Source organism: Ancylobacter sp. SL191 (genome assembly GCF_026625645.1).
Classification (GTDB): Bacteria; Pseudomonadota; Alphaproteobacteria; order Rhizobiales; family Xanthobacteraceae; genus Ancylobacter.
Genome location: NZ_CP113056.1, coordinates 1 through 227,052 on the forward strand (window position 1 = coordinate 1; position 227,052 = coordinate 227,052).

General features: G+C 67.5%; 205 protein-coding genes, 3 tRNA genes, 3 pseudogenes and 2 riboswitches (1 of these 213 only partly in view). Of the genes and pseudogenes, 89 read left to right on the top strand and 122 right to left on the bottom strand.

Going from position 1 to position 227,052, the window contains the following annotated elements:
• Positions 1-44: 44 nt before the first annotated feature.
• From OU996_RS00005 to OU996_RS00025, 5 genes are read left to right on the top strand one after another with little or no spacing between them, the layout of a single operon-like run.
• The gene (locus OU996_RS00005) at positions 45-1,226 is read left to right on the top strand and encodes a phage portal protein (RefSeq protein ID WP_267585783.1); all 1,182 of its coding nucleotides are present in this window, start codon (positions 45-47) and stop codon (positions 1,224-1,226) included.
• A complete protein-coding gene (locus OU996_RS00010; protein ID WP_267583635.1) occupies positions 1,223-3,055 on the top strand; it encodes a prohead protease/major capsid protein fusion protein in 1,833 nt (610 codons plus the stop codon). The genes OU996_RS00005 and OU996_RS00010 overlap by 4 nt, the downstream gene beginning before the upstream one ends.
• Positions 3,055-3,267, top strand: a complete 213-nt coding sequence (locus OU996_RS00015; protein ID WP_267583636.1) for a phage head-tail joining protein — start codon at positions 3,055-3,057, stop codon at positions 3,265-3,267. The genes OU996_RS00010 and OU996_RS00015 overlap by 1 nt, the downstream gene beginning before the upstream one ends.
• A gap of 2 nt (positions 3,268-3,269) precedes the next feature.
• Positions 3,270-3,506 carry a hypothetical protein gene (locus OU996_RS00020; RefSeq protein WP_267583637.1) on the top strand — a complete coding sequence of 79 codons (237 nt, stop codon included), beginning with the start codon at positions 3,270-3,272 and terminating at the stop codon, positions 3,504-3,506.
• Position 3,507: 1 nt separating this feature from the next.
• A complete protein-coding gene (locus OU996_RS00025; protein ID WP_267583638.1) occupies positions 3,508-4,590 on the top strand; it encodes a tyrosine-type recombinase/integrase in 1,083 nt (360 codons plus the stop codon).
• A gap of 61 nt (positions 4,591-4,651) precedes the next feature.
• Here the strand turns inward: OU996_RS00025 and OU996_RS00030 are convergent.
• The 12 genes from OU996_RS00030 to OU996_RS00085 form a co-directional block, all read right to left on the bottom strand.
• Positions 4,652-4,727 (bottom strand) — tRNA-Phe (locus OU996_RS00030).
• 269 nt (positions 4,728-4,996) lie between these two features.
• Positions 4,997-5,212, bottom strand: coding sequence for a DNA gyrase inhibitor YacG (gene yacG, locus OU996_RS00035; RefSeq protein ID WP_267583639.1), 216 nt, complete (start codon positions 5,210-5,212; stop codon positions 4,997-4,999).
• A gap of 15 nt (positions 5,213-5,227) precedes the next feature.
• Positions 5,228-5,851: a Maf-like protein gene (locus tag OU996_RS00040; protein ID WP_267583640.1), complete on the bottom strand. Its 624-nt coding sequence runs from the start codon at positions 5,849-5,851 to the stop codon at positions 5,228-5,230.
• Positions 5,852-6,001: 150 nt separating this feature from the next.
• On the bottom strand, positions 6,002-6,463 hold the full coding sequence (locus tag OU996_RS00045; RefSeq protein WP_267585785.1) for a low molecular weight phosphatase family protein: 462 nt from the start codon (positions 6,461-6,463) through the stop codon (positions 6,002-6,004).
• A 35-nt stretch (positions 6,464-6,498) separates the two neighbouring features.
• Positions 6,499-7,026 carry a UPF0262 family protein gene (locus OU996_RS00050; protein ID WP_267583641.1) on the bottom strand — a complete coding sequence of 176 codons (528 nt, stop codon included), beginning with the start codon at positions 7,024-7,026 and terminating at the stop codon, positions 6,499-6,501.
• A 10-nt stretch (positions 7,027-7,036) separates the two neighbouring features.
• A complete protein-coding gene (gene hisD / locus OU996_RS00055) occupies positions 7,037-8,329 on the bottom strand; it encodes a histidinol dehydrogenase (protein WP_267583642.1) in 1,293 nt (430 codons plus the stop codon).
• Positions 8,330-8,558: 229 nt separating this feature from the next.
• Positions 8,559-9,038 (bottom strand): DUF2948 family protein, encoded by a 480-nt coding sequence (locus OU996_RS00060; protein ID WP_267583643.1) that lies wholly within the window; start codon positions 9,036-9,038, stop codon positions 8,559-8,561.
• 176 nt (positions 9,039-9,214) lie between these two features.
• Positions 9,215-9,535, bottom strand: a complete 321-nt coding sequence (locus tag OU996_RS21355) for a recombinase family protein (protein WP_324290713.1) — start codon at positions 9,533-9,535, stop codon at positions 9,215-9,217.
• Positions 9,536-9,578: 43 nt separating this feature from the next.
• Positions 9,579-11,387: a ShlB/FhaC/HecB family hemolysin secretion/activation protein gene (locus OU996_RS00070; RefSeq protein WP_267583645.1), complete on the bottom strand. Its 1,809-nt coding sequence runs from the start codon at positions 11,385-11,387 to the stop codon at positions 9,579-9,581.
• Between the two features lie 5 nt (positions 11,388-11,392).
• Positions 11,393-15,838 carry a beta strand repeat-containing protein gene (locus OU996_RS00075; RefSeq protein WP_267583646.1) on the bottom strand — a complete coding sequence of 1,482 codons (4,446 nt, stop codon included), beginning with the start codon at positions 15,836-15,838 and terminating at the stop codon, positions 11,393-11,395.
• Between the two features lie 140 nt (positions 15,839-15,978).
• Positions 15,979-16,401, bottom strand: a complete 423-nt coding sequence (locus OU996_RS00080) for a cupin domain-containing protein (protein WP_267583647.1) — start codon at positions 16,399-16,401, stop codon at positions 15,979-15,981.
• A gap of 277 nt (positions 16,402-16,678) precedes the next feature.
• Entirely contained in the window at positions 16,679-17,587 is a 909-nt protein-coding gene (locus tag OU996_RS00085) for a hypothetical protein (RefSeq protein ID WP_267583648.1), read from the bottom strand.
• Positions 17,588-17,869: 282 nt separating this feature from the next.
• Positions 17,870-18,083: riboswitch (cobalamin riboswitch) on the top strand.
• 110 nt (positions 18,084-18,193) lie between these two features.
• Here OU996_RS00085 and OU996_RS00090 point away from each other — a divergent pair.
• Together OU996_RS00090 and OU996_RS00095 are read left to right on the top strand one after the other, a co-directional pair.
• Positions 18,194-21,061 carry a ribonucleoside-diphosphate reductase subunit alpha gene (locus OU996_RS00090; RefSeq protein WP_267583649.1) on the top strand — a complete coding sequence of 956 codons (2,868 nt, stop codon included), beginning with the start codon at positions 18,194-18,196 and terminating at the stop codon, positions 21,059-21,061.
• Between the two features lie 23 nt (positions 21,062-21,084).
• Positions 21,085-22,200, top strand: coding sequence for a ribonucleotide-diphosphate reductase subunit beta (locus OU996_RS00095; protein ID WP_267583650.1), 1,116 nt, complete (start codon positions 21,085-21,087; stop codon positions 22,198-22,200).
• 115 nt (positions 22,201-22,315) lie between these two features.
• On the opposite strand, the gene OU996_RS00100 is transcribed toward OU996_RS00095, so the two are convergent.
• Positions 22,316-23,266: a LysR family transcriptional regulator gene (locus tag OU996_RS00100; RefSeq protein ID WP_267583651.1), complete on the bottom strand. Its 951-nt coding sequence runs from the start codon at positions 23,264-23,266 to the stop codon at positions 22,316-22,318.
• Positions 23,267-23,400: 134 nt separating this feature from the next.
• Here OU996_RS00100 and OU996_RS00105 point away from each other — a divergent pair, with 134 nt between their 5' ends.
• The 5 genes from OU996_RS00105 to OU996_RS00125 are packed head-to-tail and all read left to right on the top strand — an operon-like array spanning position 23,401 to position 28,123.
• Positions 23,401-24,375, top strand: a complete 975-nt coding sequence (locus tag OU996_RS00105; RefSeq protein WP_267583653.1) for an ABC transporter permease — start codon at positions 23,401-23,403, stop codon at positions 24,373-24,375.
• Positions 24,376-24,388: 13 nt separating this feature from the next.
• Positions 24,389-25,183, top strand: coding sequence for an ABC transporter permease (locus tag OU996_RS00110; protein WP_267583654.1), 795 nt, complete (start codon positions 24,389-24,391; stop codon positions 25,181-25,183).
• A 36-nt stretch (positions 25,184-25,219) separates the two neighbouring features.
• Entirely contained in the window at positions 25,220-26,290 is a 1,071-nt protein-coding gene (locus tag OU996_RS00115; protein ID WP_267583655.1) for an extracellular solute-binding protein, read from the top strand.
• Between the two features lie 28 nt (positions 26,291-26,318).
• Positions 26,319-27,416 (top strand): ABC transporter ATP-binding protein, encoded by a 1,098-nt coding sequence (locus OU996_RS00120; RefSeq protein ID WP_267583656.1) that lies wholly within the window; start codon positions 26,319-26,321, stop codon positions 27,414-27,416.
• Positions 27,417-27,457: 41 nt separating this feature from the next.
• Positions 27,458-28,123, top strand: coding sequence for a hypothetical protein (locus tag OU996_RS00125; RefSeq protein WP_267583657.1), 666 nt, complete (start codon positions 27,458-27,460; stop codon positions 28,121-28,123).
• Positions 28,124-28,264: 141 nt separating this feature from the next.
• Here OU996_RS00125 and OU996_RS00130 read toward each other — a convergent pair whose 3' ends face one another.
• Positions 28,265-29,479, bottom strand: a complete 1,215-nt coding sequence (locus OU996_RS00130; RefSeq protein WP_267583658.1) for a M20 aminoacylase family protein — start codon at positions 29,477-29,479, stop codon at positions 28,265-28,267.
• 105 nt (positions 29,480-29,584) lie between these two features.
• Positions 29,585-30,778, bottom strand: a complete 1,194-nt coding sequence (locus OU996_RS00135; RefSeq protein WP_267583659.1) for a GNAT family N-acetyltransferase — start codon at positions 30,776-30,778, stop codon at positions 29,585-29,587.
• A 123-nt stretch (positions 30,779-30,901) separates the two neighbouring features.
• Here OU996_RS00135 and OU996_RS00140 point away from each other — a divergent pair, with 123 nt between their 5' ends.
• The 8 genes from OU996_RS00140 (at position 30,902) to OU996_RS00175 (ending at position 38,883) form a co-directional block, all read left to right on the top strand.
• Positions 30,902-32,212 carry an NAD(P)/FAD-dependent oxidoreductase gene (locus OU996_RS00140; RefSeq protein ID WP_267583660.1) on the top strand — a complete coding sequence of 437 codons (1,311 nt, stop codon included), beginning with the start codon at positions 30,902-30,904 and terminating at the stop codon, positions 32,210-32,212.
• A gap of 22 nt (positions 32,213-32,234) precedes the next feature.
• Positions 32,235-33,752: an aldehyde dehydrogenase gene (locus tag OU996_RS00145; RefSeq protein WP_267583661.1), complete on the top strand. Its 1,518-nt coding sequence runs from the start codon at positions 32,235-32,237 to the stop codon at positions 33,750-33,752.
• The gene (locus OU996_RS00150; RefSeq protein WP_267583663.1) at positions 33,749-34,222 is read left to right on the top strand and encodes a GNAT family N-acetyltransferase; all 474 of its coding nucleotides are present in this window, start codon (positions 33,749-33,751) and stop codon (positions 34,220-34,222) included. Before OU996_RS00145 ends, OU996_RS00150 begins: the two co-directional genes overlap by 4 nt.
• Positions 34,223-34,249: 27 nt before the next feature.
• Positions 34,250-35,737: an argininosuccinate lyase gene (gene argH / locus OU996_RS00155; RefSeq protein WP_267583664.1), complete on the top strand. Its 1,488-nt coding sequence runs from the start codon at positions 34,250-34,252 to the stop codon at positions 35,735-35,737.
• Positions 35,738-35,803: 66 nt separating this feature from the next.
• On the top strand, positions 35,804-36,670 hold the full coding sequence (locus tag OU996_RS00160; RefSeq protein WP_267583665.1) for a transporter substrate-binding domain-containing protein: 867 nt from the start codon (positions 35,804-35,806) through the stop codon (positions 36,668-36,670).
• A 97-nt stretch (positions 36,671-36,767) separates the two neighbouring features.
• Positions 36,768-37,436, top strand: coding sequence for an amino acid ABC transporter permease (locus OU996_RS00165; RefSeq protein ID WP_267583666.1), 669 nt, complete (start codon positions 36,768-36,770; stop codon positions 37,434-37,436).
• Complete coding sequence (locus OU996_RS00170) at positions 37,433-38,116, top strand: amino acid ABC transporter permease (RefSeq protein WP_267583667.1); 684 nt, start codon at positions 37,433-37,435, stop codon at positions 38,114-38,116. Before OU996_RS00165 ends, OU996_RS00170 begins: the two co-directional genes overlap by 4 nt.
• Positions 38,117-38,133: 17 nt before the next feature.
• A complete protein-coding gene (locus tag OU996_RS00175; RefSeq protein WP_324290715.1) occupies positions 38,134-38,883 on the top strand; it encodes an amino acid ABC transporter ATP-binding protein in 750 nt (249 codons plus the stop codon).
• A 535-nt stretch (positions 38,884-39,418) separates the two neighbouring features.
• On the opposite strand, the gene murA is transcribed toward OU996_RS00175, so the two are convergent.
• The gene (murA, locus tag OU996_RS00180) at positions 39,419-40,708 is read right to left on the bottom strand and encodes a UDP-N-acetylglucosamine 1-carboxyvinyltransferase (RefSeq protein WP_267583668.1); all 1,290 of its coding nucleotides are present in this window, start codon (positions 40,706-40,708) and stop codon (positions 39,419-39,421) included.
• A gap of 169 nt (positions 40,709-40,877) precedes the next feature.
• Complete coding sequence (locus OU996_RS00185) at positions 40,878-41,072, bottom strand: hypothetical protein (RefSeq protein ID WP_267583670.1); 195 nt, start codon at positions 41,070-41,072, stop codon at positions 40,878-40,880.
• Positions 41,073-41,570: 498 nt separating this feature from the next.
• Here OU996_RS00185 and OU996_RS00190 point away from each other — a divergent pair.
• From OU996_RS00190 to OU996_RS00210, 6 genes are all read left to right on the top strand, one after another.
• Positions 41,571-41,645 (top strand) — tRNA-Thr (locus OU996_RS00190).
• 83 nt (positions 41,646-41,728) lie between these two features.
• A complete protein-coding gene (locus OU996_RS21360; protein WP_420712663.1) occupies positions 41,729-41,947 on the top strand; it encodes a DUF6538 domain-containing protein in 219 nt (72 codons plus the stop codon).
• A 402-nt stretch (positions 41,948-42,349) separates the two neighbouring features.
• Entirely contained in the window at positions 42,350-42,853 is a 504-nt protein-coding gene (locus OU996_RS00195) for an RNA polymerase sigma factor (RefSeq protein WP_267583672.1), read from the top strand.
• A 120-nt stretch (positions 42,854-42,973) separates the two neighbouring features.
• Positions 42,974-43,903 carry a FecR family protein gene (locus OU996_RS00200; RefSeq protein ID WP_267583673.1) on the top strand — a complete coding sequence of 310 codons (930 nt, stop codon included), beginning with the start codon at positions 42,974-42,976 and terminating at the stop codon, positions 43,901-43,903.
• Between the two features lie 372 nt (positions 43,904-44,275).
• Positions 44,276-47,497: a TonB-dependent receptor domain-containing protein gene (locus OU996_RS00205; protein WP_267583674.1), complete on the top strand. Its 3,222-nt coding sequence runs from the start codon at positions 44,276-44,278 to the stop codon at positions 47,495-47,497.
• 288 nt (positions 47,498-47,785) lie between these two features.
• Entirely contained in the window at positions 47,786-48,034 is a 249-nt protein-coding gene (locus OU996_RS00210; RefSeq protein WP_267583675.1) for a hypothetical protein, read from the top strand.
• Between the two features lie 37 nt (positions 48,035-48,071).
• Here the strand turns inward: OU996_RS00210 and OU996_RS00215 are convergent, their stop codons facing one another.
• Positions 48,072-48,383 (bottom strand): hypothetical protein, encoded by a 312-nt coding sequence (locus tag OU996_RS00215; protein ID WP_267583676.1) that lies wholly within the window; start codon positions 48,381-48,383, stop codon positions 48,072-48,074.
• A gap of 443 nt (positions 48,384-48,826) precedes the next feature.
• On the opposite strand from OU996_RS00215, the gene OU996_RS00220 reads away from it, so the two are divergent.
• Complete coding sequence (locus OU996_RS00220; RefSeq protein ID WP_267583677.1) at positions 48,827-50,302, top strand: methyl-accepting chemotaxis protein; 1,476 nt, start codon at positions 48,827-48,829, stop codon at positions 50,300-50,302.
• Positions 50,303-50,329: 27 nt separating this feature from the next.
• Here the strand turns inward: OU996_RS00220 and OU996_RS00225 are convergent, their stop codons facing one another.
• The 5 genes from OU996_RS00225 to OU996_RS00245 form a co-directional block, all read right to left on the bottom strand.
• Complete coding sequence (locus tag OU996_RS00225) at positions 50,330-50,551, bottom strand: hypothetical protein (RefSeq protein WP_267583678.1); 222 nt, start codon at positions 50,549-50,551, stop codon at positions 50,330-50,332.
• A gap of 120 nt (positions 50,552-50,671) precedes the next feature.
• Positions 50,672-51,502 (bottom strand): ABC transporter permease, encoded by an 831-nt coding sequence (locus OU996_RS00230; protein ID WP_267583679.1) that lies wholly within the window; start codon positions 51,500-51,502, stop codon positions 50,672-50,674.
• Positions 51,503-51,661: 159 nt separating this feature from the next.
• Entirely contained in the window at positions 51,662-52,513 is an 852-nt protein-coding gene (locus tag OU996_RS00235) for an ABC transporter permease (RefSeq protein ID WP_267583680.1), read from the bottom strand.
• Between the two features lie 127 nt (positions 52,514-52,640).
• Positions 52,641-53,945, bottom strand: a complete 1,305-nt coding sequence (locus OU996_RS00240) for an ABC transporter substrate-binding protein (RefSeq protein WP_267583681.1) — start codon at positions 53,943-53,945, stop codon at positions 52,641-52,643.
• Positions 53,946-54,018: 73 nt separating this feature from the next.
• Positions 54,019-55,113, bottom strand: coding sequence for an ABC transporter ATP-binding protein (locus OU996_RS00245; protein ID WP_267583682.1), 1,095 nt, complete (start codon positions 55,111-55,113; stop codon positions 54,019-54,021).
• A gap of 335 nt (positions 55,114-55,448) precedes the next feature.
• On the opposite strand from OU996_RS00245, the gene OU996_RS00250 reads away from it, so the two are divergent.
• On the top strand, positions 55,449-56,420 hold the full coding sequence (locus OU996_RS00250) for a Bug family tripartite tricarboxylate transporter substrate binding protein (RefSeq protein ID WP_267583684.1): 972 nt from the start codon (positions 55,449-55,451) through the stop codon (positions 56,418-56,420).
• Between the two features lie 174 nt (positions 56,421-56,594).
• On the opposite strand, the gene OU996_RS00255 is transcribed toward OU996_RS00250, so the two are convergent.
• Both OU996_RS00255 and OU996_RS00260 read right to left on the bottom strand, forming a co-directional pair.
• Positions 56,595-57,824, bottom strand: a complete 1,230-nt coding sequence (locus OU996_RS00255) for a URC4/urg3 family protein (protein WP_267583685.1) — start codon at positions 57,822-57,824, stop codon at positions 56,595-56,597.
• A 279-nt stretch (positions 57,825-58,103) separates the two neighbouring features.
• On the bottom strand, positions 58,104-59,372 hold the full coding sequence (locus tag OU996_RS00260) for a GTP cyclohydrolase II (RefSeq protein WP_267583686.1): 1,269 nt from the start codon (positions 59,370-59,372) through the stop codon (positions 58,104-58,106).
• 232 nt (positions 59,373-59,604) lie between these two features.
• Here OU996_RS00260 and upp point away from each other — a divergent pair, with 232 nt between their 5' ends.
• The 5 genes from upp to hemA all read left to right on the top strand — a co-directional run bounded on the left by upp (position 59,605) and on the right by hemA (position 64,649).
• On the top strand, positions 59,605-60,282 hold the full coding sequence (gene upp, locus OU996_RS00265; protein WP_420712664.1) for a uracil phosphoribosyltransferase: 678 nt from the start codon (positions 59,605-59,607) through the stop codon (positions 60,280-60,282).
• A gap of 175 nt (positions 60,283-60,457) precedes the next feature.
• Positions 60,458-61,060, top strand: coding sequence for a HupE/UreJ family protein (locus OU996_RS00270; RefSeq protein ID WP_267583688.1), 603 nt, complete (start codon positions 60,458-60,460; stop codon positions 61,058-61,060).
• Between the two features lie 68 nt (positions 61,061-61,128).
• Positions 61,129-61,261, top strand: a riboswitch (guanidine-I (ykkC/yxkD leader).
• Between the two features lie 127 nt (positions 61,262-61,388).
• Entirely contained in the window at positions 61,389-62,609 is a 1,221-nt protein-coding gene (locus tag OU996_RS00275; protein ID WP_267583689.1) for an agmatinase family protein, read from the top strand.
• Between the two features lie 151 nt (positions 62,610-62,760).
• Positions 62,761-63,273, top strand: coding sequence for a hypothetical protein (locus tag OU996_RS00280; protein ID WP_267583691.1), 513 nt, complete (start codon positions 62,761-62,763; stop codon positions 63,271-63,273).
• A gap of 134 nt (positions 63,274-63,407) precedes the next feature.
• On the top strand, positions 63,408-64,649 hold the full coding sequence (hemA, locus tag OU996_RS00285) for a 5-aminolevulinate synthase (RefSeq protein ID WP_267583693.1): 1,242 nt from the start codon (positions 63,408-63,410) through the stop codon (positions 64,647-64,649).
• Positions 64,650-64,727: 78 nt separating this feature from the next.
• On the opposite strand, the gene OU996_RS00290 is transcribed toward hemA, so the two are convergent.
• Positions 64,728-65,855 (bottom strand): AbrB family transcriptional regulator, encoded by a 1,128-nt coding sequence (locus OU996_RS00290; protein ID WP_267583694.1) that lies wholly within the window; start codon positions 65,853-65,855, stop codon positions 64,728-64,730.
• 108 nt (positions 65,856-65,963) lie between these two features.
• On the opposite strand from OU996_RS00290, the gene hemN reads away from it, so the two are divergent.
• Entirely contained in the window at positions 65,964-67,280 is a 1,317-nt protein-coding gene (gene hemN / locus OU996_RS00295; RefSeq protein ID WP_267583695.1) for an oxygen-independent coproporphyrinogen III oxidase, read from the top strand.
• Positions 67,281-67,386: 106 nt separating this feature from the next.
• On the opposite strand, the gene OU996_RS00300 is transcribed toward hemN, so the two are convergent.
• The 7 genes from OU996_RS00300 to OU996_RS00330 all read right to left on the bottom strand — a co-directional run bounded on the left by OU996_RS00300 (position 67,387) and on the right by OU996_RS00330 (position 72,481).
• Complete coding sequence (locus tag OU996_RS00300) at positions 67,387-68,028, bottom strand: Crp/Fnr family transcriptional regulator (protein WP_267583696.1); 642 nt, start codon at positions 68,026-68,028, stop codon at positions 67,387-67,389.
• A 172-nt stretch (positions 68,029-68,200) separates the two neighbouring features.
• The gene (locus tag OU996_RS00305; RefSeq protein ID WP_267583697.1) at positions 68,201-68,605 is read right to left on the bottom strand and encodes a response regulator; all 405 of its coding nucleotides are present in this window, start codon (positions 68,603-68,605) and stop codon (positions 68,201-68,203) included.
• Between the two features lie 37 nt (positions 68,606-68,642).
• Positions 68,643-69,260, bottom strand: a complete 618-nt coding sequence (locus OU996_RS00310; RefSeq protein WP_267583699.1) for a response regulator transcription factor — start codon at positions 69,258-69,260, stop codon at positions 68,643-68,645.
• An 11-nt stretch (positions 69,261-69,271) separates the two neighbouring features.
• Positions 69,272-70,429 carry a two-component system sensor histidine kinase NtrB gene (locus tag OU996_RS00315; RefSeq protein ID WP_267583700.1) on the bottom strand — a complete coding sequence of 386 codons (1,158 nt, stop codon included), beginning with the start codon at positions 70,427-70,429 and terminating at the stop codon, positions 69,272-69,274.
• An 84-nt stretch (positions 70,430-70,513) separates the two neighbouring features.
• On the bottom strand, positions 70,514-71,716 hold the full coding sequence (locus OU996_RS00320) for a pyridoxal phosphate-dependent aminotransferase (RefSeq protein WP_267583701.1): 1,203 nt from the start codon (positions 71,714-71,716) through the stop codon (positions 70,514-70,516).
• A gap of 167 nt (positions 71,717-71,883) precedes the next feature.
• Positions 71,884-72,027: a hypothetical protein gene (locus tag OU996_RS00325; RefSeq protein WP_267583702.1), complete on the bottom strand. Its 144-nt coding sequence runs from the start codon at positions 72,025-72,027 to the stop codon at positions 71,884-71,886.
• Between the two features lie 244 nt (positions 72,028-72,271).
• Entirely contained in the window at positions 72,272-72,481 is a 210-nt protein-coding gene (locus OU996_RS00330; RefSeq protein WP_267583703.1) for a hypothetical protein, read from the bottom strand.
• Positions 72,482-72,677: 196 nt separating this feature from the next.
• On the opposite strand from OU996_RS00330, the gene OU996_RS00335 reads away from it, so the two are divergent.
• Positions 72,678-73,067, top strand: a complete 390-nt coding sequence (locus OU996_RS00335) for a hypothetical protein (protein ID WP_267583704.1) — start codon at positions 72,678-72,680, stop codon at positions 73,065-73,067.
• A 74-nt stretch (positions 73,068-73,141) separates the two neighbouring features.
• Here OU996_RS00335 and OU996_RS00340 read toward each other — a convergent pair.
• The 12 genes and pseudogenes from OU996_RS00340 to OU996_RS00395 all read right to left on the bottom strand — a co-directional run bounded on the left by OU996_RS00340 (position 73,142) and on the right by OU996_RS00395 (position 85,556).
• Positions 73,142-74,064 (bottom strand): annotated as a pseudogene (locus OU996_RS00340) (dihydrodipicolinate synthase family protein).
• A 56-nt stretch (positions 74,065-74,120) separates the two neighbouring features.
• Positions 74,121-75,095, bottom strand: a complete 975-nt coding sequence (gene denD, locus OU996_RS00345; RefSeq protein ID WP_267583705.1) for a D-erythronate dehydrogenase — start codon at positions 75,093-75,095, stop codon at positions 74,121-74,123.
• A 14-nt stretch (positions 75,096-75,109) separates the two neighbouring features.
• On the bottom strand, positions 75,110-76,549 hold the full coding sequence (locus OU996_RS00350; RefSeq protein WP_267583706.1) for an aldehyde dehydrogenase family protein: 1,440 nt from the start codon (positions 76,547-76,549) through the stop codon (positions 75,110-75,112).
• Between the two features lie 26 nt (positions 76,550-76,575).
• Positions 76,576-77,853: a TRAP transporter large permease gene (locus tag OU996_RS00355; RefSeq protein ID WP_267583707.1), complete on the bottom strand. Its 1,278-nt coding sequence runs from the start codon at positions 77,851-77,853 to the stop codon at positions 76,576-76,578.
• Positions 77,850-78,392 carry a TRAP transporter small permease gene (locus OU996_RS00360; RefSeq protein WP_267583708.1) on the bottom strand — a complete coding sequence of 181 codons (543 nt, stop codon included), beginning with the start codon at positions 78,390-78,392 and terminating at the stop codon, positions 77,850-77,852. The genes OU996_RS00355 and OU996_RS00360 overlap by 4 nt, the downstream gene beginning before the upstream one ends.
• Entirely contained in the window at positions 78,385-79,056 is a 672-nt protein-coding gene (locus tag OU996_RS00365) for a cyclase family protein (RefSeq protein ID WP_267583709.1), read from the bottom strand. Before OU996_RS00365 ends, OU996_RS00360 begins: the two co-directional genes overlap by 8 nt.
• A gap of 15 nt (positions 79,057-79,071) precedes the next feature.
• Positions 79,072-80,073, bottom strand: coding sequence for a DctP family TRAP transporter solute-binding subunit (locus OU996_RS00370; protein WP_267583710.1), 1,002 nt, complete (start codon positions 80,071-80,073; stop codon positions 79,072-79,074).
• Positions 80,074-80,144: 71 nt separating this feature from the next.
• Positions 80,145-81,317, bottom strand: a complete 1,173-nt coding sequence (locus OU996_RS00375; protein WP_267583711.1) for an L-rhamnonate dehydratase — start codon at positions 81,315-81,317, stop codon at positions 80,145-80,147.
• A 36-nt stretch (positions 81,318-81,353) separates the two neighbouring features.
• A complete protein-coding gene (locus OU996_RS00380; RefSeq protein WP_267583712.1) occupies positions 81,354-82,373 on the bottom strand; it encodes a 4-hydroxythreonine-4-phosphate dehydrogenase PdxA in 1,020 nt (339 codons plus the stop codon).
• An 11-nt stretch (positions 82,374-82,384) separates the two neighbouring features.
• Positions 82,385-83,890 (bottom strand): tripartite tricarboxylate transporter permease, encoded by a 1,506-nt coding sequence (locus tag OU996_RS00385; RefSeq protein ID WP_267583713.1) that lies wholly within the window; start codon positions 83,888-83,890, stop codon positions 82,385-82,387.
• A gap of 12 nt (positions 83,891-83,902) precedes the next feature.
• Positions 83,903-84,358, bottom strand: coding sequence for a tripartite tricarboxylate transporter TctB family protein (locus tag OU996_RS00390; RefSeq protein ID WP_267583714.1), 456 nt, complete (start codon positions 84,356-84,358; stop codon positions 83,903-83,905).
• 172 nt (positions 84,359-84,530) lie between these two features.
• Entirely contained in the window at positions 84,531-85,556 is a 1,026-nt protein-coding gene (locus tag OU996_RS00395) for a Bug family tripartite tricarboxylate transporter substrate binding protein (protein WP_267583715.1), read from the bottom strand.
• 234 nt (positions 85,557-85,790) lie between these two features.
• On the opposite strand from OU996_RS00395, the gene OU996_RS00400 reads away from it, so the two are divergent.
• Entirely contained in the window at positions 85,791-86,528 is a 738-nt protein-coding gene (locus tag OU996_RS00400; protein WP_267583716.1) for a FadR/GntR family transcriptional regulator, read from the top strand.
• Positions 86,529-86,563: 35 nt separating this feature from the next.
• On the opposite strand, the gene OU996_RS00405 is transcribed toward OU996_RS00400, so the two are convergent.
• Entirely contained in the window at positions 86,564-87,982 is a 1,419-nt protein-coding gene (locus OU996_RS00405; protein ID WP_267583717.1) for an NAD(P)H-dependent oxidoreductase, read from the bottom strand.
• A 259-nt stretch (positions 87,983-88,241) separates the two neighbouring features.
• On the opposite strand from OU996_RS00405, the gene OU996_RS00410 reads away from it, so the two are divergent.
• Entirely contained in the window at positions 88,242-88,943 is a 702-nt protein-coding gene (locus OU996_RS00410) for a GntR family transcriptional regulator (RefSeq protein WP_267583718.1), read from the top strand.
• A gap of 15 nt (positions 88,944-88,958) precedes the next feature.
• Here OU996_RS00410 and OU996_RS00415 read toward each other — a convergent pair whose 3' ends face one another.
• From OU996_RS00415 to ptsP, 3 genes are all read right to left on the bottom strand, one after another.
• Positions 88,959-90,713, bottom strand: a complete 1,755-nt coding sequence (locus OU996_RS00415) for a fructose-specific PTS transporter subunit EIIC (RefSeq protein WP_267583719.1) — start codon at positions 90,711-90,713, stop codon at positions 88,959-88,961.
• A 73-nt stretch (positions 90,714-90,786) separates the two neighbouring features.
• Positions 90,787-91,773, bottom strand: coding sequence for a 1-phosphofructokinase (pfkB, locus tag OU996_RS00420; protein WP_267583720.1), 987 nt, complete (start codon positions 91,771-91,773; stop codon positions 90,787-90,789).
• Positions 91,770-94,307: a phosphoenolpyruvate--protein phosphotransferase gene (gene ptsP, locus OU996_RS00425; RefSeq protein WP_267583721.1), complete on the bottom strand. Its 2,538-nt coding sequence runs from the start codon at positions 94,305-94,307 to the stop codon at positions 91,770-91,772. Before ptsP ends, pfkB begins: the two co-directional genes overlap by 4 nt.
• A 174-nt stretch (positions 94,308-94,481) precedes the next feature.
• Between ptsP and OU996_RS00430 the strand changes: the two genes are divergently transcribed.
• Complete coding sequence (locus OU996_RS00430) at positions 94,482-95,468, top strand: LacI family DNA-binding transcriptional regulator (RefSeq protein WP_267583722.1); 987 nt, start codon at positions 94,482-94,484, stop codon at positions 95,466-95,468.
• Between the two features lie 21 nt (positions 95,469-95,489).
• On the opposite strand, the gene OU996_RS00435 is transcribed toward OU996_RS00430, so the two are convergent.
• The 3 genes from OU996_RS00435 to OU996_RS00445 are packed head-to-tail and all read right to left on the bottom strand — an operon-like array spanning position 95,490 to position 98,364.
• Positions 95,490-96,551, bottom strand: coding sequence for an aldo/keto reductase (locus OU996_RS00435; protein ID WP_267583723.1), 1,062 nt, complete (start codon positions 96,549-96,551; stop codon positions 95,490-95,492).
• 35 nt (positions 96,552-96,586) lie between these two features.
• Complete coding sequence (locus tag OU996_RS00440) at positions 96,587-97,255, bottom strand: aspartate/glutamate racemase family protein (RefSeq protein ID WP_267583724.1); 669 nt, start codon at positions 97,253-97,255, stop codon at positions 96,587-96,589.
• The gene (locus OU996_RS00445; protein WP_267583725.1) at positions 97,252-98,364 is read right to left on the bottom strand and encodes a LacI family DNA-binding transcriptional regulator; all 1,113 of its coding nucleotides are present in this window, start codon (positions 98,362-98,364) and stop codon (positions 97,252-97,254) included. The genes OU996_RS00440 and OU996_RS00445 overlap by 4 nt, the downstream gene beginning before the upstream one ends.
• Positions 98,365-98,857: 493 nt before the next feature.
• Between OU996_RS00445 and OU996_RS00450 the strand changes: the two genes are divergently transcribed.
• The 6 genes from OU996_RS00450 (at position 98,858) to OU996_RS00475 (ending at position 105,332) form a co-directional block, all read left to right on the top strand.
• The gene (locus OU996_RS00450) at positions 98,858-99,853 is read left to right on the top strand and encodes an ABC transporter permease (protein WP_267583726.1); all 996 of its coding nucleotides are present in this window, start codon (positions 98,858-98,860) and stop codon (positions 99,851-99,853) included.
• A 59-nt stretch (positions 99,854-99,912) separates the two neighbouring features.
• Positions 99,913-100,926 carry a substrate-binding domain-containing protein gene (locus OU996_RS00455; protein ID WP_267583727.1) on the top strand — a complete coding sequence of 338 codons (1,014 nt, stop codon included), beginning with the start codon at positions 99,913-99,915 and terminating at the stop codon, positions 100,924-100,926.
• Between the two features lie 110 nt (positions 100,927-101,036).
• Positions 101,037-102,617 carry a sugar ABC transporter ATP-binding protein gene (locus OU996_RS00460; RefSeq protein WP_267583728.1) on the top strand — a complete coding sequence of 527 codons (1,581 nt, stop codon included), beginning with the start codon at positions 101,037-101,039 and terminating at the stop codon, positions 102,615-102,617.
• Positions 102,614-103,642 carry an ABC transporter permease gene (locus OU996_RS00465; protein WP_267583729.1) on the top strand — a complete coding sequence of 343 codons (1,029 nt, stop codon included), beginning with the start codon at positions 102,614-102,616 and terminating at the stop codon, positions 103,640-103,642. The genes OU996_RS00460 and OU996_RS00465 overlap by 4 nt, the downstream gene beginning before the upstream one ends.
• A 39-nt stretch (positions 103,643-103,681) precedes the next feature.
• Positions 103,682-104,683 carry a dihydroxyacetone kinase subunit DhaK gene (locus OU996_RS00470; protein ID WP_267583730.1) on the top strand — a complete coding sequence of 334 codons (1,002 nt, stop codon included), beginning with the start codon at positions 103,682-103,684 and terminating at the stop codon, positions 104,681-104,683.
• A gap of 4 nt (positions 104,684-104,687) precedes the next feature.
• On the top strand, positions 104,688-105,332 hold the full coding sequence (locus tag OU996_RS00475; protein WP_267583731.1) for a dihydroxyacetone kinase family protein: 645 nt from the start codon (positions 104,688-104,690) through the stop codon (positions 105,330-105,332).
• Between the two features lie 97 nt (positions 105,333-105,429).
• On the opposite strand, the gene OU996_RS00480 is transcribed toward OU996_RS00475, so the two are convergent.
• From OU996_RS00480 to OU996_RS00525, 10 genes are all read right to left on the bottom strand, one after another.
• Positions 105,430-106,191, bottom strand: a complete 762-nt coding sequence (locus OU996_RS00480) for an SDR family NAD(P)-dependent oxidoreductase (RefSeq protein WP_267583732.1) — start codon at positions 106,189-106,191, stop codon at positions 105,430-105,432.
• An 11-nt stretch (positions 106,192-106,202) separates the two neighbouring features.
• Positions 106,203-106,967 (bottom strand): SDR family NAD(P)-dependent oxidoreductase, encoded by a 765-nt coding sequence (locus tag OU996_RS00485; protein ID WP_267583733.1) that lies wholly within the window; start codon positions 106,965-106,967, stop codon positions 106,203-106,205.
• Positions 106,964-108,475, bottom strand: a complete 1,512-nt coding sequence (locus OU996_RS00490; protein ID WP_267583734.1) for an FGGY-family carbohydrate kinase — start codon at positions 108,473-108,475, stop codon at positions 106,964-106,966. The genes OU996_RS00485 and OU996_RS00490 overlap by 4 nt, the downstream gene beginning before the upstream one ends.
• Positions 108,476-108,536: 61 nt before the next feature.
• Positions 108,537-108,863, bottom strand: coding sequence for a carboxymuconolactone decarboxylase family protein (locus tag OU996_RS00495; RefSeq protein WP_267583735.1), 327 nt, complete (start codon positions 108,861-108,863; stop codon positions 108,537-108,539).
• Entirely contained in the window at positions 108,860-110,419 is a 1,560-nt protein-coding gene (locus OU996_RS00500) for an alpha/beta fold hydrolase (protein ID WP_267583736.1), read from the bottom strand. The genes OU996_RS00495 and OU996_RS00500 overlap by 4 nt, the downstream gene beginning before the upstream one ends.
• Complete coding sequence (locus tag OU996_RS00505) at positions 110,416-111,390, bottom strand: alpha-ketoacid dehydrogenase subunit beta (RefSeq protein WP_267583737.1); 975 nt, start codon at positions 111,388-111,390, stop codon at positions 110,416-110,418. The genes OU996_RS00500 and OU996_RS00505 overlap by 4 nt, the downstream gene beginning before the upstream one ends.
• Positions 111,390-112,442, bottom strand: a complete 1,053-nt coding sequence (locus OU996_RS00510) for a thiamine pyrophosphate-dependent dehydrogenase E1 component subunit alpha (protein WP_267583738.1) — start codon at positions 112,440-112,442, stop codon at positions 111,390-111,392. The genes OU996_RS00505 and OU996_RS00510 overlap by 1 nt, the downstream gene beginning before the upstream one ends.
• A 33-nt stretch (positions 112,443-112,475) precedes the next feature.
• On the bottom strand, positions 112,476-113,471 hold the full coding sequence (locus OU996_RS00515; protein ID WP_267583739.1) for an ABC transporter permease: 996 nt from the start codon (positions 113,469-113,471) through the stop codon (positions 112,476-112,478).
• A complete protein-coding gene (locus tag OU996_RS00520) occupies positions 113,468-114,982 on the bottom strand; it encodes a sugar ABC transporter ATP-binding protein (protein ID WP_267583740.1) in 1,515 nt (504 codons plus the stop codon). Before OU996_RS00520 ends, OU996_RS00515 begins: the two co-directional genes overlap by 4 nt.
• A 63-nt stretch (positions 114,983-115,045) precedes the next feature.
• Positions 115,046-116,002: a sugar ABC transporter substrate-binding protein gene (locus tag OU996_RS00525; RefSeq protein WP_267583741.1), complete on the bottom strand. Its 957-nt coding sequence runs from the start codon at positions 116,000-116,002 to the stop codon at positions 115,046-115,048.
• A gap of 128 nt (positions 116,003-116,130) precedes the next feature.
• Here OU996_RS00525 and OU996_RS00530 point away from each other — a divergent pair, with 128 nt between their 5' ends.
• Entirely contained in the window at positions 116,131-117,129 is a 999-nt protein-coding gene (locus tag OU996_RS00530; protein ID WP_267583742.1) for a sugar-binding transcriptional regulator, read from the top strand.
• A 507-nt stretch (positions 117,130-117,636) separates the two neighbouring features.
• Here OU996_RS00530 and OU996_RS00535 read toward each other — a convergent pair.
• The 10 genes from OU996_RS00535 to OU996_RS00580 all read right to left on the bottom strand — a co-directional run bounded on the left by OU996_RS00535 (position 117,637) and on the right by OU996_RS00580 (position 131,141).
• The gene (locus tag OU996_RS00535; protein ID WP_267583743.1) at positions 117,637-121,791 is read right to left on the bottom strand and encodes an autotransporter outer membrane beta-barrel domain-containing protein; all 4,155 of its coding nucleotides are present in this window, start codon (positions 121,789-121,791) and stop codon (positions 117,637-117,639) included.
• A gap of 275 nt (positions 121,792-122,066) precedes the next feature.
• The gene (locus tag OU996_RS00540; protein ID WP_267583744.1) at positions 122,067-123,395 is read right to left on the bottom strand and encodes an amidase family protein; all 1,329 of its coding nucleotides are present in this window, start codon (positions 123,393-123,395) and stop codon (positions 122,067-122,069) included.
• 72 nt (positions 123,396-123,467) lie between these two features.
• A complete protein-coding gene (locus OU996_RS00545) occupies positions 123,468-124,169 on the bottom strand; it encodes an RraA family protein (RefSeq protein ID WP_267583745.1) in 702 nt (233 codons plus the stop codon).
• Between the two features lie 17 nt (positions 124,170-124,186).
• Complete coding sequence (locus OU996_RS00550) at positions 124,187-124,972, bottom strand: SDR family oxidoreductase (protein WP_267583746.1); 786 nt, start codon at positions 124,970-124,972, stop codon at positions 124,187-124,189.
• 12 nt (positions 124,973-124,984) lie between these two features.
• Positions 124,985-125,815, bottom strand: a complete 831-nt coding sequence (locus tag OU996_RS00555) for an aspartate dehydrogenase (RefSeq protein WP_267585538.1) — start codon at positions 125,813-125,815, stop codon at positions 124,985-124,987.
• A 26-nt stretch (positions 125,816-125,841) separates the two neighbouring features.
• Entirely contained in the window at positions 125,842-126,750 is a 909-nt protein-coding gene (locus tag OU996_RS00560; RefSeq protein WP_267583747.1) for a polysaccharide deacetylase family protein, read from the bottom strand.
• Between the two features lie 17 nt (positions 126,751-126,767).
• On the bottom strand, positions 126,768-127,721 hold the full coding sequence (locus OU996_RS00565) for a TMAO reductase system protein TorT (RefSeq protein WP_267583748.1): 954 nt from the start codon (positions 127,719-127,721) through the stop codon (positions 126,768-126,770).
• Positions 127,718-128,695: an ABC transporter permease gene (locus tag OU996_RS00570; protein WP_267583749.1), complete on the bottom strand. Its 978-nt coding sequence runs from the start codon at positions 128,693-128,695 to the stop codon at positions 127,718-127,720. Before OU996_RS00570 ends, OU996_RS00565 begins: the two co-directional genes overlap by 4 nt.
• The gene (locus OU996_RS00575; RefSeq protein WP_267583750.1) at positions 128,692-129,639 is read right to left on the bottom strand and encodes an ABC transporter permease; all 948 of its coding nucleotides are present in this window, start codon (positions 129,637-129,639) and stop codon (positions 128,692-128,694) included. Before OU996_RS00575 ends, OU996_RS00570 begins: the two co-directional genes overlap by 4 nt.
• The gene (locus OU996_RS00580; RefSeq protein ID WP_267583751.1) at positions 129,636-131,141 is read right to left on the bottom strand and encodes a sugar ABC transporter ATP-binding protein; all 1,506 of its coding nucleotides are present in this window, start codon (positions 131,139-131,141) and stop codon (positions 129,636-129,638) included. The genes OU996_RS00575 and OU996_RS00580 overlap by 4 nt, the downstream gene beginning before the upstream one ends.
• Positions 131,142-131,302: 161 nt before the next feature.
• On the opposite strand from OU996_RS00580, the gene OU996_RS00585 reads away from it, so the two are divergent.
• Positions 131,303-132,286, top strand: a complete 984-nt coding sequence (locus OU996_RS00585; RefSeq protein WP_267583752.1) for a LysR substrate-binding domain-containing protein — start codon at positions 131,303-131,305, stop codon at positions 132,284-132,286.
• Positions 132,287-132,375: 89 nt separating this feature from the next.
• Here OU996_RS00585 and OU996_RS00590 read toward each other — a convergent pair whose 3' ends face one another.
• From OU996_RS00590 to OU996_RS00600, 3 genes are all read right to left on the bottom strand, one after another.
• Positions 132,376-132,966, bottom strand: a complete 591-nt coding sequence (locus OU996_RS00590; RefSeq protein WP_267583753.1) for a c-type cytochrome — start codon at positions 132,964-132,966, stop codon at positions 132,376-132,378.
• A gap of 250 nt (positions 132,967-133,216) precedes the next feature.
• Positions 133,217-133,291, bottom strand: a tRNA-Glu gene (locus OU996_RS00595).
• 103 nt (positions 133,292-133,394) lie between these two features.
• Positions 133,395-133,685 carry a hypothetical protein gene (locus OU996_RS00600; RefSeq protein WP_267583754.1) on the bottom strand — a complete coding sequence of 97 codons (291 nt, stop codon included), beginning with the start codon at positions 133,683-133,685 and terminating at the stop codon, positions 133,395-133,397.
• A 65-nt stretch (positions 133,686-133,750) separates the two neighbouring features.
• Between OU996_RS00600 and OU996_RS00605 the strand changes: the two genes are divergently transcribed.
• Together OU996_RS00605 and rpoH are read left to right on the top strand one after the other, a co-directional pair.
• Positions 133,751-134,770, top strand: a complete 1,020-nt coding sequence (locus OU996_RS00605; protein WP_420712735.1) for an RluA family pseudouridine synthase — start codon at positions 133,751-133,753, stop codon at positions 134,768-134,770.
• A gap of 167 nt (positions 134,771-134,937) precedes the next feature.
• The gene (gene rpoH / locus OU996_RS00610) at positions 134,938-135,849 is read left to right on the top strand and encodes an RNA polymerase sigma factor RpoH (RefSeq protein ID WP_267583756.1); all 912 of its coding nucleotides are present in this window, start codon (positions 134,938-134,940) and stop codon (positions 135,847-135,849) included.
• A 71-nt stretch (positions 135,850-135,920) separates the two neighbouring features.
• Here the strand turns inward: rpoH and OU996_RS00615 are convergent, their stop codons facing one another.
• From OU996_RS00615 to OU996_RS00665, 11 genes are all read right to left on the bottom strand, one after another.
• On the bottom strand, positions 135,921-136,388 hold the full coding sequence (locus tag OU996_RS00615; RefSeq protein ID WP_267583757.1) for a CBS domain-containing protein: 468 nt from the start codon (positions 136,386-136,388) through the stop codon (positions 135,921-135,923).
• Between the two features lie 265 nt (positions 136,389-136,653).
• Positions 136,654-138,057 (bottom strand): NAD(P)(+) transhydrogenase (Re/Si-specific) subunit beta, encoded by a 1,404-nt coding sequence (locus tag OU996_RS00620; protein ID WP_267583758.1) that lies wholly within the window; start codon positions 138,055-138,057, stop codon positions 136,654-136,656.
• 10 nt (positions 138,058-138,067) lie between these two features.
• Complete coding sequence (locus OU996_RS00625) at positions 138,068-138,535, bottom strand: proton-translocating transhydrogenase family protein (RefSeq protein WP_267583759.1); 468 nt, start codon at positions 138,533-138,535, stop codon at positions 138,068-138,070.
• A gap of 228 nt (positions 138,536-138,763) precedes the next feature.
• Complete coding sequence (locus OU996_RS00630) at positions 138,764-139,921, bottom strand: Re/Si-specific NAD(P)(+) transhydrogenase subunit alpha (RefSeq protein WP_267583760.1); 1,158 nt, start codon at positions 139,919-139,921, stop codon at positions 138,764-138,766.
• A 7-nt stretch (positions 139,922-139,928) separates the two neighbouring features.
• Positions 139,929-140,222, bottom strand: a complete 294-nt coding sequence (locus tag OU996_RS00635) for an aa3-type cytochrome c oxidase subunit IV (RefSeq protein WP_267583761.1) — start codon at positions 140,220-140,222, stop codon at positions 139,929-139,931.
• Positions 140,223-140,357: 135 nt separating this feature from the next.
• Positions 140,358-141,728, bottom strand: coding sequence for an ABC1 kinase family protein (locus OU996_RS00640; RefSeq protein WP_267585539.1), 1,371 nt, complete (start codon positions 141,726-141,728; stop codon positions 140,358-140,360).
• Positions 141,729-141,798: 70 nt separating this feature from the next.
• Positions 141,799-142,296, bottom strand: coding sequence for a DUF6790 family protein (locus OU996_RS00645; protein WP_267583762.1), 498 nt, complete (start codon positions 142,294-142,296; stop codon positions 141,799-141,801).
• Between the two features lie 28 nt (positions 142,297-142,324).
• A complete protein-coding gene (locus OU996_RS00650) occupies positions 142,325-143,281 on the bottom strand; it encodes a heme-dependent oxidative N-demethylase family protein (RefSeq protein ID WP_267583763.1) in 957 nt (318 codons plus the stop codon).
• Positions 143,282-143,569: 288 nt separating this feature from the next.
• Positions 143,570-143,992 carry a large conductance mechanosensitive channel protein MscL gene (mscL, locus tag OU996_RS00655; protein ID WP_267585540.1) on the bottom strand — a complete coding sequence of 141 codons (423 nt, stop codon included), beginning with the start codon at positions 143,990-143,992 and terminating at the stop codon, positions 143,570-143,572.
• A gap of 103 nt (positions 143,993-144,095) precedes the next feature.
• The gene (locus OU996_RS00660) at positions 144,096-144,470 is read right to left on the bottom strand and encodes a hypothetical protein (RefSeq protein ID WP_267583764.1); all 375 of its coding nucleotides are present in this window, start codon (positions 144,468-144,470) and stop codon (positions 144,096-144,098) included.
• A 214-nt stretch (positions 144,471-144,684) separates the two neighbouring features.
• Positions 144,685-144,867, bottom strand: coding sequence for a hypothetical protein (locus OU996_RS00665; protein WP_267583765.1), 183 nt, complete (start codon positions 144,865-144,867; stop codon positions 144,685-144,687).
• 230 nt (positions 144,868-145,097) lie between these two features.
• Between OU996_RS00665 and OU996_RS00670 the strand changes: the two genes are divergently transcribed.
• On the top strand, positions 145,098-148,673 hold the full coding sequence (locus tag OU996_RS00670; protein WP_267583766.1) for a PAS domain-containing hybrid sensor histidine kinase/response regulator: 3,576 nt from the start codon (positions 145,098-145,100) through the stop codon (positions 148,671-148,673).
• A gap of 15 nt (positions 148,674-148,688) precedes the next feature.
• Here the strand turns inward: OU996_RS00670 and OU996_RS00675 are convergent, their stop codons facing one another.
• The 4 genes from OU996_RS00675 to asnB all read right to left on the bottom strand — a co-directional run bounded on the left by OU996_RS00675 (position 148,689) and on the right by asnB (position 153,185).
• Positions 148,689-149,036 (bottom strand): DUF3088 domain-containing protein, encoded by a 348-nt coding sequence (locus OU996_RS00675; protein WP_267583767.1) that lies wholly within the window; start codon positions 149,034-149,036, stop codon positions 148,689-148,691.
• A 14-nt stretch (positions 149,037-149,050) separates the two neighbouring features.
• Positions 149,051-150,229, bottom strand: coding sequence for a GAF domain-containing sensor histidine kinase (locus tag OU996_RS00680; RefSeq protein ID WP_267583768.1), 1,179 nt, complete (start codon positions 150,227-150,229; stop codon positions 149,051-149,053).
• Between the two features lie 50 nt (positions 150,230-150,279).
• Positions 150,280-150,942 (bottom strand): response regulator transcription factor, encoded by a 663-nt coding sequence (locus tag OU996_RS00685; protein ID WP_267583769.1) that lies wholly within the window; start codon positions 150,940-150,942, stop codon positions 150,280-150,282.
• Positions 150,943-151,319: 377 nt separating this feature from the next.
• Positions 151,320-153,185 (bottom strand): asparagine synthase (glutamine-hydrolyzing), encoded by a 1,866-nt coding sequence (gene asnB / locus OU996_RS00690; RefSeq protein WP_267583770.1) that lies wholly within the window; start codon positions 153,183-153,185, stop codon positions 151,320-151,322.
• Positions 153,186-153,333: 148 nt separating this feature from the next.
• Between asnB and OU996_RS00695 the strand changes: the two genes are divergently transcribed.
• From OU996_RS00695 to OU996_RS00715, 5 genes are all read left to right on the top strand, one after another.
• Positions 153,334-154,353 (top strand): lysylphosphatidylglycerol synthase transmembrane domain-containing protein, encoded by a 1,020-nt coding sequence (locus tag OU996_RS00695; protein ID WP_267583771.1) that lies wholly within the window; start codon positions 153,334-153,336, stop codon positions 154,351-154,353.
• 121 nt (positions 154,354-154,474) lie between these two features.
• Positions 154,475-155,476, top strand: coding sequence for a glycosyltransferase family 2 protein (locus tag OU996_RS00700; protein ID WP_267583772.1), 1,002 nt, complete (start codon positions 154,475-154,477; stop codon positions 155,474-155,476).
• 27 nt (positions 155,477-155,503) lie between these two features.
• Positions 155,504-156,271 (top strand): class I SAM-dependent methyltransferase, encoded by a 768-nt coding sequence (locus OU996_RS00705; RefSeq protein ID WP_267583773.1) that lies wholly within the window; start codon positions 155,504-155,506, stop codon positions 156,269-156,271.
• Positions 156,268-157,161: a class I SAM-dependent methyltransferase gene (locus OU996_RS00710; RefSeq protein WP_267583774.1), complete on the top strand. Its 894-nt coding sequence runs from the start codon at positions 156,268-156,270 to the stop codon at positions 157,159-157,161. The genes OU996_RS00705 and OU996_RS00710 overlap by 4 nt, the downstream gene beginning before the upstream one ends.
• A gap of 10 nt (positions 157,162-157,171) precedes the next feature.
• The gene (locus tag OU996_RS00715) at positions 157,172-157,855 is read left to right on the top strand and encodes a class I SAM-dependent methyltransferase (protein WP_267583775.1); all 684 of its coding nucleotides are present in this window, start codon (positions 157,172-157,174) and stop codon (positions 157,853-157,855) included.
• Positions 157,856-157,862: 7 nt separating this feature from the next.
• On the opposite strand, the gene OU996_RS00720 is transcribed toward OU996_RS00715, so the two are convergent.
• From OU996_RS00720 to OU996_RS00735, 4 genes are read right to left on the bottom strand one after another with little or no spacing between them, the layout of a single operon-like run.
• A complete protein-coding gene (locus OU996_RS00720; RefSeq protein ID WP_267583776.1) occupies positions 157,863-158,588 on the bottom strand; it encodes a class I SAM-dependent methyltransferase in 726 nt (241 codons plus the stop codon).
• The gene (locus tag OU996_RS00725) at positions 158,585-159,433 is read right to left on the bottom strand and encodes a class I SAM-dependent methyltransferase (protein WP_267583777.1); all 849 of its coding nucleotides are present in this window, start codon (positions 159,431-159,433) and stop codon (positions 158,585-158,587) included. The genes OU996_RS00720 and OU996_RS00725 overlap by 4 nt, the downstream gene beginning before the upstream one ends.
• Before the next feature lie 50 nt (positions 159,434-159,483).
• Positions 159,484-160,689 (bottom strand): glycosyltransferase family 4 protein, encoded by a 1,206-nt coding sequence (locus tag OU996_RS00730; RefSeq protein WP_267583778.1) that lies wholly within the window; start codon positions 160,687-160,689, stop codon positions 159,484-159,486.
• 5 nt (positions 160,690-160,694) lie between these two features.
• Complete coding sequence (locus tag OU996_RS00735) at positions 160,695-161,510, bottom strand: class I SAM-dependent methyltransferase (protein WP_267583779.1); 816 nt, start codon at positions 161,508-161,510, stop codon at positions 160,695-160,697.
• 165 nt (positions 161,511-161,675) lie between these two features.
• Between OU996_RS00735 and OU996_RS00740 the strand changes: the two genes are divergently transcribed.
• Entirely contained in the window at positions 161,676-163,373 is a 1,698-nt protein-coding gene (locus OU996_RS00740; protein ID WP_267583780.1) for a hypothetical protein, read from the top strand.
• Between the two features lie 24 nt (positions 163,374-163,397).
• On the opposite strand, the gene OU996_RS00745 is transcribed toward OU996_RS00740, so the two are convergent.
• Positions 163,398-163,862, bottom strand: a complete 465-nt coding sequence (locus OU996_RS00745) for a secondary thiamine-phosphate synthase enzyme YjbQ (RefSeq protein WP_267583781.1) — start codon at positions 163,860-163,862, stop codon at positions 163,398-163,400.
• A 119-nt stretch (positions 163,863-163,981) separates the two neighbouring features.
• On the opposite strand from OU996_RS00745, the gene OU996_RS00750 reads away from it, so the two are divergent.
• Positions 163,982-164,977 carry an alpha/beta hydrolase gene (locus OU996_RS00750; RefSeq protein WP_267583782.1) on the top strand — a complete coding sequence of 332 codons (996 nt, stop codon included), beginning with the start codon at positions 163,982-163,984 and terminating at the stop codon, positions 164,975-164,977.
• Between the two features lie 15 nt (positions 164,978-164,992).
• On the opposite strand, the gene OU996_RS00755 is transcribed toward OU996_RS00750, so the two are convergent.
• From OU996_RS00755 to OU996_RS00765, 3 genes are all read right to left on the bottom strand, one after another.
• Entirely contained in the window at positions 164,993-165,502 is a 510-nt protein-coding gene (locus OU996_RS00755; protein ID WP_267583783.1) for a hypothetical protein, read from the bottom strand.
• 43 nt (positions 165,503-165,545) lie between these two features.
• Positions 165,546-166,172 (bottom strand): 2-hydroxychromene-2-carboxylate isomerase, encoded by a 627-nt coding sequence (locus tag OU996_RS00760; protein WP_267583784.1) that lies wholly within the window; start codon positions 166,170-166,172, stop codon positions 165,546-165,548.
• A gap of 159 nt (positions 166,173-166,331) precedes the next feature.
• The gene (locus OU996_RS00765; RefSeq protein WP_267583785.1) at positions 166,332-166,760 is read right to left on the bottom strand and encodes a MerR family transcriptional regulator; all 429 of its coding nucleotides are present in this window, start codon (positions 166,758-166,760) and stop codon (positions 166,332-166,334) included.
• A gap of 555 nt (positions 166,761-167,315) precedes the next feature.
• Between OU996_RS00765 and OU996_RS00770 the strand changes: the two genes are divergently transcribed.
• Positions 167,316-170,660 carry a tetratricopeptide repeat protein gene (locus tag OU996_RS00770; protein WP_267583786.1) on the top strand — a complete coding sequence of 1,115 codons (3,345 nt, stop codon included), beginning with the start codon at positions 167,316-167,318 and terminating at the stop codon, positions 170,658-170,660.
• Between the two features lie 18 nt (positions 170,661-170,678).
• Here OU996_RS00770 and pdeM read toward each other — a convergent pair whose 3' ends face one another.
• The 4 genes from pdeM to OU996_RS00785 form a co-directional block, all read right to left on the bottom strand.
• Positions 170,679-171,401 (bottom strand): ligase-associated DNA damage response endonuclease PdeM, encoded by a 723-nt coding sequence (gene pdeM, locus OU996_RS00775; protein ID WP_420712736.1) that lies wholly within the window; start codon positions 171,399-171,401, stop codon positions 170,679-170,681.
• The gene (locus OU996_RS00780; protein ID WP_267583787.1) at positions 171,370-173,901 is read right to left on the bottom strand and encodes a ligase-associated DNA damage response DEXH box helicase; all 2,532 of its coding nucleotides are present in this window, start codon (positions 173,899-173,901) and stop codon (positions 171,370-171,372) included. The genes pdeM and OU996_RS00780 overlap by 32 nt, the downstream gene beginning before the upstream one ends.
• 227 nt (positions 173,902-174,128) lie before the next feature.
• On the bottom strand, positions 174,129-175,076 hold the full coding sequence (locus OU996_RS21420; protein ID WP_420712665.1) for a DUF6615 family protein: 948 nt from the start codon (positions 175,074-175,076) through the stop codon (positions 174,129-174,131).
• Between the two features lie 40 nt (positions 175,077-175,116).
• Complete coding sequence (locus OU996_RS00785; protein WP_267583788.1) at positions 175,117-176,070, bottom strand: class I SAM-dependent DNA methyltransferase; 954 nt, start codon at positions 176,068-176,070, stop codon at positions 175,117-175,119.
• A 59-nt stretch (positions 176,071-176,129) separates the two neighbouring features.
• Here OU996_RS00785 and OU996_RS00790 point away from each other — a divergent pair, with 59 nt between their 5' ends.
• The 4 genes from OU996_RS00790 (at position 176,130) to OU996_RS00805 (ending at position 179,884) form a co-directional block, all read left to right on the top strand.
• Entirely contained in the window at positions 176,130-177,179 is a 1,050-nt protein-coding gene (locus tag OU996_RS00790) for a ligase-associated DNA damage response exonuclease (protein ID WP_267585542.1), read from the top strand.
• Entirely contained in the window at positions 177,176-179,005 is a 1,830-nt protein-coding gene (locus tag OU996_RS00795; RefSeq protein ID WP_267583789.1) for a cisplatin damage response ATP-dependent DNA ligase, read from the top strand. The genes OU996_RS00790 and OU996_RS00795 overlap by 4 nt, the downstream gene beginning before the upstream one ends.
• A gap of 3 nt (positions 179,006-179,008) precedes the next feature.
• Entirely contained in the window at positions 179,009-179,278 is a 270-nt protein-coding gene (locus tag OU996_RS00800; RefSeq protein ID WP_267583790.1) for a DUF6460 domain-containing protein, read from the top strand.
• A gap of 81 nt (positions 179,279-179,359) precedes the next feature.
• Positions 179,360-179,884, top strand: a complete 525-nt coding sequence (locus OU996_RS00805) for a c-type cytochrome, methanol metabolism-related (RefSeq protein ID WP_267583791.1) — start codon at positions 179,360-179,362, stop codon at positions 179,882-179,884.
• Positions 179,885-179,905: 21 nt separating this feature from the next.
• On the opposite strand, the gene OU996_RS00810 is transcribed toward OU996_RS00805, so the two are convergent.
• Both OU996_RS00810 and OU996_RS00815 read right to left on the bottom strand, forming a co-directional pair.
• Complete coding sequence (locus tag OU996_RS00810) at positions 179,906-180,982, bottom strand: quinone-dependent dihydroorotate dehydrogenase (RefSeq protein WP_267583792.1); 1,077 nt, start codon at positions 180,980-180,982, stop codon at positions 179,906-179,908.
• A 3-nt stretch (positions 180,983-180,985) separates the two neighbouring features.
• Entirely contained in the window at positions 180,986-181,345 is a 360-nt protein-coding gene (locus OU996_RS00815) for a DUF952 domain-containing protein (RefSeq protein ID WP_267583793.1), read from the bottom strand.
• 163 nt (positions 181,346-181,508) lie between these two features.
• Between OU996_RS00815 and OU996_RS00820 the strand changes: the two genes are divergently transcribed.
• Entirely contained in the window at positions 181,509-182,135 is a 627-nt protein-coding gene (locus OU996_RS00820; protein ID WP_267583794.1) for a helix-turn-helix transcriptional regulator, read from the top strand.
• A gap of 76 nt (positions 182,136-182,211) precedes the next feature.
• Here the strand turns inward: OU996_RS00820 and OU996_RS00825 are convergent, their stop codons facing one another.
• Positions 182,212-182,475, bottom strand: coding sequence for a hypothetical protein (locus tag OU996_RS00825; RefSeq protein ID WP_267583795.1), 264 nt, complete (start codon positions 182,473-182,475; stop codon positions 182,212-182,214).
• A gap of 214 nt (positions 182,476-182,689) precedes the next feature.
• Between OU996_RS00825 and OU996_RS00830 the strand changes: the two genes are divergently transcribed.
• Positions 182,690-183,325, top strand: a complete 636-nt coding sequence (locus OU996_RS00830; RefSeq protein ID WP_267583796.1) for a peroxiredoxin — start codon at positions 182,690-182,692, stop codon at positions 183,323-183,325.
• A gap of 58 nt (positions 183,326-183,383) precedes the next feature.
• Here OU996_RS00830 and OU996_RS00835 read toward each other — a convergent pair whose 3' ends face one another.
• Positions 183,384-183,800 (bottom strand): winged helix-turn-helix transcriptional regulator, encoded by a 417-nt coding sequence (locus tag OU996_RS00835; RefSeq protein WP_267583797.1) that lies wholly within the window; start codon positions 183,798-183,800, stop codon positions 183,384-183,386.
• A gap of 112 nt (positions 183,801-183,912) precedes the next feature.
• On the opposite strand from OU996_RS00835, the gene OU996_RS00840 reads away from it, so the two are divergent.
• Positions 183,913-184,806 carry an SDR family oxidoreductase gene (locus tag OU996_RS00840; protein ID WP_267583798.1) on the top strand — a complete coding sequence of 298 codons (894 nt, stop codon included), beginning with the start codon at positions 183,913-183,915 and terminating at the stop codon, positions 184,804-184,806.
• Positions 184,807-185,048: 242 nt separating this feature from the next.
• On the opposite strand, the gene OU996_RS00845 is transcribed toward OU996_RS00840, so the two are convergent.
• From OU996_RS00845 to def, 3 genes are read right to left on the bottom strand one after another with little or no spacing between them, the layout of a single operon-like run.
• On the bottom strand, positions 185,049-185,504 hold the full coding sequence (locus OU996_RS00845) for a GNAT family N-acetyltransferase (RefSeq protein ID WP_267583799.1): 456 nt from the start codon (positions 185,502-185,504) through the stop codon (positions 185,049-185,051).
• Positions 185,501-186,430 carry a methionyl-tRNA formyltransferase gene (gene fmt, locus OU996_RS00850; protein ID WP_267583800.1) on the bottom strand — a complete coding sequence of 310 codons (930 nt, stop codon included), beginning with the start codon at positions 186,428-186,430 and terminating at the stop codon, positions 185,501-185,503. Before fmt ends, OU996_RS00845 begins: the two co-directional genes overlap by 4 nt.
• 38 nt (positions 186,431-186,468) lie before the next feature.
• Positions 186,469-187,011 (bottom strand): peptide deformylase, encoded by a 543-nt coding sequence (def, locus tag OU996_RS00855; protein ID WP_267583801.1) that lies wholly within the window; start codon positions 187,009-187,011, stop codon positions 186,469-186,471.
• Between the two features lie 110 nt (positions 187,012-187,121).
• On the opposite strand from def, the gene OU996_RS00860 reads away from it, so the two are divergent.
• From OU996_RS00860 to OU996_RS00870, 3 genes are all read left to right on the top strand, one after another.
• On the top strand, positions 187,122-188,318 hold the full coding sequence (locus OU996_RS00860) for a DNA recombination protein RmuC (protein ID WP_267583802.1): 1,197 nt from the start codon (positions 187,122-187,124) through the stop codon (positions 188,316-188,318).
• A 448-nt stretch (positions 188,319-188,766) separates the two neighbouring features.
• Positions 188,767-189,666: a LysR family transcriptional regulator gene (locus tag OU996_RS00865; RefSeq protein WP_267583803.1), complete on the top strand. Its 900-nt coding sequence runs from the start codon at positions 188,767-188,769 to the stop codon at positions 189,664-189,666.
• A 116-nt stretch (positions 189,667-189,782) separates the two neighbouring features.
• Positions 189,783-189,962, top strand: coding sequence for a DUF1328 domain-containing protein (locus tag OU996_RS00870; protein ID WP_267583804.1), 180 nt, complete (start codon positions 189,783-189,785; stop codon positions 189,960-189,962).
• Positions 189,963-190,152: 190 nt separating this feature from the next.
• Here the strand turns inward: OU996_RS00870 and OU996_RS00875 are convergent, their stop codons facing one another.
• On the bottom strand, positions 190,153-190,707 hold the full coding sequence (locus tag OU996_RS00875) for a sigma-70 family RNA polymerase sigma factor (RefSeq protein WP_267583805.1): 555 nt from the start codon (positions 190,705-190,707) through the stop codon (positions 190,153-190,155).
• A complete protein-coding gene (locus tag OU996_RS00880; protein WP_420712666.1) occupies positions 190,704-190,946 on the bottom strand; it encodes a NepR family anti-sigma factor in 243 nt (80 codons plus the stop codon). Before OU996_RS00880 ends, OU996_RS00875 begins: the two co-directional genes overlap by 4 nt.
• A 201-nt stretch (positions 190,947-191,147) precedes the next feature.
• On the opposite strand from OU996_RS00880, the gene OU996_RS00885 reads away from it, so the two are divergent.
• The 8 genes from OU996_RS00885 (at position 191,148) to OU996_RS00920 (ending at position 202,035) form a co-directional block, all read left to right on the top strand.
• Positions 191,148-191,951, top strand: coding sequence for a response regulator (locus OU996_RS00885; RefSeq protein ID WP_267583806.1), 804 nt, complete (start codon positions 191,148-191,150; stop codon positions 191,949-191,951).
• Positions 191,952-191,963: 12 nt separating this feature from the next.
• Positions 191,964-193,283, top strand: a complete 1,320-nt coding sequence (locus OU996_RS00890; RefSeq protein WP_267583807.1) for a sensor histidine kinase — start codon at positions 191,964-191,966, stop codon at positions 193,281-193,283.
• 279 nt (positions 193,284-193,562) lie between these two features.
• Positions 193,563-194,042 (top strand): hypothetical protein, encoded by a 480-nt coding sequence (locus OU996_RS00895; RefSeq protein ID WP_267583808.1) that lies wholly within the window; start codon positions 193,563-193,565, stop codon positions 194,040-194,042.
• A 107-nt stretch (positions 194,043-194,149) separates the two neighbouring features.
• Positions 194,150-194,752: a PRC-barrel domain-containing protein gene (locus OU996_RS00900; RefSeq protein ID WP_267583809.1), complete on the top strand. Its 603-nt coding sequence runs from the start codon at positions 194,150-194,152 to the stop codon at positions 194,750-194,752.
• A 239-nt stretch (positions 194,753-194,991) separates the two neighbouring features.
• On the top strand, positions 194,992-197,787 hold the full coding sequence (locus OU996_RS00905; RefSeq protein ID WP_267583810.1) for a [protein-PII] uridylyltransferase: 2,796 nt from the start codon (positions 194,992-194,994) through the stop codon (positions 197,785-197,787).
• Between the two features lie 66 nt (positions 197,788-197,853).
• On the top strand, positions 197,854-198,759 hold the full coding sequence (locus tag OU996_RS00910) for an AEC family transporter (RefSeq protein WP_267583811.1): 906 nt from the start codon (positions 197,854-197,856) through the stop codon (positions 198,757-198,759).
• Between the two features lie 29 nt (positions 198,760-198,788).
• Positions 198,789-199,748, top strand: coding sequence for an amidohydrolase family protein (locus OU996_RS00915; protein ID WP_267583812.1), 960 nt, complete (start codon positions 198,789-198,791; stop codon positions 199,746-199,748).
• 106 nt (positions 199,749-199,854) lie between these two features.
• Positions 199,855-202,035: a transglycosylase domain-containing protein gene (locus OU996_RS00920; protein ID WP_267583813.1), complete on the top strand. Its 2,181-nt coding sequence runs from the start codon at positions 199,855-199,857 to the stop codon at positions 202,033-202,035.
• A gap of 18 nt (positions 202,036-202,053) precedes the next feature.
• Here the strand turns inward: OU996_RS00920 and OU996_RS00925 are convergent, their stop codons facing one another.
• Both OU996_RS00925 and OU996_RS00930 read right to left on the bottom strand, forming a co-directional pair.
• The gene (locus tag OU996_RS00925; RefSeq protein WP_267583814.1) at positions 202,054-202,842 is read right to left on the bottom strand and encodes a M48 family metallopeptidase; all 789 of its coding nucleotides are present in this window, start codon (positions 202,840-202,842) and stop codon (positions 202,054-202,056) included.
• 130 nt (positions 202,843-202,972) lie between these two features.
• Positions 202,973-203,476 carry a GcrA family cell cycle regulator gene (locus OU996_RS00930; RefSeq protein WP_267583815.1) on the bottom strand — a complete coding sequence of 168 codons (504 nt, stop codon included), beginning with the start codon at positions 203,474-203,476 and terminating at the stop codon, positions 202,973-202,975.
• Positions 203,477-204,156: 680 nt separating this feature from the next.
• On the opposite strand from OU996_RS00930, the pseudogene OU996_RS00935 reads away from it, so the two are divergent.
• The 3 genes and pseudogenes from OU996_RS00935 to OU996_RS00945 form a co-directional block, all read left to right on the top strand.
• Positions 204,157-205,347: pseudogene (locus OU996_RS00935) on the top strand (aspartate aminotransferase family protein); the annotation flags it as partial.
• Positions 205,348-205,360: 13 nt separating this feature from the next.
• Positions 205,361-206,308 carry an ornithine carbamoyltransferase gene (argF, locus tag OU996_RS00940; protein WP_267583816.1) on the top strand — a complete coding sequence of 316 codons (948 nt, stop codon included), beginning with the start codon at positions 205,361-205,363 and terminating at the stop codon, positions 206,306-206,308.
• Positions 206,309-206,457: 149 nt separating this feature from the next.
• On the top strand, positions 206,458-207,483 hold the full coding sequence (locus OU996_RS00945; protein ID WP_267583817.1) for an Hsp33 family molecular chaperone: 1,026 nt from the start codon (positions 206,458-206,460) through the stop codon (positions 207,481-207,483).
• 293 nt (positions 207,484-207,776) lie between these two features.
• Here OU996_RS00945 and OU996_RS00950 read toward each other — a convergent pair whose 3' ends face one another.
• From OU996_RS00950 to OU996_RS00960, 3 genes and pseudogenes are all read right to left on the bottom strand, one after another.
• The gene (locus tag OU996_RS00950; RefSeq protein ID WP_267583818.1) at positions 207,777-207,908 is read right to left on the bottom strand and encodes a hypothetical protein; all 132 of its coding nucleotides are present in this window, start codon (positions 207,906-207,908) and stop codon (positions 207,777-207,779) included.
• Between the two features lie 68 nt (positions 207,909-207,976).
• Positions 207,977-208,486, bottom strand: a pseudogene (locus OU996_RS00955) (recombinase family protein); the annotation flags it as partial.
• A 63-nt stretch (positions 208,487-208,549) separates the two neighbouring features.
• Complete coding sequence (locus OU996_RS00960) at positions 208,550-209,200, bottom strand: TetR/AcrR family transcriptional regulator (RefSeq protein WP_267583819.1); 651 nt, start codon at positions 209,198-209,200, stop codon at positions 208,550-208,552.
• 242 nt (positions 209,201-209,442) lie between these two features.
• On the opposite strand from OU996_RS00960, the gene OU996_RS00965 reads away from it, so the two are divergent.
• The 3 genes from OU996_RS00965 (at position 209,443) to OU996_RS00975 (ending at position 213,889) form a co-directional block, all read left to right on the top strand.
• Positions 209,443-211,599 (top strand): TonB-dependent siderophore receptor, encoded by a 2,157-nt coding sequence (locus OU996_RS00965; RefSeq protein WP_267583820.1) that lies wholly within the window; start codon positions 209,443-209,445, stop codon positions 211,597-211,599.
• A gap of 113 nt (positions 211,600-211,712) precedes the next feature.
• Positions 211,713-212,756, top strand: a complete 1,044-nt coding sequence (locus tag OU996_RS00970; protein ID WP_267583821.1) for an ABC transporter substrate-binding protein — start codon at positions 211,713-211,715, stop codon at positions 212,754-212,756.
• Positions 212,753-213,889 (top strand): siderophore-interacting protein, encoded by a 1,137-nt coding sequence (locus OU996_RS00975; RefSeq protein WP_267583822.1) that lies wholly within the window; start codon positions 212,753-212,755, stop codon positions 213,887-213,889. The genes OU996_RS00970 and OU996_RS00975 overlap by 4 nt, the downstream gene beginning before the upstream one ends.
• Here OU996_RS00975 and OU996_RS00980 read toward each other — a convergent pair.
• From OU996_RS00980 to OU996_RS01000, 5 genes are all read right to left on the bottom strand, one after another.
• On the bottom strand, positions 213,877-214,233 hold the full coding sequence (locus OU996_RS00980) for a DUF3363 domain-containing protein (RefSeq protein WP_267583823.1): 357 nt from the start codon (positions 214,231-214,233) through the stop codon (positions 213,877-213,879). The two genes, OU996_RS00975 and OU996_RS00980, sit on opposite strands and share 13 nt — an antisense overlap.
• 334 nt (positions 214,234-214,567) lie before the next feature.
• The gene (locus OU996_RS00985) at positions 214,568-216,070 is read right to left on the bottom strand and encodes a tripartite tricarboxylate transporter permease (protein ID WP_267583824.1); all 1,503 of its coding nucleotides are present in this window, start codon (positions 216,068-216,070) and stop codon (positions 214,568-214,570) included.
• Between the two features lie 3 nt (positions 216,071-216,073).
• Positions 216,074-216,736: a tripartite tricarboxylate transporter TctB family protein gene (locus OU996_RS00990; RefSeq protein WP_267583825.1), complete on the bottom strand. Its 663-nt coding sequence runs from the start codon at positions 216,734-216,736 to the stop codon at positions 216,074-216,076.
• A 159-nt stretch (positions 216,737-216,895) separates the two neighbouring features.
• Positions 216,896-217,888: a Bug family tripartite tricarboxylate transporter substrate binding protein gene (locus OU996_RS00995; protein ID WP_267583826.1), complete on the bottom strand. Its 993-nt coding sequence runs from the start codon at positions 217,886-217,888 to the stop codon at positions 216,896-216,898.
• A 63-nt stretch (positions 217,889-217,951) separates the two neighbouring features.
• Positions 217,952-219,067, bottom strand: a complete 1,116-nt coding sequence (locus tag OU996_RS01000) for a 4-oxalomesaconate tautomerase (protein ID WP_267583827.1) — start codon at positions 219,065-219,067, stop codon at positions 217,952-217,954.
• Positions 219,068-219,160: 93 nt separating this feature from the next.
• Here OU996_RS01000 and OU996_RS01005 point away from each other — a divergent pair, with 93 nt between their 5' ends.
• The 3 genes from OU996_RS01005 to OU996_RS01015 all read left to right on the top strand — a co-directional run bounded on the left by OU996_RS01005 (position 219,161) and on the right by OU996_RS01015 (position 222,664).
• Positions 219,161-220,063 (top strand): LysR family transcriptional regulator, encoded by a 903-nt coding sequence (locus OU996_RS01005; protein ID WP_267583828.1) that lies wholly within the window; start codon positions 219,161-219,163, stop codon positions 220,061-220,063.
• A gap of 566 nt (positions 220,064-220,629) precedes the next feature.
• Positions 220,630-221,952: an NAD(P)/FAD-dependent oxidoreductase gene (locus tag OU996_RS01010; protein WP_267583829.1), complete on the top strand. Its 1,323-nt coding sequence runs from the start codon at positions 220,630-220,632 to the stop codon at positions 221,950-221,952.
• A gap of 10 nt (positions 221,953-221,962) precedes the next feature.
• A complete protein-coding gene (locus OU996_RS01015; RefSeq protein WP_267583830.1) occupies positions 221,963-222,664 on the top strand; it encodes an SDR family NAD(P)-dependent oxidoreductase in 702 nt (233 codons plus the stop codon).
• 7 nt (positions 222,665-222,671) lie between these two features.
• Here OU996_RS01015 and OU996_RS01020 read toward each other — a convergent pair whose 3' ends face one another.
• The gene (locus tag OU996_RS01020; protein WP_267583831.1) at positions 222,672-223,436 is read right to left on the bottom strand and encodes an IclR family transcriptional regulator; all 765 of its coding nucleotides are present in this window, start codon (positions 223,434-223,436) and stop codon (positions 222,672-222,674) included.
• Between the two features lie 191 nt (positions 223,437-223,627).
• On the opposite strand from OU996_RS01020, the gene OU996_RS01025 reads away from it, so the two are divergent.
• From OU996_RS01025 to OU996_RS01045, 5 genes are all read left to right on the top strand, one after another.
• Positions 223,628-224,452: a transporter substrate-binding domain-containing protein gene (locus OU996_RS01025; protein ID WP_267583832.1), complete on the top strand. Its 825-nt coding sequence runs from the start codon at positions 223,628-223,630 to the stop codon at positions 224,450-224,452.
• A gap of 25 nt (positions 224,453-224,477) precedes the next feature.
• Positions 224,478-225,194, top strand: coding sequence for an amino acid ABC transporter permease (locus OU996_RS01030; protein WP_267583833.1), 717 nt, complete (start codon positions 224,478-224,480; stop codon positions 225,192-225,194).
• A 1-nt stretch (position 225,195) separates the two neighbouring features.
• On the top strand, positions 225,196-226,008 hold the full coding sequence (locus OU996_RS01035) for an amino acid ABC transporter permease (protein WP_267583834.1): 813 nt from the start codon (positions 225,196-225,198) through the stop codon (positions 226,006-226,008).
• Positions 226,005-226,751: an amino acid ABC transporter ATP-binding protein gene (locus tag OU996_RS01040; RefSeq protein WP_324290717.1), complete on the top strand. Its 747-nt coding sequence runs from the start codon at positions 226,005-226,007 to the stop codon at positions 226,749-226,751. Before OU996_RS01035 ends, OU996_RS01040 begins: the two co-directional genes overlap by 4 nt.
• A gap of 136 nt (positions 226,752-226,887) precedes the next feature.
• Positions 226,888-227,052: the start of an NAD(P)/FAD-dependent oxidoreductase gene (locus OU996_RS01045; RefSeq protein ID WP_267583835.1), read on the top strand. 1,143 nt of this gene lie beyond the right edge of the window; only the first 165 of its 1,308 coding nucleotides appear in the window; its start codon is at positions 226,888-226,890; its stop codon lies beyond the right edge, outside the window.

Genomic DNA, 227,052 nt, shown 5'->3' on the forward strand with positions numbered 1-227,052 from the left:
TGGTCGCGAACAACCCGCATGCGGCGGCGGCCAAGGCGGCATGGGTGGCGGCGCTGGTCGGCACTGGCATCGTGCCCGCTGTCACGGGCGACGTCTCGACGCGCTGGACGGCGTGGACGGACGAGGCGGACGCCGACGGCCTGATGGACTTCTATGGTCTCACCGCGCTGATGGTCGGCGGCATGGTGGTAGATGGCGAGGCGCTGGCGCTGCTGATTGCCACCCCAGCCGGCCTGCGTATTCGCGTGCTCGATCCAGACCAGCTCGACGCTTCGCTCACCCGCCCGCTCCCCGAGGGCGGGCGCATCGTCAACGGCGTGGAGTTCGATATGTTCGGCTCCCGCGTCGCCTACTGGATCGTGAAGGAGCGCCCCGAGATCGGCCTCGGCTTGAACCTTCAGCCCGTGCGCGTGCCGGCCGAGGATGTGGTGCATCTGTTCCGCCCGGACTTCCCCGGCCAGGTGCGCGGAGTCTCTTGGTTCGCTCCGGCGATCCTTCGCCTTGCCGAGCACGACGAGTGGCACGGCGCCCAGCTCACCCGCCAGAAGGTCGGTGCCCTGCTCGCCGGCCTCATCACCACCAATGACGGCGCTGTGCCGTTCGGTGGCGAGGCCCAGGGCGATACGCTGATCGGTTCGCTGGAGCCCGGCGCCATGGTGGTGCTGCCGCCGGGCAAGGACGTGACCTTCTCCAATCCGCCGGCCATCGCGCAGGAGGCCAACGACTTCGCCCGCATTACCCTGCACGAGATCGCCGCCGCCCTTGGCCTGCCCTATGAGGTGCTCACGGGCGACCTCTCCAGCGTCAACTATTCCTCGATCCGCGCCGGCCTCGTCGAGTGGCGCCGCCGGGTGGAGATGATCCAGCACAACGTCATCGTCTTCCAGGCGCTGCGCCCCATCTGGCGCCGCTGGGCGATGATCGAGAGCCTGCAGGGCCGCCTTGCCGCCCGCCCGCAGGACCTTCTCCCCGTGCGCTGGATCACGCCGAAGCAGCAATGGGTGGACCCGGCCAAGGACGTGCAGGCGGAGATCGACGCCATCAACGCCGGGCTGATGAGCCGCCGCGAGGCCGTGGCGGCGCGTGGCATGGATGTCGGCGCGCTTGATGACGAGATCGCCGCTGACAAGGCCCGCGAGACGCGCCTCGGCCTTGCCTTCAGCACGCCCGCTAAGGCGACGCCCGCCGCCCCGACACAGGCGCCCATTGAGGAGACCGTGGCATGAGCGCCCCTGCTGAGATCCTCACCCGCCGCGCGCCGCTTCCGGCCTCCAGCTGGGACGCGGACAGCCAGACTTTCGAGGCCGTGCTCTCCACCGGCGCCGCTGTTGAGCGCTGGGATGTGAACGGCCCCTATGACGAGATTCTCCTCCTGTCGCAGCCGGTGTGGCCCGCCCGTGTGCCCCTGCTCGACAGCCACGGAAGGGAGAGCGTGGACCGCCAGCTCGGGAGCGTCGACACGCTGCGCGTCGTCGGCGGGGACCTCCTGGGGCGCGCCACGCTCTCCCGCCACAATCCCCGCTCCCAGCGCATCGCTGCCGAGCTGACGGACGGTGCCACCTTCGGCATCTCCATCGGCTACGCCGTCGAGCGCTGGTCGGAGCGCACCAATGCGAAGACCGGCCGCCGTGAGAAGGTGGCCGAGCGCTTCACCCTGATCGAGGCGAGCCTCGTCGTTGTCCCCGCCGACCCGCATGCAGGCATCAGGAGCCACGACATGACGGTCAGCACCGAGCCGGCGAACACGCCCGCTCCCTCCGCCCCGGCGCCCGCGCCGTCCCTCAACCCGCCGGCCGCCACTGAGCGCGCGGCCATCAATCTGGAGATCCGTTCCATCGCAAGCGTCGCCGGTCTCGATCAGGGCTGGATCGACAGCCAGATCGACGCCAATGCCACCACGGACGCGGCCCGTGCCGCCGCCTTCGCCGCCATGCAGGCCCGCAGCGCGCCGCTGCAGACGATCCGGCCGACGGTGGCGACGGTCACCCACGACCACACCGACCCTGCCACGATCCGCTCCGCCATGGGCGAAGCGCTCGCCCATCGCCTGGCCCCCGGCCGCGTGAAGCTGGAAGGGCGCGCCCGCGCCTATGCCGGCTTCCGCATGCTGGACATGATCGGCGACCTCGCCCAGGCGCGCGGCGAGCGCCTCAACCTGCGCGACCAGAATGCGCTGATGGAGCGTGCCCTCGGCGCTCACTCCACCAGCGACTTCCCCCTTCTGCTGGCGGACGCGGCCAACAAGGCCCTTCTCGCCAACTACGCCGCAGCCGAACCGACCTATCGCCTGATCGCTGCCCGGTGCGGATTCACCGACTTCCGCGATCACGCCTTCCTGCGCATCGGTGACTTCCCGACGTTTCAGGAGACCAGCGAGGCTGGCGAACTGCGTTACGGCACGATCTCCGAGAACCGCGAGAAGGTGCGGGCGAAGGAGCTGAATGCCGGCATCGCCATCGGTCGCCGCGCTCTCATCAATGACGACCTCTCGGCGCTGGCGGACTTCTCCGCCCTCATCGCCATCCGTGCCGCCAGCGACGAGAACGCCCGCGTCTACGGCCTTCTCGCCACCAATGCCGCCCTCTCCGACGGCAAGGCGCTGTTCCATGCCGACCACGGCAACGTAGCCGGCACTGGGGCAGCTATCTCTGTCACTTCGGTCGCGCACGCCGTCGCCGCGCTGCGCAAGCAGAAGAGCCTCGATGGCGTGCCGCTCAACCTCGCGCCTCGATTCCTTTTGGTGGGGCCGGATACCGAGCTTGCCGCCCGCCAGGTGCTCGCCGCCATCACCGCCGCCAAGGCGGGCGATGTGAACCCGTGGGCGGGCACGATGGAGCTGGTGGTCGACGCCAATATCGTCGGCAATGTCTGGTACGTCGCGGCTGACCCCGCTGCCGCGCCCAGCCTCGTCTATGGCTACGTCTCCGGCGCCGAGGGGCCGCAGATCCGCACCGAGATCGACTTCGACACCCGCGCCGTCAAGGTCGCGGCCGGGCTCGACTTCGGCTGCGGCGTCATCGACTTCCGCGGCCTCTACAAGAACGAGGGCGCGTGATGGCGGGCGTTGATGTCCTTCAGGAGCGCCTGGAGAAGCTGAGAGCTGCGCGCGCGACGGGTATCCGTCGCCTGCGCTACTCGGACGGTAAGGAGCATGAATACCGCACGGATGCTGAACTTGCCGCCGCCATCGCCGACCTAGAACGCCAGATCGCCGGGGCAAATGCCTCGGCGAAGGTCGTCTATTTCTCAACCAGCAAAGGGCTCTGACGATGGCCAAGGCTATGCTCAATCTTCAGGTGCAGCCTTACCGAATGCTCAAGAAGGCCGACGCGGCTGCGTATTGCGGACTGCCGGCGGCGCGCTTCGAATTGCAGTGCCCTGTATCGGCCGTTGCCTATCCCAGCGGCTCGCGCCTCTGGGATGTGCGCGACCTCGATTCTTGGCTCGACAGCCTCAAGACGGGCGCCGCTGACAGCGATGACGCCATCTTGGACAGGCTCGGTTGACATGACGGTGGTGCGCGTGAAGGGCTTCCAAATATTCAAGGACCGGCACGGGAAGATGCGGTGCTATCACCGCGCTTCCCGCACGTCGGTTGATCTTGTGAAGACCCCGATCGGCACAGCGGGGTTCCTGGCGGAATGCGCCCGCATCACCGCCCTTCAGGAGCGCACCAGCACGACCCGGCCCGGCACGCTGGGCGCCCTCATCGAGGAGTACCGGGGCAGCAAGGATTTTCTTGAGCGGCTGACCGGCACCACGCGTGCCGGCTATCAGCGAGTGTTCGATTATCTGCAGCCCATCGAGGATACGCCCCTTACCCGCTTCACTCCGCCGTTCGTGGTGAAGCTGCGCGATAAGGCCGAGGCCAAGCACAAGCGCTGGTTCGCGAACTACCTCAAGACCGTACTGTCCCTGCTCTTCGCGTGGGGCAAGGAGCGCGGCCATATGAAGGATAATCCGGCGGAAGGCCTGCGCAGCATCCGGCGCCCCAAGGGGCTGCCAAAGCAGAACCGCCGCTGGACCGACGAGGAGCGACACGCGGTGATTGATGCTGCCCCCGCGCACATGCTGCCGGCGCTTGCCCTGATGATGTTTACCGGGCTAGGGCCGAAGGATGCGCTTACGCTTCCCCGCACGGCCTATGCCGGCGGCCGGATCAACACCAGCCGATCGAAGACCGAGGAAGGCATTGTCTGGCCTGTCATCGAACCGCTGCGCGACATCCTGGCGGCGGCGCCAGCGCACTCGGCGATCACGCTCTGCGCCAACTCGCTCGGTCGGCCCTGGACTGTCTCCGGCTTCAACTCGTCCTGGATGAAGCTGCAGCACAAGCTTGAGAAGAACGGCAGCATCGGCGAAGGGCTGACCCTCTACGGGCTTCGGCACACGGTCGCTGCCATTCTCCGGGAGAGCGGGGCGGACACGCGCACGATTGCCGATGCCCTCGGCCAGAAGACGGAGGCGATGGCGCAGCACTACTCGCGAGGGGCGGACCTGTCCGAAAAGATGGAACGAGTCGCCACGAGCTTTGGCCATGAGGTGAACAGCCGGAGAACAAAGGCTGTCAAACCGGGGCAGAAAAAATGACAAACTGGCTGAAAACCAATCCCCCGCCGACCAAAAAGTCTAGCATTATCAAGGGGATAGATGGTGCCCAGGGACGGAGTCGAACCGCCGACACTGCGATTTTCAGTCGCATGCTCTACCAACTGAGCTACCTGGGCGTAGCCGGCAACGGCCGTGGCCGTGCGGAGCGGCCGGGTTATAGAGTCTCGTTCTCCGGCTGTCCATATGTGCGGGCCAGGAAAATGCCGGCTTTTCCCCAACCCTTGCGCGAAGGTAAAATAAAACCTCCGACAACAGCCCCCGGCACGCGTTGGCCGAGCCGCGATCGCCGCAGGCGGTGCGCGGCGCCCTGAAATCGTTTGAAACGACAAGACGTTGAGCCAGGAGGCCCGTCGAGCCCTGTCTGGCCCCGGTGCGGCCCCTGCCCTCACCTCTCCCGCGGCGTCGCGGGGGCGAGGGACGGCTCCTCGCCGTCCTCGTCGTCATTCTCGGTGACGGGGATGGCGTAGCTGCCGGTGAGCCAGCGGTGCAGGTCGAGATCGGCGCAGCGGCTGGAGCAGAACGGCCGGTACTTTTCTACCATTGCCTTGCCACAGATCGGGCACGGCTTGCCGGCGAGCGGGTTGGGCGTGTCATCGGCCATGGCGGATCTCGTCCCTCACGCCGGATGCCCCCAGCGCTGCAATACCGGGTAGCGTTCGCCCGCCAGCAGGGCGACGGTCTCGGCCAGCGGCAGGCCGACCACATTGGTGTAGGAGCCGACCAGCTTGATCACGAATGTGCCCGCAAGTCCTTGAATCGCATAGCCTCCCGCCTTGCCCTGCCATTCGCGCGAGGCGATGTAGGCGTCGAGTTCCTCGCGGGACAAACGCTTGAAACGCACGCGGGTCTCGACCAGGCGGGCGCGCACGCCGCCCTTCGGCGTCATCAGCGCGATGCCGGTATAGACCCGGTGGGCGCGGCCGGAGAGCAGGCGCAGGCAGTCCGCCGCCTCGTCGCCGGTCTCCGGCTTGGGCAGGATACGCCGGCCCACCGCCACCACCGTATCGGCGGCGAGCAGATAGGTGCCATCATACTCCCCGGTGAGCTTGCGCCGGGCGTCCGCGGCTAAAAGCTTTTGTTGCGCAAGGCGTTGCGCGAGACGCCGGGGCAGCTCCCCGCGCTCGGGGGTTTCGTCGATATCGGCCGGGAGAAGGGCTTCGGGTTCGATTCCGGCTTGGGCCAGCAGCGCCAGGCGACGCGGCGAGCCGGAGGCCAGCACCAGGCGGGGACGGGCATTCACGCAACGAAACTCCTGATTCCGCCGGATGATCGGGCGGTCGTGTCGGGCCGCACGCTAGTGCAATCCGGGTCAAAATTGAACGGCTTATTGGTGCAGTGAGATGAACAGTCAGTGCAGTCAGGTGACCAGTCAGGCCAATGGGGCCAAAGTTCAGGAGCGGAAACGTCGCTTGATCCGCATCTCCAGCTCGTCGCGCACGGTGCGGTAGGCGTCCATGCGCTGCTCGCGATTGCCGGTCTCCAGCGAGGGGTCGGGCGTCGGCCAGTATTCGACGTCGATGGCGTTGGTGCGGGTGAGTTCCAGCGCGCGGTGATGGGCGTCGGGCGAGAGGGTGATGACGAGGTCGAAGGCGAGGCCCTCATTCTCCTCCAGCTCCTCCAGCGTCTGCGGCCGGTGGCGGCTGAGGTCGAGGCCGATCTCGTCAATGGCGGCCTGCACGAAGGGGTCGACCTCGCCCTTGATGACGCCGGCCGAGCCGACATAGAGCGAGCGCCCGAACAGATGGCGGGCGAGCACCGCCGCCATGGGCGAGCGCACCACATTCTGCCCGCACATGAACAGCACCGATTGCGGACGCTCGCGGCGCGTGGGCAGCGCCAGAGGGTCGGCCATGAGGTCGGCAAGCGGCGCGCGGGGGGCGTCCACCCTCACCCCCTCCAGTGCAGGGCGCAGACCAGCGTGAACAGACGCCGGGCGGTGCCGAAATCGAGCGCGATCTTGTCCTTCAGCCGCTCGCGCAGCACCTCCGAGCCTTCATTGTGCAAACCGCGCCGGCCCATGTCGATCGCCTCGATCTGCGAGGGGCTGGAGGTGCGGATGGCGGAGTAATAGCTTTCGCAGACCAGGAAATAGTCGCGCACCACCTTGCGCAGCGGCGAGAGCGAGAGATGGTGCTGCACCACGGGCGCGCCATCCGTGCGGGTGATGTCGAGCACCAGCCGCCCCTCGACCAGCGAGATGGCGAGGCCATAGGGGCCGGGCGCCTCATCGCCCAGCGGGGCGAAGCTATTTTCTTCCAGCAGGTCGTAGATCGCGACGGCGCGCTCATGCTCGACGTCGCGATTGGCCCGCCCGATCGACGCGGGATCGAGCGTCACCGCCGCGAGGCGGCGGGTGGCGGCGTGAGGATCGTCAACCTTGGGGTCGTCGCCGACCGGATCGTCGCCGTCCGCCATGGCCCCTCCGTCAGAGGTTCAGCCGGATCGCGACGGAGCGGGCATGGGCGCCGAGCCCCTCCGCCTCACCGAGCGCGATGGCGGCCGGGCCGAGCGCGCGCAGCTGCTCCGGCCCGCATTTGAGGATCGAGGTACGCTTCATGAAGTCGAGCACGTTGAGGCCCGAGGAGAAGCGGGCCGAACGCGCGGTGGGCAGCACATGGTTGGAGCCACCGACATAGTCGCCAATGGCCTCCGGCGTGTGGGCGCCGATGAAGATCGCCCCGGCATGGCGGATGCGCTCGACCAGTGCCTCGGCATCCGCCGCCATGATTTCCAGATGCTCGGGGGCGATGCGGTCGGAAAGCGCGGGCGCTTCATCGAGGCTCCGCAGCAGGATCACCGCGCCGTAATCGGCCCAGCTCGCACTGGCAATGTCGCGGCGCGGCAGGGTGGCGAGCTGGCGCTCCACGGCGGCGATGACGGCCTCGGCGAGCGCGGCATCATCCGTCATCAGGATCGACTGCGCGGCGGTGTCGTGCTCGGCCTGCGCGAGCAGATCGGCGGCGATCCAGTCGGGGTTCTGATGGCCATCGGCGATCACCAGCACCTCGGAAGGGCCGGCCACCATGTCAATGCCCACCGTACCGAAGACATGGCGCTTGGCGGCGGCGACATAGGCATTGCCCGGCCCGACGATCTTGGCGACCGGGGCGATGGTTTCCGTGCCATAGGCGAGCGCGGCCACCGCCTGCGCCCCGCCGACGCGGTACACCTCATCGACACCGGCGAGCCGCGCGGCGGCCAGCACCAGCGGGTTGAGCTGCCCGTCGGGCGACGGCACCACCATGGCGAGACGGCCGACACCGGCGACCTTGGCCGGCACGGCGTTCATCAGCACGGAGGAGGGATAGGCCGCCGTGCCGCCGGGCACATAGAGGCCGACCGCGTCCACCGCCGTCCAGCGGTGGCCGAGCTCGACGCCGGCGGCATCGACATAGCGCCCGCTGGTGGGCAGCTGGCGCGCGTGGTGGGAGCGGATGCGTTCATGGGCGAAGGCCAGCGCCTCGCGCGTCGCCGGATCGGCCGCCGCCACCGCCGCGTCGATCTCGGCTTCGGTGACGCGGATGCCGAGGGTGGCGAGGTCCACCCGGTCGAACTGACGGGAAAAATCGATCAGCGCCGCGTCGCCGCGCGCGCGCACCTCGTTGATGATGCGCGCCACCGCGTCGGCGACATCCTGCGATACCTCCCGCTTGGTGCCGAGAAAGGCCTGGAAGCGCTCGGCGAAATCCGGGGCGGCGGTGGAGAGGCGAAGCGGCATGACGGCACCTGCGGGACGCGATCGACGGAAGCGCGACCCGGCGCGGCACCTGCCATGAGGCGGGCACGCGTGCGGGCCAGCCCGTCCTATCGCAACCGCGCCAGCATAAGACAAGGGGCCTGCGAGGGACGATTGCGCGCAGACGCCCGGGCGGGTTCGCGCGACGCCGCGTGAAGGCCACCGGCCGGGCGTCCCGACCCGCCGGGTGCCAGCCTTACTCCACGCCCCCTCACTCCACGTCGTGGCAGGGGGTGCCGGCGGCGTCCCAGGCGGGGCCGAGATCCTCAAGACCGGCTTCCATGCATTCGACATCGAGCTGCACCTCGCCGCCGCCGGAGAACAGGAAGCTCACCGTGCCGGAGGGCGCCGCGCTCTCCTCGAACTTCATGGCGAGCAGGTTGAGCACGGCCTGCTTGTTCTTCAGGTCGATGCCGCGCAGCCGCGCCGCCAGCACGCGCTCGACCCGCAGCCCGGAGCGGCGCCGCACGCAGGGCGCCGCCCGCGCCGCCGCGCCGATGGGCGCCTCGGGATCGGCCATCGCTTCGGCCTGGATGGCCTTCTCCCAGTCGAAACGGTTCGCCAGCATGACGAAGCGGCGCTCCTTCGGCAGATAGGTCATCTCGCCGATGCTCACCACCGCGTCCTGCATATGCACCGAGAGAACGGCAAGGTCTTCCGCGTCCAGCGCGATCAGTTTCAGTCCGGCCATGATCTTCGTCTCCGCCACGTCGGTCGGCGCGCGCCCGCAAGCCGCGTCCCCGCCATCACAAGCGGCGTCCCGCGCCGCAACCTGTGAGCCGCAGATGGCGTTGGAAGCGGCGGCTGGCAAGGGGTGGGAGGAGGCTGGCGCCGTCTGGAAGCGGGGAGTCCGCTACCGTCGCGCCGTCAGGACCGGGCCTCGTCCGGCCATCCACGACTTGGGGCACGAGGGCGGGAAGGAAGTCGTCCCGCGATCCCCTCACTGTTCAGGTCGGCGGCGATGCGCTGCGGGCCCTTGCCGGCGGTATCTTCACGGAAGATGCGCCGGACGATCTCGGCCTCGGCGGCGATGATCTCGCGCTCGCCACGGACCGGCTCGCCTCGGGCGTCGAGCGGCTTCACCACGCGATAGCCATAGGCCCGGCCGTCCTGCCTATCGGCCATGAGCTTCTGGACGCCAGGGTGGATCAGTAAGGCGCCGGACATGGCGCGATCGGAGGACTTCAAGCGCGAGGCTCTCCTATTCAGGGCGCACCCACGGCCCAGGTCTTCAATAGCTCACATACACCCGGGCCTGGAGGTTGAAGTCGCCGGCCTGGGTATAGGTCGCGTCGGTGAGGGCGAAGCCGCCGACCAGGGTGGCCGTGAGGTTGCGGTTGAGGGTGTAGTCCACGCCGAGGCCGATGCCGGCCAGTTCATAGTCGTTCCGCGGCACCGCCCCCAACACGCCCTGAAAGCCATAGGATCGGCCCCTGGACAGGTCCAGGAACGCATAGGGCGAGGCTTGGTCGGATATGCCGGGCACCCCAAGCGCCGACAGGAGCGCGAAGGTGGGGGTGCGCAGCTCGTTGCGCCACACGAGGCCAGTGTCCACGGTGGCGTCATCCAGCGTGTAGCCGCGCGTGGCATAGAGACCGCCGAGGCTCAGCTGCTCGGTGTCCGGCAAGGGCTGGCCCGCAGCCGTGCCCGAGAGGTCGCTCACCCAGCTAAAGCCGGACGGCAGGCGCGTCACCCGGTTAAGCTCGCCCGTGCCATACGCATAGATCACGTCGGTGACGCGCCCGCCGCTATATGTGCTCCAGCGCGCGGCATCGTTGCCGCCGATCACCCCGCCCGGATTGCCGATGAGCTTGAGATCAAGGCTGGTGGTGCCGTAGGGATCCGAGCGCGAGACCGACCAGCCGGCGATCAGCTCGAACAGGCCCGCACTCGCGCCGCCGATGTCGGCGCCTGTGAAATAGGTGGTGCGCGAGACCGTCTTGCCCGTGGCGCCAAGGATCAGGTCACCGCCATAGAGCCCTGGCACCAGATTGGAGACAGCGGTGCGGTAATAGACCGGGATTTCCAGTGTCGTATTGTCGAACGCGAAGGTGGTGCCCACCGCATTCTGCCGGGTGGACACATAGTTCGGCACGATTTCCAGGCTTTGGCGGGCACCGGTGGCAATCACCAGCCGCCCGGCTTGGCTGTAGTAGTTCGGCTGTTCCGAGCCGGTGCCGACCGTGGAAGGATCGCTCCAGAAATTCGGGCTGCCGGTGATCTGATAGGAAACGAAGCTCTGCGGAAGGCCCAGAATGGCCGCGCCGAAGCCCGCGAAATAGCGGTCGAAGCCGGTGGTGTGGGTGCCGGTGTTGGAATAGCCGGCGAACACCTGCCACGGCTTCTGCGGCGTCACTTCCAGCGTCAGCGTGCTGAGGCCGAGGTCGTCGCCGGGCGCGAACACGCCATTGACGCTGTGGTAGGGGAAGCGGTTGAGCCAGGCGAGGTCTTCCTCCAGGGGCTCGGCGGCGATGCGCTGGCCCGGGGCGGTACGCACGCGGCCCGCGAGATCGGTCTCCGTACCGGGCACGGCGCCCGACACCTTCACCGCGCCGGTGCGGAACTCCACCACCTGCAAAGTGAGCACGCCGCCCGTGACCTCCTGCGGCGGCAGCGTCACCGAGACGAAGGGATAGCCGGCGGTCCGATAGACCTTGGCGATGGCGGCCTGGATGTCGGAGATGCGCTTGCGCGACAGGGGCTGGTCGAGGAAGGGCGCGAGGGCAGCACGAAGCGCCGCGCGGTCGATGTCGCCCACGGCACCGATGCGGACGCCCCGCTCTGGGCGCTTCGCCACATTCTCCTTTGGCCCGATCAGGCTGATGCCGGACACGACGACGCCAAGCGGCGTCTCGTCGAGGCTGCCGGCCAGATCCTGCGGGCCGATGACGAGGCGTCCCTGCCCGGAAATCACGGGCGGCAGATTGCGCTCCACCGGCGCGATCACCTGCGCGAAGGCCGGGACGGCGCCGAAGATGGAGACGCCCAGCGCAAGGGCACCGACGCGTGCGAGTGTCATGTCGCGTGAGGAGGCGGCCATGGCTCTCACCAGCCCCCAAAGCTCAGCCACGGGCCTGACGGCAGGTTGCTGGAAACCGGCAGAAGCGGGCATGGGCTGCTGCCGCCGCCGCAGGCAACGATCATTGGTGGCGGTTGAATCTGGATCGGCTGGTCGAGCGCGTCCAGGATCGTGCCGGTCGCGCGCGAAGCGGCCACCTGATCGGGGGCCTCCGTCTCGATGAAGGCGGGCATCTGCGATGGCCCGACCACCGTCAACGTGCCGGCGACATAGGCGAGGTCATAATTCGGCGACGCCGCCAGACTGCCTTGCACGATGGCATAGGTGCCCCTGAGCGACAGAGGTCCGGCAGTTGTTGTCAGTTCTCCGGTCAGCGTATCGCCATTTGTCAGCCCCAGCCCTCCGAGCACATAGGTGAACACCGGATTGGCCGTTCCCATCGGGCGGCTCTGATTGTCCGCTGTCACGACGAGGTGCCGAGGCAACACGTCCAGGGCCGCACCGACATAGGTCACGTCATAATTCGACGACGCGGCCAGCGTGCCCTGGGTGATGGCGTAACCGCCGACGTTCGACAGGGAGGAGGCCGCCGTGGTCAGGGCGCCGGACAAGGTGTCGCCATTGACGAGGCCCGCCCCACCGACGGCATAGGTGAAAGACGGCAGGCTGTCGCCATAGACCATGGCCTTGGCGTCGGCGGTGACGGTGAGCGCACGGGGCATGACGGTGAGGTTCGCGCCGACATAGGTCACGTCATAATTCGACGACGCGGCCAGCGTGCCCTGGGTGATGGCGTAGGCGCCGACATTCGACAGGGAGGACGCCGCCGTGGTCAGGGCGCCGGACAAGGTGTCGCCATTGACGAGCCCCGCCCCGCCAACCGCATAGGTGAGTGAGGGCGCGCTGTCGCCATAGACCATGGCCTTGGCGTCGGCGGTGACGGTGAGCGCACGGGGCATGACGGTGAGGTTCGCGCCGACATAGGTCACGTCATAATTGGACGACGCGGCCAGCGTGCCCTGGGTGATGGCGTAACCGCCGACATTCGACAGGGAGGAGGCCGCCGTGGTCAGGGCGCCGGACAAGGTGTCACCATTGACCAAGCCACCGCCACCCACCGTGTATGTCAGCGCCGGAAGGCTATCTCCGTAGGCCATAGAAGCGGCATCGGCGGAGAGGGTGAGGGATCGCTGCGTGACGGAAAACTGGCCGTCCACATAAGCAAGGGTGTAGTTGCCGGACGCCGCGCCCGAGAGCGTGCCGCCCGCGGCGCTGGTGACATAGCTGCTGCCGACATTCGAGGTAGAGGCGGCGTTTGTCGTCACGCTGACAGCGGAGAGCAAGGCATCGCTCTGCCCGTTCTTCCAGCCGGTAGCCGCATAGCTCAGGGTGGGCACGCTGTCGCCATAGGCCATGGTGCCATCGGCCGCGGTGACCGTCAGCGCGGCGGGTGTGACCGTCACCGTTCCCGAATAGACGAAGCGGGTCGAGCGACCGCCCCAGGACGTGCCGCTGCCCCCGGAAAGGATGGCGGCATAGGTTCCGACATCGCTCGAAGAGGTCACGCCCGAGGCATAGACCGGATTGCTCGTGACGGCATTGCCGTAGCCGCTGCCCGTTCCATAATACGCATAGGTCAAGGTCGGGCTGGAATCGCCATAGACCATGGTCCCGGTGGCATCGGCCCCGACAACGGCGGAGACCGCATAGAGTTCGGCGTAATGCAGCTGTCCATCGCTGGACTGGCTCGCCACGGCATTGGGACGCGCCCAGACGGTCGTGAAATCCCAGCCGGCGGCGCTCGCCAGGGCGTAGAAGCCGCCGGAGGTCGTTGAACCGTCACGCATCTGCGCCGTGGTGAGGCCGGTCACGCCACTGGCGGAACCGGTGCCGACGGCACTGGCCTGTCCCGTCGTCTGCGTGTTGTAGAACGACGCTGTGACGGAGTCGGCCATTTGGTTGTCGCCGATCAGCCCGCCAATACCGGTGCTTGTGCTGGCGGTGACGGAACCGGTGGCATAGACCCTGAGGAGAACGCCCTGGTTGCTGCCCACGAGCCCGCCGACATAGGAGGTGCCGCTGACGGCGCCTGTGGCGTAGGAATCGGAGATCGTCCAGTTACCGGATCCGTGTGCATTTGTGCCGACCAGCCCGCCGACAAGGGCGTCACCGCTGACTATTCCCGTGGCATAGGCCCCGGTGATTGTTCCGGTATTCACGGCAACAAGCCCGCCGACCTGGAGGCCGCCGGTCACCGTGGTAGACGTGTAAACATTGGTGATGATGCCATGATTGATGCCGGCAAGGCTGCCCACGGCGGCATCGCCGGTCACGCTGCCGCCGACCAGGCCCAGATTGAAGACCTTTGCGCCGGCACCGATGTCGCTGAACAAGCCGACGCCCGTCTGACCGCCGCGGTTGATGAACAGCCCGGAAATGACGTGGTTCTGTCCGTCGAGGGCACCGAAGAATAAGTTGGATGTGCTCCCGATCGGCGCGAAACCCGCGCCGCCGTTCCAGCTCGTGGTGGCGCTGGCATCAATGTCCCGGCCCAGCGCGTAGATAGCGTAGAGATTGGTATTCATGTCCTGGAGATCCTGGACCGTATTCACCAGCATGTAGGCGGTGAGCGATCCGGAGCCGATGTTCGAGGAGTAATCGGTTGGAGCGGCATAACTGCTCGGGTTGTAGAAGAGCGAGACGCTGCTACCCGCGCTGAGGGTCGCGCCCGCGCCGAACGTGACCGTACCGGTCCCCGTGCCCGTATTATCGGCGTGCAGCACGATGGACGAGCCTGCGCCGCCGGTGATGTCGGCATTCACCGCGATGGAGCCATAGGCCGACAGGGTCAGCGTTGAACCGCTGCTCCAGGTCACGGCATTGGCCACCGTGATATTGCCGGCCTGCGAGCCGTCGGACCCCGTCGTGACCACCACATTGGCGGTGGCGAGGGCATTGGTCAGTGTCGTGACATTGAGAATGCTGTTGTTGGCGGCGGCATTGAAGCCGGACATCCCGCTGCTCGAAGCGCTTGAGATGGTCAGATTATAGGGGTCGAGCAGCAGCGTGCCGAAGGCGCCGCGTTCGCTGCGCAGATCCGCCGCCCCCTCATAGGCGAGTAGCGCCTTGCCCGAGACTTCCGCATCGCCGCCCGAAGCCGCGCCGGCGCCGGTCGCGGAGATGGTGCCGGCAAAGCGCGTCTGTCCGTCCGACCACACCACGATCCGCCCACCGGCCCCCGCCGTGCCGTCGGCGCGGATGGCGGCGCCCGACTCGACGGTCGTGGTCCGTGCGGTCGCTACGTCTTCCGCCAGATATCTGGTCGTGGCGTCATAGCCGCCCTGATAGTCGCCGCCGACGAGCGCCAGCCCGCCGGCAGTGCCGCTCGCATCCAGTTCTGCCCCGGAAGCCAGCGCGATGTCCCGGCCGGTCACAACGATGGTGCCGCCCGTATCCCCCTCGCCCCTGGCATCAAGCTTTCCCGACACCTTCACCGTGCCGCCGGAAACGCGGATCTCGCCGCCCTTGGCCTTGCCGTTGCTGGCCGGCGCGCGCGCGGAAACCTTCTGGCTGACGGTGACACTTCCACCGTCGCCGGCAGTCAGGAAGATACGTCCGCCCTTGCTGGCGACACCGGTGGCCTTGGTGATGCTGGCCGTGTTGCCGGCCAGCGCATAGACATTGCCGCCATTCGCCTTCAGCTCTGCCTCGGCGGCCCTGATGACACCGGTGGTCTTGGCCTGCGTATCGCCGCCGCCCACCTTCACCACGAACTTGCCGTCTGAGAGGGCTGCGTCGCGCACCAGCACCTCATAGCCGGCGGCAAGGCCCACTGTGCCGTTGGGCGCGGTGATGGTGCCGGCATTCTCGACCTTGCGGGCGATCAGCGCCACGTCGCCGCCCAACGATCCGATGGTGCCGTAATTGATAACGTTCGCGGGGCTGGAGCCGCGGAAGGTTATGGCCCCGCCGGCATTGAACTCGGCGTCGGAGACGTCATGGGTGGAGGCGATGAAGCTGCCGCCCGTCGTCACCTGCCCGGTTGGGCCGACGGTGATGCCGTTGGGATTGACCAGATAGAGGCTGCCGGAGGCAGAAAGGCTGCCGTCGATCTGCGAGCGCGAGAAGCCTGTGACGCGGTTCAATGTGGCGCCCGTGCCGTTCTCCACGCGCACGGTGTTCCCTGCCCCGACGGAAAAGGCGCCCCAGGTGATGATGGCATTGCGTGATGACTGGGTGATCAGCACGCTGGTGCCCGACGGCGGGGAAATCGTCGCGCGGCCCGAGACCACCGTTCCGCCGGTGGGAAGTTCACCGGCGGCCGCCGCCCGGGTCGATAAGGCGGTCGTTGCCAGAAGCACGGCTACCAGCCGGGCCGAACGGCGCAGCGCGACCTCCCCCGGCCCGAGCGCCCCGGTGCGGCGCGCGGCTGTGCGGCCGGGCGGGAGCAGTGTTGCGCGCCTGCAGGTCATTCGATGACGCCTTGCCTTCAATCGTCCGGCGGAAACAAGCCGCGGCGTGGGGCGCGCCTCATCCCCAGCAGCCCTTCAGGGCACCGGTGAAACAGGAACTGATGGATCAATCGGGCGCCGGACGGCGGTGCCGCGGGCGCTCAACCTTCCCGGTTGGGCGTGCCGAGCACGTGGGTATTGGGCGGCAGCATGACCTGATCGAACGTCTGGGTGAACATGGCCGCAGCAAAGAACGCGACGGCGTGAAGCGTCTCGTTGCCCGTATTGACGATGTCATGCCGCACATTAGCGGGCAGAGCGAAGACACTTCCCGGCCCGATGGCCTGGGTGCCATCCTCCATCAGCAGCTCGCCTTTTCCAGACAGGATATACTGGGTTTCCTCCGTGGCATCGGTGTGCCAGCCCAGGCGTCCGCCGGAAGGGATTTCGTAAACGATGGTCGAGGATTGGGTAGCGCCATGCCCACCGCAGGTGGCGAAGGCGCCCAGCCAGTTGACCGCCGGATCAGTCGCCCCCTGCACGTGATTGCGCGCAATGTTCTCTGAGACAACAATGGGTACCATGGCATCCCCCGATGGTAATGTTGCGATCGCGTGCGCGCCGACGCTGCCCGGCGCTCGGTCAGCGACGCAGGCGCGCGCTGAAAGTCACCTGATCGACCTCTTCCCCAGAAGCCGCGCTCAAGCTGGAGAGACATTAGAAGCGCCGTTCCGGAAGTGTTACGGAACTTTTCGCCTGCATATTCTCGGAAGTGGGGAAGCAATTTCCGCCGGTTCTGAGATACCAGCCCTTCAGGAGGCTGATCCAGGCGGCACGGCCGACGCTTTATTTCGCGCCTAACTAGAGGCCCGCTATGGCCGCATCTATAGATTGCGCACTGGCGGCATCCGTTGAAACCAGTTTTTCCATGGCCATCCGGTAGACGAGATCATTGCCGGCCATGGTATCGGCCAGGAACCGCTCGAAGCCGGCGCGGCAGGCCGGGGTGACGGCGACACTGTTTCCCAACAGCCGGACAAAGCCCAGGCTCTCCGCCTCCCGCAGCAACTTGCGGACATGGGTGCGCGACACCCCGAAGCTGTCGCCGATCCTAACGAACGACACCTTCGGCACCCCATGATCGTCCTGATCGCTGCACAGATGCATGAGCTTGGTCAGGATCATATGGCCGGCCTGACGCGGCAGAAAGAACGTAATCACCGGATTCGCCAGGATGAACTGCTGCGCATGCGCCAGAAACGCGACGCTCACTTCCCGAGCCGCGCGATGAAAGGCCGGATCCCGTCGCATCGGCTCGGGATATCCAGGGTGGGGGAACATTGCATGCAATGGATGAAAATAAACAATCAGCGAGCGCTGGTCGTGGGCCAGCATCTTTTCAGTGGGCGCAATCAAAGTGCTGCGTCTGTCGCGTTGAGCTGGAAAGGTCGTGATATATTCTCGATCGATAAGTCGGCGCACAATATCATGGGTGCGACGGCCGCTTGCCATACCAAGGGCCTCCATCCGACTTTTCAGCAGCTGCATGGTCGGCCAGGTGGAGCGCACATCGGGGCGGTAGCCCGCGTCCATGATGATGACATTGAAGAAGATGGACGCGGTCCCGCCATCGATCAGCAACCGGTTATCCGCCGGCTGGTTCTCGTGCAGGTCGAGCATTTCGCGGATATAAATGTCTCGCGACATCCTGAAATGCGGATGGGCGAGAATCTCGTCTGCCGACAACACGAGCCGGATGGCGCTCACCATAGTTCCCCTCGCGCGCGCTCCTCAATGAGGTGGGCGAGATACTATCGATCCTAAAAGGCCAATGCACGCGCAGCAGGCCAGCTCGTTCAAACGCGCCGCCCCATCATCGAACAGCGTGAGATCCCAGCGGCGGCAGATATGCCCAATCCATGTGGCGGGGCACTCCACGATGCCGGTCGCTGGCCGATGAGTTCAGGGCTTGGATCTTTCAGTTTCGACAAATCCCTCCTCAATCGAGATACGACACTGAAACCATATGTTGACCAACTTTGGGCGCCGATGCCTATATGTTGACGCTTCGGTCCCCTGAGTCGTTTGGTTCAGGGGCTAAGAGGGAAGCCGGTGAGCCTTATGAGGCGATGCCGGCGCTGCCCCCGCAACTGTAAGCGGCGAGCCTGTCGTCCATTCAGCGTCACTGGAACGAGAGTTCCGGGAAGGCCGGACGAAAGGCGGTGACCCGCGAGCCAGGAGACCTGCCGTAGCAACATAGTCGTCCCTGGGCGGGGTGTCCCGGTGGTGCGTTCGCGCGTCCGCCGGTGATTTATGCCGTCGGCCGCGCCGATGCGTCGCTCGGCCTTTGCCCCCAATCCTGATTGGGGTTCGCCGATGTCTCTCGTTTCCGATGCCGTGCCGGTGACCGACCGGCCTCATCCGTTCTCCGCGCCTGCGGCGGACCATGCCAGCACGCCAGGCTTCCAGCTCATCCGCCGCAATGGCGCGGTGACGCCCTTCGATGCGTCGAAGATCGCCGTCGCGCTGACCAAGGCGTTTCTTGCGGTCGAGGGTTCCAGCGCCGCGGCCTCGCGTCGCGTGCACGACATCGTCGCGGACCTCACCTCGCAGATCGTCGCCGGTCTCACCCGCCGCGCCGATACAGGCCGCACCTTCCATATCGAGGATGTGCAGGATCAGGTCGAACTCGCGCTGATGCGCGGGGAACACCACAAGGTCGCCCGCGCCTATGTGCTGTACCGCGAGGAGCGGGCGCGCGAGCGGGCGGCGGTCAAGGTCGCGGCGCCGCTTGTGCCGTCCCTGTCCATGACCAGGGCGGACGGCGCCCGCGTGCCGCTCGACGCCGCGCGGCTGGAAGCTGTCATCGGCGAGGCGGCGCAGGGGTTGGACGATGTCTCCGCCGCCGCCATCCTCGTCGAGACCCGCCGCAATCTTTATGACGGCATCAGCCAGGACGAGATCGCGCTGGCGCCGATCCTCGCCGCCCGCACTCTGATCGAGCGCGAACCGAACTATGCCAGGGTGTCCGCTCGGCTGCTGCTCGACAAGCTGCGCCGCGAGGCGCTGAGCTTCCTCGCCGGACGGCCCGATCAGGCGACGCAGGCGGAGATGGCCGAGCGCTATGGCGACTATTTCCGCGCCTATCTCGCCCGCGGCATCGAGGAAGAGCGGATCGACCCGGAACTGGCCCGGTTCGATATCGAGCGGCTTGTCGTAGCCCTACTGCCGGAGCGCGACCTGCAATTCGACTATCTCGGCCTGCAGACGCTCTATGACCGCTATTTCCTGCATGCGCGCGGCACCCGCTTCGAGCTGCCGCAGGCCTTCTTCATGCGCGTCGCCATGGGGCTCGCCTTGCGCGAGGTCGACCGCGAGGCACGGGCCATCGAGTTCTACCGGCTTCTGTCCTCCTTCGACTTCATGGCCTCGACGCCGACCCTGTTCAATGCCGGCACACCGCGCGCGCAGCTTGCCTCCTGCTTCCTCACCACGGTGGCGGATGATCTCGACGGCATCTTCAAGGCGATCAAGGACAACGCGCTGCTGGCCAAATATTCCGGCGGGCTCGGCAATGACTGGACGCAGGTGCGGGGATTGGGCGCGCACATCAAGGGCACCAATGGCGAGAGCCAGGGCGTCGTGCCGTTCCTGAAAGTGGCCAACGACACCGCCATCGCGGTCAACCAGGGCGGCAAGCGCAAGGGCGCGGTCTGCGCCTATCTCGAAACCTGGCATGTCGACATCGAGGAATTCCTCGACCTGCGAAAGAACACCGGCGACGACCGCCGCCGCACCCATGACATGAACACTGCCAATTGGGTGCCGGACCTGTTTCTGGAGCGGGTGGAGGCGGACGGGGTGTGGACCCTGTTCTCGCCCGACGAGACGCCGGACCTTCACGACCTCACCGGCCCCGCCTTCAAGGTCGCCTATGAGGCCTATGAGGCGAGGGCCGCGCGTGGCGAGATGCAGGTGTTCCGGCAGGTGCGGGCGCTCGACCTGTGGCGTCGCATGCTGACGATGCTGTTCGAGACCGGGCACCCCTGGATCACCTTCAAGGATCCGTGCAACATCCGCTCGCCGCAGGGCCATGTCGGCGTGGTGCATTCGTCCAATCTGTGCACCGAGATCACGCTGAACACGTCGCATGACGAGGTGGCGGTCTGCAATCTCGGCTCGGTCAACCTGGTTGCGCACATCACGCCGGACGGGCTCGACCATGCGCATCTGTCGCGCACCATTGCGACGGCGATGCGCATGCTCGACAACGTCATCGACATCAACTTCTACACGATCCCGGAGACCCGGCGCTCCAACCTGAGGCACCGCCCCGTCGGCCTCGGCATCATGGGCTTTCAGGATGCGCTGCACGCGTTGCGTATCGCTTACGGCTCCGACGCCGCCGTGCGCTTCGCCGACGAAAGCATGGAGGCGGTGAGCTTCCACGCCATCTCCGCCTCGGTGGATCTGGCCGCTGAGCGCGGACGCTACCCCTCGTTCGAGGGCTCGCTCTGGTCACAGGGCGTGCTTCCGATCGACAGTATCGAACTACTCGCCGAGGCGCGCGGCGCGCTCGACCTCGACCGCTCGACGACACTCGATTGGGAGGGGCTTCGCGCGCGGGTGACGACGACCGGCATGCGCCATTCCAACACCATGGCGATCGCCCCGACCGCGACCATCTCCAATATTTGCGGCGTGTCGCAGTCGATCGAGCCGGCCTACCAGAACCTCTTCGTCAAATCGAACATGTCCGGCGACTTCACCGTGGTGAACGAGTTCCTCGTGCGCGACCTGAAAAGCCGCGGCCTGTGGGATGAGGTGATGGTGTCCGACCTCAAATATTACGATGGCAGCATCAATGCCATCGACCGCATCCCGGACGATCTCAAGACGCTTTACGCCACCGCTTTTGAGATCGATGCTGTTTGGCTGATCGAAGCGGCGGCACGCCGGCAGAAATGGATCGACCAGTCGCAATCGCTAAACCTCTATGTCGCCAATCCTTCGGGCCGCAAGCTCGACGAGACCTATCGACTCGCCTGGAAGCGCGGGCTTAAGACCACCTATTACCTGCGTTCGCGCTCGGCCACCCATGTCGAGAAATCGACGCTCAAGGGGACGGACGGCAAGCTCAATGCGGTCTCGGCTGTCGTTTCCGTTGCGCCGATCCGGGTGCCGGAAACCGTCTTCGGCAACGCGTGCTCCATCAACGATCCCGACTGCGAAGCCTGCCAGTGAGCAGCGAAGAAGGACACATACCCATGCTCGACTGGTCCGACACCAAGCCTGCCACGCTTCACCCCGCCTTCGTGCCGCCCGCCGCCGATGCGAAGGGGCTCGGCGCGATCGAACGCGGCGCCGCCCGCGTCACGGTGGATGAAAAGCGCATGATCAATGCACGGGCCGACGTGAACCAGCTTCTCCCGCTCAAGTACAAATGGGCGTGGGAGAAGTACCTCGCCGGCTGCAACAATCACTGGATGCCGACCGAGGTCTCCATGCAGGCCGACATCGCGCTGTGGAAGTCGCGCGACGGCCTCACCGAGGATGAGCGGCGCATGCTGAAGCGCAATCTCGGCTTCTTCGCCGCCTCGGAATCGCTGGTGGCGAACAATATCGTGCTCGCCATCTACCGCCACCTCACCAACCCGGAATGCCGGCAATACCTGCTGCGACAGGCGTTCGAGGAGGCGGTCCACACCCATACCTTCCAGTACATCGTGGAGAGCCTCGGTCTCGATGAGGGTGAGCTGTTCAACATGTATCGGGAGGTGCCCTCGATCACCGACAAGGCCGCCTGGGCGCTCAAGCATACGCAGAGCCTCGACGACCCCGCGTTTCAGACCGGCACGCCCGAGGCCGACCAGCAGTTCCTGCGCGATCTCGTGGCGTTCTACGTCGTGTTCGAGGGCATGTGGTTCTACACCGGCTTCGCGCAGATCCTCTCGCTCGGCCGCCGCAACAAGATGGTCGGCATCGCCGAGCAGTACCAGTACATCCTGCGCGACGAGAGCATCCACCTCAATTTCGGCATCGACGTGATCAACCAGATCAGACACGAAAACCCGCATCTCTGGACGCCCGCCTTCCAGGACGAGGTGCGCGGCATGCTGAGGGACGCCGCCGAGCTGGAGGCCGCCTATGGGCGGGACACCATGCCGCGAGGTTTCCTGGGGCTGAATGCGGGCCTGTGCGAGCAGTACATGCACGTCATCGCCAACCGCCGCTGCGCCCAGCTCGGGCTCGCGCCGGTCTTCGCCGAGACGGACAACCCGTTCCCGTGGATGAGCGAGGCGATGGATCTCAAGAAAGAGAAGAACTTCTTCGAGACTCGCGTCATCGAATACCAGAACGGCGGCGCCCTCGGCTGGGATTGACGAAGGGGTGATGCCGGCGCGGGCGGATGCGCCTCATGTTCTGGTTCTCTCAATGGGCCAGAACTAACGTCAAGCTGGATTAGCCAGGGGGGAGCAACGTCATCCGGGTCGGCGCTTACTCGATATGGGCGTGTTGACCTGCGGCCCGGGCGTGCCCGAGCGAGGACATGATTTCGTCCGTCAGCATATCGATGACGATCCGCCCGATCCGGGACAGCGGCCTTTTCGCATCGATGGCAACGGAGACGGTTTGCGGCTCGGCTCCCTTGTCGCGGACGGGCAAGAAGACGAGAGAGCCAGCAGTTATTTCGGGAGCCGCATCGAGTTCCGAGGTGAAGGCGACATAGCTGCCGCCGCGAGCGAGTTGCTTGACCAGTTGCAATGAATTGGTGACCAGCGCCTTGTGCGGGTCGGCAAACAGCCAGCCATAGCGCGCATCGAGATAGCGGCGGATCATTAGTGCCTTGCTCTGCAGCGCGATGGGGTGCGCCACCACTTCCTGCAGGCTGACCGAGGCCGCCTTCGCCAGCGCATGGTCCGGCGCCACGACGCAGCCGAACGGTAGTTCCGCGCTCCAATGAACGTGGATGTCCCGGCGCGGCATGAGATTGAAGATCGCCGCAACGTCCGCGCTGCCCGCCAGCAAAGCCGACAGCGCGTCGTCCGGACTTGCGACCTCGACCTCCAGCGAAATGCGCGGCTGCTCGCGGGCAAGGCGTTCGATGAAATGCGGCAGGAACCCATTGGCGTGGCTGTCCATGGCCACGAGCCGGACGTGACCCTGGTCGACGCCCTGCAACTGCTTGATTTCGGAAGCGACGCGGCGCTCGTCGGCCCGCCAGCGCCGGGACAAAGTCACCAGCGCGTCACCTGCCGCCGTCAGCCGCATGCCCCTCGGCAGCCGCTCGAACAGCTCGACATCGAGATCCTGCTCCAGCAGCAGGATCTGCCGGTCGATGGCCGAGGCGGCGACGTTCAACTCCTTGGCGGCCTTCTGAATCGAGCCGGATCGTGCCACCTGGTCGAGATAGCGAAGCGAAGCCGGGACCAGTGAAGCGCGCGCCATCGGACCATCCTAATTATTCGAATGGACTGTTGCTCAATCTGCGCTGGACGGCAACGCGTTTGTAACTGACCTTCTCAAGGGAAGACGAGGTGGACGCGACCAGACCAAGGTCGACCCAGCAACGGGAACAGCCGATGAGCCGCGCCGAGAGCCTCGACGTGCCGTCCCATATCTCACCGGACACCGGCATGCAGGGTGAAAGCACGGAAGGCGTCGTCTCGCGTCTTGTCGACAGGGCATGGAGCCGGCTTGCCGGTCCTCACGCCGGTTACCTGCTGGTGGCGCCGACCGTGCTGTTCCTGGCCATCTGGTTCCTTTGGCCTGTGCTGACCATGGTTCATCTCAGCCTGACCGCGCATAGCGTGGACGGAGCGATGGTGGAGGGCTTCACACTGGAGAACTATGCCCGGCTGTTCTCCTCCGACCTCTATTTCCGCATCCTGATGCGCACCATCCGCATCGCATTGATGACGAGCCTGTTCGCGGCGCTGTTCGCCTATCCCCTGGCCATCGCCATCGCCCGCGGCGGTCCCACTCTCGCGCGGCTCGTGACAATCACCATTCTCGCGCCGCTGCTGGTGAATGTCGTGGTGCGCTCCTATGGCTGGCAGACCATCCTCAACAAGACTGGCGCGCTCGCCTGGATGCTGAAGCTGCTCGGCGTCAGCAATCCACCGGTGCTGCTCTATAGCGAATGGGCGGTGCTGATCGCCTGCGTCCATGTCTACCTGCCGTTCGTCGTGATGCCCCTCGCTGCCGCCATCGGCCGTATCGATCGCACCGTCGAGGAGGCGGCGCGCGTCGCGGGTGCGACACGGTTCGCCGTCTTCCTGAGGATCATCCTGCCCTTGAGCCTCCCCGGGCTGGCGGTGGGCGTCTCGCTGGTGTTCTCGCTGAGCGCGGCGGCTTATGTCACCCCGCAGATTCTGGGTGGCAATTTCTCGCCGCTGCTCGGCACGCTGATCGAACAGCAGATCCTTACCCTGAACGACTGGCCGTTCGGCGCGGCGATCTCGACCTTGCTGATCGCCATGGTGCTCGCCTCCAACCTCGTCTTCCTCAAGCTCGTCAGCCGGCGTTTCGCGCGCTGGACGACGGGCACACGGTGAAGGGGCGCGCGCGATGAACGAGACCGTCAGCCCGCTTCTCAAGGTCGTCGTCGGCATCATCCTGCTGATCGTGGTGGCGCCGCTGGTCGTGCCGCTGCTGATGTCGATATCCGACACGCCGTTCATCGTGTTTCCCCCGCAGGGCTTCACGCTGAAATGGTATGGCGCCGTGCTCGCCAACCCGGAGGCGCGCGCCAGCTTCCTGTTCTCGCTGGAACTCGCCGCCATCGTCACCGGGGTGGCGCTGCTGCTCGGGGTGCCCTGCGCGGTCGGGCTCACGCGCTTCAAGCTTCCCGGTCAGGACGCGATCCTCGGCCTCATCCTGTCACCGCTGATCGTGCCGCTGATCGTCACCGGTGTCGCGCTGCTCCAGCTCTTCGCCATGCTCGGCTCGCGCGCCACGCTGATGCAGCTCGTCATCGGTCATACGGTGGTGTGCCTGCCCTATGTGATCCGCTCGGTGTCGGCGAGCCTGCTGCTGGTCAACCGAAACCTCGAGGACGCGGCCTCTGTCCTTGGCGCGCCGCCCCACATCGTCGCGACAAGGGTGATCTGGCCGCAGGTGCGTCCCGGGATACTCGCGGGCGGGCTCTTCAGCTTCATCGTTTCGTTCGACGACTATCCCGTTTCGATGTGGCTTGCCGACGGCAATCATTTTCCGGTGCCGCTCTACCTCTACACCGTCATCGAGCGGTCGTTCGATCCGTCGATCGCGGCCATCGCCTCGCTGATGATCTTCTTCGCGCTGCTTCTCGTGCTCGTCATCGAAAAAGTCTTCGGGCTCAGCCTGGCACGGCTCGCCAGCTGAGGGCTGCCCGCACGCAAAACCAGAACAGGGGAACACATGACCAACGTTACGCGACGCACCTTCGGCAAATTCGCGCTCGGCGCGACCGCTCTCGCCGCCCCCATGGGCTTCGTCCGCAATGGCTGGGCGCAGGGCAAGGAAATCCAGATCGGCATCTGGGGCGGTTCGCAGGGCGAGTTCGTCAAAAAGAACATCATCCCGGCTTTCGAGAAGGATTTCGGCGCCAAGGTCACGGCGGAAGAGGGCTTCACCCTCGCCAATGTCGGCAAGATGCGGGCAACCAAGGCCAACCCGAAATTTTCCGTCATGTTCATCGATGACGTCGCGATCCCGATCTGCAGGAGCGAGGGTCTGATCGAGCAACTGCCGACCGCCGACATGCCGGCGCTCGCCAAGCTCTATCCGCGCTTCGGGTTCGATGGCTGGGGCACGGCGCTCGCCATCTCGGTGGCCAGCATGTTCCACAATACCTCGATTACGCCGCCCGGCAGCTATGCCGACCTCTGGAAGCCGGAATATGCCGGCAAGCTGAAGCTGGTCAGCCCGAAGAACACGCCGTCGGTCTTCTTCCTGATCGTGGCGGCCGCCGTGAAGTCGGGCAAGCCGTTTGCCGAGGCGCAGTACCTGGTCGATGACAGCTTCGACAAGGTCGCGGCGCTGAAGCCGAACATCATGAACCTGTTCGACAATGGCCCGCAGGCCGCCGCGGAAGTGGCGCAGGGCCAGGCCGAGATCGGGCTGCTGGAACTCTCGAAGTACATCTACCCCTACACCGCCAAGGGCGCCCCGGTGACGATGAGCTTTCCCAGCGAGGGCAGCTTCGCCGGCAATAATTGCCAGGTGCTGGTGAAGGGCGGGCCGAACAGGGATCTCGCGGTCGCCTTCATGAACCGCATGCTGGAGCCCGCCGTGCAGAAGGCGTTCTCCGAATATGCGCTCACCGCGCCGCCGGTCTCCGGCATCGAGTTCTCCAAGGAGACGCTGAAATACATCGCCTACCCCGTCGAGGAGATGGACAAGCGCGGCCTGTTCACGCCGGACTGGGAGTACATCAACGCCCGGCGCTCGAGCTGGACCGAGAAGCTGAACGGCATCTTCGCCGTCTGACATCGGGCGACCAGCAGGAGGGAATGAGATGGCGACATCCAGCAGCGCCGACGTCTGCCTTACCGGGATCAGCCGCTTCTATGGCGACGTCCAGGTGGTCCGCGACGTCAATCTGAAGGCGTCGGGGGGCGAAATTCTCGCGCTGCTCGGCCCATCAGGCTGCGGCAAGACGACGACGCTGCGTATGGTCGCGGGGCTCGTCCAGCCCTCGGCCGGCGAGATCACCATTGATGGCGCGTCGGTCACCGGCCTGCCGGTGCATCGGCGGAATCTCGGCATGCTGTTCCAGAACTATGCGCTGTTTCCGCATCTCACCGTTCTGGAGAACGTCGCCTTCGGCCTCGCCATGCGTGGCGTCTCCAGGGCGGAGACCGCCGAGCGCGCGCGGCAAGCACTCGCCCTCGTCCGCCTGAGCGGCTTCGAGGACCGGATGCCGGCCGCGCTTTCCGGCGGCCAGCAGCAGCGCGTGGCGATGGCCCGCGCCATTGTCTACCGCCCGCGCGTGCTGCTGCTCGACGAGCCGTTCGGCGCGCTCGACAAGAAGCTGCGTGAAGAGATGCAGATCGAGCTCCGCCAGCTCTGCAACGAGCTCGGCCTCACCACCATCCTCGTCACCCACGACCAGGAGGAGGCGCTCATCCTCGCCGACCAGATCGCGGTGATGCGCGGCGGGCGCATCGAGCAGGTGGCTCCGGCCCGGACCATCTATGAGCGGCCGGTCTCGCATTTCGTTGCCGACTTCATCGGCACGTCCAACTTCCTGCCGGCCGATATCGTCGAAAAGGCAGGTGGACGCACGCTGCTGAAGACCCCGCACGGGCAGATGTTCGAAAGCACGGTCCCCAACGACTTCACCGCGCAGGATCGCGTGGCGGTCGCCATACGTCCCGAAAGTGTAAGGCTGGCTCCCGGCGAGGCCCCGGCAGCGTCGAACACGCTCTCCGGCACCATCCGGCGCAGCCTGTTCAAGGGCCAGATCATCTCGGTGTGGATGGATATCGGCGCGGGGCAAGAACTTGTCGTCTCGGTGCCAATCGAGGAGGCGGAGATGAAAAGCCCCGAGACCGGCGAGATCTGGACCGCGCGCTGGTCGCAGGCGCGCACGCTTGTGGTACGAGAACAGTGACTGCCCTCCACGCGGACACGCCCCACGCAATAGGCGTCATCGTGCCATCGTCGAACCGCGTCGTCGAACGCGTGGCCCGCTCCATTCTCAACGACGGACCGCACATCGACGCGTGCTTTGCCCGCGTTCCCTATGCGGGTCATCCGCCCGATGGCTACGACATGGCCGCATTCCGGCGGGCGGCGCTGCTGCTCGCGGAGGCGCACCCTGACGTCATCGTTTGGAATGCCACACGCGGCGCCCTGATCGGCTTCGAGCCGGACCGCCAGCTCTGCGCGGCCATCGAAGGCGAAATGGGTATTCCCTGCGCGACGACAGCTCTCGCCACCGTCGATCTGCTGAGAAGTCGCAACCTGCGGCGGATCGGGCTGGTCGCGCAGGGCAGCGATCGGGATGGCGCGCGCCTCAAGCAGACCTTTGCGCAGGAGGGTATCGACATACTGGCGGGGCACAATTTCGGCATTACCGATAACTTCCAAGCCGCTCGTGTCATCCCGGAGGAAATCGAGGCCCAGGTCATGCGCCTCACCGCAGCCGCGGATCTCGATGCCGTGTTGATCTGGAGCACCAATCTCGCGGGCCACGAACTTTCCGCAGGCTTAGGTGAACGTCTGGGCATTCCAGTGCTGGACTCGGCAGCGTTGGGGATACTGACCGCGCTGCCTTATGTGTTCGCCAAAGACGCAGCATCTTTGGAGCGGCCATAACGAATGCCTCTGGTCGTTGGCGGTCCACCATTCCCGCCGATTGCCGCATGGGTGGCCACCCGCATCTCGAATACGATGCGGGCCTGTCTCTATGGACCGAGCGGCCTCTGTCGAGTTTGCGCGCGGATGATCTCATATACATTACGTTACGGAAGAAGACGGCTCCTGAAGACCACGTCTGAGAAAGGCGGTCGCCAGTTTGATCCAGTACAGGGCGCCGAGCGGAATGAGCTCATCGTTGAAGTCGAAGTATGGGCTGTGCAGCGGCGTAGACTGGCCGTTGCCGATCCAGGCATAGGCCCCGGGACGCTCCCGCAGCATGAAGGCGAAGTCCTCTGACGCCATGCTCGGCGCGAACGCGCGAAGGGCGGGCGCATTGGCAAGGTTGTCGCCGATCTGCGCGGCGAAATGCGCGGATTCCGTGTGGTTGAACGTCGTGGGGTATCCGGGCGTAAACGCGACGTCGATCGCAATATCGTGGCTCATTGCGATGCCGGCCGTGATCTCCCGCATACGCCGGGGCACGAGTTCGCGCGCCGCCTCCGAGAAGGTGCGTACCGTCCCGTGGAGTTCCACGGTATCGGGCAGGGCATTGAGCGAGTTTCCGCCATGTATCTGGGTCAGGGAGACCACGAGCGGCTCATGCGGATTGTTGGTCCGGCTGACGATCGTTTGCAACGAGGCAATCAATGTACCCGCTGCCACAATCGCATCCGTTCCCAGATGGGGCAGCGCGGCATGGACGCCCCGTGCGTGAAGGGAAATCTGGAAGAGATCCATTGAGGCCATCATCGGTCCAGGCTGCACCGCCACTTGGCCGAGCGGCAGGGACGGCCAGTTGTGAAGGCCGAACACGGCATCGACAGGGGCCAGGCGGAACAGCCCCTCCTCGACCATGCGCCGGCCGCCCCCTTCGGCCTCCTCGGCCGGCTGAAAGATGAAGCGGATGCTGCCGGCAAAATCACGCGAGCCGGAGAGATACTCGGCCGCCGCGAGCAGCATAGCCATATGCCCGTCATGCCCGCAGGCGTGCATCATACCCGGTCGCTGGGACGTATGGGGCAATGTGGCATCGGCTTCGGTAATGGGCAGCGCGTCCATGTCGGCACGCAGGCCGATGCAGCGTCCCGGCCGGCGCCCTTCCAGCGTTGCCACCAGGCCGGTGCCTCCTATCCCCTCCAGGAGGTCGAGCCCCATGGCGGCAAGATGCTCGCGAAGGAAGGTCGCGGTCTCGTGCTCCTGAAACGCTATCTCCGGATGAGCGTGCAGATGATGGCGCCAAGACCGATGATGCGCCGCCCGTTCCTTCAGGAAACGTCTGGCATCTTGGGTTGTATGTTCGGCTGAGTTGGTCATGAAGATCCTATGGGGCCGACCGCCGGCAGGAGCGTCAGTCCATCAAGGGGCGGGGCTTGCAGTGCGCGAGCATCCGGGTCGTCGGCCGCGCGGCATAGAGGCTGGCTATTTCACGAAATGCTCGAGAATGGCGCTGTAGGGCGTGAAGCCCACGCGCAGCCAGAAGACCCGCCCGCCGGGGTTGTTCTCGATCGCCTCCAAGATGACGCGATCTCCCGGCTTGAAACGCGCCGCGGTCAAGGCGTCGAAGGCGGCTTGCCCCAGTCCGTGGCGGCGGTAGTGTCGCGCTATGTAGAATTGCCGAAGGAACACACGTTCGGCGTTGACCGCGGAAGGTTCCGGCTCGCGCCGGTGGGTGGCGTAGCCGACTACTTCGCTGTCCAGCAGAAACAGGTCGACGCTCCAACCCTCCTCGTCCACGAAGCGTCGGAAACGATCCTCCATATCCTGTATGGTCATAGGATTGCGGTGACCTTCGTCGTCGGCAAGCTCTCGATTCATCCGCGCAAGCAGCGGGAAATCGCTGTGCATATGCGGCCGCAACACCACCTTGCCGGCAAAGCTCGACACCTGCGGTTCGCTCTTAGTCTCAAGGGGTACCCGCTTGGGTAGGCTGTCGCCATGAGGACCGAGATACTGCAGAACAATGTCTCGCTCATCGAAGATATGCGATTTGAGAATCGCAAGCAGCCGCTCCGGACTCCGCAGGCGGAGCGCGTTGAAGATGGCGGCATGACCGCGTGCGGCGGCATGAAGTTGCTCAGGGTCCGGGTGCATCATCAGGTGCACGAGGCGCAACTCGGTCGCTAGCCGTGTAAACATGTCCGTGATGCGCTCATTGTGGCCGGATGCGCATAAGGCGGCGTGAAACGCGACATCGGCCTCGATCATTCGCCCGGGTGCGTTGGACATGGCCGCCGTTTCCGTCTCATGCAGCGCGGCTTCAACGGCGGCGAAATCGGCGGGTTCGATGAGGCGGATGGCTTCCTCGGCGGCCGTGCACTCCAGCACGGCCCTCAACGTGTAGATATCCGCCACTTCCCGCTGGCTGAGCTTGCGCACGAACGAACCGCGGAACGGGTGTCCCGTGAGCAGTCCCGTCTCCTGAAGACGCCGCGACGCTTCGCGAACCGGTCCCCGGCTGACACCCAGCCGCTCGGCGATCTCCACCTCCTTCAACTTATCGCCTGGCCGCAATTCACCGTTGAGAATGATCTGGGAGATTTCCTCCGTCACGGTCTCGACCAACGTGCGCCGCTTCACCGGCGATGGCGCGTCAGCATGGCTCATCTTTTCCATCACATCTCCCCTGACGCCCGATCATAGGGACCGACGAGGATTGTTCAATACATTTTATTGTTGACAATATTACGCACGAGGTGTTGGCTCACCCCATTCCCGAGGCGTTTCGTGGCAGCAGGCATGTCCGGCGACATTTTCGCAGATGATTTCAAGGTCGCACCCTATTGGTGGGAGGATGCGGCGCCGTTCCACGTGACGGCGAGCCTGCCCGACGAGGCGGAGCTCTTGATCGTCGGCGCAGGCTTTTGTGGTCTCGGGGCCGCGCGCCGGGCGCTTGAGTTGGGGATCCGGCCAGTAGTCCTTGACTCCCAGGCCATTGCCGGAGGGGCCAGTTCGCGCAGCGGCGCGATGGTTTCGAGCGGGCAGAAATTTCTGATCACCGGTGCATCGGCGGGGCTGGATTCCGATGTGCTGAGCGACCTGACGAGCGCTCACGCCGAGGCGTTCGGGCATGTCCGCGCGCTTGCGTCGTCCCTCGACATGGAGGGCGTATTCCAGGCCTCGGGGCGCCTGTTCCTGGCGGCAGTGCCGCAGCATATGCGGCGCTTTGGGGAGCTAGCCCGCCGGCTGTCTGAGACGGGGGGCCTGACGACCCGTGTTCTCGGACGGCAAGATCTCAGTGCTGAGATAGCCTCGTCCCACTATCATGGTGGCCTTCTCGTCGAAGAATTTGGTGGGCTGCACCCCGCTCGTTTCGCCATGGCTCTCGCGCGGGACGTGGCGCGGCGCGGCGCCATTCTGCGGTCCCAGACCGCCGTGAAATCCGTTCGGCGCGAAGGGAATGGGTATCGCGTGCGCACCAGCGCCGGCGACATGCGGGCCCGCGAAGTGCTGTTCGCCACCAATGCCTATACGGACGGCTCGCTCCCAAGCGTGCGCCGCCGCCTAGCGTCCGTGGGCTCCTACATGCTCGCCACGGCGCCGCTAGCGCCCGGCATGGTGGACGCACTGATGCCGGGGCGCCGCATGTTCTCCGATAGCAAGCGCAACCTCTGGTATTTCAGGCCCACGCCGGATGGAACCCGAATTTTGTTCGGCGCGCGGCCGGGACTGTCTCCCGGGGATCCCGAGACGGCTGCGCGCCTTCTGCATCGCTACCTGACGCGCGTATGGCCGGAGCTGGCTGAGGTGCGGATCAGCCATGCCTGGACCGGCGCGGTGGCGATGACGCGCAGCCATCTCCAGCATATCGGCCAGCACGAGGGGGGCTGGTTCGCCGTCGGCTGCAATGGCAGCGGCGCGGCGATCATGCCCTGGCTCGGCCGACTGGCTGTTGAACGGATGCTGGGCGAGCGCACGACGCCGACCGTCTTCGAGCGCTTGCCGTTCACTCGGCTGCCCAATGCGGGCGGCTGGCCCTGGTACGTGCCACTGGCGGCGGGCGCCTTCGGCTTCATGGATTGGCTCGATCGCACACAGGCCGGTCTGTGATCGAGGATTGGACGGAGACATCATGACTGCACATCCTTCTCCCCGACGGCACGCATACTGGACGGACGCCGCGCGCGAAGTCCGGTTGGAGACCCGGGCCTTCATCAATGGCGACTATGCGAACGCTGCCGATGGCCAGGTTTTTGACTGTGTTAACCCCGCAACGGGCGAGATTCTCGGTCATGTCGCCGCTTGCGGCCAGGCTGATGTCGACCGTGCGGTGGCGGCGGCCCGCAACAGTTTCGAAGCGGGCCGATGGTCACGCTGTGATCCAGCCATCCGCCGGGGCGCCCTGCTCCGGCTTGCCGATCTCGTCGAGGAGCATCGCGACGAGCTCGCCGTCCTGGAAACGCTGGACACGGGCAAGCTGATCCGCGACTCGGCCACTCTCGACATTCCCGGCTCCGCCGCAGTGTTCCGTTTCTTCGGTGAAGCGTGCGACAAGCTGCTCGACGAGGCGGTTCCGGTCGGGTCCGGCGCTCTCGCGACCATCACGCGCGAGCCGGTCGGCGTGGTCGGCGCGGTGGTGCCGTGGAATTTTCCCCTCAAGATGGCCTCCTGGAAATGCGCCCCGGCATTGGCTGCGGGAAACAGCGTCATCCTGAAGCCCGCGGAACAGTCGCCGCTGAGCGCCCTGTTTCTCGCAGGCCTCGCTGCCGAAGCGGGCATTCCTCCGGGCGTCTTCAATGTTCTGCCGGGTTTCGGTCCCGAGGTGGGTGCACCGATCGGCCTGCACCCCGGCATTGACTGTGTAGGTTTCACCGGCTCCACGGAGATCGGAAAGCGGTTTCTTAGCTATTCTAGTCAATCCAACATGAAACGGATCTGGCTCGAATGCGGGGGCAAAAGCGCCTTCATCGTATTTCCCGATGCCCGTGACCTCAACGCTGCAGCGCAAGCGGCCGCGGCCGGCATTTTCTTCAATCAGGGCGAGGTCTGCTCGGCGACGTCACGGCTGTTCGTCCATGAGGACATCCGCGCCGATTTCACCACCCTGCTGCTGGAGGCAGCGAAGGCCTACAGCCCGGGCAATCCGCTCGATTTGGCTTCCGGCATGGGGGCCATGGTGAGCGAGGAGCAGACGGGGCGTGTCCTCTCCTACATCGACAAGGGCAGAAACGAGGCTGAACTCCTGTGCGGTGGCACCCGCGTGCTCACCGATACGGGCGGCTGCTTTATCGCGCCGACCATTTTTACAAACGTGGATTCGCGCTCGGTGATCGCGACCGAAGAAATCTTTGGTCCTGTGCTGTCGGTCCTGTCCTTCCGTGAAGAGGCGGAGGTGGTGCAGATGGCTAACGCCTCCCAATATGGCCTCGGGGCCTCCGTGTGGACGCAGAACCTCGACCGCGCGGTGCGGATGTCGCGGGCCCTGCACGTCGGCAGCGTGAGCGTGAATGCGGTCGACAACGTCGATCTGCGCACGCCGTTCGGCGGTGTGAAGCAGTCCGGCAATGGGCGCGATCTCTCGCTACACGCCTTCGAGAAATATCTCGATCTCAAGACTACCTGGATCTCGATACAGGAAGCTGCCGCATGACGCTTTCTGCATCTTCCCCGACCCTGCGACCCGCCGAGCCCGCCGATCTGCCGCTCATCGCCCGTATGAATCGCGCCCTCATCCTGGATGAGGGCCATCGCAACCCAATGACGCTCGACCAACTCGAGGAGCGTGCACGAGGATTTCTCGCCAGCGCCGACTGGCGGATCGACCTGATCGAACAAGCCGGCTGCATTGCCGGGTTCGCCACCTGGCGGTGGGAGGAGGACATTGCCGAACCCTCCGGGCAACGCATCTATCTCCGCCAGTTCTTCATAGCGCAAGAGGCGAGAGGCGCGGGTGTTGGACGCCGGGCGTTCGAGCTTTTGATGGCCGAGCGCTTCCCGGCAGGCGCGCGCATCCTGCTCGAAGTCTTGCACAGCAATCCAAAAGGGCAGGCGTTCTGGGCCCGTATGGGGTTCGGACCTTACGCGGTCCATCTCGAGCGCCGCTCCGGCCAATCCGTCTGAACAATTTCCAGCAAGGGAAAACCCCTGATGAGTGCTCAATTGCCCGACGCGACCCGTATCGGTCGCGCGAGCGGTGCCAAGGCGCCGGAATTCCAGGAACTCTACGATTTCGATGCGGCCGCGCTGAGCTTGACCAGCGCTGTCTTTCCCTATGATAGCAAGATACATCGCGCGCATGTGGTGATGCTTGCGGAGCAGGAAATCCTGACCCGCGAAGAGGCTGACCGCATCCTGAACGGACTGGCAGCCGCAGACGAGCGCGCCCGCACCGACGCCTCGTTGCGCACCTATCTGCCTTACGAGGCAGCCCTGAAGCGCGAGATCGGCTCGGTCGCGGGCAAGATGCATATTGGCCGCAGCCGCAACGACCTCGCCAATGCCGGCAACCGAATGTTCCTGCGCGACCAGCTGCTGCGGACGATTGAGGCGGTCATCGGCCTGCGCACCGCCGTTGTCAGCAAGGCGGCGGACCATCTCGATACCGTCATGGTCGTCTACACTCAGCGCAAGCAGGCGCAGCCGATCACCCTCGGCCATTATCTGATGGCGATCAGCGAAAGCCTCGGTAAGAGCCTCGATCGGTTTCGCGAACTCTATCCCCGCATCAACCAGTGCCCACTCGGCGCCGCCGCCACGGCCGGGACCGGCTGGCCGCTCGATCGCGACCGCACGGCCGCGTTGCTCGGTTTCGACGGACTGGTCGTCAACAGCATCGAAGGTGTGGCGGGCTGGGATCATGTGGCGGAATTCGCCTTCGACAATGCTGTCTTTCTCAGTGGGCTGAGCCGTCTGGCGTCTGAAATTCAGCTATGGAGCAGCGATGAATATCAGATGGCGGATCTCGATTCTTCCTTTGCCGGCACAAGCAGCATCATGCCGCAGAAGAAAAATCCCGACTCGCTCGAACGAAGCCGAAAGGCGGCTTTCGCGGCAATGGGGCCGTTGGTCGGCATTCTCACGTCGCTGAACGGCATCGAATATCAGTACAGCGCCGCACGGGTCGAACTGGAACCGCGCTCGCTCGACGCGATGATTGCCGCGACCCATGCCATGACCGGCGTCGTACGCACGCTGCACCCCAACAGGGAGCAGATGCTGCGCTATGCCGCCGAGAATTACGCCACCATGACGGACCTGTCCGACATGTTGGTACGCCAAGTCGGCATCGACTACCGCGAGGCGCATGAAATTGTCGCCCGCGTGGTGATGGCAGCCATCGATCGCGGCATCAAGGCCAATCAGATCGGTCTCGATCTGGTGCAGGAAGCGGCGATGGCGCAGATCGGTCAGGCCATCGAGGTTAGCGCCAGCGACATCGCCGACGCGCTAGATCCGGTCCAGAACGTGGCCCGCCGCAAGGGCAAGGGCATGCCCGCCCCCGACTCCGTCCGTTCGGCGATCGACGACGCCCATATGTCGCTGCGGATCGATCTGGCCTGGCTTGACGATGCCCGCACCCGGCTCACATCCGCCGACGCCACGCTGGACGCCGCAGTCGCCGCGATGATCGCCTGAAGAGCGCTCCAACGAGGCAGTGCCCCGACAATACCGAACGACCGCCAACAACAAAGAGGGATAGCTATGACGAAGACGCGTTTGCTTTACCTGCTGACTTATGCCGTGTTGACGACCGTGGGATTGACGGAAGGCGCCTGGTCCGAAGATATCGTTGTTCCCGTTTCGCTGAAGCAGACGGGAGAACTGCGGGTCGGCGTAAAGTGCGACAGCCCACCTGCCGGCTTTCTCGACGAGACCGGTCAGCCGGCCGGTATCGACATCGACATGGCCCGTCATATCGCCGACTATGCGTTCGGGGATCCTAATAAGGCTGTATTTACCTGCGTAACCGCGGCGACGCGCGTGCAGATGCTCGCCTCGGGAAAGGTGGACGTGCTGTTCGCGACCATGGGCGTGACGGAGGAGCGCAAGCAGACGGTGGACTTCGCCACCTCCACCAATTGGGGCGCCTCGGGCATACTCGTGCGCACCGGTGAAGAGGTGAAGTCGCTCGACGAACTGAAAGGCAAGACGCTGCTGACCAACAAGGGCGCCTGGCAAGTAACGTTCCTTGAGAAGAACTATCCGGATATCAAGCTTATCAAGTATGACAGCATCAACGATGCGATCCAATCGCTGCGACAGGGGCGTGGCGACGGCGTCACCCAGGACGACCATGTACTTGTCGCGGCGGCAAGCAAAGACCCGCGGCTGACTGTTGCTGACTTCCTGTTCCAGGTTGGCTGGTCGGCGCCCGCCGTCCGTCGCGGTGATACGGCGATGCGCGAGTTCATCAGCGCCATGGTGAGCAAAGGCAAGCAGGACGGCACCTATCGCGCCGCTGTTGAACACTATTCGGGCGAAGCCGAAAGAGAAGAACGCATCCACAGCTACACAACGCTTCCGCCTGACGGCTCTTCCGATCAGAACAGCGTGCTGCCGTACCCGTGATCATTCCTTCAGTTCTGCGGACGGCGTGCGCGCCGTCCGTTCTGCTGCAGAACCGTCCCAGGGGCTGCTGGCCGCTCAATCCGACAGGTGTGACACGATGAGCGCTTCACTGGACTGGACGTATTTCTGGTCGATCATTCCCTTATTCGTAAAGGGATTTGAAATGACCATTTTTCTTTCTCTAGTCTGCAATGGACTTTCCGTCGTATTTTCCTATCTACTTATATCTTGCCTCTATTGTCGAATTTCAATAATAAAAGATTTAATAAAATTCTACGTTTCTTTGATCCGAAATACGCCATTGCTCGTGCAGATATTCTTTTTCTATTTTGGCATGCCGGAGATTGGCATCCGCGCCAATTCTGTCACCTCAGGCGTCATCGTGTTGACGCTATGGGCTACAGCGTATCAGGTTGCCAATCTGCGCGGCGCCATTGACGGACTGTCACCTCATCTAACCGAAACGATGCGCGCGCTCGGCCTGCGGCCAGTCAACGCGTTCATCTTCATTGTAGTGCCGGTCGCGACGCGCACCGTTGTGCCGGCCATGATGAACACGATGGTGTCGACAATCAAGAACTCCGCTCTGCTCAGTGCGATCGGCGTTCCCGAGCTTACTTTCATCGCCATGGACAATATCGCTGAAAATTATCGAGCCATCGAAAATTTCGTCGCGCTTCTCATTGGCTATCTGGCAATCGTACTTGGGTTTTCCGCTGCGATGGCGGGTCTCGAGCGACATCTGGAGCGGGGGTATCGCCGGTGAACCTATCGCTCATCACGCTGAATGGCTCGTTTTTCCTGCATGCCGGCTTCACCGCGCTGATCATTTTCGTCGCCAGTGTTTTCTTCGCCTCGACTATAGCTCTCTTCTGTGGGCCACTTGCGGCGCTCCGGACCGCAATGATCCGGGTGCCTGTGCGTCTAATCATCGAGTTCTTTCGCGACGTGCCGCAGGTGGTCAGCCTGTTCTTCATCTTCTTCGGTGCCCCGGTCTTCGGCTTGCAACTGGGGCCATTGGCAGCGACGATCCTCGCCCTGTCACTCTGGGGCGGCGCCAACGGCGCGGAGATCGTGCGGGGCGGCATCAACGCGGTCTCCCATCACCAATTCGAGAGCGCGCGCTCACTCGGCCTCGCTCCTCATGTGATCTTCACGTCGATCATTCTACCTCAAGCAATCCTGCCGGTGATCCCCGCCTATGCCGGCCTGTGCAACATTCTCATGCACTCGACCTCGCTCGCTGCTTTGGTCGGTGTCGTTGAATTGCTAAAAAGCGCGCAAATCGTGATCGACCGCGCATCTTACTATCAGGGTGGGGCACCAGGTCTGACAATTTACGGTTTCATTCTTCTTGTTTATTACGTCGCCGGCCTGCTCATGTCAGCCGGCATTTCAGCACTTGAGCGACGATACGGTTCGGCGCAGTCAGCTCAACGTCTATGAACCAGGAAGGCATGTACATGACGCAAGAGCAGTCAGCACCCATTCTCCGCACGATCGATCTCGTAAAATACTACGGAAGCATAAAGGTATTAAACGAAATAAATTTCTCGATCACCAAGGGTGAACGCGTTGTAATCATGGGATCATCGGGCTCGGGAAAGAGTACATTCATCCGGTGCCTGAATGGGCTTGAGCACATTCAGCAGGGCTGCATATCTTTCAACAACCAAGATATCGGACGCTTAACGGAGGTGGAATGGCGATCAGTGCGGCGTCGCATAGGTATGGTCTTTCAGAACTATGCGCTGTTCCCCCATATGACTGCTCTACGAAACCTGAGCTTTGCCCCTGTACGCGAAGGCCTGATGACGCGCGATCAGGCGGAGGCCCGGGCTCTAGCCTTGCTGGACCGAGTGGGGTTGAAGGACAAGGCTATGTCTTATCCGGCTCAGCTGTCTGGTGGGCAGCAACAGCGTGTCGCCATCGTCCGAGCAATGATGATGTCGCCGGAAGTGATGCTGTTCGATGAACCCACCTCGGCACTTGATCCCGAGACTGTGGGAGAGGTGCTGGCGATCATACAGGACCTGACCTCGGAAGGCTTGACCTCGATTATTGTCACGCATGAAACCGGGTTCGCTCGACGCTGCGCTCACAGGATCGTCTATATGGATCTCGGTTACGTTATCGAAGAAAGCGCACCGGACGTCTTTTTTACGCAACCAAAATCTGAACGCGCGCGTCGGTTTATCGCAACACATAAATAGCAAAATGGATGATGAGCGATTTAAAATTATGGGATGGACATCAAACGACTACGTCAGATCATCCGCATCCACTCGTCCTTGACAATCGCCCGTGCCATCACCTTCGCCTTGAAAGCCGGCGTGTAGTTGCACCGCGGCCGTCTCGTCATGACCTCTTCTGTCGCAGCTATCATGCCATCTTCAGGCAGAAAAGCCACTTATCCGACCTATTCTGATTTCTGAGCCAGATATATTCTCATCGATATCGAAACTTCACAGTTAGTCACTTTAATATTACTGCCGTCCAGGTCTATGCGCCCAGTTAATTCTATTGGAGCTGCCCGCAGTGCTGGACACTGATGCCGCAGGCATCGTTGTTGAGGTTGAGGCAGGCGTGACGGGTGTCGGGGATCAGAGCACTACCCGCCATCCAGCCTCGCCAGAACGGCCTTAATTTTCGCTTCGAAGCATGTGTCGGAATCGGTCGAGACATGCCCGGGGATGACGGTGCTCTGTGTGGAGGACGGCCGCTGAGAGCCGGACGCCCCCCGCCCCCTCAGCCGGCGATGCGCTCGATCTGGGCGCCGCAGGTGGAGAGCTTTTCCTCCAGCCGCTCAAAGCCGCGGTCGAGGTGGTAGACGCGGTGGATCATGCTCTCGCCCTCGGCCGCCAGCGCGCCGATGACCAGCGACACCGAGGCGCGCAGATCCGTCGCCATGACCGGGGCGCCGGTGAGCTTCTCCACGCCCTCAATGGTCGCGGTCTCGCCGTCGAGATGGATGCGCGCGCCGAGGCGGGCCAGTTCCTGCACATGCATGAAGCGGTTCTCAAAGATCGTCTCGGTGATCTTCGAGGTGCCGCGCGCCCGCGTCGTCAGCGCCATGAGCTGCGCCTGAAGGTCGGTCGGGAAACCCGGATAGGGGGCGGTCGAGACCTCGACCGGCGAGATGCCCGCGCCGTTGCGCTTCACCCGCAGCCCCTCATTCGACACCGTCACCTCGGCGCCGGCCTGACGCAGCGTGTCGAGCGCCGATTCCAGAAGGTCGGCGCGGGCGCCGGCAAGAAGCACATCGCCACCGGTCATCGCCACCGCCATGGCATAGGTGCCGGTCTCGATGCGGTCCGGCAGCACGGAATGGCGCGCGCCCTTGAGGCGCGGCACGCCGACAATGCGGATTGTCGAGGTGCCCTGCCCCTCGATGCGCCCGCCCATGGCGTTGATGCAGTCTGCGACATCGACGATTTCCGGCTCGCGCGCGGCGTTCTCGATGATGGTCTCGCCATCCGCAAGGCTCGCCGCCATGAGCGCGGTGTGGGTGGCGCCGACCGAAACCTTCGGGAAATCGATGCGCGCGCCCTTCAGCCCCTTGGGGGCGCGGGCCAGCACATAACCGGCCTCGATCTCGATCTCGGCGCCCAGCGCGCGCAGCGCGTCGAGGTGGAAATCGACCGGGCGGGTGCCGATGGCGCAGCCGCCGGGCAGGGAGACCTTGGCCTGTCCCATGCGCGCCAGCAGCGGGCCGATGACCCAGAAGCTCGCGCGCATTTTTGAGACCAGCTCATAGGGCGCGGTGGTGTCGACGATGACGCGGGCGTCGATCTCCATGGTCTGGCCGGCATAGGCATCGTCGCCGCGCCGCTTGCCGTTCACCGTGATGTCGATGCCGTGATTGCCGAGGATGCGCTGGAGCAGCGCGACATCGGCGAGGCGCGGCACATTCTCCAGCACCAGCTTCTCGTCGGTGAGCAGGCCGGCGATCATCAGCGGCAAAGCGGCGTTCTTGGCGCCGGAGATCGGGATGGTGCCGTTGAGCGGGTTGCCGCCGACGATGCGGATGCGGTCCATGAAGGTCAGTTCTCCTTAGCGCCCGGAAGGACGGCGCGCCCGCCCTGCGGGCCGCGTTGGCGACGGTCCGGGCGACATGGCCGGCCGATGAGGCCGATTCGTGGCGCCGACGCCGGCTACATTTCCCAAAGGGTCTAGCGCGAGTGGCGAGGCCGCACAACGGACGGTATCAGCCACCGCTCTCCTCGGAGGAGCCGGCGGTAACGGAAGAGGACGCGCGGGCCTCGTCGCCCGCATGGTCCTGCGCCCCGGCCGGAGCCGGAGGGGCGGCGCGGCCCTTCGACTGCGCCTTGCGGCGCTTCAGATTTTCCCGCAGCGCCGCCGCAAGGCGCGCCGCGCGCGCGGCATCATCCGGCTGGCTCATGGATTGCGCCTCATCAGGTGCCCCTTCATGGATCGAACCTCCCGGCCTTCGCCTCGACCCCACGGCGTGGGGCCGCTCAACCTGCCACACCGGCTTGCCTCAGGGGCCGCCGCGCGGGGTGACAGCCGGCGGGCCTGCCGAGGACATAGCGGGCCATAATATCGCGGGCGACGCCCAGTCCCGCCGTCCCCGCGCCGCCAGCCATAGCGCCGACCGCAGCCAGGAGAAAGGGCCCGATCCGCACGCCTTCTCGCGCGCGAGGCATGCCAGCCGTCCGTGCGGGCCATGCGCCGGGAGGATGGCCGGCCGCACCCCGGTCAGAGCCGGGACCCATGGGCCGGCCCAGAGGCACGCCGCGCGCGGTTCGCGATGCCTTCAGCTCGCGACGACGACGCGCCTTGCGTCAAGCTTGGGGAATCCCCGCCGCGACGCTTGCGCCGGCCGGCACACTGTGGCAAACGTCCCCCCGCTTCGGCGGCACACCCGCCACGCACCGATGCTGCGGTAGCTCAGTGGTAGAGCACTCCCTTGGTAAGGGAGAGGTCGAGAGTTCAATCCTCTCTCGCAGCACCAGCCTAACCCCTTGAAATCGCTAAAAGGCTTGACCCGCAAGGGTTCATGTCCATTCTGATGTTACAAAACGTGTAACAAATCAGGTGGCGCGGATCGCTGCGAAGGTCCGGCATCTTCTCAACCGCAAGGGACGATTCTTCGCCCGACTGGTTGTCCCGAAAGACCTCCGCCCCTTCATGGATGGCAAGTCGGAGCTGCGCTCATCGCTAGGGCCAGACCGCCGCACGGCCCTCAAGAAGCTCGCCGGCGCCACTCGTCCACGCGCACCACGCAGTTTTATGATCGGCGGTCGGATGAGGTGATGCTCGACGAGGTCGAGCGTGTGCGGATCTAGGCGGGACACGGCACAGAAGCCGCCTGCGCTCGCCCGGCATGCATGACTGGCAGTATGCACCTGTGCCCGTCTGTGCCGTTAGTCCTGCGGCTCCGCGATGAGTCCTGTTGCAGGAATGTGACGCCGGCTCCGCTATCGTTTCCTGACAAGTTCAGGCTTGAATCTTCATCGAGCCAATCGGCTGCAAAGGCGCGTCCAATTGAATCAAGGGCTAAGCCGTCGCAAGTCCATCCCGAGCGCCGTATCTTTCCCCACAACCTAGAAATGATCCAAATCATTGTGATTGCAGGATATTTTTGCTGAACCTAAGAATGCGCCGCCATTGGAGCGCGTGAGGGCGCTCCACATCTCTCAGGTTGCGCGACATTTCATGAACGCCCGTACCTTCAACATGGCAAAGCTGTACGAGGCTGAGCACGGCCGGCTTCGCACTTTCGTGCGCCGTCTTGTCGGCAATCCGGCCACTGCTGACGATCTCGTCCAGCAGGCATTTGCCAATCTGCTGGGGAAGAGCACGGAGACGGTGCCTGAAAGCTCCGCCTATATGACACAGGCGGTGCGCAACCTGGCCCTCAACCATCTGCGCGACGCGCGGTGGCGTGCCAAGATCGAGATCTCGGGCGTCGAAATCGAGCATATAGCCGATGCCCGGCCGTCACCGGAGATGGCCGCGCTTTACCGCAGCGAGTTGCGCCGGTTGCTCGAAGCCATCGCCCAGTTACCGGCCCGCCGCCGGCAGGCCTTCGTTCTCAACCGGATTTCCGGCCTGTCCTACGATGAGATCGCGGCGCATATGGGGATCTCCCGCAACACCGTGATCTCACAGGTTGTTGCCGCGATGGCGGAACTCGATCGCCGCATTCCGGTAAGATAAACGCTCCCATCCATCATTCATTTGCGCCTCTCACGTGTCTAAGAGAAGAGAGGGGTATTCCGTCGGAGCGCTGCCGGTCTTGGCCGTTCCGGGAGCATCCGAGGCACGCACCGAGTGAACATGCAGGATTACGCGACCGATCCGGCCTATCTGGAAGCGCTGGAATGGTTCGTCCTGATGAAGGATGAAGAGATCGGCGACGCCCAACGCACAGCCTTTGAGGAGTGGCTGGCGGCCGATCCATCGCATGTCGCCGCCTATGATCGCGCGCGCGCCCTGTGGGATCGCTTCGAGATCGTGAAGCCGGAATATGACCGCCTGCATCGGGCGGGGCGTATCGGTCGCCGCAGCGCGTTGCTGGGCGGACTGGCCATGCTCGTCGCCGCCCCGGCATTCTACATGCTCACGCGGCCGGGTGCGTTCGCCGACTACTCAACCGGAGCGGCCGAACGGATCACTGTCAGGCTACCTGATGGCAGCACGGTCGAGCTCGGCAGCTATTCCGCCTTGTCCCTCGATTTCACGCCGGAGCAGCGCCGGCTCGTCCTGCATCGCGGGCAGGCCTTTTTCCGCGTGGCGGCAGAACCCTCCCGGCCTTTCGTCGTTCAGGCCGATGGGGGCACGATCCAGGCGCTCGGCACGGAGTTCGACGTCAAGGTTGCGACGGATCAGATCGTCGTCACCGTCATCGAACATTCCGTGAAGATTCAAGCGGCTCACTGCCCACCCGTCGTGCTCGAGGCCGGCTGGCAACTCAGCTACGGAAGCGATGGCATGCGGTCGCCGGTCCGCGCCGATCTTGCCGCGGTAGAGGCTTGGCGGCAGGACCGCATCATCGTCGAGGACGTGCCGCTTCGTCAGGTTCTGACCGAGCTCGAGCGCTACCGACAAGGCCGCATCGTGCTGATGGACAGTGCGCTCGGGGACATCCCGGTAACGGCGGTTTTCAATACCCGGCACACTGACAAGGCCCTTCAGGTCATTGCCGAAACCCTGCCGGTGCAGGTGCTGAATGCCTATGGTTATCTGGCCTTCGTTTATCCGAAGTGAGGATCAGCGTTTTTTTGGAAAAGGCCGTCGACCCGATCATTAGATCGGCTTGCCCACGTGTCTAGCACTGTGAGGGCCCGTGACACCGCCCTCATGTGAGCACAGCACCCCTTCCATCACGGGTGCCAGACACGGGATGGGCTTATGCAGGCCGGACAATCATTAGAGCTGATCCCGGATACAATCGGATCCCGTCAGCCAACCATCAGGTCGGGACAAAAATCCCCGCTCCTGCTGCTTCTGATGATGACGACGGCCCTCGCGGCTCCTTCCGCGCACATGTCGGCTGCCCATGCGCAGTCGTCCCCGCCCCCAGCCTCCATCGAAGCGACAGCCTACGATATTCCCGCCCAGCCCCTGTCGAGGGCACTGGTGGCGTTCTCGAAAGCGACCGGCTCCGAGCTTTTCTTCGATGCGACCCTCGTTCGTGAAAAGACCTCGCCGGGCGCTCGTGGTCGCCTGACGCGGGAGGAGGCCCTCGCGCGCATTCTCACGGGCGCGGGGCTGACCTATCGCATCAGTGGCAATGCTGTGATCATTTCGGAGTCGAGCACGACGGTCGATGGCTCCCTCGCTGAAGACGGCTCGCTGGTGCTCGACACGATCGAAGTCGGCGGCAGCAATGCAGCCAATCTCCCCTTCGAGACGCCGGGCTCGACCAACTTCATTTCCGGTCAGGAACTGGAACGTTTCCCCGGCCTGACGGCCGGCTCGATCTTCCAGGGCACGCCGGGTGTCATCTCGGGCTCCAGCAATAACGGCGCCTCCATCGACCCGAATATTCGCGGTCTCCAGGGCATGAACCGGATCGCCACCACCATTGACGGCTCGCAGCAGTCCACCTCGACCTATCGCGGCTACGCCGGTGTCGACAACCGCACCTATGTCGACCCGGACCTCATCTCAGGCATCACCGTCACCAAGGGCCCGGACGGTTCCGTGGGCGGGGCCATCGGCGGCACCATCGCCATGGAGACACTGGGTATCGCCGACATATTGAAGCCGGGCGACACCTATGGCGTACGTGCGCGCATCGGGCTGAACACCAATGGTACGGGACCCGTGATCGGGCAGACGGATGCCGATCTCGCCACGGGCGGCGCCGAGAACAGGACGGGCAGCCTCGCCGCGGCTGTCACAACGACGAATGTCGATGTCATCGCGGCCTATGTACGGCGCACCAACGGCAATTACTCGGCTGGCACCGAAGGCGACCTCACCATCGCGAACCAGGACGGCCAGCAGGAGCGCCTCTCTAATTATGGCTACGGCCAGCAGGTGTTCAACACCTCGGAAGACGTGACTTCGGGCCTTCTGAAGACGGTCCTGCGCCCGGCGGACGGGCACGAGCTGGAACTGGCCTATCTCTATTACGGCAACGCGTTCGGCGAGGTGTCTCCCTCGGCCATCGCCAGCGGCAACAACGTCACCTGGCAATTACCGCTCAGCTCGGTGAACGTGAATCAGGCCACGGCACGCTATCACTTCAAGCCCTATGACAACGACCTGATCGACTTCCGGTTGAATAGCTATGTGTCCAGCGTGGACGAGACGAACATCTACGCGCTGTCTGGCACCATCGGCGAGATCGAGCAGCAATCCCGCAATTTCGGCGTCAATCTGGAGAATGTCTCGCGCTTCGCCGTCGCCGATACGCCGGTCGCGCTGCGCTATGGCGGCTCCTACACGATGCAGTCGGCGCGTCCGCTCCAATCCTACGACGCGTGGATGGCCGGCTGGGCGATGCCCGCCAATAGCGATCAGCAGATCGGCACCCTGTTCGGGAAGGTGAAGTGGGAGCCCCTGTCATGGCTCGCACTCGAGACGGGCGTCGAATATCTCACCTACAACACGCAATTCACCGGCAAGGAGCCCTGGACCAATACCGGGCCGGACTTCACGGGCTATTCCGGCCAGGGGGTGAGCCCGAGCGCCAGCGTCACCGTCACCCCGCTGCCGGGTTGGCAGCTCTATGTGCAGTATCAGAGCGGCATCCGCCCCCCGAGCGTGCGCGAGGTGAGCTATACGCGCGGCGAGCAGAACTTCAATCCGGACCTTGTCGCGGAAACGGCGAGCAATTGGGAAGTCGGCACCAATCTTCTCAGGAACGACATTTTCCGGCCGGGAGACCTGGCGCGACTAAAGCTGGCCTATTTCGACAACACAACAGATGACTATATCGGCCGCCAGTTCAGCGCCAACCGGATGACGTTCTTCAACTACGACTATGTACGCTTCCAGGGCGTCGAAATTTCCGGCGGCTACGATGCCGGTTTCGCCTTTGTCGATGTCGGGTTCAATTACTATACCGGCTTCGAGTCCTGCCTGAAGGACGGCGCCTGCACGGACTACACGCTGCAGGCGGATTACCTCACCAACCAGATTCCGCCCAAGTTCACCGCCTCCATCACCGCAGGCGCGCGCTTTCTGGACGACCGCGTCACTGTGGGCGGGCGGCTGACCTATGTGGGAGACCGCTTGGCGCCGGTCGTGAAAGACCCGACCTATCAGTGGGTCACGACGCTGTGGGCGCCCTATACGGTGGTCGACCTGTTCGGCCAGTGGAAGATCAACGACATCCTCACCTTCGATGTGAGCGTGCAGAACCTGTTCGACACCTATTATGTCGACGCGCTGAACAATACCGACATGCCGGCGCCGGGCCGGGTGATCCGCGGCAGCCTCACCGCCAAGCTGGGTGGCGCCGATACCACGCCGTGGCGCCCCTTCGGTCGCCCGGCCAGCGCGCGGAACATGCCATGGACCGGCTTCTACGCCGGCGCACAGTTCGGTTATGGCATTGGCAGCATCACCGGCACCACCACGGCGGCGGACGGGACGGCGACACCCGTCACCCTGTCGGAATCGGCGGATCAGGATCTCGCCAACATGCTGGCGGGCGGCCAGATCGGCTTCAACTACCAGTTCTCCAACGGGCTCGTGCTCGGCGTCGAGGGCGACTTCTCCTGGACCGGCATACAGACCGCTCAGGACGCGCTCGCCATCGAATCGAGCTATCTCAGCAGTCGCCAGATGCTGCAGGCGCATACCGTATATGACGTGGACTGGCTCGCGACCATCCGCGCCCGCGCGGGCTATGCCTGGGACCGGACGTTCCTCTACGCCACCGCCGGCGTCGCCTTCATGAAGGAGACGGAGACGCGCACGCAGTACAGGTCCGATTCCGTTTATAGCTACCTGCCGGATGGCTCCTACACCGAACGCTTCTTCTCCGAGACGGCGAGCAATGTGCGTACCGGCTACGCGGCTGGCGCCGGCATGGAATATGCCATCGCCGACAACTGGTCGCTGAAGCTTGAATATATGTTCACGGGCTTCGGCGCAGAAAGCTTCAATTTCAAAAATGCTCGCTCCGGCGTCACCAAGTCCTACACAACAAGCAAAGTCGTCGGGACCTACAAGGAGGTTCGGCACGCGGGCTATTGTGCCTCGCGCGGCGGTATCTTCTGCCAGATCATCGACAAGCCGATCTACGAAAAGCTTGGCGGCACATCGGAGGTCGCCAATGGCCGCGACGCCTCAAACTCCGCCAATCTGCAGATGATCAAGATCGGCCTGAACTACCGCTTCTGAGGCCGGCGGTACTCCCATGGCACCCGCCGCTTCTGGCCACGCGGACAGGCCCGAGGCGGCGGGTGCCGGCCACGTCCCGCCATCGAGCAGCGTCGCGGGCAGGCGCTTGAACAACCGGCACGCTGTCCTCCCCGGCGACGCTCATCGGGAGCGGTCGCAGCTGGGTTGCGGCAATGCTGCGCACCGGTCCCTTCCGTTGCCGACGGCGGAAATTTCTCGACGCGACATTGATGGTTCTTGCTTTGTTCACTTGGCTGGCGTCAGAGTGCCGCAACGCAGGAGTTGGCCATGCCCAAGAAGACCTTCTATGTCGTCCAGCCCTTCGTGGCCGGCAAGCGCGGCGCGATAAAGGCGGGTCTGCCGATGGAGGTCCGCAATGCCGCCGATGCGGCCCGCATCGCCGAGCGCATGAGTCTCGTGAAGCTGGGCGCCATTGCGTTCTCGACCGATGTCGAGCCCGAGAGTGGCGATGCCGATCCGCCGGTGCTGATCGCATCCTTTGGTCAGGTGCCGGACGGGGTGCTGGAGCCCGCCTAGGCTCCGAACCGGGCGCGCCTCGCTTAGCCGCGCACCCTCACCGCTCGCGGAGCAGGCGTTCGCGACAGTGGTAGCCGATGAAGCACTGGTTCTGGTCGGCGGTCTGCAGCCAGGCGGGGGCGGTGGTCTGGTCGGCGGCGCAGTAGCTCTGGTTGCTGACATAGCGGTCATAGATGTTCGGGCCGGTGCCGATGACCACGGCGCCCTGCTGACGCACCAGCGCGCTCGTGGCGGCGCAGGTGAGGCGCAGCGAATCCGGGCGGGACTGGGCGGCGGCGGGGACCAGCGGGATAAGGCTCACACCAAGAGCCAGACAGGCCGCGGTGGACAGGAGGGGAATCGCGCGCATCGTGCACCTCATCAGCAATAAGATTGCCCGGCCTTGCTGGAAGACCCGCAGCGGGAGAACTGTGCCCCTGCGGGGCGACGGAGAACAATCACAAGTGGCGTAGCGGAAGGGCGACGTAGCACGCCGCACGAGGACGGCTGAAGACCGGGCCGCCCTCGCTTGGCAGCGAGAGGGCGACGGTCGCCTCGTCCACACCGCCCTGCCCGAACCGGCGCATCGGCACGTCCATGTCGGTACATGAACGTCGGCAGATGGATATCGGCATCGCAGCATCCGGGCCTCGCACTACGTCGACACCGCCAACGCGCCGAGGGCCTGTCACTCCGGCCAGAGGAGGGAATTGCGCGGGGGGAAAATCGCGCTCCCCACGCAATCCCGACGCAAGCCTGCCTTCCTACACCGTCTCCATCTGCCGCGCGGAGACGGCGGGTGGAGATTCCTGCATGCGCCTGTTTTCCCGTCGCGACGCCCAGCACACGCTTGATGCGCTCGACCGCTCGCTCGCCGTTATCGAATTCACGCCAGAGGGCCGCGTCCTCCACGCCAATGCCAATTTTCTCTCGGTGATGGGCTACACGCTCGACGAGATCGTGAATCAGCCGCATGCGCGGTTCGTCCGCCCCGACGAGGCCGACGGCGCCGAGTACCGGCGCTTCTGGGACGAGTTGCGGGCTGGCCAGCACAAATCCGCCGAGTTCCAGCGCGTGGCCAAGGATGGCCGGCCGATCTTCATCCAGGCGACCTACAACCCGATCGTCGTCGGCGGCAAGGTGGTCAAGGTGGTCAAGTTCGCCGCTGATGTGACGCAGCAGAAGCTCATTCAGGCGGAATATGGTAGCCTGCTCAAGGCGGTCGGTAAGTCACAGGCGATCATCGAGTTCACGCCGGATGGCCATGTGCTGACGGCCAACGCCAATTTTCTCAACGCTCTCGGCTATACGCTCGACGAGATATGTGGGCGCCAGCACGCCATGTTTGTCGCTCCCGAGGAGCGGGACAGCCCGGCCTACCGCCAGTTCTGGGCGCAGCTGGGCCGTGGCGAGTTCCAGGCGGGCGAGTTCCGCCGTATTGGCAAGGGCGGGCGCGAGGTCTGGATCCAGGCATCCTACAACCCGGTCTACGATCCGGCCGGCCGGCTCACCAAAGTCGTGAAGTTCGCCTCCGACACCACCGCGCAGGTGCTCGAGCGGCGTCGGCGCGAGAGCGCGCAGACCACGATCAGCACCGATATCGAGAGCATTTCGCGCGAGATCAGCGACACCACCCGGCAGGCCGCGAGCGCGGTCGAGGCGACCACTCAAACCTCCACCAGCGTCAATGCGGTGGCCTCGGGGGCGGAGGAGCTTTCCGCGTCAGTGGAGGAAATCAGCCGTCAGGTGAACATCGCACTCGACATTTCCCGCGACGCGGTGACCGAGGGCGAACGCACCAATGCGGTGGTGGCCGGCCTTGCCGACGCCGCCCAGCGCATCGGCAACATCGTCGACCTGATCAACCGGATCGCCGCCCAAACCAATCTTCTGGCGCTCAACGCCACCATCGAGGCGGCGCGCGCGGGCGAAGCGGGGCGCGGCTTCAGCGTGGTCGCCACCGAGGTGAAAGATCTCGCCAGCCAGACCGCGCAGGCGACCGGCGAGATCACCACGCAGATCGCGGCGGTGCAGCGCTGCACGCACGAGACCGTGACCGCGCTCGCGGCGATCGCCCGGCGTATCGGCGACATCAACGAAATCTCGACCGGCATTGCCGGCGCCGTGGAGGAGCAGTCAGCGGTGGCGCGCGACATGTCGCACAGCATGCAGATCGCCGCCGAGGGCGTCGCCACCATCACCCGCAATATGAGCGCCATCGCCAGCTCGACACAGCATGTCGAGAGCGCGACGCAGGAGCTGCGCAAGGCCGCGCGCAACATCGCCTGAGCACGGCAGAGGCCGGGCGAGCACGGCTCAGCGGATGAATTCGACCGTGTCGAGCGAGATGAGCTGGCTGCCCTGGTAATTGCCGTCATGCAGCCGGCAGAGCATGAAGCGGTCGGCGACCTCGATGGGGCCGTAGGCGGTGATCAGCTCGCCGCTGCGCAACTTGATGGTCAGCGCGTGCTTGCGGTCGTCCTTGGCCACTTCCTTCAAGAGGTCGCAGATGGTCCGGTCGCTGGTGCAGATGTTCATGGTGGTCCTCCCAGGGGTCCAGCCGTCTGGATCGGCGCGCGCCGTCCGCAGCTTATTTTGGACACCAACAGGACAGGGAACCATCCGGTTCCCTACCGACGCATGGCGGGCACGCCTGGCTCAGCCGGCGAGACGGCGCGCCCGGCGCTTGCGCAGCACGGCGATGACGGCAAGCGCGATCAGGATCACCGCCATGGAGAACACCGTCGTCACCGTGCCGAGCGCGTAGAGCACGGGCGTCGTGACATTGGTGGTCATGCCGTAGATTTCCAGCGGCAGCGTGTTGAAGGTGCCGGCCGTCATCAGCGAGCGGGCGAACTCGTCATAGGACAAAGTGAAGCCGAACAGGCCGACACCGACGAGGCTCGGCAGGATGATCGGCAGCACGACATGGGCGAAGGTCTGCCACGGGGTGGCGCCGAGGTCGCGCGCGGCCTCCTCATAGGCCGGGTTGAAGCGGTTGAAGACCGCGAACATGATGAGCAGGCCGAAGGGTAGCGTCCAGGTGAGGTGCGCGCCGAAGCCGGACGAGTACCAGGCGGTCTCCAGCCCAAACACGTTGAAGGCGAGGCCGATGCCGAGCGAGATCAGGATCGAGGGCACGATCAGACTGGCGATGGTGAGGTAGAACAGTGGGCCGGAGCCGAGGAAGCGCCGGCGGAAGGCGAGGCCCGCGAGCAGCGAGACCACCACCGTGGTCAGCATGGTCATCACGCCCAGCATCAGCGAGCGCGCGAAGGCCCCGCCGAAATCGCCCACCGCCTGCTGCTCGAACAGCAGATTCTCGAACCAGCGCAGCGACACCCCGTTCATCGGGAAGGTGAGCCCGCCATTCGGCCCCTGGAAGGACAGGATGAAGATCGTCGTCATCGGGCCGTAGAGGAACAGCACGAACAGCACGAAGAAGGCGGTGAGCACATAGAAGCCGGGGCCGCGACGCTCGGAGTTCATGGCTGCGTCTCCCTGCCGGCTTTATCCGTCCGCCCATCGTCATCCCGGAATGGCCGACAGGCCGTATCCGGGATCGCGCGGCCGATGACGGGAGCGATACCGGCTCTCCGGCTTCGCCTCCGGCCGGGATGACGGCGGTGAATGCACATACCGGCCATCTCACAGCTCCTTGCGGATGTTGACGATGCGCAGGATGGCGCCGACCATCAGCAGCACCAGCACCAGCAGGATCACCGCATTCGCCGCCGCCGCCGGGTATTGCAGCAGCGCGATCTGGTTCGCCATCATCAGCCCGACCGAAGCCGATTGACCGCCGGACATGAAACGGACGGTGATGAAGTCGCCCATCACCAGCGTCACCACGAAGATCGAGCCGATGGCGATGCCGGGCTTGGCCAGCGGAATGATGACATTGGTGAGGATCTGCAGGCCGTTGGCGCCCGCGTCCCGCGCCGCCTCGATCAGCGCGCGGTCGATGCGCATCAGCGTGTTGAAGATCGGCGTCACCATGAACAGCGTGTAGAGATGCACCATGGCGAGCACCACCGCGAAGTCAGAGAACAGCAGGAACTCCAGCGGCTGGTTGATGATGCCGAGATGCATCAGCGTCTGGTTCAAGAGCCCGTTGCGCCCGAGGAACGGAATCCACGAGATCATGCGGATGATGTTCGAGGTGAGGAACGGGATGGTGCAGACCAGGAACAGCACCATCTGCATCGTCGCCGAGCGGATGTGGAAGGCGAGGTAGTAGGCGACCCAGAAGCCGATCACCAGCGTCACCGCCCAGACGATGACGGTGTATTTCAGCGTGTTGAGATAGGTGCTCCACGTCACCGGCGAGGTGAGCGATTCCTCGTAATTGGTGAAGACGAAGGCCGGGAAGATCTGGATCGAGTCGTAGTCCCAGAAGCTCACCATCACGATGGTGGCGATGGGCAGCACGAGGAACGCCGCAAGGATCGCCGTGAGCGGCGTCGCCTGGAGATAGGGGGCGATCCGGGAGAGGGTCATGCGGGGCCTCGACTTCCAGAATGTTCGTCATGGCCGGGCTTGGCCCGGCCATCCACGCCTGCTTCCGGCGGAAAGGCGTGGATCCCCGGGCCAAGCCCGGGGATGACGTCGCGACGGCGTTCGCGCCTCACGCCGCGATGAACTCGTTCCAGCGGCGGACCATGTAGCGGTCCTCGTCCATCACCGAGTTCCAGCAGGCGACCGCGCCCATGCGCTGCTCGAAGGAGCCGCCGTCGCGCACCGCGCCGGCCGTGTACATCACCTTGCCTTCCGGCGAGAGGATGTCGGTCTTGGCCGGCTGGCCGAGCATCCAGAACGCCCATTCGTCCGGCGTCATGTTCTTCTCGGCGGTGGAGAGCACGGCGGAGTAATAGCCCTGCCGGTTGAGATAGGCGCCGACCCAGCCGGAGAGATACCAGTTGATGTACTCATAGGCGGCGTCGAGCTGTGCGCCCTTGAGGTGCTTGGCGATGCCGAGGCCACCACCCCAGGCGCGGTAGCCTTCTTCCAGCGGCTGGTAGACGCAGGGAATGCCCTTCGAGCGCACCGCCGCCACCGCCGGCGACCACATGGACTGGATGACCACCTCGCCCGAGGCCATGAGGTTCACGCTCTCGTCGAAGGTCTTCCAGAAGGCGCGGAACTGACCGGCCTTCTTGGTCTTGATGAGGAAATCGATCGTGGTGTCGATCTCCGCCTTGGTCATGTTGCCCTTGTCGCCGTACTTGATGATGCCGGCGCTCTCGCAGATCATCGCCGCGTCCATGATGCCGATGGACGGGATGTTCAGGATCGAGGTCTTGCCCTTAAAGGCGGGGTCGAGAATGTCCTTCCAGTTCTTGATCGGCCGACCGACGAGATCGGGGCGGATGCCCAGCGTGTCGGCGTTGTAGATGGTGGGGATGAGGGTCATCCACTCGGTCGGCGCCTTGGCGAAGGTCTTGGACTCCGGCCCCTCGACGAAGCCGACGGTGCTGGGCGCCGTGCCCTGCGCGATGGTCGAGGTCGGGGTGAGCTTGCCTGTGGTGAAGATCGGCACGATCTGGTCGTAATACTTGATCTTCTTCACATCCATCGGCTGCAGCGTGCCGGCGGCGAAGACCTTCTTGCAGATCCAGTATTCGATGTCGGCGATGTCGAAGCTGTTGGCCTGCGTCACCACGCGCTGCGACACGGCGTCGGAATCGAGCGCGGTCATCTGCAGGGTGATGCCGAGGTCGGCCTTGCACTTCTCGGCGATGGCGTTGAGGTTCGACACGCCGGTGCCGAACTGGCGCAGCGTGATCGGGTTCTGCGCCCAGATGGTGGGGAAGCCGGTGACGGCGCCGCTGCCGAGGGCGACACCGCCCGCGGTGGCCGCCGCGCCCTTGAGAAGCTGACGGCGGCTGAGGCCCTTGCCCGCGCCGGTACGATCCGTGGTCTTCTTGCTCATTCAAGTCTCCCGAGCGTTGTTCGGCGGGTGCGCCGTCAATGGTCCGATGTCAGGCGAAGGCGGAAATCAGGCGTCAGGCGGAGGGCGAGGGCTTGAGCAGGTGGACGTCCTGCGCGGTCCAGGCGAGCGGCACCGCGTCCCCGATCGACAGGGGAGCGGCGAAAAAGGCGGTCTCGGGCACCTGCACGGCGAACTCGTCGACGCCGGGGGCGGCGAGCGCCACCTGCACCTTCTGCCCTTGATATTCGATGTTCTGCACGAGGCCGGTGAGGCCGCAGCCGGGCGCGGCGCCCTCGCCGAGGCGGATGCGGTCGGTGCGCACGGCGATCTCCACCGGCGCGCCCGCCTCCAGCCCGTCCGTGTCCGGCACGGTGAAGGACGCCCCGCCGGGCACCTCGAAGGTCGCGGAGCCATCGGCCACGCGGCTCACCCGGCCGGCGAGCACATTATGGTCGCCCATGAAGCGGGCGACGAAAGCGGTGGCCGGCCGGTTGAACACTTCGCGCGGCGTCGCGGCCTGCTCGATGCGCCCGCCATTCATCACCACCACGAGGTCGGAGAGCGCCATCGCCTCCTCCTGGCTGTGGGTGACATGGATGAAGGAGATGCCGAGCTGAAGCTGGAGCTTCTTCAGCTCCTGCCGCACCTTGATCTTGAGGAACGGGTCGAGCGCGGAGAGCGGCTCGTCGAGCAGCAGCGCCTGCGGGTCGGTGATGAGCGCGCGGGCGAGCGCGACGCGCTGCTGCTGGCCACCCGAGAGCTGCGCCGGGCGCCGCTCGGCCAGATGGTCCATCTGCACCAGCTTGAGCATCTCCATCGCCTTGGCGCGGCGGACGGCCTTGGCGATGCCCTTCATCTTCAGCGAGAAGGCGACATTGTCGACGATATCGAGATGCGGGAAGAGCGCGTAGCTCTGGAACATCATCGCCGTGCCGCGCTTGGCCGGCGGCAGGTCGGTGACGACGACTTCACCGAGCCGCACATCGCCCTCGCTGATGCTCTCATGGCCGGCGACCATGCGCAGCGTCGTGGTCTTGCCGCAGCCGGAGGGCCCGAGCAGGCAGCAATAGGTGCCGGCGGGGATTTTCAGCGACACACGGTCGACCGCCAGCGCGCTGCCATAGCGCTTGGTGACGCTGATGAGTTCGATATCGGCGCCCTTGGTCATGCCCTCGACACGCCCTCCGCGATCATGAGGCCACCCGTCTCGCAAGCCGTGTGCCAACGCACGCCCGGCGAGCGCGAGCACGGGAAGTCGCGCCGCACGCGCGCCTCAGGGGAAAAGGCCCCGCCCGCGTCGCCCAGCAATTGGGCAGAGCATTCTGCCAGTGCCTAAACGGGATACAAGTCAGCATTGAATCGTATCCAATCTGCTCTAGCCTTTTGTCGGACAGCGCCGGCATTGAGCGGGCGCGGCAAATGGCGCACCCTTACGGCAACGCCACAGCAAGATGCGCGCCCGGCTCACCGCCGACAATCCTCGTCACGAAGGGAGACATGCCCATGATCCGCACCCTCGCCGCCGCCGCGGCCACCGCTTTGGCCAGCCTTCTCGCGCTCGCCCCCGCGACCGCGCAGACCTTCCCCACCCGGCCCGTCACGCTCGTCGTGCCCTTCGCCGCCGGCGGCTCCACCGACCTCGTCGGCCGTCTCATCGCCGAGCGCATGAGCGCCGAGCTCGGCCAGCCGGTGGTCGTCGAGAACAAGGGCGGCGCGGGCGGTAATCTCGGCGCCGCTCAGGTCGCCAAGGCCGCGCCCGACGGCTACACCATCCTCATGGGCACGGTCGCCACCCATGCGCTGAACCCGGCCATCTACAAGAAGATGCCCTATGACCCGGTAACGAGCTTCGCGCCGATCTCGCTGCTCGCCGTGGTGCCGAACGTGCTGGTGGTGAATCCGGAGTTCCCGGCCAAGACAACGGAAGAACTCATCGTCCTGCTCAAGAAGGAGCCGGGCAAGTACAGCTACGCCTCCTCGGGCAATGGCACGCCGCTGCATCTGTCGGGCGAGCTGTTCAAGAGCATGGCCGGCGTCGACATGCAGCACATCCCCTATCAGGGCGCCGGCCCGGCGCTCGTCGACGTGCTCTCCGGCCAGGTGCCGATCATGTTCGACAACCTCCCCTCCTCCTCCTCGCACATCAAGAGCGGCAAGCTGCGCGCGCTGGGCGTGACGACGACGGAGAAGGCCTCGTCCTTCCCGGATGTGCCGACCATCGCCGAGGCGGTGCCGGGCTATGAGACCTATACGTGGAACGCCCTCTTCGCCCCGGCCGGCACGCCGCCGGAAGTGATCGCCACGCTGAACGCCGCCGCCAACAAGGCGCTGGCCGATCCCAAGGTGCAGGCGCGCCTCGCCGATTTCAGCGCCAAGCCGGTCGGCTCCACGCCGGAGCAGCTCGGCGAGCATGTGAAGAAGGAAATCGCCAAATGGGCGCCGATCGTGAAGCAGTCGGGCGCGCAGATCGACTGAGGGCGCTTGAATACTGAGGCACGGTTGAAAAGCGGCCGTCATCCCGGCCAAGCGTAGCGCAGAGCCGGGATCGCCAACCGCCTGGCACGCGATCCCGGATCGGCCGTTGGCCGTCCGGGATGACGCTGGAGAGCCCCCGAGATGGCGGCGGCCGAACCGACGCGCCCCTCCCCCTCAGAACACCGTCCCGTCCGCATCGATCGCGATGGGGGGCGGGCCGGCCGGGGGGCGGCGCTGCGCGGCGATGCGGCGCCCGGCCGTCCAGGTTCCGCCCTGCAGCATCTTGGCGAGCGGGAAATCGGCCGCCTCCAGCCCCAGCCGCTCGCGCACTGGGTCCGCCAGCCGGTCGAGCAGCGCGACGGTCAGCGCGCGCCACTCCACGATCATCTCGGAGGTGACCACGTGTTTCTGTGCGGGGTCGATGGGCTCGCGCGGCACGATGGCGCCGAGATCGACCAGCAGCCCGCCGTTGCGGTATTCCGGCAGGCCGGTCAGCGCATCGAGATCGGTGATGGCGAGGCCCGCCGCCTCGAACGGCTCCAGCAGCGAATAGGTCAGCCATTGCGAGAGCTTGTGGAACGGCACCAGCCCGGCCGAGCGGTCGGGCACGGTGATCGCGGGGTGCCGGCCGACATCGCCGAGCGCCAGCCCGTCCACCTCCAGCCCAGCCGGCCAGATCACCGAAAAGGCGTCGAGCAGCGCTTCGAGGATGGCGGCGGCGGGTAGCCGGCCGACCCTGGCGGTGGGCGCCAGCGCGTCATAGAGCCCGCCGGGCCGCAGCGCGCCGGCGCGGAACAGGTCCGGACGCGCCGCCAGCGCCCGGCCGAGCCGGTTGAGCAGCAGCGCGCGCCCTTCCAGTCCCACCAGCGGGTTGTCGGCGGTGACCTGGAAATAAACGCCGAGCGTGCCGGCATCGAGCGCGATGAGGGCGGGCGCGTCGACCCGCAGCTTCTGCGCGGGATCGGAGGAAAAGCCGCCCGCCTCGAACATGCGCAGGCTCGCCACCGCCAGCCCTTCAGAACGGGTTATGGTGAGCCCGGTCTCCGCCTCGCGGTAGCGCCAGGCGTCCCCAGCGCCGGCGTCGAGCAGCACGCTGACCATGGCGAGGTCGATCATGATGCGGGCGCGCTCGGCCGGCTCGATGGTGCCCAGCCCCGCCTCCAGCGCCGCCCAACGGTCGACGCCGCCCGCCGCGAAATGCCGCCAGCGGCTGTGATAGGGGATGTCGAGCGTCGGGTAATCGGCGCGCGTCACCTCGGCCACATAATCCGCGACCACCTCCAGCGCCCCCTCGTCGACGGTGAAATGCGGCGAGTGCCCGGCCAGCACATGGTCGAGCACGCTATGGCAGCGCGCCCGCACGGCGGCCGGGGAGCGCAGGGCGAGAAGTTCGGGCGGGGTCATGCTGTCAGTCTCTTCTGGCAATCCCTCATGGCCGGCTTGACCCGACCATCCAGGGGACGAAACGGCCGGGCGCTCCCGGCCATGGATCCCCGGGTCCAGCCCGGGGATGAGGGAAAGACGAGGTTTTCGCCCACTCGGGAGCCGCGGGAAAGAAAACCCTCATCCCGGACAGGCTAGCGCCCCGATCCGGGATCGCAGGAAAGCTCGGGAGCGATCCCGGCTCATGGTTGCGCCATGGCCGGGATGACAACCCTCCCGGATGACGCGCTGCGAGCCCGCTCACTCCTCCAGCGCCCGGCCCTGGGTGGCGTCGTACTGGCTCTCGAAGCCGACGCCGTAATAACCGGCGGAGACCTTGGCCTCCATCTCGACGCGGGCGTCGGGCGGGATCAGCTCGGCGGGGATCGGCACGCGCTCGATCACCTCGATGCCCGCGCGCTGAAGCGCGTTGAACTTCATGTCGCTCATCGAGGCGAAGCGCTCGATGCGGTTGATGCCGAGCCAGTGGAACACATCCGGCATCAGTTCCTGGAAGCGCATGTCCTGCACGCCGGCGACGCATTCGGTGCGCTTGAAATAGGTATCCGGCAGGTCGCCGCCCTCCTGCCGCTTGCGGGCGTTGTAGACGAGGAACTTCGTCACCTCGCCGAGCGCGCGGCCTTCCTTGCGGTTATAGACCACGAGGCCGACGCCGCCCTTCTGCGCCATCTCCACGCACATCTCGATGCCATGGGCGAGATAGGGCCGGCAGGTGCAGATGTCCGAGGAGAACACATCCGAGCCGTTGCACTCGTCATGCACGCGGCAGGCGAGCGGGGTCACGCCGTCGCCGATGCGCGAGGGCTCGCCGAACATGTAGAGCGTCATGCCGCCGATGGGCGGCAGGAACACCTTGAGGTCGCCACGCGTCACCAGCTCCGGGAACATGCCGCCGGTGTGCTCGAACAGCGCGCGGCGCAGCGCGCCCTCCGCGACGCCGAACCGCTCGGCGATGCCCGGCAGATACCAGACCGGCTCGATCGCCGCCTTGGTGACGCGCACATCGCCCTTCGGCCCGATGATGTCGCCATCGACCTGCAGACGCCCCGCCCGCAGCGCGTCGCGGATTTCCGGCATGTCGATATGGGCGCGGGTGATGGCGATGCTCGGGCGCACATCCATGCCCGCAGTCAGTTCGGCGCCGAAGACGTCGCCGGTGAGGTGGCCCCATGGATCGAGCGAGACGATCTTGCCGGCATCGCCCCATTGCGGGTGCGGGCCGATCGTGTCGGACGGGGAGGTATTGGTGAGGTCGGCGCGGAAATCGGCCGGCAGCGCGCCGGCGGCGATGGCCAGCGCGCGGTACACCGAATAGCCGCCGGCATGGGCGCCGATGGCGTTGCGGTGCTTGGGATCGGTGAGGGTGGCGACGACGGGACCGCGCTCGGCTGGCGTCGGTGCGCCCCAGTTCAGGACGGGGCCGCCAGCGGCAACACCGGTGGGCGCGCCATGCGAGGTGAGAACGATGTGGTTGCGGGGACGACCGCCTGCATTGGCATTGACGGACATGGGCAGCTCGCTTCTCGTCCGGCCGGGCGCCGGCTCTCGGGAAGCACTGAATGTGAGCGCCATTCGCGCCGCTCCGCAAGGGGGTGACGGGGGTCGGCGCAAAAAATTTCAGACGAACTGGTCCGATTCTTGTATCGACCGTCGCGCTTTCCGCTACGCTGTGGGAAGCTGGCGGCTGGCCTGTCGGCGTCCGCCGAACCCGCCACGCCCCTTGCACACGAGTTCGCCGCCCATGAACGCGCCCACACCGGTTACGCCCTCCTCCCCCACCCGCGAGCTGCCGCCAAGCACCGTGGTGGTCGATCACCCGCTCATCCAGCACAAGCTCACCCTGATGCGCCGCTCGCGCACGCCGGCGAACGAGTTCCGCCTGCTGCTGCGCGAGATCAGCATGCTGCTCGCCTATGAGGTGACGCGCGACATGCCGCTGGAGTTGGTGGAGATCGAGACCCCGCTGGAAAAGATGATGGCGCCGGTGGTGGCGGGCAAGAAGCTCTGCCTCGTCTCGGTGCTGCGCGCCGGCGGCGGCATTCTCGAGGGGATGCTGGAAATCCTGCCGGCGGCACGCGTCGGCCATGTCGGGCTTTACCGCGACCCGGTCTCGCTGGCGGCGGTCGAGTATTATCTCAAGCTGCCGCGCGACATTTCCGAGCGCACCGCCATCGTGCTCGACCCGATGCTGGCGACCGGCAATTCGGCGGCGGCAGCGGTGTCCGAGGTGAAGGCGGCGGGCTGCCAGTCGATCAAGTTCGTCTGCCTGATCGCCGCGCCCGAGGGCCTGAAGACGCTGCACGAGGCGCACCCCGACGTCACCGTCTACACCGCCGCCGTGGACAGCCATCTCAACGACCACGGCTATATCGTGCCGGGCATCGGCGATGCCGGCGACCGGATCTTCGGCACCAAATAAGCCGCCGCCGCCGGCTGGAACGGCACGAAGCTTGTATGGGACACAGCGGCAGCACAGGTCGCGGCGGGTTGAACGCGCGCCGCGACCGCGTAACCTGCCGCGTGTTCATTCGGCCTTTGCAGACGTACGCACCGGGATGACCCGAAGGCGGCCTGCCCTTGCAACAGGGAACGTCATGTCCAACCTCGCCCCGAAATTCTCCCGTCTCGCTCTCACCGGCGCGCTCGCCCTCGCCCCCTCGCTCGCCTTCGCCCACACCGGCCATGGCCAGGCCGACGGGCTGGTGCACGGCTTCATGCACCCGGTCGGCGGGCTCGACCATGTGCTCGCCATGATGGCGGTCGGCATCTTCGCCGCGCAGCTCGGCGGGCGCGCGATCTGGGCGGTACCGGCCACCTTCGTCGCGCTGATGGCGCTGGGCGGCGCGCTCGGTATGGCGGGCATTGATGTGCCCTTCGTCGAGCTCGGCATCACCCTCTCCATCGTCGTGCTCGGCGGCGCGGTGGCGCTCGGCTGGAAGAACTGGCCGCTCGGCGCCGCCATGGCGGTGGTCGGCGTGTTCGCCATCTTCCACGGCCACGCCCATGGCGCGGAAATGCCGGCGGATGCCTCGGGCCTCGCCTATGCCGCCGGCTTCATGCTGGCCACCGCCCTCTTGCACATGGCCGGCATCGGCCTCGGCACGCTCATCGGCTCGGCCCGCGCGCCGCGCCTCACCCAGGCGCTCGGCGCGGGCGTCGCGGTGATCGGCGTCGGCCTGCTGACTGGCGTGATCTGAGCGCCGAAACTTTCAGCGGTCGCTGACCAGAATCCGGGCTTCCGGTCCGCCGGGAGCCCCTCTATCCTGAAAAATGTCCCTAGGGTTCCGGCGCCGCAAGATCATGCATCTTTGGCGTGGCTGGTCCGAGAGGGACAGCCCGGCGGGGGATACGTCCCACCACATGCGCCGGGTCCACGGCGGGACAAAAGCCCGGGAGGCTCGCGCGACGGGATCGCGGCGGAGGCCTTTCGCTGTTCAGGCCTCTTCCGAGACTTCCTCGCAGAATGGACCGCGCCGCCATAGGGTGCGGTCGTGCCGAAGGACTGATCGCAAGGAGAGACGCCTGATGCGTTCCCATTCCAGCCGCGCCCACCCCACCCGCGCCCACCGCATCGCCGGCCTTGCCGGCACGCCGGACCGCGACCGCCGCCACCACCCCAATTTCGAGATCCGGGGGACGCAGGGCTGGAAGGCTCTCGAATCCGAGGAGAAGCTCTCCGAGGATGGCTGGCGCCGCGAGCAGCAATGGGCCCTCGACATGGGCCTGCCCGGCGCGGAATCGATCAACGACAAGTCGATCCCGACCTTCGCGCGTGGCGAGCTGCCGCATTTCGCCGGCATCAACACCTTCATGAAGGCCCCTTACGTCGAGAATGTCCGCGATGTCGGCAAATACGATGCCGCCGTCATGGGCATTCCCTTCGATTCCGGCACCACCTACCGACCGGGCACGCGCTTCGGGCCGCAGGGTATCCGCCGCATCTCCGCGCTCTACACGCCCTACAACTATGAACTTGGCGTCGACCTGCGTGAGCAGATGACGCTGTGCGATGTCGGCGACGTGTTCACCATTCCGGCGAACCTCGAAAAGAGCTTCGACCAGATCTCCAAGGGCGTCAGCCACGTCTTCTCGTCCGGCGCGCTGCCGATCATGCTCGGCGGCGACCACTCGATCGGCTTTCCCTGCGTGCGCGGCATCGCCGAATGCACCTCCAAGCGCATCGGCATCATCCATTTCGACCGCCACATCGACATCCAGGAAAAGGATCTCGATGAGCGCATGCACACCACGCCCTGGTACTGGGCGACGAACCTGCCCAATGTCTCGCCGAAGAACCTCGTCCAGCTCGGCATTGGCGGCTGGCAGGTTCCGCGCTACGGCGTGCAGGAGGCCCGCAAGCGCGGCACGAACGTGCTGACCATCGACGATATCGAGAAGATCGGGCTGGAAAAGGCCGCCGAGATCGCCCTCGAACTCGCCTGGAAGGACGCCGACGCGGTCTACATCTCCTTCGACGTGGACAGCATCGACTGCGGCTTCGTGCCGGGCACCGGCTGGCCGGAGCCCGGCGGCTTCCTGCCGCGCGAGGCGCTGAAGATCCTCGGCCTTGTCGCCGCCGAGGGGCTGTGCGGCCTCGAAGTGGTGGAGGTCTCCCCGCCCTACGACACCTCGGACATCACCGCCCTGTTCGGCACCCGCGTGGTGGTGGAAGCGCTCGGCTCCATGCTCGCCCATGGCAAGCTCGGCAGCCACAAGCACATCATCGACAAGCCGGTGAGTTTCTGAGTTCCCGCATTACCTCTCCCCGTTGGGGAGAGGTCGGCCGCGCAGCGGCCGGGTGAGGGGTTGCGACGTTGATCGCGGTGAAGCCCCCTCACCCCACCCCTCTCCCCGCCGGGGAGAGGGAGTCAGGGACAAGGTCCAGGGAGACACCGCCATGCACCGCGGGCACGACCATCATCACGACCATGGCGCGGGAGGTCACTCCCATGGGCACGCCCATGCCGAAGCGCACGCCCACGCCCACAGCGCCGGGCATAATCACGGCCATGGCCCGCGCCGCACGGCGCAGTGGCAGACGCCGCATCTGCCCGAGCCGCCCGAGGCGGACGACCATGCCCATGTCGAGCCCGATCTCGATCTGGTGGAGAAGGCCTTCGTCGAGAGCTTCGCCAGCGCGAGCGACCCGACGAGCTTCCTGCGCCTTGCCCGCGTACCGTTCGACGCGGTGACCGCGGAGGGCGTGCGGGTGAGCCTCCTGCGCGTCGAGACCAGCGAGACCACCGATGTCGGCGCGGTCATGCCGCATCTGGGCGGGGGAACCTTCCGTTATGACCCGCTGCCGGCGGCCATGACCTCCCGCCGAAAGACCTTGCGTTTCGTCTATTTCGACGGCCGCACGTCCCTGCCGCTGACGCTGGCGCAGGTGCGCGCGCTCGCGGAGACGTGAGGCGGCGGCCTTTCGCTCAAGCGCGCCCGATCGCCGCGTCCGTGGTTTCGCGGGTTGATCGGAACGCCTCCAAAGTTCATGGTGCCCTCGACAGGTTGCCCGCGATCAGAGCGCGGGCGCCGGAGTGGATGCCCATGGTTTACGCACCTTCCGACTACGCACGCTTCTTCCAGGACGCCGTCGAGACGCTCAAGACCGAGCGGCGCTACCGCACCTTCGCCGAGATCGAGCGCGACACCGCCCGCTTCCCCCATGCCGTGTGGCACACGCCGGAAGGCGCCCGCGACATCATCATCTGGTGCTCGAACGACTATCTCGGCATGGGCTGCCATGAGAGCGTGGTCGAGGCCATGTGCGCCACCGCCCGGCAGGCCGGCGCGGGCGCCGGCGGCACGCGCAATATTTCCGGCAACAGCCACGCCATCGTCGAGCTGGAAGCCGAACTTGCCGACCTGCACGGCAAGGACGGCGCGCTGGTCTTCACCTCCGGCTATGTGTCGAACCAGACCGGCATTTCCACCCTCGCCAAGCTAATCCCCGACTGCCTCATCCTGTCGGATGCGCTGAACCACAATTCGATGATCGAGGGCGTGCGCCAGGCGGGCCGCGACAAGCAGGTGTTCCGCCACAACGACCTCGCCCATCTCGAAGAGCTGCTGCGCGAGGCGGGTGATCGGCCCAAGCTCATCGTGTTCGAGAGCGTCTATTCGATGGATGGCGACGTCGCCCCCATCGGCGCGATCTGCGACCTCGCCGAGCGCTATGGCGCGATGACCTATCTCGACGAGGTCCATGCCGTCGGAATGTATGGCCCGCGCGGCGCCGGCCTCGCCGAGCGCGACGGGGTGATGCACCGGGTGGACGTGATCGAGGGCACGCTGGGCAAGGCGTTCGGCGTGGTCGGCGGCTATATCGCGGCTAGCCGCGCTGTGGTCGATGCCGTGCGCTCCTACGCGCCGGGCTTCATCTTCACCACCGCCCTGCCCCCGGCCGTTGCCGCCGCGGCGGCGGCCTCGGTGCGCCACCTCAAGAATTCCGGCACTGAACGCGCCCGCCAGCAGGCGCAGGTCGCCAAGGTCAAGCGCGCGCTCGACCGCGCCGGCCTGCCGCAAGTGGTGACCGAAACCCATATCGTGCCGGTGATGGTGGGCGACGCCACCGCTTGCAAGGCCGCCAGCGACATGCTGCTGGAAGACCACGGCATCTACATCCAGCCGATCAACTACCCCACCGTGCCACGCGGCACGGAGCGGCTGCGCATCACCCCCGGCCCGTTCCATGACGATGCGCTGGTCGCGCATCTGGCGAGCGCGCTGGTGGATGTGTGGACCCGCCTCGGCCTGCCCTTCATCGCGCAGGCGCAAGCGGCCGAATAGGCCGCTTTTTCCCCTCTAGCACAAAGACCCGGCCGAATAGGCCGTCACGGGACAGGCGCGGCCGACGATCGGCCGCCCTCAGTCCTTCGGCTCGCTCTCGTCGAGCGGCGGCGCCTCATCCTCGGAGGCGACCGGCGCCACCGGCGGGCCGAAGAACAGCCGGGCGATCACCGGGATCAACAGCGCCAGCCCGACGAAGCGCGCGAGATGGTGCGCGGCGACAAAGGCCGGATCGAGCCCGAGCACGAAGGCCATAATGGTCATCGCCTCCAGCGCACCGGGCACATAGGCCACCAGCACCTTCGCCAGCGGCTCGCCAGACAGCCAGGCGCCGAGTGCCGAGAAGGCGACCGAAATGGCGATGGCGACGACGAGCGCGCCCAGCGCGTCGATGAAGAAGCGACGCAGCGTCTGCGCCTTGGTGCCGGCGAAGCGGCTGCCCGAATTGGCGCCGAGAATGACGAAGCTGACGATCAGCAGGAGATCCGGCAGCCGGCCTTCGATCAGCCCGGCGCCGTGGACGACGCCGCTGGCGATCATGGCCCCGACCATGGTGCCGCCGGGAAAGCGCGCCTTCTCCGCGAGGAAGGCGCCGAGCACGCCGACGCCGATGGAGAGGAAGAAGCTGGTCCAGTCCGGCACTACCGGGTTGATCGGCAGCGTGCCGGCCGGCTGATGGCCGAGCCCGCCCAGCGCCGCCGGCAGCAGCGCCACCAGCACGAAGAGCCGCAGCGACTGGCTGAACACCACGCGGCGCGTATCCGCCCCCGAGCTTTCGGCCATGATCAGCACGGTGGAAAGCGCGCCGGGGGCGGCGCCGAAGAAGGCGCTGCGCCGGTCCCAGCCGGCGACCTTCTCCAGATAAAGCGTCACCGCCAGCATCATCACCGGAACGGAAACCAGCAACACCACCATCGTCACCGGCCAGGTGGAGAGACCGTGGAGCGTATCGGGGGTGATGGCCGAGCCCATCGAGGTGCCGAGCAGCACATAGGTGACGACGCGGACATGGCTTTCCACGCCCACCGGTGCCCCGAACAGTGCCGCCACCGCCGTCGCCACCAGCGCGCCGGACAGCCAGCCGGCGGGCATGCCGACACCGGCGAACAGCGCCCCGCCGGCAAAGGCGAGGAGCAAGGTGAGGCCCCACCACAGCACATCGCGGGAGGACGGACGGGAACGCTTGAACGGGAGGGAAAACGGCATCGGAAACGGAACGGACGGCGCGCGGGAGGACTACGCGCGAATGCGTAGCGGGCGGGGGATTTGCGCCGGATCAATGCGCCGAACCGGCGGCGGGGTCAAATCTTGATCATGCATAGTTCAGCTCTCTTCCATGCCGAGCGCGCGGTTCCGCGCTACACCTCCTACCCCACGGCGCCGCATTTTTCCGGTGCCATAGGGGCGAGCGAGCACGCGCAATGGCTCGCCGCGCTGCCGGACGATGCGACCCTCTCTCTCTATCTCCACATCCCGTTCTGCCACTCGCTCTGCTACTATTGCGGCTGCACCACCAAGGCGACCCGCCGGCCGGCGCCGGTCGCCGCCTATGCCGCGCGACTGGAGCGCGAGATCGGCCTCGTCGCCGCCGCGGCCGGCGGGCGGGCTGTCACTCACATCGCCTGGGGCGGGGGCACGCCGAGCCTGATCGGGCCGGAGGCGCTGAAGCGTCTGTTCGGCCGGATCAACGATGAATTTGATCTCACTGGCCTGATTGAACACGCCATCGAACTCGATCCGCGCGAGACCGACGCGGCCCTCGCCGACGCGCTGGGCGCCATCGGGGTCGACCGGGTGAGCTTCGGCGTGCAGGATTTCAGCGTGCATGTGCAGTCCGCCATCGGCCGCGTGCAGCCTTTCGGCACAGTCGAGCGGGCGGTGAAACTCGTGCGCGAAGCGGGTGTTAGCGCGGTCAATCTCGATCTGATGTACGGCCTGCCGCACCAGACCGAGCGCGATGTGCGCCGCACCGCCCAGCTCGCAACGCTGCTCGCGCCCGAGCGCCTTGCGCTGTTCGGCTACGCCCATGTGCCGTGGGTGCGGCCGAATCAAAAGCTCATCGACCAGACCGCCCTCCCCGGCGCCGCCACCCGCCTCGACCAGGCCGAAGCGGCGCGCGCCGTTTTGGTCGCGGCGGGCTATGTGCCTGTGGGGCTTGACCATTTTGCGCGCCCGCACGACCCGATGGCGGTCGCGGCGGCGGCGGGCCGGTTGCATCGGAACTTCCAAGGCTACACGGTCGACGCGGCCGACGCGCTGATCGGCCTCGGCGCCTCGGCGATCAGCCGGCTGCCGCAGGGATTCACCCAGAACGCCCCGGACTCCGCCTCCTATATCCGCGCCATCGACGCCGGACGGTTCTCCACCGTGCGCGGCATCGCCTTCACGCCGGATGATGTGAAGCGCGGCGCGCTGATCGAGCGGCTGATGTGCGACCTCGCGGTCGATCTCGACGCCTATACGCTGGCCGAGGCCGCCCCGCGCCTTGCCCCACTGGTGGCGGACGGACTGCTGGAGATCGAGGGAAAGCGCATCGCCATGACCTCGTTCGGCCGGCCTTTTGTCCGTCTCGCTGCCGCCGCCCTCGACGCGCGGCTGCAGGCCGGCGCCCGGCACTCGGTCGCCGTCTGAACGCCCCCGACACGTCCGCTCATCCATCCAGCAAAAAGGCCCCGCCGATGGGGCGGGGCCTTTTGAGTTTGAAGGACGGCTTGAGGAGGAAGGCGCGCCGCCGGTCTCAGGCGGCGCCGGCGAGGCGGCGCATGCTGCCGCGATCATTGATCTGCACCTCGTCCGCTCGCAGCAGGGCCACCAGACCCCGGCGCTTCAGCTCGGAGAAGGCGCGGCTGACGGTTTCCAGCGTCAGCCCGAGGAAGTCAGCGATTTCCTGTCGTGTCATGGAGAGGTGCAGCGTGCTACCGACGACGCCCTCCGGCATCAGCCGCAGCAGGAAGAAGGCGACGCGCTCCAGCGCCGACATGCGCCCAAGCACCAGCGCGTGGGAGTGCATGGCGCAGAGCTGCGCCTCGAAGCGCCGCAGCAGGCGGGCGGCGAGCGTGGGGTCACGCTCCAGCGCGCCCCGGTCATGGGTGGTGATGACGGCGGCGGTCAGCGTCTCCGCCGAGCAGGCATAGACATCGCACGCCGCGAGGCCGAACACGTCGCCAGGGCCGAGCAGTTCAACCACCTGACGGCGACCGTCCGGCAGCAGCTTGGTGAGCATCACCGCGCCTTCCACCACTTCCATGATGCGGCGGGCGGTGTCGCCCTCATGCAGCACGGTGACATGCGGGGCGACGCGCAGGTGCCCGGTATGCGTCTCCGGCGCGGCGGCGTGGCGCGAATAGCTACCGGTGCGTTCTTCGATGATCTGGCGCATCTGGCCCTCCGCGGCTGATCTGGATCAACCTTAGAGAGCGTCGGAGCGTCACACAGTTCGGTGGGCTGCGTAAGGACATTCCCTAAAGGGCGGCCCGCAGCGGGCAAAACGCGGCGCACAAGGGCAAGCGATCCGGCAGCCGGACGCGACCTCTGGTTGACAGCTTCAAGGCTCAATGGGCGGGAATGGCGAGGGCTAGACTTTCGACATTGAGCGGCTTGCGGACCACGCCCACGGGCTTCAGGCCGCGCAGCTGGTGGTCGATGGCGCTTTGCGACTGGCCGCTGATGACCACCACGCTCGGCGGCTCCGCCAGCTTCTGCAACCAGCGCACGGCCTGTCCGCCGGAGATGCCGGGCAGGCTGAGATCGACAATCACCGTGTCGCTTCCCGCCGGGGGCGAGGCCCGGAACAGGCTTTCCGCATCGGGGTATGAGACCACCTCGTAGCCGAGGTTGGCGAGGATCAGACCGAGCGAATCGCTCACGCCCGCATCATCCTCAACAACATGAACTCGCACAGGGCGTTCTCCCGCAATTTGCCCCCAAAGGTGCGGAAGTCCACCCCGTTTAGCCATTCGTAGGGATGCGTAGATGGCCGTATATTACCTGATGCTAGGCGCGCATGTCCTTCAGCACGATGCGCACGAGATCGGCGGCGTTCTTGGCGCCCAGCTTCTCCATGATGCGCGCGCGGTGCACCTCGATGGTGCGCGGCGAGATGCCGAGCACGCGGCCGGCCTCCTTGTTCGACGCGCCGGAGGCGATCTGCACGAGCACCTCGCGCTCGCGCGGGGTCAGCAGGTCATGGCCGGGGAAATGCGCGGAGAGCAGGTCCGCGGGCTCGGTGGAGGTGCGGCGCTGATGCGCGTCAATGGCGTCGCGCACGCGCTCGACCACGGTATCCGCATCGAACGGCTTCTCGATGAAGTCGAGCGCCCCATGGCGGATCGCGTCCACCGCCATCGGAATATCGCCCTGACCGGAAATGATGAAGATCGGCGCCGGGTAACGATCCGCCTCCAGCTCCTTCAGAATGTCGAGGCCGGAACGGCCGGGCATGTGGACGTCGAGCACGACGCAGGAGGGAACATGGGTGCGGGCGACGGAGAGGAAGGCCGCACCATCGGAGAAGCCGCGCACATGATAGCCCTCAAGGCTGAGCACGAGCGACAGCGCATCGCGGACGGCCGAATCATCGTCCACGATGAAGACTTCACCCATCTGTGCCATCTCGTTCCCCTTTATCCGACCTCGGCTGGCGCCGCGGGCCGGGCTACCGGCAGCACCAGGGCGAAGCATGCCCCCTTGCCGTTGCCACCGGGGTCGACCATCAGGTCTCCACCGTGGTTCTGGGCGATCGTCCGTGAAATCGCAAGCCCGAGCCCCATGCCGCGACGTTTTGAACTGGCAAAGGCCTCGAAGAGCTTGGGAAGTGCCTCGGGCGCGATGCCGGAGCCGTTGTCCTGCACCTCGATCCGCACCGCTCCGTCCAGCACCCGCGTGCTGACGCGCAGCGCCGGCTCGCGCGTCAGGGCGGCGGCCTCGATGCCGTTGCGGACGAGATTGACCACGATCTGCTGGATCTGCACCGGATCCACCGACACCTCCGGCAGGTTGCCGGAGGTCTCGCGGATGATGCGCACGCGATGGGTCTGGCCGAGCAAGGTGAGGTCGATCGCCTCGTCGACCAGCGGATCGAGGTTGCGCAGATGCCGCTCGGGATCGCGCTTCTCGACGAATTGCCGCATGCGCTGGATGATGTGGCCGGCGCGCTCGGCCTCGCCCGCCGCCTTGTCGAGGATGTCGCCGACCATCCTGTTGATGTCGACACCCTTGGAATGGGCCCGGCGGATGGCCTGCAGATAGAGCATCAGCGCCGTCAGCGGCTGGTTGAGCTCATGGGCGATGGCCGCGCCCATCTCGTCAATGGCGGAGACGCGGGCGAGATGCACCAGCTCGCTCTGCAAATCGGCGAGACGCTGCTCGCTTTCCTTGCGCGGGCGCAGATCGCGCAGGATGCCGATGAACTGCCGCCCGTCCGGGGTCGCCGCCTCGCCGACGGAGAGCTCCAGCGGGAACACCGTACCGTCGGCATGTCGGCCGCGCACCTCGCGGCCGATGCCAATGATCTTCTTCACACCGGTGCTGATGTAGCTGGCGACATACTGGTCGTGATCGGCCGCATATTCGGTCGGCATCACCAACTTCACGTTCTGCCCGACCGCATCGGCGGCCGCGATGCCGAACATCTGCTCGCATGCCTTGTTGAAGACGAGGATGCGCGCGCGATCATCAATCACGATAATACCGTCGGCCGCCGTATCGAGCACGGACGCCAGACGCGCATCGGAAACCGTCGGCAGATCGCGCTGGGCGGGCGACGAACTGAAATCACGCATGGGGTCAGTCTGCTATCGCCGCCAGCCGGGGGCAACCTGTTCTTTCAACTTCTTACAACGCACGGTCGCGTTTTCGGCGCGATGTTACGTCTTCAGCCACGTCACCAGCCGGTCGGTCGCCTCGGTGATCTGCGCCTCGCCGCGCGCGAAGCACATGCGCAGATAGGCCTCGCCGCCCGGACCGAAGGCGGTGCCCGGCGCGAGACCGATGCCGGCCTCGTCCACCAGACGCAGAGCGAGGCGCCGTGTGTCGTCCTCGCCATCCACAGCGAAGAACATGTAGAAGGCGCCGGGCGGGCTGGCGAAGCGCACCCGGTTGGAGGTCGAAAGGCCCTGCGCGACGATATCGCGACCGCGCCGCGCCCGCTCGATCTGATGGGTCAGGAAGCTCTCGCCACGTTCCAGCGCGGTCACGCCGGCGCGCTGCATGAAGGCGGCGACGCCGGACGTAGAGTACTGGATGAGGTTCTCCAGCACCTGCCCGAGCGAGGGATGCGCCTCGATCCAGCCGAGGCGCCAGCCGGTCATCGCCCAGTTCTTCGAGAAGGTCTGCACGAAGAGGATGCGGTCTTCGGGGTCCATCACCTCATGGAAGGACGGGGCAAGCCCGCCTTCCTCGAAATAGAAGCGGCCATAGATCTCGTCGGCGATGATCCACAGCCCGTGACGGCGGGCGATGTCGAGCACGCCGCGCAGCGTCTCGGTCGGGGCGACGAAGCCGGTCGGGTTGGCCGGGGAATTGATGAAGATGACGCGCGTACGCGGAGTGATCGCGTCCTCGAGCTGGTCGAGGTCGAGCCAGAAACCGCGCGCGGGATCGAAGGACAGCGGCACCGCGATCGGACGGGCGCCGATCACTTCGGCGGCGGCGGCGGCATTCGGCCAGGAGGGCGACGGAATGAGGATTTCCTCGCCGGCCGAGAGGGTTAGCGCCAGCGCGATCTGGATCGCCTGCATGCCCGAACCGGTCACATGATAGCGCTCGAGATCCTCCGGCACGCCATAGACCCGCGTCATATAGGCGGCGATGGCGGCGCGCAGTTCGGGGATCCCGCGCTGCCAGGTGTAGAAGGTCTCGCCCGCCGCCAGCGCGCGCGTCGCGGCTTCGCTGATGAAGGAGGGGGTCGGCAAATCGCCCTCACCCGCCCAGAGCGGGATGAGGCCCTCGCGGCGACGCCCATAGTTCATCACCTCGACAATGCCGCTCTCCGGCAAGGCGAGGGCCTGCGGGCGGATATGGTCGAGCAGGGAGGGAGCGGGGCGGAAGGGCGAGGCGGAGGCCGGCATGGGAGGCTCATGGAACGCGAAGCGGGGAAGGCAGGATAGCGTATCCGCCTGGCCGCGCCCATGGAGAGGCCCGCCTGGAGCCATGAAAAGGCGTGATGCGCGCATTCCTGCGCGCGATCAGTGAGAGCGTGGGGCGGGGGCGCGACAGGCGCCCGCCACCCGTCGCGTCAGCCGAGCTGTTCGATGATGATGGCCCGGAGCTGCTCACGCGTGAGCAGGCAGGGCTCGGGCTTCCAGTCTTCCGGCGAGCGGGGCTGGGAAGCGGCAAAGGTGGGGCGACGCAGGGCGCCGCGCGGAGTGGTGGTGGTCACGTGAATCCTAATGCCGGCGCGGGGCCCAACGGGCGCGTGCTCGGCGTTTCTCTCGGAATTGTCAGAAAAAGCAGCGGCATCACCGAAAGGAGCCGCGCGTGTCGATCAGTCGACCGGCATGATGTAGTGCGTCATTGTGGGCAGAACAAGGCCTCAGTCGGCGGGGCCGCAAGCTTCAGGCAAGTCTTGCGCATGCCGAGGCGCCTGTCGGGAGGTAAAGGCGTTCCCGCGCCTTGCCCGGGCGTCAGCCGATCAAGCGGCGGTATTCTTCGGCGCGCCGCTCCATATCCTCCGGCGGCGGGAGGCCGGCGTCGCTGATGCCCGCTTCGATTTCGCGAGCAACAACAGGCCAGTAACGCTCCACCGCCGCCGATAGGTCGGGGGGGCGCCGCTCCACCGCCAGAAGGTCGACGGTGCAGAGTGCCCGAGCCCTTAGCTCCGTGTTCTGTGTCATCTCGAAAGGTTAACATGGACGGCGCGCGCCGAGTGTCGGCTAGTGGACACTTTCCGCGCCTGTCGCGCGATCGTGTGCCGGGGCGGGCGTAACCATAATCGGCAAAACCGTATCATGACACCTCCGTCGCGGATCGACACGGTCCGCGCCCGCGCCTAGCATGGTGGATAGCAAACCGCCGCTGGAGGATAATCGCGTGAAACGTCAATCACTTGCCGCCATCGCCCTGCTCGGCCTCGCGGTGGCCGGGTGTGCGTCGACGCAGAAGGCGGAGGTCCAGAACAAGGACAATCTGCTCGCCGCCGCCGGCTTCCAGCTGCGCCCGGCCGACACCCCGGCCCGCATCGCCTCGCTGAAGAAGCTGCCGCCGAACAAGTTTTCCGTGCTGAACAAGAACGGCCAGCCGGTCTTCGTCTATCCCGATCCGACGATCTGCGGCTGCCTGTATTATGGAACCATGGACAATTACTCGGCCTATCAGCAGCTTGCTCTTCAGCAGCGGCTGGCCAGCGAGCAGGAAATGGCGGCGATGCTGAACCAGCAGGCCGCCTTTGACTATGCTCCCTGGGGCCCGCCCTTCTATTGAGAGCGTGGCTGGTCAGTGCAGTGAGGTGGACGATCAGGCCAATGAGGCCAGTCTGTGCGGTCTGATCTCGCTCATCACTTCCCCCAGCGCAGCACGAGCGGGTCGAGGCGGCCGGCGATCTCCAAGAGCCCCGCGCGGGTCGCCGGGTGGACGGGGGGAGCGGCGCGCGCAGCGTGTCGTGGCGGATCACCCCGCCCGCCTGCATGAGGATCTTGGCGGCGGCCAGCCCCGCCTGCCGGTTCTCGTAATTGATCAGCGGCAGCCAGCGCATATAGGCGTCGACCGCCGCCTCGCGATTGCCGGCGACATAGGGGTCGATGATCTGGCGGATGCCGTCGGGGTAGCCGCCGCCGGTCATCGCCCCGGTCGCCCCGGCGTCGAGATCGGCCATCAGCGTGATCGCCTCCTCGCCATCCCACGGGCCTTCGATCGCCGCCCCGCCCGCCTCGATCAGCGCCCGCAGCTTGCCCGCCGCCTGCGGCACCTCGATCTTGAAATAAGCGAGGTTCGCGATCTCGGCGGCCATCTTCGCGAGGAACGGCACCGACAGCGGCGTGCCGGCGACGGGGGCGTCCTGCACCATGATCGGAATGTCGATCGCGTCCGACACGCCCTTGTAGAAGTCGTAGACCTGCGCCTCCGGCACCCGGAAGGTCGCGCCGTGATAGGGCGGCATGACCATGACCATGGCCGCGCCCATCTCCTGCGCCCGGCGGGACCGCTCGGCGCAGACGAAGGTGGAGAAATGCGTCGTGGTGACGATCACCGGCACGCGCCCGGCGACATGCTCCAGCACGGTGCGCATCACCTGGTCGCGCTCGGCATCGGTGAGCACGAACTGCTCGGAGAAATTGGCGAGGATGCACAGCCCATGCGAGCCGGCGTCGATCATGAAATCGACGGCGCGCTTCTGGCCCTCCAGATCAAGCCGCCCCGCGGCATCGAACACCGTGGGAGCGACCGGGAAGACACCGGAATAGCGGGGAGACGCGGGCATGGTGGGCACCTTGCGAGCAGAACGGGATCAAAGGGTGAGGACGAGGAAGGCGGGCCTCAGGCGGCCGGGCGGAAATCCTCGGTGAGATAGGCGTCGAGAATGCCGGCGAAGCCGTCATCCCCGGTGAAGCCGAGCGCCAGCGCCCGCGCCGCCGTGAAGGCCTGCGGCCAGCCGCCGACCACGCGCGCCACCACCGGGTCGGGCTGGCGGCGGATCAGTCGCACCGCCGCCTCGCCAGCATGGGCGCGCAGCGCCTCGATCTGCTCGCCAATGGTGACGGAGACGCCGGGCATGTTGAGGCTGCGGCGGGCGCCGAGCGGGGCGGTGTCGAGCATGGCTGCGTGCAAGAGATAGCCCACCGCGGCGCGCGGCGAGGCGATCCAGACACGCAGGCTCTCCTCCACCGGCAGCACGGCCTCCACGCCGTTCAGCGGCTCGCGGATGATGCCGGAGATGAAGCCGGACAGCGCCGCATTGGGCCTGCCGGGGCGCACGCAGATGGTCGGCAGGCGCAGCGCCACGCCGTCGAGAAAGCCCTTGCGGGAGTAATCCGCCAGCAGGAGCTCACCGATGACCTTTTGCACGCCATAGGAGGAGGCCGGCGCGGTGAGGAAATCATCGTCCACCACCGCCGGGAAGGGCGTGCCGAACACGGCGAGCGAGGAGGTGTAGATCACGCGCGGCGTGTAACCCTCGACCGCGCGGATCGCCTCGAACAGCGCGCGCGTGCCGTCGAGATTGATGCGGTAGCCCTCCTCGAAGCGCGCCTCCGCCTCGCCCGAGACGATGGAGGCGAGGTGGAAGATCACCGCCGGCCGCGCGGCGATCAGCCGTTCCGCCACGCCCGGCGCCGCATAATCGCCGGTGAGCACTTGCGTGGCGAAAGGCAGGCCGGCGGGCGGCACCGCTTCCACCACATCATGCAGCACCGCGCCGGTGATCGCCTCGCCACCCAGCACGGGATTGCCGGCAAGGCGGCCGAGCAGCTTGCGGCCGATCATGCCGGCCGCGCCGAGAATGAGGATCTTCATGAGGCAGGCTCCGGTCAGGCGAGCGTGTAGGCGGTCTTCACCACGGTGTAGAATTCGCGGGCATAGCTGCCCTGCTCGCGCGGCCCATAGGACGAGCCCTTGCGGCCGCCGAACGGGACGTGGAAATCGACGCCGGCGGTGGGCAGGTTCACCATCACCATGCCGGCCTCGACGTTGCGCTTGAAATGGGTGGCGTGCTTGAGGCTCGTCGTGCAGATGCCGGCCGAGAGGCCGAACTCGCTGCCATTGGCCACCGCCAGCGCCTCGTCGTAATTCCCGACGCGGATGACAGAGGCGACCGGGCCGAACACTTCCTCGCGGTTGATGCGCATGGCGGGCGTCGTCTCGGTGAACAGCGCCGGCTGGAGGTAGAAGCCGGGCTTGGCGCGCTCGAGCCGGGCGCCGCCAAAGGCAAGGCGGCCGCCTTCCTTCGCGGCGAGGGCGATGTAGTCGAGATCCTGCGCGAGCTGGCTCTCATCGACCACCGGGCCGATCTGCGTGGTGGGGTCGAGCGCGTCGTCCACCTTCAGCGCGGCAAGGCGCTCGGTGAGCGCGGCGATGAAGCGGTCATGAATGGCGTCGGTGACGATGAACCGGCTCGACGCCGTGCAGCGCTGGCCGGTGGAGAAGAAGGCGCCATTGACCGCACAATCGACGGCCACGGAGAGCTCGGCATCGTCGAGCACCACCAGCGGGTTCTTGCCGCCCATTTCAAGCTGGACGCGGGCAAAGCGCGCCGCCCCCGCCGCCGCCACGCGTCGGCCGGTGCCGACCGAGCCGGTAAAGGAGATGCCGGCGATGTCCGGGTGGTCGAGCATGGCCTGCCCGACCTTGGAGCCCGAGCCCATGACGAGGTTGAACACGCCCGCCGGCACGCCGGCGCGGGAAATGATGTCGGAAAGCGCCCAGGCCGAGCCCGGCACCAGCTCGGCCGGCTTAAAGACGACGCAGTTTCCATAGGCCAGCGCCGGGGCGATCTTCCAGGCGGGAATAGCGATGGGGAAGTTCCATGGCGTGATGAGGCCGATAATGCCGAGCGGCTCGCGCGTCACCTCCACCCCGACGCCGGGCCGGACGGAGGCCAGCGTCTCGCCGGCAAGGCGCAGGCACTCGCCGGCGAAGAAGGAGAAGATCTGCCCGGCGCGCGTGACCTCACCGACGCCCTCGGCCAGCGTCTTGCCTTCCTCGCGCGACAGCAGCCGGCCGAGCTCGTCCTTGCGGGCGAAAATCTCGTCGGCGATCTTCTTGAGGATCTCGTGCCGGGCATAGGGCACGCTGCGCGACCAGGCGGGGAAGGCCGCCTTGGCCGCCTCGACCGCCGCGTTGAGTCCGGCGGCATCGGTGCGGGCGTAATGGCCGATCACGTCGCCAGTGTCGGACGGGTTGATATTGGCGAGGGCTTCAAAGCCCTCGACCCATTCGCCGCCGATGAAATTGCGGAACACAGCGCTCATGGTCAGTCCTTCGCCGCGCGGCGCGGTCAGTAGAGGAAGCGCGCGGGCACCAGCACCAGCGCGGGGAACAGAGTGAGCAGCGCCAGCACGATGAGCTGGGCGATGAGGAACGGCCACACGCCCTTGATGGCGAGCGCCAGATCGACCTTGCCCACTGCCGAGACGACGTTCAGCACCGTGCCGACCGGCGGGGTGATGAGGCCGATGGCGTTGTTCATCACGAACAATACCCCGAAATAGACCGGGTCAATCCCCGACGATTTGACGAGCGGCATCAGCACCGGGGTGAGGATGAGGATGGTGGGGATGAAATCCAGCGCCGTGCCGATGATCACCACCAGCAGCATGATGACGATCATCAGCTCGATCGGGTTGTCGCGGAACGGCTCCAGCAGCGCCGTCACCTCGGCCGGGATGTTGGCGATGGCGATGAGATAGGCCGAGACCGAGGCCGCCGCGACGAGGAACATCACCGCCGCCGTGGTGCGCACCGCCATCAGCATGGCGTGGATGAGCTTGGCCGGGGTCAGTTCGCGATAGACGAAGCTGCCGACCACCACCGCATAGACCGCCGCCACCACCGCCGCCTCGGTCGGGGTGAAGATGCCGCCCTTGAGGCCGCCAATGATGATGATCGGCAGGCCGAGCGCCAGCAGCGCGTCGAGGAAGGCGCGGCCCGCCTCGCCCCAACTCTGGCGCGGCAGGATGGCGACCTTGTCGCGCTGCGAGACGATCCACCAGGCAACGGCCAGCGCGAGGCCGAGCAGCAGGCCGGGCACGATGCCGGTGAGGAACAGCCGAGTGATCGACACGCCGCCGATCACGCCGAACACGATGTAGCCGATGGAGGGCGAGAGCACCGGGGCGATGATGCCGCCGGAGGCGATGAGGCCGGAAGAGCGCCCGACATCATAACCCGCCTGCCGCATCACCGGCAGCAGCATGGAGGCGAGCGCCGCCGTGTCGGCAATGGCCGAGCCGGACATGGAGGCGAGCAGGATCGCGGTGATGATGGCGACATAGCCGAGCCCGCCGCGCAGATGGCCGACCAGCGCCAGGCCGAGATTGACCAGCCGGCGCGACAGGCCGCCGGCATTCATCGCCTCGCCCGCCAGCAGGAAGAAGGGGATGGCGAGCAAAGGGAAGCTGTCCGCGCCATTGACCATCTGCAGCGCGATGAGCTGCCAGTCGAAGGCGCCGAGATGCCACATCAGCGCGCCGGCGGTGATGATCAGCGCAAAGGCGATGGGCATGCCGAGGAAGATCGCGCCCAGAAGGACGAGGGAGAAGATCGCGACGGTCACGACACGCCCTCCGCCACATTGGGATCCATCGCCGGGCCGCCGGGCCCACCGAGGATGACCTCGATGAGATCACCGAGAATGAGCAGGGTGAGACCCACGCCGGAAACCATCGCCGCGGCGTAGACATAGGCGGTGGACAGCTCGGAGACCGGCAGCAGATTGCCGAGGTTGAGCAGCGTCTGGTCATAGGCGCCGACCGCCAGCAGCACGGCGCAGGCGAGCGAGAGCAGGTCCGCGACGATGCGGCAGAGCCAGCGCCCGCCGCGCGGCAGGGCGACGACGAACATGTCGACGCCGAGATGACCCTTCTGCCGCATCACCGTGATGGCGCCGAGGAAGGTGACCCAGACGAAGAGCAGGCGCGACATCTCGTCGGCGATGGTGATGCCGCTGTCGAAGACATAGCGCAGGACGACATTGCCGAAGACCAGCACGACCATGACGCCGAGCAGGCCGACCAGCAGCAGCTCGATGCCGCGAAAGCCGAGATCGACGGCGCGCCGCAGCGGGCCGGTCTGAGGGGAGCGGGGCTCAGACATCGAGGCCCTCAATGGCGTAGATGCGCGCGGGGGCGCCATCGGCATTGGGAATGAGCAGCGGCGCGGCGCTGAGCAGCACGCGCGGGGCGCGCAGCTGCGCGGTGTTGATGACGTATTCGATCAGCGTGACACCGGCGCGCAGCAGCACGTCATGGGTGACATGCTCGGCGGAGGGCACGCTCTCGCCCTTCAGCAACAGGCGGATCGGGTAGTCCTGCGGGAAGTCGAAGGCGACCGCGCTCGGGCGGCGGGCGAGCAGCCACTCCGCCGCCTCGCGCGTCAGCCAAGGGGCCTGCGTCCAGAACTCCGGGGTCTTGTAATCGCGCCGGGCGCTCCAGCGGGTGGCGAGCAGCAGGATCTCGCCCTCCGCCCCGCCGGGATCGGCGCTTGCCAGCGCCTCCGGTCCGATGGGCGCATCGTCGGCACAGGCCGAGAGGTCGAGCACCCGACAGGCCCCGACCACCCGCTCCAGCGGGGTGGCCTCGATGGTCGGGGCATGGGCGACGAAATGCGCCTGCGCATCGACATGGGAGAAGCCATGGCAGGTGGTGGCGAGGCGGGTGACCCGGAACTGGTCGCCCGCCGCGATGTCGCCCTTCACCAGGACTTCCGGCGCCCAGCGGAAATGGCTTTCCACGGGCATGCTGAGATCGACGATGCGCATAGGACCGGCCTTCCGTCAGCTCGCCGCGGCGGCGATCTGCTCGGGCAGGGTCGGCCCGAACTTGGCGATGAAGTCCGCCTTCACCTTGTCGGCGACGATGGCGCGGAAGGCGGGGATGTCGACGGTCTCGACCACCTTCATGCCGTGCTCCTTGAGCGCGGCAAGGCTGGTGCCCTCGGCATCGACATTCATCTGCCGCTGGATGGTCGCCGCCTCGGCGGCCGCCGCGAGAATAGCGCCGCGCTGCGCCTCGGTGAGGCCGTCGAACTTCGCCTTGTTCATCACCAGCGGGGCGGTGGTGAAGGCGTGCTTGGTCAGCGAAAGGTTCTTCTGCACCTCATAGAACTTGGCGTTGAGGATGAGCGTGACCGGGTTTTCCTGCCCGTCGATGGAGCCCATCTCCAGCGCGGTGAACAGCTCGGTGAAGGCCATCGGGGTCGGCACCGCGCCGAGCAGCTTGAACGCCTCGATATGGGCGGGGTTCGGCGTGGTGCGGATCTTCAGGCCCTTCATGTCGGCGGGCACGGTGACGGCGCGGCGGTTATTGGTGACGTTGCGCCAGCCCACCTCCCAGGTGGCGAGCGCCTTGAGGCCCGACGGCTCCAGCTGCGCGCGCAGCTCGTTACCGATCGGCCCGTCCAGCACGCGCGCGACATGGGCGCGGTCGTGGAACAGATAGGGCAGATCGAGCACGTTGAGCTGCGGGGCGAGGCCGGTGAAGAAGGGGTTGCCAGTGAGGCACAGATCGAGCGTGCCGCCGCGCGTGCCGGCGATCATGGTCTGGTCGTTGCCGAGCGCGCCATTGGCGTAGACCTCGACGATCACGCTGCCGCCGGTCTTCTCCTTGACCAGTTCGGCGAAGCGCAGGCCGGCGCGGTGCCAGGAATCGACCTCCGGGTGCGGGTGGCCGAAGCGCAGCTTGATGGGCGCCTGCGCCAGCGCACGGGAGCCGGCACCGGCGGCGGCAAGCGCGGCGGCACCGGTGGCGAGGAAGGTACGGCGATCGAGACGGAGCATTGGCGTTTCCCCTTTATGGATGGGGGCGCGCCGTCGAGGGCGCGCCCGAGATCGTGCCGCGTTGGCGCGCGTCACTCGATGATGTTGAAGTCCTTGAGGTGCTCGTCGGACAGCTCGATGCCGAGGCCCGGCAGGTTGTCGTCGAGCTGGAGGAAGCCGTTCTCGGGCATCGGGTCGCCCTTGAAGATGTAATAGAACAGCTCGTTGCCGACCTCGACGTCATGCACCGGGAAGTACTCGGCCATGGGCGAGGCGAGCGTCGACATGGTCAGGTGATAATTGTGCATCTGGCCGGCATGGGGGATGACCGGGATCGAATAGGCCTCGGCCAGCGCGTTGATCTTGCGGGCGGCGGTGATGCCGCCGACGCGGTTGGTGTCGTACTGGATCACGTCCACCGCGCGCTGGTCGACGAGCTGCTGGAAGCCCGCCAGGGTGAACTCGTGCTCGCCGCCGGAGATCGGCAGCACGCCGAGCTTGCGCAGCTCCTTGTAGCCCTCGATGTCATCGGCGATCACCGGCTCTTCCAGCCAGCGGATGTTGAAGGGCTCAAGCAGGCGCAGCATCCGCTTGGCGTATTCAAAGGTCCAGCCCATGTAGCATTCGCACATGAGGTCGCGGTCGGGGCCGATCACCTCGCGCACGGTGCGCACCAGGTCGATGTTCTTCTTCATGCCGGCCGGGCCGTCCTGCGGGCCCCAGCCGAAGCGCATCTTCACCGAGTCGAAGCCCTGATCGACATAGGACTGCGCCTCGCGGGCGAGGTCATCGAGCGGCTGGCCGTAGAGCTTGGAGGCGTAGCAGCGGATCTTCTCCTTGGTGCGCCCGCCGAGCAGCTTGAAGACCGGCTTGCCGACCTCCTTGCCCATCAGATCCCAGATGGCGATGTCGATGGCGCTCATCGCGGTCATGCCGACGCCCTTGCGACCCCAGGCATGCGAGCGGCGGTACATCTTCTGCCAGATGTACTCGTTGTCGAACGGATCCTCGCCGATGAGCAGCGGGGCGTAATACTCGTCGATCGCCGCCTTGGTGACGCGCGGGGAGAGCGCGGCATTGCCGATGCCAATCGTGCCATCCTCGGTCTCGATCTCGCAGACCAGCCAGCCATGGAAGCGGAAGCTGCCCATATTGTCGCCGCGCTCGAAAAGCTGGTCGGCGGCGTTGGTGCAGAAGTTGCGGGCCGGAGGGACGACCTTGCCCTTCCATTCAAAGACGCGGGTGCGGACGTTCTTGATCTTCATGGGACACACGGGGAGCGTTGGCGGAGCGGGAAGGGTTCAGGCCGCGCGCGGGGTGGCGCGGCGGGTCTGCGCCATGGCGCAGAGGATGTCGAAGGCGGCCTGGGTGGCACCGACATTGGCTTTGCCCTCGCCATAAATGTCGAAGGCGGTGCCATGGGCGGGCGTCGCGATAGGAATGGGCAGGCCGCCATGCACGGTGACGCCGCGCGAGAAGCCCATGAGCTTCATCGCGATCTGGCCCTGGTCGTGATACATGGTGACGATGGCGTCGACCTCCTTGGCGCGCAGGAAGATCGTGTCGGCCGGGTACATGCCGATGACCGGGAAACCCTGCGCCCGCGCCGCCTCGACGGCGGGGCCGATGACGTCGATTTCCTCGCGGCCGAAACTGCCATTGTCGCCATTATGCGGGTTGAGCCCGCACACCGCGATGCGCGGCTCGGCCACGCCCGCCTTTAGCAGCGTCGTGCTGGCGAGACGGATGGCGCCGAGGATCTTCTCCTCGGTGATGAGGTCGGACACCTCCTTCAGCGCCACATGGCTGGTGACGCGGCTGGTCCACAGCCCGTCCAGCGTGTTCAGCTCGCCAAACGGGCCGTTGGGCTGGAGCAGTTCGGCGAACCAGTGGGTCTCGTCGGCATGGGCGAGGCCGGCGAGGTGCATGGAATGCTTGTTGAGCGGGGCGAAGCACACCGCGTCGGTGACGCCGTCGACGGTGAGGTCGATGGCCTGCTGCAGCGTGTCGAGCGCATAGCGCCCGCCATTGGCGGTGGCGACGGCGCGCTCGAACGGGGCGCTGGCGGCGCCGGAATAATCCCACAGCACCGGCGTGCCGGGGACGGTATCGGGCGCGTGGTCATGGGCGCGCGGATCGGTAGTCAGCGTGTAATCGAAACGCTCCCCGGCGATGCGCATCCCTTCCTCCAGCTCCGCCCGGTCGGCGATGATGAGGAAGTCGGCGCGCTCGCGGTTGGCGGGATCGCTGATGAGGCGGGCGACCAGCTCGGGACCGATGCCGGCGGGGTCGCCGAGAACGACGGCAATGCGGGGCTTCATCAGGATCTCCTTCAGGCGGGGGAGCGGCGGGCGGCCAGCCAGGCGACACAGCGCGCGGCGAGCGGCCAGAGAACGAGGGCGAAGGCGAGCGTGGTCAGCGTGCCGGCGATGGAGGTGCTCCAGAACACGCCGAGCGAGCCGTCCGAGAGGATCATCGACTGGCGGAACGCATCCTCCGCCTTGTCGCCGAGCACCATGGCGAGCACGAGCGGGGCGATGGGGTAGTCGAGCTTCTTGAAGACGTAGCCGATGACGCCGAACACCATGGCCAGCACCACGTCGAACATGCTGTTCGAGACCGTGTAGGCGCCGGTGAGGCAGACCACGATGATGAGCGGCCCGATGATGGCGAACGGGATGCGCAGGATCGAGGAGAACAGCGGCACGGTCGCCAGCACCAGCACCACCGCCACGATATTGGCGAGGTACATGGAAGCGATGAGGCCCCAGACGAAATCATGCTGCTCGACGAAGAGCATCGGGCCGGGCTGCAGGCCCCAGATCATCAGCCCGCCCATCATCACCGCCGCCGTGGCCGAGCCGGGCACGCCGAGCGCCAGCATGGGCAGCAGCGCCGAGACGCCGGCCGAGTGATCGGCCGCCTCGGGCGAGACGATGCCCTCCGGCTCGCCGGTGCCGAAATGATCGCGCCGGCGCGAGAAGCGGCGGGCGACGCCATAGGACATGAAGGAGGCCGCCGTCGGCCCGCCCGGCGTGATGCCCATCCAGCAGCCGATGATGGTCGAGCGGATCAGCGCCAGCCAGTGGCGCGGCATCGAGGCCATGGTGCGGAAGACGGTGGCGAGATCGACCTTGGTGCGGATGCCCTCGAATTTCAGGCCCTGCTCGACGGTGAGGAGGATCTCGCCAATGCCGAACAGACCGATCACCGCCACGAGGAAGGTCACGCCCTTGATGAGCTGGTCGCTGCCGAAGGTGAGGCGCATCTCGCCGGACACTGTGTCCATGCCCACCGCCGCCAGCGACAGGCCGATCAGCAGCGAGGCGGCGGTCTTCAGCGGGTTGCCGCCGCCCATGCCGATGAAGCTGCAGAAGGCGAGAAGATAGACGGCAAAGTATTCCGGCGAGGAGAAGCGCAGCGCGATACCGGCGATGGAGTTGGCGAGCAGCGTGACCAGGATCACGCCGACCAGCGCGCCGAAGCCGGCGGCGCTGAAGGCGGTGGCGAGCGCCTCGGTCGGCTTGCCGGCGCGGGCCATCGGGTAGCCGTCGAAGGTGGTGGCGACGGAGGACGGCTCGCCGGGGATGTTGAACAGGATGGACGTCGTCGAGCCGCCGAACAGCGCGCCCCAATACATCGAGGACAGCAGGATGATGGCGCTGACCGGGTCCATCGAGAAGGTCAGCGGCAGCAGCAGCGACACGCCGTTCGGCGCGCCGAGGCCGGGGAGCACGCCGACCAGGATGCCGAGCAGCACGCCACCCACCATGATGGCGATGTGATAGGTGGTGAAGGCGGTCTGGAAACCGACGAGGAGCGAGGCGAAATCGGACATGGGCCAGCGTCCTCAGTAGATGCCGAGGGCGTTTTCGAGCGGTCCCTTGGCCAGCGGCACGCGGAACCAGAGCTCGAAGACGGCGAAGAACACGGCGATGACGGTGGCGGAGGTGGCGAGCGAGCGCAGCCACGGATAGCCGCCATGGCGCCGCATCATGAAGACCAGATAGGCGAAGGACGGCACGTAGCAGCCGAGCCACGGCATTACCGCGACCAGCACCGCCGTCGGCACGAACACCGCGAGGCTGGAGGCCAGCTCCTCGCGGGAAACGAAGCTCTCCTCGCGGTCCGACTTCAGCGCCTGCAGGAAGATGCCGAGGCTGATGGCGATCAAGAGGAGGCCGATGCGGAAGGGGAAATAGCCGGCGCCCGGCCCGGTCTCGCCCCAGCCCGTGTCATGACTGAGGCTCTCCGTGGCGACGATGCCGCCAAAGATGGCGACCGCCACCGCGGTGCCGAATTCCATCGATCGCCGTCGTGCCAGCATCGCTCAGGGTCCGGGTCATGACAGGGGGCGCGGCGTGCCGCGCGGGATAAAGGAGGTGCCGGACGAACCGGCACCCAAGGGCTCGACACGAGGGGGCTGTGCCGAGAAAGCGCTGCCGCGGAAGACACGGAGGACTAGCCGGTCGGCGGGCTCAGTTGACGAGCCAGCCATCCTCGGCGAACTGGACGCGGTTCTTCGCCTCGTCCTGCTTGATGGTGTCGGCGAGCGCGGCGCCGGTGACGAAGCTCTCCGTCTGGGAGGTGCGCGCCAGCCACTCCTTCCACTCGGGCGCCTGGCGTACCTTGTCGAGCACGCCGGCATAATAGGCGACCTGCTCGTCGGTGGTGTCCTTGGGCAGCCACACGGTGCGCGGCATCTGGTAGCTTTCCAGCGGAATGCCGGCCTCGACGCAGGTCGGGATGTCGGCCCAGGACATGTTGTCGGCCACGACCTCCTTATAGGTGAGCCGCTGCGGGGCGAAGACGCAGAGCGGGCGCACCTTGCCGGCCTTCCACTGGCCAACATTCTCCTGCGGGTTGTTGGTGTTGGCCTGCACATGCGCGCCGGCGAGCTGCACCGCCGCCTCGCCGCCGGACTTGAAGGGCACATAGGTGAACTTCACGCCCGCCGCCTTCTCGAGGCGCCGCACCAGGATCTGGTCGGTGTCCTTGGACTGGCTGCCGGCGACCTTGATGCCGCCGTCCTGCGTGCGGGCGGCGGCGATGAACTCGGCCGCGGTCTTGTAGGGCGTCTCGGTGTTGGTCCACAGAATGAACTCGTCCACCGCCATGGAGGCGACGGGTCGCAGGTCGCTGCTCTGGTAGCCGACCTTGGTCACCAGCGGCAGCAGCCACTCATTATTGGTGCCGAAGACTACCTTGGTGGCGTCGCCGGCGGCGCCCTTGCCATAGACGAAGGCTTCCGAGCCGGCGCCGCCGCCCTTGTTGGAGACGACCACCGGCACGCTCATCAGCTCGTGCTTCTGGATGATCGACTGGACGAGGCGGGCGAACTGGTCAGTGCCGCCACCGGGGCCGGAGGCGACGATGAACTCCACCGGGCGGTTCGGCTGCCAGTCGGCGGCGGCAGGAACTGAGCCGGCTATGAGGCTGGTGGCGACAAGGCTGGCGGCAGCGAGGCACGCGGCCATGGGGGCCGTCGCGATGGTGAGGCGCATCGCAGATCTCCTTGGGTGGTTTCCATCCGAAACGGTCTTGGGCGCCGTTGTGAGCGCCAATCTGGCTAGGGTCGTTCAACTTGTCAACTGGACCGGTCACCAGTCCAGTAGACCAATCGCAAAAAATGTTTAGAATAATGACAGAAGCCCGCGCCGGGCTACTATTCGCGAGCGTCGCCCGCCAAGGCGCGCCACGAAACAAGCCGAGACACGACCGGGGGGACGTACACGCGCATGTTGCAGGATTTGCCGGCTCTCAAGCAGCAACTGTCCAAACGCACCATGCGCGAGCAGATCGCCGAGCGCATCGCGCATATGATCCAGTCCGGCCTGCTGCGGGTGGGCGACGAACTGCCCAGCGAGCGCGAGCTGGCGCAGATGCTCGATGTCAGCCGCGAGACGGTGCGCGGCGCGGTGCAGATGCTCGCCGCCATCGGCATGGTGGAGATTTCGCAGGGCGCGCGCACCCGCATCATTGGCACGGAAGGCTTCGGCCACTCGCAATTCGCCGACGCGACCGAGCTGTCGCGCTATGGCGCGGAGGATGTCTACCGCGCCCGCCAGCTGGTCGAGGGCTTCGTGGTGCGCGAGGCGGCGACGCGCATCGACGCCGACACGCTGCAGCGCCTCGCCGGCCTCGTCGAGGCGCAGGACGCGATGAGCGAGGATCCCGTCCGCTTCCAGATCTCCGACGCCGAGTTCCACCAGCTCATCTACCGCGCCGGCGGCAATGAGCTGCTCGCGCATTTTCTGGTCGATGCCTATGGCTACGCGCTGGCCTATCGCCGCGTGGCGCTGCTGGTGCCGGGCGCGGTGCGCGTCTCGATCGACGATCACCGCCTCATTCTCGCGGCGCTGGCCGCGCATGACGCGGATGCGGCGGCGGCGGCGATGAACCGGCACATCACCCGTGTGCACGAGACCACCCTGCAGGCGATGACCCTGCGCCCGGAACCCCCCGCCGCGCTCTGAGGCGACGGCCCGCCGGGCCGCGCTCGCGCGCGCCATCACACCGCCTCCGCGACGCGCGCCGGTGCCGGGGCGCCGAAGAACAATGCATCCTGCCGGCGGCGCAGCGCCAATAGTTCGGAACCCTCGGGCAGCTCGAGGGCGCCAAAGGTGATGGCCTGCCCACGCGCCACCGGCCGGGCCAGCCGGCAATTCGCCGCGAGGTAGAAGGGCGCGGGCGTATCCTCCGCCAGAGCCGCGCCGGGCACCAGCTCCGCCTGCGTGCCCTCGATCGTGTGATGATGGCCGCCCATCTCCAGCACGCTGCCGGCGGCAAGATCGCGCGTCGCCCGCGCCACGAGATCGAGATGCGGGCGCGGCGCGAGGCCGCCGCCGGAAGCCCCGCGCAGCGCCGCCTCCAGCACGCTGGTCGCCGCCTCGACCCCCAGCAAATGGCGGGGGATGTAGATCATCGCCGTGCGGCCGCTGCGGCTCACCGGATGACCCTTCTCCGCCAGCATCGCCCAGCTGTCCGCATCGGTGCAGCGCACCAGCACAAACACCCCGCCAGCGAAGCTCGCCTCGTCTGGCGCGCGCAGGCAATGAAACACATCGAGCCGCCGCTCGCCGGCGAGCAGGCCGCCCTCCTCCGCGAGCCCCAGCACGGTCGGCACTTCCGGGATGCGGGCGATGGGGGCGTGCAGGTCCGGGCGGTCGGGCGTGAAGCCGGTGGCGTTGGCGACGACGAGCAGCTCGCACAGATCCGGCACCGCCCGCTGCGGCAAGGCGGCAGCCGCAGCGGCACGGGCCGCGACGATGTCCGCCACCGGGCGCTCGCCCAGCGCCCAGGCGTCGCTGAAGCCCGGCGCGGACAGCGTGCGGCCATTGCTGGTGACGAGGCCGCTGGCCGCGTCGAAAGTGAAGTCATATTCGCTCGACTTGCCGGCCGCGATGATCTCCAGCCCCAGCGTCTGCGCCCAGGTGATGAGGCCGATCAGCAGGCTCGGCTGGTCGCCATCCACCGGCGTCGCCACGCGCCCGCGCTCGGCCGCCAGATGCGCCAGCACCGGGCCGATGACGCTGTCCACCTCCTTGGAGACCAAGGCGAGATGGCGCCCGGCCTCGATGGCAAGGCGGGAATGGCGGGCGCCCGCCTCCGGGTGGCCGGTCGCCTCGACGACGACCTCGATGGGCAGATCGAGCACCAAAGCGAGATCATCCGCCGCGATGAAGTCGCCGGCCTCATAGGCGGCTTTGGCCTCGGCGGCACTGCGGCAGATATGGATGCGGCGCGGCGCGATGCCCACCGCCTTGAGCGAGGCGGCGGCAATGTCCGCCTCGCGGTCCACCGCGACGCGCGCCCGCATCATCGGCACGCGCAGGCCCTGCGCCAGGAAGCTGCGGCCAAAGCCGCCCGTGCCGACGATGCAGGTCTCGACCGGCGGGCGCTCAGTGGCGAAATAGCGGTGGAAGTTCATGGCCGTCCCTATGTCACCCGCGCGCGCCGGACTGAGGCGTGAGGCGAATCCCGCGCGGTGTTGGCGTTGCATGCAGCAGGCGACGTCCGGCCTGATGGAAACCGGTCCCCTGCCCTCTCCCAGCGATTTTTGTCGGCAATCAGCCCGCCAAAGGCAGGGCAAGAGCCTTATTCATCGCTTCTTTCCGTCATATTGAATGCAATTATATCGATGCGTCAAGTCGGTGGACGTTAAAAGGCAGATATGGGAGACCTATTGCATGCAACTTGACGATGACGCTCCGGACACCGCCGACGACGTCGCCGCCTCCGCCTTGCCGCGCGGCCGGGCGGCGATGCGGGTGGTCGAGCGCATCCGCGACATGATCATCGCCGGCGAGCTGGCAGCCGGGGCGCGCATCTCCGAGCGCATGCTGACCGAGCGGCTCGGCGTCACCCGCACGCCGCTGCGCGAGGCGTTCAAGATCCTGGAGGCGGAAGGGCTGGTGCGCATCGTGCCCAATCGGGGCGCGGAAGTGGTGGCACTGTCGCTGGCCGAGGTCGAGGCGGCGATCGAGGTGCTGATCGGGCTGGAAAGCGTGGCGGCGGAACTCGCCTGCGCGCGGGCGACGCCGGAAGAGATCGAGGCCATCGCCGGGCTGCACGCCCGCATGCTTGCGTGCCAGACAGCGGGCGACCTGATGGGTTATTTCCACCTCAATCAGGACATCCACCAGCGCATCGTCGATGGCGCGCACAATGCGGCGCTGTCGCGGGTGTACCGCACCGAGAGCGCCCGCATCCGCCGCTACCGCTTCGCCGGCAACCGCTCACCCGAGCGCTGGGCACGGGCGGTGGCGGAACATGCGCAGATCCTCGACGCGCTGCAGCAGCGCGAGGGCGCGCTGCTGCGGGAAATCCTGCGCACCCATCATCTCAAGGGCTGGCAGGTCACCCGCCGGACACTGGAATCCGGCGGGTAATAAGAGGCACCGCGCTCAGGCGGCGATCGGCTTCTTCAGCACGCGCAGCAGGGCGGTGGTGACCAGCGTGCCGGCGACGAGCGCGACGACATAGCCGGCGAGGTGGCTCACCGCATTGGGGATCGGCAGCACGAAGATGCCGCCATGCGGCACGCGCAGCTCAGCGCCCACCGCCATGGAGATGGCGCCCGCCACCGCCGAGCCGATGACCAGCGAGGGGATCACGCGCAGCGGGTCGCGGGCGGCGAAGGGAATGGCGCCCTCCGTCACGAAGGCGAGGCCAAGCACGGAAGCCGCGCTGCGCGCCTCGCGCTCCTCCGGCGTGAAGCGGTTGGGGAAGAGCTGCGCGGCCAGAGCGAGGCCGAGCGGGGGCGTCATGCCGGCGACCATGGCGGCGGCCATCGGCGTGTAGACCTGGCTGGCGATGAGGCCGGTGGCGAAGGTGTAGGCCGCCTTGTTGATCGGCCCGCCCATGTCGAAAGCCATCATGCCGCCGATGATGATGCCGAGGATGATGGCGCTGGTGCCCTGCATGCTGCGCAGCCATTCGGTGACGGCGGCGAGCAGCTGGGCGGCGGGACCACCGACGACGTAGATCATCAGCAGGCCGGTGAGCAGCGTGCCGAGGATCGGCAGGATCAGCACCGGCTTCAGCCCCGCGAGGTTGCGCGGCAGCTTGATGGAGCGGTTGAGGAACTCGGTGCCATAGCCGGCGATGAAGCCGGCGACGATGCCGCCGAGGAAGCCGGCGCCGAGATTGGCCGCCACCATGCCGCCGATCATGCCCGGCGCGAGGCCCGGCCGGTCGGCGATGGAGAAGGCGATATAGCCGGCAAGCACCGGCACCATCAGCGTGAACGCACCCTTGGCGCCGATCTGGAACAGGTCATAGGCCAGCGTGCCCTTATGCGCGTCGTCATAGGCGTAGATGCCGCCGAGCGCGAAGGCGACCGCGATCAGCAGGCCGCCCGCCACCACGAAGGGCAGCATGAAGGACACGCCGGTCATCAGATGCTTGTAGGGGCCGGTCTTCACCGCGCGCTCGGCCTTGGCGGCGGCGGCGGCATCGGCGAGTCTCGCGCCGGGAGCGGCCTGCAGGCGCGCTTCCTCGAAGGCGCGGCGCACGAGGTTCTGCCCGTCGGTGATGGCCGGCTTGGTCGGCGTCTGGAAGACGCGCTTGCCGCCGAAGCGGGAGAGTTCCACCACCTTGTCGGCGGCGATGATGACGAGATCGGCGGCGGCGATTTCCTCGTCCGTCAGCGCGTCCTGCGCGCCGACGGAGCCCTGCGTCTCCACGCGGATGGAGTGGCCGAGCGCCTTGGCGGCGTTCTGCAGGCCCTCGGCCGCCATGAAGGTGTGGGCGATGCCGGTCGGGCAGGAGGTGATGGCGACGATCTTCTTCGGGCCGCTCGCCGCCGGCGATGCGGCGGGGGCGGCCGCCGGGGCGGGTGCAGCGCTCGCGACGGGGGCGCTCGCGGCGGCCGCCGCCAGACGGGCGAGGACGCCGCCGGCATCGGCCAGCACGTTCGCCACGCTGTCGGTGAGGCGCGGCAGGGCGCCGAAGCGGCTCTCGTCGAGATCGCCATTACCGACCAGCAGCACCGCGCTCGCGGCAGTGATCTCGCTGGCCGAGAGCCGGGCGGGCGTGCCGCGCAGCTCGACCACCAGCGCCTGGCCGAGGCTGCGCGCGGCCTTGCGCAGCGCCTCGGCGGCGAGGGTGGCGTGAACGGTCGTCTCCTGCGCGCCGATCACGGCGATCAAGGCTGTCATGATGTCCTCCCCTGCGGGCTTTTGCCCGTGTTCCGTCGGGTCTGTGCCCGGTGCGGCGATGATGGATGTGGGTTCAGGCGATGGCGGCGTGCGCGGCCGCCCAGATGGCGGCCGGCTGGATGGCGACGGCGGCGGCGATGGTCTCGATCACCGTGGCGGCCGGCAGGTTGGCGCCGGGCAGGCCGAGCTTGCCCACCGCGAAGGCGGTGCCGAGCCGGGCGAGGCCCTCAAGGCTGCGCCCCTCATGCAGCCCGGCGACGAGACCGGCGACCATGGCGTCCCCGGCCCCGACCGAGCTGCCGCCGGTGACTTCAGGCGCCATGGCGTGCAGGGCCTCGTCGGCGCTGACGAACAGAGCGCCATCGGCGCCGAGCGAGACCACGACATAAGTGATGCCGGCGGCGCAGAGCCTCTTCGCCACGGCGAGCAGGTCGGCGCGATCATCGAGCGGGCGACCCGCCCAGACTTCCAGCTCGCGCCGGTTCGGCTTGACGAGGGTGGGCGGCGTGCCGGCCAGCGCATGGGTGAGCGGCAGGCCGCTGGTGTCGAGCACCACGCGGGCGCCCTCCCCGCGCAGGCGCGCGACAAGGCGGGCATAGATGTCCGGCGGCGCCCCTTCCGGCAGGCTGCCGGAGAGCACGACCAGCCCGTCCGGCCGGGCGAGGCGGGTGAGATCGGCCTCGACCTCGGCCAGCGCGCTGGTCTCGGCCGGGAAGCCCGGCAGGTTCACATCCGTGGTCTCGCCGCTGCTGCGATCGAGCAGCTTGATGTTGGTGCGGGTCTCGCCCGGCACACGGCGGAAGCGGTCGGCGATGGATTTGGCGGCGAACAGCGCCTCGAAGGGCGCGGCATTGGCGGCGCCGAGCAGGCCGGCGGCGGCGACCTTCAGCCCCCAATCGGCGAGGCAGGCGGCGACGTTCACCCCCTTGCCGCCGGCGTCATAGCGCACGGCGCTCGCGCGATGGACATGGCCGGGGGCGAGATGCTCCACCGTCACCGTCTGGTCGATAGCGGGGTTCAGCGTGAGGGTAACGATGTCGGGCGCGGCGGCGGGGCTCATGCGTGCCCCCCGTCCAGCGCGCGCACCTCCTCGCCGCTCTCGCAGGCCAGCGCCTTTTCCGCCAGCGCGGCAAGGTCGCTCATGGAGGCGGCGCGCAGCCGCGCCTTGACGCCGGGCACCTCGCGCGGGGTCATGGAAAGCTCGCTACAGCCGAGCCCCGCCAGCAGCGCCGCCCCGAAGGGCTCGCCGGCGATGCCGCCGCACACGCCGACCCAGCGGCCATGCACGCGGGCGCCATCCACCGTCGCCTTGATGAGGCGCAGCACCGCCGGATGGAGGCTGTCGACCTCCTGCGCCAGCTGCGGGTTCTGCCGGTCGATGGCGAGGGTGTACTGGGTGAGATCGTTGGTGCCGATGGAGAAGAAGTCGGCATGCGCCGCCAGCGATTCCGCCTGGATGGCGGCGGCCGGCACCTCGATCATGATGCCGAGCGGCACGGTCGGGGCGTCCAGTTCCTCGCGGATGCGCTCGCTGATCTGGCGCAAAGCGAGAAGTTCGCCGAGCGAGGTAATCATCGGGAACATGATGAGGATCTCGGCGCCGTCCTTCGCCGCGCGGTAGAGGGCGCGCAGCTGCGGCTCCAGCAAATCCGGCCGGCGCAGCAGCAGGCGCGCGCCGCGCACGCCGAGGAACGGGTTTTCCTCATGCGGCAGGTTGAGATGGGCCACCTGCTTGTCGCCGCCAATATCGAGCGTGCGAACGATGAGCTGGCGCCCGCCCAGCCCCTGCGACATGGCGCGGTAGATCTCGTACTGCTCGTCCTCGCTCGGCGTGGCGCTGCGCTCGAGGAACAGGAACTCGGTGCGCATCAGCCCGACGCCTTCCGCGCCCTGCGCGAGCGCGAAGGCCGCCTGATCCGGCAGGTTGATATTGGCGCCGATGCTGATCTCGGTGCCATCGGTGGTGCGGGCCGGCAGCGCGCGGGCTTCTTCCTCGCGGGCGCGCTCGGCGGCGCGGGCGGCGTCAAAAGCCCGGGCCGAGGCGAGCGCTTCCGCGTCCGGCTGGAGATAGAGCCGGCCGGCGCTGCCATCGAGAATGGCCGGCGTGCCGGAGGGCAGATCGAGCAGCGCCGCCCCGCCGCCGACCAGCGCGGGCACGCCGAGCGTGCGGGCGAGGATGGCGGTGTGCGAGGTCGGCCCACCCTGCGCGGTGGCGATGCCGACGACGCGCGCCGGATCGAGTCCCGCCGTGTCGGAGGGCGACAGATCCGCGGCAACGAGGATGCAGGGCTCGTCCGGCAGGTCGCGCAGCGAGCCCGCCTTCAGCGCCGGATCGATATGGCCGAGCACGCGCTGGCCGACATCGCGCAGATCGGACGCGCGGGCGGCGAGCACGGGATTGCCGACGCCGGCGAGTTCTTCCGCCACCTGCTCGATGACGGCGTGCCAGGCGAAGGCGACGCCATGGCCATCGACCATGAGCTGGCAGGTCCGGGTGATGAGGTCGGAATCGCCCAGCAATTCGGCCTGCGCCTTGAAGATGCCGGCATCCGTCGCGCCGAGGCGGCGGGCGGTGTCATCGGCCAGCGCCTGAAGCTGCTGGCGGGTGTGGGTCAGCGCCTCCTGGAGAAGCGCCGCGCCCTCGGTCAGGGCGACCGGGCGGTCGGGGATCTCGGTCGCGCTGGCGGCGATGACATGAAGGGGAGCGATGGCGAGGCCGGGTGCGGCGGGGGCGCCGCTAAGGGCGGAAAGCCCCGCCGGCGGCGTCCAGCCGGCGCGCGCGGCCTGCTTGGCGCGGCTGGCGGCCAGCGCCGCATCGGCCTTTTCCTGCGCGCTGAGGCTGATGATGGTGGCGCGCAGCGCGGCGAGCGCCGCCTCGGCGTCCGTGCCCTCGGCGGAAATGGTCACGCTCTCGCCGGCGCGCAGGCCGAGCTGGAGCAGCGCGATGAGGTTCTTCGGGTCGGCGGCCACCCCGCCATTGCGCACCCGCAGCTGCGCGCCGAAACGGCGGGCGGTCTCCACCCAGGCGCTCGCGGGGCGGGCATGCAGGCCCGTGGGGTAATCCACCGTCCAGTCGAAGGAGGTGGCGAGATCGGTGGCGGCCTGCGCCGGAGCAGCCTGCGCGGGCTCGTCAGAGCCGAGCGCATGGGCGATCAGCGTGGCATCGTCCGTGGTGGCGAGGCGGGCGAGCAGCTCGCTGTCCTGCAACAGCCGGGTCAGGCGGCGCAGCACGGTGATGTGCGTATCGGACTGGGCGGCAATGGCGACGACGAGATGGGCGGTCTGCCCGTCATTCCACGTCACGCCCGCGGGCGCCTGAAGGATGGCGAGGCCGTTCTTGTGGACGAGATGGCGATCCTCGCCGAGCCCGTGCGGGATGGCGACGCCATGGCCGAGGAAGGTGTTCGCGACCGCCTCGCGCCGCGCCATGCTCTGGGCATAGCCGGCCTCGACATAGCCGGCGGCGACCAGCATTTGCGCGGCCTCGGCAATGGCGGCGTCCTTGTCGGCCGGACGGGCACCGAGGCGAATCATGGTGATCGGCAGCAGCTCACTGCCGGCGGGCGACATCATTCGGGCGGCGGCGATGGACATTTGTCATCCTCCCAGAATTTTCTTTGCGTGAAGTGGTATCGTTTCCACAACGCTTGTCAAAAGGATTCTGGGCAATTTTCGCTGTCATAAGTCGGATTCACAGGAGTCTGATCGCTTGATCGCCGGCTCAATCAGCCTAGGATAATGGGCCTTCAGTGAAATCGTTCTCAAGTGATGACCGCCAATATCAAGGACGTGGCCCGGCTGGCGGGCGTCTCGGTGTCCACCGTCTCGCGTGCTCTGGGTAAGGGGCCGGTGAGCGCGGAAGTGCGCCGGCAGGTCGAGGCGGCGGTGAAGGCTACCGGCTATCGCCCCAACCTCTCCGCCCGGCGCCTGCGCTCGCAGCGCAGCCAGACCATCGGCCTGATCGTCGCCGACATCCGCAACCCGTTCTTCACGGCGGTCAGCCGCGCGGTGGAGGACGCCGCCTATGGCGCGGGGATGCGGGTCATCCTGTGCAATACCGGCGAGGATCCCGAGCGCGAGGCGCTCTATCTGCGGCTGATGCAGGAAGAGCGGGTGACCGGGCTGATCTTCGCCCCCACCCGCGCGACCATTGGCGGGCTGCGGGCGCAGAATTTCGACTACCCGGTGGTGCTGATCGACCGCGCCGCCGCCTCCGGCGAGTTCGACACGGTGGTGCTGGACAATCGCGGCGCCAGCGCCCGGCTGGTGGATCACCTCGCCGAGCGCGGCTACCGGCGCATTGGCGGGCTGTTCGGTTCGACCAGCACGACGGGCCTCGAACGTGAGGCGGGCTATGTCGCGGCGATGAGCGCGCGCGGGCTCGTCCCGCAGGCGCGGATGATCACCCCGCTGGCGCAATCAGCCGAGGACGCCGCCGTCGCCTGGCTCGGCGAGACCGAGCGGCCGGACGCCATCATCGTCAGCAACGGGCTGTTCCTGCTCGGCCTGTGCCGCGCCGCGCGCCGGCTCGGCCTCTCCATCCCGCGCGACCTCGCCATTGCCGGCTTCGACAATGAGGCGTGGACCGAACTCGTCGAGCCCGGCCTCACGGTGATCGAGCAGCCGGTCGAGACCTTCGGGCGCGAGGCGATGGCGCTGCTGTTCCAGCGCCTGAAGGCGCCCACCGCGCCGACGCGCACCATCCTGCTCGCCGGCACGCTGATCGAGCGCGGCTCGACCCACGCCCGCCCCTGAGCGGAGCGTTGAGTGTTTCGGTCAGACCTGACCGAGATCCTCATAGCTGGCGTGCAGCGCCCAGTCGGCCGGGCTGAAGCGGTCGCGGGCGAAATTGTGCTGGTGCCAATAGGGGTAGAGATAGGCCGGCCGGCTGACCTGGTTCATCCGCTCCAGTTCCTCGGCCGTCAGCTCCAGATCGACGGCGGCGATGTTGTCGCGGAAATGGCTCTCCTGCGTGCCGCCGACCACCAGCGAGGCGATGCCGGGCCGCGACAGCGTCCAGGCGATGGAGACCTGCGCGGCGGTGACGCCGCGCGCCGCCGCGATGTCGTTCAGCACATCGACGATGGACCACAGCCGCTCGGCATCGCGGATCGGCGGCTCGGTCCAGCCGGCGGCCTGCCGGGAATCGGTGGGGAACTTGTCGCGGGCGAAGGCGCCGGAGAGAAGGCCGGCCGCCAGCGGGCTCCACACCATCACGCCGACGCCCTGATCGACGGCGATCGGCAGCAGCTCATATTCCGCCTCACGCGCCTCCAGCGTGTAGTGGATCTGCTGGGTGACGAAGCGCGGCAGCCTCGATGCCTCGGCGATGCCGAGCGCCTTCATCACATGCCAGCCGGAATAGTTGGAGCAGCCGATATAGCGGATCTTGCCCGCGCGCATCAGCGCGTCGAGGGCCGAGAGCATCTCCTCCAGCGGGGTGATGCCGTCCCATTCGTGCAGGAAATAGATGTCGATATGGTCGGTGCGCAGGCGCTTCAGGCTGCGCTCGCATTCGCGGATGAGGTGATAGCGCGAGACGCCCTCGTCATTGGGGCCATCGCCGATGCGCATCCGCGCCTTGGAGGAGATCAGCACCCGGTCGCGCCGCCCTTCCAGCACCTCGCCGACGATCTCCTCCGAGCGGCCGAGCGAGTACATATTGGCGGTGTCGATGACGTTGATGCCGCCATCAAGGCAGGTATCGACCAGCCGGCGCGCTTCCGGCACGCCATGATTGGCCACCTTGGCGAAGGCGCCGACCCCGCCAAAGGAGAAGGTGCCCATGGAGAGCGCGGAAACCTTGAGGCCGGAGCGGCCGAGCGTGCGGTATTTCATCTGGCGTCTCCCGGTGTTTTTGTCAGTGCGGCCGTTCAGACCGGAGGCGAGGTCAGCGCGGCGGCGACGGCGGCGATGCCGGGCGCCGGGCTGGTGAGCACGGGCACGGCACCCTCATGTCCCACCAGCGCATTGGCCATCGAGGCCTGCGCCAGCACGACGAGATCGACCTGCGGGGTGAGCGCGGCGAAACCGGCCTGCACCATCGAGTCATGCCCGGCACGGTCGCCGGCGGCGAGGCGGGCAAAGGCGCCCTCGCACAGACGCTCGGTCACCTCGACGGAACGGCCGGCGTCGCGGGCCGTGTCGCGGATGAGCCGGCCGGTCGGGCCGAGCGTCGTCGGCAGCGTGGCAAGCACGCCGATGCGCCGCGCCCGCTGCACGGCGATCTCGGCCATGCCGCGGTCGATGCGGAACACCGGCACGTTGAGACGGGTCGCCAGCGCGTCCACCGCCTCGCCAAGCGTCGAGCAGGTGACGAGGATGGCGTCGGCCTCCCGGCTGGCCGTGGTCAGATGCTGCGCCAGCCGCGCCTTGGTCGCCTCCGTCAGGCGGCCCTCGCGAATGGTTTCCGCCAGCAGGCTTTCATCGACGATGTCGGTGAAGCCCCAGCCCGGCAGCGTCGCCTCGAGGCGCGGGCGCAGCGCCTGCGCCAGGGCCGGGACGGTGTGGAGCACGGCGAGACGGTGGCTGGGATTGCTCATCGGGAACCTGAGGCGGTTTCAGCGATGCCGCGCCGGCGCACCGCCGTCGGCATCGGGCGCGGATCGGCCGGGCCCCGGTCGCTCAGCCGCGCCACCAGCCGGGCGCCCACCATGATCTTCACCGGCGGGGGCGGCTCGGCGGCGTGGATGAGATCGTCCAGCACGGTAACGGCGAGATTGCCGATCTTGCGCTTCGACACGTCGATGCTGGTGAGCGCCGGGTCCATGGTCGCGCCGACCGGCAGATTGTCGAAGCCGACCACGCCGACATCCTCGGGAATGCGGATGCCGAACTCGCGCAGCGCCTTGATGAAGCCATAGGCGATCACGTCATTCGTGCAGAAATAGGCGTCCGCCAGCGCGATGCCGCGCGTCAGCGCCGCCACCGCATCGGCATAGGCGCCGTCGAGGGTGGATTCGACAGCGAGGATGTGGGCGGGGTCCACGGGGACGCCGAGGCGCGCCATGTTGCGGTGGAACGCCTCCTGCCGCAGCCGGAAATTGGTCGTGTCGACCGGGCTGGCGACGAAGCCGAGGCGCTGGAACCCCTGCTGGCGCAGCCGCGCCAGCACCTGATGGACCGCGTCCTCATTGTTCATGTTGACGAAATTCGCCTCGATCACATCGAAGAACGTGTCGATGAACACGATGGGCCGGCCGACGCCCTGCAGCACGCGAATATCGGTCTCCGACATTTCCGTGCCGAGCGCGATCACCCCGCTGGCCGGGGCGGAGGCGAGGCTTTCGGCAATGGCGCTCGCGCTCTGGCCCTCATGGGTGACGACTTCCAGCGTGTAGCCCCGACGCGTCGCCTCGGCCGACATGCCGTCGATATAATCGGAGATGAAGACGTTGTGGTCGCGGTTCACCGTGTGGCCGTGGCGGGCGATCTTCAGGAAGCGGATCGTCCCGGCGCCGTCCGTGCGCGGCTTCACCGGCCCCGACCGCACGAGGCGCGGCACATAGTTCAGCCGGGCGGCGGCCTCCAGCACGCGGGTGCGCGTATCCGCCGAGATCTCGCCCTTGCCGTTGAGGACGAGCGACACCGTGGCCGGCGAAACCCCCGCGGCCGTGGCGATGTCCCGGATGGTGAAGGACTTGCGGGTCATGATCGGGCGTCTGTCCTCCGGGCCCTACGCGGCTGAACGCGCATTTTGTTTAGTAAACATTGAAGCCCTTTTACGAGGGGTAAGCCAAAAACTCAGGTGGCGCAACAGCCTTCCACGCCCGAGCCGAGTCACCGCCGACACCACCGCCCTCCGATACCCCCGAGGGCGAGGCGCCCGCCAGGCGACCACAACCCACTTTGCCACCCTGCAACCGCCGCGCCAGCCGGAATCGGTGAGAAAGGCTGACCTATCAAGCGTTTTTAGACCCGAAAGGACGCTCGAAGGATGGGCACGCCTCTCAATCGGGCAACAGGCAGGCCTCAGACAGCGCGACCGGCGGAGCCCTGACGCGCTCGCCGCGAACGTGAACGACCGCCCCCAGAAGGCGGCTTGCGCGGCTCGAAAGCCTTTGCTACGGATTTAGTGAAGCGGGACATATTTTACTAAATCGATCCTGCACCGAACCAGTGAGACAACTCCCCGGGAGGAGGCCATGAGGACAACCAGCGGCCAGTTGGTCATGCTCGTCGTCATCAATGCGGCGCTGCTTGCCCTCGGCGCGGCCATTTCCGGCGGCACCTTCCTCTCCCCGTTCAACCTGCAATCCATGGCCGGGCAACTGCCCGAGATCGGCCTGCTCGCCATCGGCGTGATGCTGGCCATGTGCGCGGGCAATGGCGGCATCGACCTGTCGGGCATCGCCCTCGCCAATCTCTCCGGCGTCGCCTCCGCCGTGCTGGTCGGCTCCGTCCTGTCGAGCACCGACAGCGAGACCGCCTTCTCGCTCGCCTTCATCGCCGGGGCGCTGGCGATCGGCCTCATCGGCGGGACCATCAACGGCCTGCTGATCAGCCGGATGAACATCACCCCGATCCTGTGCACGCTCGGCACGCAGATGCTGTTCACCGGCGTCGCCGTGGTGGTGTCGGATGGCCGGGCGGTGGCGGTCGGCAGCCCGGAGCTGCTGTCCGAGATCGGCAACGGGCTCGTCTTCGGTGTGCCCTACAGCTTCCTGATCTTCGTCGGCGTCGCCGGGCTGATCGCCGCGGCGCTCAAATTCACGCCGTTCGGCCTGTGGCTGATGCTGATGGGCACTAATCCGAAGGCGGCGGCCTATGCCGGCTTTCCCAAGACCGGCGTGCTGATAGCGACCTATGCCACCAGCGGCCTGCTCTCGGGCCTCGCCGGCATCATCATCGCGGCGCGCAACGTCAACGTGAAATGGGACTACGGCACGTCCTATCTGCTGATCGCCATCCTCATCGCGGTCATGGCCGGCGTGCGCCCCGAGGGCGGCTATGGCCGGGTGATCTGCGTGGTCATGGCGACCATCGCGCTCCAGCTCATGTCCAGCATGCTGAATTTCGGCGGGCTGTCGAACTTCGTCCGCGACTTCGCCTGGGGCGCGCTGCTTCTGACCTTCCTGGCGGTCGGCCGCTACAACGTGGTCGGCCTGCTGACCCCCAACAAGAGCAAGAAGCTCGTGTGATGCGAACCCCTCACGCATCGAAACGGATCATGAGGGTGACAACAATAATGGAGGAATCTATGGGAGCTCTCTCGAAGAAGGTGCTGCTCGGCTCCGCCGTGGCGCTCGCCCTCGTGGCCGGCTCGGCCGGCGCGCTGATGGCGCAGAACAAGCCGGTCATCGCCACCGTGGTGAAGATCAGCGGCATTCCGTGGTTCGACCGCATGGAAACCGGCGTCAAGCAGTTCCAGAAGGACAACCCGGACGTCGTCGCCACCCAGTATGGCCCGGCCACCGCCGACGCGGCCCAGCAGCTTCAGATCGTCAACGATCTCGTCGCCAAGGGCGTGAACGGCCTCGCCGTGGTGCCGATGGACCCGTCCGTGCTCGAAGGCACGCTGAAGCGCGCCATGGACCGCGGGATCATCGTCGTCACCCATGAGGCCGACAACCAGAAGAACACCCACGCCGATGTCGAGGCCTTCGACAATGCCGATTACGGCCGCGCGCTGAATGAGCGCCTCGCCACCTGCATGGGCGGCAAGGGCAAGTGGACCACCTTCGTCGGCTCGGTCGGCAGCCGCACCCACATGCAGTGGGTCGGCGCGGGCGAGGCCAATGCCAAGTCCAAGCACCCGGACATGGTTCTGGTGGACGCCAATAACGAGTCCTTCGACGACGCCAACGCCACCTATGAGAAGGCCAAGGAAATCCTGCGCAAGCACCCGGACATCAAGGGCTTCCAGACCTCGGCCGGCAATGACGTGCTCGGCGTCGGCCGCGCCATCGACGAGGCCGGCCTCTCCGGTAAGGTGTGCCTGGTCGGCACCGGCCTGCCCAACCCTTCGGCCGACCTGCTGGAGTCCGGCGCCATCACCGCCATCGGCTTCTGGGATCCGCAGAAGGCCGGCATGGCGATGAACTCGGTCGCCAAGAGCCTGATCGCCGGCAAGAAGATCGAGGACGGCGCCAATCTCGGCGTGCCTGGCTATGAGAAGGTGAAGGTCACCAAGGGTCCGGGCGTCGGCGTGCTGATCATCGGCAACGGCATGGTCCTGGCCGACAAGGCGAACTACAAGGAATACCTCTTCTGATCGCCTAGACCGACCGGCCGGGGAGCGTGATCGCGCGCTCCCCGCGCCATCTCCCGTGCCCTCCGCCCGCGCCGCTGGCGCGCGCCGCACCCGGTGTCAGGGAAATCCCCGTGTCCCACGCTTCCACCGCCCCCGTCCGGTCTGCCGATCCCGCGCGACCCTTTCTGGAGCTGCGCGGCATCCACAAGCGTTTCGGCGGCGTCCACGCGCTGCGCGGCGTCGGCTTCACCATCCGTCCGGGCGAGGCCTATCACCTGCTCGGCGAGAATGGCTGCGGCAAGAGCACCGTCATCAAGATCATGTCCGGGGCGCACGCCCCCGATGAGGGCGAGATCATCCTCGACGGGCGCAGCTACCGCGCGCTGAACCCGATCCAGTCGCTCGCCGCCGGCATCGAGACCGTCTATCAAGACCTGTCGCTGCTGCCCAACCTCACCGTCGCCGAGAATGTCGCGCTGAACGAGCAGCTCGTGGCCAGCGGCGGGCGCCTCGCGCGGCTGTTCGACCGCACGCGCCTGCGCCAGACCGCCGAGGCGGCGCTGGCCCGCGTCGGCCTGCCGACCGCGCGGACCTATCTCTCCACCATCGTCTCCGACCTGCCGCTTGCCCAGCGCCAGCTCGTCGCCATCGCCCGCGCCATCGCCACCCAGGCGAAGATGGTCATCATGGACGAGCCGACGACCTCGCTGACGCGCCGCGAGGTGGACAATCTCATCCTCGTGGTCGAGCGCCTGCGCGCGGAGGGCGTGGCGGTGCTGTTCGTCACCCACAAGCTCGACGAGTGCTACCGCATCGGCGGCCACGCCATCGTGTTCCGCGACGGGCAATGCGTCGCGCAGGGCCCGCTCGCCGATTACAGCAAGCACGACCTCGCCGAGCTGATGACCGGCCGGCAGATCGACGCCGCGCGCTACCGCACCGGTGCGCCCGGCACCGAGGAGCTCTTCGCCGCCGAGGGGCTGGCGCTGCCGCCCAATCTCGGCCGGGTGAGCTTCACCGTCCGCAAGGGCGAGATCCTCGGCATCACCGGCCTCGCCGATTCCGGCCGCAACGAGCTCGCCACCGCCATGGCCGGCGTCACCCCGGCGAGCGAGGGGCGCATCCGCATCGACGGCAGGGCCGAGACCATCGGCCACCCCGCCCACGCCATCCGCCTCGGCATCGGCTATGTGCCGGAGGACCGCCTCGCGGAAGGGCTGTTCCTCGACAAGTCGATCTTCGAGAACGAGATCGCCCTCGTCGTGCGCGACCTCGCCAACGGGCTCGGCATCGTCGATACGGCGAAGGGCCGGGCGCTGGCCGACCAGATCGCGCAGGACATGCGCCTCAACACCCGCAATATCGACCTGCCGGTCAGCTCCCTCTCGGGCGGCAACCAGCAGCGCGTGCTGATCGGCCGCTGGCTGTCGATCAAGCCGAAGCTGCTGGTGCTGCACGGGCCCACGGTGGGCGTCGATGTCGGCTCGAAGGACACGATCTACCGGGTGATCCAGCAGCTCGCGGAGGCCGGCATGGGCCTCGTAATCATCAGCGACGACCTGCCCGAGCTGCTGCAGAACTGCGACCGCATCCTCGTCATGAACGCCGGCAGCATCGTCGCCGATTTCGACGCGACCGCGACCGACGAGGACCAGATTTATCAGGCCATGCTGGCGTCGAAGCCCGGCCTTGCGACAGAGGCCGCCCGATGAGCGCGATCCACCTTCAAGAGGGCGGCGCCACGGCCCCGCGCATCAACCCGCTGATCGAGCTGGTGCGCCGCCGGCCGGAGATCATCACCTTCATTCTTCTGGTGGCGATCTGCGTCACCGTCTCCCTGCTCAATCCTGCCTTCCTCCAGCCCTCCTCGCTGGTCGACATCGGCCGCGCCAGCGTGGTGATGGGGCTGTTCGCGCTCGGCGTGTTCATCATCCTGGCGGCCGGAGGCATCGACGTGTCCTTCACCGCCATCGCCGCCTTCACCATGTATTCGATGACGCTCCTGGTGAAGAACCACCTGCCGGACCTGCCGATCGCGGTCATCCTGCCGCTCTCGGTACTCGGCGGGGCGCTGCTGGGCGTGGTGAACGGGCTGCTGGTGCATCACCTCAAAGTGCCCTCGCTGATCGTCACCATCGGCACGCAATATCTGTTTCGCGGCATCCTGCTCGCCTTCATCGGCACGGTCTGGATCATGTCGCTGCCGCCGCAGATGGGCGCCTTTGGCCGGATGCCGCTGTTCCAGTTCGAGTCGGGCGATGGGCGCACCATCACCATGCCGTTCTACTTCCTCGTCCTGCCGGCGGCGGCGCTGCTGACCTGGTGGATGCTGAACCGCACGCTGATGGGCCGCGCCATCTTCGCGCTGGGCGGCAATGCGAGCGTGGCCGAGCGGCTCGGCTACAGCCTGAAAACCATCCATATTTTCATGTTCGCCTATGCGGGCGGCCTCGCGGGGCTCGCCGGCATCATCCACACCTGCGCCAACCGGCAGTCCAACCCGTTCGACCTCGTCGGCAGCGAGATCAACGTGATCGCCGCCGTGGTGCTGGGCGGCGCCCGCATCACCGGCGGCACCGGCTCGGTGATCGGCACGCTGCTGGGCGTGCTGCTGGTGGTCGTCGTCAACAGCGTGCTGGTGATGGTGGGCATTCCCTCCACCTGGCAGCGCGTGGTGGTCGGCGCCTTCATCCTGCTCGCCGCCGCTTTCTTCATGTTCTGCCAGAAGAAATCCTGAACGTCCCCGCGCCCCCATTCGAGCTCTGAAGAGGATCCCATGAAGAAGTTTCTCAACGATCCGGCGCACTTCGTCGACGAGATGCTCGACGGCATCTACCGGGCTCACCCGCAGGTCACCTATGTGAACGACGACAGGCGCTGCCTCGTCGTCGCCACGCCCAAGGCCGGCAAGGTCGGCATCGCCACCGGCGGCGGCTCGGGCCATTTGCCGCTGTTCCTCGGCTATGTCGGCGAGAACATGCTGGATGGCTGCGCCGTCGGCGGCGTGTTCCAGTCCCCCAGCGCCGACCAGATGCACGAGGTCACCAAGTACATCGATCAGGGCGCCGGCGTTCTCTACATCTATGGCAACTACACCGGCGACATCATCAATTTCGACATGGCCGCCGAGCTGGCGGACCTCGACGGCATCCGCGTGATGCAGGTCGTCGGCAATGACGACATCGCCTCCTCCGTGGTGGGCGAGGAGCACAAGCGGCGCGGCGTCGCCGGCATTTTCTTTGTCTACAAGGCGGCGGGCGCGGCGGCGGCCAATGGCCTGTCGCTCGACGAGGTCCACCGCATCGCCGACAAGGCCCGCGCCAATGTGCGCACCATCGGCGTCGCGCTGTCGAGCTGCGTCGTGCCGGAAGTCGGCCACGCCACCTTCTCGGTCGGCGAGGACGAGATGGAAATCGGCATGGGCATCCATGGCGAACCGGGCATCAGCCGCTCCAAGCTCGCCGCCGCCGACGAGGTAGTCGACCAGATGATGGCCCGCGTCTTCGCGGAAGTGGAAGCCGGCGCGGGGGACGAGTTCGCCGTGCTGGTGAACGGCCTCGGCGGCACGCCCAAGGAAGAGCTCTACATCCTGTTCCGCCGCGTCGCGCAGCTCTTCGAGGAAAAGGGCTCCAAGGTGAAATATGTCTGGATCGGCGAGTTCGCCACGGCCATGGAAATGGCCGGCGCCTCGATCTCCGTGCTCAAGCTCGACGCCGAGCTCGACCCGCTGATCGCCGCCCCGGTGAACACCCCGTTCTTCGCGCATTACAAGGGCTGAGGCGATGGCTCACGAGACCCTGCGCGCCGAGGAACTGATCGGCCTGTTCCAGAGCTGGCGCGACCTGTTCGCGGCCGAGCGCGATTTCCTCATCGCGCTCGACGGCAAGGTGGGCGACAGCGATCTCGGTATCACCATGGCCAAGTCCTTCGCCGCCGCCGCCGAGACGGTGAGTGCGGAGGGCGCCGGCGCGGGACTTTCCAAGCTGCTGCGCGCGGCCGGGGCGATCATGGCGAAGACCGCGCCCTCCACCATGGGCACGCTCACCGCCACCGGCTTCCTGCGCGGCTCCAAGGTGCTGGAAGGCAAGGACGCTATCGGCACCGCCGAGGCCGCCGCCTTCTGGCGCGCCTATGCCACCGGCATCGCCGAACGCGGCAAGGCCAAGCTCGGCGACAAGACCATTCTCGACGTGCTCGATCCCGTGGCCGGGGTGCTGGAAGCACAGGCCGCGAGCGGCGCCGCGCTCGGCCCGGCGCTGAAGGCGGCGGCGGACGAGGCCGCGGCGGCACTGGAGCGCACCACGTCCATGGTCGCCCAGCACGGCAAGGCCGCCGCCTTCCAGCAGAAGACGGTAGGCCTGCAGGATGCCGGCGCGACCGTGGGCATGATGCTGGTCCGGCAGATGAGCTCCTTCGTCGGCACCTGACCGGTTCGCGGCGGCGGCGAGCGGGCTTGAGCTGAAGGGATTCGGTGTCGAAAAGCCGGAGGCGTCGCGCGAGACGCGGCGCGTCAGTCGCGGCGCCTCAGTCGAAGACGATGCCGCCATCGACATTGAGCGTCTGGCCGGTGACGAAGCCGGCATCGTCGGAGGCGAAGAAGGCGACCGGGCCGACCACATCCTCCGGCGCGCCGATGCGGCGCATGGCGGTGTTGGCGGTCCAGCGCGCCTTGATCGCCGGATCCTCCAGATTGGTGCGGCCCATATCGGTGAGGATGATGCCCGGACAGACGCAATTGGCGGTGATGCCCTCCGCGCCGACCTCCTGCGCCAGCACGCGGGTGAAGCCCATGATCGCGGCCTTGGAGGCGGAATAATGCGCCTGTTCCGGCGCGCCCTGCTTACCGCCGATCGAGGCGATATTGACGATGCGGCCATAACGGCGGGCGCGCATATGCGGCAGCAGCGCCTGGATGACGAGGAAGCTGCCCTTGGCGTTCACATCCATCACCGCGTCCCAGACGCCTTCGTCCAGCGTCTCGACCGGGCTGGTGATGAGGATGCCGGCATTGTTCACCACCGCCTCGACATGACCGGCCCAGGCGATGGCCGCGCCCACCATGGCCGTCACCTCGGCCTTGGAGCTGACATCGGCGTAGAGCGCGAGGGCGCGCCGCCCACCCGCCTCGATCTCGCGCACCAGTGACGCCAGCGCCTCGCTCTGGCGGGAAATGTCGTTCACCACGAGATCATAGCCGCGTTCGGCGAGGCCGAGCGCGATGGCCCGGCCAATGCCGCGGCTGGCGCCGGTGACGAGGGCGACGCGAGCGGTGTCGGTGGAAGCCATGGGAAGTCTCCTCAAAGGGCTGTGTAGCCGCCATCCACCGCGAGGACGGCGCCGGTGATGAAGCTTGCGGCGTCGCTCGCCAGGAACAGCACGGCATCGGCGATCTCGTGCGGTTCGCCGAGACGGCCCATCGGCGTGCGGTCGAGCCACACATGGAACCAGTCGGGATTGCTGCGGCCGGCGAGAGTGAGCTCGGTCGCGGTGTAGCCGGGCGCCACCGCATTGACCCGCACGCCCCGGCGCGCCCACTCCACGGCGAGCGACTTGGTGAGCATGTTCACGCCCGCCTTGGCGGCGTTGTAGGCGATTTGCGGCTGCGGATGGACGACGATCTCCCCGCACATGGAGGAGACATTGACGATGGCCCCGCGCCCCTCCGCCACCATCGCGCCACCGATGAGCTGGGCGCAGTTGAAGACGCCGTTGAGATCGACGTCGATCACCGCCGACCAGTCCTCCACGCTCATCTCCGCCGCCGGGGCGTTGCGGACGATGCCGGCATTGTTGACGAGGATATGCGGTACGCCATGGCTCGCGCGCAGAGCCGCCAGCGCGGCGGCAATACCGGGCCGATCCGTCACGTCGAGCGCGAGAGCGTCAGCCCGGCCGCCCTCGGCGCGCAACTGGGCGGCGAGCGCCTCGGCCGCCGCGACATCGCGGTCGGCGACGATGACATGAGCACCCGCGCTTGCGAAACGGGTGCAGATCGCCGCGCCGATCCCCCGCGCCCCGCCGGTGACCAGCGCCAGCCGGTCGTCCAGTCGGAACGCGTTCATCGGGCTGCCCCGGTCGACGTCGCGGGAAGGTTCTTCAGCGCCGGGTAGAGCGCCCGGTAGCGCTGATAGATCTCGTCATAGCGGGCGGCCTCGCGGGCGCGGGGCTCGATGCGCCGGCCCGGCCGCACCATGGCGGCGATGCCCTCGTCGATGGAGGCGAAGTGCCCGGCGCCATGGGCGGCGAGCACGGCAGCGCCAACCGAGGGCGCCGCGCTGGAGGCGGGCACGCAGACCGGCAGGCCCGACGTGTCGGCATGGATCTGCAACCACAGCTCGGAGGCCGTCGCCCCGCCGCCGACCGTCAGCTCGGTCGAGCGGAAGCCGGCCTCCGCCATCTGGTCGAGAATGGCGCGCGTGCCGAAGGAGATGCCCTCGATGATCGCGCGGAAGATGTGCTCCGGCCCATGCGCCAGCGTCAGCCCGATGACGGCGCCACGCGAGAGCGGGTCGACATAGGGCGTGCGGTTGCCCTGAAAGTGGTCCTGCACGATCAGCCCGTCGCAGCCCGGCTCCAGACGCGCGGCGGCGGTGTTGAGCGCGTCGAGGTCCATCGTCCCGCCCATCAGCCGCTTCATCCATTGCAGGATCGAGCCGGTCGAGGTCTGCCCGCCCTCGATGATGTGGCGGGCCGGATAGACCGCGTCGGGATAGGAACCCCATAGACCGGGGTGATGCACCTCGCGGTCCGACACGCCGAACTGCAGATGCGAGGAGCCGGTGATGAGGGCGAGCTGGCCGGGCTTGGCGACGCCGAGGCCGATCATGCCGATCAGCGCATCCGCTCCGCCCTGCACGAGCTTCACCCCGGTATGCAGGCCGATATGCTCGGCCGCGCGCGCGGTAAGCGTGCCGATCACGGTCCCCGGCGCGGCGACCTCGGGCGGCCATTTGTCGAGCAGCGCCTCCAGCCCCAGCGCCGTCACCAGCGAGGCCGCGAAGCCCCCGCGCGTCGTCGCGTAGTGCCAGCGGATCGAGGCGTTGTTGAGCGAGGCGACCCGCCGCCCAGTCAGGCGGATGGTCATGAAGTCCTGATACTCGCCAATGGTGACGGCACGCTCGAAGATGTGCGGCTCGTGGCGCTTCAGCCAGAGCGCCTTGGGGATCATCCACTCCGCCGAGACCGGCCCGCGCCCCGCCCCATTCGCCGCCAGCGCGGGATCACCGGTGGCGAGCACGGCCTGCGCCTCCTCGCCGGCGCGCACATCCATCCATAAGAGCGCCGGGCGCAGCGCGTTGCCCTCGGCATCGAGCGCGACCACGGTGCAGGAGGTGGTGGTGAGGCAGATCGCCTCCACCGCCTGCGGATCGACGCCGGCTTTCGCCAGCGCCGCCTTGGTGGCGATGCCGAGCGCGGTCCACCAGTCCTCCGGGTTCTGCTCGGCGCGGGCGCCGGGTGCGAACTCCGTGCCATAGGGATGGCTCGCCTGACCGAGACAGGCGCCGGACGGGTCATAGACGCCGGCGCGCAGGCTCTCGGTTCCGCCGTCGACGGCGACCACATAGGCCATGTCGTTTCCTCCAGAAGATCGCGGGAGTTGATCTCCCGTCGCAACCCGTTATCGCGAGCGGTCAGTTGGCCTCGTCGAAGGCCTTCAGCGCCTTGGCGCCGTAGACCATGGCCGGACCTCCGCCCATTTCCACGGCGACGGCCAGCAGTTCGAGCAGATCCTCGCGCGCGGCACCGAGCCGGCGGGCGGCATCGACGTGGTAGACGACGCAGTCCTCGCAGCCGCACACCACGCCGAAGGCGGCGGCGAACAGCTCCTTCTGCGCCGGAGTGAAGCGCCCCGCCGCGCCCGCCGCCTTGGAGAGCTGGCGAAAGCCGGCGGCGACCTCGGGCACCGCCTTGGCGAAATGGGCGAGGCGGGCGTGAACCTCCTTCAGCTCGCTGCTCATGCGGCGTCTCCTTCAAACAGCGCGAGAATTTCGCCCGGCTGGTCCCAATGCGGCATATGGCCGGCGCCGGCGACGAGATGGATCGCGACGCGCGAGGGCGCCACGGTGACCTGCGTCCATGGGATGATGCGGTCCTCCAGCCCAACCACGAGCCGCACGCTCATGCGCCGGGACAGGCGGGCGAGCGGCTCGACGATGTCGACCTTCTGGCCACCCGCGCCGAACGCGTCCTCGGCGAGCGCCGTGAGCCGGCCGGCACCCAGTGTCGCGGCAAGGCCGGCGACGGCGGCATCGGACAGCCCGGCCGGACGGGCGGTGAGGCGGCGCAGCAAATGACGCAGCGCGCCGGGCGAGGGGCGCGCGGCCATGCCGGCGATGAAGTCGCTGTCAATGGCGAGCCCGAGGCCAGCGGGGCAGAGCAGCGTGAGGCGCTGCAGCCCCGGCAGCGCTTCCGCCAGCGCCACCGCCGCGACGGCGCCCAGCGAATGGGCGACGATCTCGGTCGGGGCGAAGCGTTGCGCGGCGAGAAAACCAGGGAGCGGCGCGGAAAGATCGGCCGCGCCTGTCGCCTCGGCATCGGTCCCGCCATGGCCCGGCAGGTCCGGCACCAGCACGTCATAACCGGCGCGGCCGAGCTGGTTGCCGAAGGCGGCGAAGGTGGTGCGGTCGCCGGCGAAGCCGTGCAGCAGCAGCGCCCGCCGCGCCGCGCCGGGCGTCCCATGGCGATCAAAGGCGATGGCACCCGCAGCGGCGACCGCTCCGCCCGCCAGCGCCGCTTCGACATCGCGTGCCTCGATGCGCCCACGCCGGCCGCTGCCGCGCAGGCTGGCAAGGTCGATCCCCGCCCGCGCGGCGAGCCGCCGGGCGATGGGGGTAGCGCGCCGGGGGGCGGCGGGGTCGGCGGGAGCGTGGGTCACCGCCGCGACACACGCCGCCACGGGGGCGGTCGTCGCTGGGGCAGTCGTCCCTAGAGTCGCATCAGGCGCCGGGGCGGCCAGGCTCGTCTCCTCAGGGAGGAAGCCTTCCATAGCGGCATCCGCCACCGCGATCTCCACCCGTGCCAGCGGCGCGCCGACCGGCACCATGGAGCCCAACTCCACCAACGTTTCCACCAGCGTGCCGTCCATCAGCGCCGGGAACTCGGCGACCGTCTTGTCGGTCTCGATCTCGAACAACCCGTCGCCGCGCTTGAAGGCCGCGCCCGGCTGAACCATCCAGCCAACGATGCGCCCTTCATCCATGGTCTCGCCGAGGCGCGGCATGGCGAGGGTGCGCGTGACGCGCCCGCTGGCGGCCAGCGCCGGACTCGCGCCGTCCTCGCCCTTCAGCCGAGCGATGGGAGCGCCAACGACGATCATGTCGCCGGGCGCGACCAGCTTCTCGGCCAGCACGCCATCGGTGAGCGCGGGCAATTCGGCCACGGTCTTGTCGGTCTCGATTTCGAGGATCGGGTCGCCGCGCTTGAAGGCATCGCCCTCGGCGATCAGCCAGCCGACAATGCGCCCCTCCTCCATCGTCTCGCCGAGACGGGGCATGGTGAGAATGGCGGCGCTCATGACAGCAGCCGCCGCACGGCGTCCCCGATGAGCGCGGGAGACGGCACGCTGCCGGCTTCCAGCTCCTGCGACACGGAAATCGGAATGTCCTCGCCGGCGATGCGGATCACCGGCTCATGCAGGAAGTCGAAGCATTCCTCGGTGATGCGCGCCGACAGCTCGGCGGCGACGCCGGCGGTCAGCGGGCCTTCCGAGACCACGGCCACCCGGCCGATTTTTTCGACATGCTCAATCACCGTGTCCATGTCGAGCGGGTTGAGGGTGCGCAGGTCGATCACCGTCGCCTCGATGCCCTCCTTCGCCAGCGCCTCGGCGGCCTCAAGCGCGTAATGCACCTGCCGCGAATAGGTGACGATGACCACGTCCTTCCCTTCCCGCCGCACCGCAGCCTTGCCCCAGGGCAGCTTCGCCGTGGTGAGGTCAGCCTCTTCCTTGCGGGTGTAGAGCGCCTTGTGCTCGATGAAGACGACCGGGTCCGGCATGGTCAGCGCGTGGCGCAGCAGGTGGTAGGCGTCCTCGGCGGTGGCGGGCATGACGAGGCGCAGGCCGGGCATGTGCATCACCCAGGCTTCCAGGCTCTGCGAGTGCTGCGCGCCGGCGGAGCGGCCGGTGCCGCCCTGCGTGCGCAGCACCATCGGCACGCCGATCTGGCCGCCGAACATGTAGCGGATCTTGGCCGCTTGGTTGGTGAGCTGGTCCATGGTCATGCCGAGGAAGTCGACATACATCAGCTCGGCGACGGGCCGCAGGCCGGTCATCGCCGCGCCGACGGCGGCGCCGATGATGGCCGGCTCGGAGATCGGCGTGTCGATCAGCCGGTCGCCGCCGAACGTGTCGATCAGGCCCTTGGTCACGCCATAGGCGCCGCCATAGCGGCCGACTTCCTCGCCGATGACGATGACGCGCTCATCCGCTTCCATCGCGTCGATGAGCGCCTGACGCAGCGCGTCGCGGTAGGTGATCTGGACCATCAGCGGATTTCCTTGGACAGAACGCGGTCGAGCCGGGTGCGGACAGGCTCGGGCTCTGGCTCGCCGACGGCGAACACGTCGCGGAACATGGAGGCGAGCGGCGGCGCCGGGGAGGCCGCGGCGAAGTCGATCGTCGCGTCCATCTCGGCGGCGATCTCGGTGTCGAGCGCGTCGAGCGCGCTTTCCGGGGCGAGGCTCCGCTCCAGCAGAGCGGCGCGGGCGTGCTTGACCGGATCGCGCTGGCGGCCGGCGAGTTCCTCCTCCTCGGCGCGGTAGGGGCTCTTGTCCATGCGGGCATGGCCGAAGAAGCGGTAGCAGGAGACGGCGAGGAAGCCCGGCTTGCCGGCGCGGGCGGCGTCGACCAGATCCTTGGCGGTCGCGGCCACCGCCTCGACGTCATTGCCATCGACCATGGCGCCCTGCAGGCCGAAGGCGCGGGCGCGCTCGTCGAACGCCTCGTTGCGCGTCGCCTGATCGACGCGCGTGCCCATGCCGTACTGGTTGTTGATGCAGACGAACAGCACCGGCAGCTCCCAGAGCGCCGCCATGTTCATGCTCTCATAGAGAATGCCCTGCCCCATCGCCCCGTCGCCGAAGAAGGCGATGGAGACGCTGCCGGTCTTCAGCCGCTTGGCCGACAGGCCGGCCCCAACCACGGCGGGAATACCGCCGCCGACAATGGCGTTGGCGCCGAGATGGCCGAGCGCCATATCGGCAATGTGCATCGAGCCGCCCTTGCCGGCGCAGTAGCCGGTTTCCTTGCCGGCGATCTCCGCCATCATCCGCGACGGGTCGGCGCCGCGGGCGAGGAAGATGCCGTGGCCGCGGTGATGGGTGGTGAAGGTGTCCTCCGGCCGCATGGCGCTGGCCACGCCCGCCGCTGCCGATTCCTCGCCGATCGACAGATGCAGCATGGAGCCGGCGGAGAGGCCGCGCACGAAGAGTTCGCCCACGCGCTCCTCGAAGGTGCGGATGCGCCGCATGGTCCGGTACAGGCCGAGAAGATCGGTATTGGTCCCGGCGGGCGGGGAGGCAGATCGGGTGTCGGTCATGACGGGGACTGGTCCTTGATGACGCACGTTCGCTCAGAGGAGCTTCAGCTTTGTGGTGCGGGAGACGATCGCGACGGCGACGATGATGATGACGCCCTTCACGATGCTCTGGATGTAGGTATCGAGGCCGATGAGGTTCAGCCCATTATTGATGACGCCGATGAACAGCGCGCCGAAGAAGGTGCCGGCGATGGTCGCCGTCCCCGGCCGGAACATCGTCATGCCGATGAACACGGTGGCGAGGCCGTCGAGCAGATAATCCTGCCCGGCATTGGGCTGGCCGGAGCCGAGGCGGGCCGAGAGCAGGATGCCGGCGGTCGCGGCGAACAGGCTGCAGATCACCAGCGCGAGCTGGCAGTAGCGCCGCCCGCGAATGCCGGAGAGTTCCGCCGCCTTCAGGTTGCCGCCCACCGCGTAGATGTAACGCCCGACAATGGTGCGCTCCATGACGAACCAGGCGAGGATGACCGCGCCGAACATGATGAAGGCGAGCACCGGGATGCCGAAGATCCGCCCCTGCCCGAGCACCAGATAGCTGTCCGGCAGGCCGCCATAGATCGCCCGGCCGCCGGAGAGCAGGAAGTTCACGCCGAACAGGATCGAGCCCATGGCGAGGGTGGCGATGAGCGAGGGCACGCCAACGATCGTCACCAGCAGGGCGTTGACGAGACCCACGGCGAGACCCGCGCCCAGCCCGGCGGTGAGCGCCACCGGCAGCGGCCAGCCGGCCACCAGCAGGGTCGGCGCGATGAGGCCGGCAAGGCCCGCCATGAAGCCGACCGAAAGGTCCATCTCCCGCGCGGCGAAGCCGAAGGTGAGGCCGATGGCGACGATGGTCAGCATCGAGATCTGCTGGAGGATGTTCAGCAAGTTCGAGGTGGTCAGGAAGCGGTCGACGCCCAGCGAGAAGCCGATGAACAGCAGCGCGAGCACGACCAGGGTCGAGTAGCGCAGGAAGAGCTGCTTGCGCTGGCGGGCGGTTTCGCCGGTGCGCGGCGTCGCGGCGGTTGCGCGGGCGTCGGTGTTCATGCCCGCGCTCCCGACATCGCCGCGATGAAGCTCTGTTCCGAGAAGTTGGGCCATGCGAGGTCTCCGAGGGCTTGCCCGTTAACGAAGGATATGACGCGGGTGGAGAGGTCCGCGATCTCGATGAGGTCGGAGGAAGCGACGAGGATCGCCGTGCCCTCGGCGGCGAGGCCGCGCAGCAAAGCGTGGATCTCGCGCTTGGCGCCGATGTCGACGCCCTCGGTCGGTTCGACGAAGATCATCAGCCGGTAGCGGCCCTTGGCGCCGTAGAGCCATTTGCCGATGGAAATCTTCTGCTTGTTGCCGCCGGAGAGCTCGCCCACCGCCTGCTCGGTCGAGGAAGCCTTGACGGAGAGGCGTGCCATCACGGCGCGCGCCTCGGCGCTCTCGCGGCGCGGGCTGAGGATGCCGAGCGCCCCGAAGGCGCCGGCCTCGGGATGCACCATGGCGAGGTTCTCGCGCGCGCTCCACTCGCCGATCAGCGAGTGGATCATGCGGTGGTCGGGGATGAAGGCGACACCGCGCCGGCGCATCGCATGCGCGGTGACCTGCAGCATGACCTCGCCGCCGAGGCGCAGCGTGCCGCCCGCGAGGTCCGGCGCGTCATAGAGCGAGCGGGCGAAGGCGAAATGGCCGGAGCCGGTGAGGCCGATGAGACCGACGATCTCGCCGGCCCGAATGTGGAAGGCGCCGACCTCGGCTTCCGGGATCCGCCAGTTCGAGACCTCGACGACCGGCGCGCCAAGGGCCCCGCCCCGCCGGTCCCGCTCGGCGCCATCGGTGGGGCCGTGCCCGCGCTGGAGCATCAGCGCCGTCAGTTCGCCCTCGCTCGTCCCGGCGGCCGGGAAGGTGCGGATCAGGCGCCCGTCGCGCAGCACGGTGATGCGGTCCGACAGCGTGATGATCTCGGAGAGGAAATGGCTGATCAGCACCACGCCGACGCCCTGCGCCGGCAGGCGGCGGATGATCGCCCAGAGCCGCTCCTTCTCGCGCGCCGGCAGCGTCGCGGTCGGCTCGTCGAGTATGAGGATGCGGATCTGGCCGCGCAGGGCACGGACGATCTCGATGATCTTCTGGTCGGCATAGGGCAGCGTCTCGACCGGCTGGTCGAGGTCGATGGTGAGATCGGGGAACCAGCGCGCCAGCAGAGCACGAGCCTGATCGCGCAGCGCGCCGCGCCGGACGATGCCGCCCGGATAGCGCGGCTCGCTGCCGAGCAGGATGTTCTCAGCGCCGGTGAGACTCGGCACGAGGCTGCCCTCCTGCGAGACATGGGCGATGCCGCGCGCCAGCGCCTCGCCCGGCGAGGTAAGGCGGACCTCCGCGCCGTCGAGCGTCATCCGGCCCTCGCTGGGCAGGCGGCTGCCACCGAGGATGGAGACCAGCGTGGTCTTGCCCGCGCCGTTCTCGCCGATCAGGCCATGGACCTCATCCGTGCGAAAGGCCACGCTGACGCGATCGAGCGCGCGCGTGCCGGGATAGTCCATGATGATGTCGGTGAGTTCGATGGCCATGGCCGCTGCCTCCGCTGGCGAAAAAGAACGGCCGGCGCCTGGGGCACGCCGGCCGCCAGACGCTCACTTGGGGAGGAAGTCCTTGCAGTTGGCCTTGGTGACGAGGGGAGCGTCGAGATAGACGACCTTGGAGGGAATGACGTCGGCGGCCGGCTTCTTCTCGACCACGATGTCCTCGATCCACTCGCCGGTCTGCGCGCCCATCTTCTCGAAGGGCTGGCTGATGGTGGCGATCATCTGGCTGCCGGGCTTGCAGACCTCGGCGATCGCCTGCGGGTGGCCGTCAATACCGATGACCTTGGCGTGGGTGTTGCCACCGGCCTTCAGCGCGTTCAGTGCCGCCTGCGCCGGCTCGTCCCACGGCGCCCACACGCCGTCGATCTGGTCGCCGAAGCGGGTCACATAGTCCTGCATCGAGCGGGTCGTGTCCTCGAAGAAGGCCGTGTAGTCGATGTTGTGCTCGGCCAGCACCTTCACGTCCGGGTATTCCTTCAGCACGGTGGCCATCGTCTCGCCGCGCTTGCGGGTGCCGTGGTGCTCGGCCATGCGCAGGAAGATGATCTTCGGGTTCTTGCCGAGCTCGTTGAGGAAGAAGGGTGAGACGGTGGCGCTCATCGCCCAGTTGTTGGTGGTGACATCGACCAGCGTGCCGTCCACCGAGCCGCTGTCGACGGTGAAGATCGGGATCTTCTGCGCGACGGCTTCCTTGATCGCGGCCGAGGAGGCCCGTAGATCGGCCATGGAGATGATGATGGCGCCGACGCCGCGCGAGGCGGCATCCTGGATGTTGGCGGCGGTCTTCTCGCCCGAGCCGCCGCTGTCGAGATAGGCGACCTTCCAGTCGGACTTGCCGGTTTCCTTCAGCCAGGCCTGGAAGCCGGCCTTCACGCGCTGCTCGGACTGGGCGGCGGCGTTGGAATGCACCCAGGCGATGTCCAGCGCGAAGGCCGGCACCGCCGCCATCACGGTCGCGGCGGCGACCGCACCGAGGACGCAGTTCTTCATTGCTCGGAATGGCATTTTACAGTCTCTCCCTAACTGCGCCGGCCTGGCGCAGGATGTGTCGACCGCCTCTGTCGGGCGTTGCGGAGAGGCTAGTTCAGGCTCGATACAAACGTCAAGATGAATTACATTTGTCACGAGGCATGATGGACGAGACCGACGATACGCTGATGGTGAAGGCCGCCTGGCTCTACCATGTGGGGGGCCTGAACCAGGCCGAGACCGCCGAACGGCTCGGCCTGACGCGGGCGCGGGTCAACCGCCTGCTGGCCGATGCGCTGGAGGAAGGGGTGGTGTCGATCACCGTCGACCGACAGCTTGCCGGCATGGTGCCGGTAGAGGAGGCCCTGCGCCGGCGCTTCGGGCTCGACTTCTGCCAGGCGACCCCGGCGCTTGATCTCGGCCTCGGCCGCCAGTCGGCCCCGGACGCCGGCGACCGGGCGGGACTTTCGCCGGCGCAGAAGGTGGCGTTTCGCGCGGTCGGCCTACTCGGCGCCAATCACCTGCGGGCGCATCTCGCCCGCGACGAGCCGGCGACCGTCGGGCTCGGCTGGGGCCGCACGCTCGAGCAGATGACGCTGCACATGGCCGGTGTCAGCGCGCCGAATGCGCGGTTCATCTCGCTGATGGGCTCGCTGACCGCCAATTCCGCCTTCAACCCGTTCGAGCTGGTCCATACCCTCGCGAAGCGGACCGGCGGCGAGGGCTATTTCCTGCCCGTGCCGTTCATCGCCGACACGGTGGAGGACAAGCAGGTGCTGCTCTCCCAGCGCCAAGTGGCGAAGGCGCTCGCCATCGCCGGCACAGCGACGCTGTGCATGATCAGCGTCGGCGAGCTGGAGGAAGGCGCGCTGCTGCGCCGGCAGGGCATGCTCACCGTGGCCGACCTCGAGAGCTTGCATAAGGCCGGCGCGGTGGGCGACACCAACGGCATCTTCTTCGATGCGCTGGGCCGCCCGGTCGATCACCCGCTGAATGAGCGTACCCTCGCCGTGCCGTTCGACGTGCTGCGCGGCCTCAATGTCGTGCTGATGGTGGCCAGCCCGGAGAAGACCCGCGCCGCCGCCGCGCTGCTCGCCAGCGGCATCGTCAACGGCCTCATCATCGACGGCGACGCCGCCCTTCGCCTTGTCGAGCAGGGCTGAGCCCGACGGGAGCGCAGGCCGCGCCGGTGGCTCGGTCGCTCAACCATGGTTCGACGTGGCGCTCGGCCCTCCACCGAGAGCGCGGCGCTGAGGTCCGCATCGGCCTTGTTGACGCCCTGGCCGATGGGGGTGTCGCCGACCACGACCACAGTACCGACTTGGCGCGCGGCGCCGACGACAACCAACGCCTCGACCTTCAGCCTGGCGCATGCCCTGATCGAGGGGCTGATCCAGTGCCTCAGCCCTGAGGCCCGGCGGGGCGCTACATCCGCAGGGAACGGAGGTGCGCCAGAATCACCATCTCCAACGCCCTTGGGAACGAACTGCTAGGAATCAGGTTCGATTCGGTCGGTGACCAGAGCGTCGGGCCACGCGATCTGATGGTGACGACCTCATCCACCGCATAGACACATGTGACTTAGCCACACTGCGTCATTGGCGCCGTCAATGAAATTGTCCGAAACAATCTCTCACATCCGCCCCCCGTAGCTCTGTGCCACGCCCCCCTCAGAACCGCACGCTCAACCGCGCGTTGACGCCGTTCTCGCTGACGCCGTCGCCATACTGGCCGGTATAGGCGATGCCGAGCGTCGCGGTCGGGCTGATCAGCATGTCCAGACCCGCCTCGATCACCGCCGCGTCTTCCGCGATCGGCGCGCCGGTGACGGTGAAGGCGTCGGAACCGGCAAAAGCCTGCGTCACCGTCGGGTCGATGTCGCCGAAAGCATGGCGCCAGCCCAGCGCGCCGCGCAGCGTCGCCGCCGTCGAGCCGAAGGCGATCTCCTTGGCGAGGCGCAGACCCAGCGTGGTGAAGGTCGTGTCCATGGTCTGCGAGTCGCCCGTCAAGGCCGCCGCGCCGCCCTCTTCCGTGTAGCCGTCCTGATGCAGGCTGACATAAGAGAGGTTGGCGAAGGGCTCGAAGGCGATGCCGGCGGCGTCGATGCGGTAGCCGAGTTCGCCGAAGGCCTGCACCGTGCCGGCGTCGTAATCCGCAGACAGGCTGTCGGAATAGCCGGTGAAGGCGACCGAGCGGTTGGTCGAGATGTCCTGCCACGTATAGGCAAGGCCGGTGCGCAGCGCGAGCGGACCCCAGGCGTTGCCGCCATAGACGCCGATGTGCCAGTTGTCGCTCGAGCCGGACGAGTTGCGGCCCGAGATCGAGAAGTCGGTGTAGCTGTAGCCACCGGCGACGCCGAGCCGCCAGCCGTCACCGACCAGCGTGTCGGCGCCGATCAGGAAGCCGCCGGTGGAATCGGAGACGCCGGCAGCGTTGGAATTGCCGTTCATGTCGCCCCAATTGCCGAAGGCGGTCGACCACAAGGCGAAGCGCTCCACCGGCGCCAGAGCGGGCGCCGCCTTGACCGGCATGGCGAGATCGGCGGCCACCTTCACGGGCGAGGGCGCCGCATAGGCCAGCGCGCCCGAGGACGTCTCGACCACATTGACCACCGTGCCGGCGGAGGCCCCGACGCCGCCCTGCGCCGCCCGCAGGCGGTCATTCAGCGCGCCGCGAATGAGCGAGGACTGTTCCATAAACAGGCTCTGGGTCGAGGCATGCACCTCGCCGGAGAGCTGGTCGAACGCGTTCGGCGCTTGCGCCGCCGTGAGCTGGAGCACCGCGTCATAGACCGCGTTGCCGAGGCCGAGCGATTCCGTGGCGTTGGCGGTCGCCGTCTCGTTCGGCGTCTGCGCCAGGGAGGCGAAACGCACATCGTTGCGCGCCAGCGTCAGATAGACATTGCTGGCGTCATAGCTGAGCGAGGGCGTGAGATACGCATAGTTGGTCGTGACCGTATCGAAGGAGCCGGTCACCCCGCCCTGCGCGGTGAGAATGGTGTAGGTGGCGAGCGGGTTGGCATAGCCGGCCTGCGCCAGCACCGCGACAGTGCCGCCCGACAGTGTGGCGATGCCGGTCGCGCTGATCAGGTCATGCGTGCCATCCGCCCAGATTTCCACCGCATAAGTCGAGCCAGCGGCGAAGCTGACATCGCCAGCGACGGTGATCGTACCCGGCGAGTAACCGGGAGCGACGGTACCGCCGCTCAGCACGGTCAGCCCGCCAATGGTGCCGGTGCCGCCGATGGTGCCGCCGCTCTCGATGGTGAAGGTCGAGCCCGTGCTGGAGTTCGCCGCCAGAACGAGGTCGGCCCCCTCGACCGCGATCGGTCCGTTATAGCCGCCGGCGCCGGTGAAATTGACCGTGCCGCCGAGAATGGTGACCGAGCCCGAACCGGTGATGGTGCCGGGGAAGTCATAGGTATCGGACCGGTAGAACACCAGCGCGGCATTGTTGACGATGCTGCCGATTACCGAACCCGTCGTGCCGCCATTACCGATCTGCAGCGTGCCCTCGGAGATGGTGGTACCGCCGGTATAGCTGTTGTCGCCGGTCAGGATCAGCGTGCCCGAACCCGTCTTCACCAGCGCGCCCGAGCCGGAAATTTCGCCGGCATAGGTGCCGGTCGAGGCTTGGGCGAATTCCACCGTGCCATTGTTGACGATGTTGCCGGTGCCGAGGCTGGCGGTGCTGCCGATCAGCGTGCCGGCCGCGACCGTAACGCCGCCGCTGAAGCTGTTGGCGCCGGTAAGGGTGAGCGTGTTGCCCGCGAGATAAAGCGCGCCATTGCCGCTGATGGTCGAGGAGAAGGTGTAGCTGGCATTGGAGAAGTTGAAGACGAGGCGTCCCGTCCCGTCGCCGAACACCACGGAGGGCGCGTCGATGGTGCCGGCCAGCGCCGCCGTCGCGCCCTGCGCCGCGCCGATGTTCAGCGTGCCCGTGCTGTTGGCGCCATAGGCGATCACGACCTCGCGGGTGGTCACCGAGCCGCTGTCGGTCAGCGTCAGCTCGCCGTCGCCATCGGTGCCGACGAACAGGCGCCCGGTCGTCGTCGTCCAGTTGGAACCGGCGCCGGTGATCAGCACCGTGCCGGAACCGCTCTCCTCATTGCCGAGATAGCTGCGGTTGCTGACAACCACGCCGCCATCGGAAATGGTCAGATCGCCAGTGCCGAAACGCCCGACATTGAGATCGCTCGTGTTCTCCCAGCGCGAACCCGTACCGGTCACCGTCATAGTGCCGGAAGAGCCATCGAGGTCGCCGAGCAGGCCCTGCACATCGGTGATCTTGCCGCCGTCGGAAATGGTGACCGTTCCCACCGACCCGTCGCTGTGCCCCACGAGGAAGTCGCCGGAATTGGTCCAGACCGAGCCCGCACCATCGATCGTGGCGGAGCTGACGGAGCCGAGCTCGGTGCCGACATAGCCGTCGACGCCGGAGAGCGAGGCCCCGGCGAGCACCGAGAGCGTGGCATCGCCGAAATTGCCGACATAGATGTTGGCGGTGCTGGTCCAGCTGCTGCCGGCCCCGGTGAGGGTAACGGTGGCCGTGCTGGTCGCCTCATTGGCAAAGTTCGCGCCGACGCTGGTCACGTCGCCCCCGTTCGAGACGGTGATCTCGCCCGTGCCGGCGCGGCCGATGAAGATGCGCCCGGTCGATTCGAGCAGCGAGCCGCTATCCGTCACGGAGATGGTGCCGCTCGCGCCATCCACATCGCCGGCGCTGACGCCGCTGGTGCTTACCTTGCCGCCATCCTCAATGGTCAGCGTGCCGTCGCCACCGAGATCGGAAGTGGCGCCGTCGAAGCCACCAACGCGCAGGTCGCCCGCCTCCCAGAGCGAGCCTGTCCCGGTGACCGTCGCCGAGCTGGTGCTGCCGGTGAGACGGGCGATGATGGACAGGGCGCTCGTGACCTTGCCGGCATCCTCAATGGTCAGCGTGGTATCGCCGAAATTGCCGATGAACAGGTCGCCGGTCACGGTCCAGGCACTGCCCGAGCCGCTCACCTCGACAAAACTGCCATCCGCGCTGACAAGGTTGCCGACGCCGGCGCTGCCGGTATCCACCGTGCCGCCGCCGGAGATGGTCAGCGAGCCGACGCCGCCGCCGCCGACCGTCATCAGGCCGGTATTGGTCCAGGAGGAATCGGCGCTGGTGACGGAGGCCGAGCCCTTCGAGCCGACGCCATCGGCCAGCGTGGCCGCGCCGCTGGTGACCGTGCCGGAAGTGACGACGAGTTCGCTGATGACGCTCGACGCGGCATAGCCGACGAACAGGGTGTTGGTAACGTCCAGCGCGCCGCTGTCTTCCAGCGTCACGGTGCCCTTGCCGCCGCCAGCGCCGATATACAGCGTATCCTGAATGGTGGCCTGCGCGCCGTCGCCGGTGATGGTGAGGGTGCCGTCGCCCTCATTGCCGATATAGGCCGCGCCGCTATTGGTCCAGCTAGCGTCCGCCCCGGTGATAAGGAGCGATCCGAGCGATCCCGCCGCATTGCCGATCGTGGTGGTCGTGGTGGCGAGCGAGGCGGTTGCGCCGGTCCCGTCGATGGTCAAGGTGCCGGTGGTGGAGGTGACGCCGATGAACAGCGTGCCAGCCGTCGCGCCGGCCGAAGAGATGACCGGGCTGTTGGGGGATGCCTCGTCGATCCGGGCCTGATCGGAGGGGCCGGGCGCATGGCCGTCCCACACCCAGTTCGAATCGGTGAACCAGTTGGAACTGGTTCCGCCCTGCCAGTAGACCGAATCGGCAAAGGCGGTGCTGACGGTCGCGTTCGAGCACAACAACAGACTGGCGGCAAACGCCGCATGCGCAACTCTGGACAACAAACCACTCCCCCACACGCTACCCGCCTCGACGAGGATTCGTGGCAGGTCGCGCTCTCATTGTTGCCTTTACATACCGTATGGTGATCGGCCGATAAAGATGCCGGGGGGCCCATCCGGCAGGGCTCCTTTTGGTCGGTTCTACGGCCAGGAGGAAACACCTTGGAGCATCATTGAGAGGCCCCCCGCCTGGGCGGGGCTCCCGAATCCCCGAATCGAGGTTCATAAACCTCGGCATAATCGCCCCAGCCGGTGAGGCGATGCAGGGTGGGCTTTCAGCTGCGTAGACGCTGCTCCAGCCAGACTGCCTGCGCGAGTACCCGGTCGTCCTCGCCCGAAGCCGCGCACAGATGGGTCGAGAGCGGCCTTCCGTCGGCCGTGCTCCCCGTAGGCAGCGCCACACCCGGCATATCCAGGAAGCTGGCGATCATCGTCAGCGCCAGGGTCGCGACATTGACCTCGGCGAAGCGCGCGGGATCAGCCTCCAGCGGCGCCAGCAGCGGGGCTGTGTGTTTGACGGTCGGAAGGATCAGCGTCGCGCCAGCGAGCTCCGCGCGCAGGCGTTGCATTTCCCGTGCGCGGATCGCGACGAGTTCCGCCGCCGCCTCGGCCGAGATGCGGGCGGCTCCGTCGAGCCGGCTCAGCACGCGGGCATCGACAAGGGAGCGCTTCGGGCCGGTCAGCGTGTCGATATGCAGGTGGCGCGCCTCATAGGCGCCGAGCCAGCCGAGCGTCGTAATGGCCTCGCGGGCACGGTGCCAGGCGTCGACGCGCTGGCGACGGATCGGCGCGTATGGCGACACGCGTGCCAGAACGTCCTCGAAATGCGCGCGAACCGGCGCTGTGACCGCGGGGTCGTCAATTATGGAATCGTCGACAACGAACTGCGGCGGCGTGAGCGGCAGGAGTTGCGCCGAAACGCCACGCATCGCCGCGTCCATCGTCGCGCAATCGGCGACACAGCCGGCGAGTGGCCCGAGGCTGTCGAGGCTGCCCGCCAGAGGAAACACGCCGGCCATGTCGTAGCGCGCCTGCGAGGCCTTGTAGCCGACGCAGCCGGTGAAGGCGGCGGGCACCCTAACCGATCCGGCCGTGTCGGTGCCGATCGCAGCGGGCACGATCCCGCGCTGCACGGCGACCGCCGAGCCGCTGGAGGAGCCGCCCGGCATGCGGGGCGCGCCCGGCAGATCCGCGGTCGGCGTTCCGAAATGCGGGTTGGCGCCAAGGCCGGAAAAAGCGAATTCGCTGAGATTGGTCTTGCCGATCGGGATGAAGCCGAGGCGCCGCGTCGCCGCGACCACCGGCGCATCGCACCCTGCCGGCACCGCCTCGTCGCGGGTGCGCGAACCGGCGCTGGTGCGCGTGCCGGCGATATCGAACAGGTCTTTCCAGGCGATCGGGATGCCGTCATGGCTACTGAGCGGCTGCCCCCGCGTCCAGCGCCGGCGGGCGGCATGGGCGTCGGCAAGCGCCGCGTCCTCCATCAGCGTGATGAACACGGCGTCGGATGCCCGCGCCCGCTCCAGCGCGCGCTCGACGAGCTGGACCGGATCGGTCCGGCCGGCGGCGAGATCGGCGGCGAGGTCGTCGAGGTTCTCGGGCATGATCGGCTCCGCGTCGAGGAAAGCTCCCGGCCGGCGCGGCAACGGCGCCGGCCGGGCACGCAAGCGCGTGTGTCAGACGTGACCGTACTTCGCCAGCGCGTCGGCAAGCGAGAGGCCGCTCGCCAGTTCGGCGCGGATGGCGACTTCGGTGCGGGTGAGGCGCTCGGCCTCGATGAGCACGGTCTCGACCACACGGGCGGGGATGACGATCACCCCGTCCTCGTCGCCGAGCAGGAAATCGCCCGGCGACACCTCCACGGTGCGGCTGGTGGCGCCGCGCATGACCACCGGAATCTGCCAGGCATTGACCTTCCAGCGGCCGATCGACTGGGTCGGCGTGCGGTAGCGCGCGAAGACCGGAAAGCCGTGCTCGCCGATCCAGCGTATGTCGCGAATGCCGCCGTCGATCACCGCGCCGACGCTGCCGCGCTCCTTCATGCCCAGCGCGATCAGCTCGCCGAAATAGCACACACCCTCGCCATCGCCGCTCCACACGGTGATCTCGTCCGGGCCGACGCCGTGGCAGGCCTTCATCTTCTCGGCGTCGCCGCCGAGCGGATAGGGGGTCTTCTGGCCGCGGATCGTGTAGGCCCAGCCGGCGATGCGGTTGTTGTGCGCGGGATAGGGCGCGAAGTCGGCGGCGAGGCTCTGATCCATGAAGCCGAGCGTGTCGAGCACGTCGGCGACGTTCGAGGTGTCGACGGCGAGGTAGCGGCGGCGGATATCGGCCTTCTGCGCCGCGGTGAGGGCCGGCGTGTTGTCTATCGGGGTCATCGGGGGGCTCCCTGAGGTCAGATGTTCGGCAGATAGCCGCCGTCGACGCGGATCACCGAACCGGTGATGTAGGCGGCGCGGGCGCTGGCGAGAAAGGCGACGGCATCGGCATATTCCTCCGGCGTGCCGTAGCGCCCGACGGGAATGGAGCCCGTGCTCTCGGCGACGACATCGTCGACCGGCCGGCCCTCGCGCTTGGCCTTCTGCTCATCAAGGAACCGGATGCGGGCGGTGGCGATGCGGCCGGGCAGGATGATGTTGGCGGTGATGCCGAACGGCGCCACCTCGCGCGCCAGCGTCTTCGACCAGCCGACGAGCGTGGAGCGCAGCGCGTTGGAGACGCCGAGATTGGGGATGGGCGCCACAACGCCCGACGAGGTGGAGGTGACGATACGGCCCCATTGGCGCGCCCGCATGTTCGGCAGCACGCGATCGGTGAGATGGATCACCGACAGCACCATGGCGCGGAACTGCGCATCCCAGCTCTCCGGCGCGACGCCATGGGCGGGGCTCGGCGGCGGGCCCCCGGTGTTGTTGACGAGAATGTCGACCGGCCCGAGCGCCGCCTCGATCGCCGCGACGTGGGCGTCGCAGGCGTCGATGTCGGCGATGTTCCACAACAGCGGCAGCGTTGCCGCCCCCCGCGCTTCGACTTCGGCTTGCGTGGCCTTCAGCGCCTCGGCGTCGATGTCGGCGAGGGCGACCCTCGCCCCTTCCGCCGCCAATGTCCGGGCGATGGCACGACCGAGCCCGCCGCCGGCGCCGAGAACCAGCGCCGTGCGTCCGTTCAGTTCCAGATCCATGGGAATGACTTTCTACGACCCGACCCGCAGCGGCGCGTTCAGCTTGCGCAGGTAGGAAATGACCGAGAGGGCGGTGATGCGCCCGGTCTTGGGATTGTCGGTCGGCACGTTGGCGATCGACATGGTGAAGCTCGCCGAATCCGCGTCGACCTCGATCGTATGGGTGTTGCGGGTGAGCGCGGGATCGGCCCAGATCTCCAGCCTTGTGCGATCCGGCCCGATGCCGGCCAGCGCCAGCGCCACGGCGACGTTCAGATTGGCGGGAAAGCCGATCGCCGCCTCGCGTGGCGTGCCGTCGAAGACGCGCAGGGGCTCGGTGATGTCGTCGATGGCGATGTCGTGCTCGACCAGATAGGGTGCGCCGACCAGCCCCTTCACCGGCTTGCGGGTGATCATGCGCACCGAGCGGATGTCGCCTTCAGCCGCCGCCGTCACCGCATCGAGCCCCAGCAGGGCGCCGGTCGGCACTACGATCTGGCCGCCATGGGCGCGGGCGAGTTCCACGAGTTCCTGATGCGCGAGGATCGCGCCGGAAGAAAGCACGATGACCGTCTTGCCGGCCCGGAGAAAGGGCTCGGCGATGGCCGGCAGCAGCGCCGCCGGCGCGCATTCGACAACGATGTCGGCGAGCGCCTCCAGTTCCTCGACCGGCACGACGGGCACCGGGCGCCGCAGATGCGCCAGCCGCTCGGCCGCGCGCATACGGTCATGGGCGGAGACCGCGACAAGCGTGCAGCCGGGCAGGCCCTCGTCGAGGGCCTCAGCGACGCGCAGGCCGACCGCGCCGAGGCCGGCGATGGCGACGCGACGCGCGCCCCTACTGTGATCGGTGGTGGCCGACATGCGTGCCGGCTCGGTGTCGGGAGAACTCATGACTGCGTGCCTTGCGTGGAAATATCCGCGGGTGCGGGAAACAGCGTCGCGTAATGCTGCGCGCAGGCGCCCGCCGTGGTGAACCAGATGCGGTCGCGATGGCGGGCCAGCGCCTCCATCACCCGGCGGAACTGCCGGAGGCGGAAGGGCTGGCCGACGATGAAGCTGTGAATGGTGATGCCGTAGACGAGCGACTGGCGCTCGGATTGCGCCAGCATCTCCTCGAGATTGTCGATGGCCATGTCGGCGAAGGCGGTGGCGGTGCCGTCATGCAGCACCACCATCGGCACGTCGTTGACCTCATGCGGATAGGGCATGGCGAGCAGCGGGCCGCCAGCGGTCTTCATCCACACCGGCTGGTCGTCGATCGGCCAGTCCAGCGTGTAGCCGTAGCCGGCCTGCGCCAGCAGATCCTCGGTGCGCGCACTGGGATGCGCGCCGGGGCTCATCCAGCCGGCGGGGGGCGCGCCCTCCGCTTCACGGATTCTGGCCGTCACCTCGGCGATGATCGCGCGCTCGCTCGCCTCATCCATGCCGTTCTGGTGCTCGGAATTGGTGCGGCCATGGGCGACGATCTCGTCGCCGCGCCGGCGATGGGCGGCGACGAGTTCCGGGCAATGGTCGTAGCAGGCGCTGTTGAGCAGCACCGTCAACGACAGGCCGTATTCCTCGAACAGTTCGATGAGCCGCCAGCCGCCGACGCGGTTGCCATATTCGCGCCAGCCCCAATTGTAGGAATTGGGGTGGCTGAGCCCCGGCGAATAGGCCAGCCCGAGCCCGGAGCCATAGGAGAAATGCTCCACGCACAGCGCGACATAGACGGCGAGGCGCTTGCCGTCCGGCCAGGAAAAGTCCGGACGGGCCGTGATGGGCGAATAGGCGAAGCGGTCATGGGACGGCAGCATGGCAAGGCTCCGGGCGATCAGGGCCGATAATCGGCGGGGGCGACGACGAGGCTGAGGTCGATGCTGCCGACATTCTCGGGCGTGACAAGCACGGCGGGAGTGACCACCTTCGCGTCCACCTTGCCCTTGGTCGCGGCGGCGACCGCCTGATCCAGCGCCGCCCTGCCCTGCGCGACGATCTGCTGGATCGAGGTGCAGGCGAGATCGCCATCCTTCAGCATCTGCTGGGCGGTGGGCGAGAGGTTGGAGGCCGACACCTTCACCGAACCCTTGCCGGCGCTCTTGAGCGCGGAGACCACGCCGGCCGCCATGTCGTCGGTGGCGCTGTAGACCCCGGAGAGGTCCGGGAAGCGCTGGATCCAGTCATCGGCGGTGGTCAGCGCGGCGTTGCGGTTGTCGGCGAGGCGCGACTCCGCGACGATCTTCACGTTCGGCGCGACCTTGGCCAGGGTGTGCTTGAAGCCCTGCGCCCGCAGGTCCGACCAGGCCTGGCCGCTCGGGCCGGCCATCATCGCCACCTCGCCCTTGCCGCCGATCGCCTTGGCCAGGCACTCGGCCTGAAGCTTGCCCATGTCGTAATGGTCGGCGCTGACCATGGCGGCGAGCTTGTCCGTGTTGGGCGGCGAGGAGATGCCGACCACGGGAATGCCGGCCGCCACCGCCCGCTCGACGATCGCCTTCACCGCATCGCCATTGGTGGCGCCAACGATGATCGCGTCGACCTTGCGCTGGATCAGATCCTGGATCTGCGAGATCTGCTGGCTCGAATTGGCATCGCCGCCGGCGCTCAGCGTGACGAGCTTCACCTTGTCGGCCTTGGCGGCGGTATCGACACCGTACAGCACGGAAATCCAGAAGGACGAGCCGAGATTGGGGACCGAGACCCCGATGACCGGTTCGGCGGCGAGAGCCGGCGCGAGGGTGGTGGACAGCAGCAGGGCGGCAAGGGAGGCGGCACGGAACAGCTTCATTGGAATGTCCCTTTTTGTTGGAAGGTTCTGAAAAGGCGGGAAAGAAGGAAGCGCAGGCCCCTGTCCATCAGCCCTGAGGCGATGATCACGGCGCCGACGGCGATCTGGGCGAAGAAGGGCGAGACGCCGGACAGGTTCAGACCGGTGAGCACCACCTGGACGAAGGTCGCACCGGCCAGCACCGCCCACACATTGGCGCGTCCGCCCGCCAGCGCGGTGCCGCCGATTACCGCCGCGGCGATGGATTGCAGTTCCATGCCGGCGCCCTCGGTCGGCAGCCCGGCGCCGGCGCGGGCCGCCATCAGCGCCCCGGCGAGCCCGGCGAAGGCGCCGCAGAGCTGGTAGGCGCGCAGCTCGATGCGCCAGGGCGACCCTCCCACCAACGCCACCGCCTCCGGGTTCGAGCCGAGCATCAGGAGGCGCCGGCCAAGGACGACGTGGCGAAGCACCAGATGGGCGAGGAGGATGCAGGCGAGAGAAACCCAGCCGAGCGGGGGCAGGCCGAGCACCGTGTCGAAGGCCAGCCCGGCCGTGTCCCCCGCCGCGAGGGGCACCGCCTGTCCGTCACCGGTGACGAGGAGCGCGAGGCCCTTCACCGCCAGCACTGTGCCGAGCGTGGCGACAATCGGCTGAAACCGGGCGCGCCCGATCAGCCAGCCATTCACGGTGCCACAGGCAAGACCGACCGGCACGGCGAGAAGCAGCGCCGGCAACCCGAAGGCGTTCGCCGCCATCACGCCCAGCGTCCCCGACAGCGCGGCGACCGCGCCGACCGAGATGTCGAAGCCGCGCACGGTGATGGCGAACATCTGCCCGACCGCCAGCAGGGCCAGGATCCATATCTGGCCGGCAATGCTCAGCCCGTTGTCGAGCGTCAGGAAGCCGGGCGTGGCGAGGCCGAACAGGACCGATGCCGCCAAAATGGAGGCCGGCGCGACGAGGAAACGGGCGCCGCTGTCGCTGAGGGGTCTCATCGGGCTGTCCTCCCGGCGAGGCGCTTCAGCGCGGCCCAGTCCTTCTGCAGGCCGACCGACGCCAGCACCGCGAGGCCGAGCAGCACCAGTTGCCAGGCGACAGGCAGGTTGATCAGAACCACGGCGTTGTTGAGCATGGCGACGGTGAGCACGCCGAACACGACCTGCAGCACATGCCCCCGCCCGCCCGACAGCGGCAGGCCGCCAATGGCACAGGCGGCGATGGTCTCAAACGGCAGATTTGGTGCAAGGGCCGGCTGGCCGGAAGCGACGCGGCTCGTCAGGATGATCGCCCCGACGGCGCAGAAGGCGCCGGCAACCACGTAGCCGAGAAGGGTGATGCGGGCGACATCGATCCCCGCGAGCCGGGCGGCCAGCGGATTGGCGCCGACATGGTACCAGAGCCGCCCGATCCGGCCGTGGGCCAGCAGCAGATGCAGCGCGAGGCAGGCGAGCATTGCGGCGAGGATCGAGACGGGAATGCCGAGGACGCGGCCACGCGCCGGCCAGGAGAAGATGGCGGAAGGCGGGGCATCAAGCGGCAGGCCGCCGACCAACCAGGCGGCCGTGCCGGACGCCATCATCAACGTGCCCAGCGTCACGATGACCGGCGGCAGCCCCATGCGCCCGACCAGCCAGCCATTGACCGCGCCAATGCCGATGACGCACGCGCCGCCTGCCGCCAGTCCACCGATCGGACCCGTGGTGGGCAGCACCGTGACGGTCACCACGCTGGCCAGCGCCACGGAAGCGCCGAACGAGAACTCGATGCCCCCGAGAATGATGACGATCGCCTGTCCGCAGGCGACGATGCAGAGAATGGCGGCGACGCGCAGCACGTTCTCGATATTGCCGAGAGTGGCGAAGCGCGGCACGAACAGGCAGCACAGCAGGAACAGGCCGAGGCAGACGAGCACTACCGCGGGCGGGCGTTTGATCCTCATGCCGCGATGCTCCCCGATAGCGCCGACAGCAACGCCGCGCGCGGGGCGTCCTGCGGCAGCTCGGCGGCAAGCCGGCTGTCGCGCACCACGAGGTAACGATGGGCCAGCACCATGAGCTCGTCGAGATCGCTGGTCGCGACCAGGACCGCGAGACCCGCCGCGGCAGCTTCGCGGATGGCATCGTGGATGACGCTGCGTGCCGCGACATCCACCCCGCGTGTCGGCTCCAGAAGGACCATCGCCTTCAAGCCCGGCAAAGCGAGGCAGCGCGCGATGAGCAGCTTCTGCTGGTTGCCGCCGCTGAAAGTGGCCGCGTCCGCCTCGGGCCGCGCGGGGTGCAGCTTCAGCCGGCGCAGCAGCGGGTCGATCCGCTCCGCCTCCTCGGACGCCCGCAGCCAGCCAAGCCGCGCCAGATGGCCAAGCGCCGAGACCGACACGTTGCGCCGCGCCGAGAGCCGGGCGAACAGCCCCTCAGCATGACGATCGGCTGGCACATAGGCGATACCGAGTGCCGCCGCGCGCCGGCGGTCTCCGGGAGTGAAGCTGTGCCCCGCCACCGACAGTTCCCCTGCGCCGACCTGCGCGCCGGCCAGCCACGCGGCGAGGGTGAGCGCGCCGGAGCCGATGAGGCCGGCGAGCCCGACGATCTCCCCGGCATGAACGGTGACGTCGGTGCCGCCGCTTGCGTCGCGACGGCCGGCAAAGCCACGCCCGACCAACACCGGCTCGGCACGCGCGCACAGGCGCTCCGGCCCGGCCTCGACACCCGCGCCAAGCATGGCGTGGGTCAGTTCCTCGCGGTTGTGGCGGCCGATGGGCGCGGCGTCGATCACCGTGCGGCCATCACGCAGCACGGTGACATCGTCGGCGAGCGCCTCAATCTCGTCGAAGCGGTGGGAGATGAACAGCGCCGCCGTGCCATTCGCGCAGAGCCGGCGCACGACGGCGAACAGCCGGTCGGCCTCGCCGGCATTGAGCGCGGCGGTCGGCTCGTCGAGCACCAGCACGCGGCAGTCGAGGCTCAGCGCGCGAGCCACCTCGACCAATTGGCGCTCGCCCAGCGACAATGTGCCGAGCGGCGCGGCAAGATCGACATTGAGACCGACCTCGGCCAGCCAACCACGGGCGCGGGTGGGATCGACGAGACGCCACCCCGCCCATAGCCCGCTGCCACCGGCAAGAGCGAAGGCTGAGAGATTCTCATGCACGCTCAGTTCCGGGAACAGGCTGAGATGCTGGTGGATCGGCACGATGCCGGCGCGGATAGCCTGCGCCACCGAGCCGAAGGCGGCGGGTGCGCCGTCCAGATCGAGACGGCCGGCATCAGGCGTCACCGCGCCGACAAGGATCTTGACCAGTGTCGACTTCCCCGCGCCGTTCTCGCCGAGCAGCGCATGCACGCGCCCGCGCCGCAGGCTGAGCCGCGCATCGCGCAGCGCGCAGGTCGCGCCATAGGTCTTGGCGATGCCGGTGGCGAGGAGCGCTTCATCGGATGCGGGCATGGGAATCCTCGCCCGGACACGGTCGGTCCGGGGTGCGTGCGACGATGGTGGCTGGCCGGTGGAAATCAGGTGCCGCTACGATGCCGGGCGGGTGGGCCTGTCACAAACGATTTGTTCGGCACTCATGCATGATCTACGTTCATGCATGATGGAGGTGCTGGATGAGAAAGAGGCGACTGCCGCCTTTGAATGCGTTGAAGGGGTTCGAGGCCGCGGCCCGCCATCTCTCCTTCACGCGTGCGGCCGACGAGCTTCATCTCACCCAGGGCGCGGTCAGCCGGCAGGTGAAGGAACTCGAGGTCGAACTCGGCCAGGACTTGTTCGTGCGCCATACGCGGCGCATCGAGCTCACCGCCGAGGGCGAGCAGTTCTACCGCGTGGTGGAAGGGGTTTTCGACGAATTGGAGCGCGCCGCCTTGCGCCTGACGCGCCGGCGCAGCGATCCCGCCATCACCATCAGCGCGCTACCCACCATCGCCACCGTCTGGCTGATGCCCCGGCTGCACCTGCTGGTCGCCCGCCATCCGGAGATCGAGGCGCGTATCGTCTCCTCGATCGAGGCGGCGGACCTGCTCGCCCATGATGCCGACATCGCCATCCGGGTCGGCCGCCTGCCGGGCCGGCGCTATGAGCGCGGCCAGCCGCGCATCGAGCTGCCTATGGTCACCCGCTGGGACGGGGTACATGCCGATGAACTGTTCCCGGATCGTCTCGTGCCGGTCTGCGTGCCGGCGCTGTTGACCGGCGAGGTGCGCGAGGCCGCCGATCTCCTCGCCTACCCGCTGATCCACACCACGACGCGGCGCTATGCCTGGCCCGACTGGTTGCGGGCCAATGGCGTGCGCTACGAGGCGGAGAGCGATCCGCACCTGCAATTCGGCCACTTCTTCATGGCGCTCGATGCGGCGCGGCAGGGCCGCGGCATCGCCCTGGTGCCCGATATCCTGCTGGCGCAGGAAGAGGGCGCGCGGGGCCTATGCATTCCCTATTCCAGCGAGATAGCGAGCGCGGGCGAATACTATCTTCTCATTCACGAATCGCGGTTGGAAGATCCGCGCGTACAGATCTTCCGATCCTGGATGCTCGATGAAGCGGTCGCGCTGCGCACGCACAACATCACGTCCATAGGAGAGCGGCACCCCTAACCCATCTGCCTTGCTGACCGTTTTGTTCTGGAGGCGCCGGAGTTTGCCGACTCGCCTGGCGAACGGCGAAGAGGCCGGATCGATGGGTTTCAGCAGCAGGTCGGGGTTGCGACAGCACGAAGGCCGCCACGTCCCAGGCGTCCTCGGGGTTCAATGTCGAGGCGACCCAGGATGTCCCGTTCGGCATGTTGTCGTGAACGAAGTTGGCGAGCATGATCATCCGGCGGTCCCGCTCCATCGTTGAAGCTGCCCGGGCCCCACGGAGGCGGCACCGCATAGCCCATCGCAGGCAGCGTCTCGTTGCGCCGGACGCCGAGCCCATCGCGGCGATGGCACCCCGCGCAGACACGGGCATAGACGACGGCGCCTCGCGACAGCTCGGCCGCACGATCCAGCTCCGACATCGCGCCCGGACCGGCCCCGGCGATCCTCGCCTCAGCCGGAAGGTTGGTCGAGAGCAGGTTCAGATAGGCGAGGATCGCCGGCATCGGGCGATCATCCGCCGGTATCGGCCGCCCGTTCATGCTGCGCTTCAGGCATTGATTGACCCGGTCGAACAGCGAGCTGACTTTGCCGCTGCGCGTGCTGTAGGTCGGATAATCGGCGGATGCGGCGACCAGGGCCAGACCAAGGCCTGCCGCGTTGAAAACGCCCGCGCCACAGTGAGAATCAGCGATCAATCTCAGGCCACGGAAACCGCAACGCATCAATGGTCTTGCGCCGGCGGCTACACCTTGCCCCCTGGCACGCAGTGTCGGCCCCGCAGCCTACCGACCGGCGCTCTAGCGACGAATTCGAACCGGCACTGCTCATCGATAACGTCGACGTCGACCAGCACCTCGTGCGGATCCATGGATCAAGGTCAGAGCTGGAGAGGGTCGTACTCGCCACCAGTCCACCCATTCGGGTGTTCGCGGCTTTGTACGGAAGTGGCGCGCCCACGGGGAATCGAACCCCGGTTTTCGCCGTGAGAGGGCGACGTCCTGACCGCTAGACGATGGGCGCATCTAGGCAGGGCGGTCTCTTAGAGCCATTCGGCCGCCGGATCAAGGCGCCTCGTACCCGGCTGGCGTATTTTGTCGGCGGGCTGGGGATAACAGGCCCCGCGTCACGGCTCGCTGGCGAAGCCGATGGCGCCGCGCGGGGCGCGGGTGGCGAGGTCAAAGAAGCGGGTTTCCACCCGGCCTTCGCGGGTCAGGGTCACCGCGATCAGATCGCCGGAAATGACAGCGGACCGCACCTCGGCGCCCTTGGGCAACTGGATCATGCCGGTGAATTCGGACGGCGTGCTTTTCCAACCGACCACGACCCTGTATCCGATAGCTCCGAAGAGGGCGAGAAAGCCGAAGCCCATGAGCAGGCCGGAAACGGCCGCGAAGCCGCGCAGCTTGCGCAGCACGCGCTCCTGCGCCGGATCGAGCTTGTCGTCGTCTGAAACAGGAGAAGTCATTGGCACCGGACGAGTTGTTGGACGACGGGGACGAGGTCGCCGCCGAGGTGGCGATACGCGTCGATATCACCGCCGGCCCCGAGGATGAAGGCCTGCGGCTCGATCGCGTGCTCGCCCGGCACCTACCCGACCTCAGCCGCACGCGGCTCCAGGCCCTCATCGCCGACGGCCGGGTCAGCCGCGAGGGCCGCCCGCTCAGCGGTGGTTCGGCCAAGGTGACCACCGGCGCGCGCTTTACCATCGAGGTGCCGCCGGCCGAGCCGGCCGATCCGGTGGCGCAGGCTATTCCGCTCGTCATCGTCTATGAGGACGAGGATCTCATCGTCATCGACAAACCGGCGGGGATGGTCGTCCACCCGGCGCCGGGCAACCCGGACGGCACGCTGGTCAACGCCCTGCTGCATCATTGCGGCGCCAGCCTTTCCGGCATTGGCGGTGTGCGTCGGCCGGGCATCGTCCACCGGCTCGACAAGGACACGTCGGGCCTGCTCGTGGTCGCCAAGAACGACCGGGCGCATCAGGCACTCGCCGCCCAGTTCGCCGACCATGGGCGCACCGGGCCGCTGGAGCGGGCCTATCTCGCCTTTGTCTGGGGCACGCCGGAACTGCCGAGCGGCACGGTGGATGCGCCGCTCGGCCGCCATCCGGTGGCGCGCGAGCGCATCGCGGTGCGGACCAGCGGGCGTTTTGCCATCACCCATTGGACGCGGCTCGAGAGCTTCGACGACCGCGATGGCCGCCCGCTCGCCGCTCTGGTGGAGTGCCGATTGGAAACCGGGCGCACCCATCAGATCCGCGTGCACATGGCCCATATCGGCCATGCGCTGCTGGGCGACGCGGTCTATGGCGGGGGCCAGCGCACCAAGGCGAACCGGCTCGGCCCGGCGGCACGCGAACGGCTGGAAACCCTTGGGCGCCAAGCGCTTCACGCCGCGCGGCTCGGCTTCGAGCACCCGCGCACGGGTGCCTTTCTCAGCTTCGAGAGCCCGCTTCCGGCGGAACTCGCGGCCCTCCACGCGGCGTTGATCTCCTAGGGCTGATCGCCCGTACAAGCAGTGACGCCCACTCAACGCTTCGTGACCGGTCGTCGCGTTGCGCTTTCGCAAAACCGCTCCGGTCCTGCTATGATAGCGTTGCGGTTGGCGTCAGCGGCCGCAGGCGGTCGCCCAATGACGGGGACCGAGAAGAAGGAGGGTGCATTATGGCCCGTTCCACGATGAGCCTGCCGTCGACCGAGGGCGGCCTGTCGCATTATCTCGCGGAGATCCGGCGTTTTCCGATGCTGGAGCCGCAGGAGGAGTACATGCTCGCCAAGCGTTGGCGCGAGCATGAGGATCCCGATGCCGCGCACAAGCTGGTCACCAGCCATCTGCGTCTCGTGGCGAAGATCGCCATGGGCTATCGCGGCTACGGCCTGCCGATTTCCGAAGTCATCTCCGAGGGCAATGTCGGCCTCATGCAGGCGGTGAAGCGGTTCGAGCCCGAAAAGGGCTTCCGCCTCGCGACCTACGCCATGTGGTGGATCAAGGCCTCGATCCAGGAGTACATCCTGCGGTCGTGGAGCCTCGTGAAGATGGGCACGACGGCGGCGCAGAAGAAGCTTTTCTTCAATCTTCGCAAGGCGAAGAGCCAGATTTCCGCTCTGGAGGAAGGCGATCTGCGCCCCGACCAGGTGCAGCAGATCGCCACCAAGCTCGGCGTCACCGAGCAGGACGTGATCGACATGAACCGCCGCCTGTCCGGCGACGCGTCGCTGAATGCGCCGTTGCGGGGCGATCTGGACGGTGGGGGTGAATGGCAGGACTGGCTGCAGGATGATCGTGAGGATCAGGAGACCTCGCTGGTCGAGCATGAGGAGATGGACAACCGGCGCAGCGCGCTGTCGGGGGCCCTCTCGGTGCTCAATGACCGCGAGCGCCGCATCTTCGAGGCGCGGCGGCTGTCGGACGATCCGATGACGTTGGAAGACCTCGCCGCCGAGTTCGGCGTGTCGCGCGAGCGCGTGCGGCAGATCGAGGTGCGGGCCTTCGAGAAGGTGCAGAAGGCGGTGATCGACCGCGTGCACCAGATGGAAGCCGCGCCGATGCGGCAGGACCATTCCCCCGCTTTCTGAGCGGCGGCCAGCCCGAGAATAACCAACCGCCCGGTCCAAGCCGGGCGGTTTTTTATCGCGCGATGAACGACTTACGCCGGCAGCGCGTCGCCCGCGGCAAGGGGCGCGAGATGCGCGGCGGAGGCATCGGCCAGCACCGCGGCGAGGCGGACGTCGTGGGAGAGGATGTCGCGGATGCTGAGCACGCCGACCAGCTGGTGCTCCTGCAGCACCGGCAGATGGCGGACATGGTGGGTGTCCATCAGCGCGCGGACATGGTCGACGCTGTCCTCCATGGTGCAGGAGATCATGTTGCGCGACATGAGGTCGGCGACGGGCGCCTTCAGCGCCGCCAGGCCCTTCTCGGCGACGGCGCGGACCACGTCGCGCTCGGAGAAGATGCCGACGACGGTGACCCCTTCCGAGCCGCAGGCGTCCTTCACCACGACCGCGCCGATACGCTCGCGGTTGAGCAAAGTCGCTGCCATTTCAATGGTTTCCGTCATGCGGATAGTCGGCACGCGGGCGCTTTTCAGCTTCATCAGATCGGCGACGAGCATGGCGTTTCCTCACGGTTCGGGATCACGGCGGCTGGTCACGTCCTAGTCTTAAGTCGAAGTCTGGTATGCATAACACCTTTGCGTCAATCAAAAGAGTCGCGGCAGTGCAGCACGGACTGCCGCTGCGTCAGGCTGGCGGCGCCGCATAGCAAAAAGGCCGGGCGCGGGCCCGGCCTTTTCGGTGTTTTCACCGTGGCGTGTCAGTGCAGTCAGGTGGACGATCAGGCCAGTGTGTATCGCCACGGGCCGATGCGTCCAGCCTCACTCAATGCCCGAGGTTCTTGACGATGTCCTCGACCATTTTCTTGGCGTCGGCGAAGAGCATCATGGTGTTGTCGCGGAAGAACAGCTCGTTCTCCACGCCGGCATAGCCGGCCGCCATGCCGCGCTTGATGAACAGCACGGTCTTGGCCTTTTCCACGTCGAGGATCGGCATGCCGTAGATCGCCGAGGTCGGGTCGGTCTTCGCCGCCGGGTTGGTCACGTCATTGGCGCCGATGACGAAGGCGACGTCCGCCTGCGCGAACTCCGAGTTGATGTCCTCGAGCTCGAACACCTCGTCATAGGGCACGTTGGCCTCGGCCAGCAGCACGTTCATGTGCCCGGGCATGCGGCCCGCCACCGGGTGGATGGCGTATTTGACCTCGACGCCCTCCGCCTTCAGCCGGTCGCCCATCTCGCGCAGCGCGTGCTGGGCCTGGGCGACCGCCATGCCGTAGCCGGGCACGATGATGACCTTGGCCGCGTTCTTCATGATGAAGGCCGCATCCTCCGCCGAGCCCTGCTTGACCGGCCGCGTCTCGACCGCGCCCGCCGGGCCCGCCGCGGCGTCGCCGCCGAAGCCGCCCAGGATCACCGAGACGAAGCTCCGGTTCATGCCCTTGCACATGATGTAGGACAGGATCGCGCCGGAGGAGCCCACCAGCGCGCCGGTGATGATCAGCGCCGTGTTGCCCAGCGTGAAGCCGATGCCCGCCGCCGCCCAGCCGGAGTAGGAGTTCAGCATCGACACCACGACCGGCATGTCCGCCCCGCCGATCGGGATGATCAGGAGGCCGCCGAAGATCAGGCTGGCGATGACGATCAGCCAGAACACGGTGTGGCTCTCGGTCACGGTGAGCACGCCGATCAGCACCACGATCAGCGCCGCCAGCGCGATGTTGATGAGGTGGCGGGCCGGCAGCAGGATCGGCTTGCCGCTCATATTGCCGTTGAGCTTGGCGAAGGCGATCACGGAACCCGTAAAGGTGATCGCGCCGATGGCGACACCGAGGCTCATCTCGATCAGCGCCTGGGCGTGGATCTCGCCGGGCAGGCCGATGTTGAAGGCTTCCGGCGCGTAGAGCGCGGCCGCCGCCACCATCACCGCGGCCAGGCCGACCAGCGAGTGGAAGGCCGCGACCAGCTGCGGCATCTGCGTCATGGCGATGTTCTTGGCGATATAGGCGCCGGCGCCGCCGCCAATGGCGAGGCCGCCGATCACCAGCGCCCAGCCGCCCAGACCCGCCGGCGGGGACGCCGCGAGCGTGGTCAGGATGGCGATGGTCATGCCGACCATGCCGAACAGATTGCCCTGGCGCGAGGTGGCGGGGCTGGAGAGCCCGCGCAGCGCCATGATGAACAGGACGCCCGAGACGAGGTAGAGCAGCGCGACGATATTGGCGTTCATCGGGGCGCCCTCACTTCTTCTTCGAGTACATGGCGAGCATGCGGCTGGTCACCAGGAACCCGCCGAAGATGTTCACCGCCGCCAGAATGAGGCCGAGGAAGCCGAAGCCCCGCGCCCAGCCCGTGCCTTCCGCCACCGTGTCGACGCCGACCGCCAAGAGCGCGCCGACCACGATCACCGAGGAGATGGCGTTGGTCACGCTCATCAGCGGCGTGTGCAGCGCCGGGGTCACCGACCACACCACGTAATAGCCGACGAACACCGCCAGCACGAAGATGGCGAGGCGGAACACGAAGGGATCGATCGCCCCGCCCGACAAAGCGTGCGCCGCGTTCCCCGCGATCTCCGCATAATGCTGGGTCGCCGCGTCCGCATAGGCCTGCGCCGCCTCCGCCGCCTGCCGCGCCACTTCCGCGGCGGTGCGCGCGCCCTCCACCGCGTTCTGGGCGATCGGATCGCCCGCTACCGGATTGGCCATTTCCTAATCCCCTGAAGCCTCGACGCCGGGTCGCTGCATCTGCCGCGCCGCGACCGGCCTGTCCCCTGAAGGTGCCGGGCGCAACCGCCCGGAATGTCTCGTCTGTCGTCAGGCGGTCCTGCGATCCTCCCAGCCATCATCCCTGCCCCGGCCTTGAGCCGGGGGATGACGCGGGTGTTGCGGGACGATCCCGGCCCGGCCCTGCGGCCGGCCGGGAGGACGCTGTCCTTACGCCGCGCTCGCCGCCGGCTCCGCCGGCTTGAAGTTCGGGTGCACGATGGCCCCGTCCTTGGTCAGCAGCGTCGCCTTCACCAGCTCGTCGTCCCACTTCACGGCAAGGGCCTTCGACCCCTTGTCGATCAGCGTCTCGACGAAGGCGTAGAGGTTCTTGGCGTAGAGCTGCGAGGCGGTCGCCGCCAGACGGCCGGGCACGTTGAGATGGCCGACGATCTTGACGCCATTGTCCGTCGTCACGACTTCGCCCGGCACGCTGCCTTCGACATTGCCGCCGCGCTCCACCGCGAGGTCGATGATGACCGAGCCCGCCTTCATCGCCGCGACCATCTCGGCCGAGATGAGCTTGGGGGCCGGGCGGCCGGGGATCAGCGCCGTGGTGATGACGATGTCCTGCTTGGCGATGTGGCTGGCGGTGAGCGCCGCTTGCTTCGCCTGATACTCCGCCGACATCTGCTTGGCGTAGCCGCCCGCCGTCTCGGCCTGCTTGAACTCCTCGTCCTCGACGGCGATGAACTTCGCCCCGAGGCTCTCGACCTGTTCCTTCGCCGCCGGGCGCACATCGGTCGCCGACACCACCGCGCCAAGGCGCCGGGCGGTGGCGATCGCCTGAAGGCCGGCCACGCCCGCGCCCATGACGAAGACGCGCGCCGCCGGCACCGTGCCGGCCGCCGTCATCATCATCGGGAAGGCCCGGCCGAACTCGGCCGAGGCGTCGATCACCGCGCGGTAGCCGGCAAGGTTCGCCTGCGAGGACAGCACGTCCATCACCTGCGCGCGGGTGATGCGCGGCATCAGCTCCATGGCGAACAGGCTCGCGCCCGTCGCCGCGATCTCGGCAAGAGCCGCCTCATTGCCATAGGGGTCGGCGATGGCGATCACCAGCGCGCCGGGCTTCAGCCCCGCAAGCGCCGACGCCTCCGGCCGGCGCACCGCCAGCACGACATCCGCGCCGGACACCGCCGCCGCATTATCCGCCGCGATGGACGCCCCGGCGCCGGAAAACTCCGCATCGCTCACGCCCGAAGCGAGACCCGCCCCCGACGCAACCACAACCTCCGCACCCAGACCCACAAACCGCTTCACCGTCTCCAAAGACGCCGAAACCCGTGGCTCCCCAGCAGAGCTCTCTTTGACAATCGTGATGCGCATGTTCAGCTCAGGAGGTGATGATCAGCGTCAGGAGCAGCAGGCCGAGCAGGCCGAACAGCAGCTTGGGCTGGCCGTTCTCCGAGGCGAGGCCGATGGCGGCGACGGCGCAGGACGCCAGCGTGCCGAGGGTGAACAGACCCCAATGGCCGTTCACGCCGCCAATCGCGAAGGCGATCATGAAGCAGCACAGGGCGACAGTGCTCACCAGGGTGAACTTCACGAAGAAGTGGTAGGTGCCCTTATGCGCGCCATAGTCGTTGCCCGTGGCGGTGGCGTATTCGGGCGCTCCGTGATCGGCCATGTCGACCCCCTCCCAAAGAATGATGTGGTCCTCCGCTTTAGCGGAAGACGGGGGCAGCGGCAACGGCACCTGCCGTCGCGGCTCCGGCAAAAACCGCGCAGGTGCGGCGAGACGGAGGGGGTGGGACAGACGGCCTCAGGCGAGGCCGGCGCGGCCGAGCGCGGCGGCCTGACGCGCGGCGACCTCCTCCACATCGAAGCCGGCAATGGCTTCCTCGAACAGCGCGTGGAAGTTCATCTCGGCCTTCAGATGCAGGAACACCCCGCCAAGGCCGATGGCGGCGCGGTCCATGAAGACGAATTCGCGGGGCACCTTCACCGGGCCTTTTTCCTTCAGCGCCTGATGCACGCGGAAGGCCTCGCGCCGTCCGTACTCGCCGGGCGAGACGCCGTCGGCGATGGTGCGCACGCGGTCATCGAGCAGCGGGCCATAGATGAAGCGGGCCCAGATGTTGAGCACCTCGATCAAATCGCGCTTGAGGCCGCGAAAGCCCCAGGTCTCATAGGCGTGGACGATGCGCGCCTCGTCGCCCGCCTGCAGGCCGCGATAGAGATCGACCACCGCGCCGACGAAGCTCGGGGGGAAGATGCGGATGCAGCCATAATCCAGGAGGTTGATGCCGGCGGGCGCCCCCTCCTCCTCGAACACGGTGTAATTGCCGAGATGCGGGTCGCCATGGATGACGCCGAAGCGGGCAAAGGGGAGCCACCAGGCGGTGAACATGGCGCGCGCGAGGCGGTTGCGCTCCTCAAGCCCATGATCGACGAAATCGAGCATGCGCCGGCCCTCCAGCCAGTCCATCGTCAGCAGCCGGCCGGTGGAGAGGGCGGGATGGACGGCCGGCACGCGCACCATGGGGTGGCCCTTGAGGATCTCCGCATAGAGCGCGGCATGGGCGGCCTCGCGCCTGTAGTCCAGCTCCTCGCGCACGCGGGCGCCGATTTCCTGCGCGATCTCGCTCGTGTCGATCGCCGGGTCCATGCGGCGATGAATGGCGAGCACCACGCCGAGCTGGCGCAGATCGGCCTCCACGGCGGACTGCATGTCCGGGTATTGCAGCTTGCAGGCGAGCGCGGCGCCTTCCAGGCTCACCGCGCGGTGCACCTGGCCGAGCGAGGCGGCGGCGGCGGGCTCCTTGCCGAATTCCTTGAAGCGGGCCATCCAGTCCGGCCCGAGCTCGGCCATCATGCGGCGCTTGACGAAGGCCCAGCCCATGGGCGGCGCCTGGCTCTGCAGCGTGGCGAGCTCGGCGGCATATTCCGGCGGCAGCGCGTCGGGGATGGTCGCCATGAGCTGGGCGACCTTCATGATCGGCCCTTTCAGCCCGCCGAGTGCCGCGGCGAGGGCGGCGGCGTTGCCGGTCTTGTCGTCGAGGCCGAACAGGCGGGTGCCGGCGATGCGCGCGGCGACCCCGCCGACGCGGGTGCCGACGCGGGCGTAACGGGCGGCGCGGGCGGCGAGGCGGTTGCCTTCGCGGTCGTGGGGCGTGTCAGGATGATCGGACAAGAGGGCCTCGCTGGTGCCCAGCAGATAGGGCGTGCCCGGCCGGACGCAAGCAAAGATCACGTCACGCGGATCACGCCTTCGGTACGCGCACCAGGAGGCGCTGGATCAGCAAGAGGCCGAGCACCGCCAGCGGCGTGGCGAAATCGGTGTAGAGGATCGGTCCGGCATTGCCGGCGGCCATGTCGCCGGTGGCGTTGATCTGGACGAGGTGGCCGACGCCCGCCCCGCCGAGAAAGCCGAGCATCATCACCCCGACCGCCGCGCGAAAGCCCGGCGAGCCGAGGAAGGCGCCGATCAGCGCGGCAAGGCCGATGCCGAGATTGGCCATGCCGACCTCGAACTGGAACGGGCTCGGCGCCCAGCCAATGGAGGCGGCCACCTGATCGGGCACGAAGACATGGCCGGAGAACGCCCATAGCCCCATGAGGCCGGCGGGGAAGACCAGGATCCAGCGCAGCAATTGTTCGAGGATGCGGGCGAGCGTGAGGGGGCGCGGGCCGCGCCCGATCATCACCCCGGCGACCAGAAGGGCAGCGGCCCAGAACAGCAGCGGAAACCAGAAGACCATGCGCCCCTCCCTTAACGGAAGGGTGAGCTTAGCCGGCTGTGGCGATCATCTCCAGTGCCCGCGCCACGGCGTCGCGATGCTCGGTCAGCCCCTTATAGGCGAGCTGATCCGGGTCGAGGCCGAGGATCTGCTCGCGCAGCGAGGCGGCGAGCGCGCGCCCTTCCGGGTGGCGGCGGAAGGCGTCGAACGGGTCGACATGGATGCGGATGGTGAACAGCAGCGCCCCGGTCTGCGGCAGGCGGCGCAGCGTCTGGCGCTCGACGCGGACAAAGGCTTCCGGCGCCAGATTGGCGGGGTCGTCGAACCAGGCGCGCGGGCGCTCCTTGGATTCGGGGTGGTGCAGCGCCGCGTCGGGGTAGATCGACCAGTTCACCCGCCACACCGGCTGGTCGACCTTCAGATTCTCGAAGATGCGGTTCATCACGCGGGCGAGCTTGGTCGGATAGCCCGGCACCTTCTCATGCACCCCGTCCATGGTGAGGCCGAACTTCTCCGCCAGCGACCAGGCCGAGGGGAAACACAACGCCGCCGCCACCAGCCGGTAGCCGCCCTCGCTCGGCGTGAGCAGGACGAGATCGTCGGAGACGATGTGGCTGGCGGTGTCGAGCGGGAGCCGCGCGGGGTCGTCGAGATCAAAGCTCGCCCCCGTCGCCAGCACGTCGAGCCGGCGCCCCTCGAGCCGGTACTGGTCGGGGAAGCGCTGGGTGAGGTGCTCCACCAACAGCTCCAGCGTCTCGCGCTGCGCGTCTTCCGTCCCCTCTTCGGCGCGGAACACCACATCGCGCTTGTCCCGCATCAGCGCCGCGCGCTCGGTGAGTGTCTGGCTGAGCTTGGCATCGGGCTCGATCCATTCGGCGAGATCGAGCGGGGCGAGCGCGATGGAGAAGGGCTTGCGCGTGCCGTCGAACGGCGTGTGCGGGAAGGGCTCGTGCAGATAAGGCGCGGTTTCCGGCACGAGATCGGCGGCGGGGCTGGCGATATTCATGGGGCACAGGTCTCAAAGGGGGCGGGCCGGCGCGCGGTCCATATCCCCCTCAGATTAGAAGCTGTGCAGGCTTCGTGACAGCCCAATTTGACGGCATCGCAGTCACCCTTTCGGACGAACTCGGATGACAGAGACGGCCTGCGTGCCTCAACGCCGCCCGTCGGGCGGCACCTCAGCATGACGGGCGGCGGGATGTGGGTGACCGAACGAGCCGCCGCTCCCCACCCCGCACGCCGTCATCCTGAGGTGCGCGCGGCGCGTGCGCCTACGGCTTACGCGCGGCTCGCGTCACTGCGTTCTGCGAGCGAGCAAATCGCGGATTTCGGTCAGCAGGAGTTCTTCCTTGGTCGGCGGGGCCGGCGGCGGGAGTTCGTGCTGCGCGTTGCGGCGCAGGCGGTTGATGCCCTTCACCACCAGGAACAGAATCCACGCGATGACGAGGAAGTTGATGACCACGGTGAGGAAATGGCCATAGGCGAACACCGCCCCCTGCTCGCGCGCAGCGGCCAATGTCGTGGCGGTAACGCTGGAGGACAGGCCGACAAAATGATTGGAGAAATCGAGCCCGCCGGCAACCGCGCCCACCAGCGGCATGAACAGATCGGAGACGATGGACGACACGATCTGCCCGAAGGCCGCGCCGATGATCACGCCGATGGCGAGATCGACGACATTGCCCTTCACCGCGAATTCGCGGAATTCCTTCAACATAGTGCTCACGCGCAGCCCTCCGTCGCGACGGTTCCCCGCGCAATTGTGGGGCGGTATGCGGGCGGCGGCAAGTGTGGGGGAGAAGACTGCGAGCCCGTCTCGACTAAGGTCTCGGCAGCGGAAAGAACAGACCCTTGATGCAGTCAGGATTACGCACCGCGATCTGCACATGGCTCTTGCGATAGATGCCGCTACCGGGAAACGCCCTGCCTCCTTCGACGAACATGCCACGCACGGTGTCAAAGGCGGGCTTCTCGGCATCCTGCATCAGGTTATGAAGGTGCTTGATAACGGCACAATCGAGAAAGCGCAGAAGCCAGTCTGTATCCGCCGAGGACTTGGATTTTCGGTTTTCAGGGATCGACAACCCCGCATGCGTCTGGGTTTCAACAAACGATCCATAGGCCCATCGCAGGAGCTCGATATCGGCGCGGGACACCAAGTCGAGACAGTTGCCAAGATCGATTACCGCCCCCACGACCGCAGCCTTGGTATAACGCGCCCCGCCGAGACCTTCTCATCTGCCCATTCGCGGGCACGGACTGGGTCCGATTCCCAGAAATAGGCTCCCGGGCCTAGTCAGTCATAATCCTGATCGCTGTGCAGGAGATCGACGCCTTCCAGTACTGCACGACGCGCGACCGCTTCGTCGCAGCCGTGATAGCCCAGCACGAAAGAGGTCGCGAGGCGGCTCAAGCAGCTTCAGTGTCCTTCTTCGACGGTTCACCGCCGAACTCAGCGCGAAGCTTGCCCTTCTTCGTGTAGATGCCGCCCTTGATCAGGAAATCACGTGCGGCCTTTTTCGACACGTTGACGCGCTCGGTGACTTCCTTGATCGCCTTGATAATTTCCCGGTTTCGCTCTTCGTGGGTCATGGCTCGCTCCCGACGTCACTTAGGCTACCACTCAAAAACGCGGCCCGCATTAAATGTGCATCAAGAATCGAGCCTGAATTTTCTGCAGTCAATTTCACAAACCAAAAGGCGCTGCCTTAAGGGCCAACCGACGACCGAGCCCCCTCCTTGCCCGCCCTTCCCCTCCGGCGCATAAAGATCGCGCTTAGGTTCCTCGCGCCTCATCGGCTGCGCTTCTTGCCGGAGACCCCATGCTTCAGGCCTGGGTCATCATCACCGTCGCCCTCGTCTATGTCGGCTTCCTGTTCGCGGTGGCGAGCTTTGGCGACCGGCGGGTGGCGCGCGTGCCGAGGGGGCGCAAGGGGCGGCCTTACATCTATGCGCTGTCGCTGGCGGTCTATTGCACCTCCTGGACCTTCTTCGGCTCGGTCGGGCTCGCCACCACGCAGGGGGTGAACTTCCTCACCATCTATGTCGGGCCGATGCTGGTCTTCGCGCTCGGCGCGCCGTTCCTGCTGCGCATGGTGCGGCTCGCCAAGGCGCAGAACATCACCTCCATCGCCGACTTCATCGCCGCGCGCTACGGCAAGAGCCAGGGCGTCGCCGCGCTGGTGGCGGTGGTCGCGATCGTTGGCTCGCTCCCCTATATCGCCCTGCAGCTGAAAGCGGTGTCGGCCTCGCTCGTTGCCCTGCTCGGCGATTTCGACGGGCTCGGCCTGCATTACCCGCTGGTCGGCGACCTCGCCTTGATGATCGCGGTCGCCATGGCGGTGTTCGCCGTGCTGTTCGGCACCCGCCATATCGACGCGACCGAGCATCAGGAAGGGCTGATGCTGGCGGTAGCGACCGAATCCATCGTCAAGCTGGTGAGCTTTCTCGCGGTCGGGCTGTTCGTCACCTTCGTGATGTTCGCCGGGCCGTTCGACCTGTTCGCGCGAGCCGCGGAAAAGGGCGTGCTGCCGGTGCTGACGGAAGGGTTTTCCGCCAGCAATTGGGCGGTGATGACGCTGCTCTCGGCGCTCGCCATCCTGCTGCTGCCGCGCCAGTTCCATGTCGCGGTGGTGGAGAACACCTCGGAAGCGGAGATCCGCACGGCGGCGTGGCTGTTCCCGCTCTATCTCGTGCTGATCAACCTGTTCGTCATTCCCATCGCGGTGGCCGGGCTGATCTCCTTCCCGCCCGGCTTCATCGACGGCGACATGTATGTGCTGACGCTGCCGCTCTCGGCCGGCTCCAAGGTGATGGCGCTGGTGGCCTTTGTCGGGGGCCTGTCGGCGGCGACCGCCATGGTGATCGTCGAGACGGTGGCGCTGGCGGTGATGGTGTCCAACGACATCTTCATGCCGCTCTTGGTGCGCGGGCGGCGCGGGGCGGAGGCAACGGGGCTGCTGCGGCGCGGCGGGGGCCCCGGCGAGGCGCGCCCCTATGGCGAGGACAGCGCGCTCACCGATATGGGGCTGCGCCTGCTCACCGTGCGGCGCATCGCCATCTTCGCCATCCTGCTGCTGGCCTATCTCTATTACCGGCTGACCGGCGAGGCGCAGCTCGCGCAGATCGGCCTGCTGTCCTTCGCCGCCGTGGCGCAGTTCGGCCCGGCGCTGCTGCTCGGGCTGATCTGGCGGCGCGGCACGGCGCTCGGCGCCATCACCGGCATCGCCGCCGGCATCGCGCTGTGGGCCTACACGCTGCTGCTGCCGAGCCTCATCGATTCCGGCCTGTTCACCCGCGCGCTGCTGACCGAGGGGCCGTTCGGGCTCGGCTGGCTGCGCCCGCAGGCGCTGCTCGGGGTGAATGCCGGGCCGCTCGCCCATGGCGTGATGTGGAGCCTGACGGTCAACGTCATCTTTTTCTTCATCGGCTCACTGGCGCGCCAGCCCCGGCCGATCGAGCGGCTGCAGGCCAGCGTCTTCGTCGAGGCGGACCGCGCGCCCTCGGCGCCGAGCTTCCGGCTCTGGCGCTCGCCGGTGACGGTGGGCGAGCTGATCGGCACGGTGGCGCGCTATCTCGGCGAGGAGCGCACCCGCGCCTCCTTCGAAAGCGTCTCGGCCATGCGCGGGGTGACGCTGGAGCCGAACCGCGAGGCGGATTTCCAGCTCATCCGCTATGCCGAGCATCTGCTCGCCTCGGCCATCGGCGCGGCCTCCTCGCGCCTCGTGCTGTCGCTGATGCTGCGGAAGCGCACCGTCTCCACCAAGGCGGCGCTGAAGCTGCTGGACGATGCCTCCGCCGCCATCCAGTACAACCGCGAGATCCTGCAGACCGCGCTCGACCATGTGCGCCAGGGCATCGCCGTGTTCGACCGCGATCTGCGCCTCATCTGCTGGAACCGGCAGTTCGGCGACATGCTCGACCTGCCGCCGGAGATCGTGCGCATCGGCGTCGGCATGGACGAGATGATCCGCTTCAACGCCGCCAGCGGCGTGTTCGGGCCGGGGCCGGTGGAGGAGATCGTGCGCGAGAAGCTCGGCCGCTTCGCCCGGCGCAACGTCACCTTCCAGGAGCGCCTCGCCCCGCGCGGCGTGGTGATGGAGGTGCGCGTCAACACCATGCCCGATGGCGGCGTGGTGGTGACCTTCAACGACATCACCCCGACGGTGGAGGCCGCCGAGGCGCTGGAGCGGGCGAACGAGACGCTGGAGCGGCGGGTGCGCGAGCGCACCAAGGCGCTGGAGAACCTCAACACCCAGCTCGCCCAGGCAAAATCCGAGGCCGACGAGGCCAACATCTCCAAGACGCGCTTCCTCGCCGCCGCCAGCCACGACATCCTGCAGCCGCTCAACGCCGCCCGGCTCTACGCCACGAGCCTCGTCGAACAGGCGCAGGCGGGCGAGGATTCGCGGCTCGCCCGCAATGTCGACGCCTCGCTCGAGGCGGTGGAGGAGATCCTCGGCGCGCTCCTGGACATTTCCCGCCTTGATGCCGGCGCGCTCAAGCCCGAGGTCGGCGCCTTCCGGCTCGACGACATCTTCCGCCAGCTCGAGCTCGAATTCGCCCCGCTGGCCAAGGAGAAGGGGCTGCGCCTCACCTTCGTGGCGAGCTCGGCGGCGGTGCGCTCGGACCGGCGGCTGCTGCGGCGGCTGTTGCAGAACCTCGTCTCCAACGCGATCAAATACACCCCGCGCGGGCGGGTGCTGATCGGCGTGCGCCACCGGCGCGGGCGGCTGCGCATCCAGGTGCTGGACAGCGGGCTCGGCATTCCCGCCGCCAAGCAGAAGGTGATCTTCCAGGAATTCCAGCGGCTCGACCAGGGCGCGAAGGCCGCGCGCGGGCTGGGGCTCGGCCTCTCCATCGTCGAGCGCATCGCCCGCGTGCTCGACCACCCGATCACGCTGGCCTCGACGCCCGGCCGCGGCAGCGCCTTCGCGGTGGAGGTGCCCTCGGCCCCGCCGATTCCCGCCGAGCTGCCGCGCTCCCTGCCCCGCGCCGCCCCGGCCGCGACGCTGGAGGCGCTGACCGTGCTGTGCATCGACAATGAGCCGGCAATCCTCGACGGCATGGAGACGCTGCTCTCCGGCTGGGGCTGCCGGGTGGTGAAGGCGGCCGACGTCACCGAGGCGCTGGCGACGCTGCGCGAGCTGAAGATCGCGCCCGACGTGCTGCTGGTCGACTACCATCTCGACGAGGGCGACGGCATCGAGGCCACCAAGCAGCTGCGCTGGAAGCTCGATCAGGGCCTGCCCGCCGTGCTCATCACCGCCGACCGCTCGAAGAAGGTGCGCGACACCGCGCGCGAGACCGAGATGGAGGTGCTGAACAAGCCCGTCCGCCCCGCCGCCCTGCGCGCCTTGCTGGCCCAATGGCGGGCGACGCGGGCAGCGGCGGAGTAGAGGCGGACGGCCCTCTCAAGGATGCGGGTCGGGGAAGCCGTGACGCTCGGCGAGGGCGGCCAGGATGGCGTCCTTGTCGCTGATGAAGCCGCGCCCCTCATGCGTGCCGGTCTGGTGCCGCGAGACGGCGCCCGCCGCCAGGACGAGCAGCGGCAGGGACTGGTTGGCCTCGCCCACCAGCTCGATCACCGGATGGCGGGGACGTGGCCAGGCGACACGCCGGACATCGAGGCGCGCGGCACGCTCGGGGAAGGAGGCCAGCACCCCCTCCAGCAGCGCGCAGTGCCAGCAATAGAAGGTCTGGCCGGGATAGGCCGGATCGGTGAAGCCCGGCGCGAGCAGGACCAGCGTGTCACGTTCCATGGCCATCGCTCCCCTCACCCCGCCAGCGGCAGGCGGAAGGTGAAGACGGTCGCCGCCGCGTCGGAGGTAACGGTGAGCGTGCCGCCATGGGCGTGGGCGATCTGCGCGGCGATGTAGAGGCCGAGGCCGAGGCCCTGATTGTTGCCGCCCCTTCCGCGATAATAGGGCCGGAAAAGCTGCGTCTGCACATCCACCGGGATCGGCGCGCCGCCATTGGCGACGCTGAGGCGGAAGGCGCCCTCCGCGTCGAGCTCGGCATGGACCTCGATCGGCTGGTCGGCGGCACCGTGGATGACGGCGTTGTTGAGCAGGTTGGAGAGCAGCTGGGCGAGGCGCGCATGGTCCACAGGCACCGGCTTCTCGACCGTGCAGACAGCGCGGATGTCGCGGTCGGGAGAGGCGGCGCGGGTTTCGGCCACCACCTGGTCCAGCGTCGGCGCCAGCGGGCGGGCGGCATCGCGGCTGAGGTCGAGCCCGCCGGCCAGCCGCCCGCGCGCCAGATCAAGCAGATCATCGACGAGGCGCGCCATGCGCTGGGTGGTCTGGTGGAACAGGTCGAGCAGCGCGCGCCCGCGCTCGCTCTGCGGCTCGCGCTGGAGCAGCCGGGCGCCGCTCTGGATGGCGGCGATGGGGCTGCGCAGATCATGGCCGAGCACGGCGATGAACTGCTCGCGCAGTTCATTCGTCTCGTGCAGCACGGCAAGCTCGGCCCGGCTTGCCACCAGCAGCATCTGGTCCTCGACATGGCGGGCGATGAGCTGGGCGAACAGCCGGAACATCGGCACGGTGGGGCCCGTGGTCAGCGGCGCCGGGCGGCTGTCGAGGGCGCAGAGCGTGCCGAAGAAGCGGCCATCGGCCAGCACGATCGGCACCGAGATGTAGCTGGCAATGCCGTACATCTTCGGGATCGGGTCGTTGCAATAGACCGGGTCGTTCGCCGCGTCGTCGAACACCACCTCGACATGCGAGCGGCGCACCCGGTCGCAGAAGGTGGTGTCGATGGGCAGCTCGTCACCCGGCTTCATGCCGAAGCCAACGCCATCGCGCACCGCCCCGGCCACCCAGCGCTGTTCAGTCACGCAGGCCACGGCGGCGAAGCCGAGGCCGGTGGTCTCGCACACCACCTGAAGGATCGCGGGAATGGCGCTCACGGCCTGAATGGCCGCGATCCCAGCCTGCACGTCGATGGTCATCGGGGCCACTCTCCGTGCCGCTGTTCCATGCCTTGCCGGGCGCGGCGGCCTCAGCCGGTCGCCTGCGCCCAGTTGCCGCCTTCGATCTTGGCGGCGGCGATCACCGCCTGGGTGCGGCTCTCGACGCCGAGTTTCTGCAGGATGGCGGAGACATGCGCCTTTACCGTGGCCTCGGAGACGCCGAGCTCATAGGCGATCTGCTTGTTGAGCAGCCCCTCGGACAGCATCATCAGCACCCGCACCTGCTGCGGCGTGAGGGTGGCGAGGCGGGCGACAAGGGCCTGCCCCTCCTTGTCGGTGGCGCCCGACAGGTCGATGTCCGGCGGCGTCCAGGTGCGCCCCTCCAGCACGGCGGCCACCGCCGCGCGCATCGTGTCCACCGAGGCGGTCTTGGGGATGAAGCCGGAGGCGCCGAATTCCATGCAGGAGCGGATGACGCCGGCCTCCTCATGGGCGGAAACCACCACCACCGGCACGCCGGGATACTGCGCGCGCAAATACATCAGGCCGGAAAAGCCGCGCACGCCGGGCATGGAGAGATCGAGCAGCACGAGGTCGATGTCGCTCTCGCGCTCCAGAAGACCCTGAAGATCCTCGAAGCCGCCAGCCTCGAACAGCTCGACGGTGGGAAACTGGCGGCACACCGCCTCGCGCAGCGCGCCACGGAACAGCGGGTGGTCGTCGGCGATCACCAGCCGGAAACTCGTCGTCATATCCACTTCGCAGAGGCCCCTTCAACCTGCGCGCCCCGCCCTCTCGGCAGGCCGCGCCGCGATCATGGTCAGACCCCGCCCTTGCCCGTCTTGCGCGGGTCGCGTGCAGGAGCCCATTTCATCGACGTTTAGTGAGCATCGCCGACAAACGCCACAACCAATTCGCGCCGATGCGCCCCGTACAGGCGATCCATCGCGACAAGGCCGTCACCGCCCCGCCCATCGCGCGCCACGGCTCTCCCATAACGCAGCCGAGCCGACCGGGCGGCGGGTTACCGGGCGATCACCGTTGATCATGTGACGGTCTATGTGCGGCCGGAGGCGGCGGGGCGCCCTGAGGCGGGTAAGGATCGAGACAGCCCGTCGCTAGCCTCGCGTCAGGGCCGGTCCAGCATGGTGGCGAGCACGACGGCGGCCCAAAGCAGACCCCGATGGTCGGCCCGGCCCTTGCGGTGGTCGCTCCAGTAGCCTTCCAGCGTCGCGTGATCGAGCCCGAGGCGGGCGCTGGCGTCGGGCGAGGGCAGCTCCATGTGGCGCAGCCAGCGCGAGACCGGAATGCCGAAGCCCTTCTTCGGCCGGTCGAGGATCTGCGCGGGCACGAGCGGCGCCATGGCCTTTTTGAGGATCCATTTGCGCACCCCGCCCCGCATCTTCACCGAGGCCGGCAGGCGGGTGGCGAAGGCGACGAGATCGCGGTCGAGGAAGGGCGAGCGCACCTCGAGCGAGGCCAGCATGCTGGCGCGGTCGGCCTTGATGAGCAGGTTCTCGCCCAGATAGAAGCGGCCGTAATATTCCAGCGAGCGGTCGACATCGTGCGGGCTGGCGCCGCTCGCCCACAGCGCCTCCGCCTCCTCATAGAGCGCGTGCGGATCGAGCGTGGCGCCGAACAGGCGCGCCATGTCCTCGAGGCTGGCCGGGCCGAGCCAGGACGGCATCCAGTGCGCCGGCGCATGGCCGAGCCCGCGCAGCGCCCGACGGATCTTGAAATCGAGGCTCATATTGGCGTCCGAGCGCGGCAGATACTCGGCGGCGGCGCTGATGCCGCGATGCGCCCAGCCGGGCACGAGGCGGTGGTAGGCCCGCGCGGTGCGCAGGGCGGCGAAGGTGTCGTAGCCGGCGAACAGCTCGTCGCCCCCGTCGCCGCTAAGCGCGACCGTCACGTCCCGCCGGGCAAAGCCGCACAGGAGATGGGTCGGCAGGATCGAGGCATCGGCGATGGGATCGTCCAGCCCGCGCAGCAGCTGCGGCATCATCCGCGCCGCCAGATCGAGGTCCAGCGTCGTACTGTGATGGTCGGTGCCGTAATGGCGGGCCATGGCGGCGGCGATGGCCGATTCATCATAGCTCGGCTCGTTGAAGCCGATCGTGTAGGTCTTCATGCTCGCCGGATCGCGGCGCGCGGCCGCCAGCGCGACCACCGCCGTGCTGTCGATGCCGCCCGAGAGGAAGAAGCCGAGCGGCACATCGGCGGCGAGGCGGCGCTCGACGGCCTGGCCGAGCAGATGGCGCAGTTCCTCGGCCCAATCCTCGATGCTACCCGGCGGGGGATCGTCCACCGCCATGCGGTATTCCCAATAGCGGCGGGTCTGCATCTGCCCGGTGGCGAGATCCACACTCATCAGGCAGCCGCCCGGCAGCTTGGCGATGTCGCGGTAGATCGAGCGGGGCGCCGGCACGAAGCCATAGGCGAAATATTTCAGCACCGCCTCGGCATCGATGTCCGTGGACACCGAGGGATGCCGCAGCAGCGCCGTCGCCTCCGAGGCGAAGACGAACCCCTCCCGCGTGCGGGCATAGAACAGCGGCTTCTTGCCGAAATGATCGCGTGCCAGCAGCAGGCGCCCGGCCCGGCGGTCATAGAGGCAGAAGGCAAACATGCCGCTCAGGCGCTCGACCAGCCCCTCCCCCCACTGGCGATAGCCATGGAGCAGCACCTCGGTGTCGGAATGGTCGGTCTCGAACCGGTGGCCGCTCTGCTCCAGCGCGGCGCGCAGCTCGATATGATTGTAGATCTCGCCATTGAAGACGACGACCAGCGCGCCGTCGGCGGTCTGCATCGGCTGGCGCCCGCCCTCCAGATCGACGATGGCGAGGCGCCGGAAGCCCAGTTGCACCGGCGCGCCGGGCAGGCTGCGATCCTCATAGGTGCCGCTGTCATCCGGTCCCCGGTGCTGCAGCGCATCGGTCATGGCGCGCAGGTCCGCGCCCGTGCCCGGCCCCACAAAACCGGCGATCCCACACATGCCCGCTCTCCACCCCCCTATGCCGGCGCGAATCGCGCCGGGCACCGGATCCCCATGAGACCGCCACGGCGCGGCGTGTCACCCGCAGCGTAGGCTTTCGCTCTGTAACCGCACGTTGCCGACTCACGCATATGGCGGTACTCAGCATGTGTCGAGTGCGCGCGGGCGAGCCGTAAAGTGTCCGCAGACCGCCGCTTGGTCCGATCCATTGAAGCGGCCCGTCATGCTCCTGCGCTTACAAGCCGCCGTCAGCGTCATCATCCTCGTCCTCCTGCTGATGACCGTGGATCTGCCGGGCACGCTGGCGCGGCTGGGGAGCCTCGAGCCGGTTCATGGCCTTGTCGCGCTCGGCCTGTATTTTCTCGTGCACCTGAGCAACGCCGCCAAGCTGCGCGTCCTCCTGCCGCAGAGGAGCCTGTGGCAGCTTCTCGGCTTCACGCTGCTGGCGCAGGCCTATGCGCTGATGCTGCCGGGCCAGCTCGCCGGTGACGCGGTGAAGGCCTTCCGCCTCGGGCGCGCGCCCGGCACGGGCTTCAGCCGCGCCGCCTCCTCGGTCACCTTCGACAAGGTGACGGGCCTTGCCAGCGTGCTGGTGATGCTGCTGGCGGGACTCACCGCCCTGCCGCTCGGCAAGGGCGTCGGGCTCATGCTGGCGGCGTTGATCGGCATCAGCGCCCTTGCCGCCGTCGCCGCGATGATGGGCTCGCGGCGGCTGCTCCGACCGCTCATTGCCTATGTGCTGAAAGACCCGACAACAGGCTGGCGGGCTCGACTTGGTCGCCACCTGATCGACTTCCTGAGACACTGGCAAGACCTTGTGAAACGTCCCGGCTTGGTGTTTCTGTCGCTGGCATGGGGGCTGGTCGCACAATTTCTGTCCGTCGCGGGCACGTTGATGCTCGCGCGTGGACTGGGTATCGAGCTGGGCTTCCTCGCCTGGTGCGTCGTTCTCGGCGCCCTGACCATCATTCTTCTGGCGCCGGTCGCCCTGGCCGGGCTGGGGTTACGCGAAGCGTCGCTGATCGGGCTGCTCGACATGTTCGGCGTTGGCTCCGAAGCCGCTTTGGCTCTGGGCCTGGCGCTGCTTGGCGTCCAGATCATCTTCGGGGGTATCGGACTGTCATGCGATCTTCTTGTTCTGGCGCGCGACCGCCGCGCGCCGCGATGACAGCCTCTGGGGAAGGCCGGATGAACAACCCGCCCGCATCTGCCATTACCTTGCGGCAAGTACAGGCGCGCCGCGCCGTCGCCGGCAGCGCGCCGGCCTTCTGCGGGACGGGGCGCCGGTGATGCGCGAGGCTGTGTATATTTCGGTGCTCATCCCCGTCTTCAACGAGGACGAGAACATTTTCCCGCTCTGGCAGGCGCTGCAACCGGCGCTTGAGGCGCTGGGCAAGCCGTTCGAGGTCATCTTCGTCAATGATGGCTCGCGCGATGGCACGGAAGCCAAGCTGAGCGCGGTCGCCGCCGGCGATGCGCGGGTGCGCGTGATCAATTTTCGGCGCAATCTCGGGCAGACCGCCGCCACCATGGCGGGCATCGACCATGCGCGCGGGGCGATCATCGTCCCGATGGACGGCGACCTGCAGAACGACCCCAAGGACATTGCGCGGCTGGTCGCCAAGCTGAGCGACGGCTACGACGTCGTGTCCGGCTGGCGGCAGGCGCGGCAGGACAATTTCGTCCGCCGCACCTTCCCCAGCCGCATCGCCAACTGGCTGATCTCCAAGGTCTCGGGCGTGAAGCTGCGCGACTATGGCTGCACGCTGAAGGCCTACCGCCGCGAGGTTCTCCAGGGCTTCCGGCTCTATGGCGAGATGCACCGCTTCGTGCCGATCTACGCCCATTGGCAGGGCGGGCGCATCACCGAGATTCCGGTGGCGCACCATCCGCGCCGGTTCGGCCAGTCGAAATACGGGTTGAACAGGATCCTGAAAGTCCTGCTGGACCTGATGGTGGTCAAGTTCCTGACCCAGTACGCGACCAAGCCGATCTACGTCTTCGGCCTCATCGGCCTCGCCTTCATGGTGCTCGCTGTTCTGGCGGGGATCTACGCGATCTATCTGAAATTCGCGCATGAGATTTCGCTCGTGCAGACACCGCTGCCGCTGCTGGTGACGCTGAGCTTCATCACCGGCGTCATGTGCACGCTGATGGGGCTGCTGGCGGAGCTGCTGGTCCGCGTCTATTTCGGCCTCCAGCATGAGGCGCACTACCCGATCAAGTCGAAACTCAATTTCGAGCCCGACCGCGCACCGGTCCTTCCTGCTCAGGAAGAGCCGATTTTCTAGACAACAGGGATGCCGGGGAGGATGGGCGTGATCGATCTTGATACCAAGGAATTCTACGACGAGTTCTGGCCCAAGCATGTGCCGATCTATGAGAAGACCAAGGCCTACATGCTCGAGACGATCACCGAGCGGCAGGTCGGGCGCGCTCTCGATGCCGGCTGCGGGCATGGCATCTGCAGCGTCGTGCTCTCGGAACTCGCCGACACGGTGACGGCGGTGGACCTGTCGACCGACAGTCTCGCCACCGCGCGCGAGCAGGCCGCCCGCTTCGGGCGCGGCAATATCAGCTTCCACCATCAGGATCTTCAGACGCTGGCGCCCGAATTGCGCGACTTCGATCTCGTCTGGTGCTGGGGCGTCGCGATGATGGCGCCCGACCCGATGAAGGTGATGCACAATCTGATGCGCGCCACCGCGCCCGGCGGTACGGTCTATCTCGGGCTTTACCTGAAAACCTGGCTCTCCCCGGTGCATCAGGGCGTGCGGCATTTCTGCCGGCGCTTCATGAACACGCCGCGCCGCAAGGCGCTGGTGCTCGATTTCTTCGCCGGGCTGACCAATCTGGTCTGCCGGCTGCGCGGGCAGGAGATCAACCGCCGCGACGACAATGTCTCGATCCAGGCGCAGGTCGATGACTGGTATTACCCGCCCTACAAGACCTTCTATTCGATCGAGGAAATCCTCGATCTGTTCCGGCGCAACGGGTTCGAGGCGAGCTGCATTCAGGACCGGCTCGGCCGCATGAAGAGCGCGACGATCTTCGTGGTGCGCGCCGTGAAGCAGGCGCAGGCATGAGCGCGGCACAGGGCCCCGGCGAGCCGGACTGGGACGCGCTCGGCCGGATCCTCGCGCAGGGCTATATCGAAACGGGCTTTGCCGGCGGCGTTACCCGCATTCCGGTGGACACCGTGGTCGCCGACATGCTCTCGCCCTCGCGCGCCGATGAGCAGATCGCCGAGATGCGGCGCACGGGCGATCTTGCCGGCAGGCGCATCCTCGAGGTCGGGTCCGGCACCGGCCTCGTGGTGGCGCGCGGGCGCATCGCCCATGGGCTGGACATCTGGGGCATCGAGCCGAGCTCGGCCGAGTACAGCTCCATCTTCGCCGTCTCCCGCGCGCTGATGGCGCATTACGGCCTGCCGGACGACCTGATCCTCGACGCCGCCGGCGAGGAGAATCCCTATCCCGACGCCAGCTTCGATCTCGTCTATTCGTCCAACGTGCTGGAGCATGTGCGCGACCCGCAGGCGGTGCTCAGCGAATCTTTGCGCGTGCTGAAGCCGGGCGGCCACCTGCTCTTCGTCGTGCCGAATTACGGCTCATGGTGGGAGGGGCATTACGGCCTGCCCTGGCTGCCGCACATGCCCCCCGGCATGGCCAAGCTCTATGTCCGCGCTCTCGGGCGCGATCCCGCCTATATCGACACGCTCAATCTGGTGTCGCACCGCAAGATCGAAGCCTGGCTGCGCCCGCACCGGGACGAGATCGAGATTCTGGGCTGGGGATGGGACGTGTTCGAGCGGCGGCTGCGCACGCTCGAATTCTCCGAATGGGCCTCGCTGCGAAGCGTGAAGCGGATCGCCCGGCTGATCCACCGCGTCGGCGCGCTCGATCTCGTCCTGTGGGCGGCGCGGCATCTGCGGTGGGAGACGCCGATCGTCCTCCATTTGCGCAAGCGGAACTGAAGGGCGGGCCATGGAGATCGTTTGCCTTCCCCATGAGCGCGGCGACACGGCGTCCTGCGTCACCTATTTCGAGACGCTGGGCGTGCCGCGCACTGCCCGCCTGCTCGACATTGGCTGCCGGCATGGCAGCTTCCTCGAGAACCTGCGGCGCCGTGGCTATGAGGACATTGCCGGGCTCGATGTCGATGCCGCGGCCATCACCGAGGGCGAGGCCGCCTATCCCGCGCTGAAGGGGCGGCTCACCGCCTATGACGGCGACCGCCTACCGTTCGAGGCCGGGACGTTCGACGTCATCACCATGTTCGACGTCATCGAGCACATCAAGGACATCGACGGCTATATGGCGAAGGTGAAAACCCTTCTGCGGCCGGGCGGCCTGCTGGTGTTCCAGACGCCGAACATCGTCATCGACGTGCCCTACTGGATCATCGCGCTGCGCCTGTTCACCCGCGAAAAGCTGCGCTGGATGTTCACCGAGCACTGCTCGCTGCAGACCTATGGCAGCCTGCGGCGACTGCTGCGCAGGGCCGGCTTCGCGGAGATCATCATCGAGCGCAACAGCCTCGACACCGCGTTCAAGCGCGACCATGTGCGCCAGACGCTGGGCTGGACCGGGCTCGTCATCCTGCGCGTGTCCAACTACTTCCCGATGCCGCTCTACCCCAATTTCTGGGGCCATGCGCGGGTGCGCTAGCGCCCGTTTACGGCCGCTCGGCCAGCACGAAGATGTAGTCGCCCTTGCGCCAGGAATTCAGGCTGAAAATACCGTAGAGCACCAGCGACAGCAGGCGGCGCACGGGGCCGTAGGTGCCCTGCGTCACGTCGAGGCCAGTGGCGCGGAACAGGTCGCGGTAGAGCGGCGAGAAGAACGGAAAGCCCCACTGCACCACGCGGCGGACCTTGAGGCCATTGGCCTCGATCTTCGCCTGAAGCTCGCCATGCGCGTAGTTGCGGTAGTGCCCGACCTTGTACTCGTAAGGCCGCATCGTGCCCTGAAGCGTCGAGACGAGCAGGTACTTGCCGGTCATCGCCGCGATGTTGCGGATGGCGGTGACGTCGTCCTCGATATGCTCGACGACATCGGTGCAGAGAACGAGATCATGGCGCCGGTCGAGCGTGCCGTTGAGCACGTCGAACGCCATGAACTCCGCCCCCGGCGCGCGCTCGCGGGCAACCTTCAGCGCGCCCTCGGAGAAGTCGATGCCGGTGTAGCGCGCGGAAGGGCGTAGCGGCATCAGGCTTTGCAGCATCGAGCCCTGGCCGCAGCCGACATCCAGCATCGTCTCATAGGGAAGATCCTCGATGAGGGTGCGCACGATGTTGCGCAGATGCCGGCCTGTCGGGCCGAAGCGGCGCATGTCGTTCCAGCGCGTGTCCCAGTTCTGGTCGTAATCGACATCGCCGGGACCGGATACCGCCTCAGTCATTTTCCGTCACCCTGCGCAAGAAAAACTCGGCGAAACACAAACTCGTTGCAGCCCGTGGGCACGCGCGGCGGAACGACCTTTTCCAGACGAAAGCCGAGAGCTTCCACCCGCGCCTGCACCTCGGCGATTCCCGCATATTCGTAGGGATAGCCGCCCAGCCAGTCGATCACGTCGTACCAGAAATCCATGCCGCGCTCCTTGCGCAGCGGCGAGGACCGCGTCTTGAGCAGCACGGCGAGATAGATCAGACCGCCGAACAGCACATTGGCGAGCGACTTCAGGAAACGCGGCGCGACATTGTAGAGGATCTTGATCGGCGTCCAGATCGGCGAGGTCCAGTGCCGGTTATAGATCGCCAGCACGAAGGTGCCGTCCGGGCCGACGAGCCGGCTCGCATTGGTGATCGCCGGCCACATCTGCCCGGTATGGTGCAGCGAGCCCCAGGCATAGACCGTGTCGAAGTCGCCGAGACCGTCGATGAAGCCGCCATCGAGGGCCGAGCCCTGGACGAAGGAGACCGTCCCGGCCGCTTCGGGAATGAGGCGCTGGAGATTGGCACGGGCCACCTCGACCGCGCGGGCGTTGATGTCGAAGCCGACCACCGAGGCGGCGCCGAGACGCGCGGCGGCGAGGCTGAACAGGCCGGAGCCCGCGCCGACATCGCACAGGCGCTTGCCGCGAATGGCGTCAGCGCCGATCAGTTCCGCCATGCTGCCAGCGGCGGCGTCGAGACGCCCGGAATCGAGCACGTCGCGCGAATAATCGCTCCAGTTCTCGCCGAAATCGAAGGCGATGGCGCGGTCCTGCGGGGAGCGGTCCTGTCGATTGTGCAACTCGGCGCCCACGTGGCCTACTCCTGATATGCTTTGCACTTGGACGTCATGGCGCCGCCCTGTCAATCGCGCGCGGCGTCAGCCGCCGCACACATCCCGCTCGCCAGCGCGCAATAGCGCCGCGCGGCCTCGCGCCAGGAAAAAAGTGTTTCCACCCGCGCGCGCCCGGCCGCGCCCATTAGCCGGCGGCGAGCCGGATCGCCCTGCAGCCGCGCCAGCGCCCGCGCCAGAGCGTCGGGATCATCCACAGGCACGATCAGCCCCGTCTCCTCCGGGACGATGAGATCGCGATTGCCGGCAATGTCGCTGCCAATGACCGGCAGCCCCGCCGCCATCGCCTCCAGCACGACATTGGGCATGCCCTCGTCGCGCGAGGGGAAGACGAAGAGATCAGCCCCGGCATAGACGGCCGGCAGATGCGCGCGGTCGAGCCAGCCGGTGAAAGTGACACGCCCGGCGAGCCCGAGCGCGGCGGCCTGCGCCTCCAGCTCCGCCCGCGCCTCGCCATCGCCGACGATCTCGAGGGTGAGCGGCACGCCGGCCCGCGCCATGGCGGTGAGCAGGCTGTCGATGCCCTTCTGGTGAACGAGGCGCCCGACGATGACCAGCCGCATCGCCTCCCCCGACGCCGAGACTGGCGCCGGCACGAAGCGGCCGGCGTCGACCCCGTTGGGGATGAGGGCGATGGCGATATCGGGCGCAAAGCGGCGCGCGAGGTCCGCCAGACCCTCGCTATTGGCGACCACCGCCGCCGCTCGCCGCCACAGGAAACCGATCACCGGCCCGGTGAGGCGGTGATAGACGCCGATGCCGCTATACTGGAATCCCGGCACGTCGCCGCCGCGCAGCGAGACGATATAGGGCGCCCCGCTCACCCACCGCGCCAGCCAGGCGGACGGGCCGGCGGGCAGACCGAAAAAGGCGAGGGTGGCGGAAGGTCGCCAGCGAGCCGCGTGCAGCGGCACGTAAGCCAGTGAACTGGCGAGAAAGCTCAGCATTTCCAGGATGGAACTGCGGTCGCGCCGGCGGCGCAAGGCCGGAATGCGGATGATCTCCACCCCCTCCGCCGTAGTCTCGCGCCCCGGCAGGTCGCCATGGCGGGCGGTGATGACGCGCACGCCAACGCCGAGCGCGGCGAGCTCACGCGCGAGATTTTCCGTCGCATTGCCGGCACCGCCGCCGATCGGCGGGTATTCGTGGTTGATGAGCAGCAGACGCTCCGGCGCCGCGCCGGAAGACGCCGCGGGCGCAGCCGGTTCGCGACTCATCGGCCTCAACCCGGCCCGCCGACGGGCCGCCGCCCCTTTGCCGCCCAGGACATTTCATTGACCCAGGACAATTCGACATCCGCGAGCCCGGCGCGCCGCATGAGCGCCTCGACCTCCTCGCGCGACCAGTAATGGGCGATCTCCGGCAGCATCTGGTCGAACACGATGGAGCGCAGATGCGCGAAATCGAACTGGCGGATCAGCCGGAAATACTCGATCCGGCTCAGGCCCAGCCGCAAGGCCAGCCAGAGCAGCGCCGCCGGCACGACGGAGAGGGCATGCGTCACGCCGATCGGCAGGCGGCTGAAGAGAAGCCGCCGCAAGGGCGAGAAGCCGTGGACGATCCAGCGGTTATTCTCCAGCCCATAGACCCAGATCATCACGAGGCCACCCGGTTTCACCGACCGCACCATATTGGCGAGGGCGAGGTCGGGATCCTCGACATGATGAATGACGCCGATGGAAAAGGCGATGTCATAGCTTGAGCGCCCATCGAGCTCATAGGCGCTGCAGCGCTCCACGGCGAGGGTCGGGAAGCCGGCGAGGTTGCGCCGGGCGGAGGCGAGGCTGTTCTCGTCGAGATCAATGGCGAGCCCGCCGGCCGCGCCATAGGTCATCGGCCAGTAGCTGTTGCGGCCCATGCCGCAGCCGACATCGATGAAGGTCTTCCCCGCCCAATCCTCGGGCGCCATGAACGGCGTCCAGCGCCGGAACTGCGTCTCATAGAGCGGACGCATCTCGCTGTAATGGCCCCACTCATAGCCAAAGCGGTGCGTGGAGCCCGCGCCGGCTCCCGGAGAGGAATGAGTGTTCAACGGCATCAGCGACAACAACAAACTTGACGATTTTCAGAAATAATCATAAACAACCGAATTATCATTGGCAATCTTTTGATTGCCGCGCTTTTCGTAATTGCTTTTATCAACTCACAATTTATTTCGTATTGATTACGAAAATAGACGCTGGATCACAAGTGTGTAGGCCACATGCCCGGTGATTATCGATCCATAGTGCACAAAAATCTCATTACGGTGATTGGCTTTTGCTTTATTCTTATTTTTTCTTATTCATATTATGCTCAATACATTAGATACTCACTGAATATCGGTGACGATGGCAACTTCGCGCAAGTCGCCAAGGAACTTCTCACAGGTACATCGCCGCACGATATCCGCTACGGCTACGGGCTTTTCTGGTACAAGATCGGCGAGTGGCTGTTTGCGCTGTTCGGCCCGAGCTTTCTACTGGCGCAAGTGGTGTTCTTTGCCTTCATGGCGGTGACGGCAGCGTTTGTCTTCGCTGCGGTTCATCGAGTCACCCAAAGCTGGATCGCCGGCGTGCTTGCCGGCCTGCTGGCGGCGCTGGTGCCGAACTTTCCCCCGACGGCGTTCTACGGCTTCTGCTCCCTCATCAATCTCTTCACCCTCGCGGGCATGGCGCTGCATTGGCGCGCGCTGTCGGGGCGGGAGGTGGTGCCGGCGGCGGTCGCCCTGGCCCTCACCTTCCTGATACGGCCGGACTTCGGCTACGCCTTCAGCCTGCCCTTCATCGGCCTGCTGGTGCTGACCGGGATCGTGCAGGGGCGCCAACGCCTGCTGAGGCTGGCGGCTATCGCCCTCGGAACGCTGGCGATCGTGCTGCTGCCGGTGGCCATCATGGCCCTCAAGGGCGGTTATCTCGGCCTCATGGTCGACGATGTGCTGGCCTATCCCCGCACCATGGCGCAGTTCCTGCTGCCGAGTTCCGAAGCGAATCCGGATGCCGTGCCAGCGGATGCGGGCACCCTGATGCAGCGCCCGCCGGTCGCGACGATCTGGGAGGGCTCCTGGCAGGCCGCCGGCTACGCCTTCGCGGTCTATGCGCCGGTGGTCGGCCTCGCCGCCTTTGTGCTGATCCAGCTCGGCGGGGCGGCCCTGCGCGCCCTCGCCTCACCGGCGCGAGTCTTCGACCATCTGGTGCTGGCCGCCGCGCTGTTCGTCGTGCCGCTGGCCTCGTTTCCCCATTACATGCTGTTCCGCCCGGACCTGCCGCATGTCGCGAACTTCATGCCGGGCTATATCGCGCTGATGGCCATCTTCGCCTGGCAGGTAAGCGGCGGCGATATTCTCACCGGGCAGCGCTATGGCCGGGCGCGGCGACTATGGCTGCGGCTGATCGGCTGGCTTGTCGCGCTCGTCATCATTGCCTCGCTGGCGGTCTATGGCGGCATCGGCCTCACTTTGCCCGGCACCGGCGCGATCACCCGCTCCTACGGCGCCGACCAGCCTTTCACGATCGCGACGGGCGAGACGCGCTATGTGCCCGCCGAGGACAAGGCCCAGCTGGGCGAGCTGAAAAACCTCATCGAGGCCCATTCCGCGCCGGGCGAGCGCATCGTCTGCCTGCCCTTCTGCCCCGGCCTCGCTTTCATCAGCGACCGGCGCATGCTGCTGCGCGAATATTATGCCGATGACAGCTTCCTGCTGACGGATCCCGGCTGGATCGACCGGACCATCGAGAAGACGCTGAGCGCCAGGACGCCGGTGGTGGTCATCTTTGACTGGGCCGTCAACGGCACCGAGATTTCCCGCGTGAAGGTGTGGGCGAAGCGCTATGTCGATGCGCTGCGCGCGGCCGGCTACCGGGAGATCACAGTCGGCGGCGTCATGGTCTATGTGCGGCCGGAAGCGGCGCCGACGCCCTGAGGCGCGAGGCTGGCGGAACGACCGTCATCCGCCATCGCCGACGAACGCCACCACCAAGTCGCGCCGATGCGCCCGCGCGCGGTGCTCGATGAGGTAGATGCCCTGCCAGGTGCCGAGCGCCATGCGCCCGCCCATGACGGGAATGGCGAGATGGATGCCGGTGAGCACGCTCTTCACATGGGCGGGCATGTCGTCCGGCCCCTCGAGATCATGCACCCAGCCGGCATGTTCCGGAGCGAGCCGGTCGAGCGCGGTGAGAAGGTCCAGCTGCACCTCGGGGCTGGCATTCTCCTGGATGGTGAGTGAGGCCGAGGTGTGCCGGCAGAACAGGCTCACCTCTCCATCGCCGGCGCCAATCGTGGCGAGAAACTGGCTAAGCGCGCCCGTCACCTCGGTGAAGGAGCGGCCCTTCGTGTCGACACTCAGAACGGTCGAGACCCGGCGCGTGACAAGGGTTTCGCGGATCTCGCCGGCGCGGATGCGGCTCATGGGGATACCTCCTTGCCCTAGGGTAAGCTGGACGAACGCGCCCGGCTGGGTTTGGATAGGCCCGTTCAGCCCCCGGTGACAGACCCAATCCACTCCCGTTCACGGAGCGCGTCTCGTTCATGTCGTCCGCCCTCGCCGACACCCAAACGGCCCGTAATGCCGCCGCGCTGACGCTCGATCCGTCGGTGTTCGACCCGGCCGCCATCGCCCCCGATACGCGCGCGCTCAATGCCGCCATCGTCAAGGCGCTCGGCGCCGTGCCGGACCGCTGGGTGTTTCCCATGGCGATGCTGCGCAAGCTGCGGCTGGAGGGCAAGGGCCCGTTCCCCCTCGCGCCGGAGAGCCCCTATGCGCAGGTGATCGAGATCGAGGGCAAGCGCGGGCCGGTGGCGCTGCGCATCCTCACCCCGCCGACGACGCCCAAGGGCGTCTATCTGCACATCCATGGCGGCGGCTGGTGCCTCGGCTCGGCGCGGGAGAATGACGGCATCAATCACCGCTTCGTCGAGCGCACCGGCTTTGCCGTGGTCTCCGTCGATTACGGCCTCGCCCCCGAGCAGCCCTGGCCGGCGGCGCCGGATGATTGCGAGGCGGCCGCGCTCTGGCTGGTGCGCGAGGGCCCGGGGCGCTTCAGCACCGAGCGCTTCGCCATTGGCGGCGAATCGGCCGGCGGGAACCTCGCGGTCGCCACGCTGCTCAGGCTGCGCGACCGGCACGGGCTCACCCCCTTCCGCGCCGCCAATCTCACCGCGGGCTGCTACGACCTCGGCCTGACGCCGAGCGCGCGGCAGTGGGGCGACGAGCCCCTGGTGCTCAACACCCGCGATATCAACGTGTTTGTCGGGCATTATCTGCGCGAGGGCGGCGACATCGCCGACCCCGACATCTCCCCGCTGCACGCCGATCTCAAAGGCCTGCCGCCGGCGCTGTTCACGGTGGGCACGCGCGACGCATTGCTCGACGACACGCTGTTCCTCGCGCCGCGCTGGCTGGCGGCGGGCAATGCGGCCGAGCTCGCCGTCTATCCCGGCGGCTGCCATGTGTTCATCGGCTTTCCCGGCACGCTGGCTGATCAGGCGCTGGCCCGCAGCCACGCCTTCATCAGCGCCTGCTGAGCGGGACGACAGGGTTCAGAGCTTCTCGCCCTGCGGCGCCGGCTCGCCGCGCAGGCGGTTCACCATGTCCATGAAGCGGCGGAAGGCGTGTTCGGCGACGTCCAGTGCTTCGTCGAGCCGCTTGCGAGCTTCCTCGGTCATCGGCGCGTCCGGCGCGCCCTCCTTCCCCGCCGGCGGGGCCATGATGTCGGGCACGCCGGCGCGGCCCTTTTCCAGCTCCGCGATACGGGCCTGAAGGCGGCTGATCTCCGCCTCCAGCGCCGCGCGATCCTCCGGCACCGCCTCGCAGACATAGGCGCCCGCCTTGGCCGAGCAGAAGGACAGGGCGCCCGTGCGCGTGTCGAGCTTCAGGACGCCACCCTCGACCGCCTGCAGGCTGAAGCCGGGCGCGGGCGCGGCGGGGCCGGGTGTGGTGCCGGGTGTGGCCGTGGTGGCGCCCGCCTGGGCGAGAGCCGGCGGCGCCACCGCCACGAGGGGCAGAGCGGCGACGGCGGCAAGAGCGGCAAGGTGGCGAAGCGCCTTCATGGTGGTCCTCCGTCGGTCAGGTCGCCACCGCACGGGCGCCTGTTCAGGGCGTAAACGGCGCGCGGCCGCTGGCAAGGGCGGCGTCGAGCAGGTCGAGCCGGTCCTGTCCCCAGAACACCTCGCCATCTAGGACATAGGAAGGTGACCCGAAGACGTCAGCCTCCACCGCGGCATCGTGATTGCCCTTGTAGATGGTCAGCGTGCGCTCGCCCCGCGCGGCCTCGATCAGGCTCTCAGGCAGGCCGAACTCGGCGAGCACGGCGGACAGCGTCGCCGCATCGGCCATGTTCTCCTGGCGCTGCCAGATTCCGGCGCCGAGGCGGGCGACCAGCGGGGCCGGGTCATGCCCGGCGAGCTGGGCGGCGATGATGAGCCGGTCGGCGAGGTTCGGGTCGAACGGCCAGTGCGCCGGGCTGATATGGAAATCGAGGCCCCGCGCCAGCCGCCAGCGTTTCAGCTCCAAAAGCCGGTAGCGCTGGCGCGCCGGGTGGCGCTTGGGCAGCGGCAGGCCACCGGTGTCGGCGAACAGCTCGCCGAGCAGCACCGGCTTGAAATTGATCCGGGCGCCATGGCGGGCGGCAATGTCGAGGAACAGCGGAAAGCCGATGAAGGCCCAGGGGCTCTGGGTCGAGAAATAATAGTCGATGGAACGGGAGGTGGAGGTGGACATGGGCGCCTCGGGCTGCGGCGCTCAGGCGGGCGCCGGAATCACGCCGCGAACGCTAAAGCACCACCCGCTCCGGCGCAAAGCCCCCCCAAAACGCCGACGGCGCCCCACGAGGGAGCGCCGCCAAACGGACAATCGAGGAGAAAAGCGTAGGCGCCGAAATCAGGCGGCGACGCGGGCCGGGAAGGCGGCAACCATCTGGCGGAGCTCGTCGATGGCCTCGTCGATCTCGACCTTCTGCTGCTCGAGAAGGGCGAGCTGCTCGGCGCACTTCTCGCGGGTCAGCGCCAGACCGCCATTCGGCATCGCCGAACCTTCGCGCAGGGCGACCATCGCCTTGATCTCGGCGAGGGTGAAGCCGAGCTTCTTGCCCTTGAGGATGATGGCGAGGCGGGCGCGCTCGGCGGCGGTGTAGAGGCGGGTCAGGCCCTCGCGGCGCGGCGACAGGAGGCCCTTGTCCTCATAGAAGCGCAGGGCGCGCAGCGTCACATCGAACTCACGGGCGAGATCGCCAATGGTGAAGTACTGGGTCTCGCTGCTGGCGAGCGAGGCATCGACGGCGCGATCGGCTTCAAAAGAGGAGAAATCCATCGGGGCGACTCCAGAGGGTTTTGACGGGGACACGTCAGTGAAGTTGACGCAGTCTCGCAGACCGGCTTCCGCTAGGGGAGAAAGTCGCACCCTCCCTTAGGGCAACTTACTGTTAAACGACCCATCAACCGCTTGTTACCAATCGATTTTTCGGATTACGGCGAGAATACGGCACGCGTCGAAACCGCCGCGTTAAGCGGTGTGAGGGGCGCTGAGTTTACCTTCGGACATGACGGCAATGCAGGGAAAGGCACCCGCCGCCGACTCATTTGCGACGGCGGTGGGTGGCGCGCCGGCATGGGACGGCCCACCGCGACTCTCAAAAGCGGAGCGGGGCGTCCGCGCGGCAGTTTTTCAGGGGCATCGCCACGTCGTGGTTAATCGGCGGTAGCGCATTAACGCGACATTTACCAAGAAATTGAACAGTCGGTCGCATGAGCTCCAGCGCTGGAGGTGGCGATTCTCGCCTCGCCCGCGCCGATGCGACGGAGACCCCAGGTGAGGCAAGGCGCCCCTTCGACGACGGGCCACATCGCGCCCGAAGCATGGCGAGCGATGAGCGAGGCCGCACGCCAGGCCGGCCTGCCGCTCGACCAGTGGCTGAAGGACCAGCTTCTCGCCTCCAATGCCGGGGCGATGCAGACGGCGAACGCCGTCGGCGGCACGGTGGACGACCTCCAACGCCGTGTGCAGGAGCTGTCCGGCGTGATCGACCGTCTGGTCAGCGCCGCCCCCGCGAGCATGTCCGCCGGGCTTGCCGACACCCGCGGCACCGAGACCCACCCCGTCGAGGCCCGCGCCGTCGAGCCGCGCCGCGAGGCGCTGCGCATGGACAGCTATGCGACGGCGGCCACCGCGACCGCGGGGGTGGCAACCGCGCGCCCCGCGCCGGCACCTTCCGCCGAGAACCGGCTCGATGCCGCGCTGCGCCAGATCAATGAGCGCCTCGATTCGATGAACGCCCCGCGCCAGCGCGCCGCCGCGTCGGCGGGAATGGCAAGCGCTCAGATGGCGAGCGCGTCCAACCAGTACTTCGACCGGCGGGCGAACGAGATCGTGCGCACCGCCGAGACGCTGGCCCGCGCCGGCCAGCCCCTCGCCAGCGCCCAGTCCGTCAGCGCGCCGCCCGCGAGCAGCCCTCGGCTGGCCGATCCGCGGGCCCGTTTCACCGATGCCGTGCCCGGCCCGGCGGCGATCGAGGCGGCGGTGGCGGAGATCGCCGCGCGCCAGAACGAACTCGACGCTGCCCGCGAGACGCTGCGCGAACCGGCCCGCGAGACTCTTCGTGAGCCGATCCGCGAGGCAAACCACGATTATTCCCGCGATGTCCGCGGCGAGATTGGCCGCGAGCGCCGCATCTCCTCCCCGCCCTCGGCCCCGATGACGCCGCCCGCTGGCGCCGCCGCGCCGCGCCCTTTGCTCATCAATGAGCAGATCGGCGCGCTGCAGCGTGAGCTCGGCGACATGCGCGCGAGCGTCAGCGAACTCGCCCCGCGTCGCGCGGTGGACGACCTCCAGCGCACCGTGACCCGCCTCGCCGAGCGCGCCGAACGCGCCCAGCTCGGCGATGAGGACATGCGCGCCAGCCTTGGCGCGATGCGCGAGATGATCGGCTCGCTCAAGCTGCCGGAGCACCCGGCGGTGCTGATCGGCCGCATCGAGACGCTCGAGCGCAAGATCGACATCGTCAACGCCAAGAGCGTGGACGGCGCCGCCATCGCCCGGCTCCAGGCGCAGGCGAGCGAGATCCGCGACCTTCTCGGCCGCGCGCTGTCGACCGACGCGCTGCGCCTGCTCGCCGAGCAGGTGGCGCTGCTCGCCGCCAAGGTGAGCCAGATGCCGGTGGTGGACGAGGCGATGATCCGCTCGGCCGTCGGCCAGATCGAGCGCCGCATCGACCATCTCGCCGACCGGATCGGCAACCAGCCCGCGCCCACCATCCCGCTCGGCGACATTTTCAGCCGCCTCGATTCGATCCAGAACGGCCTCGCCAGCGTGCGCCGCGAGGTGCCGGCCGAGGTCGAGCCGCTGATCCGGGGCCTCGCCGACCGCATCGAGCGCATCGAGCGCCCGGTGGCAATGCCCGATCACGGCCCGCGCTTCGACGCGCTGAGCCGGCAGGTCGCCGCCATCGCCGAGAAGCTCGACAATGCCGGCGACCCGGCGACCAAGATCGGCGGCCAGCTCGCCACCATCGAGCGCGCGGTGAACGACCTGTTCATCCAGATGGAAGAGACCCGCGCCACCATCCTCGCCAATGCCGGCCACCGGCCGCGCGGTGGCGGCACGGGCGGGCAATTGCTGAAGCGCGAGATCGCCGCCATCGAGGCGAACCGCGCGGCCGCCGTCGCCCCCGCTTCCACGCCGGTGGCCGCCGTCCTGGAGGCGCCCGCCGCGCCCCCGCAGGCGCTCCCGCAGGCGACACCCCCGCAGGCCCCGGCCCCGTCGGTCGCGGCCGAGCCGCAGCCCATCTTCACCCCGCCGCCGGCCTCGATCCCCAAGCCCTTCGAGCCGCAGCTCATGCGCGCGGCGCTGGAGGAGCTCTCGCGCTCCCCCGAGGTCGCCGCCGCCTTCGTCACGCCGCAGATGGCGCCGGAAGCCGCGTCGGCGCCGGTCGCCCCGCAGCTTGCCGCCGCTCCTGCCGCCGCCGCGGCTCCCGCCTCCCCGGCCTTCGAGCCGGATGAGGGGGCACTGATCGGCGCGCTGGGCGATGATTACGCCTATGACGCCAACGCCCGCCTGAGCGAGGATGAGGAGCCCGAGGCGCGGGGGACCGGCGCGCCGAGCCGCACCCAGTTCATCGCGCAGGCCCGCCGGGCGACCCAGCCCGCCTCCGTCGTGCTGCCGGAGATGCACAGCCGCATCGGCGACCGTCATCAGCGCCCCCGGCCGGTGTCGGCCAGCCGGCGCTGGCTCGCGCGCATCCGCGCCATGCTGCTGATCGGCATGTGCGGCTCGGCCATGGCCTATGGCTCCTGGCACCTGCTCACCACCATGCGCGAGGCGCAGCTGCGCGCCAGGGCGCCGGTCGCCCCTGCCAGCAATGTCGCCCGCCCGGCGGCGCCCACGGCCGCACCCGGTTCGCTGCCGTCGCCCGACGACATCACCGGCTCCATCGGCGCGCCGCGCAGCGTCACGCCGCAGGTGATCCCGGCGCCCGCCCCCGCCCCGGAGGCGACCCCAAGCGAGCCGGTGACACCGCTGCCCGGCCCGTCTTCCAGCCTGTTCGTGCCCTCGGACCTGCCGGCCGCGATTGGCGGGCAGGGCCTGCGCTCGGCCGCCCTCGCGGGCGATCCGGCCGCCGCCTATGAGATCGGCCACCGCTTCCTCGACGGGATCGGCGTGACCGCCAGCCCCGCCCGCGCCGCCGAATGGTTCGAGTTCGCCGCCACCAATGGTTCGGTGCCGGCCGCCTACCGGCTCGGCGCGATCTATGAGAAGGGCCTCGACGGAGTGGCGCGTGATGTCGCCCGCGCCCGCCAGCTCTATGAGCAGGCCGCCAATGCCGGCAATGTGCGGGCCATGCATAATCTCGGCGTGCTGCTCGCCGCCGGGGTGGATGGCCAGCCCGATTACCGCACCGCCGCCCAGTGGTTCGCCCGCGCCGCCGAGCGCGGCGTGCGCGACAGCCAGTACAATCTCGCCGTGCTCTATGCCCGTGGCTTCGGCGTCGCGGTGGACCTGCCGCAGGCCTGGCGCTGGTTCTCGCTGGCGGCAGCGGCGGGCGACGCGGAAGCGGCGGTGAAGCGCGACGAGATCGCCGGCAAGCTCGACGCCAAGGCACTGGCGAGCGCCCGTGCCGCCATCGCCAAATGGACGCCGACCCTGGTCGACGCCAAGGCCAATGGCTCGGACTGGACCGCCGACGGCACGACCCCGAAGAAGACCGCCTCGCGCTGATCGCGGGCGAGCGACCGCCTAGCGGTCCGGCAGGCAGGCGTGGTGGGCGAAGCGGTAGATGCGCGCGCCCCCGACCAGATGGGCGGCGAAATCCCCGGCGAACAGCCCGGCCACCGCCGCATCGCGAATGTTCAATCCCCCCGCATAGGCGCCGAGCGCCGGCATGACGAGGCGCGCCCCGTCGCTGGCGAAGCAGCGCCGCCGCAGGCCCCGCCCGCGCACCACGAGCCGCGCCACCGGATGCAGATGGCCGGCGATCTCGCCGGTCACCGGTTGGGCGGAAGGCTCATGGCGTAGGCTGAGCGGGCCGACGCGCAGTTCGTCCGCCGGCGTGCCGCCAAGGCCGGGCATGGGATCGGGATCGTGATTGCCGGCGACCCACACCACCTCGCGCCCACGCATAAGGTCCGCGAGCTGCTCGCGTTCCAGCAGACCCAGCCGTTCGGCGCCGCGCCGGTCATGGAAGCTGTCGCCGAGCAAGACGAGGCGGCGCGGATTCCAGCGGGCGACGATCTCGCCAAGCAGAGCGAGCGTGGCGCGGGTGTCATAAGGCGGCAGCGGCACGCCGCGCGCGGCGAAGGAGGAGCCCTTCTCCAGATGCAGGTCGGCGGCGATCAGCATCCGCTCGGCCGGCCAGTACAGCGCGCCGGCGCAGTCGAGCACGAGGCGCGCGTCGGCGAGGGCGAACTCGTCGCCCGCGCCCACCGCCTCATCCGCCGCTTCCGCTGTCTGCGCGACCACCTGCGCCACTCATCGCCTCCCGGATCAGATCGTCCTCGGCCTCGGCGAGCAGGGCTTCCGACGCCTCGCCCGCCACGCGCTCGCGGCCGATCTCCAGCATGACCGGCACGGCGAGCGGGGAGACGCGCGCCAGCGGCACATGATCGATTCGCCCGCGAATGCGCGTCAGCATGTCGGAGAGGCGGCGAATGTCCAGAAGGCCGGTCGCCGCGTCCGCCCGCGCCGCGCGCAAGAGCACATGGCCGGGCTCATGCCGGCGGAGCACGTCATAAATGAGGTCGGTGGACATGGTGACCTGCCGGGAGTTCTTCTCCTGGCCGGGAAAGCGCCGCTCGATCAGCCCGCCGATGACCGCGCATTGGCGGAAGGTGCGCTTCATCAGCGAGGATTCCGCCAGCCAGTCCTCGAGATCGTCGCCGAGCATGTCGGCGTCGAACAGGCCGTCCAGCGACAGGCGCCCATCGGCAATGGCGAGCGACAGGTCGGACAGGCCGTAAATGGCGATGGCATAGTCATTGGCCATGAAGCCGAGCGGGTTCAGCCGCGCGCGGTCGAGGCGGCGGGTCAGCAGCATGCCGAGCGTCTGGTGGGCGAGCCGGCCCTCGAACGGGTAGGCGACGAGGTAATGCCGCTCCCCGCGCGGAAAGGTCTCGATCAGCAAATCCTCACGGCCCGGCAGGCGCGAGCGCCATTTCTGCAGCTCCAGCCATTCGCGCACCTGACCGGGCAGGCTCGCCCAGCGCGCGGGCTCGGCCAGCAGCGCGCGCACGCGGGCGGCAAGGAAGGTGGAGAGCGGGAACTTGCCGCCGGCATAGGACGGCACGCGAGGATCGGTCGCCTGCGTGCGGGTGACGCGCACCTCGTTCTCGGCAATGGTCAGGAAGGCCAGCACCTCGCCAGCGAAAACGAAGGTGTCGCCGGGGCTGAGCTGCTCGGCGAAATATTCCTCCACTTCGCCGAGCACCCGCCCGCCATAGCGCGCCTTGGCTCCCGCAAGGCGGACCTTGAGCATGGTGGATTCGACGATGGTGCCGACATTCAGCCGGTATTGCTGCGCCATTTGCGGGTTGGCGACGCGCCAGCGGCCATCCTTCATCCGGCGGATGCGGGCGAAACGCTCATAGGCGCGCAGCGCGTAACCGCCGGTGGCGACGAAATCGAGCGTGTCGTCGAAATCCGTGCGGCTGAGCTCCGCATAGGGCTCGGCGGAGACGACCTCGCGGTAGAGATCATCCGCGCTCACCGGCCCGGCGCAGCACATGCCGAGAATATGCTGGGCGAGCACATCGAGCGCGCCGGAGCGGATGACCGCGCTGTCCTGCGCCCCCGCGCGCACCGCCTCCAGCGCGGCGCGGCATTCCAGAACCTCGAAGCGGTTCGCCGGCACCAGCACGGCGCGCGAGGGCTCATCCAGCCGGTGATTGGCCCGGCCGATGCGCTGCATGAGGCGCGAGGAGCCCTTGGGCGCGCCGACATTGATGACGAGATCAACCGCGCCCCAGTCGATGCCGAGATCGAGCGAGGAAGTGCAGACCACCGCCTTCAGCCGCCCCTCCCCCATCGCCGCCTCCACCTTGCGGCGCTGGGCGACATCGAGCGAGCCATGATGCAGGGCGATCGGCAGATTGTCGTCATTGATGTGCCAGAGCTCCTGAAACAGCAGCTCGGCCTGCATGCGCGTGTTGACGAAAACCAGCGTCGTCGTGTTGGCGGTGATGAGCCGGTAGATCTCCTTCAGCGCGTGGCGGGCGGTATGCCCGGCCCAGGGTACATGGGCGGCGCTTTCCAGCATGGAGAGATCCGGCGCCGCGCCGGCCTCCGCCACCACCATGTCGCCCATCTCATGAGTGCCGGTCTGCGGCACCAGCCAGCGGCGCAGCGTGTCGGGGTCCGCCACCGTGGCGGAAAGGCCGACCGTCTGCGCCAGCGGGGCGAGAGCCCGCAGGCGGGCGAGGCCGAGCGAGAGCAGGTCGCCGCGCTTGGAGCCGGCGAGGGCGTGGAGTTCGTCGAGCACGATGCGCTTGAGGTCGCCGAACAGTGGTTCGGCATCAGTCGAGGCGAGCAGCAGGGCGATCTGCTCGGGGGTGGTGAGCAATATGTCCGGCGGGTCGCGGCGCTGGCGCTGGCGGCGCGAGGCCGGGGTGTCGCCGGTGCGCGATTCGATGCGGATCGGCAGGCGCATTTCCTCCGCCGGCCGCTCCAGATTGCGGGCGACATCCACCGCCAGCGCCTTGAGCGGGGAGATGTAGAGCGTGTGGATGCCGGGCGGGCGCACGCTGTTGCGCACCACCGGGCGCTGGGCGAGATCGACGAGGGTCGGCAGGAAACCCGCCAGCGTCTTGCCGGCGCCGGTGGGCGCGATCAGCAGGGTGGAGCGGCCCTCGCGCGCCTTCTCCAGCAGTTCCAGCTGATGCGCACGCGGCGCCCAGCCCCGCCCGGCGAACCAGCGGCGGAAGCTCTCGGGCAGGAGATCGTCGGGATCGGAATCGCGTGCGGCCACCGCGCCAAGCTAATGCGCCGGGAGGGAATTGCGAGGGGGGCGCGTGCCGGAACACCTGCCGCCTCGCACACCGTCATGCCCGGGCTTGGCCCGGGCATCCACGACTTCCCGTGTGCGCCAACGGAGCGAAAGGCGTGGATGGCCGGGCCGCCTCGACTGCGGTGTGCAGGAGACGAGCGTGAGGCCGGCTTTAGCCAGTGCTGCCACACATGAGGGTCGGCGCGGTCTTAGCTCTCCGCGGATGGAGCGCCAGGAACGTCTCGAGGAATCGTGGTTATAAATGTCATCCGCCAGCGGTTAAGAGGCTCGGGTGCCCCTACTGCTCCATCTACTCGCCTCGCGATGATAGCCTTTACGTCGTCAGGTATAGTCTCTGAGACACGCGGGACTTCAGGTACAGTCGTATCTTGCATTTCGGACGTCCAAGCTAAGTCTCCTTTCCGCCTATTAGCAATGCGATCTCTGATGTCGCGTGGTGTCGGTGGAATAGGCACTCCTAAGACGGGCCTTCCCGTCGCCGTCGAGACATACATGGGTATAGGGAACATTCCGGGGGCAAATGCGACCGGCCCCACAGGACACACAGTCGGAGGACAAAATAGATCGGTCAAAGAGAATAGATGCGGGGCAATAGCCTTTAGACTCTTGTTTCTGGTGCGAAGCGCGCGTGTATTCGCAGCCTTAACAAGCTTCTCAATCACGAAACCATCGGCTAAATTTACTCCAGACAGTAGGGTCGACCCATATTTTTGTACCAATGCGCAGGTCTGTGCTGGATGGTAGAGGATATAAAGTGGATAAGTGGCTGATCCAGGCGCACGGGCTGTATCGCATAGAGTCTCGGCCTGAAGGTTGGGTCCAGTTCCCGAGGTATGAAGCAACTCTTTGTAACCGTGCCTCATCCAACTCTTCCCTTCGCCATAGGCCTGCTTCGCCTGCAGCAGGATACGGAAGAACGTCCCATCGCTCGTATTAACGAAGTTCCACTCCATGTCAGCACCCGTCACGGGTTCGTTGGGGAACTCCACGACCACCCTACCACCGCCGGCAGTGATGAGGCTGCCCATCATAACATCGGTGACGGTTTCCTCGCGGAACCGGCGGCGCAATGAACGCCCCTGCTCTAGAAAACTCTCAACAAAGTACGGAAATTGATGAGCGAATTGGCACAGCATGGAGAGCCATTCCCTAGCTAACGATTCTGCAAATAGACGTTCAAGACACCCGCTGCGCCACCACCACCAGCCCCGGCACCGGTTGCTCCTTCTCCGTCCGCGTCGACTGCGCGGCGCAGGAAACGAGCGCGAGGCCGGCCTCGGCCAGCGCCGCGCGCACGTAAGGCTCGGCATGGGCGAAGCGGAGCGTGTCGCGCAGGAGGATGCCCGCGCCGTCATGGGTCTCGACGGTGAAGGCCAGCAGCCCGCCGGGCTCCAGCACGCGGGCGCTCTCGTTTAGGATGGGCCTGAGATCGTCGAGATAGCAGAAGGCGTCGCCGGCGAAGATGAGGTCGGCATCTTCCGCCGGGCGTTCCTTAAGGAAGGCGACCATCTCGCCCGCCACCACCCGCTCATAGACGCCGCGGCGGGTCGCCAGCGCGATCATGTTGGGCGAGAGGTCGACGCCTTCCAGCGCGCCGACATGATCGGCAAGCCGCGCCGCCACCAGCCCGGTGCCGCAGCCGAGATCCAGCCCGCGCCCAAAGGCATAGGCCTGCGCGAGCGTCGCGCAGGCTTCCGTAAGCGCGGCATGGATCAGCTCCGGCCCGCGATAGCCGAGCCGGGCCAGCGCCGCGTCGAAGCGGTCGGCATACTGGTCGAACAGCGTGCGCACATAGGCTTCGCTCATGCCGAAGCTCGTGCCGGCCCCGCCCGCGTCCGGCAGCGTGCCGCCGAGGCGCACAACGTGCAGTCCGGCGCCCAGCGTGTCGGCGGGGTCGAGATCGAGCGCCCGCTCATAGGCGGCGCGCGCCGCCTCAGCCTCGCCCAGCGCCTCGCGCGCCTCGCCGAGCAGGAACCAGCCCGGCGCGTAGTGATCGGCGCGCGCCACCGCCTCGTCGAGCAGGGCGGCGGCGTCGCCCGGATTGCCCTCGGCCATCAGGGCACGCGCCCAGTCCATCCGGCGGTCGACCAGAGGGTCACCGGAAGAGAGGATCAGCCGGGCGGCGCTCATGAGAGGTTCTTTCAGGGGGCTCGCGGAAAGTCGCGGCGCCGCCCTATATATCGTTGGCGATGCGCCCGGAAGAGCTTCTCCACTCCACGCCGCAAGGCCTCTATTCGCCGGCCGGCGATTTCTTCATCGACCCGACGCGCCCGGTCGCGCGGGCGCTGATCACCCATGGCCATTCCGACCATGCCCGCGCCGGCCACGGCGCCGTGCTGGCGACGCGGCAGACGCTCGACATCATGGCCATCCGCTATGGCGAGAACTTCGCCGGCTCGACGCAGGCCGCCGCCTATGGCGAGAGCGTCAGCGTCAACGGTGTCAGCGTTACCTTTTACCCGGCCGGGCATATTCTGGGCTCAGCGCAGATCCTGCTGGAAAAGGACGGCTGCCGCATCGTTGCCTCCGGGGACTACAAGCCGGGGGCCGACCCGACCGCTTTGCCCTTCGAGCCGGTGCGCTGCCGTGTCTTCATCTCCGAGGCGACCTTCGGCCTGCCGGTCTTCCGACATCCCGAGCCGGCCGACGAGATCGCCAAGCTGATGCAATCGCTCGCGCTGTTCCCGGAGCGGGCGCATCTCGTCGGCGCCTATGCGCTCGGCAAGGCGCAGCGGGTGATGGCGCTCCTGCGCGCCGCCGGGCATGAGCGGCCGATCCTGCTGCATGGGGCGATGGAAAAGCTCACCGCCTATTATCAGGCCGAGGGTATCGACCTCGGCGAGGTTAGCCCCGCGCGCGGGCTGAAGGGGGCGGAGCTCGCCGGCGCGGTGGTGCTCTGCCCGCCAAGTTCGCTCACCGATGTGTGGTCGCGGCGCTTCCCCGATCCCGTCACCGCCTTCGCCTCGGGCTGGATGCGCATTCGCGCCCGCGCCCGGCAGAACGGCGTAGAGCTGCCGCTGATCATCTCCGATCATGCGGACTGGGACGACCTTCAGGCTTCCATCCTCGCCACGGGCTGCGAGGAGCTCTGGGTCACCCATGGCCAGGAGGACGCGCTGGTGCATTGGGCCGGGCTCGCCGGACTGCGCGCCCGCCCGCTGCACATGGTCGGCTATGGGGAAGAGGAGGCGGAAAACGCCGCCGCCGAGGCCACCGCCATCGCGGAGGGCACGGCATGAACCGCTTCGCCGCGCTTCTCGACCGCCTCGTCTATGAGCCGCGCCGCAACGGCAAGATCGCGCTCATCGCCGATTATTTCCGGCACACGCCGGACCCGGAGCGCGGATGGGCGCTGGCCGCATTGACGGGGGCACTGTCGTTCCGCAATGCCAAGCCGGGCCTGATCCGCCAGCTCATCATGGAGCGCACCGACCCGGTGCTGTTCGCGCTGTCCTATGATTATGTCGGCGACCTCTCCGAGACCGTCGCGCTGATGTGGCCGGCGCCGCCGCGGAGTGAGCCCCCCTCACCCAACCCTCTCCCCCACGGGGAGAGGGCTTTGGAAGCGACCGACCGAGCCCCCTCTCCCCGTGGGGGAGAGGGTTGGGGTGAGGGGGAGCCCGCCTCCCCCACCTCCGACGTGCCGCTTTCCGACATCGTCCACGCCTTCACCCATATGGGCCGGGCGGAAATGCCCGCTGTGCTGGCAAGCCTGCTCGACCGGCTGGACGAGACCGGGCGCTGGGCGCTGTTGAAGCTCATCACCGGCGGGCTGCGCATCGGCGTGTCCGCGCGCCTGGCCAAGACAGCGGTGGCGGCGCTCGGCGCGCGCGCGCCGGACGAGATCGAGCTGGTCTGGCCAGGCCTCGCCCCGCCCTATGAGGCGCTGTTCGCCTGGGCCGAGGGGCACGGCGAAAAACCCGCGACCGAAGACCCCGCCCCATTCCGGCCGGTGATGCTCTCCCACCCCATCGAGGACGCCGATTTCGCTGCGCTCGACCCCGCCGATTTCCACGCCGAGTGGAAATGGGACGGCATCCGCGTGCAGGCGGTACGGGCCGCCGGGCCGGATGGCCGGCACGTCACCCGGCTCTACAGCCGCACTGGCGAAGATATTTCCGGCGCCTTCCCCGACCTCGCCGAGGCGCTCGCCTTCGACGGTGCGGTGGATGGCGAATTGCTGATCCTGCGCGAGGGGCGGGTGCAGTCCTTCAACGTGTTGCAGCAGCGGCTGAACCGGAAGGTCGTCTCCGCCAAACTCATCGCGGAGTTCCCCGCCCATATCCGCGCCTATGACCTCCTGGTCGAGGCGGGGGAGGATCTGCGCGACCTGCCCTTCGAGGCGCGTCGCGCGCGGCTCGCCGCCCTGATCGCCACGCATCCGGCCGAGGGGCGTCTCGACGTCTCCCCGCTGGTGCCCTTCGCGAGCTGGGACGATCTCGCGGCCGCCCGTGCCGACCCGGCCGCGCATGGCGCGGGGGAGGATGCGGAAGCGGTGGAGGGCGTGATGCTGAAGCGCGCCGACACCCTCTATCTGCCCGGCCGTCCCAAGGGCCCGTGGTGGAAATGGAAGCGCGACCCGCACAGCGTCGATGCCGTGCTGATGTACGCCCAGCGCGGCCACGGCAAGCGCTCCTCCTATTATTCCGACTACACGTTCGGGGTCTGGACCGGGGAGCGTTCCGGCGAGGGCGAGCTGGTGCCGGTCGGCAAGGCCTATTTCGGCTTCACCGATGCCGAGCTGATCGAGATCGACCGCTTCGTGCGCCGCCACACGGTGAACCGCTTCGGCCCGGTGCGCGAGGTGGTCCACACCGCCAGCGAGGGGCTGGTGGTCGAAGTCGCCTTTGAGGGGCTGGCGCGCTCCACCCGCCACCGCTCGGGCCTCGCCATGCGCTTCCCCCGCATCGCCCGCCTGCGCTGGGACAAGCCGCCGGGCGAGGCCGACCGGCTGGCGACGCTTGAAGCGATGATCGGCGAGGAGGGCAGCGCCCCTCGCCGCGCCGCTCCCAACCCCGCCGCCGGCGTGCTAGGGAAGGCACCATCGACTGCCGAAGGAGCGTAGATCATGGCCGACAATCAGCTCGCCCGCTGGATGGGTGGCTCGCCGCTCTGGGTGCTCATCCGGCTACTGCTGCTCTCGCTGGTGGTCGGCGTCATCCTCTCCGCCCTCGGGCTCGACCCGATGAACATCTTCGCCAGCCTCGAAAGCCTGGTGCGGCATCTGTTCAATTTCAGCTTCGAGGCGGTGGAGCGGCTATGGCGCTATTTCGTGCTCGGCGCGGTGATCGTCATTCCGCTCTGGATCATCATGCGCCTCGCTAACCGGGGGCGCTGAACGCGCCCTTGACGGGCTGAGCTGGCGGCAGGAGGCTCGCCTTTCCCCGGACGGCAAGAAGCCGGGGATGAGGGAGCGATCATGACAACGCCACGCACCGGCGCCGCCTTCGGGGCGGCTGCCGCCCTGCTTCTCGCCCTGTCCTCGCCGCTCGCGGCGGATGGCTCGGGCGACCCGACGCCGGCCAGCGTCAGCGACGGGGAATATAGCGACAAGGCCGGCAACCCGACCTTCAAGATCGACACGGATGGCACGGTCGACTGGTACACCTCGGTCGGCTACATCCGCTACACCGCCAATTGCATGCAGTGCCACGGGCCGGACGGGCTCGGCTCGAGCTTCGCGCCCTCGCTCGTCGATGCGTTGCAGACGCTCGACTATGCCGCCTTCATGGACACGGTGGCCAACGGCAAGAAGAATGTCAGCGCCAGCCAGGATCTGGTGATGCCCGCCTTCGGTAACAACCCGAATGTGATGTGCTTCATCGACGCCATCTTCGTCTATCTGCGCGCCCGCTCGGATGGCGCGCTCGGGCGCGGCCAGCCGCAGAAGAACGCGCCGCGCCCCGAAGGCTATAGCGCGCAGGAGAACGCCTGCATGGGCTAGGCGCCCGGTTCAGGCGCGCGATCAGCCGGGAAAGGGCTCGCGCGCCAGCGCGGCGGCGTTGCGGCCGGTGAGCGCGGCGAGCGTGGTCTTGTCGCGGTCAAGGCGCGCTGCCAGCCCCGCCTTGATCCGCGCGGCCAGCCCCAGCCCCTCATAGACCAGGCTCGAGTAAAGCTGGATCAGGCTCGCCCCGGCCTCGATCTTGGCCAGCGCCGTCTGCGGGCTGTCGATGCCGCCGACGCCGATTAGCGGGAAGGCGCCATCGACACGCAGATAGGTCTCCGCCAGCATGCGGGTGGAGAGCGGAAAGAGCGGGCGGCCGGAAAGCCCGCCGGTCTCGCTTTTCGCCGCCGCGCGCAGGGTCGGCGGACGGGAGATGGTGGTGTTGGAGACGATCAGCCCGTCAATGCGCCGGCGCCGGGCCACCTCCACCACGCTGTCGAGATGGGGCAGCGCGAGATCGGGCGCGATCTTCAGCAGCAGCGGGATGCCCGGCGCCGCCTCGTCACGCGCAGCGATGACGCGGGCGAGCAGATCATCGAGCGCGCTCTCCTCCTGCAGATCGCGCAGGCCCGGTGTGTTGGGAGAGGAGACATTGGCGGTGAAATAGCTGGCGAGGCCGGCAAAGGCGCGGATGCCCGAGACATAGTCGGCGGCGCGGTCCGTGCTGTCCTTGTTCGCCCCGACATTGACGCCGACGATCCCCGCCCGGCCGCGCCGCGCGGTGAGCCGGGCTTTCGCCGGGCCATGGCCGCCGCTGTTGAAGCCATAGCGGTTGATGACCGCGCGGTCCTCGACGAGGCGGAAATTGCGCGGGCGCGGATTGCCGGGCTGCGGGCGCGGCGTGATGGTGCCGACCTCGACGAAGCCGAAGCCGGCGCCAAGCAGCGCGTCGGGCACCTCGGCCTCCTTGTCGAAACCGGCGGCGAGGCCCACCGGGTTCGGGAAACGCAAGCCGAAGGCGTCCACCGCGAGGCGCGGATCATCCGCCGGGGCGGGCCCGGCCGGCAGGCGGGACAGCGCGCTGATGGCGAGGCCATGCGCGGTTTCCGGGTCGATCAGCCGGGCGAAGGGAAGCGCGAGGTCGAGCAGAGCGCGCATGGTTCAGCCCTCGAAGGCGGGAAAGAGATGGCGCCCATGCTCGCCGAGCGGCAGGTCACGCACCCAGGCGACGGCCGCGAGCTCCAGCGGCGCATACAGATGCGGGAAGAGATCGCCGCCACGGGAAGGCTCGAAGCGCAGCGCGGCGGGATCGAGCCGTTCGGTGCGGATGGCCACCAGCAAGAGATCGTCCTGCCCAGCGAAATGGCGGGCGGCGGTTTCGGCAACCTGCGCGGCGGTGGAGAAATGGATGAAGCCGTCGGCAAGGTCCACCGGCGCGCCATCAAAGCGCCCGGCGTCTTCCGCCAGCTGCCACAGCGCGCGCGGCACGATCTTGTAGATGAGGGCGGGGGGCTGACTCACGGGGCTTCATCCTGCTGCGGCGGGGCCGCGCCCGCTCTAGCCCCGCTTGCCGGGGCTGGCAACGGCGAAGTGGTCGGCACGCATGGCGTGCGAGGCGGCTGGACTTTGGCAAAAATAGGGTATAATTCCTATTCATCCGACAAAATTCCGGCGGCGGTGCATCGTGCTGACTCATCCGCAGATCTGGCGGGCCATTGATCGGCTGGCCGAGCGCCATGGGCTGAGCCCCTCGGCGCTGGCCAAGCGCGCCGGGCTCGACGCGACCACGTTCAACCGCTCCAAGCGCACCACGGCTGACGGGCATCTGCGCTGGCCCTCGACCGAGAGCATCGCCAAGATCCTCGCGGCGACCGCGACCAGCCTCGATGATTTCATGGCGCTCATCGAGGGCGCGACGGCGGGGCGCCGGGCGATCCCGCTCATCGGCTTCGCGCAGGCGGGCGCCGGCGGCTATTTCGACGATGCGGGCTTTCCGGTCGGCGGCGCCTGGGACGAGATCGCCTTTCCCAATGTGGGCGACGAGCACGCCTATGCGCTGGAGATCGCCGGCGATTCCATGCTGCCGCTCTATCGCGACGGCGATGTCGTCGTGGTCTCCCCGGCGGCACCGGTGCGGCGGGGCGACCGGGTGATCGTGAAGACGCGCGAGGGCGAGGTGCTGGCCAAAGAGCTGAAGCGCCGCACCACGCGCACGGTGGAACTGCGCTCGCTCAACCCGGAGCACCCCGACCGCAGCTTCACGGAAGGCGAGATTGCCTGGATCGCCCGTGTGCTCTGGGCGAGCCAGTAACCGCCTATCCAGCGGCGGGCCTTCCACATAGAAACGGCCCCCGAGGGGCCGTTCCCGTCGCATCTCAAGAACTCGGTCAGTAGCGGCAGGGCACGCTCACGGTGCGGCCATAGGCATCGCGGGCGTAGCAGTCGCCCGGCGAGGTGGCCGCGCCGATCACCGCGCCCGTGCCCGCGCCGATGGCGCCACCGATCGCCGCGCCCGTGCCGCCGCCGGCGATGCCGCCGATGACGGCGCCGGTGCCGCCGCCGATCAGCGCGCCGCCCGCGGTGCGACGCTCGGTGGTGGTGCAGGCAGCCGCGCTCAGCGCGATGGCGCAGATGGCAATGACCTTGAACATGATTTCCCTCTCCAGACTTGGCCCTGTCTCGTCGAGCGCGCCTGAAGGGCCGCCCGTGAAGTCTGACCGTTCAACGCACAAAGCCGGTGACGGTTCCCGAAAATACCGCAGACCGGCGACGCCCGACTTCCTACGGGAGAAAATGCGGATTATCATAATAACCACATACGTTAAACGTAATTAACCGTGCAGCCGGTTGACAGTGGAGAGACGCATGACCATCCGCCTTGGGGACGTGGTTCCCGATTTCGAGGCCGAGACCACCGAAGGCCCGATCCGCTTCCATGAGTGGCTCGGCAATTCCTGGGGCGTGCTGTTCTCGCACCCGAAGAACTTCACCCCGGTCTGCACCACCGAACTCGGCCAGGTGGCGCGGCTGAAGCCGGAATTCGACCGGCGCAACGTGAAGGTCATCGGCCTGTCGGTCGATCCGCTGGACGCGCATGCCAAATGGGCCGACGACATCGCGGAAACACAGGGCTTCGCGCCGAACTTCCCGCTGATCGCCGACCAGGATCGCACGGTTTCCGGCCTCTACGACATGATCCACCCCAACGCGTCGGACACGATGACGGTGCGTTCGGTGTTCGTCGTCGGCCCGGACAAGAAGCTGAAGCTCTCGCTCACCTACCCGGCGAGCGCGGGGCGCAATTTCGACGAGATCCTGCGGGTGATCGATTCGCTCCAGCTCACCGCCCAGCACTCCGTCGCCACGCCGGCGAACTGGAAGGATGGCGACGACGTCATCATCGTCCCCTCGGTCAGCGACGAGGCGGCCAAGGAGAAGTTCCCCGGCGGCTGGAAGACGCTGAAGCCCTATCTGCGCGTGGTGCCCCAGCCGGGCAAGTGAGGCGCAAGACGCGGCGCGACGCCCTGCGCGGGCGTCCGCCCGTGCCGCGCATCGTCTCTCACGGCCGGGGGCTGTCCCCGGCCGCTCCCGCTGCCTCCGCCGACCGGCGGTGGCCGAGGATGCGGTGGACATTGCCTTCGATCCAGTCGGTCAGCGTGCCCAGATGATCGGCGACTTCCCGGCCCATCGGCGTCAGGCTGTATTCGACATGGGGCGGCACGACGGGGAAGGAGCGGCGCGCGACGAAGCCGTCCTCCTCCAGAAGGCGCAGCGTCTGCGCCAGCATTTTCTCGCTCACCCCTGCCGCCATGCGGCGCAGCTCGCTGAAGCGCATCGTGCCGTCGCGCAGGATGAGCAGGCACAGCGTGCCCCACAGGCTGCTCACATGCTTGAGCACCTCGCGCGAGGGGCAGTCGGTCGCGCGTAGCTCGCCGCGCCGGACCCGCTCCTTGAAGGTTTCCCGATCCCGACCCATCGCGTCCTTACCTCCGCGCACCCGCAATACTAACCAAAAGGTGCGTACTTTCCATTAGAGAGTATGGACGCTAGCGTGCCGCGCATCAAGTTCACCACGCGTTGAGGCTGACATGACTGATTTGATTTTGGTGACCGGCGCCTCCGGCCAGTTCGGCCAGCTCGTTCTGGGTCACCTGACCCAGGAGCTGGGCGTCGCCCCCTCCCGCATCGTCGCGGGCTCCCGCAATCCGGCCAAGCTCGCCGACTGGGCCGCCAAGGGCGTCCATGTGCGCGCGCTGGATTTCGAGGACGCCAGCACCTTCGCCCCCGCCTTTGCCGGCGTCGGCCGCGCCCTGCTGATCAGCACCGATGCGCTCGACCGGCCGGGTCGCCGCCTTGCCCAGCATCAGGCGGCCATCGCCGGGCTGGAAGCGGCTGGCGTCACCCACGTCGTCTATATCTCGGCGCCGAAGCCGGAAGACTCGCCGCTGCTGCTCGCGCCCGACCATGAGGGCACGGAACAGGCGCTCGCGGCCAGCGCCCTGCCCGGCTGGACCGTGCTTCGCAACCATTGGTACTTCGAGAACCTGTTCATGTTCCTGCCGCCGGCCATCGCGGCGGGCGCCTGGTACACGGCCGATGAGGGCCAGGGCAGCGCCGATATCGCCCGCGACGACCTCGCCTTCGCCGCCGCCAAGGTTCTGGCCGGTAGCGAGAGCGGCAAGGCGACCTACACGCTCTCCGGCACGCAGGCGCTGACCAAGACGGAGATCGCCAGCGCGGTGAGCGCGGCCATCGGCAAGCCGATCGCGGTGGTGCAGGTGCCGCTCGAAGGGCTGGTGCAGGGCATGGTACATGCGGGCCTGCCCGAGCCGCTGGCGCGCGTCTTCGCGTCCTTCGACAGCAACACCGCCGCCGGCCGGGTCGCCGAGATCACGGGCGACTTTGCCCGCCTCACCGGCCGCCAGCCGCGCCCCTTCGCGGAGTGGCTCGCCGCCAACACCCCGGCGCTCGCCGCGCTGTGAGGCACGGCTCCCTCCAAGCCGCCGTGCCGAAGACGTCGTGGATTCCCGGATCAAGCCGGGAGGACATTGGGCAGGGGACCGCCATGGTCCACCCATGGACCGTCATGGCCGGGCTTGGCCCGGCCATCCACGCCTTTGACCTGTAGCGCCCGGAAAAGTCGTGGATCCCCGGGTCATGCCCGGGGATGACGTCGGAGTAGGGTGCAGATGACACCGCATCTGACCGATTGGCCGAGCTTGGTTCAGCCGAGCTTCTTGCGGTACTCGATGAAGCCCGGCCGGTCGGCCAGCGTGTTGTAGAGGCGCTGCGCGGTGGTGTTGGTCTCATGCGTGAGCCAATACACATCCGCGCAGCCGCGCCGGGCCGCCTCGGCAAAGACATGCTCGATCAGCGCCCGGCCGACGCCCTTGCCGCGCGCGGCGGGGCTGACGAACAGGTCGTTCAAATAGCAATAATCCTGCACGCTCCAGGTCGAGCGGTGCGACAGCGCGTGAACGAGGCCGAGCGGCGTCTCGCCCTCGAAAGCCAGCGCGCCCCACATCGGCTCGGCCGGATCGGTCAGGCGGGCGAAGCTGGTGCGGCTCGTCGCCTCCGGCAGGCTCGCCTCATAGAAGGTGAGATAAGCCTGCCAGAGCGGCGCCCACACGGCGTAGTCCTCCGCCACCAGCGGCCGGATGGTGATGCCCGTATCGCTCATGCGAGTACCCTGCCCTTTTCCAGCGCCACGCCGCGCAAAAACTCGTCCGCCGGCAGGGCGCGGCTGCCGGCCTTCTGAACCTCGGTGAGGCGCACGGCGCTCGCCCCTTCGCCCTCGCCGCAGGCGATGGTGAGATCATCGCCCAGCACCGTGCCCGGCGCGCCAGACCCCGCCGCGAGCGTCGAGCGCAGCACCTTCACCCGCGCGCCGTCCAGCTCGAACCAGGCGCCGGGAAAGGGCGACAGGCCGCGAATATGGTCGTGCACCGCCTTGGCCGGGCGGCTCCAGTCGATGCGGGTCTCGCTTTTGTCGATCTTGGCGGCATAGGTCTCGCCCTCCGCGGGCTGCGGGCGGAAATCGAGACCGCCGCGCTCCAGCGCCGCGAGTGCACGACCCATCAGATCGGCGCCGACGATCATCAGCCGGTCATGCAACTCGCCCGCCGTCATGTCCGGGCCGATGGCGACGCGCTCGACGAGGCCGACGGGGCCGGTGTCGAGCCCGGCTTCCATCTTCATCACCGCGACGCCGCTCTCGGCATCCCCCGCCATGATGGCGCGCTGGATCGGCGCCGCGCCGCGCCAGCGCGGCAGCAGCGAGGCGTGCAGGTTCAAGCAACCGAGCGCGGGTAGGTCGAGAATGTTCTGCGGCAGGATGCGGCCATAGGCGACGACCACGGCGACATCGGCCTCATGGGCGGCGAAGGTCTCGGCCGCCTCGGGCGTGCGCAGGCTCGCGGGCGTCAGCACGGGCACGCCGAGCTTTTCGGCCGCGCGGTGGACCGGCGAGGGCACGAGATCGAGCCCGCGCCGCCCGCCCGCCGCCGGCGCGCGCGTGTAGCAGGCGACGACCTCATGGCCGGTGCCGACAATTTCGGCGAGCGTCGACACCGCGAAATCGGGCGTGCCCATGAAGACGATGCGCATGAGTGCCCCCGATGATGATGCGCGGACCGCGGACAGGCTCAGTCGCCGTCGCGTTCCTTCTGCTTGGCGAGCTTGGTGAACTTGGTCAGCACCCGATCCCGCTTCAGCTTGGAGATGTGGTCGATGAACAGCACGCCGTTGAGATGGTCGATCTCGTGCTGCACGCAGGTGGCGAGCAGGCCCTCGGCGTCGATCTCGCGCGTCTCGCCGTTGAGGTCCATGTAGCGGATCTTCACCCGCGCCGGGCGCTCGACATCAGCGTAATATTCCGGGATCGACAGGCAACCTTCCTGATAGACCGACAGCTCCTCGGAGGCGCCGACAATCTCAGGATTGATCAGCGCGATCGGGTTCTTGGCGTCCTCGCTGTCATCCTCGCGCTCGCGCCGGCCGACATCGACGGTGACGATGCGCTCGGGAATGCCGACCTGGATGGCGGCAAGGCCGATGCCCGGCGCGTCATACATGGTCTCGAACATGTCCTCGACGATCGCGCGCACGCGCGCATCCACGCGCGTCACCGGATCGGAGATGAGCCGCAGGCGGGAATCGGGGAGAATGACCAAGGAGCGTATCGACATGGCGTCCAGATAAGGGCTGGCCGTTTTCCGGTCAACGGAGGCGGCGCGCGGATGGGGACGGATGTTCACTCTCCGTTCGCGCTTTGACGAGAATCTGCTAAAAGCGCGCGATGGATCAGCTTCTCTTTGTTATCGGCACGCAGCCCGTGACCCTCGCCCATACGCTGATCGCCGGCGCGGCGCTCGGCTTCCTGCTGCTGCTCGCCGTTCTGCGGGCGGTCTCGCGCGCGGCACGGCACAGCGCCGAGGAGGCGGACGAGCAGGCCCGCCGGGCGGAAGACCTGGAGACGCGGCTGATCGAGCTCGCACGCACGCAGGCCGAGACGGTCGGGCGCGTTCAGTCCATGGCCGAGGTGCTGGCGCAGCGCCAGGGCGAGCTCGCCCGCGCGGTCGCCGAGCGGCTGGACGCCTCCTCGCATCGGGTCGGCGAAAGCCTCGCGCGCTCGGCCGAGGCGACGCATGAGAACCTCGCCAAGCTCAATGAGCGCCTCGCCCTTGTCGATCAGGCGCGGGCGAGCCTGGGCGAGCTCTCCGGGCAGGTGATGAGCCTGCGCGAGACGCTGTCCAACAAGCAGGCGCGCGGCGCCTTTGGCGAGGGCCGGCTGCAGGCGATCATCGCCGACGGGCTGCCGCGCGACAGCTTCGCCTTCCAGCACACGCTGGGCAATGGACGGCGCGCCGACTGCGCGATCTTCCTGCCCGGCGACAAGCGCCCGCTGCTGGTCGATTCCAAATTCCCGCTGGAGGCCGTCACCGCCTATCGCGAGGCGCCGACGGCGGAAGCGCGCAAGCAGGCCGAGACGCGGCTCAAGGCCGATGTCGGCAAGCATGTGAAGGACATCGCCGAGCGCTACCTCATCAGCGGCGAAACGCAGGACATCGCGATGATGTTCGTGCCCTCGGAATCCGTTTATGGCGAGCTGCACGAGCATTTCGACGACGTCATCCAGCAGGCGTTCCGCGCCCGCGTGATCCTCGTCTCGCCCTCGCTGCTGATGCTCGCGGTGCAGGTGGTGCAGGCGATCTGCAAGGATGCGCGGATGCGCGAGCAGGCCGACCTCATCCGCGCCGAATGCGGCAAGCTGGTCGCCGATGTGATGCGGCTGCGCGACCGGGTGGGCAATCTGCAGAAGCATTTCGGCCAGGTGACCGACGACGTGTCGCAGGCACTGACCTCCGCCGACAAGATCGCCAAGCGCGGCGCGCGCATCGAGCAGCTCGAATTCGACGGCGAGCCCATCCCCGCCGACACCCCGCCGCTCCCCATGGGCGAGGGCCTGCGCCAGATCCGCGGCGCGGCGGAGTAAGCGCGGCCGCTTCCCCTCGCGTGATCCCGGCCCCTCCGGACTTGCCTTCGGCAAGCCCAAGGGCAGGCGCGGCCGAACAGACCCATCAAGGCGTCATCCCGGCCGAAGCGCAGCGCAGAGCCGGGATCGTCGGATCGGTCGGGTGCCGGCGGACAACCGGGATGGTAGGCCGATCAAGACGCCCCCGCGATCCCAGATCGGCCATAGGCGGCGACCCTCCCCGTGCGCCGTCATGGCCGGGCTTGGCCCGGCCATCCACGCCTTCCCCTTCGCGCCCGGCCAAAGTCATGGATCCCCGGGCCAAGCCCGGGGATGACGGCGGGAGAGGTACGCCGCCCCCCTCTTCCCTGTGAGTTTCCCCTGTGTCTGTAATCAGTCGAATTCGTATCTGAAGCGGAATCTGATAGTCTGATAGAAACGTTCTATCGTACCCGTCAGGAAGCGTTGCGTGATCGATCGGTTTGAACTTCTGCTGGCGCTCGCCAAGGAGCGCCATTTCGGGCGCGCCGCCGAAGCGTGCGGCGTCACCCAGCCGACCCTTTCCGCCGGCCTCAAGCAGCTCGAGGAACAGCTCGGCGTGCGCCTCGTCGAGCGCGGCTCGCGCTTCATCGGCTTCACGCCGGAGGGCGAGCGCGCGCTGCAATGGGCCCGCCGCGTCATCGGTGATGTGCGCGCCATGCGCCAGGAGATCGCCGGCATGCGCAAGGGCCTGTCCGGCCATCTGCGCATCGCCGCCATCCCGACCGCCATGCCCATGCTCTCCGAGCTCACGACGCCGTTCCACGAGAAGCACGCCGATGTGCGCTTCACGCTGATGTCGGCGAGCTCGAACGAGGTGCTGCGGCTCATCGAGAACCTCGAAGCCGATGCCGGCATCACCTATCTCGACAATGATCCCGTCGGCCGGCTGAAGACGGTCCCGCTCTACAAGGAAGGCTATCGCTTTCTCACCTCGGTCGATTCCCCGCTGGGCGACCGGGCGAGCGTGACCTGGGCGGAGATCGGCCAGGTGCCGCTCTGCCTGCTCACCCCCGACATGCAGAACCGCCGCATCGTCGACAAGCAGCTGGCGGAAGCCGGGCATACCGTCACGCCGATGCTGGAGGCCAACTCCACCATTGCCCTGCTCTCGCATGTGCGCACCGGCAAATGGGCGAGCGTGGTCGCCAAGACGCTGGCGGATGTGTTCGCCTTCCCGCCCAGCATCCGCTCCATTCCCATCGTCTCGCCGGAAGTCTCGCACCAGATGGGCCTCGTGGTGCTCGACCGCGAGCCGATGACGCCGATCGTCACCGCGCTGGTGGCGGAGGCCAAGGCGGTAGCCCCGGCGCTGACTGGCCGCATCTAAGGCGCGACGCCGACCGGACGGGAACCCGGTGCCTCTCTCCAAGTTGTCAGGGCGACGCGGCATCGGCCGCAGCTTGCACGGCGGCGGCGACGCCGCCTCACATCTGGAGGCACACCATGCTGGGTTGGGCTCTGACCTTCCTCGTCGTCGCGCTGATCGCGGCGGTTCTCGGCTTCGGCGGCATTGCGGGCACGGCGATCGAGATCGCCAAGATCATCTTCTTTGTGGCGATCATCCTGTTCCTGGTCTCCGCCGTGGTCGGCATGCTGCGCGGCCGATCGAGCCGGGCGCCCTGATCGCCCCTCACGCCCCTGCAAGGTGAAACGCCCCCGGCCACAACCGGGGGCGTTTTCGCAGGTGCGCCCGCGCGCCGGAAACGCATACGTGAGCGCGGAACCGGGCCGGGCGCGAGGGCGCCGGGCACAGTTCCACGCTCCCGCGATGGCAGGCTGGTCAGGTATCGGTGACGGGGGAAAAAGGTCCGGCTCAGAGCCGGTCGCTGGCCGCGATGATGGCCTGGGTGGTCTTGTCGGGGCCGAAATCCCCGGCATCTTCGATCGCGAGCAATTCGCCCAGCCGCTTGCGCGCCCGGTTCACGCGGCTCTTGATGGTGCCGACCGCGCACTGGCAGATGTCGGCGGCTTCCTCATAGGAAAAGCCGGAGGCACCCACGAGAACGAGCGCCTCGCGCTGGTCCGGCGGCAGCTTGTCGAGCGCCGTGCGGAAATCCTCGAAGTCCAGATGCGTGTTCTGGTCGGGATTGGTCGTCAGCGTCGCGGCAAAGGCGCCGTCGGAATCAGGCACTTCACGCCGGCGCTTGCGGTATTCCGAACGGAACAGGTTGCGCAGGATGGTGAACAGCCACGCCGGCAGGTTGGTGCCGGTGCGGAAGCTGTTGATGTTGGCGAAGGCCCGCAGCAGCGTCTCCTGCACCAGATCGTCGGCGCGGTCGACATTGCCGCTCAGCGAGATCGCGAAAGCGCGCAGATTCGGAATGGCCGCGATGATTTCATCGCGCAGCACGGGATCGAACTGGCTCACTTCTCGCCTCCGCCCTCACCGGACTTGGTAGCCTTGGCCGGCTCATCGAGCTGCGAAAGAAGGTCGAGGAAACGATCGGGCACGCCCTGGCGCACCACGTCGTCATACATGGCGCGCAGATGCTGGCCGATCTTGGCCTGGATGTCGCTGCCGAGAGCGTTACCCGCGCCCCCCGCCATTGAGGTCTTGCCCAGCGCTTCCGCGCTGACCGCATGTCCCCCGGACTGCTCGTCATTCATCGTCTTTTTTCCCGACATTGAGCCACCAAAGCGAAAAAGGGGAGGACGGCTCCGTCGCTTGCTACCCCGGCATAACGGCGGTCGGGCAAGGTGGTTCCAGAACCGATGCAGATTTAAATTTTATTCTTGCGGCAGTATGGAACCATGCCCCTCATATGGCGTTAACCGTCGCTTGCCTTTTCGCACTTTGGGGAGACGCGTGTGAGCACCTCGCAACTTGTCGCGCAGCATTTGCCGTTCCTGCGCCGCTATGCCCGCGCGCTCAGCGGCAACCAGTCGGCGGGCGACGCCTATGTTACCGCACTCCTGGAAACGCTGATCGCCGACCCCTCGACGCTTGACCGTCAGGTCGAGCCGCGCGTCGCGCTCTACCGCCTGCTGACCCGTTTGTGGAACTCGGTCGCCATCAACGCCGAGATCGACCCGGCCTCGGCCGAAGTGCAGGGCGAGCGGCGCCTTGGACATATAACGCCGATGGTGCGGCAGGCGTTCCTCCTGGTGTCGCTGGAGGGCTTCAGCGAGGACGACGCCTCCTCCGTGCTGGACATCGGCGTGCCCACGCTGCGCAACCTCGTCGCGGATGCCGGCCGCGAGCTCGCCGCCGAGATCGCTACCGACGTATTGATCATCGAGGACGAGCCCTTCATCGCGCTGGACCTCGAAGGCCTGGTCGAGGGCCTCGGCCACCGCGTCAGCGGCATCGCCCGTACCCATTCGGAAGCCGTCAGCCTCGCCCGCCGCAAGGCGCCGGGCCTGATCCTCGCCGATATCCAGCTCGCCGACGGCTCCTCGGGGCTCGAGGCCGTGAACGAGCTGATCGAGGGCGTGGAAGTTCCGGTGATCTTCATCACCGCCTATCCCGAGCGCTTCCTCACCGGCGTGCGACCGGAACCGGCCTTCCTCATCGCCAAGCCGTTCCAGCCCTCCACCGTCGCCGCCGTGATCAGCCAGGCGCTGTTCTTCGAGCGCAAGGCCCGCCCACGGGAGCAGCGCGCCACCGCCTGACCCGGTTCATTCATGTCGCTCGACCTGAGCCTTATCGACACCGCTTCGCGGTGGACGACGATCCTGTCGTGCGGCGCCATGTCCGCCGGCATCTTCTATCTGATGATCCTGCGCCGGGACTTGTCCGGGCGCATGAAGCTGCTTGGTTGCCTGCTCGGCGTGCTGCTGCTGCTGGTCGGCCTGCTCACTTTGGTGGTGACGTGGGACAGCCGTGTCATGCAGTGGATGCCGACGGCGGTGCGCACGGGTCTGGCGCTGGTAAATGCCATCGGCGCCATCGCCCTGTGGTCGAATCTGCGGGCGCTCGCCGACCTGCCGACCCCGGCACGGGTGGCGCAGGAGCAGCGCCGCCTGACGCTGGAGCTGGCCACCGTGCTGCAGCGCTATGAGATGGCGCTGCGCGGCTCCAATGTGGCGGTCTTCACCCAGGACCGGAACCTGCGCTACACCTCGGTGAGCAAGCCGCTCTTCGGCCATCCCGTCGACATGGCCGTCGGCGCGACCGATGCGGATCTGCTCGGCGAGGCGCAGGCGCAGTCGATCTCGCTGCTGAAGCGCGAGGCGCTGGGCGCGACCGAGCCGCGCAAAGGCGAGGCCGAAGTCGACGAGGACGGCGCCAAGCGCTGGTATGATGTCCATGTCGAGCCGCTGCGCGACCTCTCCGGCGTCACCGTCGGCCTCACCGGCGCGGTGGTGGATGTCACCGACCGCAAGGAGAACGAGCAGCATCTGCGCCTGCTCATGCGCGAGCTGACGCACCGCTCGAAGAACCTGCTCGCCGTTATCCAGGCCATGGCCCGGCAAACTGCCCGCCATGCCGGCTCGATCGACGATTTCGTCGAGATCTTCAGCGCCCGCCTGCAGGCGCTCGCCCGCTCGCATGACCTGCTGGTGCAGGAGGGCTGGCACGGCGCCTCGCTCACCGACATGGTGCGCTCGCAGCTCGGCCATCACATCGACCGCGAGAACAGCCAGGTCTCGGTCGAGGGGCCGGATATCTTCCTCAAGCCCGAGGCGGCGCAGAATATCGGCCTCGCCTTGCACGAGCTCTCCACCAACGCGGCGAAATATGGCGCGCTGTCGGTGCCGACCGGCCATGTCTCGATTCTTTGGGCGCGACGCCCGGTCGAGGCCGGGGGCGGGTTCGAGCTGTCCTGGACGGAGAGCGGCGGGCCACCGGTGGAGCCGCCGCGCGGGCGCGGCTTCGGCTCGCTGGTCATCGAGCGCAACCTCGCGCGCGCGCTCGATGGCACGGTGGAGCTGGACTTCGCGACCACCGGCCTGTCCTGCCACGTCACGGTCCCCGAGCCGCACGTCACCTCCACTCGCTGATCTCGCGCTAGGCCGCGCCCCCGCCGGGGCCCCCACGACCAGGCACCGTGGGTTCGCGATCACACATCGTTGACGCCTGACCTCATTGACCTACCGCCGGGAACCCGGCGCGTTTCACGCGCGTTAACCATGCGATGGCGGGGAAACGGCGCGATGAGGCCAGCTCCCTCCGAGTTTTCAACGATCACCGCTCGCGGACGACGATCCGGCGGGGCCCCTGGCCGCGCATGGTGAGGCCGTTCATGGCCGCCGTTCCGGGCATCCGGGTGGAGAAGCACAATGAACGCCTTTGTCCGTGCCGCCGGAAAATCCCCCTCCTGTCTCGTCGGCGCCGTCTGCGGCTTCGCGCTGGCGATTCCGCTGGCCGCGGTGGCGCTCGGCGCCAGCACCGCGCCGCATGCGGTGAACGCCGCGACGGCACATGCCGCGACACTCCAGGGCCCGCGCGAACTGCCGACGCAGGCACAAATGGTCAACCGCTCCATAAAGGGCGCGCGGCTCGATCTGCGCCTCCCGCCGGCGCCGGTCGGCAGCTCCATGATGGCGAAGAACGTGCTGCCGGGCGCGCCCGCCCTCTCTCCCGTCGGCGCCAATGGCGCTGCGACGGCGCAGAACGCGCCTGAGCTTCAACCCGCCCGCGCCGCGCGCACGCCGAAAGGCTGCGTCTCCGCCCTCGGCCCCACCCGCTCAAGCCTCGCTACCGAAGACCTGACCATCTGCGTCGCATCGGCCGAGATGGTTGGTAATATTATCTTCTGATTTTGCGCAATAGTCGGGACGGAACAAAAGTAACTCGCCTACGTTTACTTTACAAGCAGCCGAAATGGCCGCGCCATCCTCGACATATTACGTACAGGAGAAAGACGATGACCAACAAGTTCGTGACCCTCACGGCCGTCGCCGCCCTGTCGCTGGCTCCCGCGGTGGCCTTCGCGCAGAGTGCGGCCCCCGGCAGCACGACCCCGCCCGCCGCCTCCCCGGTCGCCCCCGATGCCGGCACCCCGCAGGCACCCGCGTCGGAGATGCCCAATTCCCCGACCGGCACCATGAACAACAGAACCGCTCCGACCGGCACCTCCAACGCCGCCCAGACCACGGTGCCGGCCACGCCGAAATTCGTCAGCACCCAGTCCAGCGGCCAGTGGCTCGGCTCGGACCTGATGGGAACCGCCGTCGTCACCTCCAATGACGAGTCGCTCGGCTCGATCAGCGACGTGGTGATCGACCGTGACGGCTCCATCGTCGCGGCGGTGATCGATGTCGGCGGCTTCCTCGGCATCGGCGCCAAGCCGGTCGCGGTCTCCTTCGACTCGCTGACCCCGACCCCGACCGACAATGGCCAGAAGATCGTCGTCGCCCTCACCAAGGAAGAGCTGAATTCGGCGCCCGAGTTCAAGTCGCTGGACGATAATCGTGGCGACGCCTCGAACGCGACGACCGGCACGGCCGCTCCCGCCACCACCAACTGACCGCGCGCATCACCTAGCGATCCCCGGCCCGGCGCCGGGGATCTCGTCTAGCGACGGCCGCGCCCGCCGCGCCCGTCAGGACGGACATGCCCGGCCATCCCGTGTGAGGTGGCCGGGCATGTCGCGTTTCCCAGTTGGCGTTTCCGCCCTGCCCGGCCACCTGGCGAGGGAGTACGCGGCGCACGATGACGCGGCCGCGCGGATCGGGTAAAGCGGGGGGTGACCAGCCGGACCCCGACATGACCGAGCCCCGCCGCCGCCGCGCCGACCATCCCTTCCGCGAGCTCTTCGATCTCGACGCGATGCGGGTGGAACTCTCCGCCCTCGCCGCCTCCGTCATGCAGGGGCCCGCTTCGGGCCGCGAGATCGAGCTGCGCGGCCAGCTGGCGCGCCGGCTCAAGGTCGCCTATCAGCACGGCCACAAGACCGCCGAGCGCTGGCTGATGGAGGAAGGCTCCGGCCGGCGCTGCGCCGAGCGGCTGTCGCGCCTGCAGGACGAGATCATTCAGCTCGTGCATGAGCTGGTCGTGCGCTACCTCTACCCCTCCGACAACCCCTCGACCTCCGAGCGCATGGCGATCATCGCCGTCGGCGGTTATGGGCGCGGGCTGATGGCGCCGGGCTCGGACACCGACATCCTGTTCCTCCTGCCCTACAAGCAGACGGCCTGGGGCGAGAGCGTCGCCGAGGCGATGCTCTATGTGCTCTGGGACATGGGGCTGAAGGTCGGCCACGCCACGCGCTCGGTCGATGAGTGCATCCGCCAGGCGCGTGCCGACATGACCATCCGCACCGGCATTCTGGAGGCGCGGCTGCTGCTGGGCGAGCGGGCCCTGTTCAACGAACTCACCTCGCGCTTCGATGCGGAAGTGGTGCAGGGCACGGCCGCCGAGTTCGTCGCCGCCAAGCTCACCGAACGCGAGGATCGCCTCAAGCGCGGCGGCCAGTCGCGCTATGTGGTCGAGCCCAATGTGAAGGACGGCAAGGGCGGCCTGCGCGACCTGCACACGCTGTTCTGGATCGCCAAATATGTCTACCGCGTCCACGAGACGCGCGAACTCGTCGCCAAGGGCGTGTTCACCGACGAGGAAGCCCGCATCTTCCGCCGCTGCGAGGATTTCCTCTGGTCGGTGCGCTGTCATCTGCACTTCGTCACCGGCAAGGCGGAGGAGCGCCTGTCCTTCGACGTGCAGCGCGAGATGGCCGAGCGCCTCGGCTATGTCTCGCATCCCGGCATGCGCGACGTCGAACGCTTCATGAAGCACTATTTCCTCGTGGCGAAGGATGTCGGCGATCTCACCGCCATCGTCTCTGCCGCGCTGGAGGACCGCCACGACAAGCCGGTGCCGCGCCTTAACCGGATGATCGCCCGGCTGCGCCGCTCGCCGCGCCGCACCTTCAAGGAAACGACCGATTTCATCGTCGACAATGACCGCATCAACGTCGCCGACTCGAGCGCCTTCGGCCGCGATCCGGTCAATCTGATCCGCATCTTCTATCTCGCCGGCAAGCACGGCCTCGCCTTCCACCCGGACGCGATGCGCCTCGCCACGCGCTCGCTCAAGCTCATCGACGCGCGGCTGCGCGAGCACCCCGAGGCCAACCGGCTGTTCCTGGAGATCCTGTGCTCGCGCGACAGCGCCGAGATCGTGCTGCGGCGGATGAACGAGACCGGCGTGCTTGGCCGCTTCGTGCCGGATTTCGGCCGCGTCGTCGCGATGATGCAGTTCAACATGTACCACTCCTACACGGTGGACGAGCATCTCATCCGCTCCATCGGCGTGCTCGCGCGCATCGAGCAGGGCGACCGGCCGGATTTCGGCCTCGCCAACGAACTGATGCAGCAGATCAAGAACCGCCAGCTGCTCTATGTCGCGACCTTCCTGCACGACATCGCCAAGGGCCGGCCGGAGGACCATTCGATCGCCGGCGCCCGCGTCGCCCGCAAGCTGTGCCCGCGCTTCGGCCTGTCGCCGAGCGATACGGACACGGTGGCCTGGCTGATCGAGCAGCACCTCACCATGTCCACCATCGCGCAGTCGCGCGATCTCTCCGACCGCAAGACCATCGAGAACTTTGCCGCCGTGGTGCAGAGCCTCGAACGGATGCGGCTGCTGGAAATCCTCACCACCGCCGACATCGCCGCCGTCGGGCCGGGCGTGTGGAACAACTGGAAATCCCAGCTCCTGCGCACGCTCTATTACGAGACCGAGCCGGTGGTCACCGGCGGCTTCTCGGAGAGCAACCGCACCCAACGCGTGGGCCGCGCCCAGGCCGAATTCCGCGCCGCCATGACGGACTGGCAGGCGCCCGCGCTCGAGGCCTATGCCGCGCGCCACTACCCGTCCTACTGGCTGCAGACCGACCGCGACCAGCAGGTCGCCCATGCCCGCTTCATCGTCGAGGCCGAGACGGCGGGCCGCGCGCTCGCCACCGCGACCAAGACCGACCCGGCGCGCGGCATCACCGAGCTGACCGTCTTCGCGCCCGATCACCCCAAGCTGCTCGCCGTCATCGCCGGCGCCTGCGCCAGCGCGGGGGCGCATATCGTCGACGCGCAGATCAGCACCACGACGGATGGGCGGGCGCTCGACACCATCTCGCTCACCCGCGCCTTCGAGCGCGACGAGGACGAGCTGCGCCGCGCCGACCGCATCGCCGGCGCCATCGAGAAGGCGCTGTCGGGCGAGATCCGCCTGCCCGAGGTGGTGGCGAAGAAGCTCACCAAGCGCCCGCGCGCCTTCACCGTCGAGCCCGAGGTGACGCTGAACAATTCGTGGTCGAACAAGCACACGGTGGTGGAGGTCTCCGGCCTCGACCGGCCGGGCCTGCTCTACGGCCTCACCCAGACGCTCTCGCGCCTCAACCTCAACATCGCCTCGGCGCATGTGGCCACCTTCGGCGAGCGGGCGGTCGACGTGTTCTACGTCACCGACCTGATGGGCGCCAAGATCATGGGCGCCGCCCGCCACTCCGCCATCCGCCGCGCGCTCCTCGCGGTGCTCGACGCAGACGACGAGGCGAACGCGGCGTAAAGCACGCTGGCAAGGGCGCGCCCGGCGCGGTATCGAAATCCCGTCGACCCTTCCGGGAGCTGCCGCGTGCATGAGATCGCGCTGATATTGGTGTGCCTCGCTTTGGGCGTGGTGCTGCGCTGGAGCGGGCGGCTGCCGGACAATGCCGGCAAGGTGCTGTCCGGCTGGGTGATCAATGTCGCGCTGCCGGCGGCGGCGCTGGAGAGTTTTCACAAGCTCACGGTCCATCCCGACTGGTGGCTGGCGGCGGCGACGCCGTGGCTGGGCGTGGCGGTGGCCATCGCCGTACTGGTGCCGCTCTGCCGGGCGCTTGGCTGGTCGCGCGGGCGCACCGGGGCGCTGATCCTCGGCGCGGGCTGGGGCAACACCTCCTTTGTCGGCCTGCCGATGATCGCCGCCTTCGCCGGCAGCCAGTGGCTGGGCCTCGGCATCGTCATCGACCTGTTCGGCTCCTATCTCGCGCTCTCGACGCTGGGCCTTGCCATCGCGGCCGTGGCGAGCGAGGGGCGGCTGGACCTGAAGGCGGTGAGCAAGCGCATCATCATCTTCCCGCCCTTCATCGCCATCCTCATCGCCTTCGCCACCAACCATCTCGACCGGCCGGACTGGCTCGATGAGATCATCACCGCGCTGGCCGCGACGCTCACGCCGCTGGCACTCGCCGCAGTGGGCTATGCGCTGCGCATCGACCGGCTGAAGCACCATCTGGCGCCGCTCGGCGTGGGGCTCACGCACCGGCTGCTCCTCGCCCCCGCCCTGCTGATCGGCCTCTATGCCGCGCTCGGCGACACGTCGGACCCGGTCGCGAAGATCGCCATGCTGGAAATGGCCATGCCGCCTATGCTCGGCGCCAGCGTCATCGCCATGGACAACGACCTCGAGCCCGACCTGATCGCCGCCCTCATCGGCATCGGCGTGCCGCTCTCCATGCTCACCGCGCTGGGCTGGTGGACGCTGATCGCCGGCTTCTGACCCTTCCCTGCCCTCCCGGAGACGACCCCATGAAGATCGCGCTTGAAGAACACGTCGTCTTCCCGGCTTTCCTCGACTATCTCGGCCACGCCATGCCGAAGGTGACACCCGAGGTCTATGCCGACATCGTCGCCCAGCTCTCGGATTTCGGCGAGCGGCGGCTGGCCGCCATGGACGCGGCGGGGGTCGGCCGGGCGGTGCTCTCGCTCTCCGGGCCGGGCGTGCAGATCGAGCCCGACACCGCCGTCGCGTTGCGCGGCGCGCGGCTGGCGAACGACCTGCTCGCCACGGAAATCCAGCGCCGGCCGGACCGCTATGCCGGCTTCGCCCATCTCGCTCTGCAGGATCCCGTGGGCGCCGCCGACGAGCTGGAACGCTGCGTGCGCGAGCTCGGTTTCGTCGGCGCCATGGTCAATGGCCACACGCTCGGCGTCTATCTCGACGACCCGCGTTACGCCCCGTTCTGGGAGCGGCTCGAGGCGCTCGACGTGCCGCTCTATTTGCATCCCGACGACAGCTTCGTGAAGCCCTATGTGCTGGAAGGCTGCGACGAGCTGCTCAAGCCGACCTGGGAATGGACCTTCGAGACCGCCTCGCACGCGCTGCGGCTGGTCTTTGCCGGCGTGTTCGACCGCTACCCGCGCGCCAGGCTCATTCTCGGCCATATGGGCGAGACCCTGCCCTATGTGCTCTGGCGCCTCGACAGCCGGGCCGCGCTGACCACCGGCAACCGCCCGCTCGCCGCCCCGCCCTCGCATTATCTGCGCACCAACGTCTACGTCACCACCTCCGGCCAATGCGCCGACGTGCCGCTCATCGCCGCGCTCTCGGCGCTGGGCGAGGACCGGGTGCTGTTCTCCATCGACTACCCCTATGAGGACTCCGCCACCGCCGCCCGCTTCATCGAGAACGCGGCGATCGACGAGACGGTGCGCGACAAGGTCTGCCGCCGCAATGCGCAGGCGCTGTTGCGCCTGCCGGCCGGCTGAGGCGCGAGCCGGCCCCCCGCCGCGCCGCAATCTCTCCGCTTAACCCCCCTTTAAACGCCGTCATTTAGGGTTCGTTTACCGGTGGGGCCTGGGGGTGTTGCGTTTCATGTTCGGACGGCGCGGTCAGATCGAGCGGCGGGAGCCGGTGCTGGGCACGCCCGGCTTCGACGGCGACCTGCGCCTGACCGCCGAGGACCGCCCGACGCTGGCCGCCGCCCCCCTCGCCCGCGAGCGCGCCTCGGGCGGCAAACGGCGCAAGGGCGGCTCCCAGGGATCACAGGGCTCGCAAAACTCCTCCGGCGAGGGGAAGACGGCGCGGCGCGGCGCCGCCGGCGGCGGGCGCGGGCGGGGACGCAAGCGCGGGCTCATCAGTCGGCTGTTCTATTGGGGCGTGGTGCTCGGCCTCTGGGGCGTGATCGCGATAGGCGGCCTCATCTTCTATGAGGCGAGCCAGCTTCCCCCGATTCAGAACCTCGCCATTCCCGACCGGCCGCCCACCGTCATCATCCAGGGCGCGGACGGCAAGGCGATCGCCACGCGCGGCGAGATGGGCGGGGCGAATGTGCCGCTGCGCGCGCTGCCGCCCTATCTGCCGCAGGCTTTCGTCGCCATCGAGGACCGACGCTTCTATGCGCATTTCGGGCTCGACCCGCTCGGCCTTGCCCGCGCCGTGGTGGTCAATCTCACCGCCGGACGGCTGCGCGAGGGCGGCTCGACGCTGACCCAGCAGCTCGCCAAGAACCTGTTCCTGACGCAGGAGCGCACGCTCTCGCGCAAGATCCAGGAACTGATCCTGTCGATCTGGCTGGAGACCAAATACTCCAAGAACGAGATCCTCGAACTCTATATGAACCGCGTCTATTTCGGCGCGGGCGCCTATGGCGTCGAGGCGGCGGCGCAGCGCTATTTCGGCAAGTCGGCGCGGCAGGTCACGCTCTCCGAGGCGGCGATGCTGGCCGGCCTCGTCAAATCCCCCTCCTCCCTCGCCCCGACGCGCAATCTCGACGGGGCGCAGGCCCGCGCCGAGGTGGTGCTGGCGGCGATGCGTGACGCGGGCTTCATCTCGGCGGAAATGCAGCAGGCCGCGCTCGCCCGCCCGGCGACGCTGGCCAAGGGCCAGGGCCCAGATTCCACCGGCTATGTCGCCGACTGGGTGATGGAGCAGCTCAAATCCATCGTCGGGCCGATCACCGAGGACATCATCGTCCAGACGACCATCGAGCCGAGCCTGCAGGCGGCGGCGGAGCGGGCGCTGAAGGACACGCTGGCCAAGAGCGGCAAGAAATTCGGCGTCGAGCAGGGCGCCGTGGTGGTGATGGACACCGATGGCGGCGTGCGCGCCCTTGTCGGCGGGCGCTCCTATGAGGAGAGCCAGTTCAACCGCGCCATCACCGCCAAACGCCAGCCCGGTTCCTCCTTCAAGCCCTTCGTCTACCTCACCGCCATGGAGCGCGGGCTGACGCCCGAGAGCGTGCGCGAGGACGCGCCGATCCAGATCAAGGGCTGGAAGCCGGAGAATTTCTCCAAGGATTATCGCGGCCCGGTGGAGCTGAAAACGGCGCTCGCCTTCTCGCTCAACACCGTGGCGGTGCGGCTCGCGCTGGAAGTCGGGCCGGAGGAGGTCATCAAGACCGCGCACCGGCTCGGCATCACCTCCAAGCTCGAGCCCAATGCCTCCATCGCGCTCGGCACCTCCGAAGTCTCGCTCTTGGAGATGGCGAGCGCCTACGCGCCCTTCGCCAATGGCGGCATCGGCATCACCCCGCATGTCATCGAGCGTGTGCGCGACAAGTCCGGCACGGTGCTCTACGCCTATGCCCAGCCGAGCCGGGGCATGGTGATGGCGCCCCCGCATGTGGCGATGATGAACCGCATGATGCAGGACGTGCTGCTGGTCGGCACCGCGCGGCGGGCGGACCTGCCGGGCTGGCCGGCGGCGGGCAAGACCGGCACCAGCCAGGATTACCGCGACGCCTGGTTCCTCGGCTATACCGGCCGCTTCATCGCCGGCGTGTGGCTCGGCAATGACGATGCCTCGCCGACCAAGAAGGCCGGCGGCTCGGGCCTGCCCGTCGATATCTGGAGCCAGGTGATGAAGGCGGCGCACAAGGACATGCCGCCGGTCGCGCTGCCCGGCGCGGGAACCTATCTGCCGGGCGGCACGGTGCCGCCGGGCGAGGTGCCGGAGGAACCGGTGGTCACTGGCGGCCCGCAGCCCGCCACGCGCAGCCCGCCGAAGCCGGGCCTCGACAACTGGCTGATGGAAAAGCTGTTCGGCCGAAGCTGACCCTCGGCCAAGGCGACGTCAGTCTTCCGCGCCGTAGCGGTGAAGCTCGGCGCCATGCGCCTTCAGCCAGGCTTCCGCGCGCTCGCGGCCGGGAAACAGCCGGTCGACCGTCGCCCAGAAGCGCGGGCCGTGGTTCATCTCGCGCCGGTGCGCCACCTCATGGGCGGCGAGATAGTCGAGCACCTCGGCGGGCGCGAAGATCAGCCGCCAGGAATAGGACAGCGCGCCCTGCGCCGAGCACGAACCCCAGCGGCTCGCCGTGTCACGCAGGGTGACGCGGGTGATGGTGACACCCAGCGCGGCGGCGTGGCGGCGGGAGGCCTCGATGAGATCGCGCTTGGCCTCGCGCTTGAGGAAATCGGTGAGGCGCCGGGCGACATGGGCCGCCTCGCCGGCCACCATGAGCGCCGGCACGCCTCCCGCCTCGCTTGTCCACACCGTGCCGCGCGCGGCCGGTGCATGCACGATGCGATGGAGTACGCCGCGCACAGGGATCACCGCGCCGGGCGCAAAGGCGACCGTCTGCGGCAGACGGTCGAGCCGCACCTTGATCCAGCCGGCATGGCGGCGGGCGAAATCATAGGCCTCGTTCAGCGTGCCGCGCGCCGGCAGGGTCAGCACCACATCGCGCGTCGCCGCCCGCACACGCAACGTATAGCGACGGGCGCGGGGATTTCGGCGCAGCGTGACGGGGATTTCCTCGGTGCCGACCCGCACGCGGAAGCTCGCGGGCTCCACCACGACAGGACGGGTGGCCCGCGACGGTGCGCGTTTCGGGGCGGGAGGCTGCGCGGGGCGGAAGAGCATCAGTCCACCGGGCCGGGAAATCCGGGCGCCATTATGGCGCCCTGCGGGCCGGGCGTCAGCCAGGTTTTGCCGCCGCGGTTCATTCCGCAGCGGCGGGGGCGATCAGCGCGCCAGGATCAGCGCGTGACGTTCAGCGCGCCAACCGGCGGCGGTTGCGGTCCTGGACCGGCTGGTAGGCGATGCGCGCATGATAAGCGCAATAGGGCAACCCGGTCTTGGTGCGGCTGCCGCAGTAGAAGAAGTCCGCCTTTCCGGGGTCGCCCACCGGCCAGCGGCAGGTGAATTCGGTGAGGTTCAGAATGGTGCAGCGGTCGGCCATCGGCACGACATTGGCAACCGGATTGGGCATTTCGGCCGGCTCGGGCTCGATCACCGGGTGCAGCACCGGCGCGAGAGCCGTGTTGCCCTGAACCATCGGGCGGGCCGCCGGGGCGCTGGTGGTCGGGCGCGGCTTGCGCGGGCGGGCAGCCGGGGCGGCCACCGCCTTGGCGCGGCCCGACAGGCCGAGCCGGTGAACCTTGCCGATGACGGCGTTACGGGTGACGCCCCCGAGCTCCGCGGCGATCTGACTGGCCGAGAGGCCCTCGGACCAGAGTTTCTTGAGCAGCTCGACGCGCTCATCCGTCCAGTTCATCGCTGTGCCTCCTTCGCTCGCCGCCCAGCAGGCGGAATCCCGTGGCCCTCCGGCCGAGAACCCCGGCCGGGAAGAAACGCCGCATAACGCCACTGGGAATGCCGCCGCACGAGATGTCGTATCTGACGAGGAGAAGGCTACAATATGCGCAGACTCGCGGACAGTAGGTTCACGTCCGAAACGATCGTTTTCCCCAGTTGAGAGTCCGCGCCGCAACACTCGGGAAAGGATATGAGTCGGATCAATAACTTGAGTCGGCGGCCCTCGCCACTCCGCTGGTATTTTGATCCGCCCTATCCACCAAAAGCCCGCCGCGCCGCCTGGAACGGTTCCGGAAAGAACCCGGCAGGCCCCTTTTGGGGTTGTGCCTCCGTCACGCGGGGCGCAGGGGTGCTCGGCCATATCTGCCCCGTTCCCGGCACGACCGTCATCCCCGGCACGCCGCAGCCGACGGCGGGTCTTCGAGGCCGAGCACCGATGAGCGAAAAGCGGGTCCGCGCGCCGGGGCCGCTCTTTCTTGCCCGCTTGAGGCCGCGAGGCCCCGGCGCAATATTGACCCTCAAGGGTTCTTCTATAAAATCCGCGCTCTCGGGTGCCGCCCCCGCAAGGGCGGCACGTTTCGTTTTGGGCCTGCCCCTGTCTGATCGCTGGGGCATTTGAAGAAGAGATGGAGGGGAGTGGTGATCGACCCCGTCCTGCCGACCTATAACCGTGTGAACCTCGTATTCGAGCGGGGCGAAGGCGCCTGGCTGTTCACGCGCGACGGGCAGCGATATCTCGACTTCACCGCCGGCATCGCCGTGAACGTGCTGGGCCACGCCCACCCGCATCTCGTCGCCGCGCTCACCGAGCAGGCCGGCAAGCTCTGGCACATCTCCAACGTGTTCCGCATCGAGGGCGGCGAACGCCTCGCCCAGCGGCTCACGCAGGCGACCTTCGCCGACACCATGTTCTTCACCAATTCGGGTGCGGAAGCGCTGGAGTGCGCCATCAAGATGGCGCGCAAGTACCATTTCGCCGGCGGCCACGGTGAGCGCAACCGCATCATCGCCTTTAACGGCGCCTTCCATGGCCGCACGCTCGCGACCATCGCCGCCGCTGGCAACGCCAAATATCTCGAAGGCTTCGGCCCCGAAATGCCCGGCTTCGACCATGTGCCCTTCGGTGATCTCGACGCGGTGAAGGCTGCGATCACGCCGGAGACCGCCGGCATCCTCATCGAGCCGGTGCAGGGCGAGGGCGGCGTGCGCTCGGCGTCCTGGTCGTTCCTGCGCGAGCTGCGCGCGCTGTGCGACGCCCATGGCATCCTGCTCATCCTCGACGAGGTGCAGTGCGGCGTCGGGCGCACCGGCCGGCTGTTCGCCCATGAATGGGCCGGCATCACGCCGGACATCATGGCGGTGGCCAAGGGCATTGGCGGCGGCTTCCCGGTCGGCGCGTGCCTCGCGACGGAAGAAGCCGCGCGCGGCATGACGGCGGGCACCCATGGCTCGACCTATGGCGGCAACCCGCTCGCCATGTCGGTCGCCAATGCGGTGCTCGACGTGGTGCTGGCCGACGGCTTCCTCGACCAGGTGCAGGACACCGCCGGGCGGCTGCGCCAGAAGCTCGCCGAGCTGAAGGACCGCCACCCGCGCGTGATCGACGAGATCCGCGGCGAGGGCCTGCTGCTCGGCCTGCGCACCCATGTGCCGAACACCGACCTCATCGCCGCGCTGCGCGAGGAAGGCATGCTGGTGCCGGCGGCGAGCGACAATGTGGTCCGCCTCCTGCCCCCGCTCACCATCGGCGCGGCGGAAATCGACGCGGCTTTCACGCGGCTCGACGCCGCCTGCACGAAGATCGAAAGCGGCCTTGAGGCCGGCGCCGTGAAGGAGCGGCAGCATGAGCGGCACGAATGGAAGCACGGCCAGCGCCGTGAAACATTTTCTCGACCTCGACGTCCTCTCGGCCGAAGAACTGCGCGCGCTGATGCGCTTCTCGCACGACCTCAAGAGCCGCCGCCGCGAGGTCGCCGCCGCGAAGCCGTTCGCCGGCAAGGTGCTGGCCATGGTGTTCGACCAGCCCTCGACGCGCACGCGCATCTCCTTCGATGTCGCGATGCGCCAGCTCGGCGGCGAGACCATCATGCTCACCGGCGCGGAAATGCAGCTCGGCCGCGGCGAGACCATCGCCGACACGGCCAAGGTGCTCTCGCGCTATGTCGACGCCATCATGATCCGCATCCTCGACCACAAGGCGCTCGAGGAGCTGGCGGCCCATGCCAGCGTGCCGGTTATCAACGGCCTCACCCGCGACAGCCATCCCTGCCAGATCATGGCGGATGTGATGACCTTCGAGGAGCATAAGGGCCCGATCAGCGGACGCACCGTCGCCTGGACCGGTGACGCGAATAACGTGCTGACCTCCTGGGTCCACGCGGCCGAGCGTTTCGACTTCGCGCTCAACGTCGCGACCCCGCCCGAGCTTGCCCCGCGTCCGGCGCTGGTCGACTGGGTGAAGAAGACCGGCGCCAAGGTGAGCTTCGGCCACCAGGCCGAGGCGGCGGTGGAAGGCGCGGACTGCGTGGTCACCGACACCTGGGTGTCGATGGGCGACGCCGAGGCCGAGCGCCGGCACAATCTGCTCAAGCCTTTCCAGGTCAATGGCGCGCTGATGCGGCGCGCCTCCAAGGACGCCATCTTCATGCATTGCCTGCCCGCCCATCGCGGCGAGGAAGTCACCGACGAGGTGATGGACGGCCCGCAATCGGTGGTGTTCGACGAGGCGGAGAACCGGCTGCACGCGCAGAAGGGCATCCTCGCCTGGTGCCTTGAGGGCGCGGCGGCCTGAGCGCCGGACGACCCGGGCGGTTCCCTGACGATCAAACCCGGCCCGGGCTCCCGCTCGGGCCGGGCTTCGGCACGCGGACCGTCGGCTTGCGCAGGGGCTCGCACGGCCCCTCGCGAAACTCTCCCCTCGCACCCATATGGGCGGGCGACATGACAGAACATATCGACTTTCCCTCCCGCCCGCCCTCCGCCGAGGCGGTGGACGACCGCGTGACCCCCTTCCACGTCGACGGGCTCGACGTGCGCGGGCGTGTCGTGCGCCTGGGTGCGACGCTTGACGCCGTGCTCGCCCACCACAATTACCCGCCCGTGGTGAAGCGCCTGCTGGGCGAAGCCGTGGCGCTTACCGTGCTGCTCGGCTCGACGCTGAAGATCTCCGGCCGCTTCATCCTGCAGACCCGCACCGACGGGCCGGTCGACCTGCTCGTGGTGGACTTCACCGCGCCGCAGGATGTGCGCGCCTATGCCCGCTTCGACGCCGAGCGCCTTGCCGCGCTTCAGGCGGCGGGTCTCGGCATCGACAGCGGCGCGCTGCTCGGCCACGGGCATCTGGCCATGACCATCGACCAGGGCCTGAGCGTCAACCGCTATCAGGGCGTGGTGGCGCTGGAATGCGCGGGGCTGGAAGCGGCCGCGCACCAGTATTTCACGCAGTCCGAGCAGATCCCCACCCGCGTGCGGCTGGCGGTCGCCGAGGAGATGCGCCCCGGCGGAGCCGCCTCGTCCTGGCGGGCCGGGGGGCTGATGGTGCAGTTCCTGCCGACCGAGGGCGGGCGCTTGCGCCCGGTCGATCTGCATCCCGGCGACGCGCCGGAAGGCATCGAACTGCCGGAGAGAGACGACGACGATGCCTGGATGGAGGCGCAGTCGCTGGTCGCCACGCTGGAGGATATCGAGCTGGTCGACAGCGACCTCTCCAGCGAGCGTCTGCTCTATCGCCTGTTCCATGAGCGCGGCGTGCGCGTCTTCGACGCCGAGGACGTCGTCGCCAAATGCTCCTGCTCGCAGGAGCGGGTGAAGAACGTGCTCGCCAGCTTCTCCCATGAGGAGCGTGAGAGCCTGGTCGAGGACGGCCGCATCACCGTCACCTGCGAGTTCTGCGGCCGGAACTACGGCTTCACGGCAGAGGAAGTGGTCGGGCCGGACGAGGCCGGCGAGGCCGCCGCCGGGAACTGAGGGCGAGCCGCGGCCGCGCCCGGACGCCACCCGCCTGCCCGCCGTCATGGCCGGCCAGGTGTCATCCCGGCCCCGGGATGGTCGAGGGCCTCGGATAGCCTGTCGACCTTGCGGCGATAGAGCTCGGCGATGTTGGGATGCAGGTACGGGACGTCTGGCCTGAGCCTTGGCCAGCCGCTCCTGGAGTTCGGCCTGCTTGGCCTCCAGAGCCGTCAGTCGGTCCAGCAGCGCGCGATGGACGCCGCCCTGCTCGACGACGGCGACGATCTCGCGGATGAAAGCTTCGATCTGGCTCAGTTCGTGCCGGTCAGATGCGCAGAAAGTCCGACGCTCCCGGTGAGCCGGTTGGTCTCTTCAGCGAAGGCCCGCATCGCCTCGACCGCCTTGTCCGGCGCCATGAGCCGGTTTTTCAGGCCGTTCACCACGCGCGCCTCAAGCTTGTCACCTGTGACGGTCCGGCTGTTGGTGCAGCCAGTGCCCCGCAGGTGGCTGGTGCGATGCGCTGGGGCCCCTTGCCGGCGGCATATTCACGGAAGATGCGGCGGACGATCTCGGCCGCGGCGTCGATGATCTCGCGCTCGCCGCGGACCGGCTCGCCTCGGGCATCGAGCGGCTTCACCACGCGATAGCCATAGGCGTTGCCGCCGCCGAGCTTGCCCGCTTCCACCCGGCCGCGGATGCCCCGGTGGGTCTTGAGCGCCAGATCCTTCAGGAACAGCGCGTTCATCGTACCCTTGAGGCCGACATGCAGTCCGCTGATCTCTCCCTCTGAGAGAGTGATGAGCCGCACCCCGGCAAAGCGCAGGCGCTTAAAGACGGCGGCGACATCCTCCTGGTCCCGGCTGATGCGGTCGAGCGCTTCCGACAGCACGATGTCGAACCGGCCGTCCTGCATATCGGCCATGAGCTTCTGGATGCCAGGGCGGATCAGTGAAGCGCCGGAGATGGCGCGATCGGTGTAGCTCTCGACGATGCTCCAGCCCTGCCGCTCGGCATAATCCCGGAGCTGATGGATGACGGGGTGGGTAAAAAGGCGTGCCATCGCATCGAAATGCTCCCTTGGTCGTCAGTTCCCCCGCCCACTCACCCCGCGCAGCAGCCATTGCCACGTCGTTGTGAAATGCGCATCCAGCGCATCCGGGGCGGCATAAGTGGCGCCACCGAGCATGGCGTCCGTGGTCGGGATCGACACCAGCGCATGGATCAGATGGGCGGCGAGCGCCTCGGGATCCCCGGCGCCGAGGGAGCCGGCTTGCTGCGCGGTGACAACGGCGTCGACCAGCCGGGTCATGAGGGGATCGGGCTGTCCGACGGCCGGGCCCGCGCGCTCCAGGACCACCGCCTCGCTGAAGGTAATGCGCTTCAGCGCGATCAGGTCGGGTTCCATGTTGATCGTCAGAAAGATGCGCAGCAGCCGTTCGAGCCGTTCCAGTGGCTCCCCGTCAATGGCCGACAGGTCCGGCACCTGAGCGAGGGCGCGCGCCCTCGCGTGCTCGACCACCGCTTCAAACAGCGCCACCTTGGAGGGAAAGCGCCGGTAGATCGTATCCTTGCCCGCACCGCAGATCGCGGCGACCTGGTCAATGGACGTGCCGGCAAAGCCCCGCGAGGCGAACAGGCGCGTTGCGGTTTCGAGGATCCGCTCCACCGGCTCCTGCGCTTGGCCGCGGGAGGGCCGCCCGCCGCGAAGGGGTCGCCGCACCACCTTCTCGATCATGCTCCCCCCTGCCTGTCGCCGCCAACCTAGCGCACGTGGGCACCCGGCTCCACGCGTCACGCCTGTCCCGCGTCCATAACCCAAAATGCACTTGCGTCCAATTCTAATCTATTGATAACAAGCATAAATAAACTGGACGGTACCGTCCCGTTTATATATCTGCGCTTCATCGACAACCAACAGATCGCGCACCCGGTCGCGCCGCTCGCCGCGACAGGCCCGGTCTTTTCCACGAGGGCACGATGGTCCAGCGCACCTTGTTCCGGCATGCCGTCTCCATCGGCGCGCTGCTCGCCGCCATGAACGCTGCGATGCACGCTGCCGCGGCCCAACAGGCGCCCATCGCGCTCGAGACCGTCACCGTGGAGGAAGCCGCGGGCGCCGATGCCGACCCTCTGCTGCAGACACGTAACGCGACCGCGACCGGGACCAACACGCCGGTGCTTGAGACGCCTCTGTCCGTGACCAGCGTGACCCGCCGCCAGATGGACGAGCAGAACCCGCAGACGGTGAGCGAGGCGCTGCGCTACACGGCGGGCGTTCTGTCCGATCGCGACACCAATGCACGCTACGATTCGATCTTCATCCGTGGCTTCGGCTCCTTCGGAACCGCGACCAACTATGTGAGCTTCCTGGACGGGCTACAGCTCCCGCGTGGGCAGGCCTTCGCGCAGACATCGATCGATCCGTTCCTGCTGGAGCGGGTGGATGTGCTGAAGGGCCCGGCCGCGCTGCTTTATGGCGCCGTCAGCCCCGGCGGCATCGTCAACCAGATCAGCCGATCGCCCACCGTGGAGCCGCATGGCGAGGTCTTCGTGCAGGGCGGCACCTATGACCGCATCCAGGCCGGCCTCGCCTCCAGCGGCGCGATCACCAAGGACGGCACCTGGCAGTACAGCTTCAGCCTCGTCGGCCGCGACTCCGGGACACAGTATGACGGCGTGGACGAGCAGCGCCTCGCCGTCGCGCCGATCGTGACGTGGCAGCCGGATGCCGACACCTCGCTTACCCTGCGCAGCTATTACCAGAAAGACCCCGACGGCGGCTATTTCAACTCGCTCTACCCGAGCGAGCTCGCCCCCGCTGCCTACAAGTCCTATCTCAACCGCGACCTCAATGTCGGCGATCCGGACTTCGATTCCTTCAGCCGCGAGCAATATGGCATCGGCTACGCGTTCGAGCACCGCTTCGATGACATGGTGAGCTTCAAGTCGAGCTTGCGTTACTCTCATGTCGACGTCGATTTCCAGTCGCTGCAGATGTTCGGCCCGATCAGCGCGGACGGGCTTATTCCCCGCGCGGCGCTGCAATCCATTGAGGAGGTCGGCGGCGTCGCCTCCGACAACCATTTGCAGTTCGACTTCTCGACCGGTGCCTTCCAGCACACGGCGCTGTTCGGCATCGACTATGAGAACACGTCGAGCAGCTGGCAGTATCTCATGGGCGGCGCGACGTCGCTCAATGTGGTGAACCCGCAATATGGCCAGCCGGTGGGCGCGCTCAGCACCGTCATCAACGCCGACCAGTCGCTCTGGCAGACCGGCATTTACGCGCAGGACCAGATCAGCTTCGGCCAGTTCCGCGCCCTGCTCGGCATCCGCCACGACTGGGTGGACCAGAACTCCGAGAACCTGCTCACCAACACCAGCACCGTCCAGGACAGCGAGGCGACGACCTACCGCGCCGGCCTGCTCTACCTCTTCGACAATGGCCTCGCGCCCTATGTGAGCTACGCCACCTCCTTCGAGCCGGTGAGCGGCGTCGACATCAGCGGCACGCCCTTCGTGCCCTCCACCGCCGAGCAATATGAGATCGGCCTGAAGTATCAGCCGGAGGGCCTCAACGCGCTGTTCACCATGGCGGCGTTCGATATCCGCCAGCAAAACGTGCTGACGCAAGACGTCCTCACCGGGCTCAACGTGCAGCAGGGGGAAGTACAGTCGCGCGGCATCGAGCTGGAGGCGCGGGGCAATGTCACCCGCAACATCGAACTGATCGCGGCCGTCACCTTCCTCGACACGGAAGTCACCGAGTCGAGCAACCCGGCCGATATCGGCAAGCGCCCCCCGGCGGTGCCGAACTATTTCAGCTCCTTCTGGGCGAGCTACACCTTCGATTCCGGCACCTTCAACGGGCTCATGGTCGCCGGCGGCGTGCGCATCGTCGGCCCGAGCTATGCCGACAACGCCAACACGCTGGAGTTCGACGGCTACACGCTGGTCGACGCTGCGCTCAGCTATGATCTGAGCGTTCTGAATAAGAGCCTGAAGGGCTTCAAGGCGACTTTGAACGTCACCAACCTGCTCGATACCGAGTATTATTCGAGCTGCAGCTCGTCCTATTACTGCCAGTTCGGCAATGGGCGGCTGGTGCTCGCGGGCCTGCGCTACACATGGTAGTGCCGGGCGCTCTCGACCGGCGCAGCTTCTGCGGCGCGCTCATGCTTGGCGGTTGGGCCGGCGGGCTTTGCAGCCCGCTTGCAACGGCTCAGGCCGCCGGCCGAGACCCTATCGTGCTCACCGATATGGCCGGTCGCCCGGTCCGCCTTACCGCGCCGCCGAGACGGATCATCCTGCTGGAAGCGCGGGATATTCTCACCATGGCGTGCCTGCATCCCGATCCTGCCGGCCTTGTGGTGGGCTGGGCTGCGGCGGAGCGGATCGACAGCCCAAAGCTTCAGCAGCGGCTGCAGGAAGCTCACGCCATCGCGCCGGTTGGCCGCCTCACGGCGGATACCATCTCGCGCGAGCAGATCGCGGGTCTGTCGCCGGACCTTGTGGTGACGAACTACGTCATGACGCCCGAGGGGCCCGCCGACCCACTGATCGAATGGCTTGAGAGCAACGGCGTCCCTGTCGTCTTCAGCGACGCGTCCAGCAATGCCGACGATCCTCCTGCGCCGCAGGATCCGCTGGCGCTGGCCAAGGGCCAACTGCGCCTTTGGGGGCAGCTCCTTGGCGCCGGCTCGCAGGCCGAGGCCTATATCGCCTTCATGGACGCGCATCTGCGTGATGTGCGGGCGCGTCTGGACGGCACGTCGCCCGTGGCCGCCTATCTCGAGATCCAGTCGACCCGCGATGATTGCTGCTGGGCGGCGGGCCGCCGGATTTGGGGCGACCTCCTCGCCGCGTCCGGTGGACGGTCCTTGCCGGCGATCACGGCGCCCTGGTTCCAGAAGCTGGCGCTGGAATATCTCATCGCCACGCCGCATGACGTCTATATCGCTTCGGGCGGCGGCTGGTCTGCGGGCGGCCGCCCGCCCATCGGTCCCGGCCTTGATCCGGCGACCGCCCGCACGGCGCTGGCGGCGCTCACCCGTCGCGTCGGCTTCGACCAGATGGCCAGCGTGCGGCAAGATCGCGTCCACGCCATCTGGACCGGCCTGATCGCGGCGGCACCGCTCAACATCCTCTTCATCGAGATCGTCGCCACATGGCTTCACCCGGAGCGTTGCGCCGACCTCGATCCGGCGCGGACACTGGCCGAGATCAACCGCTTCATGGCGGTGCCGATCGATGGTCCGCTCTGGGTGTCGCTGAAGGAAGAGCGCCCATGAAGGAAGCAACGCGCCCGCGCACCTACCGGGCGACAGCGGATGTGCGTTTTCCGCGGCTGGATCATTTCCTCGATCCGATCCTGAGGTCGATCGAGACGCATGACATGACCGTGCGAGCCTCAGCGGATGCCGCCGAGGGCGCGGCTTATGCGGTGACCAGCGCCTTCGGGAAGGCCCGGCTGGACATCCATCCCCACAGGCTTCGCCTGACCGTCGAGACGGTGGAGGACCACGCTCTCAACCGCATCAAGCACGCGCTGGTCGGGGCCATCGGCTTCATTGCCGCGAGTGAGCGGCTCGACATCGTCTGGACCGGTGACGAGGTGGGGCCCGCGCTCCCCGCCGATCTGAGAATTCTCCGCGTTGTGCGGATGGCATGGCTCACGCCCCGCATGAAGCGCGTGGTCTTCCATGGCGAGGATCTCGCGCGCTACGATCGCCCGGACCAGCTTCATTGCCGACTCATCTTCCAGCCGAAGTCGGCATCCTCACGGCAATGGCCGGTGCTGGATGATCACGGCCATGTTGTCTGGCCCGACGGCCAGAAACTGCCGACGCGGGTCTACACCATCCGCCATATCGACGCCGCGGCCGGCGAACTCACCGTCGATTTCGCGCTGCATGAACGACCGGGCCCCGCCACGCGCTGGGCGATGGCGGCGGAACCGGGCGACATCGTTGGTATTCTCGGGCCGGCGGCCAATGGCACGAAGCCGGCCGACTTTCACGTGCTGGCCGGTGATGAAACCGGCCTGCCGGGGATTGCGCGCCTGCTGGAACAATTGGCGCCCGGCGCCTGCGGCAACGCCTTCATCGAGGTTGACGGCCGCGCCGACGAACTGCCGCTGATGCGCCCCGCCGGCGTCGATCTGCGATGGTTGCACCGGGGCGGTGCGCCCGCCGGGACGACCCTCCTGCTGGCCGATGCCGTACGTACGGTGCGCTGGCCGGAGGATCTCTCCCGCGCCTTCTTCTGGGGCGGCTGCGAGCATAAGGCCTTCCGGCAGATCCACCGCCATCTGCGCCACGAGGTCGGGCTCCCGGCGGAGCGCCAGACGCTCTATTCTCATTGGAACCGTGCCCTGAGCGAGGATGACATCATCGCCATCGGAGCGGAAGCCTATCTGCCATGACCCGTCAAAGGCCCATCGTCTGCTCCATCCGCCAGCATGGCGAAGCGGCCGGAGATGTCCTGATAGCGCCGGGAGGGTTCGTAGGTCAGGCCCGTGGACTTGGCGAGGTCGGCGGCGACGCGCTCCACTTCCCGGCGCTGGAGGCGGCTGAGCAGGTTGGGCGCGTCGATGCCGCCACCCGGCTGTCGCTTGGCGAGCGCTAGATCGACCAGCGTGTCCCGGCGCTGGTCGAGGGCGAGGGTGAGGTGCGAGGCCATGCGGCGATTGGGGCCTTCGCCGACAAGCGAGCGGTCATAGGCAAGGCCGCTCGGGGAGATCCTTCGGGATGGTCCAATGATCGGCATGGACCCGCTCGACCTAGCCCGCGCGTTGGAGGGCTTCCAGTCGCCTTCCCCTATGCATTTTCACTGAATAAATTAAGCGACCAGATGCGCCGAATATACTACGCAGCCGCAATTGAACAATTGCAGCCGCCGCCCAGGACAGCGGACGACGCGCTATCGCCGCCCCGGCTGGTGCAGCCGGCTCATGAGGCGCGCCGCCGCCGCGAACAATGACTTTCCTGCGTGGCTTCCTCGTATTCTCGGACATCCGAGTCTTACCGGCCATGATGTCCTTCATGAACTTGTTCACGTCGGATCGCGCTTGACGCTGCGCCACCATCTCTTGGACCAAGGATTATTCTGCGAAGACATCCTCACGCCCGCGGCGGAAGCTCGGCAGCAGCACGATCACCAGCATGATGGCGGCAATGGCAAGCAGGCCGGCGGAGATCGGGCTGTCGATGAAGGTCGCCATGTCGCCGCGCGAGACCAGCAGGGCGCGGCGGAAATTCTCCTCCATCAGCCGGCCGAGCACGAAGCCGAGCAGCATGGGCGCCGGCTCGAAACCGAACTTGGCGAGGAGATAGCCGGCGAAGCCGAACAACCCGATCAGCAGCACCTGCACCGGCTCGGAATTGATCGAGAAGATGCCGATGGAGCAGAACATCAGGATGGCCGGGAACATCAGCTGGTAGGGCACCTTCAGCAGCTTCACCCACAGGCCGATCATCGGCAGGTTGATGATGAGCAGCATGAGGTTGCCGATCCACATGGAGGCGATCATGCCCCAGAACAGCTCCGGCGAATTGGTCATGACCAGCGGCCCCGGCACGATGCCGTGGATGGTCATGGCGCCGACCATCAGCGCCATCACCGCATTGGGCGGGATGCCGAGCGTCAGCAGCGGGATGAACGAGGTCTGCGCGCCGGCATTATTGGCGCTTTCCGGCCCCGCCACGCCCTCGATCGCCCCCTTGCCGAAGCGGCTGGGATCCTTGGCGAGCTTCTTTTCCAGCGTGTAGGCGGCGAAGGGCCCGAGCACCGCGCCATTGCCCGGCAGGATGCCGAGAATGGAGCCGATGATCGTGCCGCGAGCGATGGGCGCGGCGGACTGGCGCAACTCCTTGTGGCCCGGCAGTAGCCGGCCGATCGCCTGCCGCACCACGTCGCGGGTCTCGACATTGTCAAGATTGCGCAGGATCTCGGCGACGCCGAACACGCCCATGGCGAGCACGGCGAAGTCGATGCCATCCGCCAGGAAGTCCATGCCGAGCGTCATGCGGGCTTCGCCGGTCTCGAGATCGATGCCGACCGTGGAGAGCAGGATGCCGAACAGGATCATGGCGATGGCCTTGATGATCGAGCCATGCGCGAGCACCACCGCGAAGACGAGCCCCATCACCATCAGCGAGAAATATTCGGCCGGGCCGAAGACCAGGGCGAGGCTGGTGAGCGGCTTGGCCAGCGCCGCGATCAGCAGCGTGGCGAAGGTGCCGGCGATGAAGGAGCCGATGGCGGCGATGCCGAGCGCAATACCGGCCTGCCCGCGCCGGGCCATCTGGTGGCCGTCGAGCGTCGTCACCACCGCGGTCGCCTCGCCGGGAATGTTGACGAGGATGGCGGTGGTCGAGCCGCCATATTGCGCGCCGTAATAGATGCCGGCGAGCATGATGAGCGCGCCGACCGGATCAAGCCCGAAGGTGATCGGCAGCAGCATCGATATGGTGGCGATCGGCCCGACGCCGGGCAGGATGCCGACCAGCGTTCCCACCAGACAGCCGGTAAGGCACAAAACGAGATTCTTGAGCGAGAAGGCGACGGCGAGGCCGAGGCCGAGATTGCCGATGAGATCGAACATGGCTCAGCCCCCCATCGTCGCGGTCGGTGGTGTCGCGGCGGCGCGCCGGCCGGTGAACAGCAGCAGCAGCCCGGCGCCAACCATCAGCGCGGCGGCCAGACGCAGCGCGCCGCGATAGCTCCAGCCGGCCAGCAGCACGTCCTGCACATAGCGCGGCATGATCGGGATCGGCAGGTTCAGCAGATCGCCGAACAGAACGAGGCTGAAAGGCGTGAGAAAGAGCGCCAGCGTCACCAGAGGGCGCAGCCGCGCTTCGGGCGTGGCGTAGCCGCCGATGATGATGGCGAGCGGCCCCGCCACCACCAGGCCGAGTTCCGGCGTGCTCCAGCCGTCGAAATGCGACGTCTTGATGGTCAGGGCGAAGAGCGCGGTCGCCGAGAGCACGAGGACCGGACCGCGCAGCGAGAAGGTCAGGCTGTCCGATGCCGCCGCACCGCGCAGCGCGCCGATGAGGATCGGGATGGCGCAGAGCCCGAGCAGGATGGACAGGGCCTGCGGCAGCATCCCCGCGCCAACCGAGCGCAGCGTGCCGCGCGGCAGCTCCGACGAGAGGGCAAAACCGAGCACGGCGAGCGCGACGAGGATCGCCGCCGCCCCCAGTTCCCTTCGGGAAACGGCTCCCGCCTGTTTGCGCGAGCCAAAGGCTCCGCGCGCCAAATCCGTCATGTTCCCCTCCCTGAGCATTCATCGGGCACTGGCCCGTGGCGCGGCTGGCTTCTCAGCGGCCGGTTCGTTCCGCCACGCGGTGCCGGGCTCGTTCCATGCGCGGCGGAGCGACCGCCGCGCAGATTGGCCGCGCCCGGTGGATACCGGTGCGCGGACCGGTCAGTCGATGGAGATGCCGGCCTGGCCGAGGAACGTGGACCAGCGCGCGCTCTCGGACTTCATCATCGCGGCGAATTCCTGCGGCGTGTCGCCGACGATGGTGGTGCCTTCGGCCGTCAGGCGTTCCTTGATGACCGGGGTCGCGAGCGCTTCCAGCGTCGCGCTGCGCAGCTTGTCGATCACCGGCTGCGGGGTGCCCTTGGGCACGGCGAAGCCGTACCAGGCGGCGGATTCGTAGGCGGGATAGCCGCGCTCGGCGATGGCCGGCACGTGGGGCAGCTTGGCCACCCGCTCCTTGGTGGTGACGGCGAGCGGGATCATCTCGCCGCTGTCGACGAGGCCGAGCACCGAGGGGAGCGTCGTCACCATGAAGTCGCCGCGACCGCCCAGCATGTCGTTCAGCGCCGGGCCGGCGCCCTTATAGGGCACATGCACGGCGCTGATGCCGGCCTGCGAGAGCAGCAGCGCGGTCGCCAGATGGCTCGCCGAGCCATTGCCGGCCGAGCCATAGGTCAGCGCGCCGGGATTGGCCTTGCCGAAGGCGATGATCTCCTCGAAGCTCTTGAACTTCGAGTTCTTGGAGACGACCACGACGAGCGGCGTGCGCGCGATCAGCGTCACCGGCTCGAAGGCGGTGAGCGGGTCGAGCTTCAGGCTCTTGAACAGATGCGGGTTGACGACCATCGGGCCCTGATTGGCCATCAGCACGGTGTAGCCGTCCGGGTCCGCGCTCGCCACGCGCTGGGAGGCGACATTGCCGCCGGAGGTGCCGTTATTCTCCACCACCATCGCCTGCCCCAGCTTCTCGCCGACGCCATTGGCGACGAGGCGGGCGATGGCGTCTGTGCCGCCGCCAGCGGCATAGGGCACGACGAGCTTAACCGGGCGCACGGGATAGGCGTCCTGCGCGACAGCAATGGGCATGGTGCCGGGAAGGGCGGCGAGGCAACCGGCGGCGAGCAGCAGCCGGGACAGATGGCGACGGGTCAACATGGCTTTCCTCCGTAGGGTTCTTGTCTTGTTGGCTCAGGCCCAAGGGTGGGTCACAAAGGCGGGTCAGGCACGCCTTGCGCGCGGAACGCGGGTGTCCGGCTCGTCCGGCAAGGGCACGATCACCGTGCCCTCGAAGATGCGGCGGGCGGTGCGTATCAGGCTGGCCCGGCGGACCACGCCCGACGCGTCGATCTCCAGGTCGACATCGATCTTGCCGCTGGGATGCTCGATGATGATGGGCGCCCCAGCTGCGGGTAGCCGCGCCACCGCATGGGCGACGGTTCCTGGCATGGCAGCGGCCACGGCGACGCAGAGGGCGCCGGTGACGGCGTGGGCGCGGTGGATGCGGTGCGGCACCAGATAACGCGAGGTGATCGTGCCGCCGGGGCGCGTGGGCGGCGCCATCAGGCCGATCTTCGGCACCACCGCATTGGAGACATCGCCCAGCCCCATGCGCTGCCCGGCCTCGCGGCGCAGCCGCTCCAGTTGGACAAACAGTGGCCGGTTGGCGTCGAGTTGCTCGGGCGTTTCGGTGCCGGACAGGCCGAATGCCGCTGCCTGGATGATCATCATCGGCATGGCATAGTCGATCAGCGTCACCGGCACATCGTCGATCAGCTCGGCTGTCTGTCCGGTCGGGAACAGGCTGCCGGTCTTCGAGCCATTGGCATCGAGGAAGGTGAGCTTGATCGGCGCCGCCCGGCCGGGCACGCCGTCGATCTCGGTATCACCGCCATAGGTCACGCTGCCATCCGGCGTCTGAACGATGGCCTCTATGGTCTTGCTGGTGTTGCGGTTGAAGATGCGCACCGTGGTCTGGCCCGCGCCGGCGGGAAGCAGCCCGCTCTCAATGGCGAAGGGACCGACGGCCGAGAGCATGTTGCCGCAGTTCGGCGTCATGTCGACGATGGGCCGGTCCACCGCCACCTGCGCGAAGAGATACTCGACATCCACGCCCGGCCGCCTTGAGGGCGAGACGATGGCCACCTTGCTGGTCAGCGGGTTGCCGCCGCCAATGCCGTTGACCTGCAGCGCATCGGGCGAGCCCATGATGGCGAGCAGCACGCGCTCGCGCAGCTGGGGATCGGTCGGCAGGTCGCTTTCGAGGATGAACGGGCCGCGCGACGTTCCCCCGCGCATCATCACGGCCGGGATGCGCATGTCGGAGCTCTTGTGCATCTGATCCGATCCTCGCATGAATAATCGTTATTCATGCTTTTACCGGCCAGCCGGATACGCATTAAATGCAAAGATCGTTAGGATTGATGTGATTTGAATATCAATTGCGACATACTCGATCTGCGCGCCTTCCTTGCGGTGGTTGAGCTTGAGGGCTTCCACAAGGCGGCGGAGGCGCTCAACCTCTCGCAACCCGCCTTGACCCGGCGCATCCAGAAGCTGGAGCAGGCGGTGGGCGCGGCGCTTCTGGAACGCACCACCCGCCGTGTCGCGCCGACTGCGCTCGGGCGCGAGCTCATTCCGCTGGTGAAGCGGATGCTGGACGAGTTCGAGAGCTCGCTTTTCTCGGTGCGCGAGCTCGGCCAGCGGCAGAACGCGGTGGTCACCATCGCCTGCCTGCCGACAGCGGCGTTCTATTTCCTGCCGGGCGTCATCAAGCGCTTCAACGAGATCTACCCGCAGATCCGCTTCCGGATCCTCGATCTCAGCGCCAATGATGGCTTGCAGAGCGTGGCGCGCGGCGAGGTCGAGTTCGGCATCAGCCTCATGGCCTCCTCCGATCCCCAGCTCCAGTTCACCCCGCTGATGGACGACCCCTTCGTGCTCGCCTGCCGCCGCGATCACCCGCTGGCGGTGGAGGGGCCGCTGCGCTGGTCGGAGCTGGAGCCACACCGGCTGATCACGGTGGGGAGGACAAGCGGCAACCGGACCCTGCTCGACGCCGCCCTCGCCCGCTCAAATCTCCGGCTGCAGTGGTTCTACGAGGTGACGCATCTGTCGACCTCGCTCGGCCTCGTGGAAGCCGGGCTCGGCGTTTCCGTGCTGCCGCGCCTCGCGACGCCGCAGTCCAATCACCCGTTCATCATGACGCGGCCGCTGATCGACCCCGAGGTCTCCCGCCCGATCGGCGTCGTCCAGCGCCGGAGCGGGCGCCTCTCTCCCGCTGCCCAGCACTTCCTCGACATGCTGCTACGGGAGTGGCGGGAGAATTCTTAGCTGAGCCGGTTGTTGGAGAAGTGCCCCCCCGCATCGATGCGCTGCCGCAAGCGACGAGCCCTGACCGGTTGGCCTTTCAAAGCGGAAGAGCTCTAGCGATTGGACGAGCCCAATGTGCCCCACGATCAGCCGAAGCGAAGTCGCATCCTAGAGTGCCGCAGCGAAGACGCAGTTCTCAGTTTCATCCACGTCGGCGCGCCGACCAAAGCGAAACTACGAACACCTATGTCATTGAAATCGCGCTAGTTCGCGCGCTTCCCAAGACGAGCCTGCTGCCGCAACCGCCGGGCGCAAGGCCCGCGGGGCGCCAATATGACTGTGGTGGAAAGCGACGCCTTGCTGGCACGCGACTACGTGTTGGCAAGCCACCCAGCCGTAAAGCTCACTGAGATGAGCGATTTTCCTGAGTTGTCTCAGCCCCCGCCATCATAAGCACAAGGAATTTCCACTATATGAAAATCTTATGATCTGAAATTCTTATCGTGGAATATTATTGACGCCTCTGCCGGGAACATGGTCGGCTACCGACATCCATGATTTCGGAGCCTGCCACGGCAGGGGCGACGATGAGCAAGTTCTCCCCCTTCACCACCACCCTTTGGTACGCGACCGCATCCCCCGCGCCGGTAACGGCGCCGCTCAAAGGGCGCGTGAGCGCCGATGTCTGCATTGTCGGGGCGGGTTTCACCGGCCTGACCACGGCGCTCGAACTCGCCCGACAAGGGGTGAAGGTCGTGCTGCTGGAAGCCCAGGAGGCGGGCTTCGGCGGCTCCGGGCGCAATGCCGGCCATTGCACGCCGACCTTCAGCTATTACAGCATTCCCGCGCTGCGCAAGATCCTCGGCGAGCCCTGGGCCGAGCGCCTGATCCACCGCCAGACCCGCGCCAATGACCGGGTTTCGGCGATGATCCGTGATTATCAGATCGACTGCGAGTGGCAGCAGAACGGTTATGTCATGGGCGCGTTGCGTCCCGGCGCGGTGGACATACTCAAGGGCAAGGTCGACCAGTACAACGCCGTCGGCGCCCGCACCCGGCTGCTGGACCGCGACGAAGTGACCGCGCTCACCGGAAGCCCGCGCTTCCATGCCGGCTGGTTCCACGAAGAAGCCGGGCACATGAATCCGCTCGGCTATGCGCGCGGCTTGGCCCGCGCCGCCATGCAGGAAGGCGCCGCGCTCTTCACGCAGTCGCCGGCCGAAGACATCGAACCGGAAGGCTTGCGCTGGAAGGTCAGGACACCGCACGGCGAGGTGATCGCCGACAAGGTGATCTTCGCCACCGGCGCTTACACCGTGAAGGCGTGGCCGAAGCTCGACCGCAGCTTCAAGATCCTCAAGGTCTTCGTCTGCGCCACCCAGCCACTCGACCTGGAACTGCGCGCCCGCGTGTTGCCGCAGAACACCACGATGCATGACGGGCGTGGCGATATCTATGTCTACAAATACAATGCCGAGGGGCGCATCGTCGCTTCCATGTTCCCGATGGGCGCGCGCGGCACGGACATGGCCTACACCCATCAGGTGATGGCAGACCGGCTGCGCTGGCTGCACCCGCAGATCGCCGGCCCCATTCGCTGGGAATATTTCTGGTACGGCGAGCTCGATATGCAGGTGCGCACCGTGCCGCGCCTATTCGGCCTGGCGCCTGGCGTCGTGGCGCTCACGGGGCTCTCCGGACGCGGCGTGCCGACCGGTTCCATGCTCGGCGGCATTCTCTCGGAATGGGCCATGGGCGTGCCCGAGGCCGATCTGTCGCTGCGCATCGAGCCGCTGGAAGCCGCGCCTTTCTACATGGATTATGCGCCGAAGCTGAGGCTGCGCTACTTCCGCTACACCGACACCCGCGCTGCACGGCGCGAGGGTGCCGAGCTGCCCCCCCACGCCTGAGAGGATCATCATGGCTACACGTACCGTTCTCATCTCCGGTGGTGGACGCGGCATCGGCGCGGCGACTGGCCGGGCGATGATGCAGGCTGGCTGGAACGTGTCGCTCGGCATGCGCGATCCCGGCCTGCCGGATTGGGCCGCGCAGGGCCCGGGTGAGGTGCAAGCCTGCGCCTATGAAGCGACCGATCCCGGAGCGGCGGAGCGTTGGGTGGCCGAGGCGCGGGCGCGCTTTGGCGGTATTGATGCCGTGGTGGCCAATGCCGGCATCATGATCCGCAAGGATGTCATCGCCGCCGAGGACGACGAGCTCGCCCGACTGATGGAGGTCCATGTCGCCGCCCCCCGCCGTCTGGCCAAGGCGGCCTGGGACGACCTGGCCGCCAGCGGGCAGGGACGGGTGATCATCGTCTCCTCGCTCTCCGGCAAACGGGTGAAGTCGGCGGTCTCCAGCCTCTATTCGGTGTCCAAATTCGCCGCCACCGGCCTTGCCCATGCGCTGCGGCACACCGGCTTCGACAAGGGCATCCGCGCGACCGCCGTCTGTCCCGGCTTCGTGGCGACCGACATGGGGCTGCCGCTCACCACGCGCAGTGCCGAGGAACTGACCGATCCGGCCGATATCGGCCGCGCCATCCGCTTTCTGATCGAGCTGCCGAACACCTCGAGCGTCGCCGAATTCGCGGTCAACTGGACGCTGGAGGAGTCGTTCTGACCGCGGATCAGTTGCGGCTCTCGATCAGGTCGATCTCGGCCCGCAACAGGGCGGCGTAGGTCTCGACGAAGCCCGGCACGATCTTGGCGCAGAGAAAGGTGAAGCCCAGCGAGGCCACTGGCACGCCGGCCTCGTCGAGGATCGGCATGGCGACACCCGCGATGCCGGGAATAAGCTCGCCGATATCGACGGCATAGCCGCGCGCACGCGTTTCCCCGATCAACCTCTCCACCTTCTCAGTGGGAAGGTCGCGAAAGGCGCAGAAGCGGGATTCGTTGGCGCGCAGGATGAAGTCCTGCTCCTCACGATCGAGGTAGGCCAGCATGGCGATGCTGCCCGGCCCGGCACCGAGGGGCACGGATCCGCCGATGGAGCCGGTCAGCGTCTGCACCACGCATTCGCCGTCGCGCCGGTCAAGGCAGATGGAATCGTGGTTGTGGCGGGCCATGAGATGGGTGGTCTCGCCGGTCTTCTTGCGCAGCCGCGCCAGGCTGATCTCGCAGCGGCTGATGAGCCCCGGACCACGGGCGGCGCGGGCACCGTAGATGAACATCTTGGCGCCCAGCCGGTAGCGTTTGCGCTTGTCGTCGCGGGCCAGCAGCCGATGCCCGACCAGCGTATTGAGGATGCGGTGGCAGGTGGCGGTATTGAGCCCCGACTGCTGCACCAGATCCTTGAGCGTCATGCCGTCGGTCGCGCCGTCGGCGATGAGGTCCAGCAGCAGGGCAGCGCGGTCCAGCAACTGGGAGCCATTAGCAGAGGCGATAGCCATTTTACCACATAATGAAAAATCACGAGATCACACCTTGTAGTATGAGATTTTCTGGTAATCAATGTTTAAAAAACAAGCAGATGAGGCAAAGGCCAAATTTTGACCAATGTCGGCGGAGTGCCGACTTGTCCGCAGCCTCGCCGCTTCTCGCCACGCGACGTCATGCTCAACCAGAACCAGAGGGCCGTAACGTGAGAACTTCCATCCTGACCATCGCCGCTGCACTTGCGGTGACGTTCGGCATCAGTGCGGCGAGCGCCGACACGCTCGCCGACGCAAAATCCAAGGGCACGCTGACCATCGGCGTGAAGAACGATTATCCGCCCTATGGCTTCCTCAACGACAAGGGCGAGATCGTCGGTTTCGAAGTCGATCTCGGCAAATACGTCGCCAAGGAACTGCTCGGCCCCGAGGGCAAGGTCGAGCTCGTGCCGGTGGTGGCCGCCAACCGCATCGAGTTCCTCAACTCCGGGCGCATCGACATCATCTTCGCCACCCTCGGCGTCACCGCCGACCGCGCCAAGGTCATCGACTTCTCGGAGTACTACGTCTCCGCCCCCGGTCCGTCCGTCATCGCCTCCAAGGCGGCGACCTTCTCCAAGTGGGAACAGCTGAAGGGCCTGACGCTCTGCGGCATTCAGGGCTCGTACTACAACAAGCACCTGACCGAGGATCTCGGCATCCAGCTCACCGCCTTCAAGACGCAGCCGGAGGCCTATCGCGCGCTCAAGGACAATCGTTGCGTCGGCTTCGTGTTCGACGACATGACCCTGCGCAAGAAGACCGAGGAAGCCGAATGGGCCGACTACAAGATCGCCGTCGATCCCTATGAGTACATTCCGCAGGCCGCCGGCATCCGCAAGGGTGACGATGCGTTCCGCGCGGCGGTGAACAAGGCGATCACGAAGGCTGAGGCCGAGGGCAAGCTGATCGAGTGGGAAACCACCTATGGCATGCCGCACGCCGCCTACATCGCCGAGCGCGCGAAGGCCGCCGCCGCGAAGCTGACGCCTTGATCCCCCGTCCCGTGGAGTCCTGCCCGTGTTCGGTCTCGATTATTCCTGGCTGAGCGACCCGGTCTATCAGGGGTGGCTGCTCCGTGGGACGCTTAACACCATCGCCTTGGCGCTCGCGTCGTCGGCGATTGCCGTCCTCATCGGCGGCTTCGGTGCGCTGGCCCTCACCCTGCGCATCGCCTGGCTCGACGCCCTCATCGAGCTGTTCGTCGAGCTGTTTCGCAACACCCCGCCGCTGCTGCAGATGCTGTTCTTCTACTTCACGCTGAGCACCATCGGCCTGCGGGTGACCGACCCGGCAACCGGGCTCAGCATGCCGCTGCTCTCGGCCTTCGATTGCGCGCTCGTGTCGCTCAGCCTGTTCGGCGGCGCCCTGTGCATCGAGGCCTTCCGCTCGGGGCTGGACAGCCTGCCGCGTGCCGTCACCGAAGCGGCGCGCTCGCTCGGCTACAGCCGCTGGGCGCGTTTCCGGCGCATCGAGGTGCCGATCGCCAGCCGCATCTGCCTGCCTGCCCTCACCAACATCCTGACCAACCTGTTCAAGACCACCTCGCAGGCCTCGGTCATTACCGTGCCGGAGCTCGTCTATTATGCCGGCCAGATCTACAACGACACCTTCCGCACCGCCGAGGTGATGATCCTCGTGCTGCTGATCTATGTGACGCTTGTCAGCCTTCTCTCCTGGGGCCTGTCGCGCATCGAGCGCGCGCTCGCCTTCCCCGGCTATGGCAAGGGGAACTGAGATGCAGTGGCCCCTGACCTATCACGAGAAGAAGCGGGTGGTGCAGCTTGCCATCGCGCTCACCCTGGCGGCGTGGATCACGGCGGATGCGCTGTCCGGCGGCGCCGCGCATTGGCAGCGGGTATGGATGCGCCTGCCGCTGCTGCTCACCGGCTCCGGCGACGGCTGGCCGCTGACCGGCGGGTTCGTGCTGAATATTTTCCTCGGTCTCGGCTCGATGGCCCTCGCGGCGGTGCTGGGCACGCTGCTCGCCTTCGGCATGATGGCGAAGAGCCGGCTCGTTCGCCTGCCCTGCTTCTTCATCATGAATTTCCTGCGTAATTCGCCCTGGATCGTGCTGCTGTTCGCGATGCTCTACATCATCCCGTTCAATGTGCGCCTGTTCGGGATCAGCATCGCCGTGCCGGCCTTCGCCAAGGCGCTGATCGGCCTTGCTTTGCCGACCGGGGCGAACTTCGCGGAGATCATTCGGGGCGCGGTGCAGTCGATCCATTCCGGGCAATGGGAAGCCGCGCGCGCGCTCGGCTACATGCCCATGGCCATCTATGGCCGCATCATCCTGCCGCAGGCGCTGCGTCGGATGATACCCGGATGGATGAACCTCTATGCACTTCTGATGATCGCCACGTCACTGGCGACAGTGACAGGCATTCAGGACGTCGTCACGACGCTGAATACGCTGCTCTCCATGGAGAACGAGCGAGTCATCGTCTACTTCTACATCGCCACACTGTTCCTGTTCTTCGCCTATTGCTACCCGATCGCGCTGCTGGCGCGCCGGATGGAACAATCGGTCAAGGGAGATGCCCTATGAACCGGGCCGATGCGCTGATCGAACTCGATAGCGTCACCAAGAGCTTCGGCTCCTTTCAGGTGCTCAAGGGCATCTCGCTGAGCGTGAAGGATGGCGAGGCGGTGTGCATCATCGGCCCGTCGGGGTCGGGCAAGTCGACCATCCTGCGCTGCATCAACGGCCTGATCCCCATCGACGCTGGCAGCATCCGCGTTGGCACGCATGAAGTTCACAAGCTGCGCACCGAGAAGCAGATGCGCCCGCTGCGCCATCAGGTGTCAATGGTGTTCCAGCAATACAACCTGTTTCCTCACCGCACCGCGCTGCAGAATATCATGATGGCGCCGGTCCAGGTGCTCGGTCATGACCGCAAGGAGGTCGAGGCGCGCGCCCATCGCCTCCTCGCCAAGGTGCGCCTGTCCAACAAGGCGGATGCCTATCCCGGGCAGCTTTCCGGCGGGCAGCAGCAGCGTGTCGCCATCGCCCGCGCGCTGGCCATGGAGCCGCAGGTGATCCTGTTCGACGAGGTGACGGCAGCCCTCGACCCGGAAACCGTCAAGGAAGTCCTCACCGCCATCCGCGAGCTGGTCGACGAGGGGCTGACCTGCATCCTCGTCACCCACGAGATGAAATTCGCCCGCGAAGTGGCGGACCGTGTCTGCTTCACCGACCATGGCCGCATCGTCGAGAGCGGCCCACCGGCGCAGATCTTCGACGCGCCGCAGGACGCGCGCACCCGTGAATTCCTCGGACAGGTGCTCTGAGAGACGCTCCGAGAGGCCGGCCCCGGATGCAGGGCGCCGGCGAGCTTTTCCCCGCATTCAGGGCACCCATCGCCGCCATCGGGGCGGCGGCACGGCCGGTCGAGCCGCGGGCGCCCCTTCAAGCAGAGGCAGTGCCATGTCGGCAGCAGACATTTTCGCGGAAGGCTTCAAGGCCGAGCCCTATTGGTGGGAAGCCGCCGCGCCGGAGACCGATCTCGATCCGCTTCCTACCCGCGCCGATGCGGTCGTCATTGGCTCGGGCTATGCCGGGCTCAATGCGGCCACCGAGCTTGCCCGCGCC

Excerpts from the sequence above, each read along its gene's own strand:
- OU996_RS00010 (WP_267583635.1), top strand. The coding sequence starts at position 1,223 with ATGAGCGCCCCTGCTGAGATCCTCACCCGCCGCGCGCCGCTTCCGGCC.
- OU996_RS00015 (WP_267583636.1), top strand. The coding sequence starts at position 3,055 with ATGGCGGGCGTTGATGTCCTTCAGGAGCGCCTGGAGAAGCTGAGAGCT.
- OU996_RS00020 (WP_267583637.1), top strand. The coding sequence starts at position 3,270 with ATGGCCAAGGCTATGCTCAATCTTCAGGTGCAGCCTTACCGAATGCTC.
- OU996_RS00025 (WP_267583638.1), top strand. The coding sequence starts at position 3,508 with ATGACGGTGGTGCGCGTGAAGGGCTTCCAAATATTCAAGGACCGGCAC.
- yacG (WP_267583639.1), bottom strand. The coding sequence starts at position 5,212 with ATGGCCGATGACACGCCCAACCCGCTCGCCGGCAAGCCGTGCCCGATC.
- OU996_RS00045 (WP_267585785.1), bottom strand. The coding sequence starts at position 6,463 with ATGGCCGACCCTCTGGCGCTGCCCACGCGCCGCGAGCGTCCGCAATCG.
- OU996_RS00050 (WP_267583641.1), bottom strand. The coding sequence starts at position 7,026 with ATGGCGGACGGCGACGATCCGGTCGGCGACGACCCCAAGGTTGACGAT.
- hisD (WP_267583642.1), bottom strand. The coding sequence starts at position 8,329 with ATGCCGCTTCGCCTCTCCACCGCCGCCCCGGATTTCGCCGAGCGCTTC.
- OU996_RS00060 (WP_267583643.1), bottom strand. The coding sequence starts at position 9,038 with ATGGCCGGACTGAAACTGATCGCGCTGGACGCGGAAGACCTTGCCGTT.
- OU996_RS00070 (WP_267583645.1), bottom strand. The coding sequence starts at position 11,387 with ATGGCCGCCTCCTCACGCGACATGACACTCGCACGCGTCGGTGCCCTT.
- OU996_RS00075 (WP_267583646.1), bottom strand. The coding sequence starts at position 15,838 with ATGACCTGCAGGCGCGCAACACTGCTCCCGCCCGGCCGCACAGCCGCG.
- OU996_RS00080 (WP_267583647.1), bottom strand. The coding sequence starts at position 16,401 with ATGGTACCCATTGTTGTCTCAGAGAACATTGCGCGCAATCACGTGCAG.
- OU996_RS00085 (WP_267583648.1), bottom strand. The coding sequence starts at position 17,587 with ATGGTGAGCGCCATCCGGCTCGTGTTGTCGGCAGACGAGATTCTCGCC.
- OU996_RS00090 (WP_267583649.1), top strand. The coding sequence starts at position 18,194 with ATGTCTCTCGTTTCCGATGCCGTGCCGGTGACCGACCGGCCTCATCCG.
- OU996_RS00095 (WP_267583650.1), top strand. The coding sequence starts at position 21,085 with ATGCTCGACTGGTCCGACACCAAGCCTGCCACGCTTCACCCCGCCTTC.
- OU996_RS00100 (WP_267583651.1), bottom strand. The coding sequence starts at position 23,266 with ATGGCGCGCGCTTCACTGGTCCCGGCTTCGCTTCGCTATCTCGACCAG.
- OU996_RS00105 (WP_267583653.1), top strand. The coding sequence starts at position 23,401 with ATGAGCCGCGCCGAGAGCCTCGACGTGCCGTCCCATATCTCACCGGAC.
- OU996_RS00110 (WP_267583654.1), top strand. The coding sequence starts at position 24,389 with ATGAACGAGACCGTCAGCCCGCTTCTCAAGGTCGTCGTCGGCATCATC.
- OU996_RS00115 (WP_267583655.1), top strand. The coding sequence starts at position 25,220 with ATGACCAACGTTACGCGACGCACCTTCGGCAAATTCGCGCTCGGCGCG.
- OU996_RS00120 (WP_267583656.1), top strand. The coding sequence starts at position 26,319 with ATGGCGACATCCAGCAGCGCCGACGTCTGCCTTACCGGGATCAGCCGC.
- OU996_RS00130 (WP_267583658.1), bottom strand. The coding sequence starts at position 29,479 with ATGACCAACTCAGCCGAACATACAACCCAAGATGCCAGACGTTTCCTG.
- OU996_RS00135 (WP_267583659.1), bottom strand. The coding sequence starts at position 30,778 with ATGGAAAAGATGAGCCATGCTGACGCGCCATCGCCGGTGAAGCGGCGC.
- OU996_RS00140 (WP_267583660.1), top strand. The coding sequence starts at position 30,902 with ATGTCCGGCGACATTTTCGCAGATGATTTCAAGGTCGCACCCTATTGG.
- OU996_RS00145 (WP_267583661.1), top strand. The coding sequence starts at position 32,235 with ATGACTGCACATCCTTCTCCCCGACGGCACGCATACTGGACGGACGCC.
- OU996_RS00150 (WP_267583663.1), top strand. The coding sequence starts at position 33,749 with ATGACGCTTTCTGCATCTTCCCCGACCCTGCGACCCGCCGAGCCCGCC.
- argH (WP_267583664.1), top strand. The coding sequence starts at position 34,250 with ATGAGTGCTCAATTGCCCGACGCGACCCGTATCGGTCGCGCGAGCGGT.
- OU996_RS00160 (WP_267583665.1), top strand. The coding sequence starts at position 35,804 with ATGACGAAGACGCGTTTGCTTTACCTGCTGACTTATGCCGTGTTGACG.
- OU996_RS00165 (WP_267583666.1), top strand. The coding sequence starts at position 36,768 with ATGAGCGCTTCACTGGACTGGACGTATTTCTGGTCGATCATTCCCTTA.
- OU996_RS00175 (WP_324290715.1), top strand. The coding sequence starts at position 38,134 with ATGACGCAAGAGCAGTCAGCACCCATTCTCCGCACGATCGATCTCGTA.
- murA (WP_267583668.1), bottom strand. The coding sequence starts at position 40,708 with ATGGACCGCATCCGCATCGTCGGCGGCAACCCGCTCAACGGCACCATC.
- OU996_RS00185 (WP_267583670.1), bottom strand. The coding sequence starts at position 41,072 with ATGAGCCAGCCGGATGATGCCGCGCGCGCGGCGCGCCTTGCGGCGGCG.
- OU996_RS00195 (WP_267583672.1), top strand. The coding sequence starts at position 42,350 with ATGAACGCCCGTACCTTCAACATGGCAAAGCTGTACGAGGCTGAGCAC.
- OU996_RS00200 (WP_267583673.1), top strand. The coding sequence starts at position 42,974 with ATGCAGGATTACGCGACCGATCCGGCCTATCTGGAAGCGCTGGAATGG.
- OU996_RS00210 (WP_267583675.1), top strand. The coding sequence starts at position 47,786 with ATGCCCAAGAAGACCTTCTATGTCGTCCAGCCCTTCGTGGCCGGCAAG.
- OU996_RS00215 (WP_267583676.1), bottom strand. The coding sequence starts at position 48,383 with ATGCGCGCGATTCCCCTCCTGTCCACCGCGGCCTGTCTGGCTCTTGGT.
- OU996_RS00220 (WP_267583677.1), top strand. The coding sequence starts at position 48,827 with ATGCGCCTGTTTTCCCGTCGCGACGCCCAGCACACGCTTGATGCGCTC.
- OU996_RS00225 (WP_267583678.1), bottom strand. The coding sequence starts at position 50,551 with ATGAACATCTGCACCAGCGACCGGACCATCTGCGACCTCTTGAAGGAA.
- OU996_RS00230 (WP_267583679.1), bottom strand. The coding sequence starts at position 51,502 with ATGAACTCCGAGCGTCGCGGCCCCGGCTTCTATGTGCTCACCGCCTTC.
- OU996_RS00235 (WP_267583680.1), bottom strand. The coding sequence starts at position 52,513 with ATGACCCTCTCCCGGATCGCCCCCTATCTCCAGGCGACGCCGCTCACG.
- OU996_RS00240 (WP_267583681.1), bottom strand. The coding sequence starts at position 53,945 with ATGAGCAAGAAGACCACGGATCGTACCGGCGCGGGCAAGGGCCTCAGC.
- OU996_RS00245 (WP_267583682.1), bottom strand. The coding sequence starts at position 55,113 with ATGACCAAGGGCGCCGATATCGAACTCATCAGCGTCACCAAGCGCTAT.
- OU996_RS00250 (WP_267583684.1), top strand. The coding sequence starts at position 55,449 with ATGATCCGCACCCTCGCCGCCGCCGCGGCCACCGCTTTGGCCAGCCTT.
- OU996_RS00255 (WP_267583685.1), bottom strand. The coding sequence starts at position 57,824 with ATGACCCCGCCCGAACTTCTCGCCCTGCGCTCCCCGGCCGCCGTGCGG.
- OU996_RS00260 (WP_267583686.1), bottom strand. The coding sequence starts at position 59,372 with ATGTCCGTCAATGCCAATGCAGGCGGTCGTCCCCGCAACCACATCGTT.
- upp (WP_420712664.1), top strand. The coding sequence starts at position 59,605 with ATGAACGCGCCCACACCGGTTACGCCCTCCTCCCCCACCCGCGAGCTG.
- OU996_RS00270 (WP_267583688.1), top strand. The coding sequence starts at position 60,458 with ATGTCCAACCTCGCCCCGAAATTCTCCCGTCTCGCTCTCACCGGCGCG.
- OU996_RS00275 (WP_267583689.1), top strand. The coding sequence starts at position 61,389 with ATGCGTTCCCATTCCAGCCGCGCCCACCCCACCCGCGCCCACCGCATC.
- OU996_RS00280 (WP_267583691.1), top strand. The coding sequence starts at position 62,761 with ATGCACCGCGGGCACGACCATCATCACGACCATGGCGCGGGAGGTCAC.
- hemA (WP_267583693.1), top strand. The coding sequence starts at position 63,408 with ATGGTTTACGCACCTTCCGACTACGCACGCTTCTTCCAGGACGCCGTC.
- OU996_RS00290 (WP_267583694.1), bottom strand. The coding sequence starts at position 65,855 with ATGCCGTTTTCCCTCCCGTTCAAGCGTTCCCGTCCGTCCTCCCGCGAT.
- hemN (WP_267583695.1), top strand. The coding sequence starts at position 65,964 with ATGCATAGTTCAGCTCTCTTCCATGCCGAGCGCGCGGTTCCGCGCTAC.
- OU996_RS00300 (WP_267583696.1), bottom strand. The coding sequence starts at position 68,028 with ATGCGCCAGATCATCGAAGAACGCACCGGTAGCTATTCGCGCCACGCC.
- OU996_RS00305 (WP_267583697.1), bottom strand. The coding sequence starts at position 68,605 with ATGGCTAAACGGGGTGGACTTCCGCACCTTTGGGGGCAAATTGCGGGA.
- OU996_RS00310 (WP_267583699.1), bottom strand. The coding sequence starts at position 69,260 with ATGGCACAGATGGGTGAAGTCTTCATCGTGGACGATGATTCGGCCGTC.
- OU996_RS00315 (WP_267583700.1), bottom strand. The coding sequence starts at position 70,429 with ATGCGTGATTTCAGTTCGTCGCCCGCCCAGCGCGATCTGCCGACGGTT.
- OU996_RS00320 (WP_267583701.1), bottom strand. The coding sequence starts at position 71,716 with ATGCCGGCCTCCGCCTCGCCCTTCCGCCCCGCTCCCTCCCTGCTCGAC.
- OU996_RS00330 (WP_267583703.1), bottom strand. The coding sequence starts at position 72,481 with ATGACACAGAACACGGAGCTAAGGGCTCGGGCACTCTGCACCGTCGAC.
- denD (WP_267583705.1), bottom strand. The coding sequence starts at position 75,095 with ATGAAGATCCTCATTCTCGGCGCGGCCGGCATGATCGGCCGCAAGCTG.
- OU996_RS00350 (WP_267583706.1), bottom strand. The coding sequence starts at position 76,549 with ATGAGCGCTGTGTTCCGCAATTTCATCGGCGGCGAATGGGTCGAGGGC.
- OU996_RS00360 (WP_267583708.1), bottom strand. The coding sequence starts at position 78,392 with ATGTCTGAGCCCCGCTCCCCTCAGACCGGCCCGCTGCGGCGCGCCGTC.
- OU996_RS00365 (WP_267583709.1), bottom strand. The coding sequence starts at position 79,056 with ATGCGCATCGTCGATCTCAGCATGCCCGTGGAAAGCCATTTCCGCTGG.
- OU996_RS00370 (WP_267583710.1), bottom strand. The coding sequence starts at position 80,073 with ATGCTCCGTCTCGATCGCCGTACCTTCCTCGCCACCGGTGCCGCCGCG.
- OU996_RS00375 (WP_267583711.1), bottom strand. The coding sequence starts at position 81,317 with ATGAAGATCAAGAACGTCCGCACCCGCGTCTTTGAATGGAAGGGCAAG.
- OU996_RS00380 (WP_267583712.1), bottom strand. The coding sequence starts at position 82,373 with ATGAAGCCCCGCATTGCCGTCGTTCTCGGCGACCCCGCCGGCATCGGT.
- OU996_RS00385 (WP_267583713.1), bottom strand. The coding sequence starts at position 83,890 with ATGTCCGATTTCGCCTCGCTCCTCGTCGGTTTCCAGACCGCCTTCACC.
- OU996_RS00390 (WP_267583714.1), bottom strand. The coding sequence starts at position 84,358 with ATGGAATTCGGCACCGCGGTGGCGGTCGCCATCTTTGGCGGCATCGTC.
- OU996_RS00395 (WP_267583715.1), bottom strand. The coding sequence starts at position 85,556 with ATGCGCCTCACCATCGCGACGGCCCCCATGGCCGCGTGCCTCGCTGCC.
- OU996_RS00400 (WP_267583716.1), top strand. The coding sequence starts at position 85,791 with ATGTTGCAGGATTTGCCGGCTCTCAAGCAGCAACTGTCCAAACGCACC.
- OU996_RS00405 (WP_267583717.1), bottom strand. The coding sequence starts at position 87,982 with ATGAACTTCCACCGCTATTTCGCCACTGAGCGCCCGCCGGTCGAGACC.
- OU996_RS00410 (WP_267583718.1), top strand. The coding sequence starts at position 88,242 with ATGCAACTTGACGATGACGCTCCGGACACCGCCGACGACGTCGCCGCC.
- OU996_RS00415 (WP_267583719.1), bottom strand. The coding sequence starts at position 90,713 with ATGACAGCCTTGATCGCCGTGATCGGCGCGCAGGAGACGACCGTTCAC.
- pfkB (WP_267583720.1), bottom strand. The coding sequence starts at position 91,773 with ATGAGCCCCGCCGCCGCGCCCGACATCGTTACCCTCACGCTGAACCCC.
- ptsP (WP_267583721.1), bottom strand. The coding sequence starts at position 94,307 with ATGTCCATCGCCGCCGCCCGAATGATGTCGCCCGCCGGCAGTGAGCTG.
- OU996_RS00430 (WP_267583722.1), top strand. The coding sequence starts at position 94,482 with ATGACCGCCAATATCAAGGACGTGGCCCGGCTGGCGGGCGTCTCGGTG.
- OU996_RS00435 (WP_267583723.1), bottom strand. The coding sequence starts at position 96,551 with ATGAAATACCGCACGCTCGGCCGCTCCGGCCTCAAGGTTTCCGCGCTC.
- OU996_RS00440 (WP_267583724.1), bottom strand. The coding sequence starts at position 97,255 with ATGAGCAATCCCAGCCACCGTCTCGCCGTGCTCCACACCGTCCCGGCC.
- OU996_RS00445 (WP_267583725.1), bottom strand. The coding sequence starts at position 98,364 with ATGACCCGCAAGTCCTTCACCATCCGGGACATCGCCACGGCCGCGGGG.
- OU996_RS00450 (WP_267583726.1), top strand. The coding sequence starts at position 98,858 with ATGAGGACAACCAGCGGCCAGTTGGTCATGCTCGTCGTCATCAATGCG.
- OU996_RS00455 (WP_267583727.1), top strand. The coding sequence starts at position 99,913 with ATGGGAGCTCTCTCGAAGAAGGTGCTGCTCGGCTCCGCCGTGGCGCTC.
- OU996_RS00465 (WP_267583729.1), top strand. The coding sequence starts at position 102,614 with ATGAGCGCGATCCACCTTCAAGAGGGCGGCGCCACGGCCCCGCGCATC.
- OU996_RS00470 (WP_267583730.1), top strand. The coding sequence starts at position 103,682 with ATGAAGAAGTTTCTCAACGATCCGGCGCACTTCGTCGACGAGATGCTC.
- OU996_RS00475 (WP_267583731.1), top strand. The coding sequence starts at position 104,688 with ATGGCTCACGAGACCCTGCGCGCCGAGGAACTGATCGGCCTGTTCCAG.
- OU996_RS00480 (WP_267583732.1), bottom strand. The coding sequence starts at position 106,191 with ATGGCTTCCACCGACACCGCTCGCGTCGCCCTCGTCACCGGCGCCAGC.
- OU996_RS00485 (WP_267583733.1), bottom strand. The coding sequence starts at position 106,967 with ATGAACGCGTTCCGACTGGACGACCGGCTGGCGCTGGTCACCGGCGGG.
- OU996_RS00490 (WP_267583734.1), bottom strand. The coding sequence starts at position 108,475 with ATGGCCTATGTGGTCGCCGTCGACGGCGGAACCGAGAGCCTGCGCGCC.
- OU996_RS00495 (WP_267583735.1), bottom strand. The coding sequence starts at position 108,863 with ATGAGCAGCGAGCTGAAGGAGGTTCACGCCCGCCTCGCCCATTTCGCC.
- OU996_RS00500 (WP_267583736.1), bottom strand. The coding sequence starts at position 110,419 with ATGAGCGCCGCCATTCTCACCATGCCCCGTCTCGGCGAGACGATGGAG.
- OU996_RS00505 (WP_267583737.1), bottom strand. The coding sequence starts at position 111,390 with ATGGTCCAGATCACCTACCGCGACGCGCTGCGTCAGGCGCTCATCGAC.
- OU996_RS00510 (WP_267583738.1), bottom strand. The coding sequence starts at position 112,442 with ATGACCGACACCCGATCTGCCTCCCCGCCCGCCGGGACCAATACCGAT.
- OU996_RS00515 (WP_267583739.1), bottom strand. The coding sequence starts at position 113,471 with ATGAACACCGACGCCCGCGCAACCGCCGCGACGCCGCGCACCGGCGAA.
- OU996_RS00520 (WP_267583740.1), bottom strand. The coding sequence starts at position 114,982 with ATGGCCATCGAACTCACCGACATCATCATGGACTATCCCGGCACGCGC.
- OU996_RS00525 (WP_267583741.1), bottom strand. The coding sequence starts at position 116,002 with ATGCCATTCCGAGCAATGAAGAACTGCGTCCTCGGTGCGGTCGCCGCC.
- OU996_RS00530 (WP_267583742.1), top strand. The coding sequence starts at position 116,131 with ATGGACGAGACCGACGATACGCTGATGGTGAAGGCCGCCTGGCTCTAC.
- OU996_RS00540 (WP_267583744.1), bottom strand. The coding sequence starts at position 123,395 with ATGCCCGAGAACCTCGACGACCTCGCCGCCGATCTCGCCGCCGGCCGG.
- OU996_RS00545 (WP_267583745.1), bottom strand. The coding sequence starts at position 124,169 with ATGACCCCGATAGACAACACGCCGGCCCTCACCGCGGCGCAGAAGGCC.
- OU996_RS00550 (WP_267583746.1), bottom strand. The coding sequence starts at position 124,972 with ATGGATCTGGAACTGAACGGACGCACGGCGCTGGTTCTCGGCGCCGGC.
- OU996_RS00555 (WP_267585538.1), bottom strand. The coding sequence starts at position 125,815 with ATGTCGGCCACCACCGATCACAGTAGGGGCGCGCGTCGCGTCGCCATC.
- OU996_RS00560 (WP_267583747.1), bottom strand. The coding sequence starts at position 126,750 with ATGCTGCCGTCCCATGACCGCTTCGCCTATTCGCCCATCACGGCCCGT.
- OU996_RS00565 (WP_267583748.1), bottom strand. The coding sequence starts at position 127,721 with ATGAAGCTGTTCCGTGCCGCCTCCCTTGCCGCCCTGCTGCTGTCCACC.
- OU996_RS00570 (WP_267583749.1), bottom strand. The coding sequence starts at position 128,695 with ATGAGACCCCTCAGCGACAGCGGCGCCCGTTTCCTCGTCGCGCCGGCC.
- OU996_RS00575 (WP_267583750.1), bottom strand. The coding sequence starts at position 129,639 with ATGAGGATCAAACGCCCGCCCGCGGTAGTGCTCGTCTGCCTCGGCCTG.
- OU996_RS00580 (WP_267583751.1), bottom strand. The coding sequence starts at position 131,141 with ATGCCCGCATCCGATGAAGCGCTCCTCGCCACCGGCATCGCCAAGACC.
- OU996_RS00585 (WP_267583752.1), top strand. The coding sequence starts at position 131,303 with ATGAGAAAGAGGCGACTGCCGCCTTTGAATGCGTTGAAGGGGTTCGAG.
- rpoH (WP_267583756.1), top strand. The coding sequence starts at position 134,938 with ATGGCCCGTTCCACGATGAGCCTGCCGTCGACCGAGGGCGGCCTGTCG.
- OU996_RS00615 (WP_267583757.1), bottom strand. The coding sequence starts at position 136,388 with ATGCTCGTCGCCGATCTGATGAAGCTGAAAAGCGCCCGCGTGCCGACT.
- OU996_RS00620 (WP_267583758.1), bottom strand. The coding sequence starts at position 138,057 with ATGAACGCCAATATCGTCGCGCTGCTCTACCTCGTCTCGGGCGTCCTG.
- OU996_RS00625 (WP_267583759.1), bottom strand. The coding sequence starts at position 138,535 with ATGGCCAATCCGGTAGCGGGCGATCCGATCGCCCAGAACGCGGTGGAG.
- OU996_RS00630 (WP_267583760.1), bottom strand. The coding sequence starts at position 139,921 with ATGCGCATCACGATTGTCAAAGAGAGCTCTGCTGGGGAGCCACGGGTT.
- OU996_RS00635 (WP_267583761.1), bottom strand. The coding sequence starts at position 140,222 with ATGGCCGATCACGGAGCGCCCGAATACGCCACCGCCACGGGCAACGAC.
- OU996_RS00645 (WP_267583762.1), bottom strand. The coding sequence starts at position 142,296 with ATGGTCTTCTGGTTTCCGCTGCTGTTCTGGGCCGCTGCCCTTCTGGTC.
- OU996_RS00650 (WP_267583763.1), bottom strand. The coding sequence starts at position 143,281 with ATGAATATCGCCAGCCCCGCCGCCGATCTCGTGCCGGAAACCGCGCCT.
- mscL (WP_267585540.1), bottom strand. The coding sequence starts at position 143,992 with ATGTTGAAGGAATTCCGCGAATTCGCGGTGAAGGGCAATGTCGTCGAT.
- OU996_RS00665 (WP_267583765.1), bottom strand. The coding sequence starts at position 144,867 with ATGACCCACGAAGAGCGAAACCGGGAAATTATCAAGGCGATCAAGGAA.
- OU996_RS00670 (WP_267583766.1), top strand. The coding sequence starts at position 145,098 with ATGCTTCAGGCCTGGGTCATCATCACCGTCGCCCTCGTCTATGTCGGC.
- OU996_RS00675 (WP_267583767.1), bottom strand. The coding sequence starts at position 149,036 with ATGGAACGTGACACGCTGGTCCTGCTCGCGCCGGGCTTCACCGATCCG.
- OU996_RS00680 (WP_267583768.1), bottom strand. The coding sequence starts at position 150,229 with ATGACCATCGACGTGCAGGCTGGGATCGCGGCCATTCAGGCCGTGAGC.
- OU996_RS00685 (WP_267583769.1), bottom strand. The coding sequence starts at position 150,942 with ATGACGACGAGTTTCCGGCTGGTGATCGCCGACGACCACCCGCTGTTC.
- asnB (WP_267583770.1), bottom strand. The coding sequence starts at position 153,185 with ATGTGTGGGATCGCCGGTTTTGTGGGGCCGGGCACGGGCGCGGACCTG.
- OU996_RS00700 (WP_267583772.1), top strand. The coding sequence starts at position 154,475 with ATGCGCGAGGCTGTGTATATTTCGGTGCTCATCCCCGTCTTCAACGAG.
- OU996_RS00710 (WP_267583774.1), top strand. The coding sequence starts at position 156,268 with ATGAGCGCGGCACAGGGCCCCGGCGAGCCGGACTGGGACGCGCTCGGC.
- OU996_RS00715 (WP_267583775.1), top strand. The coding sequence starts at position 157,172 with ATGGAGATCGTTTGCCTTCCCCATGAGCGCGGCGACACGGCGTCCTGC.
- OU996_RS00720 (WP_267583776.1), bottom strand. The coding sequence starts at position 158,588 with ATGACTGAGGCGGTATCCGGTCCCGGCGATGTCGATTACGACCAGAAC.
- OU996_RS00730 (WP_267583778.1), bottom strand. The coding sequence starts at position 160,689 with ATGAGTCGCGAACCGGCTGCGCCCGCGGCGTCTTCCGGCGCGGCGCCG.
- OU996_RS00735 (WP_267583779.1), bottom strand. The coding sequence starts at position 161,510 with ATGCCGTTGAACACTCATTCCTCTCCGGGAGCCGGCGCGGGCTCCACG.
- OU996_RS00740 (WP_267583780.1), top strand. The coding sequence starts at position 161,676 with ATGCCCGGTGATTATCGATCCATAGTGCACAAAAATCTCATTACGGTG.
- OU996_RS00745 (WP_267583781.1), bottom strand. The coding sequence starts at position 163,862 with ATGAGCCGCATCCGCGCCGGCGAGATCCGCGAAACCCTTGTCACGCGC.
- OU996_RS00750 (WP_267583782.1), top strand. The coding sequence starts at position 163,982 with ATGTCGTCCGCCCTCGCCGACACCCAAACGGCCCGTAATGCCGCCGCG.
- OU996_RS00755 (WP_267583783.1), bottom strand. The coding sequence starts at position 165,502 with ATGAAGGCGCTTCGCCACCTTGCCGCTCTTGCCGCCGTCGCCGCTCTG.
- OU996_RS00760 (WP_267583784.1), bottom strand. The coding sequence starts at position 166,172 with ATGTCCACCTCCACCTCCCGTTCCATCGACTATTATTTCTCGACCCAG.
- OU996_RS00765 (WP_267583785.1), bottom strand. The coding sequence starts at position 166,760 with ATGGATTTCTCCTCTTTTGAAGCCGATCGCGCCGTCGATGCCTCGCTC.
- OU996_RS00770 (WP_267583786.1), top strand. The coding sequence starts at position 167,316 with ATGAGCGAGGCCGCACGCCAGGCCGGCCTGCCGCTCGACCAGTGGCTG.
- OU996_RS21420 (WP_420712665.1), bottom strand. The coding sequence starts at position 175,076 with ATGCTGTGCCAATTCGCTCATCAATTTCCGTACTTTGTTGAGAGTTTT.
- OU996_RS00785 (WP_267583788.1), bottom strand. The coding sequence starts at position 176,070 with ATGAGCGCCGCCCGGCTGATCCTCTCTTCCGGTGACCCTCTGGTCGAC.
- OU996_RS00790 (WP_267585542.1), top strand. The coding sequence starts at position 176,130 with ATGCGCCCGGAAGAGCTTCTCCACTCCACGCCGCAAGGCCTCTATTCG.
- OU996_RS00795 (WP_267583789.1), top strand. The coding sequence starts at position 177,176 with ATGAACCGCTTCGCCGCGCTTCTCGACCGCCTCGTCTATGAGCCGCGC.
- OU996_RS00800 (WP_267583790.1), top strand. The coding sequence starts at position 179,009 with ATGGCCGACAATCAGCTCGCCCGCTGGATGGGTGGCTCGCCGCTCTGG.
- OU996_RS00805 (WP_267583791.1), top strand. The coding sequence starts at position 179,360 with ATGACAACGCCACGCACCGGCGCCGCCTTCGGGGCGGCTGCCGCCCTG.
- OU996_RS00810 (WP_267583792.1), bottom strand. The coding sequence starts at position 180,982 with ATGCGCGCTCTGCTCGACCTCGCGCTTCCCTTCGCCCGGCTGATCGAC.
- OU996_RS00825 (WP_267583795.1), bottom strand. The coding sequence starts at position 182,475 with ATGTTCAAGGTCATTGCCATCTGCGCCATCGCGCTGAGCGCGGCTGCC.
- OU996_RS00830 (WP_267583796.1), top strand. The coding sequence starts at position 182,690 with ATGACCATCCGCCTTGGGGACGTGGTTCCCGATTTCGAGGCCGAGACC.
- OU996_RS00835 (WP_267583797.1), bottom strand. The coding sequence starts at position 183,800 with ATGGGTCGGGATCGGGAAACCTTCAAGGAGCGGGTCCGGCGCGGCGAG.
- OU996_RS00840 (WP_267583798.1), top strand. The coding sequence starts at position 183,913 with ATGACTGATTTGATTTTGGTGACCGGCGCCTCCGGCCAGTTCGGCCAG.
- OU996_RS00845 (WP_267583799.1), bottom strand. The coding sequence starts at position 185,504 with ATGAGCGATACGGGCATCACCATCCGGCCGCTGGTGGCGGAGGACTAC.
- fmt (WP_267583800.1), bottom strand. The coding sequence starts at position 186,430 with ATGCGCATCGTCTTCATGGGCACGCCCGATTTCGCGGTGTCGACGCTC.
- def (WP_267583801.1), bottom strand. The coding sequence starts at position 187,011 with ATGTCGATACGCTCCTTGGTCATTCTCCCCGATTCCCGCCTGCGGCTC.
- OU996_RS00860 (WP_267583802.1), top strand. The coding sequence starts at position 187,122 with ATGGATCAGCTTCTCTTTGTTATCGGCACGCAGCCCGTGACCCTCGCC.
- OU996_RS00870 (WP_267583804.1), top strand. The coding sequence starts at position 189,783 with ATGCTGGGTTGGGCTCTGACCTTCCTCGTCGTCGCGCTGATCGCGGCG.
- OU996_RS00880 (WP_420712666.1), bottom strand. The coding sequence starts at position 190,946 with ATGAATGACGAGCAGTCCGGGGGACATGCGGTCAGCGCGGAAGCGCTG.
- OU996_RS00890 (WP_267583807.1), top strand. The coding sequence starts at position 191,964 with ATGTCGCTCGACCTGAGCCTTATCGACACCGCTTCGCGGTGGACGACG.
- OU996_RS00895 (WP_267583808.1), top strand. The coding sequence starts at position 193,563 with ATGAACGCCTTTGTCCGTGCCGCCGGAAAATCCCCCTCCTGTCTCGTC.
- OU996_RS00900 (WP_267583809.1), top strand. The coding sequence starts at position 194,150 with ATGACCAACAAGTTCGTGACCCTCACGGCCGTCGCCGCCCTGTCGCTG.
- OU996_RS00905 (WP_267583810.1), top strand. The coding sequence starts at position 194,992 with ATGACCGAGCCCCGCCGCCGCCGCGCCGACCATCCCTTCCGCGAGCTC.
- OU996_RS00915 (WP_267583812.1), top strand. The coding sequence starts at position 198,789 with ATGAAGATCGCGCTTGAAGAACACGTCGTCTTCCCGGCTTTCCTCGAC.
- OU996_RS00920 (WP_267583813.1), top strand. The coding sequence starts at position 199,855 with ATGTTCGGACGGCGCGGTCAGATCGAGCGGCGGGAGCCGGTGCTGGGC.
- OU996_RS00925 (WP_267583814.1), bottom strand. The coding sequence starts at position 202,842 with ATGCTCTTCCGCCCCGCGCAGCCTCCCGCCCCGAAACGCGCACCGTCG.
- OU996_RS00930 (WP_267583815.1), bottom strand. The coding sequence starts at position 203,476 with ATGAACTGGACGGATGAGCGCGTCGAGCTGCTCAAGAAACTCTGGTCC.
- argF (WP_267583816.1), top strand. The coding sequence starts at position 205,361 with ATGAGCGGCACGAATGGAAGCACGGCCAGCGCCGTGAAACATTTTCTC.
- OU996_RS00945 (WP_267583817.1), top strand. The coding sequence starts at position 206,458 with ATGACAGAACATATCGACTTTCCCTCCCGCCCGCCCTCCGCCGAGGCG.
- OU996_RS00960 (WP_267583819.1), bottom strand. The coding sequence starts at position 209,200 with ATGATCGAGAAGGTGGTGCGGCGACCCCTTCGCGGCGGGCGGCCCTCC.
- OU996_RS00965 (WP_267583820.1), top strand. The coding sequence starts at position 209,443 with ATGGTCCAGCGCACCTTGTTCCGGCATGCCGTCTCCATCGGCGCGCTG.
- OU996_RS00975 (WP_267583822.1), top strand. The coding sequence starts at position 212,753 with ATGAAGGAAGCAACGCGCCCGCGCACCTACCGGGCGACAGCGGATGTG.
- OU996_RS00980 (WP_267583823.1), bottom strand. The coding sequence starts at position 214,233 with ATGCCGATCATTGGACCATCCCGAAGGATCTCCCCGAGCGGCCTTGCC.
- OU996_RS00985 (WP_267583824.1), bottom strand. The coding sequence starts at position 216,070 with ATGTTCGATCTCATCGGCAATCTCGGCCTCGGCCTCGCCGTCGCCTTC.
- OU996_RS00990 (WP_267583825.1), bottom strand. The coding sequence starts at position 216,736 with ATGACGGATTTGGCGCGCGGAGCCTTTGGCTCGCGCAAACAGGCGGGA.
- OU996_RS00995 (WP_267583826.1), bottom strand. The coding sequence starts at position 217,888 with ATGTTGACCCGTCGCCATCTGTCCCGGCTGCTGCTCGCCGCCGGTTGC.
- OU996_RS01000 (WP_267583827.1), bottom strand. The coding sequence starts at position 219,067 with ATGCACAAGAGCTCCGACATGCGCATCCCGGCCGTGATGATGCGCGGG.
- OU996_RS01010 (WP_267583829.1), top strand. The coding sequence starts at position 220,630 with ATGAGCAAGTTCTCCCCCTTCACCACCACCCTTTGGTACGCGACCGCA.
- OU996_RS01015 (WP_267583830.1), top strand. The coding sequence starts at position 221,963 with ATGGCTACACGTACCGTTCTCATCTCCGGTGGTGGACGCGGCATCGGC.
- OU996_RS01020 (WP_267583831.1), bottom strand. The coding sequence starts at position 223,436 with ATGGCTATCGCCTCTGCTAATGGCTCCCAGTTGCTGGACCGCGCTGCC.
- OU996_RS01035 (WP_267583834.1), top strand. The coding sequence starts at position 225,196 with ATGCAGTGGCCCCTGACCTATCACGAGAAGAAGCGGGTGGTGCAGCTT.
- OU996_RS01040 (WP_324290717.1), top strand. The coding sequence starts at position 226,005 with ATGAACCGGGCCGATGCGCTGATCGAACTCGATAGCGTCACCAAGAGC.